Annotated in this window: 207 protein-coding genes, 1 tRNA gene, 4 pseudogenes and 1 riboswitch (2 of these 213 cut by a window edge); of the genes and pseudogenes, 127 read left to right on the plus strand and 85 right to left on the minus strand. The window is 61.4% G+C overall.

Going from position 1 to position 230,686, the window contains the following annotated elements; all coding sequences use genetic code 11:
• Together C7T36_RS25160 and C7T36_RS25165 are read right to left on the minus strand one after the other, a co-directional pair.
• A protein-coding gene (locus tag C7T36_RS25160; protein WP_045068516.1) for an NAD(P)-dependent alcohol dehydrogenase crosses the window boundary here: on the minus strand, positions 1 to 874 show its 5' portion. The gene continues 170 nt to the left of window position 1, outside the view; only the first 874 of its 1,044 coding nucleotides appear in the window; the start codon lies at positions 872 to 874; the stop codon falls past the left edge of the window.
• 46 nt (positions 875 to 920) lie between these two features.
• Positions 921 to 2,105, minus strand: coding sequence for an MFS transporter (locus C7T36_RS25165; RefSeq protein WP_045069649.1), 1,185 nt, complete (start codon positions 2,103 to 2,105; stop codon positions 921 to 923).
• 250 nt (positions 2,106 to 2,355) lie between these two features.
• Between C7T36_RS25165 and C7T36_RS25170 the strand changes: the two genes are divergently transcribed.
• On the plus strand, positions 2,356 to 3,252 hold the full coding sequence (locus tag C7T36_RS25170; protein ID WP_045068519.1) for a helix-turn-helix transcriptional regulator: 897 nt from the start codon (positions 2,356 to 2,358) through the stop codon (positions 3,250 to 3,252).
• Positions 3,253 to 3,390: 138 nt separating this feature from the next.
• Entirely contained in the window at positions 3,391 to 3,747 is a 357-nt protein-coding gene (locus C7T36_RS25175; RefSeq protein WP_045068520.1) for a hypothetical protein, read from the plus strand.
• 2 nt (positions 3,748 to 3,749) lie between these two features.
• Here the strand turns inward: C7T36_RS25175 and C7T36_RS25180 are convergent, their stop codons facing one another.
• The 4 genes from C7T36_RS25180 to C7T36_RS25195 form a co-directional block, all read right to left on the minus strand.
• Positions 3,750 to 4,832, minus strand: a complete 1,083-nt coding sequence (locus C7T36_RS25180) for an ABC transporter substrate-binding protein (protein WP_033232660.1) — start codon at positions 4,830 to 4,832, stop codon at positions 3,750 to 3,752.
• 78 nt (positions 4,833 to 4,910) lie between these two features.
• Positions 4,911 to 5,708: an ABC transporter permease gene (locus C7T36_RS25185; RefSeq protein WP_045068521.1), complete on the minus strand. Its 798-nt coding sequence runs from the start codon at positions 5,706 to 5,708 to the stop codon at positions 4,911 to 4,913.
• A complete protein-coding gene (locus tag C7T36_RS25190) occupies positions 5,705 to 6,535 on the minus strand; it encodes an ABC transporter permease (RefSeq protein ID WP_045068522.1) in 831 nt (276 codons plus the stop codon). The genes C7T36_RS25185 and C7T36_RS25190 overlap by 4 nt, the downstream gene beginning before the upstream one ends.
• Positions 6,532 to 7,365 (minus strand): ABC transporter ATP-binding protein, encoded by an 834-nt coding sequence (locus C7T36_RS25195; protein ID WP_080711649.1) that lies wholly within the window; start codon positions 7,363 to 7,365, stop codon positions 6,532 to 6,534. The genes C7T36_RS25190 and C7T36_RS25195 overlap by 4 nt, the downstream gene beginning before the upstream one ends.
• A gap of 122 nt (positions 7,366 to 7,487) precedes the next feature.
• On the opposite strand from C7T36_RS25195, the gene recC reads away from it, so the two are divergent.
• From recC to C7T36_RS25215, 4 genes are all read left to right on the plus strand, one after another.
• Positions 7,488 to 10,766: an exodeoxyribonuclease V subunit gamma gene (gene recC, locus C7T36_RS25200; RefSeq protein WP_045068524.1), complete on the plus strand. Its 3,279-nt coding sequence runs from the start codon at positions 7,488 to 7,490 to the stop codon at positions 10,764 to 10,766.
• 2 nt (positions 10,767 to 10,768) lie between these two features.
• A complete protein-coding gene (locus C7T36_RS25205) occupies positions 10,769 to 14,077 on the plus strand; it encodes a UvrD-helicase domain-containing protein (protein WP_045068525.1) in 3,309 nt (1,102 codons plus the stop codon).
• A complete protein-coding gene (recD, locus tag C7T36_RS25210; RefSeq protein ID WP_045068528.1) occupies positions 14,074 to 15,939 on the plus strand; it encodes an exodeoxyribonuclease V subunit alpha in 1,866 nt (621 codons plus the stop codon). The genes C7T36_RS25205 and recD overlap by 4 nt, the downstream gene beginning before the upstream one ends.
• 125 nt (positions 15,940 to 16,064) lie before the next feature.
• Positions 16,065 to 17,369, plus strand: coding sequence for a hypothetical protein (locus C7T36_RS25215; RefSeq protein WP_045068530.1), 1,305 nt, complete (start codon positions 16,065 to 16,067; stop codon positions 17,367 to 17,369).
• A gap of 68 nt (positions 17,370 to 17,437) precedes the next feature.
• On the opposite strand, the gene C7T36_RS25220 is transcribed toward C7T36_RS25215, so the two are convergent.
• A complete protein-coding gene (locus C7T36_RS25220) occupies positions 17,438 to 18,739 on the minus strand; it encodes a TrpB-like pyridoxal phosphate-dependent enzyme (protein WP_033232418.1) in 1,302 nt (433 codons plus the stop codon).
• 358 nt (positions 18,740 to 19,097) lie between these two features.
• Here C7T36_RS25220 and C7T36_RS25225 point away from each other — a divergent pair, with 358 nt between their 5' ends.
• Positions 19,098 to 19,676, plus strand: coding sequence for a TetR/AcrR family transcriptional regulator (locus tag C7T36_RS25225; protein ID WP_045069651.1), 579 nt, complete (start codon positions 19,098 to 19,100; stop codon positions 19,674 to 19,676).
• Here C7T36_RS25225 and C7T36_RS25230 read toward each other — a convergent pair.
• Entirely contained in the window at positions 19,654 to 20,529 is an 876-nt protein-coding gene (locus C7T36_RS25230; protein WP_045068533.1) for an aldo/keto reductase, read from the minus strand. The genes C7T36_RS25225 and C7T36_RS25230 overlap by 23 nt on opposite strands.
• Positions 20,530 to 20,580: 51 nt before the next feature.
• Here C7T36_RS25230 and C7T36_RS25235 point away from each other — a divergent pair, with 51 nt between their 5' ends.
• Positions 20,581 to 21,405 carry an HAD family hydrolase gene (locus tag C7T36_RS25235; RefSeq protein WP_033232415.1) on the plus strand — a complete coding sequence of 275 codons (825 nt, stop codon included), beginning with the start codon at positions 20,581 to 20,583 and terminating at the stop codon, positions 21,403 to 21,405.
• Here C7T36_RS25235 and C7T36_RS25240 read toward each other — a convergent pair.
• The 11 genes and pseudogenes from C7T36_RS25240 to C7T36_RS25285 all read right to left on the minus strand — a co-directional run bounded on the left by C7T36_RS25240 (position 21,402) and on the right by C7T36_RS25285 (position 31,465).
• Positions 21,402 to 21,923, minus strand: coding sequence for a CinA family protein (locus C7T36_RS25240; RefSeq protein WP_045068535.1), 522 nt, complete (start codon positions 21,921 to 21,923; stop codon positions 21,402 to 21,404). The two genes, C7T36_RS25235 and C7T36_RS25240, sit on opposite strands and share 4 nt — an antisense overlap.
• 13 nt (positions 21,924 to 21,936) lie before the next feature.
• On the minus strand, positions 21,937 to 22,083 hold the full coding sequence (locus tag C7T36_RS30825; RefSeq protein WP_375129664.1) for a hypothetical protein: 147 nt from the start codon (positions 22,081 to 22,083) through the stop codon (positions 21,937 to 21,939).
• A pseudogene (locus C7T36_RS25245) lies at positions 22,080 to 22,663 on the minus strand (catalase); the annotation flags it as partial. The gene C7T36_RS30825 and the pseudogene C7T36_RS25245, both read right to left, overlap by 4 nt.
• Before the next feature lie 122 nt (positions 22,664 to 22,785).
• On the minus strand, positions 22,786 to 23,667 hold the full coding sequence (locus C7T36_RS25250; protein WP_045068540.1) for an alpha/beta fold hydrolase: 882 nt from the start codon (positions 23,665 to 23,667) through the stop codon (positions 22,786 to 22,788).
• Between the two features lie 215 nt (positions 23,668 to 23,882).
• Entirely contained in the window at positions 23,883 to 24,548 is a 666-nt protein-coding gene (locus C7T36_RS25255; protein WP_045068541.1) for a hypothetical protein, read from the minus strand.
• A 121-nt stretch (positions 24,549 to 24,669) separates the two neighbouring features.
• Positions 24,670 to 25,434, minus strand: coding sequence for an SDR family NAD(P)-dependent oxidoreductase (locus tag C7T36_RS25260; protein WP_045068543.1), 765 nt, complete (start codon positions 25,432 to 25,434; stop codon positions 24,670 to 24,672).
• A 449-nt stretch (positions 25,435 to 25,883) separates the two neighbouring features.
• The gene (locus C7T36_RS25265; protein ID WP_045068544.1) at positions 25,884 to 26,936 is read right to left on the minus strand and encodes an acyl-CoA dehydrogenase family protein; all 1,053 of its coding nucleotides are present in this window, start codon (positions 26,934 to 26,936) and stop codon (positions 25,884 to 25,886) included.
• Complete coding sequence (locus C7T36_RS25270) at positions 26,933 to 27,898, minus strand: acyl-CoA dehydrogenase family protein (RefSeq protein WP_045068546.1); 966 nt, start codon at positions 27,896 to 27,898, stop codon at positions 26,933 to 26,935. Before C7T36_RS25270 ends, C7T36_RS25265 begins: the two co-directional genes overlap by 4 nt.
• The gene (locus C7T36_RS25275) at positions 27,895 to 29,055 is read right to left on the minus strand and encodes an acyl-CoA dehydrogenase family protein (RefSeq protein ID WP_045068547.1); all 1,161 of its coding nucleotides are present in this window, start codon (positions 29,053 to 29,055) and stop codon (positions 27,895 to 27,897) included. The genes C7T36_RS25270 and C7T36_RS25275 overlap by 4 nt, the downstream gene beginning before the upstream one ends.
• Positions 29,055 to 29,927, minus strand: coding sequence for an enoyl-CoA hydratase (locus C7T36_RS25280; RefSeq protein ID WP_033232406.1), 873 nt, complete (start codon positions 29,925 to 29,927; stop codon positions 29,055 to 29,057). The genes C7T36_RS25275 and C7T36_RS25280 overlap by 1 nt, the downstream gene beginning before the upstream one ends.
• Positions 29,924 to 31,465, minus strand: a complete 1,542-nt coding sequence (locus tag C7T36_RS25285) for a FadD3 family acyl-CoA ligase (protein ID WP_045068549.1) — start codon at positions 31,463 to 31,465, stop codon at positions 29,924 to 29,926. The genes C7T36_RS25280 and C7T36_RS25285 overlap by 4 nt, the downstream gene beginning before the upstream one ends.
• 55 nt (positions 31,466 to 31,520) lie before the next feature.
• On the opposite strand from C7T36_RS25285, the gene C7T36_RS25290 reads away from it, so the two are divergent.
• The 4 genes from C7T36_RS25290 to C7T36_RS25305 all read left to right on the plus strand — a co-directional run bounded on the left by C7T36_RS25290 (position 31,521) and on the right by C7T36_RS25305 (position 35,454).
• Complete coding sequence (locus C7T36_RS25290) at positions 31,521 to 32,750, plus strand: acyl-CoA dehydrogenase family protein (protein ID WP_033232403.1); 1,230 nt, start codon at positions 31,521 to 31,523, stop codon at positions 32,748 to 32,750.
• Positions 32,751 to 33,563 carry an SDR family oxidoreductase gene (locus C7T36_RS25295; RefSeq protein ID WP_045068553.1) on the plus strand — a complete coding sequence of 271 codons (813 nt, stop codon included), beginning with the start codon at positions 32,751 to 32,753 and terminating at the stop codon, positions 33,561 to 33,563.
• A 74-nt stretch (positions 33,564 to 33,637) separates the two neighbouring features.
• On the plus strand, positions 33,638 to 34,294 hold the full coding sequence (locus C7T36_RS25300; protein WP_045068555.1) for a TetR/AcrR family transcriptional regulator: 657 nt from the start codon (positions 33,638 to 33,640) through the stop codon (positions 34,292 to 34,294).
• Between the two features lie 11 nt (positions 34,295 to 34,305).
• Positions 34,306 to 35,454, plus strand: coding sequence for an acetyl-CoA C-acetyltransferase (locus C7T36_RS25305; RefSeq protein ID WP_033232400.1), 1,149 nt, complete (start codon positions 34,306 to 34,308; stop codon positions 35,452 to 35,454).
• 55 nt (positions 35,455 to 35,509) lie between these two features.
• On the opposite strand, the gene C7T36_RS25310 is transcribed toward C7T36_RS25305, so the two are convergent.
• Positions 35,510 to 35,830 (minus strand): DUF4333 domain-containing protein, encoded by a 321-nt coding sequence (locus tag C7T36_RS25310; RefSeq protein WP_239654762.1) that lies wholly within the window; start codon positions 35,828 to 35,830, stop codon positions 35,510 to 35,512.
• Positions 35,831 to 35,929: 99 nt separating this feature from the next.
• Positions 35,930 to 37,326, minus strand: a pseudogene (locus tag C7T36_RS25315) (cytochrome P450).
• 95 nt (positions 37,327 to 37,421) lie between these two features.
• Here C7T36_RS25315 and C7T36_RS25320 point away from each other — a divergent pair.
• Positions 37,422 to 38,021 (plus strand): TetR/AcrR family transcriptional regulator, encoded by a 600-nt coding sequence (locus C7T36_RS25320; RefSeq protein ID WP_045068556.1) that lies wholly within the window; start codon positions 37,422 to 37,424, stop codon positions 38,019 to 38,021.
• Between the two features lie 16 nt (positions 38,022 to 38,037).
• Here C7T36_RS25320 and C7T36_RS25325 read toward each other — a convergent pair whose 3' ends face one another.
• Entirely contained in the window at positions 38,038 to 38,916 is an 879-nt protein-coding gene (locus C7T36_RS25325; protein WP_033232395.1) for a bile acid:sodium symporter family protein, read from the minus strand.
• Positions 38,917 to 39,044: 128 nt separating this feature from the next.
• Here C7T36_RS25325 and C7T36_RS25330 point away from each other — a divergent pair, with 128 nt between their 5' ends.
• The 6 genes from C7T36_RS25330 to C7T36_RS25355 all read left to right on the plus strand — a co-directional run bounded on the left by C7T36_RS25330 (position 39,045) and on the right by C7T36_RS25355 (position 43,959).
• Positions 39,045 to 39,317: a DUF2277 domain-containing protein gene (locus C7T36_RS25330; protein WP_033232393.1), complete on the plus strand. Its 273-nt coding sequence runs from the start codon at positions 39,045 to 39,047 to the stop codon at positions 39,315 to 39,317.
• Between the two features lie 5 nt (positions 39,318 to 39,322).
• Positions 39,323 to 40,744, plus strand: coding sequence for an alpha/beta hydrolase (locus tag C7T36_RS25335; RefSeq protein WP_033232392.1), 1,422 nt, complete (start codon positions 39,323 to 39,325; stop codon positions 40,742 to 40,744).
• Between the two features lie 67 nt (positions 40,745 to 40,811).
• Positions 40,812 to 41,807, plus strand: coding sequence for an aldo/keto reductase (locus C7T36_RS25340; RefSeq protein WP_045068557.1), 996 nt, complete (start codon positions 40,812 to 40,814; stop codon positions 41,805 to 41,807).
• 44 nt (positions 41,808 to 41,851) lie between these two features.
• Positions 41,852 to 43,126 (plus strand): nitrate/nitrite transporter, encoded by a 1,275-nt coding sequence (locus C7T36_RS25345; protein ID WP_045068559.1) that lies wholly within the window; start codon positions 41,852 to 41,854, stop codon positions 43,124 to 43,126.
• A gap of 53 nt (positions 43,127 to 43,179) precedes the next feature.
• The gene (locus C7T36_RS25350) at positions 43,180 to 43,605 is read left to right on the plus strand and encodes a DUF6325 family protein (RefSeq protein WP_045068561.1); all 426 of its coding nucleotides are present in this window, start codon (positions 43,180 to 43,182) and stop codon (positions 43,603 to 43,605) included.
• Positions 43,606 to 43,641: 36 nt separating this feature from the next.
• Positions 43,642 to 43,959 carry an SHOCT domain-containing protein gene (locus C7T36_RS25355; RefSeq protein ID WP_045068564.1) on the plus strand — a complete coding sequence of 106 codons (318 nt, stop codon included), beginning with the start codon at positions 43,642 to 43,644 and terminating at the stop codon, positions 43,957 to 43,959.
• Between the two features lie 3 nt (positions 43,960 to 43,962).
• Here C7T36_RS25355 and C7T36_RS25360 read toward each other — a convergent pair whose 3' ends face one another.
• Positions 43,963 to 44,943, minus strand: a complete 981-nt coding sequence (locus tag C7T36_RS25360) for an endonuclease/exonuclease/phosphatase family protein (protein ID WP_045068567.1) — start codon at positions 44,941 to 44,943, stop codon at positions 43,963 to 43,965.
• Positions 44,944 to 45,193: 250 nt separating this feature from the next.
• Positions 45,194 to 46,609, minus strand: coding sequence for a wax ester/triacylglycerol synthase family O-acyltransferase (locus tag C7T36_RS25365; RefSeq protein WP_033232385.1), 1,416 nt, complete (start codon positions 46,607 to 46,609; stop codon positions 45,194 to 45,196).
• 429 nt (positions 46,610 to 47,038) lie between these two features.
• On the opposite strand from C7T36_RS25365, the gene C7T36_RS25370 reads away from it, so the two are divergent.
• Entirely contained in the window at positions 47,039 to 50,314 is a 3,276-nt protein-coding gene (locus tag C7T36_RS25370) for a protein kinase (RefSeq protein ID WP_045068569.1), read from the plus strand.
• Positions 50,315 to 50,411: 97 nt separating this feature from the next.
• Here the strand turns inward: C7T36_RS25370 and C7T36_RS25375 are convergent, their stop codons facing one another.
• The 4 genes from C7T36_RS25375 to C7T36_RS25390 form a co-directional block, all read right to left on the minus strand.
• Positions 50,412 to 51,995, minus strand: coding sequence for an MFS transporter (locus C7T36_RS25375; protein WP_239654763.1), 1,584 nt, complete (start codon positions 51,993 to 51,995; stop codon positions 50,412 to 50,414).
• Between the two features lie 34 nt (positions 51,996 to 52,029).
• On the minus strand, positions 52,030 to 53,433 hold the full coding sequence (gene lpdA / locus C7T36_RS25380) for a dihydrolipoyl dehydrogenase (RefSeq protein WP_033235567.1): 1,404 nt from the start codon (positions 53,431 to 53,433) through the stop codon (positions 52,030 to 52,032).
• Between the two features lie 26 nt (positions 53,434 to 53,459).
• Positions 53,460 to 54,956 carry an MFS transporter gene (locus C7T36_RS25385; RefSeq protein ID WP_239654764.1) on the minus strand — a complete coding sequence of 499 codons (1,497 nt, stop codon included), beginning with the start codon at positions 54,954 to 54,956 and terminating at the stop codon, positions 53,460 to 53,462.
• A 236-nt stretch (positions 54,957 to 55,192) separates the two neighbouring features.
• Complete coding sequence (locus C7T36_RS25390; protein WP_045068575.1) at positions 55,193 to 55,828, minus strand: TetR/AcrR family transcriptional regulator; 636 nt, start codon at positions 55,826 to 55,828, stop codon at positions 55,193 to 55,195.
• A gap of 236 nt (positions 55,829 to 56,064) precedes the next feature.
• Here C7T36_RS25390 and C7T36_RS25395 point away from each other — a divergent pair, with 236 nt between their 5' ends.
• From C7T36_RS25395 to C7T36_RS25460, 14 genes are all read left to right on the plus strand, one after another.
• Positions 56,065 to 57,048, plus strand: coding sequence for a thiamine pyrophosphate-dependent dehydrogenase E1 component subunit alpha (locus tag C7T36_RS25395; protein WP_045069660.1), 984 nt, complete (start codon positions 56,065 to 56,067; stop codon positions 57,046 to 57,048).
• Positions 57,045 to 58,067, plus strand: a complete 1,023-nt coding sequence (locus C7T36_RS25400) for an alpha-ketoacid dehydrogenase subunit beta (RefSeq protein WP_007735418.1) — start codon at positions 57,045 to 57,047, stop codon at positions 58,065 to 58,067. The genes C7T36_RS25395 and C7T36_RS25400 overlap by 4 nt, the downstream gene beginning before the upstream one ends.
• A gap of 25 nt (positions 58,068 to 58,092) precedes the next feature.
• Positions 58,093 to 59,406: a dihydrolipoamide acetyltransferase family protein gene (locus C7T36_RS25405; RefSeq protein ID WP_045068579.1), complete on the plus strand. Its 1,314-nt coding sequence runs from the start codon at positions 58,093 to 58,095 to the stop codon at positions 59,404 to 59,406.
• Positions 59,407 to 59,431: 25 nt separating this feature from the next.
• Positions 59,432 to 60,529, plus strand: coding sequence for an alcohol dehydrogenase catalytic domain-containing protein (locus C7T36_RS25410; RefSeq protein WP_045068582.1), 1,098 nt, complete (start codon positions 59,432 to 59,434; stop codon positions 60,527 to 60,529).
• A gap of 25 nt (positions 60,530 to 60,554) precedes the next feature.
• Positions 60,555 to 61,592: a phosphotransferase family protein gene (locus C7T36_RS25415; protein ID WP_045068584.1), complete on the plus strand. Its 1,038-nt coding sequence runs from the start codon at positions 60,555 to 60,557 to the stop codon at positions 61,590 to 61,592.
• A gap of 72 nt (positions 61,593 to 61,664) precedes the next feature.
• Positions 61,665 to 62,876: an acyl-CoA dehydrogenase family protein gene (locus tag C7T36_RS25420; RefSeq protein ID WP_045068587.1), complete on the plus strand. Its 1,212-nt coding sequence runs from the start codon at positions 61,665 to 61,667 to the stop codon at positions 62,874 to 62,876.
• 49 nt (positions 62,877 to 62,925) lie between these two features.
• Positions 62,926 to 63,972, plus strand: a complete 1,047-nt coding sequence (locus C7T36_RS30830) for a phosphotransferase family protein (RefSeq protein WP_045068589.1) — start codon at positions 62,926 to 62,928, stop codon at positions 63,970 to 63,972.
• A gap of 31 nt (positions 63,973 to 64,003) precedes the next feature.
• A complete protein-coding gene (gene lipA / locus C7T36_RS25430; protein WP_045068592.1) occupies positions 64,004 to 64,975 on the plus strand; it encodes a lipoyl synthase in 972 nt (323 codons plus the stop codon).
• Positions 64,976 to 65,084: 109 nt separating this feature from the next.
• Positions 65,085 to 67,013, plus strand: a complete 1,929-nt coding sequence (gene htpG, locus C7T36_RS25435; protein ID WP_045068594.1) for a molecular chaperone HtpG — start codon at positions 65,085 to 65,087, stop codon at positions 67,011 to 67,013.
• A gap of 155 nt (positions 67,014 to 67,168) precedes the next feature.
• Positions 67,169 to 67,708, plus strand: a complete 540-nt coding sequence (locus C7T36_RS25440) for a DinB family protein (protein ID WP_045069662.1) — start codon at positions 67,169 to 67,171, stop codon at positions 67,706 to 67,708.
• 49 nt (positions 67,709 to 67,757) lie between these two features.
• A complete protein-coding gene (locus tag C7T36_RS25445) occupies positions 67,758 to 69,371 on the plus strand; it encodes an FAD-binding oxidoreductase (protein ID WP_375129425.1) in 1,614 nt (537 codons plus the stop codon).
• The gene (locus C7T36_RS25450) at positions 69,368 to 70,285 is read left to right on the plus strand and encodes a diacylglycerol kinase (RefSeq protein ID WP_084702907.1); all 918 of its coding nucleotides are present in this window, start codon (positions 69,368 to 69,370) and stop codon (positions 70,283 to 70,285) included. Before C7T36_RS25445 ends, C7T36_RS25450 begins: the two co-directional genes overlap by 4 nt.
• Before the next feature lie 31 nt (positions 70,286 to 70,316).
• Positions 70,317 to 70,529: a hypothetical protein gene (locus tag C7T36_RS25455; RefSeq protein WP_045068600.1), complete on the plus strand. Its 213-nt coding sequence runs from the start codon at positions 70,317 to 70,319 to the stop codon at positions 70,527 to 70,529.
• A 47-nt stretch (positions 70,530 to 70,576) separates the two neighbouring features.
• Complete coding sequence (locus C7T36_RS25460) at positions 70,577 to 71,263, plus strand: TetR/AcrR family transcriptional regulator (protein ID WP_045068603.1); 687 nt, start codon at positions 70,577 to 70,579, stop codon at positions 71,261 to 71,263.
• An 8-nt stretch (positions 71,264 to 71,271) separates the two neighbouring features.
• On the opposite strand, the gene C7T36_RS25465 is transcribed toward C7T36_RS25460, so the two are convergent.
• On the minus strand, positions 71,272 to 72,456 hold the full coding sequence (locus C7T36_RS25465; protein WP_045068605.1) for a metallophosphoesterase: 1,185 nt from the start codon (positions 72,454 to 72,456) through the stop codon (positions 71,272 to 71,274).
• 123 nt (positions 72,457 to 72,579) lie between these two features.
• On the opposite strand from C7T36_RS25465, the gene C7T36_RS25470 reads away from it, so the two are divergent.
• Complete coding sequence (locus tag C7T36_RS25470) at positions 72,580 to 73,197, plus strand: GyrI-like domain-containing protein (protein ID WP_045068608.1); 618 nt, start codon at positions 72,580 to 72,582, stop codon at positions 73,195 to 73,197.
• Here the strand turns inward: C7T36_RS25470 and C7T36_RS25475 are convergent.
• The 3 genes from C7T36_RS25475 to C7T36_RS25485 form a co-directional block, all read right to left on the minus strand.
• Positions 73,176 to 74,072 (minus strand): oxygenase MpaB family protein, encoded by an 897-nt coding sequence (locus C7T36_RS25475; protein WP_045069665.1) that lies wholly within the window; start codon positions 74,070 to 74,072, stop codon positions 73,176 to 73,178. The genes C7T36_RS25470 and C7T36_RS25475 overlap by 22 nt on opposite strands.
• 113 nt (positions 74,073 to 74,185) lie before the next feature.
• The gene (locus C7T36_RS25480) at positions 74,186 to 74,575 is read right to left on the minus strand and encodes an RNA-binding S4 domain-containing protein (RefSeq protein ID WP_033232374.1); all 390 of its coding nucleotides are present in this window, start codon (positions 74,573 to 74,575) and stop codon (positions 74,186 to 74,188) included.
• Positions 74,576 to 74,612: 37 nt separating this feature from the next.
• Positions 74,613 to 76,208, minus strand: a complete 1,596-nt coding sequence (locus C7T36_RS25485) for an MFS transporter (RefSeq protein WP_052683574.1) — start codon at positions 76,206 to 76,208, stop codon at positions 74,613 to 74,615.
• A gap of 109 nt (positions 76,209 to 76,317) precedes the next feature.
• Here C7T36_RS25485 and C7T36_RS25490 point away from each other — a divergent pair, with 109 nt between their 5' ends.
• The gene (locus tag C7T36_RS25490; RefSeq protein ID WP_033232373.1) at positions 76,318 to 76,767 is read left to right on the plus strand and encodes a MarR family winged helix-turn-helix transcriptional regulator; all 450 of its coding nucleotides are present in this window, start codon (positions 76,318 to 76,320) and stop codon (positions 76,765 to 76,767) included.
• A gap of 69 nt (positions 76,768 to 76,836) precedes the next feature.
• Here C7T36_RS25490 and C7T36_RS25495 read toward each other — a convergent pair whose 3' ends face one another.
• The 4 genes from C7T36_RS25495 to C7T36_RS25510 form a co-directional block, all read right to left on the minus strand.
• Complete coding sequence (locus C7T36_RS25495) at positions 76,837 to 77,685, minus strand: 3-hydroxybutyryl-CoA dehydrogenase (protein WP_045068611.1); 849 nt, start codon at positions 77,683 to 77,685, stop codon at positions 76,837 to 76,839.
• A gap of 86 nt (positions 77,686 to 77,771) precedes the next feature.
• On the minus strand, positions 77,772 to 78,929 hold the full coding sequence (locus C7T36_RS25500; protein WP_045068613.1) for an acyl-CoA dehydrogenase: 1,158 nt from the start codon (positions 78,927 to 78,929) through the stop codon (positions 77,772 to 77,774).
• Positions 78,930 to 79,078: 149 nt separating this feature from the next.
• Positions 79,079 to 79,771 (minus strand): TetR family transcriptional regulator, encoded by a 693-nt coding sequence (locus C7T36_RS25505; RefSeq protein ID WP_045068616.1) that lies wholly within the window; start codon positions 79,769 to 79,771, stop codon positions 79,079 to 79,081.
• 67 nt (positions 79,772 to 79,838) lie between these two features.
• Positions 79,839 to 80,459, minus strand: a complete 621-nt coding sequence (locus tag C7T36_RS25510) for a TetR/AcrR family transcriptional regulator (RefSeq protein ID WP_033232369.1) — start codon at positions 80,457 to 80,459, stop codon at positions 79,839 to 79,841.
• Between the two features lie 90 nt (positions 80,460 to 80,549).
• Here C7T36_RS25510 and C7T36_RS25515 point away from each other — a divergent pair, with 90 nt between their 5' ends.
• Positions 80,550 to 81,917, plus strand: coding sequence for a cytochrome P450 (locus tag C7T36_RS25515; RefSeq protein WP_084702909.1), 1,368 nt, complete (start codon positions 80,550 to 80,552; stop codon positions 81,915 to 81,917).
• Between the two features lie 15 nt (positions 81,918 to 81,932).
• On the opposite strand, the gene C7T36_RS25520 is transcribed toward C7T36_RS25515, so the two are convergent.
• Entirely contained in the window at positions 81,933 to 83,537 is a 1,605-nt protein-coding gene (locus tag C7T36_RS25520) for an acyl--CoA ligase family protein (RefSeq protein WP_045069670.1), read from the minus strand.
• A gap of 157 nt (positions 83,538 to 83,694) precedes the next feature.
• Between C7T36_RS25520 and C7T36_RS25525 the strand changes: the two genes are divergently transcribed.
• The 12 genes and pseudogenes from C7T36_RS25525 to C7T36_RS25580 all read left to right on the plus strand — a co-directional run bounded on the left by C7T36_RS25525 (position 83,695) and on the right by C7T36_RS25580 (position 97,514).
• Positions 83,695 to 84,546 carry a LuxR C-terminal-related transcriptional regulator gene (locus tag C7T36_RS25525; RefSeq protein ID WP_045069672.1) on the plus strand — a complete coding sequence of 284 codons (852 nt, stop codon included), beginning with the start codon at positions 83,695 to 83,697 and terminating at the stop codon, positions 84,544 to 84,546.
• A gap of 32 nt (positions 84,547 to 84,578) precedes the next feature.
• Complete coding sequence (locus C7T36_RS25530; RefSeq protein ID WP_045068622.1) at positions 84,579 to 85,127, plus strand: GNAT family N-acetyltransferase; 549 nt, start codon at positions 84,579 to 84,581, stop codon at positions 85,125 to 85,127.
• 181 nt (positions 85,128 to 85,308) lie between these two features.
• Positions 85,309 to 86,736 (plus strand): amidase, encoded by a 1,428-nt coding sequence (locus tag C7T36_RS25535; protein ID WP_033232366.1) that lies wholly within the window; start codon positions 85,309 to 85,311, stop codon positions 86,734 to 86,736.
• 259 nt (positions 86,737 to 86,995) lie between these two features.
• A pseudogene (locus tag C7T36_RS25540) lies at positions 86,996 to 88,630 on the plus strand (class I adenylate-forming enzyme family protein); the annotation flags it as partial.
• A gap of 141 nt (positions 88,631 to 88,771) precedes the next feature.
• Positions 88,772 to 90,166 (plus strand): annotated as a pseudogene (locus tag C7T36_RS25545) (acyl-CoA carboxylase subunit beta); the annotation flags it as partial.
• 11 nt (positions 90,167 to 90,177) lie between these two features.
• The gene (locus C7T36_RS25550; protein WP_045069680.1) at positions 90,178 to 91,173 is read left to right on the plus strand and encodes a nitronate monooxygenase family protein; all 996 of its coding nucleotides are present in this window, start codon (positions 90,178 to 90,180) and stop codon (positions 91,171 to 91,173) included.
• A gap of 196 nt (positions 91,174 to 91,369) precedes the next feature.
• The gene (locus C7T36_RS25555; protein WP_045068624.1) at positions 91,370 to 92,950 is read left to right on the plus strand and encodes an ABC transporter substrate-binding protein; all 1,581 of its coding nucleotides are present in this window, start codon (positions 91,370 to 91,372) and stop codon (positions 92,948 to 92,950) included.
• Positions 92,951 to 93,083: 133 nt separating this feature from the next.
• Positions 93,084 to 94,025, plus strand: a complete 942-nt coding sequence (locus tag C7T36_RS25560; protein WP_033232363.1) for an ABC transporter permease — start codon at positions 93,084 to 93,086, stop codon at positions 94,023 to 94,025.
• Complete coding sequence (locus C7T36_RS25565; RefSeq protein WP_080711646.1) at positions 94,022 to 94,912, plus strand: ABC transporter permease; 891 nt, start codon at positions 94,022 to 94,024, stop codon at positions 94,910 to 94,912. Before C7T36_RS25560 ends, C7T36_RS25565 begins: the two co-directional genes overlap by 4 nt.
• Positions 94,896 to 95,945 (plus strand): ABC transporter ATP-binding protein, encoded by a 1,050-nt coding sequence (locus C7T36_RS25570; RefSeq protein ID WP_045068627.1) that lies wholly within the window; start codon positions 94,896 to 94,898, stop codon positions 95,943 to 95,945. The genes C7T36_RS25565 and C7T36_RS25570 overlap by 17 nt, the downstream gene beginning before the upstream one ends.
• On the plus strand, positions 95,942 to 96,781 hold the full coding sequence (locus C7T36_RS25575; protein WP_051730357.1) for an ATP-binding cassette domain-containing protein: 840 nt from the start codon (positions 95,942 to 95,944) through the stop codon (positions 96,779 to 96,781). The genes C7T36_RS25570 and C7T36_RS25575 overlap by 4 nt, the downstream gene beginning before the upstream one ends.
• Before the next feature lie 10 nt (positions 96,782 to 96,791).
• Complete coding sequence (locus C7T36_RS25580; RefSeq protein WP_052683575.1) at positions 96,792 to 97,514, plus strand: hypothetical protein; 723 nt, start codon at positions 96,792 to 96,794, stop codon at positions 97,512 to 97,514.
• On the opposite strand, the gene C7T36_RS25585 is transcribed toward C7T36_RS25580, so the two are convergent.
• Positions 97,508 to 98,236 (minus strand): IclR family transcriptional regulator, encoded by a 729-nt coding sequence (locus tag C7T36_RS25585; RefSeq protein WP_033232627.1) that lies wholly within the window; start codon positions 98,234 to 98,236, stop codon positions 97,508 to 97,510. The genes C7T36_RS25580 and C7T36_RS25585 overlap by 7 nt on opposite strands.
• A gap of 123 nt (positions 98,237 to 98,359) precedes the next feature.
• On the opposite strand from C7T36_RS25585, the gene C7T36_RS25590 reads away from it, so the two are divergent.
• From C7T36_RS25590 to C7T36_RS25630, 9 genes are read left to right on the plus strand one after another with little or no spacing between them, the layout of a single operon-like run.
• Complete coding sequence (locus C7T36_RS25590) at positions 98,360 to 99,115, plus strand: class II aldolase/adducin family protein (protein ID WP_045069686.1); 756 nt, start codon at positions 98,360 to 98,362, stop codon at positions 99,113 to 99,115.
• A 45-nt stretch (positions 99,116 to 99,160) separates the two neighbouring features.
• Positions 99,161 to 100,339 (plus strand): acyl-CoA dehydrogenase family protein, encoded by a 1,179-nt coding sequence (locus C7T36_RS25595; RefSeq protein WP_045068629.1) that lies wholly within the window; start codon positions 99,161 to 99,163, stop codon positions 100,337 to 100,339.
• Positions 100,340 to 100,378: 39 nt separating this feature from the next.
• Complete coding sequence (locus tag C7T36_RS25600; protein ID WP_033232360.1) at positions 100,379 to 101,518, plus strand: acyl-CoA dehydrogenase family protein; 1,140 nt, start codon at positions 100,379 to 100,381, stop codon at positions 101,516 to 101,518.
• Positions 101,511 to 102,722 (plus strand): CaiB/BaiF CoA-transferase family protein, encoded by a 1,212-nt coding sequence (locus C7T36_RS25605; protein ID WP_084702911.1) that lies wholly within the window; start codon positions 101,511 to 101,513, stop codon positions 102,720 to 102,722. Before C7T36_RS25600 ends, C7T36_RS25605 begins: the two co-directional genes overlap by 8 nt.
• The gene (locus tag C7T36_RS25610) at positions 102,719 to 103,990 is read left to right on the plus strand and encodes a CaiB/BaiF CoA-transferase family protein (RefSeq protein WP_045068632.1); all 1,272 of its coding nucleotides are present in this window, start codon (positions 102,719 to 102,721) and stop codon (positions 103,988 to 103,990) included. Before C7T36_RS25605 ends, C7T36_RS25610 begins: the two co-directional genes overlap by 4 nt.
• A gap of 12 nt (positions 103,991 to 104,002) precedes the next feature.
• Positions 104,003 to 104,527, plus strand: coding sequence for a MaoC family dehydratase N-terminal domain-containing protein (locus C7T36_RS25615; protein WP_045068634.1), 525 nt, complete (start codon positions 104,003 to 104,005; stop codon positions 104,525 to 104,527).
• Positions 104,528 to 104,545: 18 nt separating this feature from the next.
• Positions 104,546 to 105,001, plus strand: coding sequence for a MaoC/PaaZ C-terminal domain-containing protein (locus tag C7T36_RS25620; protein WP_033232356.1), 456 nt, complete (start codon positions 104,546 to 104,548; stop codon positions 104,999 to 105,001).
• Positions 105,001 to 106,203: a thiolase family protein gene (locus C7T36_RS25625; protein ID WP_033232354.1), complete on the plus strand. Its 1,203-nt coding sequence runs from the start codon at positions 105,001 to 105,003 to the stop codon at positions 106,201 to 106,203. Before C7T36_RS25620 ends, C7T36_RS25625 begins: the two co-directional genes overlap by 1 nt.
• 2 nt (positions 106,204 to 106,205) lie before the next feature.
• The gene (locus C7T36_RS25630) at positions 106,206 to 106,622 is read left to right on the plus strand and encodes a Zn-ribbon domain-containing OB-fold protein (RefSeq protein WP_045068637.1); all 417 of its coding nucleotides are present in this window, start codon (positions 106,206 to 106,208) and stop codon (positions 106,620 to 106,622) included.
• A 51-nt stretch (positions 106,623 to 106,673) separates the two neighbouring features.
• Here C7T36_RS25630 and C7T36_RS25635 read toward each other — a convergent pair whose 3' ends face one another.
• Positions 106,674 to 107,327, minus strand: coding sequence for a PadR family transcriptional regulator (locus C7T36_RS25635; protein ID WP_033232351.1), 654 nt, complete (start codon positions 107,325 to 107,327; stop codon positions 106,674 to 106,676).
• Between the two features lie 168 nt (positions 107,328 to 107,495).
• Between C7T36_RS25635 and C7T36_RS25640 the strand changes: the two genes are divergently transcribed.
• Complete coding sequence (locus C7T36_RS25640; RefSeq protein WP_033232349.1) at positions 107,496 to 108,968, plus strand: class I adenylate-forming enzyme family protein; 1,473 nt, start codon at positions 107,496 to 107,498, stop codon at positions 108,966 to 108,968.
• A 16-nt stretch (positions 108,969 to 108,984) separates the two neighbouring features.
• Here the strand turns inward: C7T36_RS25640 and C7T36_RS25645 are convergent, their stop codons facing one another.
• Positions 108,985 to 109,665: a 3'-5' exonuclease gene (locus C7T36_RS25645; RefSeq protein ID WP_033232348.1), complete on the minus strand. Its 681-nt coding sequence runs from the start codon at positions 109,663 to 109,665 to the stop codon at positions 108,985 to 108,987.
• Between the two features lie 336 nt (positions 109,666 to 110,001).
• Entirely contained in the window at positions 110,002 to 110,916 is a 915-nt protein-coding gene (locus C7T36_RS25650; RefSeq protein ID WP_033232345.1) for an SDR family NAD(P)-dependent oxidoreductase, read from the minus strand.
• An 84-nt stretch (positions 110,917 to 111,000) separates the two neighbouring features.
• Here C7T36_RS25650 and C7T36_RS25655 point away from each other — a divergent pair, with 84 nt between their 5' ends.
• Together C7T36_RS25655 and C7T36_RS25660 are read left to right on the plus strand one after the other, a co-directional pair.
• Positions 111,001 to 111,618, plus strand: a complete 618-nt coding sequence (locus C7T36_RS25655) for a TetR/AcrR family transcriptional regulator (RefSeq protein ID WP_033232344.1) — start codon at positions 111,001 to 111,003, stop codon at positions 111,616 to 111,618.
• A gap of 87 nt (positions 111,619 to 111,705) precedes the next feature.
• Positions 111,706 to 113,127, plus strand: a complete 1,422-nt coding sequence (locus tag C7T36_RS25660) for a cytosine permease (RefSeq protein ID WP_033232621.1) — start codon at positions 111,706 to 111,708, stop codon at positions 113,125 to 113,127.
• On the opposite strand, the gene C7T36_RS25665 is transcribed toward C7T36_RS25660, so the two are convergent.
• Complete coding sequence (locus tag C7T36_RS25665; RefSeq protein ID WP_141486511.1) at positions 113,008 to 114,621, minus strand: PucR family transcriptional regulator; 1,614 nt, start codon at positions 114,619 to 114,621, stop codon at positions 113,008 to 113,010. The two genes, C7T36_RS25660 and C7T36_RS25665, sit on opposite strands and share 120 nt — an antisense overlap.
• A gap of 106 nt (positions 114,622 to 114,727) precedes the next feature.
• Between C7T36_RS25665 and C7T36_RS25670 the strand changes: the two genes are divergently transcribed.
• The 3 genes from C7T36_RS25670 (at position 114,728) to C7T36_RS25680 (ending at position 117,579) form a co-directional block, all read left to right on the plus strand.
• Positions 114,728 to 115,207: a nucleoside deaminase gene (locus C7T36_RS25670; RefSeq protein WP_033232343.1), complete on the plus strand. Its 480-nt coding sequence runs from the start codon at positions 114,728 to 114,730 to the stop codon at positions 115,205 to 115,207.
• Positions 115,204 to 116,160 carry an isopenicillin N synthase family oxygenase gene (locus tag C7T36_RS25675; RefSeq protein WP_033232342.1) on the plus strand — a complete coding sequence of 319 codons (957 nt, stop codon included), beginning with the start codon at positions 115,204 to 115,206 and terminating at the stop codon, positions 116,158 to 116,160. Before C7T36_RS25670 ends, C7T36_RS25675 begins: the two co-directional genes overlap by 4 nt.
• Before the next feature lie 267 nt (positions 116,161 to 116,427).
• The gene (locus tag C7T36_RS25680; protein ID WP_045068640.1) at positions 116,428 to 117,579 is read left to right on the plus strand and encodes a magnesium and cobalt transport protein CorA; all 1,152 of its coding nucleotides are present in this window, start codon (positions 116,428 to 116,430) and stop codon (positions 117,577 to 117,579) included.
• 48 nt (positions 117,580 to 117,627) lie between these two features.
• On the opposite strand, the gene C7T36_RS25685 is transcribed toward C7T36_RS25680, so the two are convergent.
• Entirely contained in the window at positions 117,628 to 118,248 is a 621-nt protein-coding gene (locus C7T36_RS25685; protein WP_045068643.1) for a hypothetical protein, read from the minus strand.
• 89 nt (positions 118,249 to 118,337) lie between these two features.
• Between C7T36_RS25685 and C7T36_RS25690 the strand changes: the two genes are divergently transcribed.
• The 6 genes from C7T36_RS25690 (at position 118,338) to C7T36_RS25715 (ending at position 124,953) form a co-directional block, all read left to right on the plus strand.
• On the plus strand, positions 118,338 to 119,384 hold the full coding sequence (locus C7T36_RS25690) for an ATP-dependent DNA ligase (RefSeq protein ID WP_033232338.1): 1,047 nt from the start codon (positions 118,338 to 118,340) through the stop codon (positions 119,382 to 119,384).
• Positions 119,384 to 120,427, plus strand: coding sequence for a non-homologous end-joining DNA ligase (gene ligD, locus C7T36_RS25695; protein WP_045068646.1), 1,044 nt, complete (start codon positions 119,384 to 119,386; stop codon positions 120,425 to 120,427). The genes C7T36_RS25690 and ligD overlap by 1 nt, the downstream gene beginning before the upstream one ends.
• 49 nt (positions 120,428 to 120,476) lie before the next feature.
• On the plus strand, positions 120,477 to 120,989 hold the full coding sequence (locus C7T36_RS25700) for a DUF6764 family protein (RefSeq protein ID WP_033232335.1): 513 nt from the start codon (positions 120,477 to 120,479) through the stop codon (positions 120,987 to 120,989).
• 107 nt (positions 120,990 to 121,096) lie between these two features.
• Complete coding sequence (locus tag C7T36_RS25705; protein WP_045068649.1) at positions 121,097 to 122,308, plus strand: serine hydrolase domain-containing protein; 1,212 nt, start codon at positions 121,097 to 121,099, stop codon at positions 122,306 to 122,308.
• Positions 122,309 to 122,322: 14 nt separating this feature from the next.
• On the plus strand, positions 122,323 to 123,189 hold the full coding sequence (locus C7T36_RS25710) for a hypothetical protein (protein WP_045068651.1): 867 nt from the start codon (positions 122,323 to 122,325) through the stop codon (positions 123,187 to 123,189).
• 81 nt (positions 123,190 to 123,270) lie between these two features.
• On the plus strand, positions 123,271 to 124,953 hold the full coding sequence (locus tag C7T36_RS25715; protein WP_045068653.1) for an FAD-dependent oxidoreductase: 1,683 nt from the start codon (positions 123,271 to 123,273) through the stop codon (positions 124,951 to 124,953).
• A 10-nt stretch (positions 124,954 to 124,963) separates the two neighbouring features.
• Here the strand turns inward: C7T36_RS25715 and C7T36_RS25720 are convergent, their stop codons facing one another.
• Positions 124,964 to 126,751: an ABC transporter ATP-binding protein/permease gene (locus tag C7T36_RS25720; RefSeq protein ID WP_045068655.1), complete on the minus strand. Its 1,788-nt coding sequence runs from the start codon at positions 126,749 to 126,751 to the stop codon at positions 124,964 to 124,966.
• Positions 126,752 to 127,034: 283 nt separating this feature from the next.
• Here C7T36_RS25720 and C7T36_RS25725 point away from each other — a divergent pair, with 283 nt between their 5' ends.
• Positions 127,035 to 127,952, plus strand: a complete 918-nt coding sequence (locus tag C7T36_RS25725; RefSeq protein WP_045068658.1) for an Ig-like domain-containing protein — start codon at positions 127,035 to 127,037, stop codon at positions 127,950 to 127,952.
• A gap of 21 nt (positions 127,953 to 127,973) precedes the next feature.
• On the plus strand, positions 127,974 to 128,300 hold the full coding sequence (locus C7T36_RS25730) for a YnfA family protein (protein WP_033232329.1): 327 nt from the start codon (positions 127,974 to 127,976) through the stop codon (positions 128,298 to 128,300).
• Positions 128,301 to 128,365: 65 nt separating this feature from the next.
• Here the strand turns inward: C7T36_RS25730 and C7T36_RS25735 are convergent, their stop codons facing one another.
• The 4 genes from C7T36_RS25735 to C7T36_RS25750 all read right to left on the minus strand — a co-directional run bounded on the left by C7T36_RS25735 (position 128,366) and on the right by C7T36_RS25750 (position 131,273).
• Positions 128,366 to 129,037, minus strand: coding sequence for a GNAT family N-acetyltransferase (locus C7T36_RS25735; protein WP_033232328.1), 672 nt, complete (start codon positions 129,035 to 129,037; stop codon positions 128,366 to 128,368).
• 107 nt (positions 129,038 to 129,144) lie between these two features.
• Positions 129,145 to 129,558: a hypothetical protein gene (locus C7T36_RS25740; protein WP_033232327.1), complete on the minus strand. Its 414-nt coding sequence runs from the start codon at positions 129,556 to 129,558 to the stop codon at positions 129,145 to 129,147.
• Between the two features lie 58 nt (positions 129,559 to 129,616).
• Positions 129,617 to 130,108 (minus strand): nitroreductase family deazaflavin-dependent oxidoreductase, encoded by a 492-nt coding sequence (locus C7T36_RS25745; RefSeq protein WP_033232325.1) that lies wholly within the window; start codon positions 130,106 to 130,108, stop codon positions 129,617 to 129,619.
• Between the two features lies 1 nt (position 130,109).
• The gene (locus C7T36_RS25750) at positions 130,110 to 131,273 is read right to left on the minus strand and encodes a steroid 3-ketoacyl-CoA thiolase (protein WP_045068661.1); all 1,164 of its coding nucleotides are present in this window, start codon (positions 131,271 to 131,273) and stop codon (positions 130,110 to 130,112) included.
• Positions 131,274 to 131,448: 175 nt separating this feature from the next.
• On the opposite strand from C7T36_RS25750, the gene C7T36_RS25755 reads away from it, so the two are divergent.
• On the plus strand, positions 131,449 to 132,699 hold the full coding sequence (locus C7T36_RS25755) for a cytochrome P450 (RefSeq protein ID WP_033232323.1): 1,251 nt from the start codon (positions 131,449 to 131,451) through the stop codon (positions 132,697 to 132,699).
• Positions 132,700 to 132,911: 212 nt separating this feature from the next.
• Here the strand turns inward: C7T36_RS25755 and C7T36_RS25760 are convergent, their stop codons facing one another.
• The 6 genes from C7T36_RS25760 to C7T36_RS25785 form a co-directional block, all read right to left on the minus strand.
• Entirely contained in the window at positions 132,912 to 133,292 is a 381-nt protein-coding gene (locus tag C7T36_RS25760; protein WP_045069690.1) for a VOC family protein, read from the minus strand.
• Positions 133,293 to 133,445: 153 nt separating this feature from the next.
• Positions 133,446 to 133,856 carry a nuclear transport factor 2 family protein gene (locus tag C7T36_RS25765; RefSeq protein ID WP_033232322.1) on the minus strand — a complete coding sequence of 137 codons (411 nt, stop codon included), beginning with the start codon at positions 133,854 to 133,856 and terminating at the stop codon, positions 133,446 to 133,448.
• Between the two features lie 8 nt (positions 133,857 to 133,864).
• Positions 133,865 to 134,728: a TIGR03619 family F420-dependent LLM class oxidoreductase gene (locus C7T36_RS25770; RefSeq protein ID WP_033232321.1), complete on the minus strand. Its 864-nt coding sequence runs from the start codon at positions 134,726 to 134,728 to the stop codon at positions 133,865 to 133,867.
• A gap of 33 nt (positions 134,729 to 134,761) precedes the next feature.
• A complete protein-coding gene (locus C7T36_RS25775) occupies positions 134,762 to 135,943 on the minus strand; it encodes a thiolase domain-containing protein (RefSeq protein WP_033232320.1) in 1,182 nt (393 codons plus the stop codon).
• A complete protein-coding gene (locus C7T36_RS25780) occupies positions 135,943 to 137,013 on the minus strand; it encodes a thiolase domain-containing protein (protein WP_033232319.1) in 1,071 nt (356 codons plus the stop codon). Before C7T36_RS25780 ends, C7T36_RS25775 begins: the two co-directional genes overlap by 1 nt.
• 11 nt (positions 137,014 to 137,024) lie before the next feature.
• Positions 137,025 to 138,002 carry a Zn-ribbon domain-containing OB-fold protein gene (locus C7T36_RS25785; RefSeq protein ID WP_179300839.1) on the minus strand — a complete coding sequence of 326 codons (978 nt, stop codon included), beginning with the start codon at positions 138,000 to 138,002 and terminating at the stop codon, positions 137,025 to 137,027.
• A gap of 73 nt (positions 138,003 to 138,075) precedes the next feature.
• On the opposite strand from C7T36_RS25785, the gene C7T36_RS25790 reads away from it, so the two are divergent.
• Complete coding sequence (locus tag C7T36_RS25790) at positions 138,076 to 139,113, plus strand: LLM class F420-dependent oxidoreductase (protein ID WP_045068664.1); 1,038 nt, start codon at positions 138,076 to 138,078, stop codon at positions 139,111 to 139,113.
• A 139-nt stretch (positions 139,114 to 139,252) separates the two neighbouring features.
• The gene (locus C7T36_RS25795; RefSeq protein WP_045069691.1) at positions 139,253 to 140,203 is read left to right on the plus strand and encodes a hypothetical protein; all 951 of its coding nucleotides are present in this window, start codon (positions 139,253 to 139,255) and stop codon (positions 140,201 to 140,203) included.
• A gap of 115 nt (positions 140,204 to 140,318) precedes the next feature.
• On the opposite strand, the gene C7T36_RS25800 is transcribed toward C7T36_RS25795, so the two are convergent.
• Complete coding sequence (locus C7T36_RS25800; protein ID WP_045068666.1) at positions 140,319 to 141,143, minus strand: crotonase/enoyl-CoA hydratase family protein; 825 nt, start codon at positions 141,141 to 141,143, stop codon at positions 140,319 to 140,321.
• Positions 141,144 to 141,223: 80 nt separating this feature from the next.
• On the opposite strand from C7T36_RS25800, the gene C7T36_RS25805 reads away from it, so the two are divergent.
• Both C7T36_RS25805 and C7T36_RS25810 read left to right on the plus strand, forming a co-directional pair.
• Complete coding sequence (locus C7T36_RS25805) at positions 141,224 to 142,897, plus strand: acyl-CoA synthetase (protein WP_045068668.1); 1,674 nt, start codon at positions 141,224 to 141,226, stop codon at positions 142,895 to 142,897.
• On the plus strand, positions 142,897 to 144,012 hold the full coding sequence (locus C7T36_RS25810; RefSeq protein ID WP_033232313.1) for a nitronate monooxygenase family protein: 1,116 nt from the start codon (positions 142,897 to 142,899) through the stop codon (positions 144,010 to 144,012). Before C7T36_RS25805 ends, C7T36_RS25810 begins: the two co-directional genes overlap by 1 nt.
• 51 nt (positions 144,013 to 144,063) lie before the next feature.
• Here the strand turns inward: C7T36_RS25810 and C7T36_RS30295 are convergent, their stop codons facing one another.
• From C7T36_RS30295 to C7T36_RS25835, 6 genes are all read right to left on the minus strand, one after another.
• Positions 144,064 to 144,222 carry a hypothetical protein gene (locus tag C7T36_RS30295; protein WP_165826328.1) on the minus strand — a complete coding sequence of 53 codons (159 nt, stop codon included), beginning with the start codon at positions 144,220 to 144,222 and terminating at the stop codon, positions 144,064 to 144,066.
• 72 nt (positions 144,223 to 144,294) lie between these two features.
• Complete coding sequence (locus C7T36_RS25815) at positions 144,295 to 145,032, minus strand: FadR/GntR family transcriptional regulator (RefSeq protein WP_033232618.1); 738 nt, start codon at positions 145,030 to 145,032, stop codon at positions 144,295 to 144,297.
• Positions 145,033 to 145,095: 63 nt separating this feature from the next.
• A complete protein-coding gene (locus tag C7T36_RS25820) occupies positions 145,096 to 145,911 on the minus strand; it encodes an ABC transporter ATP-binding protein (protein WP_033232312.1) in 816 nt (271 codons plus the stop codon).
• On the minus strand, positions 145,908 to 147,983 hold the full coding sequence (locus C7T36_RS25825; protein WP_033232614.1) for a dipeptide/oligopeptide/nickel ABC transporter permease/ATP-binding protein: 2,076 nt from the start codon (positions 147,981 to 147,983) through the stop codon (positions 145,908 to 145,910). The genes C7T36_RS25820 and C7T36_RS25825 overlap by 4 nt, the downstream gene beginning before the upstream one ends.
• Positions 147,983 to 148,942 (minus strand): ABC transporter permease, encoded by a 960-nt coding sequence (locus tag C7T36_RS25830; RefSeq protein ID WP_033232310.1) that lies wholly within the window; start codon positions 148,940 to 148,942, stop codon positions 147,983 to 147,985. The genes C7T36_RS25825 and C7T36_RS25830 overlap by 1 nt, the downstream gene beginning before the upstream one ends.
• A 43-nt stretch (positions 148,943 to 148,985) precedes the next feature.
• A complete protein-coding gene (locus C7T36_RS25835) occupies positions 148,986 to 150,611 on the minus strand; it encodes an ABC transporter substrate-binding protein (protein ID WP_045069694.1) in 1,626 nt (541 codons plus the stop codon).
• Positions 150,612 to 150,884: 273 nt separating this feature from the next.
• Here C7T36_RS25835 and C7T36_RS25840 point away from each other — a divergent pair, with 273 nt between their 5' ends.
• The 9 genes from C7T36_RS25840 to nagB are packed head-to-tail and all read left to right on the plus strand — an operon-like array spanning position 150,885 to position 159,221.
• A complete protein-coding gene (locus C7T36_RS25840) occupies positions 150,885 to 151,934 on the plus strand; it encodes a Gfo/Idh/MocA family protein (protein ID WP_045068672.1) in 1,050 nt (349 codons plus the stop codon).
• Positions 151,931 to 152,926, plus strand: coding sequence for a Gfo/Idh/MocA family protein (locus C7T36_RS25845; RefSeq protein ID WP_045068674.1), 996 nt, complete (start codon positions 151,931 to 151,933; stop codon positions 152,924 to 152,926). The genes C7T36_RS25840 and C7T36_RS25845 overlap by 4 nt, the downstream gene beginning before the upstream one ends.
• Positions 152,923 to 153,975 (plus strand): Gfo/Idh/MocA family protein, encoded by a 1,053-nt coding sequence (locus C7T36_RS25850; protein ID WP_045068676.1) that lies wholly within the window; start codon positions 152,923 to 152,925, stop codon positions 153,973 to 153,975. Before C7T36_RS25845 ends, C7T36_RS25850 begins: the two co-directional genes overlap by 4 nt.
• 58 nt (positions 153,976 to 154,033) lie before the next feature.
• A complete protein-coding gene (locus C7T36_RS25855) occupies positions 154,034 to 154,963 on the plus strand; it encodes a dihydrodipicolinate synthase family protein (protein ID WP_033232306.1) in 930 nt (309 codons plus the stop codon).
• A gap of 2 nt (positions 154,964 to 154,965) precedes the next feature.
• Complete coding sequence (locus C7T36_RS25860; RefSeq protein WP_045068679.1) at positions 154,966 to 155,895, plus strand: ROK family protein; 930 nt, start codon at positions 154,966 to 154,968, stop codon at positions 155,893 to 155,895.
• On the plus strand, positions 155,892 to 156,599 hold the full coding sequence (locus C7T36_RS25865; protein WP_045068681.1) for an N-acetylmannosamine-6-phosphate 2-epimerase: 708 nt from the start codon (positions 155,892 to 155,894) through the stop codon (positions 156,597 to 156,599). Before C7T36_RS25860 ends, C7T36_RS25865 begins: the two co-directional genes overlap by 4 nt.
• Complete coding sequence (locus C7T36_RS25870; RefSeq protein WP_045068687.1) at positions 156,596 to 157,261, plus strand: SGNH/GDSL hydrolase family protein; 666 nt, start codon at positions 156,596 to 156,598, stop codon at positions 157,259 to 157,261. Before C7T36_RS25865 ends, C7T36_RS25870 begins: the two co-directional genes overlap by 4 nt.
• The gene (locus tag C7T36_RS25875; protein ID WP_045068690.1) at positions 157,258 to 158,427 is read left to right on the plus strand and encodes an N-acetylglucosamine-6-phosphate deacetylase; all 1,170 of its coding nucleotides are present in this window, start codon (positions 157,258 to 157,260) and stop codon (positions 158,425 to 158,427) included. Before C7T36_RS25870 ends, C7T36_RS25875 begins: the two co-directional genes overlap by 4 nt.
• 14 nt (positions 158,428 to 158,441) lie before the next feature.
• Positions 158,442 to 159,221, plus strand: coding sequence for a glucosamine-6-phosphate deaminase (nagB, locus tag C7T36_RS25880; protein ID WP_033232300.1), 780 nt, complete (start codon positions 158,442 to 158,444; stop codon positions 159,219 to 159,221).
• A gap of 15 nt (positions 159,222 to 159,236) precedes the next feature.
• Here nagB and C7T36_RS25885 read toward each other — a convergent pair whose 3' ends face one another.
• The 3 genes from C7T36_RS25885 to C7T36_RS25895 all read right to left on the minus strand — a co-directional run bounded on the left by C7T36_RS25885 (position 159,237) and on the right by C7T36_RS25895 (position 163,265).
• On the minus strand, positions 159,237 to 160,871 hold the full coding sequence (locus C7T36_RS25885) for a long-chain-fatty-acid--CoA ligase (RefSeq protein WP_045068692.1): 1,635 nt from the start codon (positions 160,869 to 160,871) through the stop codon (positions 159,237 to 159,239).
• A gap of 76 nt (positions 160,872 to 160,947) precedes the next feature.
• The gene (locus tag C7T36_RS25890) at positions 160,948 to 162,069 is read right to left on the minus strand and encodes an acyl-CoA dehydrogenase family protein (RefSeq protein ID WP_045068699.1); all 1,122 of its coding nucleotides are present in this window, start codon (positions 162,067 to 162,069) and stop codon (positions 160,948 to 160,950) included.
• 14 nt (positions 162,070 to 162,083) lie between these two features.
• Positions 162,084 to 163,265, minus strand: a complete 1,182-nt coding sequence (locus tag C7T36_RS25895) for an acyl-CoA dehydrogenase family protein (protein WP_045068700.1) — start codon at positions 163,263 to 163,265, stop codon at positions 162,084 to 162,086.
• 245 nt (positions 163,266 to 163,510) lie between these two features.
• On the opposite strand from C7T36_RS25895, the gene C7T36_RS25900 reads away from it, so the two are divergent.
• From C7T36_RS25900 to C7T36_RS25955, 12 genes are all read left to right on the plus strand, one after another.
• On the plus strand, positions 163,511 to 163,702 hold the full coding sequence (locus tag C7T36_RS25900) for a ferredoxin (protein WP_033232296.1): 192 nt from the start codon (positions 163,511 to 163,513) through the stop codon (positions 163,700 to 163,702).
• A 111-nt stretch (positions 163,703 to 163,813) separates the two neighbouring features.
• The gene (locus C7T36_RS25905; RefSeq protein ID WP_045068701.1) at positions 163,814 to 164,731 is read left to right on the plus strand and encodes a 3-oxoacyl-ACP reductase; all 918 of its coding nucleotides are present in this window, start codon (positions 163,814 to 163,816) and stop codon (positions 164,729 to 164,731) included.
• Positions 164,732 to 165,210: 479 nt separating this feature from the next.
• On the plus strand, positions 165,211 to 165,975 hold the full coding sequence (locus C7T36_RS25910) for an ABC transporter permease (RefSeq protein ID WP_033232294.1): 765 nt from the start codon (positions 165,211 to 165,213) through the stop codon (positions 165,973 to 165,975).
• 55 nt (positions 165,976 to 166,030) lie between these two features.
• Positions 166,031 to 166,882 (plus strand): ABC transporter permease, encoded by an 852-nt coding sequence (locus C7T36_RS25915; RefSeq protein ID WP_033232293.1) that lies wholly within the window; start codon positions 166,031 to 166,033, stop codon positions 166,880 to 166,882.
• 12 nt (positions 166,883 to 166,894) lie between these two features.
• A complete protein-coding gene (locus C7T36_RS25920; protein WP_033232292.1) occupies positions 166,895 to 168,076 on the plus strand; it encodes an MCE family protein in 1,182 nt (393 codons plus the stop codon).
• Positions 168,076 to 169,095: an MCE family protein gene (locus C7T36_RS25925; RefSeq protein WP_045068705.1), complete on the plus strand. Its 1,020-nt coding sequence runs from the start codon at positions 168,076 to 168,078 to the stop codon at positions 169,093 to 169,095. The genes C7T36_RS25920 and C7T36_RS25925 overlap by 1 nt, the downstream gene beginning before the upstream one ends.
• Entirely contained in the window at positions 169,092 to 170,150 is a 1,059-nt protein-coding gene (locus C7T36_RS25930) for an MCE family protein (protein ID WP_033232289.1), read from the plus strand. The genes C7T36_RS25925 and C7T36_RS25930 overlap by 4 nt, the downstream gene beginning before the upstream one ends.
• Positions 170,147 to 171,448 (plus strand): MCE family protein, encoded by a 1,302-nt coding sequence (locus C7T36_RS25935; RefSeq protein ID WP_045068708.1) that lies wholly within the window; start codon positions 170,147 to 170,149, stop codon positions 171,446 to 171,448. The genes C7T36_RS25930 and C7T36_RS25935 overlap by 4 nt, the downstream gene beginning before the upstream one ends.
• The gene (locus C7T36_RS25940; RefSeq protein ID WP_045068710.1) at positions 171,448 to 172,689 is read left to right on the plus strand and encodes an MCE family protein; all 1,242 of its coding nucleotides are present in this window, start codon (positions 171,448 to 171,450) and stop codon (positions 172,687 to 172,689) included. Before C7T36_RS25935 ends, C7T36_RS25940 begins: the two co-directional genes overlap by 1 nt.
• A complete protein-coding gene (locus C7T36_RS25945) occupies positions 172,686 to 174,083 on the plus strand; it encodes an MCE family protein (RefSeq protein WP_045068713.1) in 1,398 nt (465 codons plus the stop codon). The genes C7T36_RS25940 and C7T36_RS25945 overlap by 4 nt, the downstream gene beginning before the upstream one ends.
• Positions 174,083 to 174,847: a hypothetical protein gene (locus tag C7T36_RS25950; protein ID WP_052683577.1), complete on the plus strand. Its 765-nt coding sequence runs from the start codon at positions 174,083 to 174,085 to the stop codon at positions 174,845 to 174,847. The genes C7T36_RS25945 and C7T36_RS25950 overlap by 1 nt, the downstream gene beginning before the upstream one ends.
• Positions 174,844 to 175,392: a twin-arginine translocation pathway signal gene (locus C7T36_RS25955; protein WP_033232284.1), complete on the plus strand. Its 549-nt coding sequence runs from the start codon at positions 174,844 to 174,846 to the stop codon at positions 175,390 to 175,392. Before C7T36_RS25950 ends, C7T36_RS25955 begins: the two co-directional genes overlap by 4 nt.
• Before the next feature lie 72 nt (positions 175,393 to 175,464).
• On the opposite strand, the gene C7T36_RS25960 is transcribed toward C7T36_RS25955, so the two are convergent.
• Together C7T36_RS25960 and C7T36_RS25965 are read right to left on the minus strand one after the other, a co-directional pair.
• Positions 175,465 to 176,940, minus strand: a complete 1,476-nt coding sequence (locus tag C7T36_RS25960; RefSeq protein WP_275586642.1) for a trehalose-6-phosphate synthase — start codon at positions 176,938 to 176,940, stop codon at positions 175,465 to 175,467.
• A gap of 116 nt (positions 176,941 to 177,056) precedes the next feature.
• Positions 177,057 to 177,236, minus strand: coding sequence for a hypothetical protein (locus C7T36_RS25965; RefSeq protein WP_371851322.1), 180 nt, complete (start codon positions 177,234 to 177,236; stop codon positions 177,057 to 177,059).
• A gap of 169 nt (positions 177,237 to 177,405) precedes the next feature.
• Here C7T36_RS25965 and C7T36_RS25970 point away from each other — a divergent pair, with 169 nt between their 5' ends.
• The 3 genes from C7T36_RS25970 to C7T36_RS25980 all read left to right on the plus strand — a co-directional run bounded on the left by C7T36_RS25970 (position 177,406) and on the right by C7T36_RS25980 (position 181,800).
• Positions 177,406 to 179,157, plus strand: a complete 1,752-nt coding sequence (locus C7T36_RS25970; protein WP_045068717.1) for an ABC transporter ATP-binding protein — start codon at positions 177,406 to 177,408, stop codon at positions 179,155 to 179,157.
• On the plus strand, positions 179,154 to 180,914 hold the full coding sequence (locus C7T36_RS25975; protein WP_045068719.1) for an ABC transporter ATP-binding protein: 1,761 nt from the start codon (positions 179,154 to 179,156) through the stop codon (positions 180,912 to 180,914). Before C7T36_RS25970 ends, C7T36_RS25975 begins: the two co-directional genes overlap by 4 nt.
• 82 nt (positions 180,915 to 180,996) lie before the next feature.
• Entirely contained in the window at positions 180,997 to 181,800 is an 804-nt protein-coding gene (locus tag C7T36_RS25980; protein ID WP_045068722.1) for an alpha/beta fold hydrolase, read from the plus strand.
• Between the two features lie 5 nt (positions 181,801 to 181,805).
• Here the strand turns inward: C7T36_RS25980 and C7T36_RS25985 are convergent, their stop codons facing one another.
• From C7T36_RS25985 to C7T36_RS25995, 3 genes are all read right to left on the minus strand, one after another.
• Entirely contained in the window at positions 181,806 to 182,069 is a 264-nt protein-coding gene (locus tag C7T36_RS25985) for a metal-sensitive transcriptional regulator (protein WP_033232278.1), read from the minus strand.
• A 112-nt stretch (positions 182,070 to 182,181) separates the two neighbouring features.
• Positions 182,182 to 182,574, minus strand: a complete 393-nt coding sequence (locus C7T36_RS25990) for a DUF302 domain-containing protein (RefSeq protein WP_033232277.1) — start codon at positions 182,572 to 182,574, stop codon at positions 182,182 to 182,184.
• Between the two features lie 77 nt (positions 182,575 to 182,651).
• A complete protein-coding gene (locus C7T36_RS25995) occupies positions 182,652 to 184,805 on the minus strand; it encodes an MMPL family transporter (protein ID WP_045068724.1) in 2,154 nt (717 codons plus the stop codon).
• A gap of 191 nt (positions 184,806 to 184,996) precedes the next feature.
• Here C7T36_RS25995 and C7T36_RS26000 point away from each other — a divergent pair, with 191 nt between their 5' ends.
• From C7T36_RS26000 to C7T36_RS26010, 3 genes are all read left to right on the plus strand, one after another.
• Complete coding sequence (locus C7T36_RS26000; protein WP_033232274.1) at positions 184,997 to 185,581, plus strand: bifunctional 2-polyprenyl-6-hydroxyphenol methylase/3-demethylubiquinol 3-O-methyltransferase UbiG; 585 nt, start codon at positions 184,997 to 184,999, stop codon at positions 185,579 to 185,581.
• Between the two features lie 178 nt (positions 185,582 to 185,759).
• Positions 185,760 to 187,106: a lysine N(6)-hydroxylase/L-ornithine N(5)-oxygenase family protein gene (locus C7T36_RS26005; RefSeq protein ID WP_045068727.1), complete on the plus strand. Its 1,347-nt coding sequence runs from the start codon at positions 185,760 to 185,762 to the stop codon at positions 187,104 to 187,106.
• Entirely contained in the window at positions 187,103 to 187,348 is a 246-nt protein-coding gene (locus C7T36_RS26010) for an MbtH family protein (RefSeq protein ID WP_033232272.1), read from the plus strand. Before C7T36_RS26005 ends, C7T36_RS26010 begins: the two co-directional genes overlap by 4 nt.
• A gap of 70 nt (positions 187,349 to 187,418) precedes the next feature.
• Here C7T36_RS26010 and C7T36_RS26015 read toward each other — a convergent pair whose 3' ends face one another.
• On the minus strand, positions 187,419 to 188,846 hold the full coding sequence (locus tag C7T36_RS26015; protein WP_033232271.1) for a threonine/serine exporter ThrE family protein: 1,428 nt from the start codon (positions 188,844 to 188,846) through the stop codon (positions 187,419 to 187,421).
• A gap of 138 nt (positions 188,847 to 188,984) precedes the next feature.
• On the opposite strand from C7T36_RS26015, the gene C7T36_RS26020 reads away from it, so the two are divergent.
• A tRNA-Thr gene (locus C7T36_RS26020) sits at positions 188,985 to 189,059 on the plus strand.
• A gap of 56 nt (positions 189,060 to 189,115) precedes the next feature.
• Here the strand turns inward: C7T36_RS26020 and C7T36_RS26025 are convergent.
• The 3 genes from C7T36_RS26025 to C7T36_RS26035 all read right to left on the minus strand — a co-directional run bounded on the left by C7T36_RS26025 (position 189,116) and on the right by C7T36_RS26035 (position 191,627).
• The gene (locus C7T36_RS26025) at positions 189,116 to 189,928 is read right to left on the minus strand and encodes a GAF and ANTAR domain-containing protein (protein ID WP_052683578.1); all 813 of its coding nucleotides are present in this window, start codon (positions 189,926 to 189,928) and stop codon (positions 189,116 to 189,118) included.
• Between the two features lie 501 nt (positions 189,929 to 190,429).
• Complete coding sequence (locus tag C7T36_RS26030) at positions 190,430 to 191,245, minus strand: ABC transporter (protein WP_033232269.1); 816 nt, start codon at positions 191,243 to 191,245, stop codon at positions 190,430 to 190,432.
• A 67-nt stretch (positions 191,246 to 191,312) separates the two neighbouring features.
• On the minus strand, positions 191,313 to 191,627 hold the full coding sequence (locus tag C7T36_RS26035; protein ID WP_033232602.1) for a multidrug efflux SMR transporter: 315 nt from the start codon (positions 191,625 to 191,627) through the stop codon (positions 191,313 to 191,315).
• 11 nt (positions 191,628 to 191,638) lie between these two features.
• Positions 191,639 to 191,701: riboswitch (guanidine-III (ykkC-III) riboswitch) on the minus strand.
• Positions 191,702 to 191,831: 130 nt separating this feature from the next.
• Between C7T36_RS26035 and C7T36_RS26040 the strand changes: the two genes are divergently transcribed.
• Positions 191,832 to 192,539, plus strand: coding sequence for a response regulator transcription factor (locus C7T36_RS26040; protein WP_033232268.1), 708 nt, complete (start codon positions 191,832 to 191,834; stop codon positions 192,537 to 192,539).
• On the plus strand, positions 192,536 to 193,987 hold the full coding sequence (locus tag C7T36_RS26045) for a cell wall metabolism sensor histidine kinase WalK (RefSeq protein WP_045068731.1): 1,452 nt from the start codon (positions 192,536 to 192,538) through the stop codon (positions 193,985 to 193,987). Before C7T36_RS26040 ends, C7T36_RS26045 begins: the two co-directional genes overlap by 4 nt.
• 284 nt (positions 193,988 to 194,271) lie before the next feature.
• Here the strand turns inward: C7T36_RS26045 and C7T36_RS26050 are convergent, their stop codons facing one another.
• Together C7T36_RS26050 and C7T36_RS26055 are read right to left on the minus strand one after the other, a co-directional pair.
• Positions 194,272 to 194,907, minus strand: a complete 636-nt coding sequence (locus tag C7T36_RS26050; protein WP_033232267.1) for a ScbR family autoregulator-binding transcription factor — start codon at positions 194,905 to 194,907, stop codon at positions 194,272 to 194,274.
• Positions 194,908 to 195,119: 212 nt separating this feature from the next.
• Positions 195,120 to 195,548, minus strand: a complete 429-nt coding sequence (locus C7T36_RS26055; protein ID WP_033232265.1) for an HIT family protein — start codon at positions 195,546 to 195,548, stop codon at positions 195,120 to 195,122.
• A 140-nt stretch (positions 195,549 to 195,688) separates the two neighbouring features.
• Here C7T36_RS26055 and C7T36_RS26060 point away from each other — a divergent pair, with 140 nt between their 5' ends.
• From C7T36_RS26060 to C7T36_RS26075, 4 genes are all read left to right on the plus strand, one after another.
• Entirely contained in the window at positions 195,689 to 196,930 is a 1,242-nt protein-coding gene (locus C7T36_RS26060) for a bifunctional glycosyltransferase family 2/GtrA family protein (protein WP_045068734.1), read from the plus strand.
• A complete protein-coding gene (locus C7T36_RS26065) occupies positions 196,927 to 199,005 on the plus strand; it encodes a glycosyltransferase family 39 protein (protein WP_045068737.1) in 2,079 nt (692 codons plus the stop codon). Before C7T36_RS26060 ends, C7T36_RS26065 begins: the two co-directional genes overlap by 4 nt.
• Before the next feature lie 134 nt (positions 199,006 to 199,139).
• The gene (gene purD, locus C7T36_RS26070) at positions 199,140 to 200,396 is read left to right on the plus strand and encodes a phosphoribosylamine--glycine ligase (protein ID WP_045068740.1); all 1,257 of its coding nucleotides are present in this window, start codon (positions 199,140 to 199,142) and stop codon (positions 200,394 to 200,396) included.
• Between the two features lie 157 nt (positions 200,397 to 200,553).
• A complete protein-coding gene (locus tag C7T36_RS26075; protein WP_045068742.1) occupies positions 200,554 to 202,212 on the plus strand; it encodes a GMC oxidoreductase in 1,659 nt (552 codons plus the stop codon).
• Positions 202,213 to 202,269: 57 nt separating this feature from the next.
• On the opposite strand, the gene C7T36_RS26080 is transcribed toward C7T36_RS26075, so the two are convergent.
• The 3 genes from C7T36_RS26080 to C7T36_RS26090 form a co-directional block, all read right to left on the minus strand.
• Positions 202,270 to 203,508 carry an HNH endonuclease signature motif containing protein gene (locus tag C7T36_RS26080; RefSeq protein WP_045068744.1) on the minus strand — a complete coding sequence of 413 codons (1,239 nt, stop codon included), beginning with the start codon at positions 203,506 to 203,508 and terminating at the stop codon, positions 202,270 to 202,272.
• A gap of 167 nt (positions 203,509 to 203,675) precedes the next feature.
• Positions 203,676 to 204,431 (minus strand): alpha/beta fold hydrolase, encoded by a 756-nt coding sequence (locus tag C7T36_RS26085; RefSeq protein WP_308811203.1) that lies wholly within the window; start codon positions 204,429 to 204,431, stop codon positions 203,676 to 203,678.
• Between the two features lie 416 nt (positions 204,432 to 204,847).
• Complete coding sequence (locus C7T36_RS26090) at positions 204,848 to 205,459, minus strand: TetR/AcrR family transcriptional regulator (RefSeq protein ID WP_162487754.1); 612 nt, start codon at positions 205,457 to 205,459, stop codon at positions 204,848 to 204,850.
• 118 nt (positions 205,460 to 205,577) lie between these two features.
• Between C7T36_RS26090 and C7T36_RS26095 the strand changes: the two genes are divergently transcribed.
• The 4 genes from C7T36_RS26095 (at position 205,578) to C7T36_RS26110 (ending at position 211,066) form a co-directional block, all read left to right on the plus strand.
• Positions 205,578 to 206,780, plus strand: a complete 1,203-nt coding sequence (locus C7T36_RS26095; protein ID WP_045068747.1) for a CaiB/BaiF CoA-transferase family protein — start codon at positions 205,578 to 205,580, stop codon at positions 206,778 to 206,780.
• A gap of 55 nt (positions 206,781 to 206,835) precedes the next feature.
• Positions 206,836 to 208,296 (plus strand): aldehyde dehydrogenase, encoded by a 1,461-nt coding sequence (locus tag C7T36_RS26100; protein WP_052683580.1) that lies wholly within the window; start codon positions 206,836 to 206,838, stop codon positions 208,294 to 208,296.
• A 35-nt stretch (positions 208,297 to 208,331) separates the two neighbouring features.
• Entirely contained in the window at positions 208,332 to 209,378 is a 1,047-nt protein-coding gene (locus tag C7T36_RS26105) for a zinc-binding dehydrogenase (protein WP_045068750.1), read from the plus strand.
• A gap of 77 nt (positions 209,379 to 209,455) precedes the next feature.
• A complete protein-coding gene (locus C7T36_RS26110) occupies positions 209,456 to 211,066 on the plus strand; it encodes an ABC transporter substrate-binding protein (protein WP_045068753.1) in 1,611 nt (536 codons plus the stop codon).
• Between the two features lie 223 nt (positions 211,067 to 211,289).
• Here C7T36_RS26110 and C7T36_RS26115 read toward each other — a convergent pair whose 3' ends face one another.
• Complete coding sequence (locus tag C7T36_RS26115; protein ID WP_084702964.1) at positions 211,290 to 212,123, minus strand: phosphatase PAP2 family protein; 834 nt, start codon at positions 212,121 to 212,123, stop codon at positions 211,290 to 211,292.
• Positions 212,124 to 212,229: 106 nt separating this feature from the next.
• Here C7T36_RS26115 and C7T36_RS26120 point away from each other — a divergent pair, with 106 nt between their 5' ends.
• Positions 212,230 to 212,907: a response regulator transcription factor gene (locus C7T36_RS26120; RefSeq protein WP_033234324.1), complete on the plus strand. Its 678-nt coding sequence runs from the start codon at positions 212,230 to 212,232 to the stop codon at positions 212,905 to 212,907.
• Positions 212,908 to 212,910: 3 nt separating this feature from the next.
• On the opposite strand, the gene C7T36_RS26125 is transcribed toward C7T36_RS26120, so the two are convergent.
• Entirely contained in the window at positions 212,911 to 214,296 is a 1,386-nt protein-coding gene (locus tag C7T36_RS26125) for a cell wall metabolism sensor histidine kinase WalK (RefSeq protein WP_045068756.1), read from the minus strand.
• A gap of 112 nt (positions 214,297 to 214,408) precedes the next feature.
• On the opposite strand from C7T36_RS26125, the gene C7T36_RS26130 reads away from it, so the two are divergent.
• A complete protein-coding gene (locus C7T36_RS26130; protein WP_045068758.1) occupies positions 214,409 to 214,945 on the plus strand; it encodes a hypothetical protein in 537 nt (178 codons plus the stop codon).
• 43 nt (positions 214,946 to 214,988) lie between these two features.
• On the opposite strand, the gene C7T36_RS26135 is transcribed toward C7T36_RS26130, so the two are convergent.
• A complete protein-coding gene (locus C7T36_RS26135) occupies positions 214,989 to 215,531 on the minus strand; it encodes a putative immunity protein (protein WP_045068760.1) in 543 nt (180 codons plus the stop codon).
• Between the two features lie 93 nt (positions 215,532 to 215,624).
• Here C7T36_RS26135 and C7T36_RS26140 point away from each other — a divergent pair, with 93 nt between their 5' ends.
• The 5 genes from C7T36_RS26140 to C7T36_RS26160 all read left to right on the plus strand — a co-directional run bounded on the left by C7T36_RS26140 (position 215,625) and on the right by C7T36_RS26160 (position 220,355).
• The gene (locus C7T36_RS26140) at positions 215,625 to 216,785 is read left to right on the plus strand and encodes a pyridoxal phosphate-dependent aminotransferase (RefSeq protein WP_033233918.1); all 1,161 of its coding nucleotides are present in this window, start codon (positions 215,625 to 215,627) and stop codon (positions 216,783 to 216,785) included.
• A 64-nt stretch (positions 216,786 to 216,849) separates the two neighbouring features.
• Positions 216,850 to 217,455 (plus strand): TetR/AcrR family transcriptional regulator, encoded by a 606-nt coding sequence (locus C7T36_RS26145; protein WP_033233919.1) that lies wholly within the window; start codon positions 216,850 to 216,852, stop codon positions 217,453 to 217,455.
• A gap of 40 nt (positions 217,456 to 217,495) precedes the next feature.
• Complete coding sequence (gene purB / locus C7T36_RS26150; protein ID WP_033233920.1) at positions 217,496 to 218,917, plus strand: adenylosuccinate lyase; 1,422 nt, start codon at positions 217,496 to 217,498, stop codon at positions 218,915 to 218,917.
• A 65-nt stretch (positions 218,918 to 218,982) separates the two neighbouring features.
• Positions 218,983 to 219,399, plus strand: coding sequence for an HIT family protein (locus C7T36_RS26155; protein ID WP_033233921.1), 417 nt, complete (start codon positions 218,983 to 218,985; stop codon positions 219,397 to 219,399).
• 296 nt (positions 219,400 to 219,695) lie between these two features.
• A complete protein-coding gene (locus C7T36_RS26160) occupies positions 219,696 to 220,355 on the plus strand; it encodes a response regulator transcription factor (protein ID WP_045068762.1) in 660 nt (219 codons plus the stop codon).
• 55 nt (positions 220,356 to 220,410) lie between these two features.
• On the opposite strand, the gene C7T36_RS26165 is transcribed toward C7T36_RS26160, so the two are convergent.
• Positions 220,411 to 221,328 (minus strand): tyrosine-protein phosphatase, encoded by a 918-nt coding sequence (locus C7T36_RS26165; protein WP_045068764.1) that lies wholly within the window; start codon positions 221,326 to 221,328, stop codon positions 220,411 to 220,413.
• 294 nt (positions 221,329 to 221,622) lie between these two features.
• On the opposite strand from C7T36_RS26165, the gene C7T36_RS26170 reads away from it, so the two are divergent.
• Entirely contained in the window at positions 221,623 to 222,516 is an 894-nt protein-coding gene (locus C7T36_RS26170) for a phosphoribosylaminoimidazolesuccinocarboxamide synthase (protein ID WP_045068766.1), read from the plus strand.
• On the plus strand, positions 222,513 to 224,630 hold the full coding sequence (locus C7T36_RS26175) for a S9 family peptidase (RefSeq protein WP_045068768.1): 2,118 nt from the start codon (positions 222,513 to 222,515) through the stop codon (positions 224,628 to 224,630). The genes C7T36_RS26170 and C7T36_RS26175 overlap by 4 nt, the downstream gene beginning before the upstream one ends.
• Here the strand turns inward: C7T36_RS26175 and C7T36_RS26180 are convergent.
• Together C7T36_RS26180 and C7T36_RS26185 are read right to left on the minus strand one after the other, a co-directional pair.
• Positions 224,627 to 225,316: a response regulator gene (locus C7T36_RS26180; RefSeq protein ID WP_033233926.1), complete on the minus strand. Its 690-nt coding sequence runs from the start codon at positions 225,314 to 225,316 to the stop codon at positions 224,627 to 224,629. The two genes, C7T36_RS26175 and C7T36_RS26180, sit on opposite strands and share 4 nt — an antisense overlap.
• Positions 225,313 to 226,893: a sensor histidine kinase gene (locus tag C7T36_RS26185; protein ID WP_045068771.1), complete on the minus strand. Its 1,581-nt coding sequence runs from the start codon at positions 226,891 to 226,893 to the stop codon at positions 225,313 to 225,315. The genes C7T36_RS26180 and C7T36_RS26185 overlap by 4 nt, the downstream gene beginning before the upstream one ends.
• Positions 226,894 to 227,010: 117 nt before the next feature.
• Between C7T36_RS26185 and C7T36_RS26190 the strand changes: the two genes are divergently transcribed.
• Positions 227,011 to 228,423, plus strand: a complete 1,413-nt coding sequence (locus C7T36_RS26190) for a cation:dicarboxylate symporter family transporter (RefSeq protein WP_045068774.1) — start codon at positions 227,011 to 227,013, stop codon at positions 228,421 to 228,423.
• 272 nt (positions 228,424 to 228,695) lie between these two features.
• On the plus strand, positions 228,696 to 229,235 hold the full coding sequence (locus C7T36_RS26195; RefSeq protein ID WP_239654765.1) for a hypothetical protein: 540 nt from the start codon (positions 228,696 to 228,698) through the stop codon (positions 229,233 to 229,235).
• A gap of 191 nt (positions 229,236 to 229,426) precedes the next feature.
• Here C7T36_RS26195 and C7T36_RS26200 read toward each other — a convergent pair whose 3' ends face one another.
• Positions 229,427 to 230,089, minus strand: a complete 663-nt coding sequence (locus C7T36_RS26200) for a pentapeptide repeat-containing protein (RefSeq protein ID WP_052683583.1) — start codon at positions 230,087 to 230,089, stop codon at positions 229,427 to 229,429.
• Between the two features lie 374 nt (positions 230,090 to 230,463).
• On the opposite strand from C7T36_RS26200, the gene C7T36_RS26205 reads away from it, so the two are divergent.
• Positions 230,464 to 230,686, plus strand: partial view of a glutathione peroxidase gene (locus C7T36_RS26205; RefSeq protein WP_033234327.1) — the 5' portion only. Its footprint extends 275 nt past the window's final position; only the first 223 of its 498 coding nucleotides appear in the window; the start codon lies at positions 230,464 to 230,466; the stop codon falls past the right edge of the window.

A 230,686-nucleotide genomic window follows, 5' to 3' on the forward strand; every position in this document is an offset into this window, starting at 1 on the left:
CAGACCCGGCGAAGGAGCGTCGCCCCAGGATCAGCGAAAATACATTCACCGGAAGCGGTTCCGGCGGTGCGCCGACGTTGACAAGGGAACCGTCGAGCGTCAGCAACTTCAGGTAGGAGCTGATATCGATTTGTGCGCTGACGGTGTTCACGATCAGATCGAAGGTGTCTGTGAGATCGAGGAACGTTGCCGGGTCACTGGTGGCGTAGTAGTGATCTGCACCTAGACGCAAGCCGTCGTCCTTCTTGCTCAGCGTCTGGGACAGGACGGTGACATCGGCCCCCAGCGCGTGTGCGATCTGGACGGCCATGTGGCCGAGTCCACCCATCCCCACGATGGCAACTTTCTTACCGGGGCCGGCGCCCCAATGTTTGAGTGGTGAGTAGGTGGTGATGCCGGCGCACAGCAGTGGGGCGGCCGCTGCGAGGTCGATGCTCACCGGAACGCGAAGGACGAAGTCTTCGTCGACGACGACGTGGGTGGAGTACCCGCCCTGGGTGATCGTGCCGTCGCGGTCCACGCTGCCGTAGGTCGCGATGTTGCCTTCGCGGCAGTACTGCTCATTACCGCCACGGCAGTTGACGCATTCGCGGCACGAGTTGACCATGCAGCCGACACCCACACGATCACCGACGGCGTGCTTGGTGACGGCGCAGCCCACTTCGGTGACGATGCCGGCGATTTCGTGGCCGGGGGCGAGGGGGTAGTTCTGGGGGCCCCAGTCGCCGCGGACGGTGTGGATGTCCGAGTGGCAGATTCCGGCGTACTTGATTTCGATGAGCACGTCACTCGGGCCGACGTCGCGGCGTTCGATGTGTGTGCGGCGTAAGGGTTCGGTTGCAGACGGGGCGGCGTAGGCGGTGACGGTGTGCATGTTCTATCTCCTGGTGTGTGGTCAGTCGGATGAGTGTGACGGTGGGCTATCGGGCTGGGAATGCTGTGCGGCGGGCAGTGAATGCGATGGAGACGGCGATTGCGGTGAGCCCGATCATGAGGAAAGGCAGGGCGATTCCGTCGAAGGTGCTCACGAGTACGGCACCCAGGACTCCGGCCGCGAAGATGGCGACATTGAACGTGACCCCGAGCATGGAGTTGGCGATGTCTGCGTTCTCGCCGCTTGCTGCGCTGATGGCTGTTTGCAGCTGTGGCGCCGCGCCGCCGAAGGCGACTCCCCAGAGAACAACGGCGACGAGCACCGCAGCGGGCGAGTGGCTTCCGGCAACGAAAACTACACCTGCGGTGAGGAAGAGGAAGAGGCTGCCTAAAATCAGTGGCCGAGGGACACGGTCGATGAGGGCGCCGGTGATCGCGATGCCGATCAGTGCGGAAACCCCGAACACCATCAGAGCCACGTCTACGGAGATCGGCACATTCGTGGTCCGTAGATAGGTCGCGATGTAGGTGTAGAGCGTGTTGTGCGCGAGCATCCATGCAAAAATGACGACGAGTATGACGGTGACGCCGGGAATGGCAAACACCCGCACGAGGGGGACGCGTGATTCCGCAGGTTGCCCTGGGGCGTCGGGAACGATCGTCAGGGCGAGGACGGCGGTGACAATAGTCAATACGGAGATGACTCCGAAAGACCAGCGCCAGTCGAATGTTGTGCCCAGCCACGATCCGAAAGGCGTTCCTATGGCCAAGCCGAGGGGTGTGCCGATCGAGGCAATGGTGAGGGCTCGCCCGGCAAGTTCCGGGGCGGTGATGCGGCGTGCATATCCTGCGAGCATTCCCCACACCAGACCGGAGAAAGCGCCGGCTGCGAACCTCGCCGTGAACGTCGCCGCGATATCCGGGGAGAACACGGCGATGGTGTTGGCGATCAGGAATCCCAGGATGCCGACGAGGAACACAGGTTTGCGTCGCATGCCGCGGGTGAATGCTATGGCCGGGATGGTGAGGACCACGGTACCCAGAGCGTAGGCGCTGACCAGCTGTCCCGCGGTCCCTTCGGCGATGTTGAGGCCGCCCGCGATTTGCGGCAGGAGCCCGGCGGGCATCGTTTCGGTGGTGATGAGGATGAACCCCATGAGCGCCATGACGAGCAGTGCATGCAACGGTAGGCGGCCGGGTGGATACGACGAGTCCACGAGTCTGGCCGGCATCGATGTGGTTGGCTCGACGATACCGTCGTTGGAAGTGGATTGCGTTAGTACGCTTACGGTTTCGATCGACTCGGTGTCTGAATTCAAGGTGGGTTCGTTTCTTCCTTGTGGACGGCCGCTGAAAGTCGCAGGCGAGACCTTCGTCTCTCGATCACCAGCACACCACTCATTGCGCACAGGTGGGAGTCCCGGTTGGTGGGGGTACTACAAGGGACTCCCTCGACACCGGGACCTCGACTAGCGTCGACGCATGGACAATCGAGCGGAAGTCCGGGAATTCCTGACCTCACGTCGCGCCCTGGTCACTCCGGAACAGGTCGGACTCCCAGCGGGAACCAACCGGCGGGTCGAGGGGCTTCGCCGCAGTGAGGTCGCGACCCTGGCCGGGGTGAGCATCGAGTACTACACACGGATAGAACGCGGCGCAATTAGCGGCGCCTCACCCGAGGTGCTCGACAGTCTCGCCAAGGCACTGTGCCTTGATGATGCCGAGCGTGCGCATTTGTTCGATCTCGCCCATGCAGCAAGTCCCGTGGCCAGGCCCCCGCGGCGCCGCAATTCGAAGACGTGGCTGCCGCACCAGAGTCTGCAGTGGGCACTCGACGCGATCACCGCCGGCCCGGCATTTGTCCGCAACGGACGCATGGACATCCTTGCCGGCAACATGCTTGCCCGCGCGTTCTACGGGGACGTCTACGACATGCCGGGCCAGCCGCCGAACATCGCCCGGTACACCTTCCTCGACGAGCGGGCACGAGACTTCTACCCCGACTGGGACCTCTTTGCCGAGGTGACGGTTGCCATCTTGCGCACCGAAGCCGCCCGCGACCCACACAACAAGGAACTTCACGACCTCATCGGCGAGCTCAGCACCCGTTGTGAAGACTTTCGTCGTCGGTGGAGTGCACACAATGTCCGACACCACGGCGCCGGGTCAAAGACCTTCCACCACCCAGTTGTCGGTGAACTCACCCTGGCGTACGAGGGCCTCGAGATGGCGGCCGAACCCGGCCTGACACTGACCATCTACTCCGCAGAGCCGGGCTCCGGATCCGAACAAGCGCTGCGACTGCTCGCCTCATGGGCTGCCAGCGAATACGGGGCTCCGGTTCCCGCTTCGCCGGCAAAGGAATCCACCGGCCACTGACTCCGGGGTGCACTTTGCTACCTACCGGATCGCACACCGATAGTCGGTCAAGTCTGGGACAGAGCCGGCGACCTCGGTTCGCGCTGATCCCTGATTGACACGCCTCACGTCGGCTCCAGGCGTCAGTAGGATTGCGTGATGCACAAAGTTGCGAGTCGACGCCGGAGTCAGCCGCCGCCCGCGCGGTTCTTGTTCGAAGCTCTGATCGATCCGCATCGGGAGCCGGTTCGGCACTGGCTCGATTTGCGGGACAACGAGATTGAGCCGAGGATTATCGAGGCGGTTGAACCGGAGTTGATGGTCTGGTCTTCGATCTGGCCCGACCGCCCCGATGCGATAATCCGTTTCGACATCGAGGCGGTCGGCAACAGTACGACACTGTGTTGGACGTTGTTCGTGGAGGATCCGGTCCCGACAGAGTCCGAGGTTGTCCGCTTGCGCAAACGGATCAACACACTGATCAACGCGAACCTGCGGTTCACCTTCGGTCAGTAGCGTCAGATGAGATCCGGGTTCTCGGCGTATACCTCCTCGAGGATCGACAGGTCGAACAGTTGATCTGCTGAGATCTCCAGTCCGGCTTTGGCCAATGCCGCGATGTTCTGTTCGATCAATGCCGGGGTCATCGTGAATAATCCGTTTGCCTTGGTGTCGGCCGAGACCACAAGATCGTTCTGTGCGGTCGCTTCCTTGGTCTGTTCCTCGAGTTCGAGGTTCTGGTCCTTGCCGTACACCTCGACTGCGAGGCGGGCGGATTCTGCGGGATCGGCGACAGCGTCGCGCCAGCCCTGGATTTCGGCCTTCAGGAAGGCTTTGAGCTTGTCTCGCTCGTTGTCGATAGTCGATTGTAGGACGGTGAACGATTCGGCTACGAGTGGCAGATTGTAGTCCGCGAACAGGAAGTGGGCGTTGGGAAAACCTTTTGCCGCCAGAGTGATCGGCTCGTTGGTGACGTAGGAGACCCAACCGTCCACCTCGCCGTTGGCCAGTGGGCTGGGGTCGAATTGAGCGGGCACTATGGTCATCTGACTTTCGGTGAGCCCGTTCGCGGCCAGAAGAGCGCCGAAGACCAGCTGATTGGAATCCTGGACACCGATCTTCTTGCCGATCATATCCTGCGGCGAATTGATCGGTGCTGCAGCGGAACTGACTATCGCAAACGGATTCTTCTGGAAGGTTGCGCCGACGATCTTCGCCTCGAGTCCGTCGAGAACAGCGGGAGCGGTGAGCTGCGGAGCTGACATACCGATCCACACCTTGCCGGTGTCCAATCCGGCTTCGACACCGGTGCCGGCGGCGCCGCCCGCAACAAGTTCGACGTTCCCGAATCCGGCGTCCTTGTAGTAGCCCTTGTCGAGGGCGAAGTATTCACCGGCAAATTCGATGTTCTTGATCCAGGACAATTGCACTGCAACAGTTCCGAATTCGGATCCGTCGTCGGAGGTGCCACCGCTCGAGGCTGTGGAATCACTACTGCAGGCGAGCAATGACGCGCTGCCTGCCACAGCGATGCCGGTCAGTGCGGAGTAACGGAAGAAAGCTCGGCGGTCCACCTGGCGGACGGGCTTGAAAGGCGTCATGAACCGGAACACTAGGGGCAGTCGATTTCGTCGAGTTTGCTTGGCGGACAATATTTGTTGAGGTTGTGTTAACAGTTCTCACGCTTTGCCTGCCGAAGGACCGAAATGGGACAGAGCGAGGTTCTCGAAGATTCCGACAACGGCGTAAAGGATGATCGACACGACCGTGATCACCACGATGGACGCCCACAACTCGTTGTACTGGTAGCGCGGAATCGCCTTGATCATGCTCGATCCCAGGCCTTGACCGCTACCGAGCCACTCGCCGATCAGCGCTCCGATCAGTGCTCCGGGTACGGAGACGCGCGCGGCGGCGAACACCGCGGGAAGTGCCGAGGGAACCGACACCATTCGCAGTGCAGTCCAACGACTCCCGCCGTATGCGGCAATGAGGTCCTGAGCTTGCGTTGGCGCTGCCCGCAATCCGACCATGATCATGACCAGTGCGGGGAAGAATACGACGATGGCGACCATTACTGTGACGCCGACGATTCCGCGTCCGAAGATCAACACGATGATCGGGGTCATCGCGACGAGCGGCACGGACCGCAGCAGCATCGCTACCGGCATGAATGTCTGTTCTAAGGTGCGGGATACGACAAAGATCGAGGCTACGACAATCGCGGCCGTCATTCCGACGGCAAATCCGACACCCGCATCGCGCAGGGTGATGAGCAGATTGTCGAGGATTCCGGCCCTCGCGTCAGCGGATTTAGGTCCGGAGAACAGGTATTCCCATACATCGGCCGGTGTTTTTCCCACGCGCGGTCCGACTTGGGGAAAGGCGTTGAGAAAGACGACCCAGATGACGAGCAGCAGTGCGGACGCAATGGCGATCGGAGCGAGGAATCTGAATGTTCCTCGTACCGCGGTCATTTCTGTGCTCCCGGAGCCGACGTCCACGGTGTCACGATCTTTGCGACCGCGGCAACGAGGGCGTATCCCAGGCCGGCGAGCAGAGCTGCGGCGATAGCCATTCCCCACGTCCGAGGGACGTTGTACGACGATTGTGCGGCCGTCAAGGCAACTCCGATTCCGCTGTCGACACCGCCGAGGTACTCACCGAGGATGGCGCCGAGGACAGCCGACGGCGCGGCAATCTTGAGAGCGGCAAATGTGCTCGGAAGTGCGCTCACCAGTTGTACTTTGGTGAACTTCTGCCAGCGCCCACCGCCGTACGCGGCGACCAGGTCGAGGCTCGCTTTGTCGGCGGATCGTAGGCCGGCGAGAGTTCCGACCATGGTTGTGAAGAAGCAGTACATCGCCGCCAGGAAGATCGTCGGGGTCCGTCCACCGAAGACCACCAGGATGATCGGGCCGAGGGCGAGCAGTGGTGTGCAGTAGCTGAGGATCGCAAGTTGAGTGGCGAGACTCTCGATCGGTGGGATGAGTACAACCAAGACTGCCAGGGTGATCGCCAGCAGGTTTCCCCACAGGAAGCCTTGTAAGGCGCCGTAAGCGGTGACAGTGAAATTGGGGCCGTAGAGCGCCCAACCGTCGTCGAACATCGTCGAGATCACAACCCACGGTGTGGGGATCGTGCCGCCCGCAACGCCGGCAGCCGCGAGAATCCACCAGATTGCTATCAGCCCGCAGATTCCGATGGCGCCGCCGAGCCAGGTGGGACGCGTGAAGCCCCGCCGCCTCGTCGGAATGGGTTCTGCAGCTGCGGTGGCAACATTTTCGATATCGGTAATTGTCATGCAACGCCTGCTTTTCCGAACAGGAGACCCGACAGGTAGTCGTGGATCGCGTGGAATTCGGGCGTACGCATCATCTCGGGGGTGCGCGGACGAGGGAGATCGATGGGAACAACTTCGAGGACACGTCCGGGCCGAGGACTCATGACGGCAACAACATCCGAGAGGAACACCGCCTCCGAGATGCCGTGAGTCACCATCAACGTTGTCGCCGGTTTCTCGGTCCAGATTCGAAGTAGTTCCATGTTGAGACGTTGGCGGGTCATGTCGTCGAGCGCACCGAATGGTTCGTCGAGGAGGAGGACACTCGGCTTGACGACAAGCGAGCGAGCGATCGAGACGCGCTGACGCATACCGCCCGAGAGTTGAGCGGGTTTTGCCTTCTCGAATCCTTCGAGGCCGACAAGAGCGATCAGATCGGCTATCAACTCCGGGTCCGGATCGATTCCGGCGACCTGGAGTGGCAGCTTGATGTTGGAAGTCACGGTCCGCCACGGGAGGAGAGCAGAATCCTGAAAGGCGATTCCGAGTTCCCGGCGTTTTGTCAGTTCGGCGGGCGTTTGCCCGTTGACCAGCGCAGTTCCCGCGCTCGGAGTGTCGAGTCCGGCGAGGATGCGCAGGACAGTGGACTTGCCGCAGCCGGACGGCCCGAGCAGGGACAGGAAAGTTCCCTCGCTCGTCTGCAATGAGACGTCGGTCAACGCGGTCACCGACCGCCGTCCCATCGTGAAGGTCTTACCGAGGCCCGATATGTCGAGACCTGTTCCGAGAGGACGAGGTGTGGTGATGGGACTGGTCATTTCCGCACAGTACGAAGGTTCGATTGCAGGCATGTTGCCTGCTCGTCACTGCTGTGTGAGGGGCTTGCGGCCGCGGGTGCGAGTTCGTGTCGCACTCGCGTGGTGAGATGGACGCATCCGAGTTCAGGACATCGCGGGATCGAAAGGGGCGAGGGTTGCTGAAGCTGTATCGTGCCGAGCGCGCCGACACGTTGGTCTGCGCTCTGTCCACTCTTCTCCGCTCGCCGTTGTCGGATCCGTTTGCCCGGGAGATAGTCGCTGTGCCGGCAAAAGGGGTGGAACGCTGGCTCAATCAGCAGCTTTCCTCACGATTGGGCACTGCGACGGAATCCTCGCAGGACGGCATCTCCGCGAACATCAGCTTTCCCTCGCCGGTTCGACTGGTCGACGACGTCCTCGCTACGGTGAGTGGTGTCGGCGCGGACAATGATCCGTGGGCGCCGACGCGCTTGGTGTGGACAGTTCTGGGTGCCATCGATGATTCCATTTCCGAACCGTGGTGCGGCGTGCTTGCCAAGCATCTCCGTGGACACGGGGTGGGGCGACGCTTTGCGTCGGCGTCGCATGTCACCGATCTGTTCTCCAGCTACGCGGCGCAGCGTCCCCAGATGCTGATCGAGTGGGCGGCCGGTCGGTTCACCGACGGCCACGGGTTACCGCTTGCCCAGGACTTCGAATGGCAAGCCAAGTTGTGGACGGTTGTCGCGGAGCGAATCGACGTGGCAGGTCCGGCCGAGCGACTCATGTCGGTGTGCAGCCGGCTGAGTGATGACGCTACTGTTATTTCTCTACCGGAACGTATTTCGGTGTTCGGTCCCACCCGACTGCCAGTTGATCAGCGAATGATTCTCGAGGCCTTGGCGACTCATCGAGACGTGCACGTCTGGCTGCCACATCCAAGCCCCGCGCTGTGGGACGAGATGAGCTCCCAATTGTCGTCGGGGGCGGTCGCCACTCGCCGTTCGGACGACAACTCTGCGTTGATCTCGCCGAACCCACTGTTGTCCAGTCTTGCCCGTGATGTTCGTGAAATGCAATCAAGTCTGGCAAACACCGATCTCACTTCGGAATATCTGCCTGCTACATCAGGCGCACCGACCCTTCTGGCGGCAATACAGGCGGACATCGTGGCCGATCGTGCCCCTGCGGGTGGAGTGAAACCCGATGGGAGCGTACAGGTTCACGCGTGCCATGGCGCGGCTCGTCAGGTCGAGGTCCTGCGAGAGTGCCTGTTGCGGTTGTTCGAAGACGATCCGACGCTCGAACCCCGCGATGTCCTGGTGATGTGCCCGGATGTCGAAACATATGCGCCCCTGGTGCGTGGCGCGTTCGGGCAGGGTGTTCAGGGACACCCCGGTCACCGCCTTCGCGTCCGCCTTGCTGATCGTGGTCTGCGTCAGACAAATCCGATGCTGGCTGTGCTGGGCACTCTGCTCGAACTGGCAGACGGCCGCGCCACGGCCAGCCAGGTTCTCGATCTTGCCACCAGTGTGCCGGTACGTACCCGATTCGCGTTCTCCGACGATGAATTGGAGCGTCTGCGCGAGTGGACCGGAGCGGCCGGGGCGCGATGGGGCATCGACATCAGGCAGCGGGCAACGTTCGGTCTGGCCGGTTTCAAGCAGAACACTTTCAACACGGCCGTCGACCGTATTCTGTTGGGAGCCAGCGCAGACGAGTCGGAAAATGCGTGGCTGGACCTCGCATTGCCCCTTGACGACGTCGAAAGCACAGACATCGACCTCAGCGGGCGCTTTGCCGAGTACATCGACAGACTGGCGGTCTCGTTGCGTGACCTGGCGGGCCCGCATTCGCCGTCGGAGTGGCTTCGGGTGTTGCTCAGAGCGTTGGACCTTCTCACCGATGCGGAACCGGATGACGCCTGGCAGAGCGCATCGGCCCAGCGAATTCTTGCGAGTGCGGTCGAGTTCGGTTCTGACACCACACTTCAACTCTCCGACATCCGTGCACTTCTTTCGAAGAGTCTGGCGGGGCGGCCGACTCGGGCCAATTTCCGTACCGGTGAATTAACCGTGTGCACCATGGTGCCGATGCGGTCGGTACCGCACCGGGTTGTTGTACTGCTCGGACTCGACGACGAGGTGTTTCCGCGTTCCGGCGGCGTCGACGGAGACGACATCCTGGCTCGCGATCCTGTTGTCGGGGAGCGGGATCTGCGTAGCGAAGACAGGCAACTGCTGCTCGACGCGGTGATGTCGGCCGGTGAACACCTGCTGCTCCTGTACACCGGTGCAGATCCCGTGACCGGCGCAACCCGCCCACCGGCTATTCCGCTCAGCGGGTTGCTCGATGTCCTGAAGTTGGCGGTGAGGCCGAACGGCCTGGACCAGGTTGTGACCCGGCACCCGTTGCAGTCATTCGACAAACGGAATTTCGAGATGGAAAGACCGTTCAGCTTCGACGCCGCAGCGTTGGCAGGCGCCCGTGCCATCACCCAGGCGCCGGTCCCACTGCCGTCGATCCGCTCGGCGTCGCTGCCGTCGATACCGCCACGCGACGTCAACCTCGCGGACCTGTCATCGTTCCTCACCCACCCAGCGCGGGGATTCCTGCGTCAGCGACTCGGTGTGCGGGTGCCGGAACTCGGCGACGACATCGCCGATTCACTCGACGCGGAACTCGACGGGCTTGCGACCTGGGAGCTGGGAGATCGAATGCTCCTCTCTCGCTTGACCGGACGCAGTTCGGCGGACTTCCGGGCTGCCGAATGGCGGCGAGGCACGTTGCCGCCGTACAAACTGGGCAGCACTGTGCTGGGCAACATCGAGTGGGTAGTGGATCAGTTGGCGTCACTCGCACTGCCACACATGGCCGGAGATGCCGCTTCCGTCGACGTTGCAGTCGATCTTGGTGGGGGTAGGCGCCTTAGCGGAACCGTGACGGGACTGTACGGAAATTCGATTGTGCGGGCGCAGTACTCGTCGTTGGCGCCCAAGCATCGGGTGAGCGCGTGGGTCAATTTGCTGGCGCTTGCCGCTGCCGGCGATCGCGGGCAGGTCAACGCGATCACGGTGGGGCGCGGTGGCAACCAGCGCGCGGCAACACGTTCCGTTCTGTCCGCTCCCGAGAACCCGCTCGACATCCTTCTTCAGTTGGTCGATCTGCTCGATCGGGGCTTGCGCGGTCCGATTCCGATGTGGGTCAATACCACCGCCGAATACGCGAAAAGGCGCTTTGCCGGACAGTCGATCGACAATGCCATGAGCAGTGCCGAGGCCACATGGGGGCGGCAATTCAGCGACGGTGACGATCCCAGCAATGTCTACGTCTTCGGTGAATCCAGTTCCTTTGCCGACCTCGCCGCTACGGCGCCACTCGAGGACGAATGTGTCTGGGCCGAGGAGCCAACCCGGTTCGGCGTCCTTGCCAACCGGTTGTGGTTGCCCGTGTTGCTCAACGAAAGTGCGGAGTAGTCATGGACTTCGACCTGCTTGGCCCCCTTCCTTCCGGCACAACGGTATTGGAAGCAAGCGCGGGAACGGGTAAGACCTACGCCATTGTGGGTCTGGCAACTCGGTGTGTCGCCGAAGGCGTGGCGGATATTTCGCAGGTATTGCTGGTGACGTTCAGTAGGGCTGCAACACAGGAGCTTCGGGAGCGGACGCGTGAGCGATTCGCTGGTGTATCGGCTGCGCTGGCCGACCCGGACCGTGCTCGTCACTCGGACGACGTGTTGATTCGTCATCTGGCATCTGCCGGCGACGAAGAGCTGGCACGTCGCCGCCGTCGACTTCTGCAGGCACTCGCGGAGTTCGATTCCGGCACCATGACCACAACGCACAGCTTCTGCCAGCGGATGCTCGACGGTCTGGGTATCGCGGGTGAGCGGGAACCGGATGCGACGTTTGTCGAATCGGTTGACGATCTGATCGACGAGGTTGTGTCCGATCTTTACCTCGTCCGCTACAGCGCCCTGGATACGTCCCCACCGTTTTCTGTGAAGGATGCGCTGGCGATCGCGCGGAGTGCGGTCGCAGACGGGCAAGCTGTACTCGAACCCGATGCCGACGAGGACACCATCCCGGGGCAGCGGGTGTTGTTCGCGGCGGCAGCGCGGGATGAGGTCGAACGACGCAAACGTGCCAGGGGGATTCGCGACTTCAACGACCTCCTGACGTTGCTGCACGGGGTGCTCGCCGACCCCGACTACGGACAGGAAGCCTGTCGCCGCGTGCGCGAGAAGTTTCGTGTGGTCCTGATCGACGAATTCCAGGACACCGACCCACTGCAATGGGATATCTTGCGCCTCGCGTTTCACGGGCACACCACGTTGGTTCTTGTCGGTGACCCCAAGCAGGCTATCTACGCGTTCCGTGGAGCGGAGGTGCTGAGCTACCTCGACGCCGTACAGCAGGCCGATTCGCATCAGGAACTCACTACCAATTGGCGCAGTGACCCCGGTCTGCTGGCTGCGCTCGAGCATCTGTACGGCGGTGCCGCGCTGGGTAACGACAGCATCGTCGCTCATCCGGTTGCGTCGTCGCACAAGGTTTCCCGGCTTCCCGGGCAGCCGTCGATGCGTTTGCGTTATCTGCCGCGCACCGGCGCAGGTCCGCTCAATCGGTCGCAATTTCCCGCGGTCGGCAGATTGCGGAGCCGAATCGCCGACGACTTGGCCGCCGACGTCGTGCGCGTGCTCTCGAGTGGTTCCGAGCTGAGTCTCGGTGGTGTGAGCCGGCCTGTTGTACCCGGCGACATTGCCGTCCTGGTGCGTAATCACAAGCAAGCCGAGATGATTCGTGGCACGTTGGAACTCGTCGGTGTTCCGTCTGTATTGACCGGCGGCTCCAGCGTCTTCGCGACGGCGAGCGCAAAACACTGGCTATGGCTGTTGCAGGCCGTCGAGCAGCCTCACCGTGCAGACCGGGTGCGACTGGCTGCGCTGTCGCCGATTCTGGGCCATACGCCCGAGGCGATGGATTCCGATGGCGACGCCGTCGTGGCTGCCGTGTCCGGGCAGTTGCGAATGTTTGCCGAGCTGTTCCAGCGAATCGGGTTTGCGGCGGTGTTCGAAAAAATATCGGGTGAAACAGGTTTGGAGCGAAGAATCCTGTCGTCGCCGTCCGGCGAACGTGATTTCACCGATCTGCGTCACGTGGCGCAATTGCTCGGCCGAGTCGCGGCCGAAGAATCGTTCGGCCTGAGCGCCCTCGTACGGTGGTTGGGGGATCGGATCAAGGACCCGGCGTCGGGAAGCGTGAGTGATCGCAGCAGACGTCTGGACAGCGACGCAGCGGCAGTGCAGATCGCCACGGTTCACGCCAGCAAGGGCCTCGAGTTCCCGATTGTGTACGTGCCCTTCGGTTGGGACAGCGTCGGCGGATTCGCCGCAGCGACCCAGATGCTCCACGACGGCGACGGACGCCGGATTCTCGACGTCGGTGGGGCTGAAGGGCCGGGTTACAACACTCGGAAGCTGACTGCTGAAACGGAGGGAGCGGGCGAAGAGTTGCGTCTGCTGTACGTGGCGCTCACCCGGGCGCAGTGTCAGTTGGTTCTTTGGTGGGCACCGGCATACGGTACGTCGCGGTCTGCGTTGCACAGGCTGCTACTCGGGCGTACACCCGGAATCGTGGAGCCCGCCCGAGTGGTGAAAGTACTTGATGACGGCGCCATTGCCACGCGATTGGAATCGTGGCCGGCGGACCGCTCGGACGTGATTTCCGTCGAGTCGGTCGGGCCGCACCCACCGTCGGTCGATCGTTGGTCCGAATCCGTCTCGGAGACCTACGAGTTGGAGGCAGCTCGCTTCGATCGTGACCTGGATACGCTGTGGCGCCGGACGTCGTATTCGGCGTTGACGGCGGGCGCTCATCATGCGCCCACCACCGGCAGTGAGGTCGAGGATCCGGGGAAGGACGACGAACCGGCGGACTTCGTGGACGTCGGACCCGTGGAAGCCTCACCGCTGGAGGCATTGCCGTCGCCGATGAACGGACTTCCCGCGGGCGCCGCGTTCGGCACGTTGGTTCACGAAATTCTCGAAGTTGTCGATACCTCCGCTGTGGACTTACGCAGCGAACTCGAGATGCGATGTGCACAGGCGGTTTCTGCGCGGGCTGCGGACCTGGACCCGGTGGCGCTGGCGAACGCGCTCTTTGCAGTCATGCACACGCCACTGGGCTTCGGAACGCTGGCGACAATCGATCCTTCGGATCGACTGCCGGAGTTGGACTTCGAATTGCCGCTGGCCGGTGGTGACGATCCGGTGTCATTGATGGTCACGCTGCGTCAGGTGGCCGAACTTCTCCGAAAGCATCTGCCGCACGACGACATTCTGGCGGGTTATGCCGATCACCTGGGCCGGGTCGACGCCATACCGATGCGGGGATTCCTGACCGGCAGTATCGATGCAGTACTGCGCATTCCGGGGCCGTCGTTCGTGATCGTCGACTACAAGACCAACAGGTTGGGGCGCGGTGATCTCACGGCTGCGCATTACACCCGGGACCTGATGGCAGCCGAGATGATTCGCTCGCATTACCCGCTTCAGGCTCTGTTGTACTCGGTTGCATTGCATCGCTATCTGCGGTGGCGACTTGCGGATTACGATCCGGGGCGGCATCTGGGCGGAGCGCAGTATCAGTTTGTCCGGGGGATGCTCGGACCGGAAAGTCCGCCGGAATGCGGTGTATTCGAGTGGAAACCACCGGCCGCGCTCATCGTCGAGTTGTCGGATCTGCTCGCGGGTCGATCTTCGCCTGACGTACTGGAGTTCTCATGACCGAAGCGCAGTTGGCCCAGCGAGCACGTGGGATCGTGCGCACGTTCAACGAGGCCGGGGTCCTTCTGGCCGCCGACGTCCACGTTGCTGTCAGATTGTGCACGCTGGGCGGGGAACCGTCGCCAGGCGTGATGTTGGTGGCCGCGTTGGCGGTTCGGGCGGTGCGCTCGGGATCGGTTTGCCTGGATCTACGACGCATGCAGGATGTCAGCGTCGACGGGGCCACCGAAGCCGAACTTGCCGCGTTACCCTGGCCGGAACCTGAAGCGGTGATCAGCGCGTTGCGGTTGAGCCCCTTGGTGATCGGCGGAACTGCCGGGCCGTTGCGACCGCTGCGACTGGTGGATAGCGACGACGGAGAGTTGCTGTACCTGGATCGGTACTTTTTGCAGGAGCAGACAATTCGGCGGGTGCTCGACGAGCGAGCCGAGACGCATCCGACAGTCGACACCGAACAGTCGCGCACCCGATTGCAGACAACTTTTCAGGGGGATTCAGGCCATACCAGTGGCCCTGACCGTCAGCGCATTGCGGCAGCCCTGTCGCTCACACACTGGACGACGGTTATCGCGGGTGGCCCGGGTACCGGCAAAACCCACACGGTGGCACGTATTCTTGCGCTGCTTCTCGAAGAGCACGGCAGCGAGTTACGAATCGGTCTGGCTGCGCCCACCGGCAAAGCGGCTGCGCGATTGCAGGAGTCGGTGCGCGAGCAGGCGGAGCAGTTGAAACTTCCGGCAGACCTCACGGCGATGACGCTGCACCGTTTGTTGGGCTGGCAACGGGGCAGCGCCAGCAGGTTCAAGTACAACGCGTCCAACCGCCTGCCGTTCGATGTGATCGTGGTGGACGAGACGTCGATGGTGTCGTTGACGTTGATGGCTCGATTACTCGAGGCCGTGCGTCCTGACGCGCGACTGCTGTTGGTCGGAGATCCGGATCAGTTGACGTCGGTGGATGCCGGCGCGGTCCTCGCGGATCTTGTTGCACGACCGTCGAATGCGGAGGGAAACAAGGCGCTGGCCGACATTGTCGGTGCGGACTTGGAACCTGGAGGTACTGCCGAATCACTCACCGCGCACGATCGTGAACGTCTCCGCGGCGGCATAGTTCAACTTTCCCGTGGCCGACGATTCGGCGGAATCATTGCGCAGTTGGCAAGCGCGGTTCGGGAGGGCAAGGCAGAGGAGGTTATCGGCCTTCTTCGTAGCGGTGATCCCGGCGTGTCGTTTCACGCGCCCGAAGACCTCGACGCGCTGCGTTCCGATATCGTCACGAGCGCTGAGTCCGCGACTGGATTCGCGAAGCAGGGTGACGCGATGAGAGCGCTGAAAGCGATGGAATCGCATCGGCTTCTGTGCGCACACCGCGACGGCCCGTACGGCGTCAGCCGGTGGGCAAAACAGGCCATGGACTGGGTGGGGGCTGAGGCAGGGGAGTTCCTGAATCCTGAACAGTGGTATCCCGGCCAGCCGCTGTTGGTCACAGCCAACGACTACGAGGTCGGCATCTACAACGGAGATACCGGAGTCATTGTCGAGGGCGAGGGCGGAGTGCTCATGGCAGCCTTCCAGCGCGGCGACAACAATTTCCAGTTGCACCCGAGCTCATTGTCCTCCGTGCAGACGGTCTATGCGATGACCATCCACCGAAGCCAGGGCAGTCAATACGACACCGTCTCCGTCATGTTGCCGGCCGAGGCGTCGTCGCTGCTCACTCGGGACTTGTTGTACACCGCGATTACTCGCGCGCGAACTCATGTTCGCGTGATCGGAACAGAGGAGTCCGTGCGCGCCGGCGTCGAACGCCAAGTGCTCCGGGCCAGTGGCTTGCGGCGTGCCATCCGTCCCTACGACGGTTGAAATGGCTGCATAAGTTCCTCTGGAAGCCCTCGACCTTCAGGTGAGATTGAGTGCGTTTGTGTCTGGGTATGTACTTCTGTGCATGCTCCGCTGTCGATGCTTCATCGAGAGATACGAGACACTAGATGGACTCTGCTGATGCTGAACCCCTCAGTAAGTCGGAACGCGCCGAACTCGAGAAGTTACGCGCCCAATTTGCGGCTACCAAGCCGACTGAGCGGCAACGGGCTGAGCATTCGGGGCTTCGGTGGATCGGCGTCTGGATCTTGCTCATTTTGATTCTTGTGCTGTCGTTCGCCGGTGTTCTCGCGCGTTATGCACGCAGCGAATTGCTCGATTCCGAACGCTACGTGCAGACGGTGGCGCCGCTGGGGTCGAATCCCGTCATCCAAGGTGAGATCACCAACCGGATCACGGATGAGATCGATTCACAGTTGGACATCGAGAAGGTGACAGCGGACGCGTTGGCAACGCTGACCGAGAATGCGGAGCGGGTGCCGCAGGTAGTGGTCGGTCTCGCGCCGGTCATTGCTGATCAGGCAAAATCGTTCATCCACCAGACAGTCGGCTCCGTGGTGTCCTCGGACGCATTCGAGAATCTGTGGGTCGAGGCGAATCGTGAAGCCCACCAATCCTTGACGGCGGTATTGACCGGCGACACGCGAGCTGCGGTCGATATCAGTGACAAGGGTGAGGTCAGCATCTCGCTGGCCCCGCTGATCGAGAAGGCGCGCAGCGCACTCGTCGATCGTGGGTTTGCTTTTGCCGACAAGATTCCCGACGTCGACAAGTCCTTCGTGATCTTCGAATCCCCGAAGTTGGTCAAGGCTCAGCGTCTTGTGTCTGCGCTGGACAAAGCGTCCTCCGTTCTTCCGTGGGTGATCATCATCCTCGCAGCCGGGGCAATCTGGTGCGCGCCCAAGGGATCGCGTCTGCGGACTTTGTCGCTGGTCGGAATCACCGTTGCCGTGGCGATGGCGCTCCTCGCGGTCGCACTCAGCATCGGGCGCGCGGTGTACCTGGACGACATTCCTGCAGACGTGTTGTCGCCCGCGTCAGCCGGGGTTATCGTCGACACCCTTCTCCTGCCGCTCAAGACCAGCCTGCGGGCCGTCTTCGTTCTCGGCGTTGTGATTGCGATCGTCGGCTATCTGACGGGTGGATCGTCGTCGGCGCTTGCCGTGCGCCGCGGATTCAGCAAGGCAGTCGACTCTGTCAGATCACCGAGTACGGATCGTGAACCACGTGCCATCGAGACGATATGCGCAAAATACATTGTGGCGCTTCGCGTTTTGGTCGTTGTCATCGCCGTGGCTGTACTTGTCTTCTGGCGCTACCCGTCGGGTGTTGTCGTAGCGGTGACGGTGCTCGTGACAGTGCTCGCGTTGGTTGCGCTAGAGGTGATTGCGCGGCCGGCTCGGGTGCATTAGGGCCTTCGGCCCCGTGCGCCTTTTTGGTAGTCGGCACTACCAGAAAGGCGCACAGGGCCCGCAGGGCCTCAGACGTACGGCGAGTACGCGGGCAGATCCAGCTGACCGTTGCCGGACAGGCCGATCACGATCACCTCAGGTTCGGTGACGGAACGCGCGTGAGCGATCGCACCCGCAACTGCGTGGGTGGATTCCGGAGCCGGGATGATGCCCTCGGCGCGGGCGAAGATCAGACCGGCGTTCAGTGCATCGTCCTGATCGATGGCGATGGCATCCATCAGTCCCAGGTTGACAGCATGGGAGACCATCGGCGACATACCGTGGTAGCGCAGTCCGCCGGCGTGGATGGCCGGGGGAACGAAGTCCTTGCCCAGGGTGTGCATCTTGAGCAGTGGGGTCAGGCCGGCAACGTCACCGAAGTCGTAGCGGTACTCGCCCTCGGTGAGGGACGGGCAGGCCGACGGCTCGCAGGCAACCAGACGAGTCTTGGTGCCCTCACGCAGATTCCGTCCCAGGAACGGGAAGGTCAGGCCGGCGAGGTTGGAACCGCCGCCGGCGCAACCGAATACGGTGTCAGGGATGGCGTCGCCGGCTTCTTCGAGCTGAACCATGGCTTCCTGGCCGATGACGGTCTGGTGCAGCATGACGTGGTTCAGGACGCTACCGAGTGAGTAGTGCGTGTTCGGATCCTGCGCGGCAACCTCGACTGCTTCGCTGATCGCCATGCCCAGGGAGCCCGTGGTGTCAGGGTGCGATTTCAGCAGTGCGCGACCGGCTTCCGTCAGATCCGACGGCGACGGGTGGCAGATTCCGCCGTAGGCCTCCATCTGGATGCGGCGGTACGGCTTGGAGTCGAAGGACGAACGGACCTGCCACACCTCGACGTCGAGTCCGAGCAGCGCGCCGGCGAAGGACAGCGACGCGCCCCACTGGCCGGCACCGGTTTCGGTGGTGAGCTTGGTGGTTCCCTCGATGGCGTTGTAGTACGCCTGAGCCACAGCGGTATTCGGCTTGTGTGAACCGACGGGGCTTACGCCTTCGTACTTGTAGTAGATGCGGGCAGGCGTTCCCAGTGCGCGCTCGAGGCGGTGTGCGCGGAAGAGCGGGGAGGGCCTCCACATGCCGTAGATCTCGCGGACGGTCTCGGGGATCTCGATGTACCGTTCCGTCGACACTTCCTGCGCGATGAGATTCATCGGAAACAGCGGTGCCAGGTCCTCAGGACCGAGTGGCTCGCGGGTGCCCGGGTGCAGGTGCGGGGGAACGGGTTCGGGGAGGTCGGCCGCCAGGTTGTACCAGTGCGTCGGAACCTTCGACGGGATGGAAACGCCCAATGGTTCGAGCGAACGGTTGAGTGGGGTGGTGGTCAACTAACTCTCCTTCATGGATTTCGGTACCTGGTTCGCGGTATCGGGTGATCCAATGCTGGAGCGTTGCGGACCACCCGATCTCGTCTGGGCAGCACACAGTTGCGGCTGACCGTCAGCGGTCAGGCCACCAGCTGTGCGGGGCGGGGAAGGTCACGAGCCGATGGTACATCGAGTGCCCGCATGGTTGCTGAACCGTCTCGGTCTGTGGACTGGGCGAGGCTCGAGTGAGCACGGTTTGTCTCGAGTGAGCATGGACTTCAGCAGGCGGGAAACCGTGCGCACTGTGCAGAAAGGGTGCTAGCTCCGGGACGTAGCATGAACCCGACAGATGAACGAGAGGAACGGAGGCGCAGTTGCGATGGCAGACCTGAGCTCGCGTGAGCGGATGATCCGCAGCGCCGTCGAGTTGATCAGCCGCAACGGCGTCGACGCGACCTCGTTCAACGACGTGATCAAACACAGCAGCGCCCCGCGCGGGTCCATCTACCACCACTTTCCTGGCGGCAAAACTCAGCTGATGGTCGAGGCCGTGCAAGCTGCAGGCGCCGTCATCACGCGTCGGATCAGTGCGGCGTCGGCTACCGGATCGCCGGCCGACATCATCGATGCCGTCGGCGATATCTGGCGTCGCAACCTCGCGAACTCCGATTTTGCGATCGGCTGTCCGATCATCGCCGGTGGGCTCGCTCGGGCGAGCGAACCCGAAGTTGCGCAGGCCGCTGCCGAGGTTCTGGCGGGTTGGCAGACACTTGTCGAGACCGCGCTTGGCGAGGCAGGCTCACCGCCGGATCAGGCGCGATCGATGGCAAATCTGACCATCGCCTCGATCGAGGGGGCCGTTGCGCTGTGTCAGACGACGCGCAGCATCGAACCCCTCGAACGAGTGATGTCAACTCTGCAGGATCTGTCGGAAACTACTGTGGCGCACCGATATTAAGTTCGTCGGGATGGGCGCCGACGCGAGTGCCGTCGTCGAGCGTGGCGATTTCGCTGAGGTCGAGTTCGGTGAGTTCGAAGTCGAAGACGTCGATGTTCTCGGCGATGCGGGCATCGTGCACGGACTTCGGAATGACAATGAGGCCGTTCTGCAGATGCCAGCGGATCAGTACCTGCGCGGCCGACTTGCTGTGCCGATCACCGATTCGGGTGATGATCGGGTCCGTCAAAAGTGTGTTCGGCTTCGACGCCGGACCCCATCCCGCGTTACTGGTCCCACCGAGTGGGCTCCACGACTCGACCGCAATTGCGTGCTCGGCAGCCTTGGCGCGAATGGCGTGCTGGGGGAGATGGGGATGCAATTCCACCTGGTCCACAGCGGGAAGCAGCCCACCTCGGTCGACAAGAAGTTGCAGGTGGTGGGGTTCGAAGTTACAGACGCCGACGGCTTTCGCGCGGCCTGATTCAGCGATCTTCTCCATGGCGTCCCAGGTGCGGAGCAGTCGTTCCTTGTCCTGGAGCGGCCAATGGACGAGGTACAGGTCGACATAGTCGACGCCCAATTTCTTGATGCTGGTATCGAACGCTGCCAACGCCGGTTCGTAGCCCTGATCGGAGTTCCACAGCTTTGTGGTCAGGAAAACGTCCTCACGGGCAACGGATGATGCCGCGATGCCGCGTCCTACGCCCTCTTCGTTGCCGTACGCGGCAGCGGTGTCGATGTGGCGGTAGCCGGCGTCGTCGAGCGCAAAGCGCACGGCGTGTTCGGTTTCATCGTTGGTGGCCTGCCAGACTCCTAGGCCGAGTTGCGGGATCGTGGTTCCGGAATTCAGGCTGATGTCGGGGATGCTCATGTATTCAGGCTAGCGAGGCTGCAGACGGATTGCCTGGCATCATGTATTCACGTGACCCGAATCCGAATGTTTGCCACCGACCTCGACGGCACCCTGCTGCGCTCCGATCGAACGATTTCGGAGCGGACGGCGCAGGCGATGGAGAGCGCACGCCTGGCGGGAATCGAAGTGGTGTGGGCGACGGCTCGGGCTCGGCATTCGGTGCATACGTTGGCGAGCTCATGCGGGTTTCGGGGCAAGGCCGTGTGCGCCAACGGTGCTGTGATTCTAGATCTTGCCGACGGTACACCGAAGATCGTCGATACTGTCTCGATCGAAACATCCTTGGCGGCAACGGCAATGGAACAAATCCGCACACTCGTTCCCGGCGTCGTGTTCGCGAATGTCGGGCCGACACAGTTCTTTGCGGAACCCGAATACGCTGCGCTGTGCGACTTCACGGATCACCACAGGCACGTCCACGAGATGGTTCTTGCCGATACGTTGCCGCTGGAGATCGAACCGATGGTGAAGATTGTCGCCCGGCATCCGGACGTGTCGAGTTCCGATCTCTACCGAACCGCCGCGGCAGCCGGAATTACCGGCGTCGAACTCACTCATTCCGGTGCCCCGTACATGGAAATGGCGGCATCCGGGGTGTCCAAAGCCAGTGCACTCGCACAGTTGTGCGCCGCTGAAGGCATTGACCCGTCGGAGGTCGCGGCCGCAGGTGACGCCGTCAACGACCTGCCGATGTTGATGTGGGCAGGTACCGCCTTGGCGCCGTCGAACGCGCTACCGGAAATTCTCGAACTTGCAGACCGAGTGCTGGCGAGCAACGACGAGGACGGGGTGGCGAGCTACCTGGAGGAATTGGCGTCTTCGAACCACGGCTAGCTCGCCAGTCTGGTGTGATCGCCGCCGGCGGCATGCTGCGCTAACAGTTTGATCGCATGCTCGACTGTCGCGGCGAGAATGTCCTCCGGCTCGCCGCTGAATACCTGTTTCTCAGTCTCGGCGACACCATGATCGACAACCCCGAACCACACTGTTCCAGGATCTTGGTCCTCCTGGGGTTCTGGGCCTGCCTCCCCGGTGACGGCCAGAGCCAGCGTGGCACCCATCAGGGTTGCAGTGCTGTGGGCCATGACTCGCACCGCGTCTTCACAGACGACGGGGCCGTCCGGAACGTGGAGCACGGAATGCTTGACCGCCGGACTGTACGCGACAATCCCACCACTGAACCAAGACCCGGCATCGGGCGCCTTTCCCAGGTGCGCAGCGATATTTCCGGAGGTCAGCGATTCTGCTGTTGCGACAGTCAAACCGCGTCTTGTTGCTGCGGTTGCCAATTGCTCACATACGTCGTCGAGGCCGCGTTCAATGGGGAGTTCGGGTTGCGGATCGGTGCTCACCTCTATTGTCCTTTCAGTTCGCAGAAGAAGTGTGAAAACGTTCCCATACCCGGTGCGTTTTCAGCAGTTCTGTTACGGCGGTGACTGCTTCCTCCGGGGTCGGGGCAACTACCACCCCGAATGCCGAGTCGTCGATTCCGGCAGCCCCCAGTGCAAGAATACGGGAATGTTGTTACCTACCAAGTCGAATACACCTTCCTCGGTGTAGAACTTGGTCGCGAACCCGCGAGTGTCGCGCACAGTATCGGCTGAGCCGCGTGAGCCCAGTACCGTCGAGAAGCGAGCGAATGTGGGGTTTGTGTTCCTTTGGCAAAAAGTGCTGCCTTGCAGATACTTTCGTCAGATCCGTTCGCGACGGAGTTGCCGTGAGCGGCAGCCCCACACGCATGCACAACCCGCTCGGGAATGCGCTCATGATCGAAGTGAGTGATCTGCTCCCAGAGATGATGATCCTGAAGGAGCGTCGGACCACGTTCGCTGACGGTCAACGAGAGGTCGGTCTTGTAGAGGTGAGTTCCGATCGCAGTCGTGAGAAATTCGCCTTGTTGTGCCCGGCCGTGGCTGTCCGTCGCGGGCTCGGCTCCTGCGACAGTACGTACTTCGTGCTGTCTCTGATCTTCTTTGGGAGGCAGCGGCGGGCGTGGTTCGACGGGCTCTCGGAGGTCCGGCACCCTGGGAGCAGGTGCGCCTGGGATGTACGGTGATGAAGGCACGGGCAGCTCCTTCTGTTCGTCACACATCGTGCGAAGAGAATTCCTCTGACAGAGCCCTACCCAACAGATGATTCGACAAACATGGTGCTGCTGAGAACCGGTCGTGTTGTTGTCAGGCCACCAGTGCAGACGCCAGGCGCCGACGCAATCTAGCCCGTGACCGCCTTAGGTCCGAATCCCACACCACAATCCGTCATGAACTCCGTGAATACGCGATCGAACCGGTCCGGGTAGTCCAGGTGCGGGAAATGTCCTGCGCGGGGGAAGATTTCGACACGACCCAGGGGGAGTTCGGCGCGGGCGTTTTCGGTGTGCGCGTTGGGGATGATGGTGTCTTCGGCGCCCCAGACCAAGAGCGCCTGCAAGTTCTGGAACTTCGCGAAATGTGGTGTTGCGGCGACTGTTTGGCCCTGGTAATTGATCACCGAGCGGGCAGTGGCAAGGAAAGCCTGCCGGGTTGCGGCGTCGGATACCGTCGCAAGACTCTTGCGGGCTTCACTCGCGCTGGCGCCCAATTTGAACAGCCCGATCTTGTTGAACAGTTCGAGAGCTTTGTCGGTGACGTCGGTCAGCGTCTTGGACGCCAGGACGGGAAGAACCAGTTCGCTGCCAGGCAAGGTTGCGGCCCGAAGGAGTGGGCTGACTTCGGGGCCCAGGCCACCGCTGGCCACCAGACACAGGCGCTCGACGCGGTCGGGGAACAGATACATGGCTTGCATGGCAATGCCGCCGCCGAGGGAGTGGCCGACCAACGTGGCAGAGGGGATGTCGAGTGCTTCCAGGAGGTCGCGCACGGTCGCGGCGTGGGCACTCAGGGAGTAGTCGCCGGCCGGCTTGTCGGACGCTCCGTGCCCGAACAGGTCGGGTGCGATGACGCGGTAGCGCCGCGACAGCGTCTCGATCTGCGGTTCCCAATTGGTATGTGCGCCGAGAAGGCCGTGGATCAGGACGACAACGGGGCCTTTGCCCTGGTCGACGTATTTCAGCTGGTCACCGTGCAGTACAACGGTCTGCAATTGATCGGTTGCCATGGTTGAGCCTTTCGGAGCGGCCGGTTTGTCCAGCGCTCGCGTGTTGTGAGGGCCGCATCTCCGCCCCGACGCGGATTCACGGTATTTGTGACCGGGAGTTACCCCAGTTCCCTCAGTATGCCCATTGCAGGTCGTCCTGTCGTGGTCATACCGGGTGTTGTGACGAACCGCGATTGCTGTTGCGGCGGGAGACGTAGAACTCACTTGGCTGCGGATCAGGCAAAATCCTCGAGCTTTCCGAAGGTCAGAGCAACATCCCATGGATGGACGTTCCACGTCTGGATGGCTGTTGTGGCGAAGATGCCTGCCGCTTCGATGGTCTCCTGCGACGCCGGCGCCGCGACGGAAACCCCTGGTTGATCGCTGGGAACCTCAGGCCAGACGCCGGTATCGGCGGGTGCGGGTGCTGCCTCCATGACGGCATTGGCTGCGCCGTCCTCGCTGATCACGGCAAACAGACAATGCGGCTGCGCTGGAGCGTCCCAACCACCCTGTTCTACCAGCCAGAATTCGCTGCGCGCCGCAGCGGAGAGAGCAACGTGTGCGAGTGCCAGCTCGAGTTCGTCCCACGGATCTCCGTCGACGGGGATGGGATCGCCGAGTTGGAACGACCCGGCGACGTCGGCGTTGTCGGAAGCGGCGAAGCGCGGTTGCACCGACAGCGTGCCTGACTCCGTGTCCAGGAAGGCAATTTCTCGAGATCGGTTGTCCGGCATCATGGTACGGGCGATACGTCCACGACCGAGCAGCTCGGCAAGACCTTCGGGATTGTCGATGCTCCACAGACGGGTCTCGTCCTCGGACCAGGTGCGGATCATTCCACTGACGACGGGACTGATCAGTACAGGTTCGAGATTCGTAGTGTCACTCTGTTCACTCATCGCGCACTCCCACCGAAGTTCGTACCGCCGGACGGGTTCCAGGGGACTCTCGGACAAGTATGCCGCCTCGCGCTGTGCGCCTTACTAACCGCGGACGGTTGGTAAGGCGCACAGTAGGCGATCACATATGCGTGCCGCCATCGATGCGGATTTCGGTTCCGGTCACGAAGGAGCCGTCGTCGGATGCGAGCATCGCGATCACGCCTGCCACCGCGGACGGGGGAGCAAAACCGTCACCGATGGCCGGTAGCAGCTTGCCGAGCAACGTGTAGTCGATGTCGGCGGGGAATCCGGGGTCGGAGGTCATTCCCGACGCGATGCTTCCTGGCGCGACGGCAACGGCACGTAGTCCCTGCTTGCTGTATTCGAGAGCGAGTGCATGCGTGAAGGATTGGATACCGCCCTTGGACGCCGCATAGGCCGCCATGTACGGGTGGGCAAACGTCGCGGAGGTGGAACTGAAGTTGACGACAACACCGCTGCCGCTTTCCAGCAGAGCGGGAAGCGCCTCGCGTGTCATGAGAAAGGTGCCGGTGAGGTTGACGCCGATGACGGTGTTCCAGAAGTCGAGCGACATCTCGTGGGTGCGTTCGGAGCGCAGAATTCCAGCGGCATTGACGAGCACGTCCAAACCGCCGAGCGCCGTGATCGCAGAACCGATCTGTTGCCGAACGGAGTCCTCTTTCGAGATGTCGACGGTGACGACGGTGAGGCGGTCGCCATGGCCGGCGGCAGCTGCTGCGGCTCGAGTGAGTTCGAGTCCTGCTTCGGAAATATCCGCGGCAACGACGGTGCCGCCTTCCTCCAGGATTCGAGCCACCGTGGCTTGCCCGATGCCGGACCCGGCACCGCTGATGAGGACGCGCTTGTTGTCGAATCGGTTCATGAAAAATCTCCGGTCTGTGGAAGAAAACGGCGCTGCTACTTTTGATTCTCCGGAGAAGAAAAGCTCGAAACCAGGGGTTATCCCATTGAGCGAACACGTGGCATCGACGCTGAGCGAACACGTGGCAGTCGACGCTGAGCGAACCAGTGGCAGTTAACGCACTGCCGCAATCCAATTTACGTACAGCGCAAGGCTGTACGTAGCGCGGCGCTGGTCGGGTCACCGCGAGATGAAAGGAGGAATCCTGCTCGCCGACCATGCATTCCCCAACCGCCATGAGTCACGGGTGGAGCGAGTTTGACGCCAAAGCTCTTTGACCGTATTCCTGCTGCGAGGTCTTCGGCGAGCGTTAGGGCGAAAGATGCAACTTCGTAACGTGATCGTGCTGTGTGCTCGACACAAAAGCCCCCTCGGCCTTTGTGAGGCTGAGGGGGCTTCGGGTGTCGTTGCTACAGGCCAGCGGCCGTTGCCAGCTCGGGCAGGTATGCACTCGGCTGGCCGAACAACTGCGCGCTGCTGTGCGCGCGCTTGAAGTACAGCTGAGCGTCGTGTTCCCAGGTGATCGCGATTCCGCCGTGCAACTGAACGGCTTCGGAGGTGATCTGCTGGAAGGCCTCCGAGCAGTACACCTTGGCGATCGCTGCGTCACCGGCTGACTGTGTGGCCACCGCGGCGTAGGTCATGGACCGTGCCGTCTCGACCAGCGTGTACATGTCGGCCATCCGGTGCTTGAGGGCCTGGAAGGACCCGATTGCGCGACCGAACTGTTTGCGAGACTTCGTGTATTCCACCGTCTGTTCGACGATGGCTGCGGCAGCACCCACCTGTTCGGCGGACAGTGCAATCAAGACAACCGTTCGGATGCGATCGACCAGATCCGCAGACCATGCGAGAGGCCGCCCGCGAACACCGGAGAACGTGACCTCCGAGAGCGTGCGAGTCGGGTCCATGGTGGGGACGCGTCGGCGGGAAACACCTTCGGCTTCGGGATCGACTTCGTAGAAACCGTCGGCCGTCAGCACCAGCAAGGTGTCGGCGACGTGTCCGTCGAGGACATAGGCAGCGGTGCCGTTCAACGCGTCTTCAGTGGCGGAGACTCCGAAGGAATCCCAACCGCTCGCACCCGCCCAGCACAGTGCAAGTGTGCTTTCGCCGGCAGCAACGCCGGGGAGTAGACGCGAGCAGGCGTCGGCATCGCCCGAGAGCAACAGGGCCTGCGCAGAGAGAATCGCGGAACCCAGCATCGGCGACGGCGTCAGCGTGCGTCCGAGTTCTTCCTGGACCACATGAACTTCCGCCAAGCTTGCTCCGACGCCGTCGAACTCCTCGGGAATCGCCAGCGCGGCGACGCCGATCTGCTCGCACAGCTTGCTCCACAGCGCGGCGTCGTAACCGTTGTCCGTGGTGATGGCGGCGCGGACGGAAGCTGAGTCTGAATGCTTGCTCAGGAGATCGCGTACCGACGCGCGCAATGCTGCCTGGTCTTCGGTGTCGATGCTCATGACGCAACCAGGGATGCGACGACCCGGGCGCGGTGCTCGGACGGAGTGCCCCACGCGGTAAGCAATGCTCGTACCTTGGTGAGCCACAGCGAGAGATCGTGTTCCATCGTGTATCCGATGGCGCCGTGAACCTGCAGTCCGACGCGAGCGGCCTTGTAGGCAGCATCGCCGCAGGCAACCTTGGCGGCGGAGATGTCACGCGAGGCATCGGTCGACTGATCGCGCACCGACAGCGCGGCGCCGTGCAGGAGCGGGCGAGCCATTTCGAGAGCGACGGCAACCTCGGCCAGGTGGTGCTTCATGGCCTGGAACTGTCCGATGACCTTGCCGAACTGCTTGCGCTGCTTTGCGTATTCGGTGGTGACCTCGAGGAGAGTCTGCCCGAGGCCCTGAAGCTGAGCAGCAGTGGCGAGGGCGCCCATGTCGAAGGCAGCCGAGAAGTCGGCGGAGCCGAGCGACTCGCCGGCGGATACCTCGAAGAGCTTGCGCGAGAGGTCAACCGACGCCTTGGCTTCGCCGGGAACGCCGAGGCTGACTGCGCCGTCCTGTGCCAGCAGAACCAGGTCAACAGAGTTGGCATCGAGCGCAAACGGCGTGTGCGGGGGAGCTGCGACCGTGGCGAGCGAACCTTCGGCAAGAGCGGAGAGGCGCTCGGGTGCAACAGAAGCCAGCAGAGTCGGTGCTACTGCGATGGTTTCGACGACCGGGCCAGGTACCGCATGGCGACCGAGCTGCTCGAGAGCAACAACCAGGTCGACGGCGTCGGCACCCAGGCCGTCGTGCTCTTCGGCGATGACAAGTCCGTTGACGCCGGTCTCGGCGAGGCGCTGCCACAGCTTCTTGCCTGGTGCGGTGTCACCGTCGTTCCAGGATCGGATGACGGCGGGCATGTCGGACTTGGTGAGCAACGCATCGATGCTCGCAGCGAAGTCCTGGTGGGAGGAGTCGAGCGCGAATCTCATCGGTCCGCCTTAGGTAGGCCGAGCAGACGCTCAGCGATGACATTTTTCTGAATCTCGTTGGTGCCTGCGTAGATCGGGCCGGACAGGGAGAACAGGTATCCGTCCATCCAGTTGTCGGCCAGTTCAGCTTCGGGGCCCTGCAGTTCGAGGGCGGTCTCGTGGGTAGCGATGTCCCACTCGGACCAGAAGACCTTGTTGATCGAGGACTCGGCACCGAGTTGTCCACCGTCGGCGAGACGGGTGACGGTCCCGAACGTGTTGAGCTGGTAGGCGCGAGCGCCGATCCAGGCGTCGGCGACCTGATTGCGCAGAGCGCTGTCGTCCGTGCGTCCGCTGGCCTTGTACAGCTCGAGAAGACGGTCGACGGTCGCGAGGAAGCGGCCGGGGCTACGCAGCGACAGACCACGCTCGTTGCTGGCGGTGCTCATCGCGACGCGCCATCCTTCGTTGACGCTGCCGATCACACCGGACTCACCCGGGTTGGCCGGGTCGTCGGGAACAAAGACGTCTTCGAGGAAGATCTCGGCGAAGCCGGGCTCACCGTCGAGCTGATCGATCGGACGCACGGTGACGCCGGGCGAACGGAGGTCGAACATGAAGTAGGTAATGCCCTTGTGGCGCTGCGCATCCGGATCGGAGCGGAACAGGCCGAAGCCCCAGTCCGCGTAGCTGGCGCGTGAGCTCCACGTCTTCTGGCCGTTGAGCAGCCAGCCGCCGTCGACCTTCTTCGCGCTCGAACGCAGGCTGGCGAGGTCGGAACCGGACTCGGGTTCGGACCAGGCCTGTGCCCAGATATCGTCGGCGCGTGCCATGCGCGGCATGATGCGTGCCAACTGCTCGGCGTTTGCATGTTCGAAAAGTGTGGGAGCCAGCAGGAAGATGCCGTTCTGGCTCACGCGTCCGGGTGCACCCGAGCGGTAGTACTCCTCCTCGAAGATGACCCACTCGAGTAGCGACGCGTCGCGGCCGCCGAGTTCCTTGGGCCACGAGACAACGGCGTAGCCGGCGTCGGCGAGAGTGTGCTCCCACTGACGGTGCTCTTCGAAGCCCTTGGCGGTGTCCATCGACTTCAGGGGAGTGGCGGGCACATTCGCCTCCAGGAACGAGCGGACCTCGTCACGGAATGCGGTTGTGGCGTCGTCGAATACGAGATCCACTAGTTTGTTCCTTCCTGCGGTGTGCGAGCACTGGCAGCCATAGCTTTGGCGTCGAGACCACCAAGCGAGTCTTTGCCTACCTCGGCGTTGTGAGCGTGAGCGAAGTGATGCAGACCGAAGACGGAATCGATGCCGTTACGCATCCCCATCTGATCCTCACACTGGTTGACGGCCTTCTTGGTGAGTGCCAATCCGAAGCGCGGCATCTCGGAGATGCGTTCGGCAAGTGCAAACGTCTCCTTCTCGAGATCGTCGCGGGAAACAACGCGGTTGACCATGCCGATTTCGTAGGCACGTTGCGCGGTGAACCGATCGCCGGTGAAGAGCATTTCCTTGGCAAATCTCGAGCCAACCATCCACGGATGGGCAAAGTACTCCACGCCGGGGATGCCCATGCGGACAACGGGATCGGAGAAGAACGCGTCGTCGGCGGCGACGATCATGTCGCAGACCCACGCGAGCATCAGGCCGCCCGCGATGCAGGCGCCCTGCACCATGGCGATGGTGGGTTTGGGGATCTCCCGCCACCGGCGGCACATTCCCAGGTACACCTCCATCTCGCGAGCGAAACGTTGGTCACCACCGGGCTTGTCGACGTGATCCCACCACATGGCGGCTTTGTTCTCGTACTCGACGTGATGGTCGCGGCCCGGAGTTCCCAGGTCGTGTCCCGCACTGAAGTGCGGGCCGTTGCCTGCCAGGACGATGACTTTGACGTCGTCGTCGTCGACAGCGCGCTGGAAAGCGGCGTCGAGTGCGTACGTCACCACCGAGTTCTGGGCATTGCGGTAGTCGGGACGGTTCAGGGTCACGACGGCCACAGTGCCGCGGACCTCGTAGGTCACGACATCGGCTTCGAAAGGAACGGTCATGACTGTTCCTCGCGCAGAACTGTTTTGAGGACCTTGCCGGAGGGATTACGAGGGAGGTGATCGACGAAGCGCACTTCGCGCGGCACCTTGAATCCGGCGATCTTCTCCTTGAGGAAAGCGATGACGGATTCTTCGGTCAGTCCGGCACCGTCGAGCTGAGCGATGTAGACACGGCCCACCTCACCCATCCGGTGATCGGGAATGCCGATGGCAGCCGATTCGTGGACACCGGGCAGTCGAGCCAGCATTCCTTCGATCTCGGCGGGGTAGACATTGAAGCCGCCGCTGACGTACATGTCCTTGAGACGGTCGGTGATGTCGAGATATCCACGCTCGTCGAGGGTTCCGACGTCTCCGGTGTGCAACCAACCGTCGGCGTCGACGGCCTTGGCGGTGGATTCGGGATCGTCGAGATATCCGAGCATGACGTTCGGTCCGCGAAGCAGGATCTCGCCCTGGTCGCCGATCTTGACCTCGAAATCGGCCGTCGCGCGGCCCGAGCTCGTGGACACCGTGACGGGGTCGTCGTCGGTGCGGCACATGGTGGCCACCACTGCTTCGGTCAGGCCGTAGGCGGTGAGGACTGCGTCGAACAGTTCGCTTTGCATGCGCTCGACCAACGCGACGGGAACCGGAGCGGCGCCCGTGATGGCGATGCGCAGCGACGAGAGGTCGTACTCGCCGCGGCGAGGGTGATCGAGGATCGTCTGGTAGATCGTCGGCGCGCCCGGGAGGATGCTGACCTTCTCGCGGTTGATCAGTGACAGGGTCTCGTCGATGTTGAAGACGGACACCGGCACGATGGTCGCGCCGTTAAGGAGGCAGACCAGAATTCCGGCCTTGTATCCGAAGGTATGGAAGAAGGGGCTGATGATCAGGAAGTTGTCATCGGCAGTGACCTCGGCATTGTCTCCCCAGGCCTGTGCGACGCCGATCGACTGGCGATGAGCGCTGATGGCGCCCTTGCTGCGACCCGTCGTACCGGAGGTGAAGAGGATGTCACTGACATCGTCGGGCGTCACCGCTGTAGCCCGAGCGTCGGCTTCGGTGCGGGTGTCGTCCGTCGCGAGGGCGAGGAAGTCCTCGAACTCGATGACGCCGTCGCGAGCGTCGTCGCCGTCTACCGGTACGCGGATCACCGTCGGAATAGACAGGTCGGGATTAGCGTCGAGCAACTGCTGGTATCGATCGGCCTTGAGGAACTTGCCGACGACTACCAGGGCAGCCGCGTCGACGCGCTCGACGATGTCGAGTGCCTCGGTGCCCGTGTATCTGGTGTTGATCGGGATAATTGCTGCTCCGGCGTACTGCGCGCCCAGCAGTGCAATCACCCAGTGGTGGGTGTTGGGCGCCCAGATGACAACACGGTCGCCTGCCTTCACTCCACGTGTGATCAGTGCGCCCGCAAAATCACGAACACGCTGGTGCAACTGTGCAAAGGTCAGTCGGGTGTCGCCATCGGCAATTGCCGCGAGCTCACCGAACTCCTCGGCGGCCCTGATAAGGGCTGATGGGATGGTTCTCGGTTGATCGGTCACTGGACTCCTACCTGACACGCTACCTAGCAAGTGCTTGGTAGGTTATCTTACATATGTGGACCAGAGCGAGAGCCCGGACGGGCAGATGACCGACGACGAGTTTGCGGCAGAAGTTTCGCAGTGGCTGGCAGAGAACCTGACCGGCAAATTTGCCCAGCTCAAGGGTAAGGGCGGACCGGGCAGCGAGCATGAGTTCTTCGAGCAACGCCTCGAGTGGGACAAGCATCTCGCGGCCGCGGGCTGGACGTGCCTTGGATGGCCGAAGGAGTTCGGTGGCCGCGGAGCGACCATCTCCCAGCAGGTTGTCTTTCATCAGGAGTACGCGAAGTCGGGTGCCCCGGCACGCGTCAGTCACATCGGCGAGGAACTTCTCGGTCCGACCCTGATCGCTTACGGAACCGACGAGCAGAAGCGCCGCTTCCTTCCGGGCATCAACACGGTCAGCGAGCTGTGGGCGCAGGGGTACTCCGAGCCCGGAGCCGGCTCCGACCTTGCCAACGTCTCGACGACGGCCCGTCTCGAAGACGGCAAGTGGATCATCAACGGCCAGAAAGTGTGGACGTCGCTCGCGCACGTTGCGCAGTGGTGCTTTGTCGTGTGCCGCACCGAGGTCGGATCCAAGCGTCACCAGGGCCTGAGCTTCCTGCTGGTGCCCTTGGATCAGCCCGGTGTGACCGTGCGTCCCATCCAGCAGCTCACCGGCACCTCCGAATTCAACGAGGTCTTCTTCGACGACGCCGTCACGGACGCAGACCTCGTGGTCGGCGAACCGGGCGAAGGCTGGAAGATTGCCATGGGCCTGCTCACTTTCGAGCGTGGTGTGTCAACACTCGGTCAGCAGATCGGGTTCGCCCGCGAACTTCAAGGCGTCGTAAACCTGGCGAAAGCCAATGGCAGCGACCAGGATCCGCACATCCGCGAGAAGATCGCCCGCGCCTGGGTCGGGCTACGCGTCATGCGCGCCCACGCTATGCGTACTCTCGACGCGGTCGACGCCGGAACCGGTGGCGGCGAAGCATCCGTCGCAAAACTGTTGTGGGCCAACTGGCATCGCGACCTCGGGCAGCTCTCGATGGACGTCCAAGGTGCGTCGTCGTTGGTCGCACCGTGGGAGAATTCCGAAGGCCAGCCATCGGACATCACCGATCCCGAACACCTCGAGTTGGACGAGTGGCAGCGACTGTTCCTCTTCACTCGCGCCGACACGATCTACGGCGGCTCCAACGAAATTCAGCGCAACATCATTTCCGAGCGTGTGCTCGGTCTTCCCCGAGAGGCTCGCTAAATGTCTGACTCCACAGTGGTTTCGCCCTTGTCCGTAGCGCCGGAGGAAACTCCGGGCCACGGATTGCTGAAGGGCAAGAAGGCCGTCATCACCGCCGCCGCGGGAACGGGTATCGGTTTCTCGACCGCGCGTCGTGTCCTGATGGAAGGCGGCGACGTCCTCGTCTCCGACTTCCACGAGCGTCGTCTCGGTGAGACCGTCGAGAAGTTGAAGGCCGAATTCCCCGGCCAGCAGGTCGAATCGATCATCTGCGACGTCTCCAGTACCGCACAGGTCGACGCACTCTTCGACGGCGCAGCCGAGAAGCTGGGTCGCATCGACATCGTGGTCAACAATGCAGGCCTCGGCGGGGAAACACCGGTCGTCGACATGACCGATGACCAGTGGGATCGTGTCATCGACATCACCCTCAACAGCACGTTCCGTGCGACGCGCGCCGCACTGCGCTACTTCAAGAGCGTCGCGCACGGCGGTGTTCTCGTCAACAACGCATCGGTTCTCGGCTGGCGTGCACAGCATTCGCAGGCCCATTACGCAGCGGCCAAGGCCGGCGTCATGGCCCTGACGCGTTGCAGTGCGATCGAGGCCGCCGAGTACGGCGTCCGCATCAACGCCGTCTCGCCGTCCATCGCCCGCCATGCCTTCCTGGCGAAGGTCACCAGCGAAGAACTGCTGGACCAGTTGGCGTCGGGTGAGGCTTACGGCCGCGCGGCCGAGGTGTGGGAAATCGCTTCGGTGATTGCGATGCTGGCGAGCGACTACACGACATACATGACTGGTGAGATCGTTTCTGTTTCTTCGCAGAGGGCGTAGGCCTGCCGTGCGCCTTTCTGGTAGCACCGACTACCAGAAAGGCGCACAGTGAAGCCCTGGATAGGATTGAAATCATGACGCCATCCCGAAATTCCGACGACACTGCAGGAAAATCCGGTCGCCGCGACGAACTTCTCGCGATCGCAGCCGGCCTGTTTGCCGACCGCGGAGTACGGGCGACGACGGTACGCGATATTGCCGATGCAGCCGGGATACTGTCGGGCAGTCTCTATCACCATTTCGATTCCAAGGAGTCGATGGTCGACGAGATTCTGCACCAGTTCCTCGACGACTTGTTCGGCAAGTACCGCGAGATCGTGGCTGCAGGTCTTGACAGTCGGGCAACGCTCGAAGCGCTGATCGTCACGTCGTACGAGGCGATCGACGCATCGCATTCGGCTGTCGCGATCTATCAGGACGAGGTCAAGCACCTGGTCGCAAACGAGCGATTCTCGTACCTGGTCGAACGCAACACCGAGTTCCGGGACCTGTGGGTGGGAGTGCTCGAGGCGGGGGTCGCCGACGGAAGTTTCCGCTCCGATCTCAATATCGAACTGGTCTTCCGCTTCATGCGCGACACCGTCTGGGTTGCCGTGCGTTGGTACCGGCCGGGTGGCACATTGACCGCGCACACCGTTGCAGCTCAGTACCTCGCAATTGTTCTCGACGGACTCTCTGATCCGTCTGCGGCAGCTGCCGCACCCAAAACTACTGCTGCACTATCGAACTAGGAGTAAAGATCATGTCCGAGGTTTACATCGTCGATGCCATCCGCACCCCGATCGGTAAGCGCGGCGGCGCACTGTCGGGAGTGCACCCCATCGATTTGGGCGCACACGTCATCAAGGCCGTTGTCGAGCGCACCGGTATCGATCCGGCAGAGGTCGACGACGTCATCTTCGGTTGCGTCGACGCCATCGGTGGCCAGGCCGGCAACATCGCCCGCATGTCTTGGCTCGCAGCAGGATTGCCGCAGCACGTTCCCGGTGTGACGGTGGACCGTCAGTGCGGTTCCAGCCAGCAGGCCGTCCACTTCGGTGCGCAGGCAATCCTCTCCGGCACCGCAGACCTGATCATCGCCGGTGGCGTGCAGAATATGAGCCAGATCCCGATCTCGGCAGCCATGATCGTCGGCCAGCAGTACGGATTCGACACTCCCTCTTCCGGTTCCGTCGGCTGGACCGAGCGTTACGGCGATCAGGAAGTGTCGCAGTTCAAGGGCGCAGAGATGATCGCCGAGAAGTGGGATGTCAGCCGCGAAGACCTCGAGAAGTGGGCACTGCAGAGCCATGAGCGCGCCAAGGCCGCCATCGCAGCAGGCCGTTTCGACAACGAGATCGTCACCATGGGCGACGCGACCGTCGACGAAGGCCCCCGTGAGACCAGCCTCGAGAAGATGGCGTCGCTCAACGTCCTCGTCGAAGACGGCCGGATGACAGCTGCTGTCGCAAGCCAGATCTCGGACGGAGCGAGCGCACTGCTCCTGGCGTCGGAAGAAGCCGTCAAGAAGCACGGCCTCAAGCCCCGCGCCCGGATTCATCACCTCAGCGCCCGCGGTGACGACCCCATCTTCATGCTCAGCGCGCCCATTCCGGCAACGCAGCATGCGCTGGAGAAGACGGGTCTGACCATCGAGGACATCGACATCGTCGAGATCAACGAGGCTTTTGCTCCCGTTGTCCTCGCGTGGATCAAGGAAATCGGCGCGGATCCGGCCAAGGTCAACGTCAACGGTGGCGCAATTGCCCTCGGTCACCCGCTCGGCGCCACCGGCACCAAGCTGATGGCAACGCTGCTCAACGAGCTCGAGCGCACCGGTGGACGCTACGGCCTGCTCACCATCTGCGAGGGTGGCGGCACCGCAAATGTGACGATTATCGAGCGTCTCTGACAAATCTGCTGTGCGCCGTTGTTAACCGCCCGCGGTTAACAACGGCGCACAGCAGTTAGTTCGGGGTATCGGCCACCTGCACGTCGAACTTGACGTTGTCGCCGTCGACGCTGGTCACAGTTCCCGTCACGTCGTATTCGGTGCCCTGGTCGGTCAAGGCGCACACGACGGTCGCACCGACCTCCGCGTCGAGTCCTTCTGGGCAGGTGACGTCGTCGGGTGCCCTACCGACAGTCGCTGCAAGCTGGCTGGACATCTGGGCTGCGACCTTGTCTGCAGGTACCTGCTTGTCGCCGACACTGACAGATGCCGAGCACGCGCCGGAAGCCAGTGCGGCAGCAACGCAGATTGCCGCAACAGGGTAATTTCTCTTCACTGTGTTCTCCCAGGTGAGCGCGGTTCCAGCCTCGGACCGGCAGGCCCTCGCTGATAGTAGACCTGGAATCAGCTCTTTGGACGATTCGGGCACGATGGATCAGCGTCGTCGAACCGACAGCGTGAACCCCTCCGGCATCAGGGTCAGACGCTCGATAACTTTCAACCGGTACTCGGGATCCGGTTCGACGGTGTACTTCTGCAGGATCGTTCCCAGAACGAGAACTGCCTCATGGATGGCGAATTGTCTTCCGATGCACGCGCGTTCGCCGGTTCCGAAGGGCTTGTACGTGTGGGCGGGGCGCGCCTTGATGTTTGCCGGCAAGAATCTGTCCGGATCGAAGGCTTCCGGATTGTTGCCCCACACGGGATCTCGGTGCAGCGACGGGATGAGCACAAGCATCCAGTCGCCCTTCTTCATCGGGTATTTGCCGATCAACGTGGTGTCCTGCCGAGCGGCGCGGGCGTAGGCGGGGGCCGTCGGCCACAGCCGCAATGATTCGTCGAGGACACGTCGGACGTACCGCAGTTTTGCGATCTTCTCGAAGGCCGGTTCTTCCATGCCCCACACGGCATCAACTTCTGCCTGCGCTTTGGCCAAGACCTCCGGATTCTGCGACAGGTGGTAGAGCGCGAACGACAAAGCGCCGGAGGTTGTTTCATGCCCAGCGACCAGGAATGTGACGACCTGGTGCCGGATGTTCAGCTCGTCGATCCTGTTGGGATCATTCTCCCGGGCAGCGCGCAGCATCAGTTCCAGAAGATCTTCGTGTGCGCCGCCGGGGTTCCGTCGCCGAGCGCGAATCACCTCGTCACAACTTCGGCCATGTACGCCTTGCGCACGTCGTCGCGTTGGTCTGCTCGCCGTGCGAGGCGTCGGCCGAGGGCTGTGGATTTGAGGAACGTAGTCCGCTGTGAATGGGACAGGGTGCCGATCATCGCCTTCACAAACGGATGCTGTTCTTCGCGTTCGAACGAATCGAAGGAGTAGCTGAACCCCGTGCGACCGATTGTCTCGAGCGTCAATTTGGTCATGTCAGCCGAGACGTCGATGGGGGAGTCGGTGCCATGACGGTCCCAGTACGCAACCAGTTCGCCGGCCACGTCGAGCATCGTGCGGTGGTACGAGCGCATGGCCGTCTGGCTGAACGCCGGAGCCAGAAGATTGTGGGCCTTGGCCCAGTTGGGTTCGCTGTTGTAGGCCGTGAAGAGTCCGTCGCCGCCGATCCCTCGTAGGGCTTTGACGCCGGGTGCCAGGTGTTTTGCAAACCTGGACTCATCGGAAAGGTCGGCAACCATGTCTGCGCCGGATACGAAGACAAAGCGATTTCCGACTACGTTGCGTTCGAAGATCGGGCCGAGTTCGCGGCCGATGCTCACGGAGTTCTGCAGTGGTGTACGGACGTTGACACCAAGAATGTCGCCGAGGAGGGGGAGGCGCCAGGCCGGATGCGGAATAGCAGGCGCGCCCGTGTTCGGCGTTGCGTCGACGCTCATCGTTGTCCCCCGAGAAGAGTTCGCTTACTGAATTGGTGTCTAGTACGCAAAGTACGCCTTACTGAATCGGTGTCAAGTAGTAATCTGAGTTCGCCATGGTCACCCCACGTAAGCGTCTCGATCGCGAGCAGCGACGCACGCAACTCCTCGATATCGGTGCGCAACTATTTGCTGACCGGTCGTACGAGGATGTCTGGATCGAAGAGGTCGCCGAAATCGCGGGCGTCTCGCGTGGGCTGATGTACCACTACTTTCCGACCAAGCGCGACTTCTTCGCGGCGATAGTCGAGCGAGAGTCCCAGCATCTCCTCGACGTGACAGCGCCGGATTCGACGCTGCCCATCCAGGAGCAAATCGCTGCTGGGCTGGATGCCTACTTTGCGTACGTGAAGTCGCACAGTAAGGGAGTGCGCGCAATCAATGTCGGGACGTTGTCGGCTGAAGCTGGTATCCGGGCAATAGTCGAGCGCGAGTTGGAACAGCAACAGATTCGGATCCTCGACGCGCTGGGATTCGACGACGAGCGCAGGCAGATTGCCGCTGTCGCGGTGCGCGGCTGGATTGCCTTCGTTCGTGCGGTGTGCCTGAACTGGCTCGATCAACCGTCGATTCCGCAGGAAGAATTGCGTGTGATCTGTCTTCGCACTCTTGCCGGGGCACTCGGAACAGATCTGAGCAGCGCGCAAGAGAACTAGCGAAAACAGGCTGATCTCAGTCGATCTCGGCCATGTTTCGAGATTTTCGCGTGATGGCCGCACCGAATGCCGCTGCCAACGGGAACATGACGACGCCGTAGACCGCGGCCGGTACTGCCAGACGCACGTTGTCCATCAAGCTGACGGCAATGGTGATGGCCAAGGTGCTGTTGTGGATCCCGATTTCCATCGAACTGGCAATGGCTTGGCGGTCCTCGATACCGAAAAGCTTGGGAACGATGTATCCGATCGACAGACTCAGCAGGCAGAACAGTGCTGCGACAACTCCGATGTCGACGAGGTAGTCCGCAATGTTCTCGCGCTCCGATATGACAGTGCCAACTATGACCAGCGCCAGCACGATCGCCGACCCGATGCGCACCGGCTTGTCCATTCGCTGGGCAAAAGCGCTACTGCGCAGGCGAACCCACATCCCGATTGCCACCGGAATCAGGACGACGGCAAAAACCTGCACAACCTTAGTGAACTGGAGGCCGAGGGTGCCGTCGGCGTCGGTAGGTTCGAAATAGCCGAGGGCGAAGTTGGTGATCACCGGCAGGGTAACGACCGCGATCACTGAATTTACTGCTGTGAGTGTCACATTGAGCGCAACATCGCCGCGAAAGAGGTGGCTGAACAAGTTGGCTGTGGTGCCGCCTGGCGATGCTGCCAGGAGCATCATGCCGACAGCGAGCAGGGGATCGAGATCGAAGGCGGTGACAAGCCCGAACGCGGCGGCCGGCAGCAGTATCAACTGGCAGACGAGGGCGATCGAGACTGCTTTGGGTGCTTTTGCGACACGGGCAAAGTCCTCGAGGGTCAGTGAGAGTCCGAGGCCGAACATGATGATCGCGAGTGCAATCGGAAGACCGACCGATGTGAGAGCTGAGTCCATGTGGCCACTTCCAGTCACTTGGGGAGAATTTTACTGAAACTACCGTGATGCTTGGGTTTGCGTGGCCATTTGGATGCATTCGTGTATCGGTCCGTGACGAGGTGGCTGAGCGCGGTTATCGTCGAACTATGTGCCGAAACATCACCGAACTCCGAGGACTCGAACCAGCTGCCACAGCGGAGGAGATCGAGGCAGCCTCTCGCCAATACATACGTAAGGTGAGTGGGATTGCCAAGGTCTCCGATGCCAACCGTGATGCCTTTGAACAGGCAGTTCGGGAGGTCACCGAAACCACGACGCGTTTGCTGAGTGCACTGCCGCCGCGCAAGCAGCCACCCCAAACCGTCCCGCCGTTGCGTCGACCCGAGGTTCAGGCTCGAATCGCTGCTCGTTCGTCCTGACCCGAGTGGATCTCACTGACATCGACGTGTGGGACGTCGAACCACTAGAACAACTTGCCGGAGGACTCGAGGGTGTCCTGGTTGCGCACCGTGTTCGAGACATGCGACGACGGCTGGACTTGTTGCGCAGGGAGGCTGCCTCCGACGAATTACAGATCCGCGAAGACGGTTCGGTATCGGCAGTCGCTCCCATTGCCGAAGGGCATCCCCTTCACGTTCACGCAGAGCTGCTCTCGGCTGCCGCGCGTGAGTTGATCGGGGAAGCTCTGCTGGTATCCGCGGATCTGCACCACGCACTGTCCGTGCGGTCGCAGGTGGGTACGGATCTGCGGGACAAGGCTTTTCGTGTCAACGAAGAGTGGCGCGGTTTCAGTCCGGCGCGCCGACGAGAAATAGTGCAGCGCGCGCCGGATCTGATTGCGAATCTCGACGGTATCCCGACAGGTGTGCGCAGTCCGGTGAATCTGCGACGTGTGCAGGCCGAACGGGCACGGCTACAAGATGATTCGGTGCGTATCTCTCAGGAACTGCACCGCGAATATTTCGGTGGGCGTTTGAGCAATACCGGTGCGGGCCTCTGGTATGCGCAGCGGAAACTCGAGGATCTGAATGCGCTGGACGAGCTCCTGCACGAACAACCCGATCGTAAGCTGGTCCTGATGGATATGCGTTCCGGCGAGCGCGGGTTTGCCGCGATAGCGATCGGCGATCCGGATACGGCTGATCACATTGCCGTGACCGTTCCGGGGCTCAACACCAATGTCAAAGACTCACTGCGCGGAATGGTCGGGGAGGCAACACGATTGCGCGACGAGGCACAGCGTCAGCTCCACAGTGCCGGACGTGACGAAAGCGTTGCCACGATCGCCTGGATCGGATACGACGCCCCTCAAGTCATCGGCCCCGGAAAATTCGACCTTGGCCGGGCAAGCTTCGACGTGAGCCGTTCCGCCAAAGCGGGTATCGCGGCCGATGCACTGGGGAGCTTCTTTCACGGCCTGCGAGCGGGCGCTGCGAAGCTGGATGTGCACATCACCGCACTCGGTCATTCCTACGGATCTCTCGCGACTTCGCTTGCGCTGCAACGGGGTGCAAGTGCATCGGTCGACGATGTGGTGTTCTACGGATCTCCGGGTGTGCGAGCAAAGGTGGAGGCGGATCTCGGGATCGCGGATCGGCACGTCTACGTCATGAAGGCCGAAGGGGACAGTATTGCCGGCTTCGGGCGCTTCGGTGGTGATCCGACGCGTACGGAGTTTCAGCGATTGTCCACAGCGGAGGGAATCACCCCCGACGGCGTGAAACATGAACGCGCCTTCGGGCATGCGGAGTACGCAAGAACCGGAGACAACGGTGAATTGCGGATGACAGGCTACAACCTCGCCGTTGTGGTGGCGGGGTTGCCGGAGCTTGCTGTCCTGGCCTGAATGCGCCGCCGGTAGTTTCGGTACACACTGTGAGGGTTGTTCCTTCATTCGATCTCGAGGAGTGTTCATGCCTGTTTCCACCGTCACCCTGGCCGAAGGTCTGACCGTCAGCGCGCAGGGCTACGGCGCCATGTCGGTAGCCCCCGTGTACGGCCCGGTGGATCCGGCAGAAGCACTCGCGACGCTTCATCATGCGGTGGATATCGGGATCACCTTCATCGACACTGCAAACATCTACGGCGACGGTGCGAGCGAGCGGGCCGTGGGTAAATTGCTCGAAGGTCGGCGCGACGAGGTTCAGTTGGCCACCAAGTTCGGGTTGGTTGGCGGCATGTCGGCAGGTCAGCGGGGGATCAACGGCGATCCGGCCTACGTGGCACAGGCACTCGAGGAATCGCTCGGTCGACTCGGCGTCGACCACGTCGATCTCTATTACCTCCATCGTGTTGATCCGAGCGTTCCGATCGAGGACACCGTGGGCGCGATGGCAGAGCAGGTGAAGGCCGGCAAGATCCGCCACATCGGGCTTTCGGAAGCAACGGGAGACGAACTGCGCCGCGCCTATGCGGTCCATCCCATCTCCGCGATTCAGTCCGAATGGAACATCTCGAGTCGCGACGTGGAGAACAAGGTGGTGCCCGCCGCCGCTGAACTCGGTGTGGGATTTGTTCCGTTCTCTCCCGTGGGACGAGGGTTCCTTGCAGGGTCGTTCGACGCCAGTGAGTGGGGCGAGAACGATCTGCGTCGACGCTTCCCGCGGTTCACGGACTCCGCGCTTGCCACCAACCAGAAGGTGCTCGACGTCGTGCGCGACGTGGGCGTCGAATCGGGAGCCACTCCGGCGCAGGTGTCACTGGCGTGGCTCGACGCCAAGGGACGGCATTACGGTCTGCCGTCGGTGTCCATTCCCGGCACCCGTTTTGCGGCGCGCGTGAGCGAGAACGCCGGCGCACTGGACATCGTGCTGACCGAGGATCAGATCGCCCGACTCGACGCGCTTGCGGCCATCACCGAAGGGGAGCGTTCGGCAGATCTTAACTGGATCTCGCAAGGCCGCGAGTAGTCAAAGCCGTAAGCCTGGCGAACTACTAGTAAGATAACTGCGCGATGAAAAAAGTGTGGTTGGTTTGGGGTATCGGTGTATTCGCGTATGTAATCGCCGTCCTTCACCGCACTTCATTTGGTGTCTCGGGTCTGGCTGCAGCAGAACGTTTCTCGATTACTCCCAGTGTGCTGTCCAGTTTCGTAGTGCTGCAGATCGTGGTGTACGCGGGTATGCAGATCCCGGCGGGAGTGCTGCTCGATCGATACGGCTCTCGCATCATGATCGGCGTCGGCGCATTCATCCTGACGTGTGCGCAGCTGACGTTGGCGTTCACGGAATCGCTGCCCGTCGCGATTGGCGCACGCATCGCGGTCGGGGCCGGCGATGCTCTCACCTTCATCTCCGTGCTTCGACTGGTTCCGCAGTGGTTCCCACCGCGGCAGGTGCCACTAGTGTCGCAGTTCACGGGAATTCTCGGTCAACTGGGACAAGTACTTTCGGCCCTGCCGTTCATGTTGCTGCTGACCGGCACCGGTTGGACGCTGGCTTACGGCAGCGCAGCAGGCTTGGGGCTACTCGCTTTTGCATTGGCGCTCAGCCTGATACGTGATTCCCCGCCGGGAGCTGAAATAGTCACGGTTCCCGCCGGGGCAAAGGAGATCGGTCGCCAGATCAAGACGGTCTGGATGCGTCCGGGCACACGCCTCGGGTTCTTCAGTCACATGGGTACACAATTCTCGATCACGACATTTGCGTTGTTGTGGGGAGTTCCGTACCTGTCGTCGGCGCAAGGCCTCGACGCCGCAACAGTCGGTTCGCTACTGACACTGTCGGTGATCTCCGCCATCGTCGCGGGCCCCATCCTCGGCATCCTCACCGGCCGCTACCCGATGCGCCGATCCTGGCTCGTTCTTTCCATCATGGTGAGCAGTGCGGTGATGTGGACGATCGTGCTGGCCCGCAGCGAACCGTCACCGCTGTGGTTGCTGACGATATTGATCATCGTGATTTCAATCGGCGGTCCGGGTTCGGTGATCGGCTTCGACTACGCCCGCACGTCCAATCCCAGTTCGTCGATGGGCACCGCTCAGGGAATGGTCAATATCGGTGGATTCCTGGCGTCGTTGATCGTGATCCAGGTGATGGGTGTGATTCTCGGCCACATGGGCGGCTATACCTTCGACGGCTTCCGGGTGGCCTGGTTGGTTCAGTACCCGGTCTGGATTCTCGGCATCATCGGTGTGCTTGTCACCCGGGGCAAAGCCCGACGCCAACTCGAGGCAGACGGAGTTCGGTTCCGTCCGATGCGCGAGGTCATCCGAGGTCGTCGGCAGTAATTCATCCGCGACGGGTGAAGCGAGTGCATGTGCGCTCGTACCACCCTTGATGGATGAACGATCCATTGGACATCGGCCCGGTTGAATTGGTGGTGCTGGGGTTTCCAGGTTCGAGAGTGGACCCGGATACCGTCGCCGCATTGCAGAATATCGTCGAGCGTGGGTTCGTGACCCTGCTCGATCTCGTGTACATCGCCAAAGATCTCGACGGCAGCATCAGGCAGGTCGACGTCGACGAAGACCTCACCGACATCGGCCTGGCGATCCTGTCGATCGAGGCAAAGGCTCTGATCAGCGACGAGGATCTCGACGTGGTTCGTGAGTCCCTGGAACCAGGTACCTCAGCGGCAGTCATCGTCTACGAGCAGACGTGGGCGCGAGACTTCACCACCAAGGCCCGAGCAGGCGGTGGCGAGGTAGTTCTCCATGTTCAGATCCCACACGACGTCGTAGTGGCCGCAGTCGCTGCGGCGCTCTAGGTAGCTCAGGCATCGTCCAAAGCAGAGGAGATCAGCATGGTTTTTCGAGGTGGACGCAGAGGACGGCCGGGATTGCTCGGCACCGTCGCGCGCACAGCAGTGGTGGCTGGAACGGCAAAGGCGACGTCCAATGCCATGGATCGGCGTAGCCAGCGGAAGGCGAGCGAGCAGCAGGCGCAGTATGAGCAGTACGAGCAGCAACAGGCGCCGCCGCCGCAGCAACAGGCTGCCCCGGCAGCGCCGCCGGCCGGTGACGACCTTGTCTCGAAGCTGCAGGAACTAGGTCGACTGCATCAATCGGGAGTCTTGTCCGACGAAGAATTTGCGGCGGCAAAAGCTCGGTTGCTCAGTTAGCTTTCACGCCAGCGTGATGTCGGCAATCAGACCGTGATGGTCGGATCCTTTGACGTCGATACGGTCGAGTGACGTCGCCACCGGGCCTCTGGTGAGGATGTGGTCGATGCCGACTATTGCGGGGTATGGCTTGTCGGTCGGGTAGGTCGGGATCAGCCCCGCACCTACCTGATCGGCTGCGCTGGCGTACCCGTTCGTGAGGAGATCACGAAACTCCTTGTGTGAGTAAGTTGCATTGAAATCTCCGCTCGCTATGACGTTATCGCGACCGTCGACGTCGGCCAGGTAGCTGCCGAGCGTGCGCTGTTCCGCTGCCCAGACCGAGGCGGGCGAGATGTACGGCGGTGCGGTGTGGACGGCAAACAGTGTGACCGGCTGCGCCAGGCCGACATTCAACTCGGCCGCTAGGGTTTCGGGGGAGAAGCCGTCCAAACTTCGTGTGGCGGACAGAGGGAAGCGACTGTAAATTCCCGCTCCGCCTCCGCCGCCGCCATAGGGAACCAAGAACTGGTGGGGCAGAACATCCTCGAGCCCAGCGGTTTTCAGCGCTTCGGCCGCACCTGACGTCAACTCCTGCACCGTCAACACATCCACATTGCGGTCGCGGACGGTGGCAACCAGAGATTCCGGGTCCGCTGAACCGACCATCAGGTTCGCCTGCATGATTCGAATGGACGGTCCGTGCACGGCGCCGGTCGGCCCACCCACGTACAGCGGACCCACCGACCACGCGAACAGGCCAAGGACTACCGCCGATCCTGCGCACAGGATCCAGCGTCGGCCGAAGCCTGCCACCATCCCACCGATCAGGGGTGCAAACATCGCCACCGGGGCGAAGGACGCCAGAACAATCACCACATTGCGCTCTACGGCCAGACGCGTTGCGATCCAGGCAACAAGCCCGACGACGATTCCCGCCACCCCGATAATCGTCGCGAGGCGACGCAGAGTTCGGCGTCGGGTTGTTGTCGTATCGGTGTGCATGTTCTCTATAGAAACAGAACACCAAGATTCAAAGTCCGTGTCAGATGGTATTTCTTGCCCTGCGGTCCCGATCGCGGTCGGCGAACATGACCTCCATCCGAGCTTTGATCTCTGCGGTACTGATTGCTCCACTGCGTGGGGCAGAGTGCGTGGCGGTAATCGGGGATGTCGAGGATTGCGGAATCTGGAAGCCCATGGTGAATGTCCCTGTCCTGGTTGCGGATGTGGCGATCGTTGCAGGAGTGGTGGATTACAGGCCGGCGCCGGTTTCGAGGAGTTCGAGTTCGGTGCCCAGGTGATCGAGCAGGGGGTTGAGGTCCGGAACGGTTCTTCGGCAGCTGGTCAGCCCGAATGAAATCTGATCGTCGCTGCTGGTGCAGGTGATGTTGAGAGCTTGTCCGGTTGTCGGGATCGACAGCGGGTGGAGGGTGTCGAGACGGAATCCGTTCCAGTACAACGGTGTACGCGGACCGGCAATATTGGAGATGATGATGTTGAACGGCGGCCGCTGCGGTCCCCGCTGCCCGACAAGCATTTCCATTCCGAGGGGAGCGATTCCGAGGGCGCTCATGGCGAGCACCTGGGCGGGACTCATCGCGCGGAGTGAGTCTTTTCCTTCATTCATGCAATTGCGTATCACGTCGAGTCGGTCTGTGGGGTTGTCGAGGTGAGTTGCCAAGTTGCACATGAGTAGTCCCACGCGATTACCGCCAGCGGTGCGATCGTCGGCGTTGTCGGTGGCGCGCAATGACACGGGGACCATAGCAACCAAGGGGGCGGACGGTAGCGCGTCTCGCTCGTGCAGGTAGTGGCGGAGGGTCCCGGCGGACATCGCCAGAATGATGTCGTTGATGGTGGCGTCGGAGTGTTTGGCCAGCAATCGGATCCGTTCGAGAGGGAAGGAACGGGCGGCGATGTGGCGGCTTCCACCGATCGGAACGTTGAACAACGTGTGGGGCGCGGTCACGGAGACAGCGCTGCCTTTGCCGCGTACGGCACGGTCCATGGTGCGGACCGTCGTCGGTATCAGTCCGGCCACCTCACCGACGGCGGCCCGAGATGCTCCCCACAAGGTTGCTGGTAGGGACGATCCTTGCGGGCTGGACTTTGCCGCGACAGGTGTCGGCACCGATCTCAGTGAGTGCGGAACCTGCCAGGGGGCGGACATGTTTCGACGGTGGGGATCTTCACTCATGCTCTCGCGGAGCAGTTTCATCGCGCTGGCTCCGTCGGCGAGGGCGTGGTGGATCTTGGTGTACACGGCGTAGCGGCCGTCGGTGAGCCCTTCGATCAAGTGCATTTCCCATAGTGGGCGGCTGCGGTCGAGCAGAGTGCCGTGCAATCTCGAGATCAATGCGGTGAGTTCGGTCATGCCGCCCGGGGTGGGAAGTGCGTCGCGGCGTACATGGTGCTCGATGTCGATCTCGTTGTCGGCGAGGGTTTCCCATCCCCACTGGCCAAGCGAGGTGAGGGAGCGCCGGGCACGCTTACGGAACACTTCGGCTACTTTGCCGCCGGTGAGGGCGATATCGAACATCGCGCGCATGTCGGTTGCGGATGCTCCGTCGGGTGGGGTGAAGATCGCCAGGCCACCGACGTGCATCGGGTTCTCGCGGGACTCGCCGAGAAGAAATAGCGAATCGGTGGGTGCCATCGGTAACAGCATGCATGTCCTTCACTCATGAAGTCGGGGTTGGTGCGCGTGGTTCTTCCCGAGAACTGGTATTCGAGTGGGTGTTATCGATCGGTCGTGGACTTTAGGCGTGGTCGAAGTCACATTGAAGTGTCTCGCTATCGGTTCTACAGCCCTGGCACGGTCGGCGCTATTCGACATGTCAGGGCACTGACCTGGACGTTTGCATAGGTGGCAGGTAGGGCATTGTGGGTTGAAACTAATCATCAAAATGAAGTGATATGTCTCACATTTCGTATGTTGATCGGCACCTGTGGCCGTTCCGACCGCACTCCTTTTTTTGGGGCGTCTGCGCCCGGGTCGCGAAAGTGCGCCGCGTTGACGGCCGGGCCCGTGTGGGCACATTATCGAGAGGTAACGCGACGGTGCATCATCGACGATGCCGCGGAATCGAAGTAGCACATGGACGAGAACGATCCACTCCAAACGCGTCGTGACGTGCTTCCGTTCATTTCGGATGAGCTGCGAGAGGCGGGATTCGACGATGCCCGTGAGATCGGGCGCGGCGGCTTCGGTGTGGTGTACCGCTGCACGCAGGCCGGGCTGGACCGCACGGTGGCCGTGAAGGTCCTTACCGCCGACCTCGACGAGGAGAATCGGGCGCGCTTCTTTCGGGAACAGCGAGCAATGGGGCGACTGACCGGGCATCCGAATATCGTGGGTGTCCTGCAGGTTGGAACCACCGATACCGGTCGCCCCTATCTGGTGATGCCCTACCACCGTCAAGGGTCCGTCGACACCAAGATTCGCGAGAACGGGCCGCTCGACCTGGAGGAAGTCCTGCGGCTCGGGGTGAAGATGGCGGGGGCGCTCGAGACCGCGCACCGACTCGGCATTCTGCATCGCGACGTCAAGCCTGCCAATATTCTGCTCACCGACTACGGTGAACCGGCCCTGACGGACTTCGGAATCGCACACATTGCAGACGGTTTCAAGACCGCGACCGGCACTGTCACGGGCTCGCCCGCGTTTACTGCCCCGGAGGTTCTCGGTGGTGAACCGCCAAGTCCGGCCTCGGATGTGTACGGGCTCGGGGCCACTCTGTTCAGCGCCCTTACCGGGCACGCGGCATTCGAGCGCCGCAGCGGCGAGCAGGTTGTTGCCCAGTTCCTACGGATCACCGCGCAGCCAGTTCCCGACATGCGCGAGCACGGCTTCCCCGACGACGTATGTGCCGTCATAGAGAAGGCAATGTCCCGCGATCCAGGGGACCGTCCTTCTACGTCGGTGCTCGGTGAGAATCTTAGGGAGTTGCAGGTCCGCCGCGGTTTGCCGGTCGATGAGATGGCGCTACGCGCCGCCCCAGGGGCCGACCCACGGGATCCGCAGCCGCCGTCGGCGCGATGGCATCCACCCGCATCTCCGGTGGCTCGGAAAGCCGATAGAAATCTGCCGCTGGAGCTGACGAGCTTCGTCGGTCGTCGCACCGAGCTGGCCGAGGTGAAGAATCTGCTGTCGGTGTCCCGGCTGGTGACGTTGACGGGGATCGGTGGTGTCGGTAAGACGCGTCTCGCGTTGCGGGTCGCGAGCAATGTTCAGCGGGATTTCGCCGATGGCGTGTGGCTGGTCGAGCTGGGCGAGTTGCACGACGAGTCGCTTGTGGTCGGCGCGGTGGCCGCAGAACTCGGTGTGCGCGACCAGTCGTCGCGGCCGTTGTCGGAGATTTTGGTGGAGTTCCTGGCCACTCGGACATTGCTACTGGTTCTCGACAACTGCGAGCAGGTGATCGATGCGGTGGCGGCGTTGGCCGAAGTGCTGCTGCGCGCGTGCCCGCAGCTGCGGATTCTGACGACTTCGCGCGAGCCCCTGGGCATCGGCGGGGAATCGGTATTGCGAGTGTCCCCGTTGGCGGTCCCCGACCCGGATCGGGAGCCGTCGCTGCGGGGCTTGCCCCGGTACGACGCGTTGACGTTGTTCTCCGAACGTGCGGCCGCTGCGGTGCGCGGCTTCGAAATCACGGAGGAGAACAAGGCGACGGTAGCCCGGATCTGCCAGCGTCTGGAAGGGCTGCCGCTGGCGATCGAGCTGGCGGCTGCCAGACTGCGGGCAATGTCGCCCGAGCAGATCCTGCAGCGGCTGGACGATCGTTACACGCTCCTGACCAGTGGCAGCCGGGGCGCGCCGACGCGTCAGCAGACCTTGCGATGGAGTATCGACTGGAGCTACGACTTGTGTACGCCCGGCGAGCAGCATCTCTGGGGCAGGTTGTCGGTGTTCGCGGGAAGTTTCGAACTCGACGCGGCGGAGGAGATATGTCGTGGCGACCTGACACCCGAGGGGCTGCTCGACACGTTGGGGTCGCTGGTGGACAAGTCGATCCTGATCCGGGAGGAATCGGACACAGTGGTCCACTTCCGATTGCTCGAGACTCTCCGTGACTACGGCCGGGAGAAGATTGTCGAGGCCGGCGAGTACGAGGTGCTGCGTCGTCGGCACCGGGACTGGTACCAGCAGTTGGCGCTCGACGCGGCAGCCGGATGGATCAGTCCCCGGCAACTCGAGTTGATTGATCGGCTAGACCGGGAAGTTCCGAATATGCGGGAAGCGCTCGAGTATTGCCTCTCCGACAACGACGACGGAGTCGCCGCCGGACTGAGTATGTCCACCGCGCTTTATCACTTCTCGCTGACTCGCGGTCTGTACACCGAGTCGCGGCATTGGCTCGATACTTTCCTGGCCCGCGACGCCGGAAAGCCCACGGTGGAACGCATTTGGGCGATACACGCAGACAGCCTCCTGGCAGTGGTGCAGGGCGATCTTTTGGCAGCAACCGCGTTGGTGGAGGAGGGGCACGCTCTTGCCGAGCACCTCACCGACCCCCTTATTCACGGACTCCTCGACCAGTTGGACGGGATGCTGGCGCTTTATCGCGATGATCTTCCCCGCGCATCCTCGGGGCTGGAGAGCGCACTCGAGGTGTTCGACACCCGTGGTGACCTCACACTTCAGGTGGGCGTGCTGCAGATACTCGGGTTGGTGTACGAGCTGCTCGGTGAAACGAAGCGGTCTGTTGGCTGTTACGAAAAAGCGCTCGCGATCTGCGAATCTCACGGGGAATCGGTCTATCGGTCGTACACCCTGTGGGCCATGGCTGTCGCAGTGTGGCGGCAGGGTGATCAAGATCGTGCCGTGGCGTTGCTCGGGCAGGCGTTGCAGCTCACCGAGCAGGTGAACGATCCACTCACCTGCTCGGCATGTCTGGAGGTGTTGGCCTGGATTGCCGCCGCGGAACCGGATCCTCGACGCGCCGCCGTGCTGATGGGAGCAGCAGAGGAGTTGGGTCACTCCGTTGGCAGCATTACGATCGTCTTTCCCTCCCTGCAGCCTTACCATGAGGAAAGTGCAGCGACGACGCGGCGTGCATTGGGAGAGAAGGCATTCGGGACGGCACGTCGTCAGGGTCGACTCATGAGCATGAATGAGGCGGTCGCATTTGCGCTCGGCCGGCAACCTGTGGATACAACGCCCACCGGGTCGTCGGTGGTGCTGACCAAGCGTGAGCGTGAGGTTGCCGAACTCGTCGCCCAGGGACTGACGAACAAACAGATTGCTGCCAAATTGGTGATCTCGCTCCGCACCGCCCAGGGCCATGTGGAGCACATTCTCACCAAACTCGGATTCAACTCGCGGGCGCAGATCGCGGCGTGGGTTGTCGAGAAGTCGAGCGGGCAGGCATGACTTCGTGCTCGCTCAGTGTGATTCCGCTACCACATCGCTCCGCCACGGATGAATTCGAAATCGGTTATGTGGGGGAGGAACTGGCGGAGCGCCAGGATCAATGAAGAGGTGTCGATACCTCGGTCGTTCGACCTCGTCGGATTCCTATCGAGACGAACACTCCCACGAGGGAAACGAGGGCACCCACCCACATGGTGGTGTGTAGTCCGTGCATGAATGCGACCTCTGTTGCAGATTGCAGTACGTGCGACGTTGCCGGATCGTCACCCGTCACAGTCGGTGCGGTTCCCTGGGCGACTGCCCGAACAGCCTCGTCCGAGATCTGATCGGCAGTACTATTCGGAATATTGTTGTCTACCAATGTTTCGTGGAACTTCTGTGCAGTTACCGATGCCATTACGGCTCCGAGTACCGCGGTCCCGAGGATGCCGCCGACTTGAAGTGAGGTCTGATGGACACCTGCGGCGGGACCGGCGTCGGCGACGTCCGCATTCCCGAGGATTGCTTGAACTGATGCTGTCATCACAAACCCGATTCCCAGGCCCAGTACCACAAACGGGATTGCCAGGGAGAGGTAGCTTCCGTGTGGTTCGATCGTAGTGAATAGCATGAATCCCGCTGCGCTGAGCAACATTCCCACAAACAGCGGTGGACGGGCGCCGTACCGTTTGATGATCCAACCGCAACTGCTCGAAGCTGCAACATTCGCGACACTCATCGGGAGAATGTGGAGTCCGGCAGTCATAGGGGAGTCGCCGTTGATCTGTTGCAGGAACAAGAGAATGAAGAACAGTGATCCGACAAGCGCAAAGAAGGAGATGATCGTAAGGATAACTCCGAGTGTGATTGATCGGTCAGCGAAGAGGCGAAGCGGTACAAGGGGATCCGGTGCTCGCCTCTCGATCTCGACGAAGAATAAACCAGCGAGAATGCCACCGACGAGCCAGCCGATGACATGCCAATCAGCCCAACCGCTTTCGGGGGCTTTGATAAGGCCGTAGGTTACGGCGAGGAGTGAACCCGTAAGCATGATCGACCCCAGGATGTCGAACTTCGCACTCCGTATTTTCTTGCTGGTGGGGAGGAGAAACAATCCCGCAGCAAGAGATATCGCCGCCACCGGGACGTTGATCAAGAACGCCCATCGCCAACTGGTGTGTTCGATCAGCAATCCGCCGATCAGAGGGCCTGCGGCGGAGGAGGCGCCGATCAGTGAGGCGAACACCGCAAGTGCCTTCGGAAGTGTTGCTTCGGAGAAGAGTGACCGAAGCAATGCCAGGGCGTTGGTGACGATCAGTGCGCCGAAAACTCCCTGACCGAGTCTGGAGAATATTACCATCTCGACGCTGTGCGCCAAGGCAATTCCGGCCGATGCGACCCCGAAGCCGACGATTCCTGAAAGGAACACGGATCGTCGCCCGAAGCGATCGCCCAACTTGCCCGCGAGAACGAGTGTTGCCGCCATCGCGAGTAGATAGATGTTGGTAATCCATTGCAATCCAGAGAGACTCGCTCCCAGATCGACGACAAGAACTGGATTGGCCACTGCCGTTATCGTTCCGTCGAGCGAAACGATGAGAACACCGAGAGCGATCGCAGTCATGGCGACCCAGGGATTGGACTCTCGGGGTGGATCGGTGACTGTGTATGTGTCGATTTCGGTGCTGCCAGTAGCTGTCACTGAGGTCTACTACTTTCTGATCGATCGGAGTTCTTCAGAAGTTGATCATGTGGCCGGCGAGGCCGTGGATCGCTTCCTGCAGCGCCTCACTGAGCGTGGGGTGCGTGTGGACGTTGCGTGCCAACTCGTTGACCGTGAGGTCCCACTTCTGGGCCAGGGTCAGCTCGGGCAGCAGTTCCGAGACGTCCGGTCCGATGAGGTGTCCACCGAGCAGTTCGCCGTGTGTGGTGTCGGCGATCAGCTTGACGAAACCGGTCGGGTCACCGAGACCGTGTGCCTTGCCGTTGGCTGCGAACGGGAAGTTCGCGACCTTGATGTCGTAGCCCTCGGCCTTGGCCTGCTCTTCGGTCAACCCGAAGGACGCGACCTGCGGCTGGCAGAACGTCGCACGCGGCATCATCCGGTAGTCGCCGAGCGTCTGCGTGTCTGCGCCGCCGATGGTCTCGGCAGCAACGACGGCCTGCGCCTCCGCGACGTGTGCGAGCTGCAGCTTGGCGGTCACGTCACCGATGGCGAAGATGTTCTCGACGTTGGTGCGCATGTAGTCGTCGATCGCGATGGCGCCGCGGTCGGTGAGGGCGACACCGGTGTTCTCGAGGCCGAAGCCCTCCACGCGCGGTGCGAAGCCGACGGACTGCAGAACCTTGTCCACGACCACGGTTTCGATCTCGCCGGACTTGTTGTCCTTGATCGAAACGCTGACCTTGCTGCCGTCGTCACTGATGGACTGGACAGCGGCGCCGGTCTTGATGGTGACGCCGAGCTTCTTGTACTGCTTCGCGATTTCCTTCGAGACGTCGGCGTCCTCGTTGGGCAGTGCCCGGTCGAGGAACTCCACGATCGTCACGTCGACGCCGTAGTTCTTGAGGACGTAACCGAACTCCATGCCGATGGCGCCGGCGCCGACGATGAGGATCGAGCCCGGCAGGTCGCGGGTGAGGATCTGCTCTTCGTAGGTCACCACGTTCTCGCTCAGCGAGGTGCCCGGCAGCAGCTTGGTGTAGGAACCGGTGGCGATGATCGCGTTGTCGAACGTGATCGTCTCGGTGCCTCCCTTGCTGAGCTCGACGTTGATGGTGTTGGCGTCGGCGAACGTGCCTTTGCCGTCGAATTCGGCGATCTTGTTCTTCTTCATCAAGAAGTGGATGCCCTTGACTCGCCCGTCGGCAACCTTGCGGCTGCGATCGAAGGCGGAGCCGAAATCGAAGGACACGTCTCCGGACATGCCGAACGTCTTCGCTTCTTTTGTGAAGATGTGCGCGAGTTCGGCATTGCGGAGAAGCGCCTTGGACGGGATGCAGCCCACGTTCAGGCACACACCGCCCCAGTACTTCTGCTCGATGATGGCAGTGCTCAGGCCCAGTTGTGCCGCGCGGATAGCAGCGACGTACCCACCGGGGCCGGCTCCGAGGACAACGACGTCATAGTGTGAGGTCACGGTAATTCTCAGGTAGTCGATTCAGATCAGGTCAGTGCTTCCACCGACTGGGGCTTTCGGCCATGGGGCATGAGGAGAGTTGCGGCGAGTCCGACTATCGCCAGACCTGCTGCCACGAAATAGACTGTTGTGTAGCCAATTCCGGCGTAAATAGGTGTTCCGTCGGCAACCGTTGCAATGTTCAGGGCGAGGATGGCAAATCCAATCTGTACAGCGACCGCGCTGCCGACGGATCCCACCACATTGACCGTCGACGCTGTGACGGCCTGCAGTCGGACCGGCGCGGCTGCGATCACGAGGTTGGGGATTGCCGCACTGATCAGACCGGCGCCGAATGCGTATACCAGGTATCCCAACAGTATTGGCCAGAATTCCTTGTGGGAGAGAGCGAGTGACACAGAGCCGATCGCCATCAAGGCGAAGCCGATCCAGTTCGGCAGGCGTGCGCCCCGACGTTCTGCGATTATGCCGACAAGCAGCCCCATTGCGACGGTAGCCACGCCTGCCGGTGTGGTCAACCGCGCCATGTAGCTTGCGCTTTCACCCAACCCGTAGGTAACGCCGAGGGCGATGGGTGTCTGAACGATGAAAGACAACAGGACGAATTGGAGAACGATGACGGCCTGGCCGGTAAATTGCGCGACAAGTGTCGTCACGACAGCGCGACCACGCAGCACTGCAATGTCAATCAGTGGGTTCTCGATTCGCTTTTCGTATCGAGCCCATCCGATGAAAATTGCCACCGCGGCGATGGCGCAGAGAAGTGTCTTCCACGACGTCCAGCCCCACGTTCCGCCTTCGCCGATGCCGTACAGGAGGAGTGCGATCGAGAGCCCGAGCAGGATCCCACCAATCCAGTCGATGGACGTTTTCACTCGGATCGGGGACTCGGGAACGACGAGCATTACCAAGGCTCCCAGGAGTATCGGGAAGAGTGCCAAGGCGAAGAACACTCCGCGGAATCCGAAATTGTCGATCAAAACTCCGGCGATGACTGGGCCGGTGATCGTGGTGACACCGATTCCGGCGGTTGTCATGCTGACCGCCATCGCCAGCATCCGCTTCGGGAAGATGTCGCGCATCAGTGAGTAGGTTATCGGCACGATTGCCAGGCCGAGCCCTTCAACGGTTCGACCGACCAGCACCACGGAAAAGGTCGGCGCGATTGCGACGATCAACGAGCCTGCTGCCATGCAGGCGGTTGCGATCAGAAGCCATTTCTTCTTGCCGTCCCGATCTGCGAGCTTGCCGATCAACGGTGCGCTGATCGCGCCGGAGAGCGTGAACAGTGTTGATACCCAAGCGATGTTCGAGGTCTCGAATGAACCGGCCATGCTGGGGAGTGCGGGCGTCACCAGATTGAACGCGTATGCGACTTCTTCGGACAGGAGACAGAGGATCAGGAGGATTCCGATCCAGCCGGCGGTTGATCGATTACCCACGCCCTCTATGGCGAGAGTGGGGTTGTCGGAGGAAGGCTCCGATGGAGTCGAGGAAGGATTATCCGTGGATGGAGCGGTCATCGTGGCTCCTGCATCTTTCTGACGGGAAGACGGGGCAGTGAGCGGGACAGTCGGCGCGGCGAGTGTGCAGACTCACTGAAGCATGTTTGTGATGTGAGGCACAGTAAAATGGATCGAGTGATTCTGTCAAGTGATCCACTAAAAATGAACTCACAATTCGCCACACGATGAGCGGTCATTGCAATCTGCGCGAGTGACGAATTCGCGGCTCTACCTGGGAAAATCCATCCGCAAAGCTAGGTCTGGGCTGGATGCATGAGCGATTCGAGTCCGCCCGCGACAAAATCCGCGAGTGTGTCGAATCGGCCATTGGATAGTGCGCGAGATCCCTCGATGCTTGCGTCCGACCATCGTGCCGCCATCACGATCAGCGTGTTCACGGTGAGTGACCAATTCAGTTCGATCGCAGTCTCGTCGGCTGAGGGGTAGGCGCGTTCGAGTAGTTTGCGCAGCAGCTCTGCTGTGTCGTCCTTGACTGGGAAGAGTCGGGGGTCGTTGGCGAGGCTGAGTTGGCCGCAAATAGTCAGCCACCGAACACCTTTGTCGGGTGCCTGATCGAGGAACTGGCGATACGGCAGTGCCAAGAGATCAACGATCTGCCTCGCTGTCGGGATGGTGTCGGAATCGACCATGTCCTTGGCCAGGCGATGAATGTGTGCGAGTACTTCGGCACCGGAGTCGAGGAGAACGGCGTCGAGGATCGCGTCCTTGGATCCGAAATGATAGTGCGCGGACGCAGCTCCCAATCCGGCTTCGGCATTGATCGCTCGAATCGAGACAGCCTCGACTCCCTGTGCTGCGAACAGCTTTGCCGCTGAGTCGATTAGGGCGCGGCGAGTTGCTGCGCCGTCGCGTGGACTGGATCGTGGCATTTCCGCAACCTTTCGGTTTGTTGACCCCATCATATCGCGATGTCTCGGCTTGATTTCCGGCGTTCTGACGCGCCGATTTCGGAGCGAGTTTCGTTCGATAGAGAGAATGCACTTGATTGAATCACTTGATCCACATATGGTGATGTGACAGCAGCCACACGATTGGCGCAATCGATGCCGTGTTGTCAATGACGCGAACCTCGTACTTGCGTACCGAACCGCAGAAGGAGATCGGAATGGCCACGCACACAAGCGAACAGCTGACCGAAGTATTGGAGCCGGAGTCATTCGGCCCACGGTTGGCGGTCGATATTTTTACCGTCATGGCCCGTGCGCGTGCGATCGAGGATGCCGTGCAGATTCACATCCGAGACCACGGATTTGCCGGATTCTGGCATCCGGGCAAAGGGCAGGAAGGTGCTGTCGCCGGAGCGGTCGCAGCGATGCGAGACGACGACTATCTCTTCTATCAGGGGCGGGGAGCCACGTGGCCGCTTGCCAAAGGGATGGCGATGGGGCCGATCATCGGTGACCTGCTTGGAAAGGTGACAGGTTCTACCGGTGGAAAGGGCGCCGGCGTTCCTCACTGGGCAGATCCGGCGCTGGGAATCATGGGGGAGGGTGCGACGCTGGGTTCGGTGTATCCGGTGGCAGCAGGCGCGGCATTGTCGGCGCAAATGAGAGGCACTGGGCAAGTTGCGCTGGCGGACTTCGGCGACGGGACGGCGGCACGTGGCACCTTCCATGAAACTCTGCTCGAGGCATCGCGGTGGAAACTACCGCTGGTCTACTTCTGTGAGAACAATGGAATCTCGGTAACCACCCCATTTGAATCTGTGAGTCCGACACGCACTATCGCCGAACGCGCGACTGCATACGGGATTCCAGGAGTTCGCGTCGATGGTCATGACGCCGTCGCTGTCTACCATGCGACAAAGGCTGCGATTGATCGAGCGCGCGATGGTCAGGGGCCGTCGTTGATCGAGGCAGTCGTCACCCGCGTCGGCGGACACTGGGAAGGCGACGCGCAGAAGTATCGCCCGGAAGACTTCCTGTCGACGTACCGAGATCCGTTGGACATCATGCGTTCTCGACTCGATGCTGCGCTGGCCGACCAGATCGTCGCCGCAGCACGTGCGGAAGTTGCCGAAGCGCTCGCCGAGGCAGAAGCCGCTCCTTTGCCTGACCCCTCCGTTATCTTGAAGGACGTTTTTGCATGACTATCACTGACGACACGTCTGTCAACCGCACGGCTCCGGAAACTACGGTGCAAAGCTACGAGGCCGCACAGGGTGCGGCGATTGCCGAAGAGATGCGCCGTGACCCCTCGGTGTTTCTCATGGGGCAGGACATCGCATCGGGTGGATTCTTCGGCGGAACCCGAGGCCTGGTAGAGGAATTCGGCCTGGACAGGATCCGAAACACCGGAATCACCGAAGCATTCATGGTGGGTGCAGCTGCCGGCGCCGCCATGACCGGAATGCGTCCGATCGTACAGTTGGGGTTTGCCGACTTCAGTTTGATCGCCGGCGACGAGATCTTTCAGAAGCTGGGTAAGTGGCGTCATATGCACGGTGGTCAATTCGAACTTCCCGCTGTGATCATTATGCCGATCGGGCCGAGCGGTGGTGCAGGACCCGAACATTCGGGTTCGATGGAGATGCTACCGATGCATTTTCCGGGACTCAAAGCAGTTGTCCCGTCCAATCCTGCCAACGCGAAAGCCCTACTCAAGGCCGCAATCCGGGACCCAAATCCTGTTCTGTACTACCCGAGCAAGCAGCTCAACTTCAAACGGGGTGAGGTATTCACCGATCCCGAGTACGTAATGCCCTTGGGTAAAGCATCGATTCCACGGCGTGGCGACACAGTGACCGTCATCAGCTATGGATGTATGGTGCCTCGCTCGCTCGAAGCAGCACTCGTGCTGGCTGCGGAGGGTATCGAACTCGAGGTCGTTGACCTGCAGACGCTGGTTCCGCTGGACCACGACACGATCATCGCGTCGGTGATGCGGACCGGGCGGGCGATGATCGTTCACGAGGCGCCGAGAACCGCTGGTCCTGGCGCCGAGATCGCTGCGCTCATCCAGGAGCGTTGCTTCTACTGGCTCCACGCTCCGATCGCGCGTCTCGGTTCTGTGGATGCGCCTATTCCGGCGAGTCGGTTCCTCGAAGATCATTGCTTCCCAAGTGTTTCCGACATCATCGAGACAGCCCGTCACCTGGTTCGCGACTAATTACTCGACTACGAGGACATTCACCATGCTCACACTATTCGACGTCCACATGCCCCACATGGGGTCGGTGGAATTCGCGTTGCTCACCGAATGGCTGCTCAAGCCCGGGGACAGGGTCGCCGAGGGCGATCCGCTTTGTGAGGTGTCGACCGACAAAGTCGACACCGAAGTTGACTCGCCAACTTCGGGAATCCTCATCAGTTACGTTGCCGCAGTGGATCAGGAGGTTCCTGTCGGGGACGTCATTGCTCGATTTGCCTCACTCGACTCCGACCCGGTAGCCGTCGCGCAAGCCATTGCCGGTGAAGATGCAGCCGGTGAAGATGTCGCGCCGGCGGCGCCGGCATCGGATCCGATCGCGCGTCCGTCCCCGATTTCCCCGGATCGGGCTCTCGCGAGCGAGGCCGCGGCAGTCGTCGCCGAGGGTTCTCGCCCACCCAACGATTCACTGGTGTTGGCTGCATCGTGGTTCTCTCCGGTCAACCGTCCGCCCGAAGGAAGTCGACGCCTCCGCCTCGATTCGGGCTCGACTGATACGTCGCTGGAGAGCAGGAGCGAATTCTTGCCGGGAGCCACGGATCGAGTACCGGAAGATGCTGACACCGTGGCGATTCCAGCCGGATACGAGGCGGTGACCTACACGGCTATCGAACACACTCGCCTGCGTAGGGCAATCGCCAAGAATCTGACGGAATCGTGGAATACGGCTCCTCAATTGACGGCGCAGGTTGATGTCGATTTCACTGCGGTCTCAGTAGCCCGAGCGAAGATCAACCGTGAGAGATCAGCTCGAGGTGAAGGGAAACTCAGTTTCCTTCCCTTTGTCGGTCACGCACTGTGCCGGGCGCTCGCAGACCACCCGGATGCCAATGCCACGTTCACGGACAAGCACCTCGTGCGATGGAACACTGTCAACCTGGGAATTGCCGTGGACACTCCTGACGGACTCATCGTCCCCGTCATACGTGATGCGCAGAATCTCGAACTGGAGGCACTGTCGGACGCAATAGTCGCGACCAGTAGTGCGATACTCTCGGGTTCCGCGCAGCCGGAGGATCTTTCGGGCGGAACAATTACGATCAGCAACTCGGGAAGTGTCGGCGGCGTGGTCTCGACTCCGATCCTGACTCGTCCGCAAGTTGCCTCGATCGGTCTACCAGCCATCGTGCGTACCCCCGTCGCGCGAAAGAGCGTCGACGGTGAATCCGAGCTCCTCACCATCAGGCCCATTGCACGACTCGGATTGACCTTCGACCACAGGGCATTCGACGGCGCCGAAGCCTTGCGCACGCTGATGTCCGTACAGAAATATCTCGAACAATGGCCGACAAAATCGTAGGCACTTCGCGACGTGAGGACATCAGATGAGGGCAGCAGTGCTTCGAGGCGGAGACGTCATACTTGCCGACATTCCGGAGCCGTCACCGGGACCGAATCAGCTTCTGGTGGAGCCGCTAGCCACCGGGATCTGCGGCAGCGACCTGTCGGCCTGGCAGCACACCGATGATTTCCTCGCTGCGCATCGTGAGGCGGACGTACCGGGAGCGCTGTTCGATCCGGCACACGATCTGGTATTCGGACACGAGTTCACTGCAACGGTGACCGAGGTGGGAACCGGAGTGGTCGACTACGCAGTCGGTGACCGTCTGGTGGTTCTGCCGTGGGTCGTTGACGACGATGGATTGACTCATACAGTCGGATACTGCAATTCGAAGCCCGGAGGGCTGGCTGAAAGGGTTGTTATCCAGGCTGGTGGGCACCTGCACATCCCTCCGGACGTGGATCCGGTTACCGCTGCAGTGACCGAACCTCTCGCTACTGGTGTCAACGCCGTGCTGCGTTCACGGATCGTTGCCGGCGCCGCCGCGGTGGTGACCGGTTGCGGGCCTGTGGGACTCGGCGCAGTCATCGAGTTGGCAGAACGCGGCATCCACCCCATCGTCGTATCCGACCCTTCGGAACTTCGACGAACTGTGGCTTTGGCGTACGGGGCCGACGTGGCAGTCGATCCGAGGCACTCGGATCCCCTGAGCACACTTGCAGGAATGATTCCGGCAGATACCGAAGTATTTGTCTTCGAAGCATCCGGAGCGCGGAATCTACTGGGTTCCTTGATGTCTGTCGTTCCACCGTTCACACGCATTGTGATTGTCGGATCGGCAATGCAGCACGAGTCGATTCGACCGGTGATCGGGATTCTCAAGAATGTGAGTCTGGAATTCGTGGGTGGTCCGGGGCGCGGAGAACCTACGTACCAAGCGTTTTCCCGAACTTTCGAACATATCGTGGAACGTCGTTTCGATCCGGGATTGATGGTCACGGGCTTTGCCGGGCTGGATGCGGTGAGTGAGGTGTTCTCTGCGCTGCGCCCGGCCGCGGGTGACGAGATAGAGCACGTGAAGGTTTTGGTTCGGCCCGACCTGCCCGCCGGTGCGGGTGTGGTGCGTTGTGTCGTCGAGTAACGGACTATGGGATGAGGACGTTGTCATGAATGAGGTTGAATCAATAGCGGAGAGCGAGCAGTTCAACGCCGACTTGGTTCGGTCCAGGCTGATAGCGATGGGCGAGTTGGGTACGGGCGAGGAACTGACTGTGCGATTACTGGCAGGCGGTCGATCCAACCTGACGTTCGAGTTGGCGAGTAAGTCGAGAAGATGGATTCTGCGTCGTCCGCCGATCGGTCACCGTCTGGAGACTGCTCACGACATGGGTCGGGAAGTGACCGTTCAGCGAGCCCTCGCGGAAAGTGCTGTCCCAGTTCCGCGGATCGTGTTCTCCGAGGAGTTCGACGCGACATCGGGTGGAAGCTTCTACGTCATGGACAAGATCGAAGGTCAGGTGTTGCGAACCGATGACGACTTCGCTTCCGTGGACGAGGGCAATCGCTCCGAGTTGGCGCATCGCTACGTCGATTGCCTGGCTGCACTGCACACGCAAGACTTTCGTAGCCTGGGTTTGTCTGGTTTCGGTAAGCCGGAGGGATACCTCGAGCGCCAGGTGAGGCGATGGAGCAAGCAGTTGGCGTCGTCGAAGTCCCGCGATCTTCCGATGTTGGAAAAACTAGGGGCGCGGGTCGCGTCGTCGATTCCGGGGCAGTCTGCAACCTCGATCGTTCACGGCGACTTTCGATTCGACAACATGATTGTTCGGTTAGGTGCCCCGTCGGACATCGTCGGAGTGCTGGATTGGGAGATGTCAACACTGGGTGATCCGTTGACAGACTTGGGTTTAGTCCATCTGTTCTGGTCGGGATGGGCGGGTATCGATAATCCGATTGCCGGGACGCCTTCTGCGCATGAGGGTTTCCCCTCGTTCGACGACCTTGTCGAAAGATATTCCCTAAGCACTGGGTTCGATATCGATGCGCTGCAGTGGTATTCGGGCTTTGCATTCTACAAGATGGCAGTGATTCTGGAAGGCATCCATCTTCGCTTCGTCAATGGGGAAACAGTCGGCGACGGTTTCGAGGACATCGGCTCGATGGTCGTTCCTTTGGCAGAGCGCGGGCTTTCGGCACTTGCGTAGCCGAAAATTGTTGTGAAACAGTAATTTCTGATCTCGGTCGTACTCGGCCCACGAAGGGTAAAGGTGTGTGACATGGACTTCGAGTTCGACGCGAAGACTATTGATTTGAAGGAACGCGCGTCGGCATTCATGGACGAGTTCGTTTTTCCTGCAGAGCATTTCTTCCACGACAACCCGGAAGTAGGGGATCGGCAGTGGGAGCGTCCGGCGGTGATGGCGGATCTGAAGAAGCAGGCGAAGGCGAGTGGGTTGTGGAATTTGTTTCTTCCGCACGATCCGCGCGGTGCGGGACTGTCCAATCTGCAGTACGCACCATTGGCCGAGGTGACGGGTTGGAGTCCTGAGGTTGCGCCGGAAGCGTTCAACTGCAACCCGCCCGATACCGGGAACATGGAGTTGCTGACGCTGTTCGGGACTGATGCGCAGAAACATCGGTGGCTCGATCCGTTGTTGAACGGTGACATCAGGTCGGCGTATTGCATGACGGAGCCGGACGTGTCGTCGTCTGATCCCGCGAACTTGACCTGCTCAATCACTGATGAGGGTGATTGTTGGAGGATCAATGGACGTAAGTGGTGGTCGACCGGCGCGATGAGCAGCGATTGTGCGTTGTTGATCGTTATGGGGGTGTCGGATCCTGATGCGGATCCGCGGTCGCGCCACAGTTTGGTTCTGATTCCGCGTGAGACTCCCGGTGTGCGTATTGTCCGGGGGCTGAAGATGTTCGGCTTCACTCACGGTGCCCATGGCGGTCACGCGGAGGTGCATTTCGAGGACGTGCTTGTTCCCAAGGACCACATGCTCGGCGAGCGTGGTCGAGGACAGGCGCTGGCGCAGGCGAGGCTCGGTCCAGGGCGGATTCATCACTGCATGCGCATGATCGGGATGGCGGAGCGTGCGATCGAGTTGATGTGTCGTCGGGCGAACGAGCGTGAGGCTTTCGGTAAGTCGTTAGCGGATCAGGGGATTATTCAGCATTGGATCGCGCAGTCCCGGGTAAAGATCGATCAGTTGCGGTTGTTCGTTCTGCGGACTGCCTGGTTGATCGACACAGTTGGGGCGCGCGAGGCGCGTACGGAAATTTCGGCTATCAAGGTGGCTGCCCCGGATGCTGTGGGCTGGGTGATCGACAAGGCAATTCAAGTGCATGGCGCCGGCGGAATGACGCAGGACTATCCGCTGGCGATGTTGTGGGCGCAGGCTCGGACTATGCGTTTCATCGACGGCGCCGACGAGGTCCATCGCATGGTTGTCGCGTCACGAGAATTGCGCCTTCATCGATAGCGGTGCGGGCTTCACGACGAAATGAATCGATGCCGAATGGGGATGACTGGTGGCAAGGCAACTCCCATTCGATATCGGTGAGGTTCGACTGCGTCTGATCGACTGCGGGGAGTTGGATCAGTACGCACGATTCAGTGCAAACGAGGTTTCCAGCTCACCCCCTGGTCAGACGTATTCCTTGACCAGCGATGAAGGAGCTTGGATCCTTCGCTGTCCGTCGAGCGGTGACCGCGGCTTTGGAACACAGGGAATTCGAGCAGAGGCAACTGCACTGCACACACTCGAGATGAGCGGCATTCCGGTACCTCTCCTTGTCTACTTGGACGAAGCTTCCGGATTGCTCGTCTCTCGACGGGTGCGGGGGGCCTCGCTGCGGACTGATATTCAATTAGCAGACGTCGAGATCGGCGCGAGAATCCTGGTAGCGAACGCATTTGCCGACACGCTTGCCAGGATTCATTCGCTCGAGTTCGGCATCGGCGGCGTTAGTTCTGTCCTTTGGGCGTGCCGGGACCTGCGCAACTATGTGTCCGAGATCGGATTGAGGCTCGCTCGGTACGAATTGAGTGTGAGACCCGCGTTGAATGCCCTCCTGGATTCTCTTGCGCGATCGGTGCCGGCACCACGGAAGCCGTGCTTGCTCCATGGCGAATATCGTCTAGATCGTACGATTTTCGACCTCGATGACTCCCCAGTATTGCGTGCGGTGACAGATTGGCGTCGAGTCGGTTTTGGTGACCCGCTATTGGATATCGGAATCGCCTACGTTTTCTGGGCGGGATTGAGAGGGATTCCCAGTGTTGTATCGGGTTGCCCCTCAGTTCATTTCGGATACCCTGCATTCGAAGGGTTGCTGTCTCGGTATCGACGGGCAGTCAACTTCGACGTCGATACACGCGTTTTGCCATGGTTCTACTCCGTGGGGTTTCTCGAGGTTGCGGCGCGTGTACTCGAACTGTGCGAACAGAGAAGCGAATGGCTCTCGAGCACAAATAGATTCGATGACGTATCGGCCTTGGTGCAACCATTGATCACCCGCGCAATTGCAGCCTTGGAAGGCAGTCATCTTGCCGCATCCTATGCACTCTCGCGATGACACAGATCCTACGAATGTTTGGAGGAAAGTCGTGACGCACGACGGTCGAACCCTCGGGGAGGGACGTAAGCTGCTCCGCCTCGAGATCCGAAACGCGGAGACACCCATCGAACGCAAACCCAACTGGATCAAGACCCGCGCAAAAATGGGCCCCGAGTACTCGGAGCTCAAGGGCCTGGTCAAGCGCGAAGGTTTGCACACCGTCTGCGAAGAAGCAGGCTGCCCCAACATCTACGAATGCTGGGAAGACCGCGAAGCCACCTTCCTCATCGGCGGCGAGCAGTGCACCCGCCGCTGCGACTTCTGCCAGATCGACACCGGCAAGCCCGACGCCCTCGACCGCGACGAACCCCGCCGCGTCGCCGAAAGCGTTCACGCCATGGGACTTCGATACTCCACGATCACCGGCGTCGCCCGCGACGACCTCCCCGACGGCGGCGCCTGGCTCTACGCCGAAACCGTCCGCAAGATCCACGAACTCAACCCGGGCACCGGCGTCGAGAACCTGGTTCCCGACTTCAACGGCAAACCCGAACTTCTCGACGAGGTCTTCGCCTCCCGCCCCGAGGTACTCGCGCACAACCTCGAGACCGTCCCCCGCATCTTCAAGCGGATCCGCCCAGCTTTCCGGTACCAGCGCAGCCTCGACGTCATCACCGCCGCCCGCGAATACGGACTGGTCACCAAGTCCAACCTCATCCTCGGCATGGGCGAAACCCCCGAAGAGGTCACCGAAGCGATGGCCGATCTGCACGCTGCCGGTTGCGACATCCTCACCATCACCCAGTACCTGCGTCCCTCACCGCGGCACCACCCCGTCGAGCGGTGGGTCAAGCCCGAAGAGTTCGTCGAGCACTCCAAGGCTGCAGAAGAGATGGGTTTCGCCGGCGTCATGGCCGGACCGCTCGTTCGCTCGTCGTACCGCGCCGGACGCCTGTACGCGCAGGCCATGGCCCATCACGGCCGCGAACTCCCCGAAGTGTCTGCTGTGCGTGGTTATTGATCGCAGATTGTTTGCAGAGGTACACCTAGTGATTCGCATGGCCTGATCCCGGGCATCCGAGGTCAAGTAAAATCCCTGTGACCAGTAACGAGAAGAGAAGGGGATCGAAGTGACCGCGCATACCGAGCAGCTCGAGTTCCAAGCAGAAACACGTCAGCTGCTGGATTTGATGGTTCATTCAATCTATTCGAACAAGGACAGTTTCCTTCGTGAGTTGATCTCCAACGCTTCGGACGCGCTGGACAAACTCCGTCTCGAGGCATACCAGGACAAAGACCTCAACGTCGATGTCTCCGATCTCCACATCGAGATCGACATCGACAAGGACGCACGCACGCTCACGATCCGCGACAACGGCATTGGTATGTCGCGTGACGAGGTCGTCGACCTGATCGGCACGCTCGCGAAGTCCGGCACCGCCGAGGTCCGTCGCAAGCTCAAGGAAGCAAAGGATGCCGCAGCTTCCGAGGAACTGATCGGCCAGTTCGGTATCGGTTTCTACTCCACGTTCATGGTCGCGGACAAGGTGACGCTGCTGACCCGCCGCGCCGGTGAAGACCACGCGACGCGCTGGGAGTCGACTGGCGAAGGCACGTACACGCTCGAGCATGTGAACGAGGCGCCGCAGGGCAGCTCCGTGACACTGCATCTGATGCCCGAGGATTCCGAGAACGGCCTGCACGACTACACGTCGGAATGGAAGATCAAGGAACTGGTCAAGAAGTACTCCGACTTCATCGCGTGGCCCATCCGCATGGATGTCGCTCGCACGTCGACGCCGGCCGAGGGTGAAGAGCCCGAGGTCACCATCGAGACCGAGACCATCAACTCGATGAAGGCTCTGTGGACTCGCTCCAAGGACGACGTGTCCGAGGAGGAGTACAAGGAGTTCTACAAGCACGTCAGCCATGCGTGGGACGAGCCGCTCGAGGTCATCCCGATGAAGGCCGAAGGTACTTTTGAATACCAAGCGCTGCTGTTCATTCCGTCGACGGCGCCGTTCGATCTCTTCATGCGTGAGCGCAAGGCCGGCATCCATCTGTACGTCAAGCGCGTCTTCATCATGGACGACTGCGAAGAGTTGGTGCCCGACTACCTGCGTTTCGTCAAGGGTGTTGTTGACGCACAAGACCTCTCGCTCAACGTCTCTCGAGAAATTCTGCAGCAAGACCGTCAGATTTCGGCGATCCGTCGTCGACTGACCAAGAAGGTCCTCTCGACGATCAAGGACATGAAGGCAAACGAGCCCGAAAAGTACTCGACCTTCTGGACCGAATTCGGCCGCGCGCTCAAAGAAGGCCTGATGGCCGATGCCGACAACCGTAAGACGTTGCTCGACATCTCATCTTTCGCCTCGACCAACAGTGAAGACGGCGTGACCACTCTCGCCGAGTACGTCGAGCGCATGAAGGACGGTCAGGAACAGATCTACTTCATGACCGGCGAATCTCGCCACCTCATCGAAAGCTCCCCGCACATGGAGGCTTTCAAGGCCAAGGGCCTCGAGGTTCTGGTTCTCACCGATCCGGTCGACGAGATGTGGGTCGACGCTGTTTCGGACTTCGACGGCAAGACCTTCCAGTCGATCGCCAAGGGTGAGGTCGACCTCGACACCGAGGACGAGAAGAAGGCAGCCGAGGCTGAACGTGAGGAGAAGGAAAAGGAATTCGGTGCGCTGCTGACGTGGCTGACCGAAACCTTGTCAGACGACATCAAGGAGACGCGACTCTCGACGCGACTCACCACGTCGGCTGCCTGCATCGTCGGCGACGCATTCAGTATGTCGCCGACGCTCGAGAAGATGTACCGGGCGTCGGGTCAGCCGGTTCCGCACAGTAAGCGGATCCTCGAACTCAACCCGTCGCATCCTCTCGTAACGGGTCTGCGCGATGCGCAGGCGGCAGATGGTTCTGCTGAAAACCTTACGGAGACAGCGCAATTGTTGTACGGGATGGCATTGCTCGCCGAGGGTGGCGAGTTGAGCGATCCGGCCCACTTCACGCGCCTGCTGGCTGACCGTTTGGCTCGCACCGTCTGATCTTCGTTCCAGTTCGGTTGAACTCCCGGCATCCGCCTTCATCGGCGGATGTCGGGAGTTTTTTTGTGGAGAAGTTCTAATGAGGACCGTTTCTGTCCGCAATGGGTTCTACCGTTGTTTTCACAGGCAAGATCCCACAAACAAAGGACGAACCGATGAACGCATCGACCAGCACCCTCACAGGCGAGCGCGCGGACCTTATCCAGACCTTGCGCGAGCATCGCGGGTTTCTGCTTGTCACTGTTCGGGGCTTGACCGACGAACAGGCAGCGTCGCGGCCCACCGTGAGTGAACTGTGCCTCGGCGGATTGATCAAGCATGTGGCCCACACCGAGCGGGGATGTGTGGATTTCATCCTGGAAGGCCCATCCGGTATGGGTGGGGATGTTGATCCGGCGAAATTCACGCCGGAGATGCTTCAGGCGCGCGTGGACGAGTTTGCCATGGTGGGAGACGAGACCTTGGCCGGCATTGTGGCCGAATATGAGCAGATCGCGGCGAGGACGGATGAGTTGGTGGCATCCTTGGACAGTCTCGACATCTCGCATCCGCTGCCGTCTGCGCCGTGGTTCGAGCCTGGTGCGCGCTGGTCGGCCCGGCGTACGCTGCTCCACATCATTGCCGAGACTGCCCAGCATGCAGGCCATGCGGACATACTTCGCGAAGCGATCGACGGTTCCAAGACAATGGGATGATCGACCCACCTATGTTTACACATCACACTGATGTGTAACACTGGTAGGCATGAGTACCGAGAAATCTGCCTTGCAACCGCCGATGCAATGGGACGCGTGGGGCGATCCAGCGAAGAAGCGTGAGCTGTCGGACGCGGTCGTAGCTTTGCTGACCGGATTTCTTGGTGTATCGGCCCCGAAGCAATCCCGACTGGCCATTGGGGACGTGCGAGTGACGCCGTCCGCTCTGTCTCAGGCGCACGTCGACGCGCTGGCTGACGTGGTCGGCGCGGAGTACATAACTACCGAGGATTCGGATCGGATTCTTCGAGCCGGTGGCAAGAGCACCCCGGACTTGTTGCGCCGCCGAAGCACCGAGCCCCAGGACGCGCCGGATGCAGTAGTCACACCCGGCACGGACGCCGAGGTGGAGCAGGTTCTGCGGTACTGCGGGGCCAACAAGATTGCCGTAGTGCCGTTCGGCGGCGGTACCAGCGTCGTCGGCGGATTGGATCCCATCCGGGACGGGTTCGACGCGGTACTTTCTCTTGATCTTCGACGGTTCGATCAGCTTGTCTCACTGGACGAGGAATCCGGCATCGCCACGTTCGGCGGCGGAACAACGGGACCGCGCGCCGAGGAATTACTGCACGAGCACGGCTTCTCCGTCGGACACTTCCCGCAAAGTTTCCTCTTTGCCACGCTCGGTGGTTTCGCGGCGACGCGTTCCTCGGGACAGGCGTCGGCCGGTTACGGACGTTTCGAGGATATGGTCCAGGGTCTCACTGTGGTCACTCCGAGTGGTGTGCTCGAGACCGGTAGAGCGCCGGCATCGGCCGCGGGTCCTGATCTCGGGGAACTGTTTGTCGGCTCCGAGGGTACTTTCGGCGTCATTACGCATGTGCGAGTGCGGGTTCACCGACTTCCGGAGACGACGGTTCGGGAGGGATGGAGTTTCCCCGACTTCGCTACCGGCGCAGCAGCATTGCGCGAGCTCGTCCAGGAAGGGTCAGCGCCGACAGTGCTGCGGTTGTCGGACGAAGCCGAGAGCGGGGTGAACCTGGCGACCACCGACAAGATCGGCGAAAATGCCTTCACGGGTGGCTGCCTCGGCATCACCACCTATGAAGGCACGGCCTCGCATACCGCAGAGCGAATGGCAGAAGCCCGCGCAATTCTCACCGCGCACGGCGGAACGTCTCTCGGCGCTGAGCCTGGAAACAGTTGGGAACACGGACGGTTCGATGCACCGTATTTGCGTGACGCACTGCTCGACGTCGGCGCGCTGTGCGAAACTCTCGAGACGGCAACGACGTGGGGCAATCTTGCGAACCTGCGCTCGTCGGTAACAGAGGCATTGACCAAGGCATTGGTCGAGCAGGGCACCCAGCCGCTTGTGATGTGCCATATTTCGCACACGTACAAGACCGGTGCATCCCTGTACTTCACCGTGGTGTGCGCTCAGACCGAAGATCCGATTGCTCAGTGGCATAAGGCCAAGACAGCAGCCGGCGACGCCATCATCGCTGCCGGTGGCACGATTACTCATCATCACGCTGTCGGTGCGGACCATCGGCCGTGGATGAAGGACGAAATCGGTGAATTGGGCGCGAATATTCTTCGCGCAGTAAAGAATGCAGTGGACCCCGCCGGCATCCTCAATCCTGGAAAGCTGATTCCTTGAGCCAAACCCGCAGTCAGATCGAGAAGGTAACCGTCCTGATCAATCCGATGGCGGGACATGGGCATGCGCCCACAGCCGGCCGCAAAGGTGTTGCGCGACTGCGTGAACGTGGAGTTGCCGTCACCGAGATCATCGGCACTGATGCTGACGACGCCAAGAAATTGGCGCGTCGGGCGATCGAAGACGGTACCGACGCTCTCGTGGTGGTCGGTGGAGACGGTGCCATCAGCATCGGGCTGCAAGCGGCGGCGCTGACCGACACGCCGATCGGACTCATTCCGGCGGGCACGGGAAATGATCACGCCCGCGAATTCGGTATTCCCACAGGTGATCCCGAAGCTGCCGCTGACGTGATTGCCAACGGAATCGTGCAGCAGTCAGACCTCGCGAAGATCACGCTGGCCGACGGGTCCGTTGTGTGGTCCGGCACGATCATCGCCAGTGGCTTCGACTCGTTGGTCAGCGAGCGCGCGAACAAGATGACCTGGCCCAAGGGGCGAATGCGCTACAACCTGGCGATGCTTGCCGAACTGGCGAAGATGCGGCCGCTGCCGTACCGGATCGAACTCGACGACGAGGTGATCACCGTGGACGCGACGCTCGTGGCAGTCGGTAACGGGCGATCCTACGGCGGCGGCATGCTCATTACGCCTGGTGCATCCAAGACCGACGGTTTGCTGGATCTGACTGTTGTCGGGCATGGTTCACGGCTGCGTCTGGTGCGCCTCTTTCCGCGGGTCTACAAGGGAACGCACATCCATCTGGACGCGGTGTCGACGTACCGATCCAAGAAGGTCCGGCTCATCTCCGAGGGCATCATCGCTTACGCCGACGGTGACCGAGTGGGGCCGCTACCGATCACGATCGAAGCAGTGCCGGAGGCTCTGAGGATTCTGAGCGCTGAACCTGTGTAACCGAAAGGGGTTTGCCGTCCCGGCGCAGGCGGTGGTGTCAGACTTCCCCGATGAACGAATAGTCGAAGTCGGTGAACCGCCGCACTGCGTGACGTCGGAACAGGTGGCGGATCTGGCCGAGGAGGTTCGATCATTGGCTACGCGGGCGCACGGCGTCGATCTCACGTCCGTCGACACTGATGCGCTACGCCGCGAATTGGCGTCGAGGAGTGCTCTGCCGCGGCGCTCTCCGTCGGAGAACTGATTCGCTGGGCAGATAACAATAGACTGGTGGTCTGATATTCTGGCCGGATGGTGGCGACTCACGGATTTCAGCGCGCGCGCAAACCGGAGCAGATCGAGGCTCGGCGATGCGCCATTCTCGACACCGCCCGCGCTCTACTCGGATCCAGGTCCGTTGCAGACATCAGTTTGCGTGAACTCAGTGAAACCGTCGGACTGGCAAAGTCGAATGTGCTGCGGTACTTCGACAGTCGTGAGGCCATCTTCCTGGAAGTCCTGGACGAGAACTGGGTGGCATGGCTCGACGAGCTGGAATCGTCGGTGATCCCGACCGACGACAGCTCGCCGTTTGCCGCCGAGATCCATCTGGCGTCGACCATCGCGGAATCGCTTGTCCCTCAGCGTTTGCTGTGCGAACTGCTGAGCGTGATGGGGAGTGTTCTGGAGAAGAACATTTCGGAGGACTTTGCCCGCGACTTCAAGAAACGTGCAGCGGTCAACACGACTCGGCTTGCATCACTTGTGCATTCGCAATTGCCTGATCTTGCAGATGAGGACGCGGCACATTTTGCCAAGGCAACTCTGGTGATCGTCGCAGGAATGTGGCCATACGCTGAACCGGCAAAGTCTATGGCTGTTGTTCTGGGTGAGATGCACGCACCACCCGCCGCGGAAATGTTTGCCACGGGGCTCCGGGAAGGTCTGGTCAATCAACTCGTCGGGTTGTCGGCACGGGCGGCAACCCGAACGAGCTGACTGACATCTCAGGAGCTGTGCAAGGTCAGTACGGTGATCTCGCTCGGCGCGAAGACTCGGAACGGTGGGCCCCAGAATCCTGTGCCACGGCTCGTGTACAGCTGGGTGCGTTCGCCGTGACGGGTGAGTCCGGACACTGACGGTTGATCGAGTTTGACCAGGAAGTTGAAGGGCCAGATCTGACCGCCATGGGTGTGTCCGGCCAGCTGTAGATCAACTCCGGCAGAAGCGGATTGGGGAACCTGCTTCGGTTGATGGGCGAGCATCAGGATGGGCAGTTCAGGATCGGCTCCTGTCAATGCGTCCTCGAAGTTCGCCCCGTGCCCTTCCAGTCGCGACCCCAATGCGGTGGCGTCGTCGACGCCGGCGATCACCAGGCTGTCGCCGCCTTTGGTGACAACGATGTGGCGGTTGTGGAGCGAGTCCCAGCCGATCGACGTCATGTAGTCGAGCCACTCCTGTGCCTCGTGGAAGTACTCGTGATTGCCGGTCACGTAGACGCGGGCAAGCCTGGCATCCACCGAAGCGAGCGGAGACGTTTGGTTGCGTCGCTGCTCGACTGTTCCGTCGGCGATGTCTCCGACATGGGCCACGATGTCCGCGTCGAGTTCGTTGACGGCGGCAACAACCCGAGACGACCACTTCGCCCGGTTGATCGGACCGAAATGGGTGTCGGTGATTGCGACGACACGAAGCTTGTCCATGCCGGCGCCGAGGCGCGGAATCGTGACGTCCACGTGCTTGATCCGTGGCAATCGCATCGCTTCGCGATAACCCCAGATCAGTAGAGCTGCCGAGATGATCAGTGCCGCAACGGCAACAACGCGTGCGCGAAGTGGGTTCTCCACCCCGCCGACGAGTAGGCCGAGCCGCAAGACCTCGCCGAGCAATGTCCAGACGAACACGACCCAGATGATTCCGAGGAGCGCATCGCCGACCAGTCGAAGTCGATCACGATCGGTGTGTCCGTTGCTCAGCACCATGCTGGCGGGCAGGGCGATCAGGAGGGCAGCAAACACGACGGTGCCGATAATCGTCACGGCGCCCGGCCAGTCCGGTCGAATGACCAAGCTCCACCAGGGATAGGCGAACAGCAATGCCAAGATCGAGGCGACGATCGCGCTGATGGCGACGATCCTCAGTGGCTTGCGGCGCTGGACGTGGGCAACTTCGGTCGCCGGTGGTGTAGTCACCCCGTCCAGAGTAAAGGTCCAGTGGTCTATTAACAAGGGGACGGCGGTCCGCTATTTGGACGTCGGTACCTTCGGATAGGTTGCGAGGCGTTGGAACTCGACCCGAGACCAGGTGGGTGGCACATGGAAAAGTTCGACGTCAAAAAGGCATACAAGGAACTGTATGCACCGAGTCGGCGCGATTTTTCGCTGGTGACCGTGCCGCGTTTCAGTTACTTTGCCGTCGATGGCCACGGTGATCCCAATACCGCCACCGAGTACTCCGAGGCGCTCGAAGCGCTCTATGCAGTGTCCTATGCCACCAAATTTGCGAGCAAGAAGGAACTGGACCGGGACTATGTGGTGGGACCGCTCGAAGGATTGTGGCGGGCCGACGACCCCGAGGCGTTCGTAACGTGCGACAAAGCGTCGTGGGACTGGACGATGATGATCTCGCAACCGGAGTGGATCACGTCAGCCGAACTCACTGCCTCGATTACCGCAGTCGGTGCAAAGAAGAACCTCGCAGCTCTCGACAAGGTGCGGTTCCTCGAACTGGAGGAGGGCCTGTCTGTGCAGATCCTCCACATCGGGTCGTACGACGACGAAGCTCCGACCTTGGATCGCCTGCACCACACCTTCATTCCGGCGAACAATCTGAGTTTCAACGGTGATCATCACGAGATCTACCTCAGTGATGCACGCCGGACGCAGCCCGAGAAGCTCAAGACGGTTCTGCGTCAGCCTGTTTCGAGGCCGTGATTGCGGATCCCGGCATACGCGCGTGGTGCATATCGTGCGCGAAGTGGCAGAAGATGCCAGAAACGATCCGACAACGTCAGAAAGCGCGCGAACCAGACGTATATGCGCTCATCTCGCGCAGTCCATTCCCATTCGAGGGTCTGACGTGCCTTGTCGGGCATCAGTGCCTTGCAGATCCAGTTCGAGGCAGCAACCGTCGGGCGCGAGATGAGCGTCCACGCCCAACGTGGCACCTTGGGTGGTGGGGCGATTCGGTGTTCGGCGACGCGTGTCGACCACTTGGTGGTGTGGGTATTGATCAACTGATTGTCGAGCATGTCTTCCCAGTATGCGTGAAAGCTCGCGTAGTTGTCGAAAGCCGGCCGATCAGTGAGACCGTAACAGCGCCACCACGTTACGGCTTCGCGGACGAGTTGATCCTTCTGTTCTTCGGTGAATTTCTTGTACGCAAACCGCTCGTTGAAATCGAGGATTACCTCGAAGAACGTAACGTGGGTCCACCAGAAAGTGTCCGGAGCCAGTGCGTGATACCGTCGGCCGGTTTCGTCGGTTCCCTTGAGTTCGGTGTGAAAGTTGCGGACGAGCGTTCCGGTGCCGTGATCGTTCCGGTCGTACACAACTCCGTAAATGGGGGGGAGCGAGCGGAACAGCCGATCGAGAGGATCGGTGAAGAAGTTCGAATGATCTTGCAGCGCACCGCTGACCGCTGGATGCATATTCTGAAGGGTTCCAGCGCGTGCGAGGTACAGCAAGCCGCGAATGTCGCCGAAGTGCAACCACGTCAGGGAGCCGGGTCCGATGGGAGCAGTTCGAAGTGTTCGCGGCTCGGGATTGCTGACCGACTTCTCGGAAACCGTATCTGCATCGTTGGTCATTCCGGTGACCTCTGTCTCTCGCGCGGACATGACAACGCATGTTGTCATGTTTCGACTTTCGCGTCACCGGGCAGAAATGTCAATGGTTATGCGGAGATTGACGCCATCGAAGTTCAGAGATCGATGCCCCGTAGTTTCTCGAGATCGCGTCGTTCACGTTTGGTGGGGCGGCCCGCTCCGCGATCGCGCATCGGTATCGACGCCAGCAATTCCGGGGGTGGGGGCGGCGGTGAAATGTCCTTCAAGCAATCGTCGACCAGCACTGCGCCAACTCGTTTGGTGATGGGCTTGACCACGACCACGATGCGTTCGACGCCCGAAACGCGTACCCGAACCTCGTCGCCGGCTTTCACTTGCTGAGCAGCTTTTGCCGAAGTTCCGTTCACCCGCACATGGCCGGATCGGCACGACGCCGCAGCCTGGGACCGGGTCTTGAAGAGGCGGACAGCCCACGTCCAACTGTCCACGCGGACACTGATCGCGTCGGGAGGTAGTTGGGCCATGGCCACGACGATACCGGCCGTGTGAGTGGTGATGCGACTACGGAACCTTGAGGGTAGTGGAGGCGCCCGCCGGCTCGTCTTGCTCGATGTCCGCTAGTTGCTCGATACCGGTCTTGGTGCCGAGAACGGCATTCGGGAGGAAGATGACGCAGATCAGGGCAATGACGGCAAACGGAATCGAAATGAGGAATACCTCCCCGACTCCCTGCCCGTATGCCGATTCGACGATGTCGCGTACCGGATCTGACAACGTGTCGATGTTCGGGAGTGCCCCCTCCGTCAGTCCGCTTGCCGATCTCGCGATACCGGATTCTTGTAGCCCGTTCTCGATTTCGGTATCGACTCGCGCAGAGAGGGCTGCTCCGAGCATCGTCACACCAAGGACGCCGCCCAAGCTGCGGAAGAATGCGGCGGCCGAGCTGGCCGCGCCGATCTCGCGCACGTCCGTGGCATTTTGTACAACAAGGACAAGGTTCTGCAGCAGCATGCCGAGGGCGAGACCGACGAGCGGTAAAGCAAGAAAGAGCACGACGATATTGGTGTCGACTCGCAAGGTCGAGAGCAGGATGCTGGCCACGGTAAGTAGAGATGCTCCCGTGATCAGCCATGGTTTCCAGTGCCCGGTGCGCGAGATGAGCCCACCCACGACAGTGGATGCGATGAGGTTGCCTGCGACCTGGGGGAGCGTGATCAGGCCAGCTCCGGTGGCCGATGCGCCGCGGCTGAGTTGCATGTACTGGCTGATGAAGATGGCGACGCTGTAGAGGACTATCCCGACGCACACGCTGGCCACGATCGACAGCGTGAAGGTTTTTCCGCGGAACATATGCAGGGGGAGTACGGGGTACTTCACCTTGCTCTCGACAACCAGCGTCACGGCAATCAGCACCGCGGTGCCGATGCCCATGCACCAGGACACTGCGGAGTTCCACTCGAATATCTTGCCGCCGAGCGAGAGCCAGATGAGGAGTGTCGAGATCGCGGCAGTGAGAAGGACCGATCCGATGTAGTCGATCCGTCCGGTGCCCTTTCGTCTCGGCAGGATGAGCTTCAACTGGATGACGATCATCGCGACTACCGCAAAGGGGATGACGATGTAGAAGTTCCAACGCCAGCCGATGGTATCGGTGACGAGGCCGCCCACGAGGGGTCCGCCGGCGGTGCCTGCCACGACGACGGCCCCGAGGACGCCCATGTACTTGCCGCGTTCGCGAGGGCTGATGATGTCCGAGATAGCGATCTGAGAGAGGGTGATCAGCCCGCCGGTTCCGATTCCCTGAACCAGCCGCGCTGCGATCATCAGTGTGGGTTCACTCGCGAAACCGGCCGCAAGTGAGCCGACCATGAAGATCAGGAGCGCGATGTGCAGGAGAAGTCGACGGCTGAAGAGGTCGGCCAGCTTGCCCCAGATCGGTGTGCAGACGGTGACTGCGAGCAGTGATCCGGTGACGACCCAGGTAAGGGTCGTCTGATCGCCATGGAGATCGGTGACGATGCGCGGGAGGGACGTGTTGATCACCGACGTCGACAACACGGCGACAAGCATTCCGATGAGGATTCCGCCGAATGCTTCGTTCACTTGGCGTCGAGACATTGTCGGCGCTGGTCCGCTTTCGCCGGTCGATTCCGTCATGGGGTTCCTCGCCTAGCCGTCAAAGTATGTGACCGAAGTCAATCACATTTAGTTGATTTCAGCAACTATATTGCGGAACGGGTGACGTGGAAGGTCCTATGCTGACCAGGTGAGGTCGACAAAACCTGAAGCTGATATTCACGCGATTCAATGGGCGATCCGGCGACTGGTGCAAGGTTCCCGGAAGACGCTGATCGCCGACGCGGGTGCGGCTGTACCGGAGATGACTCCCGCTGCTTTTGTCATCATGACGCGCGTCGTCGACATGTTTCCGGTGTCTCCCGCGGCCGTCATCGCGGTTACAGGTTTGGATCGAAGTGTCGTGAGTCGAAATCTGACTGCTCTTACCAAGCAGGGCTACGTGGTGTCCGAATCCGATCCGGATGACGGCCGGGTCTCGCTGTTCTCTCCGACGCCGGACGCTGCGGCAAAGTTCGGTGAGGCGAGCAGGGTGAATCGTGATCGGATCGCCGCCGCGATCGGCGATTGGTCTCCAGAGGATGTGTCGACGTTCGTCACATTGTTGGAGAGATTCAACAAGTCTGCCTACGAGAGCTGAAGGATACAGAAAGACTTTCGGCCCCACACCTTCGAAAAAGTATGGGGCCGAATGCAAATGCCGAACAGGTTACGCGTAGTCGTAGAAGCCGCGACCGGTCTTCTTGCCGAGGCGGCCGGCGTCGACCATGCGGCGCAGCAGTGCCGGGGGAGCGTAGTGCGGCTCGGCGAACTCTGCGTACAGCGACTCTGCCGCTGCGAGAGCAACATCGAGGCCGACGGTGTCGAGGAGCGTCAGCGGGCCCATCGGGTAACCGCAGCCGCCCTTCATTGCCTCGTCGATGTCTTCGGCGGTGGCGTAACCGGAATCGAGCATCCGGATTGCCTGGCACAGGTACGGGATGAGCAGTGCGTTGACGATGAAGCCCGAACGGTCGCCCGCCCGAACTGTCTTCTTGCGCAACGTGTTCTTCGCGTAGTCGGTGACCGCGAGGACAGTCTCTTCGGACGTGGTCAGGCTGACCACGATCTCGACGAGCGGCATGACCGGCACGGGGTTGAAGAAGTGAACGCCGACAACCTGGCCGGGGCGCGAGGTGGCCTTGGCGATCTTGATGACGGGGATCGACGACGTGTTGGTCGCCAGGATGCCGGCCGGCTTCACGATCTTGTCGAGCTTGCTGAAGATCTCGTACTTGAGGGCTTCGATCTCGGGAGCAGCCTCGATCACCAGATCGCGATCGGCGAACTCTTCCATGTCCAGGGTGACGCGGACGCGAGCGATGGCGGCGTCTGCTTCTTCCTGGGTGATCTTGCCCTTGGCTACGCCGCGGTTGATCGACTTGGCGATCCGCTCGCGTGCGGAAGCGGCAAATTCTTCCTTGGTTTCGAGCACCAGTACCGAGCTACCGGCTTTTGCACATACCTCGGCAATGCCGGCACCCATGGTGCCGCCGCCGATTACGCCTACAAGTTCCACAATTCTCCTCAAAATTAGGGGCAAGCCCCTGTGCGCCGTTCCGGTAGTCAGAACTACCAGAAAGGCGCACAGGGGCGCGAAGTGCCTTACTTCAACAGCGCACGCGACATCACGACGCGCTGGATCTGATTCGTGCCTTCGTAGATCTGCGTGATCTTGGCGTCGCGCATCATGCGCTCGACGGGGAAGTCGGTGGTGTAACCGGCGCCGCCGAACAGCTGAACGGCGTCGGTGGTGACCTCCATGGCAACGTCGGATGCAAAGCACTTGGCTGCAGCGGAGATGAAGCCGAGGTTCTTCTCACCGCGCTCTGCGCGAGCAGCGGAGGTGTAAACCATCAGACGTGCGGCTTCGACCTTCATTGCCATGTCGGCGAGCATGAACTGCACAGCCTGGAAGTCGCTGATGGACTTGCCGAACTGCTTGCGATCCTTGGTGTAAGCCAATGCCGCGTCGAGGGCGCCCTGAGCAAGGCCGACGGCCTGTGCACCGATGGTGGGACGCGTGTGGTCGAGGGTTTCGAGTGCCGTCTTGAAGCCGGTGCCCGGTGCGCCGATGATGCGGTCGCCGGGGATGCGGCAGTTCTCGAAGTACAGCTCAGCAGTGGGGGAGCCCTTGATGCCGAGCTTCTTTTCCTTCGGTCCGACGACAAAGCCCTCGTCGTCCTTGTGGACCATGAAGGAGGAGATGCCGTTTGCACCCTTGTCCGGATCGGTGACAGCCATGACGGTGTACCAGGTGGACTTGCCGCCGTTGGTGATCCAGCACTTGGAGCCGTTGAGGATCCAGTCGTCGCCGTCGGCCTTTGCGCGGGTGCGCATGGCGGCTGCGTCGGATCCGGCTTCGCGCTCGGACAGTGCGTACGACGCCATTCCGCCGTTCACGAGGTCCGGGAGAACCTTGGCCTTGAGCTCTTCGGAGCCCTTGAGGATCAGGCCCATGGTGCCGAGCTTGTTGACGGCGGGGATAAGTGAGGAGGAGCCGCAGACGCGGGCAACTTCTTCGATGACGATGCAGGTGGCAACGGAATCGGCGCCCTGGCCGTCGTAGGCCTCCGGGACGTGGATGGCGTTGAAGCCCGACGCGTTGAGCGCGGTGAGTGCTTCCTCGGGGAACCGGGCGTTCTCGTCGACGTCCTTGGCGTGCGGCGCGATTTCCTTCTCGGAGAGTCCGCGGATAGCGGCCCGCAGTTCGTCGTGCTCTTCGTTCAGAGAGAAGAGATTGAAGTCTGGGTTTCCGGCCATGGGAGCACTCCTTGATGGAAGGTGGATCGAACGGCGCCAACAGAACCAGCATGGCTCGTCGGCGGACTGGTGCCAATGACGTCAGTCAAACACGGCACTCAGTGCCAGGTCAAGGAAACGGAGTGTGACGTTGTGGTGCACGATGCGTGTCAGCCGAGTTGTTCGTGAATTTTCCTGCTGATCTCGTCGGCCGAAGTGCCCGGCGGAAATGCTACTACCAGCACAGACTTCTCTTCAGGGGTGCTGGTCTTGGAACCAGGGGCCACGCCGTACGTACGACGCACATTCAGCAGCGCTAGGCGTAGTGCATCGGCCGTTGCGTCGGAATCGCCCTTGATCATGCTGCGCAAGAGATAGTTGTGGCACGCGGTGACAGCGGCCGCGAATCCGACAACCTCTAGCACCGGTTCGCGGGGGACAGCGCTCCGCAGATAGTCGACAAAAAGTCGCTCGTACCGGAACCCGGTGACCAGTTCGCGGTCGCGGAGAGCGGGAACATGCTGCACGACGCGATATCGCCGCATCGACAGATCGCGGTTCTGCTGGAAGAAGTCGAAGACCAGTCCGGCAGCTTCGCAGACTGATGCCCACGGGTCCGCGGATTCGGTGGACAGGAACTGCGCGACATGCGTGAGAAGCGATTCGTGATCGGCAAAGATCACGTCTTCCTTGGAACGGAACTGCCGAAAGAACGTGCGACGCGATACCCCGGCAGCAATGGCAATCTGCTCGACGGTGGTGGCTTCGTAGCCGTTCTCCGAGAACAACCGGATCGCTTGAGATGCGACGTGCACCCGAAACTGCGCGGGGTCAGTTCCGGGTATGTCTGCGCGTTCACTCATGGGGACAAGTATTGCGCCTGACGCTAGTTACCCGGTGTGATGGGGCAGTAACCGGATCGGCTGTCTCTCAACGGTGTGCGGTGGACGTGAATTGGTATGTTGCCGCCTCGACGATCTCCTTGGGCGTAATGGAGATCTCCTCGTTCAACCACGCGGTGACCAGTTCGGCAAGGCCGCCCACGAACAGCAGTCCGTTGATCTGACCTTGATGTGGCGGCCACGCTCGGTCGCCGTACATTCGCGTGGCTTCGTCCGCGACCATTTGCGCGAAGCCGTGCAGTACCGCGCGCCGGTGTGCGCGGAGGGGTTCGTATGCAGCGGATTCGATCATTGCCACACGCCCCTTGCGGGGATCGTCGGTGAGGAGGGTGACAAACGACGCGATCGCATTTCGTACGCGTTGCTCGAGCGTCCCGGTGCTCGCTCGAAGCGCGGCCAGGCCCGCGTCGCGGACCTCGTCGGCGATTTTGTCCAATACCTTCTGCAGCAGTTCGTCTCTGCTGGTGAAGCTTTCGTAAAAGTATCGCTCCGTCAACTTGGCCTGGGCGCAAATTGCGGTCATCGTGGCGCCGCGATTACCTGCGGCAGCAAATACTTCCAGCCCTGCCTCTAGCAAGCTTTCCCGCCGCAGCGCTGCCCGCTGATCGCCGCTCAGGCCGGCATATCGACGCGGCATCGGAGGAGTCATAGGTCGATATTGACAGACGCAGCAGGTGTGACGCAGACTACATACATCTGACAGGATGCAATGTCAGATAGAACGGGAGTAGAGGTCATAGTGTCCAAGATCCTGGCTCGCCCACCCGCACACTCGCAGTTGCACCCGGTTTCGGGCCGCTCAGGGCTGCCCTTCGTCGGGCACGCACTCGAGTACATCCGTGATCCGCTCGCCTTGATGCAAGAGAACTGGGATCGTTACGGCGAGGTCTCCTGGTTTTCGATGGTCGGTCGGCGTTGGATCGCTGTTCTCGGACCTGACGCGTGCCAAGAAGTGCTGCAGAACAAAGATCGAGCATTCGTCAACAGTGACGGCTGGTCGGTCCTTATCGGCCCCTTCTTTCACGGTGGGCTTATGCTTCTCGATTCGGACGAACATCTACGACATCGTCGAATCATGCAGCAGGCGTTCACCCGATCACGACTCGAGAAGACTGTCGACGTTCTCAACCCGGCGATCGACTCGGCGCTCGACGCATGGACGCCCACTGACGGATTTCGTGCCTATGCGGCACTGAAAACGCTCACCCTCGATCTCGCCACCGACATCTTCATGGGCGGGGTGGAAGGAAGTAGCGAAAGCGAAATATCGGCGGTGAAAAAGGCTTTCGTCGATTGCGTTCAGGCGGCAACCTCGTTGGTCCGCTATCCCGTACCCGGGACTCGATGGAAGCGTGGGCTGGACGGCCGCCGAGTCCTGGAAGCTTTCTTTCGTCGATACCTACCGGCGCGTCGAAATCGCGAAACCGACGACTTGTTCTCCGTGCTGTGTCACATCGAATCCGAAGCGGGACAACGCTTCAGTGATGACGAGGTGATCGACCATATGATTTTCCTCCTGATGGCCGCGCACGACACCTCCACGATCACCATCTCCACGATGATGCAATACCTGGGCCAACACCCACAGTGGCAGGACAGGTGCCGGGCGGAGTCGCTCGCGTTGGGGACGTCGACGCCGAGTTATGCAGATCTCGACGGACTGGCCAGCCTTGATCTGGTCATGAAGGAATGTCTCCGAATCGTCTCTCCGGTACCGGTTATGGCGCGCCGAGCGATCCGCGATACCCAAGTGCAGGGGCACTTCGTGCCTGCGGGAACGTATACCGCGGTTGCTCCTCATTTCACCCACCACATGTCGCAGTACTGGCCTGATCCCGAGCGTTTCGATCCCGACCGCTTCGCGGAGCATCGACGCGAAGACAAGGTGCATCGATTCGCGTGGGAGCCCTTCGGCGGTGGTGTGCACAAATGCCTCGGAATGCATTTCGCCGGTGCCGAGATCAAAGCAATCGTGCATCACCTACTCCTACGCTTCGACTGGCACGTCGACGCCGACTATGTCGCCCCACTCAACTTCACATCCCTGCCGTTCCCGTCCGACGGACAACCTGTCGATCTACGTCGGCGTTCCACTCCGGTGCCCTGAGCCCCTACGGCCGAGTTAGTTCGACGCCCGAAGCTCGAACTTGAGAACCTTGCCGGTCGGGGTGCGGGGAAGGTCGAGTGGGAAGACGATGTCGCGGGGTACCTTGTACCCGGCCAGCAAGGTGCGGGTGTGTTCGATGATGTCTTCCGCGGATGCCTGTAATCCCTTGCCCAGCACCACGAATGCCTTCGGGCGCTCGCCCCACTTCTCGTCCGGAACGCCGACGACGGCCACGTCGATCACGGCGGGGTGGCTCATGATCGCCTGCTCCACCTCGACGGTAGAGATGTTCTCGCCACCGGAGATGATGATGTCCTTCGCGCGGTCCTTGAGCTGAATGTATCCGTCGGGATGCATGACGCCGAGGTCTCCTGAATGGAACCACCCGCCGGCAAAGGCTTCCGCGGTTGCGGCCTCGTCACGGTAGTACCCGAGCATGACGTTGTTGCCGCGGAGCACGATCTCGCCCATGGTCTGACCGTCGGCGGGAACGTCGTTCATGTCGGGGTCGACGACCCGTGCATTTTCCGCCTGGACCATGCCAACGCCCTGCCGGGAAAGCAGCGCGGCGCGTTCGGACTGTGGCTTCTCGTCCCAGGCTTCCTGGTATTCGCAGATCGTGTACGGCCCGTACACCTCGGTGAGGCCGTACACGTGGACGACGGTCACACCGATGTCCTCGAGCTTGCCGATGATCGTCGGCGACGGGGGAGCACCTGCGGTGGTGATGCGAAGGGCGTCGACCTTGTGGGCCTGATCCGCGTCGGCGATGGTGGAGCAGACAGTTGGTGCGCCGCACAGGTGGGTCACGCCCAAGTTGTCGATCGCATCCCAGATCGAATCGGCGCGGACGGCGCGCAGGCAGATGTGGGTGCCGGCGGCCTGGGTAACTGCCCACGGTGTGCACCAACCGTTGCAGTGGAACATCGGCAGTGTCCACAGGTACTTGGTGGAGCCGGTGAACCCGTTGTGGAAGGTTTCACCGAGGGAGTTCAGGTACGCGCCGCGGTGGGAGTACATGACGCCCTTGGGTTTTCCGGTGGTACCCGACGTGTAGTTGATGGCGATGCACTGTTGCTCGTCGTCGACCCCCCAGTGCAGTGGCTGATCGGCGATCGCTTCACCTTCTGCCAACAGATCGGCGTACTGCCCGGTGACGATTCCGGTGGGAACCTCCGGGTACGGGACGGTGGAGTCCGGGATCTCGATGATCTCGCGCAGGCTCTGCACGTTTGTTTTCGACGACGCGACGGAACCGACGAACTCGGAGTCTACGAACAGGATCGTGGTTCCCGAGTGATCAAGGATGTACTCGAGTTCAGGTCCGGCGAGGCGCGAGTTGAGGGCGATCAGGATTCCGCCGGCCAGAGGCACGGCAAAATGCGCAAACAGCATTTCGGGAATGTTCGGCGCCAGGTAAGCGATGCGATCGCCGGGCTGGATACGGTCCCGCAAAACACGTGCCAGAGCGGCTACCTCGTCGCCGAACTCGCGGTAGGTGTACGTCCGATCGCCGTGAATGACGGCGGTGCGATCTGGGAACACCGACGCACTGCGTTCGAGAAAGCGCAGTGGGCTGAGCGGGGTGTTGTTGGCTGTGAGTGCGGTGGGTGCAGACACGGGTTCCTCCGAGGTTCGCGTGGTCGGACGTTGCAGCTCACCCGTCACGGTGAATGTGATCGGCGCTACAAACGCTCGTGTTGGACGATATTGGGCCAGCCCACCAGCCGCTACCCTACGAAGTGGGTATCCGCGTTTTCCCCGACCAGGAGTGCACGTGAACAGGGTTTTAAGGCCGAGCGACGACGACGCGTTGCGGGCGGCGCTGCGCCGGCTGCAGCCGCAGACGGAACTGCCGGTCCTGTTCGGTGGGGGAGTGAGCGGCAACTCCTTGACCATCACCAGCTACGTCGGGACGCACAGCACTCTGCTGCGCAACCTCGAGATCAACGCGGCATGCGGACTCGGTGGGCGGGCTATCGCCGAGCAGCGCACAGCTGTGGTGCAGGACTACGCCAATTCGTCTCAGATCACCCACGACTACGACTACGAGGTCGGCACCGAGCGAATCGAATCGTTGATGGCGGTTCCCGTGGTCGTTCGAGGGAAAACCCGCGGCGCGCTCTATGGCGGACTGCGCGCCAACCTGCCGATCGGAGATGTTGTTGCAGACAAGATGATGCGTGCGTCGTACTCGTTGGCACGCGAAATCGAGATCCGCGACGAGGTTGATCGTCGTGTCGCGATGATCGACACTGCTGCGGTGGAACAGGTTTCGAGCCGCGAGGCAAAAATATCGGAGACGTTGACGGAAAGTTTCCTCGCGTTGGGTGAGATCGCGGCAGGTCTGCAGGACGAGAAACTCAGTGCGCAGGTTCACGCCGTCGAGGCAAAACTTCGGGCCTTGACGGCGCCTGCAGAGATCGCGAGTGCGATAGTGCTGTCGCCGCGTGAAACGGACGTGATGAGGTACGTCGCGTTGGGGCTGCGCAACGCCGAAATCGCGGAGCGCCTGTCCTTGAGCGTCGAAACCGTCAAGACGTACATGCGCAATCTCATGGCCAAACTCGATGTGCGAAGTCGCCATGAGGCGGTTGTCGAAGCTCGTCGTCACGGTCTGATTCTGTGATCACGCACAAATAGAGGTGCAAAGATACCGGCATGGGTCGTCGCATCATTCTGAATACCGAACGACTGACGTTGACGACTTGGCTCCCGTCCGACTTCGAGGACCTCGCTGCGCTACACGCTGATGCCCTGACCATGTGGTTCATCGGGTACGGACGACCAGACACTCGGGATGAGGCGCAGTCGCGGCTGGACGGGTATCTCGATGAACAGAGAACTCGGGGTTGGACCAAGTGGCGCGTGGAGAACCGCGCCGGCGAAATGATCGGCCGGGCAGGATTCGGTGAGTTCGGCTCGAGTCGTGAACTGGCGTATGCCTTTCGGCGGGATCAGTGGGGACGCGGATTTGCCACTGAGGTTGCCTCGGCGTTGGTGGACTGGCACTTCGAATATCCGGCGTTCGACCTGTCGTCGCGTGGTCTGTGCGCGCATGTAGAGGCCGGACATCGAGCGAGTATGCGGGTGCTCGAGAAGGTTGGCTTCGATTTTGTGGACATGCGCGAGTACAAGGGTGTTACCTGTGCGTTCTTTCAGTTTCCCGTCGTAGCGCTGCCCGGGCCGGCCGGGAAATCCGACGCGTAGCCGATCTGGGACGTGAAAGTTATTTTCGGCCTTCACGAACCCTTACCGGCGATGGCCTGCTTGATTGCGATCCGCCATCGCGCTTGTCCCGGTAAGTGGAATCCTCGAGACCCGCCGCCGTTGTGGTTGATATGACGGACCTCACAATCGCACAAGCGGCACACGAGTGATGAGGGCATCGATGCAGGATTTGTTCGACAACAGTGACATGACGGGCCTGGCCGGGGCGATTCGCAAGGGGGACGTATCCGCCAAGGAGGTCCTGGAGTTCAGCCTTGACCGGCTCGACGAGCGGAACCCGGCCGTCAATGCAGTGATCAGCGAGCGCCGCGACGAAGCTCGGAACGAGGTCGCTGCCGGTCTTCCCGAAGGCCCACTGCAGGGTGTGCCGTTCGTGATCAAGGACCTCGGACTTGATGTCGCGGGTCTGCCGAGTACCAACGGATCTCGTTTGTTCGCCGATGCTGTGGCGCAGGAGGATTCGGCGCTCGTCGAGCGATACCGTCGTGCCGGGCTGGTGATTGTCGGTAAGACGAACACTCCGGAGTTCGGCAAGAATGCGAGTACCGAACCTGCACTGTTCGGCCCTACCCGCAACCCTTACGCCCTCGATCGCTCACCCGGTGGGTCGTCGGGAGGCACGGCTGTAGCTGTTGCAGTGGGAATCGTGCCCGCGGGCCATGCCAGTGACGGCGGCGGCTCGATCCGCATCCCGGCGTCTGCGTGCGGCCTGGTTGGTCTCAAGCCGAGCCGTGGTCGTACCCCGACGGCGCCGGCACGAACTCTGTTTGCGTCGCCGATGGGTGTTCACCACGCGCTTACTCGCAGTGTGCGCGACACCGCTCTGCTCCTCGATCTTTCCGCTGGACCCACTGTGGGCGATCCGTACGTGATCCTGGCGCCGAAGCGGCCGTACGTCGAGGAAGTGGGCGCGGATCCCGGACGCTTGCGGATTGCTCTGAGCAACGCGCTACCGGACGGCACGCCGGTGGACCCGGAGTGTGCGGCCGTCACCTCGAGCGTCGCCGGTCTGCTCGAAGAACTCGGCCACCATGTTTCCGAAGGCGCCCCGGACTTTCCGCTCGATGCACTGACTTCCGGGCTTTCCGTGTTGATGGGCATACCGATGACCATCGAGGTCGATGCACGACTCGAGGCCGTGAACCGCGCAATCCGCGACGACGACCTCGAACCGATGGCTCGGATGATCTACGACCGCGCGAAGTCCGAAACCGCGACCAACGTAGTCAAGGCGCTGCAGGAACTCGAGCGAGCAGCGCAGGTGATCGGTGCGTTCTTCGTCGATCACGACCTGTTGCTGACCCCGACGATGGCTCGCCCGGCCGCTCCGCTTGGTCTCCTCGATACGGCAAATCCCATGTCGATCTGGGAGCACTCGGCCGGATACAGCGGATTGACCAGTCCGTTCAACAGTTCCGGTCAGCCGGCGATTTCCTTGCCGATGGGTCATGACTCGGCCGGTGTGCCCATCGGCGTCCAGTTGGTTGCCGCCTTCGGGCGCGAAGATGTGCTGATTCAGGTTGCGTCGCAACTCGAAACGGCACGCCCGTGGTCCATCGCTCCGGTGTGGCCGCCGATCCAGGGATAACAGTGCGACAGTAGCGGTCCGGCGGTGGTTTCATGCCCGCTGCCGGGCCGCTTTGTCGTGTGTGGAGGCGTTCGACAAGCCCGCGGAAATTCAAAAAGTATTTCTAATCGAAATATCGCATATCGAACGACTTTTCTGCGTAGTATCCACAATGAGCGGTGGTGAGTAGTTGCGTCGGTGTGGAGCGAACAGGCTCCGATCCACACCGACGGGGCCGCCCAGCGCGATCGAACTGCGTTGTCACAGAAATGGATCAAGGATGGTCGTTCAACCGGACATGGCATATCGGCGCTCTCTGGCCGTGGCAGAACTGACAGGCCCGGGGCAGTTGTTCGAGGTGGCTGAAGAACCCGTGCGCGGGCACGTCATGCCGGTGTTCAAGAATCGCACGCATACGCTCCGTGAGCTTCTGGCCGCGTCGGTCGAGCACGGCGACACCGAGTATCTGGTGTGCGACGAACTGCGGATTACCTTCACCGATCACTTCGCTCGTGTGGCATCACTGGCAGAGGAGTTGCGAAGCGCGTATTCGATCGGCAAGGGCGACCGCGTCGCGATACTGTCTGCGAACAATGCTCAGTGGATCATCACCTTCTGGGCAGCGACGTCCCTCGGGGCGATAGTGGTCGGGATGAACTCGATGTGGTCGGCTCCCGAGATCGACTACGGCATGAGGCACTCCACTCCGAAACTTGTTGTCGCCGATGCAAAACGACGAGAACTGCTCGGTGAGGTCGACGTGCCGGTGCTGTCCACCGAAGTCGACGTACCTCGCTTGTCCACGCTGCATGCCGATGCAGCACTGTCGACCTGCGCGATCAACGAGGATGACCCCGCCGTCATCCTGTACACGAGCGGCACAACCGGGCGGCCGAAAGGTGCGACGCACTCGCACCGGAACGTCATCACGGCAAACGACTTTCATCGATTCAACGATGCCTTGGCAACGCATTTCGGAAGCCCACCCGCGAACCGCCGGTTTCTCCTGTCGAATCCACTGTTCCACATCGCGTCACTGCACAACCTTGCCGTGCCACGGTTGTCGATCGGGGACACGGCAGTCATCTACAGCGGGCGATTCGAGATCGAACGTGTGCTCCGGTTGATCGAGCGCGAGCAGGTCACCAACTGGGGTGCTGTGCCGACCATGGCGAATCGCCTTGTTTCACATGGTGATCTGTCACGATACGATCTGTCCTCGCTCAAGACGATGTCACTGGGATCGGCGCCGTCGTCAACCGCTCTGAAGGAGAAGGTTCGCGAACTGCTGCCGGTGGCGGGGCGTTCGTTGGGGACGACGTACGGGCTCACCGAGTCGTCGACAGGAGCCACCTTGGCGACAGCCGCCGATCTGGAGGAGTACCCGGATTCCGTGGGCCGCCCCGTCGTCACGATGAGCGTCGAGATCCGGGACGACAACGGTCATCGGCTCCCGGACGGTTACGAGGGTGAGATCTGCCTACGCGGACCGCACGTGATGGTGGGCTACTGGAACAACGATGCCGCGACGGCCGCCGCGCTCGACGATGAAGGATGGCTGCGTACAGGCGATTTGGGATTCATGTCCGACGGTCACCTCCGCGTCAGCAGTCGTAGATCGGACTTGATTCTGCGTGGTGGGGAGAACGTCTATCCCGTCGAAGTCGAGAACGTCCTGAGTGAGCACCCGTCGGTGCAGGAATGCGCGGTGATCGGAATTCCCCACGCGGACTACGGCGAAGAAGTGGCCGCAATTGTTGTGGTCGAGGAGCCGGGATCCGTCTCGGAGGCAGAGTTGCTCGGGTACGTGCGGGAGCGTCTCGCCAAGTACAAGGTGCCTTCCCGATGGCGACTGACCACAGAACCGTTGCCGCGCAATGCAACCGGAAAGGTCGTGCGTAAACAACTCGACGTTGACGGCGAACCGGCGATAGTCTCGGAGAATCGTCATGCGTGGACTTCGCTGCTGACGGCACTCGACGAGCGTCGTCGGGCTGCACAGGAGATGGGTGGCCCCGACAAGCTACTGCGGTACCGGCGGTTCGGGCGCGTTGATGCGCGCGAACGAGTAGCGAAGTTCCTGGACGAGGATACATTTCAGGAAATCGGCGTACTGGCCGGCGACGCGTCGATCCCGTCCGACGCCTTCGTTGCGGGGTCCGGACTTGTCGACGGCCGTCCGGTGCTGGTCGGTTCGGAGGATTTCACGGTTGCCGGCGGATCCATCGGAACGGCAGCGGCCACAAAACGCGCCCGCATCGCAGAACTTGCCAAGCACGAGCGGACTCCACTGGTGATGATGCTCGAAGGCGCCGGGCACAGGGCAACCAACGCACTGCACCCACACCGGCCGGCGCCCAACGATCTGCAGGCAATGGCCGAGCTTGCCGGATTGGTCCCGACGGTTTCGATTGTGTGTGGACCCTCGGCTGGGCACGGAGCTCTTGCCGCACCGATGTCGGATTTTGTCATCATGGTCAAAGACCACGGCGCGATGTTCACAGCCGGCCCACCGCTGGTGGAGGCGTCGCTCGCCGAGAAGGTGACAAAGGAAGACCTCGGCGGTAGCGCCGTGCACGCTGAGATGAGCGGAATCGCCGACAATGTTGCGGCGGACGTAGACTCGGCGCTCGAGTTGACGCGCAAATACCTGTCCTATTTCCCGTCGAACGCGTGGAGTCGCGCGCCACTGGCGGATCCTGACACTTCGGTTGCGGCGCCGCGCTCCCTCGATTCTCTTCTCGACGTAGTTCCGCCGAATCCTCGTATCCCGTACGACATGCACGATGTGTTGTCCGTGATGGTGGACGAGGGCACCCTGTTCGAGCTGCAACCGCAGCACGGTTCTTCTGTCATCACGGTACTGGCAAGGATGGGTGGCCGGGTTGTCGCCGTTGTCGCCAATCAGCCACTGGTGCTTGCCGGTGCGTTGGATGTGGCCGCGGCGGAAAAGGCCTGCCGGTTCATCGAGATGACCGGCGCTTTCCATATCCCGTTGATCTTCCTGGCCGACAACCCGGGCGTTCTTGCGGGAAGTAAGTCCGAACGGGACGGCATACTGCGGGCGAGTGCTCGGATGTTTGCGGCGCAGCATCGGTCCACCGTGCCGAAAATGCATGTGACAGTGCGCAAGGCCTTCGGATTCGGGGGCTCGGTCATGGGTCAGAATGCTTTCGACAATCAAACCGTGTCGTTGTCGTTTCCGGGAGGGATGCTGGGAGGTATTCCGGCTGCCGTGGGTGGGAGCACCTCGAAGGCGGACGGGCGGACACAGCGTGCATTGATCGAGAACGAGGCTGCAGGTCCGTGGCGTCTGGCAAGTTCGGTGACGTACGACGACGTCATCGATCCACGCGAACTACGCAACGCGCTGCTCGGTGCGCTGAGGCTGTCGAGTGGGCGAGATGCGGAGCCGGTTGCCCCGGTGGTGCACACCGGATACCTGCCCTAGTGAAATCCGACGTGCCACCGGGCTTTCGGACCAGATTCGGCGCTCGACTGCGGATTCCGCTGATCGCCGCACCCATGCTGAGAGTGAGCGGGCCGGACCTCGTGTCGGCAGCCTGCGCGGCGGGCGTCGTCGGCGCCTTTCCGACGGCAAACGCGCGCACGGCAGAGGAACTCGATTCGTGGCTGGCGACATTCGATCGTGCCAATGAGGAGAGCGGCGGAGAACTGGCACCGTACTGCCCCAATCTGATCATGAGAGCGCCGCGACTGGCAGACGACGTTGCGTGCTTGGTTCGCCGCCGAGTGGAAATGGTCATCGCGAGCGTAGGCTCACCGGCCCCGATCATCGGACCGCTCCACGATATCGGCGCTGCGGTCTTTGCCGACGTCGGCACGCTTCGTCATGCCGAAAAGGCAGTTGAAGCCGGTGCGGACGGACTCGTGCTGCTCTCGGCCGGAGCGGGTGGGCAGACGGGGTGGATGAACCCGTTTGCCTTCATCCGTGGTGTCCGTGAGTTCTTCGACGGCACAGTCATTCTCGCAGGTGGAATCTCCGACGGGCAGGCGTTGTGGGCTGCCGAGGTGGCAGGCTTCGACGCGGCGTACATGGGCACGCGTTTCATCGCGAGCGACGAGAGTTCGGCGTCGGCGCCGTACAAGGACATGCTGGTCGAGAGCACGATGGACGACGTGGTGCTGACCAACGCTTTCACCGGACTGCGGACGAACATGCTTGCTCCGTCCATCAGAGCGCAGGGGCTTGATCCCGACACACTGAACGAGCAGATCTCCGTGAAAGAATCGGCCGAGCTGTTCGGACCGGGGTCATCAGAACCGGGGCCGAGAAGGTGGACCGACGTCTGGAGTGCGGGCCATTCGGTGTCGGGGGTGAAACGACGCAGCCCCCTTTCGGAAGTAGTTCGCGAAACAGTCGCAGAGTACGAGGACGCCCGAGCGAGAACACGTTCGGTGCTGGAGCAACGACGAGCAGCGAACGCAGACTCCTGAGCAGACGTTTTTCGATAGTCACCTTCCCAGTGATCGGGACAAGGATGGATAACTCCTGTGCAGGTTGCCATTGTCAAAACTAGTTCCGAAAAAACGTATACCTAATAGACATATCCGGGTTAGTCTGCCTGTGAGCCGAAGAGACCGTGTGCGTGGGGTTTCTCGCCGACTTTGATCTATCTCGAGAGGGAATTCGATGAGCGGAAAATGGAACGGCAAAGGCAAAATTGCCGCAGTGTCGCTGGTGGCTGCCTTGGCCGTCGCGGGATGCGGCGGGGGCGGCGGCACCAGCACTGCAGGCGGCTCCACTGCATCGGCCGCGGATATCGACCGAGCGGCCGTACTTCGCGTCACCGCGTCTGCGCCGACCCGAAACCTCGATCCGTACCTCCAGACCAGCTACGGCGGTTGGGGATATCTGACTCCGATGTTCGATCGCTTGACCATGGTGGACAAGGACGGAAATCTTGTTCCGGGACTTGCGGAGTCGTGGGAGTTTTCCTCTGACGGTGGCTATCTCGAGCTGAAATTACGAGACGACGTTTCGTTCCACGACGGCACCAAGTTCGACGCCGCCGCCCTCGCCGCAAACGTCCAGCGTGGAAAGACGATGGCAGGCAGCACGGTTGTCGCCGCGCTCGACGACATTACGTCCGTTGATGTTGTCGACCCGACTACTGCCCGGCTGAACCTGACCAAGGGTTCCGGTGTGGAGCTACCCGGGCTGTTCAGCACCAATGTCGGCATGATGGTCAGCCCCAAGACCATAGAAGCCGGCACGGACATCCGAAATGATCCGGGCCAGAGCGGATCCGGACCGTACACCGTCACCAACTACGTACCCGAGGAATCTCTCGAGGTTACTCGTGCACAGGGCGACTACTGGGATCCAGCGGCCGGACTGCTCGGTGGAATCAGCTTCAAGACCATGCCGGACGCGACAACGCGTTTGAACGGAATGCAGACCGCCGCCACCGATATCAGCTGGGTGAGCTCGGCCAACGAGATCGTTCAGGCGCAGTCGCTCGCGGACCGCAACGTGCTGGGTATCGACAAGGTGAAGTTCCGCAATGTGCTTGGTGTCTTCATGCGAGCACGTGACGACCTCGCGAAACCCGAAGTGCGTCAGGCTGTTGCACACGCCATCGATCCCGAGGCCATCAGCGCGCTCTTCTCGGGAACCTGCACCCCGTACCGTCAGATGTATCCGGAATCGAGCTGGGCGGCCGACCCGTCGTACCAGTACCCGTATACCTTCGACGTGGACAAGGCCAAGAGCCTGGTCTCCAGTGCCGGTGGAGCTAAGATCACACTGACCTTCGGTGCCGGAACAAATACGGAAAAGCCTGCCAACGTTATCCAGTCCTCCCTGGCAGCAGCAGGATTCGAGGCGGAGCTCAATCCCGTTCCGAATACCCAGAACGAGCCCGGCTACATCGCCGGCACCTTCCAGTCGATGGTGTCGAACAGCTTCAGCCCCAAGGTAGACCCCGCTGAGACCGTCAATACCTTTGTCGTGGGTCCCTACGACTTCGGTAACGGCAATCCCGAGATCGCCGCACTGGCAACAAAGGCTGCCAACCCGACGTTGTCGCAGGATGAGCGGGCCGGGCTGTACCACGAGATCTGGTCGAAGACACTGGCCGAGGCCATGTTCGTCCCGATCTGCAATCAGACGAACGCGACGATCTTCAGTGACAAGGTAGTCAACGCCGACAACATCCCGTGGGTTGACACCGGAATCTTCGATCTGCGCTACGTCGGAATGACCAAGTAGCACTGCAGATTCAGAAATCTTGCTGATAGACCGATCTGCTTCGCAGGTGATGCGACAAAGAATTCACGCAGACGCATCACCTGCGAAGGGAACCGCCGACAAGACCGGCTGTAAGCGCCGGTGAGGGGTGCTTATGTTGCGTTACGCGGGGCGACGGCTGCTGGCGGCGGTGCCGCTGTTGTTGATTGTGCCTTTGATGATTTTTCTGTTGATCGATTTGGCGCCGGGGGATCCGGCTGCGATTCTTGCCGGTGATGATCCGACTCCGGAGCGGTTGGCCGAAATCCGGTCGACACTTCACTTGGACGACAACATCTTTCTGCGGTACGTCCGGTGGGTGGGCGGTGTTCTGCAGGGTGATCTGGGTACGTCGTTTCTGTCGAATCAGTCGGTGACGGAGCTGATTTTCCGCCGGATGGCGACGACGTTGTCGCTGGTTGTTTTTGCGATGGTGCTTGCGGTGACGATCGGGCTGATCCTGGGTGTTGTTGCCTCGCTTCGTCCCGGCGGAATTGTCGATCGTCTGGTGAATGTGGTGGCGTCGATTGCGATCGCGATTCCCGCGTTCTGGTTCGGTCTGGTGCTGGTGTCGGTATTCGCGGTGACCAATCAGATCTTCCCGGCCTTCGGGTATGCGCCACTCTCAGACGGGTTTGTGCCGTGGATTCAGCACCTCATTTTGCCGGGTACTGCGTTGGCGTTGTTGCCTGCGGCGGAGGTGACGTTGCAGCTGCGGTCGTCGCTCGGGCAGGTACTCAAGAGCGACTACATCCTCAACGCGGAGGCGAAGGGTCTCGGGCGCGGACGTGTCGTGTTCAAGCACGGACTCAAGAACGCGTGCATCCCGGTGGTCACGGTGCTCGGTTTCCGTGTCGCGGAAGTGCTGGGCGGGGCGGTGACCATCGAAATCATCTACAGCATGCCGGGGTTGGGCTCTCTGGCCGTGAACAGTGTCCAGAACCACGATATTCCGGTGTTGCTCGGGTTTGTCCTGTTCACCACCGTGGTGGTGGTGCTGGTGAACCTGCTTGTCGACATTTCCTACGGCTACTTCAACCCTAAGGTTCGCGCATGACTGATCCGAAGGTAGTGACCACATCCGAGACGGCGGAGCGGCCTGCGAGGGGCCAAGGCTTGAAGGCTGTTCTGCGTAAGCCGGTGACGATGGTCGCGGGTATTTTCATCCTGCTTCTGGTGATCATGGCGGTGTTCGCTCCGATTCTGGCGCCGCACGATCCGTACGTGCAGGACCTGGTCAACCGATTGCAGCCGCCGAGTGCAAATCATCTGCTCGGCACCGATGATTACGGCCGAGATGTGTTGAGCCGGTTGATCTACGGTGCGCGGATTTCGTTGACGGCGTCGTTGCAGGCGGTGAGTGTGGCGCTGATCCTGGGACTTCCACTCGGTGTCATCGCCGGTTATCGCGGCGGCTGGGTCGATTCGCTGATCACCCGGGTGATGGATGCGTTGATGTCGGCTCCGTCACTTGTGCTGGCGATCACGATCGTCGCGGTACTCGGTTCGGGAATCACCAACGCGATGCTCGCCATCGGTTTGGTCATGGCGCCCAGGTTTTTCCGGGTTGCGCGGGCGTCGACGATGGATGTGCGGCACGAGACATACATCGAGGCTGCAATCGCGTTGGGCTGTCGTCCGGGCAGAACCATTATCAGGCATATCCTTCCGAACGTGATGCCGCCGGTGGTGCTGGTCATCTCCGTCTCTCTCGGTGCTGCGGTTGCGGCGGAAGCGAGCCTGAGTTTCCTCGGTCTCGGGGCGAAGGCTCCGGCGGCGAGTTGGGGTTCGATGCTCAGCACCGCGGCGTCGAATATGCAGTTGGCGCCGTACCTGGTGTGGCCTCCCGGCGTGATGATTTTCTTGACGGTCCTGTCCTTCACCTATCTGGGCGACGGTGTTCGCCGATCTTTGCTACGGAGTCGTAATGGTGACAATGACTGATCTGATGCGTAAAGAGCAGTTCGATGCGAGCACTGAACCACTGTTGCGGGTTCGGGATCTGACCATCGAATTCCCCAGCGGCGGAGGCGGTTGGCAGACGACGGTCGAAGGTGTCTCGTTCGACGTCGGTGCCGGCGAGTCGGTGGCGTTGGTCGGTGAGTCCGGATCAGGCAAGACGGTGTCCTCGCTTGCGGTGATGGGTTTGACGCAGGCTACCGGCGGCCGGATTTCGCGGGGTTCCATCGAATTCGACGGTCGTGATCTGACGAAGGTTCCGGAGCGGGAGTGGCGCAAGCTCCGCGGTACCGGAATGGGCATGATTTTTCAGCAGCCTATTCGCAGTCTCAATCCGGCCTACACGGTCGGTGATCAGATCGCTGAATCCGTGCGCAAGCACTTGGGTTTGAGCCGCAAGGAAGCAATGGCTCGGGCGGTGGAGATGCTCGAATTGGTGCAGATTCCCCGGGCGAAGGAGCGGGTAGGCGATTATCCGCACGCGTTCAGTGGTGGCATGTGTCAGCGTGTGATGATCGCGATGGTGATGGCATGTAATCCGCGGTTGCTGATCGCGGACGAGCCGACCACTGCGCTCGATGTGACGGTGCAGGAGAAGATCCTCGATCTGTTGCGGGATTTGCAGGAGCAGACCGGTGTGGCGTTGCTGTTCGTCAGTCACGATCTTGCGGTGGTGGCGGAATTGTGTCAGCGGGTGGTGGTGATGTATGCCGGTGAGATCGCGGAAAACGCTGCGGCAGAAGAAGTGTTCTTCCGTCCCCAGCATCCGTACACGTCGGGTTTGCTGGCTTCGATTCCGCAGCCGGGACTGAATACGGATCGTCGGCTGCATGCGATCCCGGGCGGGATTCCCGCGGCGGCCGATTGGCCGACAGGATGCCGGTTCTCGCCGCGGTGCCCGCATGTGGCGCCGGGACTGTGCGATGTGGAGCATCCTGCGATGGCGCAGGTTCCGACCGGAGAGGCGCGATGCCTGCGTGTGCAGGACCTCGATCTGCAGGGAGTGAGTGTGCGATGAGTCTTCTCGAAGTGAAGAACGTGTCGAAGTCGTTTGCATCGGGCCGCGATTTTCTGGGCCGTCGCACCAAGTGGTCGCATGCGGTCAAGGACGTCAGTTTCAGTCTCGAAGCCGGTGAATGTCTTGCCGTGGTCGGGGAGTCGGGTGCTGGTAAGTCGACGGTGGGCCGGATCGCCTTGCGGTTGATCGAGCCGGATACCGGTTCGATCACGTTCGATGGCGTTGACGTGCGGGCCGCAAAACCTGCCGAGTTGCGTTCGATGCGCCGCGGTATGCAGATGATTTTCCAGGATCCGCACAGTTCTCTCAATCCGCGGATGACCGTTGTTGATGCTGTGGTGGAACCGCTGATCGTGCATACCGACATGGGTCGGGGTGAGCGTGAGAAGTTGGCGACGGCGATGTTGGACAAGGTGGGGATCGGTTCGCGTTATTTCGGCCGGTATCCGGCGGAGCTTTCCGGTGGTCAGCTTCAGCGTGTTGCTATTGCTCGGGCGTTGACGTTGAATCCGAAGATGATCGTCTGTGATGAACCTGTTGCTGCGCTGGATGTTTCGGTGCGTGCTCAGGTGCTGAACTTGTTGCGGGATCTGCAAGAGGAGTTGGGTCTTGCGTATCTGTTCGTGTGTCATGATTTGGCGTTGATCGAAGTGATCGCCGATCGTGTGCTGGTGATGGCGCGCGGTGAGGTTGTGGAAAGTGGGTCGGTGGAGGACATCTTCCGTCGCCCGCAGCAGGAGTACACCCGAACATTGCTCGACGCTATTCCGGTACCCGTTCCACGATCTGTCCGTGGGCAGGAATTCGAGGGCGTCCGAGCCGAACCTGTCAGTTGAGGAGAATTCGATGACATCGGCACCGATGGCAGTGGCACCCGCACAGTCTCGAACCATATTGCGCACCACGGAGTCCGGCGACTTCCTGATGAGTGACTATCTAGGTGAGCACTCCGACGGTTCGGCAACCGGGGGCTTTCAGGCGTATCTTGTCGGCCAGAAGGCGGAAAAGCTTCGGCCCCACTATCACGAGGTGGATCAGTTTCAGGTAGTTCTCGACGGCAGTGGACGCCTCGGTAGGCACGCCATCGGCGCGGGCACTGTGCATTACAGCGATGCGTACACGGTGTACGGGCCGATCTTCGCCGACGCTCCCGACGGTCTGTCGTACTTCACCCTTCGGCTCGACCCCGCCGCAGGATTGAACTACATGCCGGAATCACGAGTCAAAGGTGAGACGCGAGCCGGCGAACATTTCACCTGTGCGATCGACGACGCCGCAGGAGCGACGGGAAAGCTGGATCTACTGGCCCGTACCAGACGTGGCGCCGCAGCATTCGGTGTTGCGCTCGACCTCGGTGGGGTATTGAACGCCGATGCACTCGCTGAATGTGTGGGTCGGGGGTATGCAGTTGTGTTGTCCGGCAGTGTTGCGTTCGGCGACCGCACATTGCCGTCCGGAAGTCTCATTCCGTTCGAGTCTGCTGTTGCACTGGAGGGGCTTTCGGGACAGTCCGATCGCACGAACCTGGCCCTGGTTGTCTTCGCGACGCTGAGTGAGCCCACTCAGTAGGAGCCGCCGAGTTGATCCGCCGCCGATCGGAGCAGCTCGCCGTACCGCGCGAAGTACTCCTCGGTGAGTCGAGTCGCCGGCCCACTGATCACGATCGCAGCCAGTGGCGATCCCGACGCATCCAGCACCGCTGCGGCGAGGCTGGTTGATCCTTGCTGGACGGCTTCCTCGCTTGCGGCCCATCCACGCCTGCGTATCTCCTGGTACTCGGCATCTGCGAGGAGGAGATCGGGCTGACCCGAGCTGTTCATGCGTTCTTCCTGCGACTGGTACGCGTGGATGACCCGTCCCGCTGCACTTGTCTCGGGTACGTGTATCTGCCCGGGCTTCAGGCCTGTCCGAACCATGTGGGTACCTTCAACCACCCCGAGGACGATCATGTGTTCTTCCTCCGCGACAGCGAGATGTACTGTCTCGCCGGTTGTATCCCGAATCTTGGTCATGACGGGTTGTGCTCGGGCAGCCAGCGACGAGCCGTTGTAGACCTGTCCGGCTACGACAACACAACGGGTGGAGAGCTCCCAGCGGGGTGGAGCCTCGCCGACAGGGTGGATCCATTGCGCTTCATGGAGGGTTGCCAGGGTGCGTTGCATGGCGCTTTTGTCGACCTCGAGTAGCCGTGAAAGCGCGGTCAAGCCGATTGGCTGATGGGCAGCAATGGCTTCGATGACGCGGAGTCCGCGCGTGAGTCCACTGATTGTCTTGACTGCGATCTGAATCACCCCTACTGTGATTAAAGAATTGATACACAGTATCACATAGAGATACTTACTGTGAAGACGATCTTCCTGAAAGTTCGCACTTTCCTTCCCGCTGGCGGTCCAGTGCACTACCGAGAGGTTGCTGTGAAGAAGTTCAAACCCACTGTCGATCAATTGATCCCGAACCTGACGCCGGCGGAGGAGATAGTTCTGCTTGCGCGAGCTCTGTGGGCCGAGGGGTACCGGGATCATCTCGCCGGGCATATCACGTACAACCTCGGTGACGGCACCATGCTGTGCAACCCGTGGCTTCTCACCTGGGAGGAGATCCTCCCCGCCGACATCATTCGTATCGACGTCGACGGCAATGTCGTACAGGGCGATTGGCCTGTCCCGCTGGGAATTCCTCTGCACCTTGCGCTTCACCGAGCACGTCCCGATGTCGGCATTGCGCTACACAATCATTCGGAGTTCGGAACGGTCTGGGCTGATCTGGGCGAGGTTCCACCCGCTTACGATCAGAGTTCCAGCCTCGGCGGCGGTGAGGTAGTGCTGGTCGACGAGTACGACGGCGGCGTCGACAACATGGAGGCAGCCGAGGCCGCGATCCGGTCGATCGGGCCCGCTGATCGCGCACTCCTGGCAGGACATGGCGTTTTTGTCACCGGAAGTACCGCCGCAGCAGTCTATTTGCGGGCGGTCGCTCTCGAACAACGTTGTAAGAATGCCTGGATGATCCGGGTGGCCGGTGGACCGGAGAAGACAGCTCTGCCCGACTGGTGGCTCGATCGAATGGCCGGTAGTGACGGAAACAGTTACCACGGCTTCTGGGAGGCTGCGGTGCGCGCTGCGTTGCGCTCGGATCCTGAACTGGCCGAGAGCCTTCAGGTCTCCCAATGAACAACCAAGGCTCTGCGGCCATCAGCCACTCCGGAACGGATACTCATGGATTTTGAACTAGATGCAGATCAGCGAGCGTGGCGAGAGGAGATACGCACGTTTCTTCGCGACAATGTCACACCGGAATTGCGTGCGGAGATGGCCGAGCACGATCTCGAGTTCATCGGCGGCGAGCTCACGGCCTTTCGCCGGAAGATCGGGGCAAAAGGGTGGTTCGGGCTCAATTGGCCCAAGGAGTTCGGTGGGCTTGGACTCGGTGCGGTGTATCAGCATCTTCTGGTCAGCGAATTCGAGTACTGGGGCGTGCCGGGACCGGACTTGACGGTCACGTCGGTGGCTCCGATGATCATGCGCCACGGCACGCAACAGAACCGGGAAGAATTCCTGCCGCCCATTGCACGAGGTGAACTGACCTGCGCCGTCGGTTATTCCGAACCCAATGCCGGAACAGACCTTGCGAGTCTGAAAACCCGGGCGGTGCGTGAGGGTGACGAGTGGGTGATCAACGGTTCCAAGATCTGGAACAGTATGGCGCAGCGCGTCACTCACGAATGGCTGTGTGTTCGCACCAATACCGAGGTGCCCAAACACAAGGGTATCTCGGTGATCATCGTGCCGATCGACTCTCCCGGTGTTGTGATTCGTCCGATCACCGCGTGGTCCGGATATCGAACCAACGAGACGTTCTTCGACAACGTCCGTGTCCCAGCGACCAACCTGATCGGTGAAGTCGACAAGGGATGGAAGTACATCACCGGTGCACTGGATCTCGAACGTGGTGCCCTCACGAATGCAGGCGACCTGCGCAGAGCCGTCGACGATCTGTTGATTCTCGCGCGTGAGATCCGAGAAGACGGAACACGTCCGCTCGACAACGCAGATGTACGCCGCAAGCTCGCTCAGTTGGATGCGGATGTCGAACTCGCGCAGCTCATGGGATTCGAGGCGTCGTCCCTGCTCGAAAGTGGAACCATTCCGTCTGTGCTCGTCAGCGTCGAGAAGATTTTCTCCAGTGAACTCAGACAACGGATTGCCGATGTCGGAACGGCGATGCTCGGTCCGGCAGGTTTGATCGCGGGATCGGACCCTCACGCAGTGATGGCAGGAAAATTCGAGCGACTGTACCGCGCCGCGCCGCTGCTGCGATTCGGTGCCGGAGCCAACGAAGTTCTGCGAGATGTTATAGCCCAGCGCGGGCACGGCCTACCGAGTTACGGACGCTGACATGATTCCGACCTTCCTTGACGGCGTAGGAGTTTGCCGATGAAACTTGTTGCTAACCAAGACCAACTCGATCTGCAGGCAATGTCGGCTGCCGTCCTGGCCAAACAATGCCCGATCAGTGTGGTACGAGAACTGGCAGAGCCGATGTCCGAAAGCAGCCCGGACAAACTGATGACGGCGCTTGCCGAGGTTGGTGTACTTGGCCTGGCGATCGATGAAGAATACGGCGGCGGTGGAGCCAGCCTGTACGAACTCGGTGTGTTCTTTCGGGAGGCCGGTCGGGTTCTCTGCCCGTCGATTGTCTACAGCACACTGCAATTCGGTATTGCCGTCGGGCGACTGGCTACGTCGGAACAACGCAGGCGTTATCTGCCTGCGCTGGCCGAAGGTCGCCTTCGCGCCGGCGTTGCCGCCTGGAATCCCGGGGACGCCGGCGATATTCGACCCACTCTGACCGCAACACCAGCTCCGGGTGGGTGGCTGCTCAACGGAACCCTGCCATTTGCCGTGAACGCCTCGATGTCCGACGTGGTTCTCGTGACCGCTCGCACATCGGTGTTTGCCGAACCGGAACGGTTGATCTGCGCCTTCGTCGAGCCGACAGCCGAAGGTTGGAATGCCGTCCCATTGTCGAACATGTCCGGAGAGAGGCTATCTCGCGTCGAACTTGTCGACGTGTTCGCCTCGGATGCGGCCGTTTCTCTCGGGGGCAGCGGAAATGGGCTGAGCGCCGACGATCTTCGGTGGGTCGCCAATGCGGCAGTGGCGCTTCAATGCATGGAGATGGCAGGCGGCGGCGCCGCAGTTCTGGATCGCACCGTCGACTACATTGCCCAGCGTGAGCAGTTCGGGCGTCCGATCGGTAGTTTCCAAGCCGCACAACACATTGTCGCGGACATGCACATCGCGCTCGAAGGTGCCCGCTTGGCTGCCGCGCACGCGGTGTGGTGGGTGGCTCGCGGTGAATCCGCCACCCGTGCGGTCGCGATTGCAAAAATGCAGTGCAACGAGGCCTACAAGCGCGCGACCCTGGATGCACATCAATTGCACGGTGGTATGGGATACGTCCTCGAGACTGATTTGCACCTGTGGTCGGAGCGGGCGAAGGTCACGGAAATCCGATACGGCACAGCAGATATTGCGGCGGGTTGGCTGCAGAAGGAGCTGAACCTTGCCTAGCGAAGCGAAACCCGGACCGCGGCAGGCACTTCAGGATCTTCGGATCGTGGATTTGTCGAGGTGGGTGGCAGGAGAATACGCAACAAAGATGTTCGCAGATTTTGGTGCGGACGTTGTCAAAGTCGAAAAGCCGGAGACGGGCAGCTTGACGCGGGCGTGGGGACCGTTCCCCGGCGACGTTCCGAACGTCGAGCGAAGCGCACTCTTCCTGCATCTGAACACCAACAAGAAATCGCTTGTCCTTGACTTGACCTCGGATTCCGATCGGGAGGTTCTCCTGAACCTCGTGGACACGGCGGACGCGGTGGTGGAGTCCTTCCGTCCCGGCCAGCTGGAGAAATTGGGCCTGGGACCGGAAGTGCTGCACGCGCGCAACCCATCGCTGGTGATCACGCGGATCAGTGCTTTCGGCCAGACCGGACCGTACCGGGATCGTGAAGCGAGCGGCCTGGTCCTTCAGGCTGCCGGTGGCCCGATGAACGCAACTGGTGCGGCTGATCGTGCGCCGTTGCGTAAACCGGGACTGCTCGAGCACTACACGATCGGCCGTACCGCCGGCGAAGCCACGATGGCGGGAATCTTCAGCGCCACGCGCACAGGAGAAGGTTCCGTGATCGACGTGTCCGGGCAGGAGGTTCTGCTCGCCGGCGCCGACCGGCGAGCGTCGTACCTCGTTTCGGCGGCGTATTCCGGCATGAATGCTCCACGCGGAGTGCGAAGCCCGCACCGTCACGGCGCGACGTTCACCGGACCGTTCCGGGCCAAGGACGGATTTGTGATGCTGTACGTGACCAATCAGGCTTTCTGGAATCGGTTGGTCGACATAGTCGGCGAGCACGACGACGCGTTCCATACGCGGTACCACGGGCGCGAGACGATCATGGGAAGGGATCGTGACGAGTTCATGGAATATGTCACCGAGTGGTTCGCGCAGCGGCCCAAAGTCGCCATCATGGAACAGTGCGAGGCGGCACGTATTCCCGTCACGGCGTATCTCGACGTCTCGGAATTGTTGAGTCACGATCACTTTCGTAGCCGAGGCGCATTTGTCAGCGGTACACATCCGGTTGCGGGCACGTTGGAGTACACGGGTGCGCCGTGGCGGATGGCCAACGGGTACCAGTTGCGTCATACCGCACCAACTCTAGACCAGCACGGCCCACAGATCCGTGAGTCACTGACACAAACATGGGAGCGAGTATGAGTTATCCGCTCGAAGGGATTCGTGTTGTCGACCTGACGGTTGTGTGGTCCGGCCCCGGTGCGACAGCGATGCTGGGGGACTTGGGCGCAGAAGTGATACGCGTGGAGGGGAACAACCGCGTCAGCCGACAAGTTTCGGCAAAGACAACGAAGGAATCGATCGCGCAGACCGGGTATCACGGCGGCACCTATCCGGAGAAGGATCCCGGCGAGCGACCGTACGACCGCACAGCTCTCTTCAACTGGCATTCCCGGAACAAACTGTCGGCGTGTATGAATCTCGATACCGCTGAGGGACACGCAGCTGTGATCGAACTGATCAAAGTCAGTGATGTTCTGGTGGAGAACAATTCCAACGGAACTCTCGAGAAGTTGGGGCTTGGGCACGAGCGTTTGCTCGAACTCAACCCTCGTTTGATCGTCGCTCGCATGCCACCCCTCGGAATGGCCGGACCGATGAGTGACTATCTCGGTTACGGCCCCAATTTCAACTCGCTGGTGGGGATTGCCGCGATGGACGGTTACGAGGGTGAGGAAGCCGACTCGGCCGGCGAGAACTACCACATGGACGAGGCAGCTCCGGCAGGTTTGGCCTTTGCGGTGATGGCCGCGCTGTTGGACCGCGAGCACACCGGCGTTGGGGGACTTGTCGAGTTTGCGCAGGCGGAGAACGTCATGGCGGAGATCGGGGAGTTCGTGCTCGACGCGCAGGTGAACGGGAGAGTTCCGGAGATCCTCGGCAACTCCGATCCTCATGTGCTGCAAGATGTTTACCTCAGTGCGGATGAGGATCGGTGGGTGGCGATATCCGTTCGCAGCGATCGCGAGTGGACGGCATTGGCCTCGGTAATCGGCGGGGACGAACTTGCTGAAATGGGCGCCGATACAGTCGCCAGACGGACAAACTCCGCGTCGATCAGGGATCGAATTGCGAAGTGGGCCCGCTCGATGTCGGCTTCCGAGGTTGTTTCGGTGTTGCAGGAGTGTGCCGTTCCCGCGGGTGAAGTGATGAGCGAAACCGGATTGCTCGAAGACGACCATCTGCGCGAGCGTGACTGGTTCCAGGAGCGGTCACATCCGTCGGTGGGAACCTATCGATATCCAGGACATCCCTGGCGGGTAGAGGGATTCGATCTGGCATTCGGACGGGTACTCCCAGGGTTCGGTGAAGACAACGAGTACGTCTACAAGAAGATCCTCGGCTATTCCGATGAGAAGTATGCCGAACTCGAGAATTCCGGACTGGTCACCGACCATCAAATAGCGTGAGAGAGAAAGAACATGACTGAAAACGTAGCCGTGATTCCGGATTCGGAATCTCTGATCCCCGACAGTGTTGCCGAGCGTGTCGGGGAGGTGGTCTCCCAGGCGAGCGGAGCTGCGGTCGCGCGGGACTGGCAACGGTGGGCTGTGGCCGTCGGCGAAACCAACCCGGTGTACTTCGACAGCAAGTATGCCCGTGAGCACGGCTATCGCGATATTGTCGCTCCGCCGCTGTATTTGCAGTACGCGATTCTCGGGGTGACGCCGATACCGGAACTTCGGGTAGACGGCTCATCCGGTGCTGCCTCCGGGAATCTTGTTTTCCCGTTGTGCCCCAAGCGAATGGCAGGTGGCGAGAACACTACCTTTCTTCGGTCGGCCTACGACGGAGATGTGATCACCAGTGTGCGCGTCGTGGATTCGGTGGTCGAGAAGCGCGGTCGGTCCGGCCGATTCGTCCTGGTGACGTGGAAGACCACGTACACCAATCAGAACGACGAGGTTGTTGCCGAAGCGACCACCTCGATGATCGCCCGACCGTAGCGCGAGGAGTTGAAAGTTATGTCAACACAAGTATATTTCGATGATATCAACACCGGCGACACGATTCCGGTGTTGGCTGTCAGTGTCACTGCACTGCAGATGTTCCTCTTCAGCGCAGCGACGTACAACGGGCACCGCATTCACTACGACCGGAGTTGGGCTGTCGACGTCGAGGGCTATCAGGACGTCGTTGTACAGGGCCCGCTTCAGGCGGCGCTTCTGGCGCGCGTTGTCACCGACTGGATCGGTGGCGGGGGATCGTTGGTGAACTTCTCGGCCTCGAACCGGGCTGTGGCCTTTCCCGGCGAGCCGTTGGAATTCACGGGGACAGTGACCGGTAAACGCGACGAGAACGGTAGAGCGCTGGTCGATTTGGAACTTGCCGGAGTGCGGGGTGGTGAGGTGCTGATGCCGGGAACGGCCACCGTGCTGCTGCCACGCCGTGACAGTGCTGTCTCCGCCGGAGCGTCCTGATGGCGGGACTGCGCGGTGAGGCCGCCATCGTCGGGTTCTGTGAATTGCCCGCCCAGCGCAAGCAGACCCGTCCTGAGTTGTTCACCATCGAGCAGTGGGCAATGCTCTCGAAGCTGGCAATCGAGGATGCGGGTCTGAAGGCGTCGCAGATCAATGGTCTTGTCACGCATGGTATTGCGGAATCCGATATGTTTGCCCCGGCCACGTTGTCCGAGTATCTCGGGATTCCCTTGAACTTCGGTGAGCGAGTAGACCTCGGCGGCGCAACGGCGGCAGGGATGGTGTGGCGAGCTGCCGCAGCCGTCGAACTCGGTATCTGCGACGCGGTACTGGTCATTGTTCCTGGGTCGTTCATGACACCGAAGTCGCAGATTCAGCCCGCTGTGGATCCAGGGTATCTCGGTGCCTCGAGTGGCAAGTTCGGTTCTCCTCAAGCCGAATTCGAGATTCCGTACGGTAATCTCGGTCAGAACGCGCCGTACGCCCAGATCGCTCGGCGGTATGCGTCGGAATTCGGGTACGACGACCGTGCCACCGCCAAGATCGCGGTGGACCAGCGAACCAATGCCTGCAGTACTCCCGGTGCGGTGTTCCATGGAAAGCCGATCACGATCGACGACGTTCTGGCGAGTCCGATGATCGCCGATCCCATTCGGATGCTCGAGGTTGTGATGCGGGTGCAAGGTGGAGCAGGCATTGTCGTGGCGAACGCTGACATCGCGCGTCGCGGTCGCAACAGGCCGGTCTGGGTCAAGGGGTTTGGCGAACACCTGTCGTTCAAGACACCGACCTATGCAGAAGACATGGTGCGCACCCCGATTGCGAAGGCTGCGGACACGGCATTCGACATGGCGGGTATCTCACGCTCGGCAATCGATGTCGCGTCGATCTACGACTGCTACACGATCACGGTGGTGATGAGCCTCGAAGACGCGGGCTTCTGTGAGAAGGGGAAGGGTATGGAGTTCGTGTCGTCGAGAGACCTGACCTTCCGAGGGGACTTCCCGTTGAATACCGCCGGCGGCCAATTATCCTACGGGCAAGCCGGAATGGCGGGCGGGATGCACCACGTATGCGATGGCGTACGTCAGGTGATGGGCCGATCCGGGGCGGCGCAGGTTGCCGACTGCAATACCGCTTTCGTGACCGGGAACGGCGGCATCATGAGTGAGCAAGTCGCACTGATACTCCAGGGAGATTAGGGATGTCGAACGAAAAGCCGTATCCGGAACCGACGCCGGTGTCCGCACCGTTCTGGAATGCTTTGCGAGAAAGCAAGATAAAGATTCAGTACTCGCCGTCATCGGACGAATTTGTCTTCTATCCGAGATTGCTGGCTCCGCGCACGTTGGCCGACGACCTCGAGTGGCGTGAGATCAGTGGATTGGGCACGCTGTACACCTATACGGTGGCTGACCGTCCCACAGCACCGCCGTGGTCGGATGCGTTGCCGCAGATGTTGGCGGTGGTGCAGTGGGACGAGGGGCCGCGGTTCAGTACCGAACTGGTCGATGTCGGCGATCTGGAACTGACTGTCGGTATGCGCGTGGAACCCGTGTTCTGCGACTATCCGGATCGAGACATCACGCTGCTGAGATACCGCCCTGTATCGCACTGCTGAGATATCGGCCTCGAGCGCTCTGACACCTTCAGTATCAGAGCGATACGAGCATTAGTCTTCGTGTTTGCGGAGCTCGTCCGGGGTGCGGGGTTCAGGCTTCTTCCGGCGTGCTTTGCCGGCGCTGGATTTGTCCGATCCGAGTCGAGAAATGTTCTCCAACATCCAGTTTGCGCGGTCACGCTCTGATTCGTAGTACATCTCGGACCATCGCAGCACCAGTTCGGGATATGCCCATCCAGCTTCTTCGGACGCGCCTTCGGCGTCGGCAATTGCGCGGATGCGCATCTTCTCGGACTGGTCGCGATGTTCGGTGAGTACCGATTGCAGTTTGTCAGGGTCGGCCAGATGGCCGAGCCACATCCTGAGCATTACGCCGTGTTTGAGCACTGCGGGTTCGACCGGCGATTCGTTTGCCCACGTCGCTACCGCGTCGGTTCCGGCCGGAGTGATCGCGTACAGGCGCTTACTCTTGACGTCGTTTGTGCTCACCACGCGGGACGTGGCAAAGCCGTGGGCCTCGAGATTACGCAGTTCGCTGTAGATCTGACTGTACGACGGTGCCCAGTAGAAGAATCGCAGGCTCCAGTCGGCCCATTTCTTGAGGTCGTAACCGGAGAGTTCGGATCCGAAGGACAGTAGACCCAGGACGGCCCAACTTGTCGGTCGCAGAGTGGGCGCGTCTGCAGGTGTTTTGTCCTTTGCCATAGTCGAAAGATTACCTGGCGGTAGACCTAAAGAGAGTATTTCGGTTAGAAATATGCTGGCAATATGTCGTAGAAGGTGCCTGTGAACAGCTGTCTGCGTGCCGCTCCCGTAGGACCACTGAGCGGGAGAGGCGTCAAGCCTACGTCGGCCGAGTGTTTCAATGCAGATATGCCGCGTGATCTTTTGGTATCGACGCTCGACGCGCTCTGTGTGGATTTGGCACACCGGTGCGGAGACCGGGTGGCATTGCTCGACGGCTGCCAGGAGATCACCTACGGCGAACTGACCGATCAGGCACTGCGAGTGGCCGCTGTTCTGGCAGATTCCGGTGTGCGACCGGGTGCACGGGTGGTCCTCAGCGGCCGGAATACCACCGACTGGGTCTGTATCGCACTCGGGATACTGTGCGCTGGGGCAACCGTTGTTCCGGTGGGCCACGGTGTCAGTGGTCCCGAATATTCACGGATCCTTGATGTCACCGAACCGGCGCTCGTAGTCGACCAACCACGGATCGCCGACATCATGGCAGCCGCCAGAACTACCGCCCCTCACCCGGATAGACCGGCAGCGGGGCCCGACGACATCGCGGTGATTCTCTCGACCTCCGGCTCGACCGGGGTGTCCAAGCAAGTTCCCATGACCCACGGACAGCTGTCGCGGTTGTACTCGGCAGTGGCAGACCGGCTCGAGCTGACCAGTGCGGATCGAGTGATCGGTGCCGTCCCATTTGCACATTCGTTCGGTTTCAACGGTGTGCTGCTGACCGCAATGTGCGCCGGAGCCTCGGTGCGCGTCGTCGAACACTACGACAGAGCCGACCTTGCCGATGTGATCGTCCGTGACCGCGTCAGCGTGGTGATGGGGCCGCCGACCATCCTCTTCGATCTGGTCGGCAGTGGCCGCGACGACATCGGGTTGGTATGCAGAATGGCGGTGAGCGGCGGTTCCGAAGTGCCACTCGACAGAATGCGCGGAGCGTGCCGCGAACTCGGAATCGTGAATATGGTTGTCGGCTACGGGCTTACCGAAGCCTGTGGAACCGTCGCCATGGGCAGTATCACCGAAGGCGAATCGGGTTCGCTCGCGATGTTGACACCCGTCGACGGACTCGAAATTCGGATTGTCGACGACTACGGCTATCCGCTGCCTCCGGACGAGGACGGCCACGTTCTCTGCTCCGGGTACAACATCATGCACGGATATCTGCGAGGGGTAGACGATCCGGAATCAACGCCCGACGACGCAGTAGACGGTGACGGTTGGTTGCGAACCGGCGACATCGGTTGGTCGGACGACGAGGGGCACCTGTATATCGTTTCGCGGGCCAAAGACACGGTGATCGTCAGCGGATTCAACGTCTACCCGCAAGAAGTGGAGACGGTATTGATGGATCACCCGTTGATTCTCGAAGTCGCGGTGATCGGCGTGGCCGACCAACGGCAAGGACAACGGCTGGTTGCCTGCATCATTCCGGTCCACGGGTACTCCGTCGATTCCGAGGATCTGATCGATTTCTGCAAGGAACGGTTAAGTGCCTACAAGGTGCCGCGCATCTTTGTCGAGCTGGAGATGTTCCCGACAACGCACACCGGCAAACGATCACGAGAAGAACTACGCAAGCAGGTTTCGCAGAGATTGTGACCTGTACGCACAGGTGTCAAGCTACGAAATGAATAGGCCACTGGCCGTTCACATCTGACACGTCTTTCCCTTGACTGCTCAGAAACTCGGCAAAATCCCGTTGACGTTCGGCGTGCCACTGTGCCTGATCGACCATGAGATCAAGATCGTTGATCTCCGGAAAACGCAGTGCTAGTTCTCGTGCCAGAGCTGCCGCGGCCATCGCGTCGGCCTCTGCCTCGTGCGCGGATTCGAGTGTAATTCCGTAGAACTCGCAGACCGCAGACAACGTTCGTTTTCCCTTGCGGAACTTGTCCATCGCGCGATCGATCACGTAGGGATCGACAACCAAGCCGGGAACCAGCGCCGGTTTGCCGATTCGTAGGCCTTCGGAGTGCATGACCGTGAGGTCGTAGGACGCGTTGAACGCAACAACCGAATGATCACGTGCCCACGAATTGTGGAGAGCCTCACGGATCTCCTCGTAGCCCTCGGCGTAGTCCTGACCGTGCTCAGCCGCATATTCGGTGGTGATGCCGTGAATAGCGATGGCACCGGCCGGAATATCGACGCCCGGGTCGAGTAACCACGTGCGCGTTTCCACACTCGAGCCATCCACGACGGCAACACACGCGCTGACGATCCGGGCTGTGGATGGATCGCGCCCCGTGGTCTCGAGGTCGAACGCGCAGATCGGGCGATCGGACCAGTTGTTCATCGGGGGCCTTTCGGTGTTCAAGTTCATGTCCGGTTCACTATGCACGCAGGCACCGACAAGAACTGGCACGAACCCTCTCGACCTACATTGAGTCGGACCCGACAGTCACATTAAGTCGGACCCGACAGTGAATCGCTCCAGCACCTCCAGGCGCGGAGTCACACCGAAGCCCGGCCCTTGTGACACGGAGATGTGCCCGTCCTCGATGACAAACGGTTCGGTGACGTCCTCGGCGAAGATCGGTCCGGTTGGCGGCTAAATTAGAAGTGCAGCAACGATATTCGTTTGTTCGAGCGACCCGTGGCCCGAGCTCGGGACCACGGGCGGCGACGTCCGTCAGGCTGAAGGTTGCTCGGCCACTGCCTTCCCCACGAAACGGTGGGTCTGATCGAATGCAGCGGCTACCTGGATCGAGTTGGTCATGTCACTGATTTCAGCCCAGCGTTCGGCGACCACCTCGGGCGAGAGCGCCTCCTGCGGGATGTAGACGCCCTGCGACTCCTCCATCCGGGCGATCGCGAACACGCCGGCGCCGGCGCTGAGGATCGTCTTGGTTGGTGCGTCCTCGGAGACCATGAACAGCGCGCCCGGTGAGATCGACTCGGGAGCAAGGAGTGCAAGGGTCTTCTCGTCGAGCAGGTCCTCGGTCATGCGGGTAGCCGCTGTCGGGGCAAGTGAGTTCACTCGAATGCCCTTGCGCTCACCTTCGATGGACAACACGTTCATCAAACCGACGACGCCCGACTTGGCGGCGCCGTAGTTGGCCTGGCCGAAGTTGCCGTAGATGCCCGACGCGGACGTGGTCATGAGAATACGGCCGTAGTTCTGCTCGACCATGTGCGGCCAGACAGCCTTGGACACGATGACCGAACCCATGAGGTGAACGTCGATGACCTTGCGGAAGTCGTCCAAGTCGGCCTTGATGAACGACTTGTCGCGCAGGATGCCGGCGTTGTTGATGAGGATGTCGACGCGCCCCCACTTCTCGATAGCAGCGGCGACCATGGCGGCAACTGCGTCGGCGTCGGTGATGTCGCAGTGATCTGCAAGCGCTTCGCCGCCAAGAGTCTCGATTTCGGCTACTACCTTCGCGGCTGCGGTATCGGCGCCGCCACTGCCGTTGACGGATCCGCCCATGTCATTGACTACAACGCGTGCGCCGCGAGCGGCGAGCGCCATGGCGTGAGCTCGGCCGAGACCGCCGCCTGCACCAGTGATGATCGCGACCTTGCCTGAGAAATCCAATGACATGGGAAAAACCTCTCTGATCTGGGATACTACTGAGTATTACTATGTCAAAATGTGGAAACAAGTCAAGGCAGTGAAGGGCGAACGATGAGTGCTGACGCACCTGATATGCGCTCGGTGATCATCGAGACCGCGGCAGACGCATTTGCGGCAGACGGATATGCCGCCACGACCATTGACGACCTCGCCGATCGCGTCGGCGCCACCAAGGGTCTTGTCTACTACCATTTTCGGTCGAAATTCGATATCTACCTGGCTATTTTCGAGCAGGGTATGAGCAGGCTCAGAGCGGAAGTCGACGGAGAAGTGGCGGCGGGCGGCACCGGATTGGTCAAGCTCGCGGCGATGTCGCGGGCGCATCTGATCAATCTCATGACGCACCTCGGACATCATCATGCAATCCACCAGGGCGTGCGGGGGCAGATGAGTTCGGCGCTCAAGCCGCGCCAGCAGCAGGCGCTCGTCGAACTCAACGCTCTGCGCTTGGACTACGAGAAGCTTTTCGAACAGGTGATGATCGAAGGAGTCGCAGACGGTTCGATCCGCGCCTCGTCACCGCGCATGGCGGCAAAGGTTCTGCTCAGTAGCCTTAACGGTATCGATCTCTGGTATCGCCGTCGCGAGGGCCAGTCGGTCGCCGAAACCGAGGCGCTGGCAGACGAGATCGTCGAACTCCTGATCGGCGGGTTGCGCGCGGAACACTAGCGCGGCGCCAGACTGTCCGTAGAACTGACTGTCGTGGCAGACAGTCTGTCGGTTGTCGCAGCTCTCGCCGCACCCCAAGGTTCTCTTATGGCAATTACCGAGGGTGTAACCGGCGAGCAGACCGGGGTGGATCGCGAGTACGGAGATCGCGTACTTGCCGTCGAACCTGGCGGAAACGAGTTCATTCCCGACGAGGATCGCCACGGCACCCCTGGTCAGCTGTTCTGGACGTGGATGTCCCCGAACCTCGAATTCGCCACGATCTTCATCGGAGTTCTCTCCGTATCCGTATTCGGGATGACGTTCTGGCAGGCGACGCTCGGACTGGTCGTCGGAACCGCTCTCGGTGCGGCCGCGCACTTCGTGCTGTCGGCACGCGGACCGTTGCACGGTGTGCCGCAAATGGTGCTCGGCCGATTGGGTTTCGGATACCGAGGTAACGCTCTGCCGTCGGCGTTCATGTCGATCATGTGCGGCGTCGGATGGTTTGCAACCAACAGTGTCAGCGGCGCTTTTGCGCTCAACACCCTGACCGGATTGCCGCCGGTGCCTTCACTGTTGGTGATCGTCGTCATCCAGACCGTGTTCGCTTTCTTCGGGCACAACCTGGTTCAGGCTTTCGAGCGATATGCGTTTCCCGTACTTGCCGTGATCTTTGCCATCACTGCGATTGTCATTCTGACAAAAGCCAATCCAGGTGCGCCGGCGATCGAGGGCGGCGTCGGTGGACTCGGCGGTTTCCTCCTTACCGTGGGCACCGCGTTCGGGTACGCCGCCGGGTGGACGCCCTATGCCGCTGATTACACGCGCTACCTTCCGGCGTCGGTCTCGACATTCCGAACAGGTCTGTTCGCGTCGGCCGGACTGTTTGTCTCCTGCGTGGCACTGTCGGTGGTCGGTGCGGCATCGGTCACGATCGGCGCGCCGTCGTCGGATAACCCTGCCGACGCGTTCACATCCAATCTTCCTTCGGCACTTGCCAATCTGACGCTACTGGCCATCGCGCTCGGTGCCGTCGCCGCGAATGCGCTCAATGTCTACTCCGGCTCGATGGCCTTTGTGACCATCGGATTGAAACTCCCGGTGAAAACGCAGCGAGCCATGGTCGCGATGGTTTTCGGAGTTGTCGGATTCCTGGTTGCGTGGTGGGCACTCGCCGACGCAGCAGCAAGCTACGAAGCTTTCCTCCTTGTCGTCGCCTACTGGATCGGTCCGTGGCTCGGCATCATGTTCGCCGACCAATACCTGCGCCGCGGGCAGCGCATCGACAATCTCCTCTACGACCCGGAACACACCAACTGGGGTGGATTCTCAGCTTTCGTGATCGCACTCCTCACCTCGGTTCTGCTGTTCTCCAACCAAGAGAAGTTTGTCGGGTACGTCGTACGGTCAGTCCCCGAGCTGGGCGACATTACGTTCTTCGTGGGATTTGTCATCGCGGGCGGGCTTTACCTCCTCGTCAACGGTTCGAAGATCTCGCGCGACAAGCCGGTGAGCGCACAGCGCTAGAAGCAGAGTCGCGTACATCGACGGCGTCGACGGGTCGTATCCGAGTAGCGCCCGGATACGGTCGAGTCGCTGATAGAGCGATTGCCGGCCCAGGTGCAGCGCAGCCGCCGAACGTGTTGCGCTGCAACCATGACGGAGATGAACCTCGAGTGTTCTGGTGAGATCACTCGAATGGGTGTCGTCCCAGGAAATCAGGGGAGCGACGACGGCAACCATCCGCTCCCGAACGTCCACCGGCAACTGGTCCACCGCGAGTTCCGGGGCCAGTTCACGAGTGGTTGTCACCACGCGCCCGGCGAGCCAGGTCCGACGAGCCGACGTCGCAAGGCGAAGCCCTGATCGGGCAGCATGAAGTGCCGCACTGACCTCGGACGGAGTGAACGCACACGGGTCTCCGATCACCACCGTGACTCCGTCGGTGATGTTGGACGACAGGGATGTTCCGAATGCCGCACTCACGGCTCCGACAGCATCGATCGTCTTGGCCGGCACTGCAACAAGACCGAACGTGCTGGCATGTACTTCGGCTCCCAAGTTCGGTTGGCCGAGGAGTTTGGCCGCGGAATCGAGGAGGCGAGTGGCGATTCGCGAACCAGGGGAGTCGATCGCGATCGCAACGACGCGGTGGCCGGGAGTGGGATGGAACCCAGCGGCCGCGGATCTGACGCGAAGGTCGATCTGCCGTACGTCGGTGCGCTCCAGCAGATCCGACACGAGAGTAGCGGCCGCCCGCTGGGGACGACCGGTCAGGTTTCCCGAATAGGTCAGTGCCAACCCCAATGAACCGGCTGAGCGTTGCAACAGCCCGTGCAACGTTGCCGGATTCAGTGTCGAACCAGGCCCGGCCGTCAGAGTCCCCCAGGCTCCGTCTCTGGAATGGATAGCGGCAGTGGCAGTTCCGGCGTCAGCGGCACGCCAGGCGGACCGATCGTCGTCGACGCCATGTGCTGCGACGAGGGCGCCACTGCCGCTTGTCACGATCAAAGGGCACCCCGTTACGTCACTGATGCGCTCGAGCAGAGTGGCCACACCACTGCCCGCCATCAACTCGAGTTCGAGCACGCGAGCGAGATCATTTCCCAGGCGCAGCACAGCGACTTCACGCGAAATGATTTCGGTATTTGCGTTCTGACACAGTTCGATGAAAGGGACAACAGTCCGGAGTGCGATCAGCGGCATTCCCATGATCGCAGCTTCCTCGATCATGTCCGACGGAATCGCGTCGAAGGTTCTGCCGAGTTCTACGGCAACTCCGGCGACGTTTCGGTTCCCGACCTCTCGCAGATAGTGCCGCCTGGTCCCCGGATCGACCCCGGACAGACCCAAGCCGGTGGTGAGCAACAACTCGTCCCCGGACAGCAACGGGCTGATCTCGTAGATCTCGCTCGAATGGACCCAGCGGACCACACGTCCCAACTGACTGCCACCGGCCAGAACCTGTGGATCGGCCCCACGGAACTGGTTGTCGAGTAGCTCGCGCACGGTCAGAGACATCGGTTCGGCGTTCCTCACTCTGGGCGACAGTATGTCCACCATAAGGGCGGCTCGTTACAACAATGTGTCAGTTGTGGATGTAGTCCGAACAGCAGAAAGTAGAGGGATGTCGACGACTGTGACGAGCGCTTCCCGCGCTCTCGACCCCCAGACAATGTTGCAGGCAGCGATATCCGAGGCCGAACTCGGCCGCAGTGAGGGCGGAATTCCCATCGGTGCGGCACTCTTCGCGTCCGACGGCACCCTTCTCGGTAGTGGACGAAACCGTCGAGTCCAGCACGACGATCCGTCGGTGCACGGTGAAACCGACGCCTTTCGTGCGGCCGGAAGGCAACGTGACTACCGGCAGACCATCATGGTCACCACGCTCTCGCCGTGCTGGTACTGCAGCGGGCTCGTGCGTCAGTTCAACATCGGATCCGTGATCGTCGGTGAAAGCGTGACATTTACCGGTGGGCACGAGTGGCTCCGCGAAAACGGGGTGTCTGTCACCGTTCTGCGAGATCAACACTGCATCGATTTGATGACCGAGTTCATCGAAACAAACCCGGCACTGTGGAACGAAGACATCGGAGTAGCGGAATGAAGGCTGTATCGACCGTGGATATTTCCCTCTGGCGGGCGGGCGGTCCGGGCGCTGAAGCTGTCGCGCGTGAGGTGGACGAAGGGCTGCAACGTGCGGGCTTCCTTCTCGTGCGCGGGCATGGGATCACCCGCGAACTTGCCGCAGACGTGCGAGCCGCGGCCCGGAAGTTCTTTGCGCTACCCGAGTCGACCAAAGCGAAGTACGCCGCAATAGTCGGTGAACGCGGATGGATCGGCCCGGGGATGGAGGCCAACGGCTACTCGGAGGGAACCGAGACCCCGCCGGATCTCAAGGAGACCTTTGCGATCGGGGCTGAAACTCGGACGGGCGATCCGCTGGTCGACGACGTCTGGTTTCTCTCCAACGTCTGGCCGAGCGAGGTTGCCGAACTACACGAGCTCTTGACCGTCTACACCGCGCAGATGCGTCGACTGTCGGACGATTTGCTGGAGATGTTCGCAGCTGCACTAGGTTTGGCGAACAACCCGTTCGACGGGCTTGCCGACCTCCCCACGTGGACGTGCAACATCAACCATTACCCACCGATGAGCGTCGTGGGTGAGCCTGAGCCGGGACAGTTCCGCATCGGTCCGCACACAGACTTCGGAACGGTGACAGTTCTCGATCGTGAGCTCGGATCCGGTGGACTGCAGGTGTACACGGACGAAGGCGGATGGGAAGACGCCCCGTACGACGCAGAAGCGTTGACGGTCAACATCGGAGACCTCCTCGAATACTGGAGTGGGAAACGCTGGCCGTCGGGCCGGCACCGCGTACTTCCTCCCCAAGCGGACGCTCCGGAGGAAGATCTGGTCTCGCTCATCTACTTCTACGAACTCAATCACGATGCGCTAGTCACCCCGTTGGAGTTGCCGATCGGGCGAGTGTCCGGCCTGGAACCCGTCGTGTCGGCCGATTTCATCAAACTCAGGCTGGACGCGATCACTCTCTAGTCGGCGAGAATCCCTGGTTTGTCCCGTTCTCGGAAGAGGGGTAGTGTGTGGGCGTCGTGCGCCGTCCGAGCGCATGGCGAACGAGCAGTAATTCAGGGAAGAGGAGGTGTGGCTTGTAATGCGTGGCCAACCTCCGAGTACCAACTGAAGCTGTAGATCGCCCGGGTTGCCGGGTATTTTGCTGCAGCTTCATCGTGTGTTCATCGGCCTCTGCTTCGCTGTGAAGCGCGCCTTGGCCGTTCACTCTTCCTTGAAAGCTGTTGCAGCATGTCTGAATTCAAGTCCCGCCGGTCGTCCTTCCCGCGTCGCTCGGCAGGTTTCGGTGATAGTCGAACCGGTCACACGCCCGTCGCCCGCACCGTCGTGAAGGCCGCAACGACCGATGCGATTGCGCCTGTGGAAGCCACGGTCGTGAATAGTGGTGTGTACCGCGACGGAGCTCGGATCGCGTCGCCGTCCACCCTCGCCGAAGCGTTGTCGTGCCTGCCGGATTCGCAGTCGATGGCATGGATCGGGCTGTACCGTCCCGACGACACTCAATTGTACGCTGCAGCACAGCATTTCGATCTTCACGAGTTGGCTGTCGAAGACGCGATTGCCGCACATCAACGTCCCAAGCTCGAGCGATACGGTGAGACACTCTTTGTCGTGTTGCGCGCTGCGCGCTATCGCGACGAGACCGAACGCGTCGAATTCGGTGAACTGCATGTGTTCTGTGGTCCCAACTTCGTTCTTACTGTCCGCCACAGTGAATCACCGGATCTCACGGCCGTGCGAACCAGAATGGAGAACGATCCCGATCTCCTCCGTCTGGGGACCGAAGCTGTTCTCTACGCAATCCTCGACGCCGTCGTCGACGGCTATGCGCCGGTTGTCGCCGGCCTGCAGAACGACATCGACGAGATCGAGACCGAGGTATTCAGCGGCGATCCCGGAGTGTCGCGTCGTATCTACGAATTGACCCGTGAAGTGATCGAATTCCAGAGAGCCACACGGCCGTTGCTCGGCATGCTGCGTGGGCTGTCGGCAGGATTCGACAAATACCACACGGACGAAGAACTGCAGCGCTATCTTCGCGATGTCACCGACCACGCGACAACAGTGGTCGAGCAGGCCGACGGGTTCCGTCAACTGTTGGGAAACATCCTGACCGTCAATGCAACCCTGGTATCGCAGAATCAGAACGAGGAAATGCGAAATCTCACGCAGGCGAGTTACGCGCAGAACGAGGAGATCAAGAAAGTGTCGGCCTGGGCGGCAATTCTCTTTGCCCCGACACTGATCGGAACTGTGTACGGCATGAACTTCGACGACATCCCGGAACTTCACTGGCAGTTGGGCTATCCGTTTGCGCTCTCGATGATGGTGCTGACGTGTGGAAGTCTCTACACGATTTTCAAGCGGCGAGGCTGGCTCTGACCGTGCGCCTTTATCAACCGCGGGCGGTTGATAAAGGCGCACAACAGGTTAGAGCGTTGCCGTGCAAACGGTGAACTTGCGTTCGGCGTGCTCGAATCCCGAATCTGCTTCGGAACCACAATCTTCGATGGACGTCGAACCCTGGAGGATTTCGATTACCTGGACTACGTCGCTTCCCGAATCGGCGCAGTCGATACGGGCCGGCTCGTCGTCGAGGCCACCCGGTCCGAGATCCATGCATCCGCCGACGACCCAGTCGATGTCGAGACAGACCGCGCCCTGTTCCTGGCCGAGCAGAGTCTCGTAGTAGGTCTGATCGATGTCGGACGCGCACTCATCCGACGTGGGGGCTTTGGCGACAACCTTGTAGTTGGATTCGTCGCTGCCGCACACGGCGTGGTCGATTTCGGCGTCGTTCGTGGTGCCGCCGATCTTGACGCAGTCGCCGATGTTCACGTCGATATCAACGTCGCCGCCCGCGTCGGTGCCCTCTTGGCCGTCGATCTTCGAGGTGGTGGTGCTCGCTGACATGGTGGTCGAATCTGCCACGGTGGATGATGATTCCGCGATGGCTTTAGGCTCGACGTCAGATCCGCACCCAGTGGCGAAAATGGCGATTGCAGACGTCGCGATCAGTGCTGTGCACAGCCGTCCGACGATTCCGGACATTCAAGTCTCCCTTGCTGATCTTGGATTATTCGGGCTCTATTCCACTTCACTGCTAGTCGAATAGCGAATCGGGCTGTCAGTATGAGTGGGTGGACCTCCCTCAGATGCCGCCGCTCGCCCCGATGTTGGCGAAGGCCGCTACGACAGTGCCGGTACAACCCGAATCCGACCAGCCGACGTGGTCGTACGAACCGAAATGGGATGGCTTTCGGTCGATAATCTTCCGCGACGGGGACGAGGTAGTCCTCGGTTCACGCGGAGGAAAAGACCTGGCTCGGTACTTCCCCGAAATCGTCGAAGCGGTGAAGGCGGAACTGCCGGACAAATGTGTGGTGGACGGCGAGCTTGTCGTGCCCCGGGAAGTGAACGGCGTGACGCGGCTGAGTTGGGAAGCGCTGTCCGAGCGCATCCACCCCGCAGCCAGTCGAGTGACGCTGCTCGCCGAACAGACACCAGCGCAATTTGTCGGATTCGACCTGTTGGCGTTGGGAGATCGGGACGTAGCCTCCGAAGATTTCACCGTTCGACGCGCATTGCTGGTCGACACGATCGGCGGCGGTCCGAGCTGTCATGTCACAGCTGCAACTTTCGACAGCGGTGAGGCGATGCGGTGGTTCGAGATGTTCGAAGGCGCTGGTCTTGACGGTGTGATCGCCAAGAAGCTGGTCGGCCCCTACCTGCCGAACAAGCGCGAGATGATCAAGGTCAAGCACGCCAGAACCGCGGATGTCGTACTGCTCGGATACCGTCCGCACAAGAGTCAACCGGGTATCGGTTCGATGCTGCTGGGTTTGTTCGACGGCTCCGATTTGAAGATGGTCGGTGGCGCTTCGGCATTCACCGCGGCGCGGCGAATCGAGTTGCTGGAAGAACTCGAACCACTACGCGTCGGCGACGACGTGGTGGCGGAAGGCGAGGCAAGTCGATGGAAGTCGGCCGCCGATCGCTCGTGGGTCCCGCTCCGCCCGGAGCGGGTGTTGGAAGTGGCATACGACCAAATGGAAGGGGAACGCTTCCGGCACGCAGCGCGCTTTCTGCGGTGGCGTCCGGATCGGGTTCCCGACGAGTGCACGTTCGATCAGTTGGAGGTTCCGGTGCGGTACGACTTCGCGGATGTCCTTGCAGGTGGTGTGTGATGGCCAGTCCGGCAGTGGAACTGGATGTCGACGGAATCGCGGTCCGTCTCTCCAGCCCCGACAAGATCTACTATCCGCAATTGGGCACCGACGGCGGGACCAAGCGTCATCTTGTGGAGTACTACCGCACAGTGGCGTTGCAGGGCGCCGCGGTGGCCGCCCTGAAGGATCGACCGACACACCTGCAACGCTTTCCCGACGGTATCGAGGGCGAAGAGGTCTACCAGAAACGATTGCCGGCGAAACGACCTGAACATGTCGGATCCTGTGAGGTGACGTTTCCGTCCGGGCGCAAGGCCGACGTCCTCCGAGTGCAGAACGCTGCCAACATCGTGTGGGCGGCAAACCTCGGAACCATCACGTTTCATCCGTGGGCAGTGCGCTGCCCGGACACCGATCATCCCGACGAATTGCGGATCGATCTTGATCCGCAGCCCGGAACCGGTTTTGCGGAGGCCGTCGCGATCGCCGACGAGGTACTGCGTCCACTTCTCTCGGAACTGGGCCTGGAAGGGTTCCCCAAGACGTCCGGTGGACGGGGCCTGCACGTCTACATTCCGCTCGTGCCGCGTTGGGATTTCATCGAGGTTCGACACGCGGGAATTGCACTGGCTCGTGAAGTCGAACGACGCAGCGGCGATCGGGCGACAACGGCCTGGTGGAAGGAAGAACGTGGTGAGCGGATCTTCATCGACTTCAACCAAAATGCCAGGGACAGAACGATTGCCGCAGCCTATTCTGCGCGCAAAACTCCGATTGCAACCGTGTCGACGCCGGTGACGTGGGACGAACTGCGCGACGTACACCCCGACGACTGCACTATCGCGACGGTCCCGAATCTGCTCGCCGACCGCGGTGATCCGATGGCAGCGATGCACGAGAAGGCCTTTGAACTCGATGTTCTCCTGGAAATGTTCGAGAAGGACATCGCAGCAGGATTGGGAGACCTCCCATATCCGCCCAACTACCCCAAAATGCCGGGTGAACCGAAACGGGTACAACCGAGTCGCGATCGAGATCGGAAGCAGACAGAAACCGAGTAGCGTCTGAATCGGACAAATCCGAGACTCGCGAGTGCATTGTGAGGTTGAAATGGATCACCGGGGCGCACGGGTTACAGGATTGATAGTGGGCGGCGGGATAATCGCAGCTCTGAGCATTGTCGGCGCTACTTCGCAGGCGTCGGCCGCAACATTGGACTGCTCTGCGAGAGGGCTCGATCAGACTCTGGTGGACGGCTCGTCGGCGTGCCGGGCGGTTGCCGATGCGGACAGTTCCGCCATCTCGCATGTCGAAGGTGACGGAGTAGGGGCCGCAGACTCGCGCGACGGCGGCACGTCTGCTGGGCTTGCGATGTTCGGTGGCGTCGCGGCCGCGGAAACTCGCGGTGGAATGCTTGCTGCCGTTGCCTTCGGGCGGGATTCGTTAGCTCTCGGGCGCACCGCATCGCCGTTTGCGGTCGTCCTGGCAGGCCCAGGCGGTCGCGCTGCTGTCGGTGATGCCGACGTTGGCGCAATCTGCGCCGGGGGTCCTGCGCTGGTTTTCAATATCGCGACTGCTCAGGGATGTTTCAGCGATGGAATTTCGACCTGGACGCTGCCGTGACGGTGCCCCGCACTACAGTTCACTTCGTGACACCGGTCACAAAGATGTAAAGCTGTGGTGGGTCGATCAGGGCAGCTGCCGTGATCAAACGGGGATCGGAGGACGCGATGACTGCAAACGCACGACGCGGTTCAATCGCACGCACAGAGGTGCCGGCGCGGACCGAACTGTACGTCGATCGTCGATTCCTGCCACTGGCAGACCGGTTCTTTGCGATGTACCGGCAACCGCAGCAAGGCGGCGGCGCTTTGGTTGCCTACCAGGGCGGCGAGAAGGTCCTCGACATCTGGGCCGGATATGCCGACCGTGACCGCCGCTGGGACCACGACACCATCTCACTTTCGTTCTCCACGGGCAAAGGTGTGGCCAGTACCGTCGTACATCGTTTGGCTGAGCGTGGATTGATCGATTACGACGCGCCGGTCGCGCAGTACTGGCCCGAGTTCGGTGCCGCTGGCAAAGACAAGATCACCGTTCGTGACTTGATGACGCATCGCGCCGGCCTGCACAAGGTGCGTGGATTGATGCGCAATCCGCTCGATCTCATGGACTACGACGCAGTTGTTGCCGCACTGGCTGCGAGCAAGCCGGATCCGCGCCGGCTGAAGGGCCCCGGATATCACGCGGTGACATACGGATGGTTGGTAGCCGAATTGGTTGCGCGGGTGACGGGACTGCCCTTCACGGACGTCGTCGAGGCGGAGATCGCGAAGCCGCTCGGTGTCGACGAATTCTGGTTCCGCGTACCCATCTCCGAGCGGACGCGTATCGCGAAGCTGTTTCCGCACATCAATCCAGCGGGTCTCAACTGGGCGTTTGCGTCTACGGTTCTCTCTCATGTCGGCCCCACTCGCGGTCTGGCCGAGGCTGCGATGCCCGACGGATTCGACGTGATGGTTCGTAATCCGGCGGTGCATGACACAGTGATGCCCGGTTGGAACGGAGTCTTCAGCGCGCGGGCGCTGGCGAGGATGTATGCGGCAATCGCCAACGGCGGCATGCTCGACGGAAAGCGGTTCCTGAAAGAGTCGACCATCGATCAGATGGCGCCCATTCAAACGCGAGAACGTGACTACGTACTCGCGGTTCGGCCCAATTGGGCGCTGGGTTACCACCCGCCGATCATCGCGGCACGGCGTCAACCGCGAAACGCCATCGGACACTACGGCGTCGGTGGGTCGGGCGCATATGCCGATCTCGACAGCGGCTTGTCGTTGGGTTTCACGACCAACCGATTGGGTAGTGCCGTAACAGCACTTGGCGACCTTCGTCTCGCCAGGCTGGGAGCCGAAGCACAGGAGCTCGCGCGTCGGGGATAACGAGTGAGGTGAAAATGGTCGTAGATCTTGCGGCAGCAACACGATTTCTGGCCGGCAACGGCCGGATACTCGACCGTCACCGGTTGAATTTAGTTCTGGGGCAAGGTGATCGAGATGCTGCATTGGCGGCGGTCGACGGCTACCGAAATCCCGACGGCGGATACGGCTGGGGTCTCGAGCCGGACCTGCGTTCGCCAGGTAGCCAACCCGGTGGAGCACTGCATGCGTTCGAGGTTTTTGCCGATGTCGCCGCGGTGACCCCGCGGGCCCTGGAATTGTGTGACTGGCTGCAGACGGTATCGACCGTCGACGGTGGTCTGCCCTTTGCTCTTCCGATTTCCGAACCGGCTGGGTGCGCACCGTTCTGGGTCGACGCGGATCCGTCGGAATCGTCGTTGCAGATCACGGCCATCGTGTGCGCCACGGCGTTGCGGGTAGCCGAATTCGATTCCGCAGTGGCCAAACATCCCTGGCTCGATTCGGCGGTTCGGTTCTGCCTGGGTGCGATCGAGCGTGCCGAGACGTTGAGTGCTCTCGAATTGGCATTTGCGTTGCAGTTCCTCGATGCGGCGAACGAGGTCCGGTTGGTGGCAAAACTCGGTGCGCTCATTCCTCCGGACGGATTGGTGCACGTGGACGGGGGAGCTGTCGACGAGTGCATGCGTCCGCTCGATTTCTCGCCGTATCCTTCAGGTCCGACCCGCACGCTGTTCAGTGCGGGAGTGATCGATGAGGAACTGTCCGCATTGGCGGCGAGGCAGTGCGACGATGGCGGATGGATGGTGGATTTCGACAGCTATTCACCCGCTGCCGTGCTTGAATGGCGTGGTCATGCCACAGTTTCGGCAGTTGCCCTGTTGAAACGCAATGGCGTGATCTGAAAACCGTTCTCGCGCCAAATTGGAACACGTTATAGTCTGGAAAGTGGATGTGCTTATGTGTTTCAGGGATAGGGGAGAGCTATGGCGTATGTGATCACGCAGCCGTGCTGTAACGACGCCTCATGTGTGGACGTGTGCCCGGTCAACTGCATTCATCCGACGCCTGACGAAGCCCAGTTCGCCACCACCGAAATGCTCTACATCGACCCGGACACCTGCATCGACTGCGGTGCGTGCGTGGATGAGTGCCCGGTCGATGCCATCTACTCCGACAACGAACTTGCTGAAGCCGACGCGCCGTACCTCGAGATGAACGCGTCGTACTTCGAGAAGCATCCGATGGGGCCGGACTGGCCGGAGCCGATCACCATGGCCAAGATCGCTCCCGAGTTGGGGACGCTGCGGGTCGCCATCGTCGGTTCAGGGCCGGCGGCGTGTTACGCGGCGATGGAACTGGCCGGCAAGCCGCGGGTCGAGGTCGACATTTTCGATCGCCTACCGACGCCGTACGGGTTGGTCCGAGCAGGCGTGGCTCCCGATCATCCGGGTACCAAGGGCGTCACCGACCAGTTCCGCGCTGTCGTGTCGAAGAAGACGGTGCACTGCCACTTCAATGTCGAGGTGGGCAATCATATTTCGCATACCGAACTGCTCGAGCATCATCATGCGGTGATCTACGCGGTAGGTGCGGCAGGTGATCGCAAGCTCGATATCCCGGGCGAAGATCTTCCGGGAAGCCATGCTGCAACCGAATTCGTGGCCTGGTACAACGGTCATCCGAGTTACGCCGACCGTAGTTTCGATCTGTCCGGGGAGCGGGCCGTCATCGTCGGCAACGGCAACGTTGCGCTCGACGTCGCGCGCATACTCGTCACCGACCCGGATGTTCTGGCCAAGACGGATCTTGCGGATCATGCCCTCGAAGCGTTGCGCAACAGCAATATTCGTGAAGTAGTGATCCTCGGTCGTCGGGGCCCGGCGCAGGCCGCGTACACCAACCCCGAACTGCTGGCGCTGGGCCAGATGGCGGATGTGGACGTCATTGTGGATCCGGTGGAGGCAGAACTCGACGATTCGAGTCGGGCTTTTGTCGAGAGCGACGCCGCAGAGCCGTCGGTGTTACTCAAGGTGAAGCAGGCCCAGGAATTTGCCTCGCGCACAGCCGATCCCACACGTAAGCGCATAGTTCTGCGATTCCTCACCTCCCCGGTCGAGATTCTCGGCGACGGCAGTGTCGAGCAGGTTCGCATCGTGAAGAATCAACTGGTCGCTACACCCACCGGTCAATTGTCCGCACGGCCCACCGAGGAAACCGAGACCCTCGACACCGGACTGGTATTGCGTTCGGTCGGTTACCGAGGAACGCCCGTCGCAGACCTACCGTTCGACGATGCACGAGGTGTGATCCCCAACGAGAACGGCCGCGTGATCGATCCGGAATCGGGGATGCCCATGCCCGGCGTCTACGCTGCGGGGTGGATCAAGCGTGGCCCGACCGGTGTGATCGGCACGAACAAGTACTGCTCGGCTGAAACCGTGTCCATGATTTTTGACGACTTCGCAGCTGGGCGCCTTGCAACGCCAAGTGCGGAAGCGGAGAAGTTGACGGTACTTCTGGCCGACAGGTCACCGGATCAGGTGGACTACCAAGGTTGGCAGCGGATCGACAAGGCCGAGCGCGCATCCGGGGCGGCTGTCGGTCGTCCGCGAACCAAGCTCATTTCGATCGAATCGATGCTTGCGGCCGCTCGCGAGGAAAGCTAGCGGAGATCGTTCAACCTACGTGCTCGGTGAGAGACCATTGTCCCGAACCCTGCAGTTCGAGTTGGCGATTGTGAAAGACGTTGAGCGTGCTGCGGTGTCCCACGCTGACCATAATGCTGTCGGGCAGTTCGCTGCGCAGCATGCGGTAGAGCGTGTACTCGAGGCCTTCGTCGATCGCGGATGTCGCTTCGTCGAGGAACACGGTGCGGGGCTTGGCCAGAACTACCCGGGCGAACGCCAGTCGCTGTTGTTCGCCCGGAGAGAGGATTCGGGTCCAATCGGCTACTTCGTCGAGACGGTCGGTCAAATGCGGAAGATGCACCTGGTCAAGTACCGCTCCGAGCCTGCTGTCCTTGGCGATCGAACGATCCGGATACGCCAGTCCCGTGCGCAACGACCCCAGCGGCAGGTACGGGCGCTGGGAAAGGAAAAGCGACCTACCCACCGGCCGGGTAACCGAACCGTCCGCGTAAGGCCACAGTTGTGCGATGCTTCGCAGCAAGGTGGTCTTACCGCATCCCGACGCACCTTTGACGAGCAGGGCGTCGCCGTGATCGAGTGTCAGATCCAGCTCGGCGATCAAAGTCTCTCCGGAAGGCTTGCGTACGTGGAGTTTTCGGATGACAAGCTGATCTCCGGCGTCGGAAACGTCGAGCGTCGGTAGTGCCCGGGCTCGCTTGTCGGCGTCGGCGAGGCCGGTCAAGCGTATGAGGGTGGCGCGAAAGCTCGCGAAATCGGCGTACGACTCACGGAAGAACGACAAAGATTCGTGGACTTGGCCGAACGCCTGCGCGGTTTGCATGACGTCGCCGAAAGTGACCTGTCCCTTGAACAACCGAGAGCCCTGCACCAAGAACGGGAAGATGACTGCGGTCTGGTTCACGGCGAGATTGAAGCCACTGAACTTCAGCGTCCGGAACACGATGGCCCACATGTTGCGGATCACCGCAGCGAAGCGTGTTGCGAGCGTGCGACGTTCGACGTCCTCGCCGCGATAGAACGCGATACTTTCGCCGTACTCCCGCAATCGCACCAAGGCATAGCGAAAGGTCGCGCCGAGCTTCTCGTTCAGGAAGTTCAACATGATCAGCGGTCGGCCGATCCAGAATGCCAGCGCGGTGGTCACCAATACGTAGATGTAGACCAGGAAGATCATCGCGCGCGGAATCTCGGTACCGAAAATGGTCAGCGGTCCGGAGAGATTCCACAGGATCGCGGTAAAGCTCACTATCGACACCATCGCGGTGACCGCACCCATCGACAACGTGCGGGAATAGGTCACGAACGAGGTGATATCGGTCTGGATGCGCTGATCTGGATTGTCGATCGGGTTATGCAGGAACTCGCCGCGGTAGTACGCAAGACCGTCGAGCCAATCGTCGGTCAGGGTGTTGTTGAGCCAGATGCGCCACTTGATGTCGAGGGCCTGGCCGACGAAGTACGTGAGGAGCGAACTCACGACGTGGATGACCGCCAGGACGGCGAACACTCTGAGATAGTGCCAGAACCCGGCTTCGTCGAGGTTCTGAATCGTGTCGTAGAAATCCTTGTACCAGTAGGAGAACAACACCGTCACGCGCACAGCCCACACCGTGAGCAGCAGCAGTACTGCAAGAATCAGTATTGGAACGGGGCTGCGCCTGGGGTTGAAGTACGGCCAGGCCATCCGTCGAAACTGGCTGCCCCAGGCAGTGAAGCGGGCCAGCAGAATTGCCGTGATCGCGAGGGCGGCGGCGGTGATCGTATAAGCCTTCGCCAGCCACAGCGCACTGTCCGGAACTGCGGTGCTCCAGTTCACGTGCACCTCCGTCGCAGAACGGAAAAGGCGATCCCGTCGGGTACGGAAGCTGAAAAGCGGATTCACCGAAGTGGATGCCGCCAAACCTGGAACACCGTGCTCCCCGACCGTTGACAGCTACGGTTCAGCGAACCTTCGTATTGCTGGATTTCTCGTTTTATGTGTTAATTACAAGGGAATTGTGCGGTTTGCTCCGAATGGCGCGTTGGCGTCGATGCCAGGCGGGTATCGACGCCAGCCTCGCATGACCAGCAAATGCACGTTGTCGAAGGAAAGTAGTGAGATGGTCAGCAAGCGAGTGCGTCGGACATCCCGGATAGCTGTAGCGGTTGTCGGAGTAGTGGCTGCAGGCCTCACATTTGCCGGACCGGCAGCGGCTTTCCCGCTCTTTCCCGGTGGTCCGGAGATTCCAGTACCCGTCGTCGCCGGTGTTGCCGGCCTTGATCCGGCGCTCCCGGGTTTCATGGGCACGGCGGATCAGATTCCCGCCCCGGTTCCCAACTTCTCGGCACCGTCGGTCAACCCGTCCAACGGTGAGCGTGTCGGAATCGCTCAGCCGATCATCATTCGTTTCAACGAATCGATCGACGACCGCGCCACCGCGGAACGCGCAATTCGCGTCACCACCAATCCGCCGGTCGAGGGAAACTTCTACTGGATCAACAACAGCCAGGTGCGGTGGAAGCCGACGCAGTTCTGGCCCGCGAACATCTCGGTGACCGTCGACGCCGGGGATTCGCATTCCACGTTCAACATCGGCGATGCGCTCGTCACGGTTGCGGACGACAACACGAAGCAGATCACCATCACTCGCAACGGTGAAGTGGTGCGCACCATGCCGACGTCGTTCGGCAAGCCGGGCCACGAAACCCCCAACGGCACGTACATCGTCGGTGAGCAGCTGCGTGACATGTACATGGATTCGTCCACCTACGGCGTTCCGATCGATTCACCCGAGGGCTACCGGACCTACGTCGAATACGCGTCACGAATTTCCTACAGTGGAATCTTCGTCCACGCGGCACCGTGGTCCGTTGCGCAACAGGGATTCACCAACGTGAGCCATGGCTGCCTCAATGTCAGTACCGAGAACGCCAAGTGGTTCTTCGAGAACGCAGGCAAGGGCGACCCCGTGATCGTGCAGAACACTGCCGGTGGAATCCTCAGCGGCGCCGACGGACTGGGTGACTGGAACCGCTAGAAGCGCCTTACAGTTCTGGGCATGACCGTTGCTCGTTCGCTTCTGCTGTTCGTTCTTGCCGCCGTACTCGAAATCGGTGGAGCCTGGCTGGTGTGGCAGGGAATTCGCGAGAACAAAGGCTGGATCTGGGTCGGCCTCGGCGTGATCTCACTCGGCCTGTACGGGCTGGTCGCGACGATGCAGCCCGACGCGAACTTCGGTCGAATCCTGGCCGCGTACGGCGGCATATTTGTCGCTGGATCCTTGCTGTGGGCAGTGGTGATGGACGGTTTCCGCCCTGACCGTTTCGATATCGCCGGCGCGCTGATCTGCCTGGTCGGGGTTGGCGTGATCATGTATGCGCGGTAGGGCCTTCGGCCCTGTGCGCCTTTCTGGTAGCGACCACTACCAAAAAGGCGCACAGGGGCTTACCGCTAAGCCTTCGCCCGAACCACCAGAACAGTGCCGGGGAACTCGGCTGCAAGTTCGCGGCGAGCGTGCTTGATGCACGCGGTGCCGTAGCCCTTCTTCCGTGCCTGCGGAGCGATCCAGATCGCGACGTTCACTTCCTGATCGGTGAGCTCACCGAAAACCAGGCCGACGCTCTTCGGGGTATCAGACGAAAGGTCCTCGGCGACAAACCAAGCCGCGCTTTCGTCGTCGATCCGCCCCAAGCCTGCGGCGCGCTCCGATTCGACGCGATCCGAAGCCCACGGAGCGCCGCCGTCGTCGAACTGCTCCGTGGAGCGTTCCGCAAACAGTGCGGCATCGTCGGTGCTGTCGGTGAACGGGCGCAGGTTGAAGTTCGCGCCGCTGCTTGCCGGGCGATCCACGGCGGTCCATTCCAAGGTGGCGTCGAGGTTCTCGAGTTCGCCCTGGATACGGTCGCGTGCCGCCTTGGTCAGTGCGCTGAACTTGAGGCCCAACACGGCTTCCGCGTTGGACTCCGACGTCCCGAGCAGTTCTGCAACCGTCGCGACTGCTGCCTGATGATCGGCGCTGTCGACAACGGCGTCCAGGACCTCGTGTCGGCGTTCCAAGGCGCGAACAAGTGCGGCGGTGAGCTCGCGACGGTCCAGGATCTGATCTTGAATGTGCGTCGTCATAAATGCGACTCCTTGCTGTTCGAGGCTACGTTGTTCGAGGCTACAAACGATTGCCGTGCGGACCGTACTGGTCAATAGTGCTCCACCTTGCACGTTATGGCACGTGTTCAGCCTGTGGTGCGGCGGACGAGCCGTTCGTAGCGCTGACGTGCAGCCTGGGTGCTGCCGAGCCCGAGTCCGAACGCGATGTCCTGCCACGTCATTCCGCGTTTGCGTGCGAGCGCGAGGAAGAGTGCTTCGTCCTGGTCCATTTCGGCGCGAGCCTTGGGGATGAGACTCAAGGCGGCCATGATGTCGGCGTCGTCGACGTCCGGTTCACCGGGTTCGCGTGTGCTGCTGCCCGCGGCGAGGCCGCCGACGACGCGGATCGCGCCGTACGGTTCGAGCATGTGGGGGAGGGATTGCCTGGCGCGTTGGCCCTCTGTTGATCCGTGGCGTTCGTTGATGCGAAAGAGCCCGGCGTACTCGCGATGTGCGCGCTCACGGCCGGGCTCGATCGGTCGAAATGGGTCATCGGTCATGCTTTTCAGGTTTGCACGATCCGTTGGCAATGTAAACACTTCGTTGTAAACAAGTTGTTCACTTGTTTGCGAGCGGCTCACAGACGACGACCGGGATAACCCGATCCGTCCAGGCTTGGTAATTGTCGAAGTCTGCGTACATCGCGACCAGTTTGGGCCAGAGTCGGGCGCGTTCCTCGTCTGTGGCGACACGAGCTTTCATCGACTGCACGCGCGACTTGATCTGGACGGTCACCACAGGATCGGCCTTGACGTTGAGGTACCACATCGGGTTCTTCGGCAGACCGCCTTGTGACGCCACCAGAATCACGTTGTCGTCGTCCTCGAGAAAAAGCAGCGGACTGATCCGTTCCTCGCCCGACTTTCGGCCAGTGGTTGTGAGCAGGCAGATCGGCAGCCCGCGTGGAAACGCGCTGCCGACCCGCCACTTGCTGCCCAGCATTCCGTCGGTCGCCCGATACATCGCGACGTTGGCTTTCGACATCCACTTGATGATCGTGACTGTCACCGGAGCGTCGAGTCCCTTGGGTTTAGCTGGGGGAGTACTCATGTCAGATGCGCTCGATGATCGTGCCGGTTGCCAGTGCGCCGCCCGCGCACATCGTGATCAACGCAGTCGAACCGTCGCGCCGCTCGAGTTCGTGCAGAGCCGTCGTGATCAGCCGCGAACCGGTGCTGCCGACCGGATGGCCGAGTGCAAGCGCGCCGCCGTTGACGTTGACGTTGTCGAAATCCGGTCCGTGAACCTGCGCCCAGGACAGTGCAACCGAAGCGAAGGCCTCGTTGACCTCGAACAGATCGAGATCGCCGATCTTCATGCCGCTCTTCTCGAGTACGCGGGTCGTGGCCTGAACCGGACCGTCGAGGTGGAACTCGGGTTCGGATCCGACGAGGGCCTGCGCGACGATGCGGGCGCGTGGCTTCAAGCCGAGAGCGCGGGCCTTGTCCTCGTCCATGAGCAGGACGGCAGCGGCACCGTCGGAGATCTGCGAAGACGTTCCGGCAGTGTGGATTGCGCCCTCCATGACCGGCTTCAACCGAGCCAGGGACTCGGCCGTCGTGTCACGCAGACCCTGATCGCGATTGACCAGCTTGGTCTCGCCGGTCAGGTTGCCTTCCTTGTCGACCTGGGGTGCGGACAGTTCGAGCACCTCGCGGTCGAAGCGGCCTTCTTCCCAGGCCTGCTTGGCGAGGGCCTGGGAGCGGACGCCGAGAGCTTCGAGGTCCTCACGGGTCAGTCCGCGGCGACGTGCGATGCGCTCGGCGGCTCCGAACTGGTCGGGCATGTCGATGTCCCAGGTGGCGGGACGGCGTGGTCCGGCGAGAGTTCCGACATTGGCCCCAAGCGGGACCTGGCTCATCGCTTCGATGCCGCAGGCGATTCCGGCGTCGATCGCGCCGGTGGAGATCAAGCCGGCGATCAGATGATTGGCCTGCTGAGCGGATCCACACTGGCAGTCGACGGTGGTGGCACCGGTCTGCCATGGCAGTCCGGCGTGCAGCCATGCGGTGCGGGTGATGTTGTTGGACTGTGCGCCGGCTTGGGTGACGCAGCCGCCGATCACCTGCTCGATCAACATCGGGTCGATTCCCGAGCGATCGAGAAGACCCTTCTGAGCAGCTCCGAGAATTTCGGCAGCGTGCAGGCCGGCGAGCCAGCCTCCACGCTTACCGATCGGTGTGCGGACGGCCTCGACGATTACTGGTGTGCCCACGGTGGGTTCCTTTCCTTGTATTGAAAAAGTAGAACAAGTTCTTAGCAAGAAGCAAGAGGTGTCTACTGTTTCCTTTCCTAGTAAGCAGGCTTGTGTTTCAATGTAAGTAGAACGTGTTCCACATTACGGATGGTCATCACCTCGGTGATGAAAAGGCTCATGGCAGGAGACATCAGTGGCACAGCCCGCAATCCCCCAGGGGATCGACTTCACGGACCCCGACATCTACGCAGAGCGGATGCCTTTCGAGGAATTTGCTCAGCTGCGTAAGACCGCTCCCGTGTGGTGGAATCCGCAGCCGCCGGAGATCGGCGGGTTCCAGGACGAGGGCTACTGGGTGGTCACTCGGCATGAAGAGGTCAAGGACGTCTCGCAGCGCAGTGACATCTTCTCGACCCACGAGAACACCGCGATCCCGCGTTTTGCCGACGACATCCCGCGTGAGAACGTCGAAATGCAGCGATTCATCCTGATCAACAAGGATGCTCCCGAGCACACCAAACTCCGCAAGCTGATTTCGCGCGGGTTCACGCCGCGAGCGATCAACAGCCTGCGCGACGAACTGACCGAGCGTGCCGAGCAGATCGTGAAGACCGCTGCCGAGAGTGGTGCCGGAGACTTCGTCACTCAGGTGGCGTCGGAACTTCCGTTGCAGGCGATTGCCGAGCTTCTCGGTGTGCCGCAGGAAGACCGTATGAAGCTCTTCGACTGGTCCAACCAGATGACGTCGTACGACGACCCGGAGTTCGACATCGATCCGCAGGCCGCGTCGATGGAGATTCTCGGGTACGCGTACCAGATGGCGGATCAGCGCAAGAAGTGTCCCGCCGATGACATCGTCACCAAGCTCATCGAAGCTGACATCGACGGAAATGAGCTCTCCCCTGAGGAATTCGGCTTCTTCGTGATCCTTCTTGCGGTCGCGGGAAACGAGACCACTCGCAATGCGATCACACATGGCATGGTGGCGTTCCTGGACAATCCCGACCAGTGGGAGCTGTACAAGAAGGAGCGTCCCAAGACGGCTGCCGACGAGATCGTTCGTTGGGCCACGCCGGTCACGTCCTTCCAGCGCACCGCTCTCGAGGACACCGAGCTCGGTGGACAGCAGATCAAGAAGGGTGATCGCGTCGTGATGATGTACGCGTCGGCCAACTTCGATGAAGACGTCTTCGAGAACCCGACGAAGTTCGACATCATGCGCGACCCCAATCCGCACCTCGGATTCGGCGGCACCGGTGCGCACTACTGCGTCGGCGCGAATCTGGCTCGCCTCGAAATCGACTTGATCTTCAACGCGATCGCCGATCATCTTCCCGACATCAGCCGGCTCGGAGATCCTCGTCGTCTGCGCTCGGGCTGGCTCAACGGCATCAAAGAGTTTCAGGTTGATTACAAGACCGGCGGCTGTCCGGTCAAACACTGAACCAGCCCTATACTGAGAGGGTAACCGGCAGGTAAGTATGTGTATGTAGGTATGTGTACGGAATCGAAGGTTGGCGCTGCGCTTTCGACTGCACAGAACTACAGTTGACGTTCTGAGGAGCCACTAGCTGGCTACTTGGAACTACGGTGGCGTCTGTGGGATCCCTCATCTCCCGCAGGCGCCACCGTTTGTAGTTCCGGGGGCGGGTTGTTTCAGCCCCCGTACGGTTTTGTGATGGCTTCCAGGAAGTGCCCCGACGGGTCGAGGAAGTAGACACCGCGCCCACCGTCATTGGTGTTGAAGCCGGTGCTCGATTTCCGCGGATCGGCCCAATGATCGAGTCTCAGATCGAGTATCCGCTGGTAGATTCCGTCGAAGTCGTTCTCGGATACCAGGAATGCGTAGTGCTGCGGTGAAATCTCAGCGCCTTCGTCGACCTGCGCGTAGTCCAGCATTACTCCGTGCTCGAGTTCGACGGAGAGGAAGTATCCGGCCGGCACAGGATCCGGAAGACCGAACATGTGAGTGAAGAACCACGCAGACTCGTGTCGGTCTTTTGCGGCGATGATGGTGTGATTGAACGAAATGGTCATTGAAGAACCCTTGGGGTACGACGCCTCCATGCCTGGCGCAGTCCGCCATCGACACGCGACGATAAGAACCAGGAAACCATTTTCGTGAATCCGACGCAACAGTGAGGGCTCCGGTCAATATGACCGGAGCCCTCACTTGATCGTTTTGTTCGGTCAGGCTTTGCGAGCTGTTTTCATGGCGCGCTCCACTTCCCAGAATGCGCGAAGTGACTGGATTTTGCCCTCGTCGTTGACGCGGTAGACAAACACGCCTTCCGCATCGACGACCATGCCACCAACCGTGCTCCGAATCTTCCCGATGTTGACGTTCTCGTTACCGCACACCAGGGAATCGTCGATGAGGAATTCGAGCGACTCCGTCGTGGCGATCGTCATGTCGTAGAACTTGGAAATGGCTTCGCGGCCGTGATGGCCTTTGCCCTCGGGATCGAAGCCCGACGGGCCGACGGGATCTTCGACCCAGCCGTCCTCGGCAAAGAGATCCAGCCAGGCTTCCTTGTTCTTCCCACTTGCCGCTGCCCGCGATGCATTGCCCGCTACACGGGCGGGATGTTCGGTGGTCATCGTTTCCCTCACTGAATGTATTTCTCGGCGAACCTGCGCATGGAATCCTGCTTTGCCTCGAGCGGCGCGTCGAAGCCGATGCCGTCGAAAACCCAAGGAACCGTGATGATGTCGGTGACACCGGCGTCCTCGAGTTCGGCGTAGCCGTCTTTTCCGAACCGGTCGACGCACACGGTCTGGATCTCGTACGGTTCGTTCTCCTTGCCGTACTCGGCGCGCAGTTCGCGCAGTCTGGCGATGACGCCGACCAGATCGTCGAACTTGATCATCGCCGAAGTCCAGCCGTCACCCACCCGCGCCGCGCGCTTGAGAGCAACCTCGGTGTGGCCACCGACGTAGAACGGAACCGGTTTGGTGGGAGTCGGACTCATCTGTAGGCGATCGAAATCGAAGAACTCGCCGTGGTACTCGACCATACCGCCGCCGAGGATCAGCTTGATGACGTCGATCATCTCGTCTACCCGGGCGCCGCGACGCTCGTAGGGAGCCCCACACCACTCGAATTCTTCCGGAGCCCAGCCGATTCCGACGCCGAAGCCGAAACGGTTGTTCGTCAAAGCGGCGACGGACCCCACTTGGCGGGCGAGGAGCACCGGATTACGACTACCCAGCTTCAGTACCTGCGTGTAGAACTCGATTTTTTCGGTGACAGCGCCCATCGCGGCGGCGGCGATCAGCGGATCGACCCAGGGGGTTTCGGCAGTCCACATCCGAGACCCGTCCGGCGTGTACGGGTAGTCCGCCGTCTGGGTTTCCATGAAGAACAGTGAATCCGGCAATGCAATGGACGTAAAGCCGCACTCTTCAGCGGTTTTGGCGATACCGGGCAGCTGATCCAAGGGGTTCATCGCAACCCCGACGGTGTACTTCATTCTCGACTTCTCCCTGATCGACGGTTGGCGTATTTACGTGGTGGGGCGTTCGGAGCCGACGACCCACATCGCGAAGTACTGTGAGCCACCGCCGTACGCGTGACCGAGGGCCTTGCGTGCATCGGCTACCTGGTGGTCGCCTGCCCTGCGCATTACCTGCATCGCGGATTCGGCAAACCGAATCATGCCGGACGCGCCGATCGGGTTGGACGAGAGAACCCCGCCCGACGGATTGACGGGGAGCTTGCCGCCGATAGCTGTTTCGCCGGCTTCGGTGAGCTTCCAGCCCTGTCCTTCCTCGGCAAATCCGAGGTTCTCGAGCCACATCGGTTCGAACCAGGAGAACGGCACATAGATTTCGGCGCAGTCGATCTCGCTGAGCGGATCCGTGATTCCGGCGGCCTTCCAGAGCGCTGCCGCAGCATCGCGTCCGGCCTGGGGGTTGACCTGGTCGCGACCCGCGTAGGTTGTCGGCTCGGTGCGCATCGCCGTTGCATGAATCCACGCGACGGTACGGCCTCGAGCCTCGACCTCGGCGGCGGCCTCTTCGTTGCCGATCACCAGCGCGCACGCGCCGTCAGAGGACGGGCACGTCTCGTCGTAGCGAATGGGATCCCACAGCATTTGTGACGCCTGAACGGATTCGACGGTGATATCGGGCTGCTTGAGGTGCGCGTACGGGTTGATGCTGCCGTTGAGACGGTCTTTTGCGGCAACAATGGCACCGATGTGCGAGGGTGCCCCCGAGCGGCGGATATACGAACGGACGTGCGGCGCAAAGTAACCGCCGGCCCCGGCGCCGACCGGCATGTTGAAGGGAATCGGCGTGGACAGTGCCCACATCGCATTCGACTCCGACTGCTTCTCCCACGAAACCGTCAGAACCCGTTTGTGAACTCCGGATTTGACGAGGCTCGATGCCACGATCGCTGTCGAACCACCGACAGACCCGGCAGTGTGGACACGAAGCAACGGTTTCCCGTTGGCGCCGAGAGCATCCGACATGGCGAGTTCCGGCATCATCGATCCCTCGAACAAGTCGGGGGCCTTGCCGATCACCACGGCGTCGATGTCGTCCCAGCCGACATGTGCGTCGAGCATCGCGGCGTCGATCGCTTCGCGGACCAAGCCGGCCATCGACACGTCGTGACGCTTTGCGACGTAATGAGTCTGGCCGGTGCCGAGCACGGCCGCGAGTTGTGGCGTTCCGGCCATCAGTTCCGTCCCTCCAATACTGCTACCAGGTTCTGTTGCAGCACTGGGCCGCTGGTTGCATGGGCCAGTGCGCGATTCGCCTGGCCTCCCCAAATTGCCTGCGCTGCGTAACCGATACGTTCGAGACCACCCGCAAACATCGGGTTGCCGCTCAGCGGGCCACCAGACGGGTTGATCGTCGTTGCATCCGTGAGACCGATTGCCTCCTTGAGGATCAGTTCCTGATGGCTGAACGGTGCGTGGAGTTCGGCGATGTCGATGTTGCTGACATCGCCGCCCGTAGCAGCCTTCGCGGCGGATGCCGTCGACGGTGATGTCGTGAGATCACGTGCTCCGAGGTTCGGAGAGTCGATGCGGTGTTCGATGCCGGAAATCCAGGCCGGGCGCTCGCACAGGTCACGAGCGCGGGTGCCGGATGCCAGAACGATAGCGGCTGCTCCGTCGGTAATGGGCGCACAATCATGGGCGCGCAACGGATCTGCGAGGAAGGGACTGGCAAGCAAAGCCTCGATGTCGACCTCGCCGGCGAGCTGCGCGTTGGGGTTGCTCATCGCGTGACGACGGCTACGAGCGGTTACCTCGGCCATATCCTCGTGCGTCCACTTGCCTGCGTCGATACCGAGTCGTGCCTGCAGTCCGGCAATGGATACCGAATCGGGCCACAGTGGCGCAACAAGATACGGATCGAGTTGCATGGTGAGGATTTTGCGCAGGTGTCCTGCGGACGACTTGCCGAAGCCGTACACGAGGGCGGTATCGACCTCACCCGTCAAGATCTTGATCCACGCCTCGTAGAACGCCCAGGCCGCGTCCATCTCGACGTGGGACTCGTTGATGGGCGGAACGGCACCGATGGAGTCGATAGCCGAGATGAAGGAAAACGATCGTCCGGCAAGATAATCGGAAGATCCCGAGCACCAGAAACCGATATCGGATTTGGTGATTCCCAGGTCTTTGTACAGTTGCTGGAAACAGGGGACCAGCATTTCGACGCCGTTGGTGGTGCCGTGGGTCTCGCGTACGTGCGGGGCTTGTGCAAAGCCCACCACTGCGATGTCTGCAGAAGTCATGTCAGAAGCCCTCACAGGTGGTGTTGGAAGGTGGAGTACTCGGCGTCGGGTTCACCGGTCGGCCTGAAGTATTCGATGTTTTCGAGCGTGTAACCCCACTCCTCGCGTGGCTTCCACTTGGCCTCGACGCGCATCCCCATGCGCACGTCGGCCGCGTCGCATTCCAAGATCAGATGCAGGAACGGAATGTCCGCGCCATCGAGCAGCACGTAAGCCGCGACGTACGGAGGCTTGATCCGCTGGCCGAGAAACGGAACGTTGACGATGCAGAACGTCGTGACAGTGCCCTTGTCCGGCAGTTCGACCTGTTCCTTCGTCGGAAATCCATTGGTGGGATTGGCGCCGCGCGGGGGAATGTAGACCTTGTCGCCCGGGCCGCTACGTCCGCCGATGAGTTTGCCCTCGGCGAGCCCGCGGAGGTAGAAGCTCTCCTCAGCCGACGCGGAGTGCATGAAGTTCAAGTCGATAGGCGTCGTGATCATGGTGACTGGATCCGCGCTCGAATCGACTGAGGCGATACCATTTTCGCTTTCGCCAGGCTCGAAGCACTCGATGTCCGTGATCTGACCGACTCGCTCCGACGCCCACCGAGCGCGCACGCGCATACCGGTGCTGATTGCGCTGGGGGAGTCGACGTCGACCGCGTGAAGCATGGCGGTGTCTGCGCCGTCGAGCTTGATGAGGGCCCACGCGAACGGCTTCGTGAGCGGTTGCCCGTCGATCGGTTCCGGCATCCACGACCAACTCACGACGGTTCCGCCGTCGGACACTCCGACGAAGTCTGTGAGTGGTTCGGCGGTATCCGGATCGAATTCGGGTGGCGGCACAAAAACTCGACCGTTCGACCCGCGCGCCCCGATCACCTTGCGATCACGCAAGGCAGTTACGAATGCGCCGATGGTCGGCCCCGTCGATCTGGTGTAGTCGAAATGGAGATTCAGTGGTGCGCTCAGTGGCTTTTCGGCCACCCCGCTCTTTCCGATGGTCACAAGATCGAGTAGAACAGGTTCTAGAGATTGTGGCAAGGGTCACTTCTGATCACCGGAGACGTGGAGGCGCAAGATGAAGCTTGGGTTGCAACTCGGATACTGGGGCGCACAGCCCCCCACGAACGCTCCGGAACTGATCGAAGCAGCCGAGAACGCGGGCTTCGATTCGGTCTTCGCCGCGGAGTCCTGGGGGTCCGACGCTTTCACGCCACTCGCCTGGTGGGGATCGCGAACAGAGAACCTTCGGTTGGGCACGTCCGTCGTCCAGATCTCTGCACGCACGCCCACCAGTTGCGCCATGCACGCGCTCACACTCGATCATCTCAGTGGTGGTCGGACCATCCTGGGGCTCGGCGTATCCGGGCCGCAGGTTGTCGAAGGGTGGTACGGGCAACCGTTCGAAAAGCCGCTCGCGCGCACCCGTGAATACGTGGACATCATCCGCCAGGTCCTCGCTCGCGAAAAACCCGTCGCAAGCTCCGGACCGCACTACCCGCTGCCGTACAACGGGCCCGGAAGTTCGGGTCTTGGCAAGCCGCTCAAGGCGATTACGCATCCATTGCGCGCCGACATCCCTATTTGGCTCGGCGCCGAAGGACCCAAGAATGTTGCCCTCGCCGGCGAAATCGCCGACGGTTGGCTAGCCATCTACTACACCCCGAGGCTCGCACCGATGTACAACAAGTGGCTTGACGAAGGATTCGCGCGCGCCGGAGCGCGTCGTAGCCGTGAAGACTTCGAGGTAGCTGCTACCTGCCAGGTCATCGTCACGGACGATCGCGCAGCAGCCATCGCCAAGCTCAAACCCATGACAGCCCTCTACGTGGGCGGAATGGGCGCACCGGAGTTGAACTTTCACGCCCAGGTCTACAAGCGCATGGGTTACGAGAAGGAGGTCGACGAGATCGGCCGGCTCTTCATGTCCGGTCGCAAGGAAGAAGCTGCGGCGGTCGTCCCCGACGAAATGGTCACCGAGACCATGATCATCGGCAACCTCGACGAAGTTCGGGCCGGCGTGAAGCGCTGGGAAGAGGCCGGCGTCACGATGCTCCTCGTGACCTGTCGCGACGCCGATCATGTGCGGGAATTGGCGGCAGCGGTGCGGGGCTGACATTTTTTGAGCGAACGTACCTTTCAGCGCATCTGAGGCGATCAACGCCACTTTCGCACCGCGAAAGTTATCCACAGGTGCCGGTAAAACCCCAGGTCGCCGTCGATGGTGAGGGTGACTTGTGCGTCATGCTGCACTCATGCGTCGAGGCGAGTGGGGGCGGGACCCCGATGAGATTTACCGAGCCAGCACGAGCGGAGTAATCCGAGTGTCGGAGTTGGCGAGACTACGAGTGTCGAACTCAGCCGTTCACGGCAGATGCCGAGCCGGCGGGCCGTGGCAACGGATACTTCCCGGGGTCATCATGCTCGGAAACGGGCAGCCGACCCCACGGCAGCGGGCGGTAGCCGCGCTCATGTTCAGTGGCGCCGACGCGATGCTCACGGGTCGGTCTGCATTGGCAGAGTACGGATATCGCAGCAATTCGGGTGACGTGCAGGTTCTGATACCGATCCATCGACGTGCGCAGTCGGTCGGATTTGTGGTGGCGGAGCGCACTATTCGGCTACCTGAACCAGAGACGCGGAGCGGCCTGCGTTGTGCGCCGCTTCCGCGTTCACTGCTCGACGCGGCCCGGCGATGTAGGGGCATCGGTCCTACTCGGGCGCTGATTGCGGAGGTCATTCAACGAGGTGATGCGTCGGTGCGTGAACTCGCCAAAGAACTCGATGCGGGAAGTTGTCGTGGGTCCGCCCTTCCTCGGGCAGTGTTGCGTGAGGTGAACGCCAATCTGCATTCCGTCCCGGAAATCGAGGCGCGCGAATTGTGGAAGCGAAGTGGTCTGCCCGACATGTTGTTCAACCAAGAGATACGCGACGCGGACGGAAAATTCATCGCGATTCCGGATGGATGGATCGACTCTGTCGCATTCGCGTGGGACATCGATTCGTTGGAGTGGCACTTGTCGCCGACGGACTACAAACGCACGGTCGAGCGTCGGACGCGGATGCAAAACGCCGGAATTATCGTGCTTCCCACGGTGCCGAGCGCGCTGCGCACCGACCCTGAACGTGTCATCGACGACCTCAAGAGACATTTTGCGCTTGCTTGCTCTCGTCCGCGACCACAAGTGTCCGCCGTCATGAACTGATCAGAATCAGCATAAGCGGGACGAAGTGGACCGAAACAGACCAAGCGAACGTACCTTTCGTCGCCTTGGATGCGCCGAAAGGTACGTTCGCTCGAAAAGGGGAGTGGGAGGAGCCTCAGACTCCCTTGAACTTGGGCGCCCGCTTCTCGCCGAAGGCTCGGGGGCCTTCCTTTGCGTCCGCGCTCATGAAGACCTTCATGCCCAGCTCCGCGTCGATGCGGAAGGCTTCTTCCTCGTGCATGCCCTCGGTGTCGCGGATGGTCTTGAGAATCGCCTGGACTGCGAGAGGTCCGTTGGCGCTGATGAGTTCGGCAAGTTCGAGTGCCTTGTCGAGAGCCTGACCGTCCGGGACGACGTGGCCGATGAGCCCGATTTCCTTGGCTTCCGGAGCTTTGATGTGGCGTCCGGTGAGCAGAATATCCGCGGCGATGGTGTACGGAATCTGTCGGACCAGGCGCACTGCTGAACCGCCGAGCGGAAAGAGTCCCCACTTGGCTTCGGACACTCCGAATTTGGCGCTTTCGCCGGCGACGCGGATGTCGGTGCCTTGCAGGATTTCGGTTCCGCCGGCGATGGCGGCGCCCTCGACGGCTGCGATGAGGGGCTTGGTGAGCCGTCGGCCTTTGAGGAGACCTTCGATTTTGGACATGTCGACGCCGCCGCCGGCAAAGGCGTCTCCCGGGGGTTTGGCGGACATGTTCTTGAGGTCGGCGCCGGCGCAGAAATCGCCCCCGGCTCCGGTGAGGACGGCGACGCGGATGTCTGGGTCGTTGTCGACCTGATCCCAGGCGTCGACCATGATCGCCATCATGTCGCCGGTGATGGCGTTCTTCCGCTCGGGGCGATTCATGGTGATGATCAGGACGTGACCGCGTTTCTCCACGAGGCAGTGCGGTGCAGTTTCCGAAGTGTCGGATTTTTCGGTCGTCGTAGAGGACACTGATGGCTCCTGGGGCGTCTGTGAGCTGGCTCTCAAATTGGGTCTTGCCAGAAAAGGTAACACGTTCTACTTTGAAGGGCGTGGCCCTTAACATCGCAGACTTCGTAGAGCACTCGATCGACCTCGTTCCGGACCGGGTTGCACTGGTCTCCGATGATCGGGAGGTGACGTACGCGCAACTCGAGGACCGCGCCAACAGGCTCGGTCACTACCTGCGCGAACATGGCGTGAAGCCGGGTGACAAGGTCGGCATCTACTGCCGCAATGTCATCGAGGCAATCGAGGCCATGGTCGCGATCTTCAAGATCCGGGCGGTGATGGTCAACATCAACTACCGCTATGTCGAGAACGAGTTGCAATACATCTTCGACAATTCGGACATGGTTGCGCTGGTCGCCGAGCGTCGATACGCAGACAAGATCAAGAACGTTCTCCCGAACGCGCCCCTCGTCAAGTCGGTTGTCGTCATCGAAGACGGCACCGACGGCGACTACTCGTCGTTCGGCATCGAGTACGAAGCCGCACTGGCGCAGAGTTCGGGCGAGCGCGATTTCGAGGATCGCAGCAACGACGACATCTTCATGCTCTACACCGGCGGCACGACGGGTAGCCCGAAGGGCGTCATGTGGCGCCACGAGGACTGGTGGCGAGTGCTCGGTGGTGGCATCAACTTCGTTACCGGCGTTGCGGTCGAGGACGAGTACGAGATGGCGAAGGTCGGCGCAGCCAACCCGAGCATGGTTCGCTACCCGATTCCTCCGATGATCCACGGCGGCTCGCAGTCGGCGGTGTTCCACAGTCTCTTCGGTGGCGGAACCTGTTTGATGCACCCTGAGTTCGACGCCCATGAGGTATGGCAGAACATCGACAAGCACAAGGTCAACCTCATCTTCATCACCGGCGACGCGATGGCTCGACCGATGCTCGACGCGTTGATTGCCGGAAACCCGGAAACGGGTGAGCCTTACGACCTTTCGTCGCTGTACGTCATGGCAAGCAGCGCGGCGCTCTTCTCACCGAGCATTCAGGAGCAGTTCCTGGAGCTGCTGCCCAACCGTCTGCTCACAGACTCCATCGGAGCGTCGGAGACCGGCTTCGGCGGCTTGGCGGTTCTCTCCAAGGGGCAGAAGCACACTGGCGGTCCGACGGTCAAGATCGACGCCTCCACAACGGTTCTCGGCGACGACGGCAACGAGGTCGAACCGGGATCGGGTCAGCGCGGAATGCTTGCGCGCAGGGGCAACATCCCGCTCGGTTACTACAAGGACGAGGTCAAGACGGCCGAGACATTCCGCACCATCAATGGTGTTCGGTACTCGATTCCCGGTGACTATGCACAGGTCGAAGCCGACGGCACGGTCACGATGCTCGGACGCGGTTCGGTATCCATCAACAGCGGCGGCGAGAAGGTGTACCCGGAAGAGGTCGAAGGCGCGTTGAAGGCGCACCCCGACATCTTCGACGTGCTGGTGGTCGGTGTCCCGGACGAGCGTTTCGGGCAGCGAGTTGCCGCGGTGGTTCAGGTCCGTGAAGGTACGTCTCCGACGCTGCACGACATCGCCACAGCAGCACGCAAAGAGATTGCCGGATACAAGGTTCCGCGCAGCGTGTGGTTTGTCGACCAGATCAAGCGCAACCCGGCCGGTAAGCCGGATTACCGGTGGGCGAAGGCCGAAACGGAGTCCCGTGAGGCCGACGACCACAACGGCAACGGTGCTCCCGAGGCAAACAGTGCAGAGAGCGTGGAAGCCTGATGAGATCCGATCTTGCCGACAAGTTCGGCATCGAATACCCGATCTTCGGATTCACGCCGTCGGAGCACGTAGCGGCTGCGATCTCTCGCGCCGGCGGACTCGGAGTCCTGGGTTGCGTGCGATTCAACGATCCCGAAGAACTCGAAGCTGCCCTGACCTGGATGGACGAGAACACCGACGGTAAGCCGTACGGCGTTGACATCGTCATGCCCGCAAAGGTTCCCACCGAGGGCGGCGCGATCGATCTCGACAAGTTGATCCCGGCCGAGCACCGCGCGTTTGTCGATCGCACCCTCGACGAGCTCGGTGTGCCGCCGTTGTCCGACGACGTCGAACATGCCACTGGTGTGTTGGGCTGGCTGCACTCCGTTGCCCGCTCGCACGTCGATGTTGCTCTGGGGCATCGAATTGCTTTGATCGCCAATGCTCTTGGTTCACCGCCGAAAGATGTCATCGATCAGGCTCATGCAAAGGGGGTCCCGGTCGCGGCGCTGGCCGGTGCTGTCGAACATGCCCGTCGTCATGTGGAGAATGGCGTCGACATCGTGATCGCGCAGGGCTACGAAGCCGGCGGGCATACCGGTGAGATCGCCTCCATGGTGCTGGTTCCCGAAATCGTCGATGCCCTCGGTGACTCTGCGGCCGTGTTGGCTGCCGGTGGAATCGGAAGCGGTCGACAGGTGGCTGCAGCTCTTGCGCTCGGTGCGTCCGGAGTGTGGATGGGTTCGTACTGGCTCACCACGTCGGAGTACAAACTGGGCAGCGCGTCAGGGGAAGGGCCGTCGGCAATTCAACGTGCATTGCTGAAAGCGACGTCGGCGGACACCGTTCGGTCCCGGATCTACTCGGGCAAGCCGGCGCGGTTGCTCAAGACGAAGTGGACCGAAGCGTGGTCGAAGCCCGGCGCACCGGACGCGTTGCCGATGCCGTTGCAGAATCTTCTGGTCAGTGATGCGCACCAACGTATTTCGGCGTCGGAGAATCCTGATGTCGTGGCAATGCCGGTCGGTCAGATCGTGGGGCGGATGAACGAGATCCGTCCGGTCGCCGAGGTTATGGCGGAGTTGGTTTCCGGATTCGAAGATGCGCGTGCGCGTCTCGACTCCATGAAATAGCAGACAGAGCAAGAGGCTCTCGGCCACAGTGGCCGAGAGCCTTTTGTTGTTTCAGCCCGCCAAGTCGTCCGGTCCGACGTTGTCGGCCAGCCATTCTCCGCGACTGAGCACGCCGCCGTCGTCTCGACGACGGGCGATCACGAAAATGACCAGGGCAGCGGCGGCGACCAACGCGAGGATGCGCGATGGCGTCAGGTTCGGATTCTTCATACTTGTAATTTTGCCGCAAGATCTGTCGGCATGGGAGATACCGTGTCGAAGATCAATGCTGCCTTGAATGTCCTAGGTCGATGTGTCCGCGTGCAGGTTTCCGATCCGCTGTCGTAGACCACCGAAATGCACGTCGAGAGTGTGCGCAGCTTCGATGGCATCGCCGGTACGAATAGCGTCGAGAATTGCGCGATGCTTCGACGCTATATCGACGAGCGGTGTATCCGAATGCCCGATTGCCTGCTGGATTTCGCTGTACACCTGCCAGAAGACATCCATCAATTGTGCAAGCACCTGATTGTCGAGCGGTGAATACAACCGGCTGTGGAAAGTCGCATCGATATCGGAGAAATTCTTTCCGGCTGCTGCGCGGACTTCCATCCCTGTGACGAGTTCGTCGAGAGCGTCGTGGTCCTCGGTGGTCATCTCTGCCATTGCGGCGCCGATCAGACCGGTTTCGAGAGCCTGACGGATATCGACCAATTCCATCGCTTCGTGGCCGGTGCCCTGAAGTGACAATCTGCCCCGGAACGTCAGGCCGTCGGCCAGCGCGTCGAAGTTACTCGGAGCGACAAACATTCCGAAACCGTGCCGGATTTCGACGACGCCCAAGGCCTGCAGAACCTTGAGAGCCTCGCGCAGAGTGTTCCTGCCGATTCCCAGTTCTTCGGAGAGTTCCGCCTCGGTGGGCATCGGATCACCGGGGGAGAGCCGACGATCCAGGATCAGGTTCATGATGTCTGATTGAAGTGCGCGCATACGGTTCTGCGCGCTGAAACGAGCACGCGGTGTGCCACTCCGAACAGACATCGATTCCCCTTTTCCGAATTGAACGTCCTTCATCCTATGTCCGCTTGTCGACTCCATCGGGTATCACGCATCCACGGTGCGTTGCAGCAGGCTTGGGGCCGCGCCGAGCAGTTTTGCGGTGTAGGCGTCGGACGGGTTGTCGAACACTTCTTGCGCAGTTCCCTGTTCGACGATCCGCCCGGCATTCATCACGACAATGCTGTCGGAGACGTAGCGAACGGTCTGGATATCGTGCGAGATGAAGACCATTCCCAGCCCGAGTCGTGCCTTGATGTCGCTGAGCAAATTCAGGATCTGCGCGCGCACCGACACGTCGAGTGCGGATGTCGGCTCGTCGGCGACGATCACGTCCGGTTCGAGTGCCAGCGCACGGGCGATGGCAACGCGCTGGCGCTGTCCGCCCGAGATCTGACTCGGGATGACTTCGAGCGCGGATTGGGGAAGCCCGACCAGTCCGACCAGTTCGCGGACCCGAGCAGAGCGGGTGGAACGATTCCCGATGCCGTGTACGTCGAGTGGATCGGTGAGGATGTCGGCCACCGTCATTCGCGCATTGAGCGCGGTAGCCGGGTCCTGGAACACGATGGAGATAGCGCGCCCGAATTCCTTGCGGACCGACGCCGATCGGGTCAGGGCACTCTGTCCACGAAAGACGACGTCGCCCGACGTCGGCTTCTGCAGTCCGACCATGACCTTCGCGAGCGTCGACTTGCCGCAACCGGACTCGCCCACGATGCCGATCGTCGTCCCTCGTCGCACGGCGATACTGACATCGTTGACGGCGTGCACGGTTCCGGGTTTGAACAACGATCCCGAACGAGTCTTGTGGACGACGTGAATGTTCTTCAGTTCCAGGATGGGTGTTTCGGCTGTGGTCATCGCACGCTCTCCAATTCCGATTCTGCGGATACGGGTGCCGCGGACTGGTTGGCGAACCAGTGCTCGGTCCCGCCGATCCGAACCATCTCGGGCTTTCGGTGGGGATCGGAATCCGGACGCAGGGAACGTTCGGCAAAACGGTCACCGGTGGCGAAGCTGCCGGGCGACGGCACGGTTCCCTGGATCTGGTGGAGCCGCGGAGCCTCGTCCTCGATGGAGAGAACGGCGCCGAGGAGGCCCTGGGTGTATTCGTGACGCGGATCGATGAGCAGATCGCTGGTGGGCGCTGACTCGACGACCTGACCGGCGTACATCACCGTGATCTTGTGGGCGAGCGAAGCAACGAGTGCAAGATCGTGGCTCACGAAAACCATCGCAAAGCCGAGCTTTTCCCGCAGATCGTTGAGCAGGTCCACAACCTGAGCCTGGACGGTGACGTCGAGAGCAGTGGTGGGCTCGTCGGCGACGATCAGGCGCGGGCTACGCGTGAGCGACATCGCGATGAGGACGCGCTGGCGTTGACCACCCGACAACTCGTGCGGGTAGCTGGCAAGCGTGCGAACCGGGTCGAGTCCGACAAGTTCGAGAAGTTCCTCGGCGGTACGTGTTCCGCCTCTTTTGGTGAGCTGCTTGAACTGGGCGCGGATCAACATTGCCGGGTTCAGGGAGCTGAGTGCGTCCTGGTAGATCATGGCCATGTCGTGTCCGCGAAGCTTGTTTCGTTCCCGGTTGTTCAGTTCGAGGACGTTGACGCCGTCGAAGAGGATCTCACCGGTCACCACTGCGGTCTTGGGCAGCAGGCCCATGATCGCCAGTGACGTCAGCGACTTGCCACAGCCTGATTCGCCGACCAGAGCCATCGTCTCGTTCGGGCGGACCGTGAAGCTGACGTTGTCGACGATCGCGGTGTCGCCGTAGCGTTCCGGGAAACGGATCGTCAGATTGCGTACCTCGAGCAGTGGAGCGGCGTCGCCTTCGTAGACAAGTCGATCGGTGCGTGTCCGTTCGGTTTCCGCCAGGATCTTCAGGTGCGTTTCGAGTGGCGTCGGCGCGACGACCGGTTTCAGCGCCTTGGTGACAATGACACTCGAGTCGGCGAAGTCATCACTGACAACCAGTGATTCGGCGTCTCGCGCGGCCTCTTCTTCCAGGATGAGCTCGTTGGACGTTTCCTCCGCAGCGGCGGTGCTGGCTGATTCGAGAGCTGTCTTCTTGGTCTTCTTCAGGCTCGGATCAGCCATCGCGTCGGTGAGACCCTCGGCGAGGACGTTCAGGGAGAGCACGGTCAGAAGAATCAGCAGACCGGGGAACACCGTTGCCCACCAACCACCGAGCAGGACCATGTTCTTGCCGTCGGCGATTACCGATCCCCACGACGGGTCCGGTGGTCGCACGCCCGCGCCGATGAACGACAGGCTGGCTTCGAGCACGATGGCGTCGGCAACCATGACCGTGCAGAACACGAGAACAGGGGCAGCGCAGTTGGTGACGACGTGCTTGACGACGATGTGGGAAGTGCTTGCCCCGATGACTTTTTCAGCGGCGACGTAATCCTCGCCGTACTGGGCGAGCACGTTGGCGCGAACGACACGCGCAACCATCGGGGTGTAGAGGAAGGCGATGGTGACGATGAGGACGGGGATCGAACCGCCGAACGCTGCAACGAGGACGGCTGCGAGCGCGATGCCCGGGAACGCCATGACGACGTCGAGCACACGCATGATGGTCTCGTCGACGGACTTTCGGCTGGTTGCGGCCACCGAACCGATGAGGGCGCCGGCGCACAGTGCCAGGAAGGTGGACCCGAGGCCGATAGTCAGTGACCAGCGTCCGCCGTACAGCAAGCGGCTGAACAGATCTCGGCCGAGACTGTCCTGGCCGAACCAGTGTTCCGCGCTGGGGCCGGACGTACCCACAGCTTGTTCGAGCGGGCTGTACTGCGTGATGAGCGGTGCGAACAGGCAGGCGAGGACGATGATCGCGAGGACGGCCATCGAGAGCCAGGCGGAGAGGGGAAACCGTGAAAAGGTGATACCGGGACGCGAAAGCTTCTCGGTGAGTTTTCTTCTCATCATGCTGCGCTCCGAAGTCGTGGATTGACAAGCAGGTAGAGGATGTCGACCGCGAGGTTGACGACGACGAAACCGACTGCGATGACGATGACAACACCCTGGACAACTGCGGGGTCGCCGTTGGTGACGCCGTTGATCATGAGCTGACCCATGCCGGGTAGGCCGAAGATCTGCTCGATGACAACGGCGCCGCCCAGGAGGTAACCGACGCGCAGACCCAGAACGGTGAGCGGGTTGATCAGCGCGTTACGCAACACGTTTCGCCCGATCACCACGGGGTAGGGCAGGCCGCTTCCGATGGCCGTGCGGACGTAATCCTTGTCCAATTCCTCGACCATGGACGTGCGGATGATGCGGGTGAGTTGAGCCGCGACGGGGAGTGACAGAGACAAGGCGGGGAGCGCCATGTACCACAGCCAGTCCGTGACCGAGTCGGCCGGATTGACGTAGCCGCCGGTGGGGAACCACCCGAGTTTGACAGCCAGATACTGAATCATGAGCAGCGCCAACCAGAATGACGGTGCGGCGACGCCGGCGAGTGAAACCACCCGGATGACCTGATCTGGCCAACGATCACGGAACAGGGCGCTGGTGACACCGAAGATCAGTGAGAGCACGATGGCGATCACCAGGCCCAGAACAGTGAGCTGAATCGTCAGCGGCAGTGCCGTGGAGATCGAATCCAGCACCGGGGTACCGGAAATCAGGCTGTCACCCATGTTCCCACTGAGGAGATCGGTGACGAAGTGGACGTACTGCAGCGGCAGTGGGTCGAGCAGTCCGTTCTCTTCCTTGAACTGCTGCAACTGTTCTGCCGTCGGGTTACCACCGTTGAACGCCGCCGTTGCGGGATCGGTGGGCGCGAACTGCATCACGATGAAAACAAACGCGATGATGCCGAGGATCAGGGGGATCAGTATCAGTAATCGCCTGATCAGCATGGGGAGGACTCTGGCCATCGGGGGATCTCTCAGTTGATGGGAAATTGCCGCGCGCGGGCGATCAGGCCGGCTTTGCCGCAAGCAGGTTGACGCCGGGGTACGGCAGCGGGGTGACGTCGGTGATCTTCTGCGGATCCCACGCGGTCAGCAGTTCCTGATGCAGAACCGGGTAGTAGACAGCGTTTTCGGCGATCTGGTTCAGGTACGACTGCACGAGGGTGCTGCGCTTGGCGGGGTCCGTCTCGCGAGTTGCCTCGTCCATCGTGGCGTAGATTCTCTGAGCCTGCGGCGTGTCGTCCCACTTGGCGTACGTCTTGGTCCACAGGCCGCCCTTGCTGTACGTGTAGCGAACGAGAAGGTCGACGTCGGATCCGAAAGCCTGCGGGTTCGACGTGCCGGCCGCGATCTGGAACTTCTGGCCACTGTTGAGCTTGCTGACCATCGCACTGGTGTCCTGCGGCTCGAGCGTGGTGTTGAATCCGACTGCGTCCCAGGACTCTTTGATAGTGGGGAGGCAATCGGCGAGCCAACTGACGTTGGTGGAGAGCAACGTGAGGTCGAGTCCGCTGACGCCGGCGGCAGCGAGGAGCGAGCGTGCCTTGTCCGGATCGTACGAGTAGACGGTGGACGCGCGCGAGTAGTCGGGATTGCGCTCGTACAGGTAGCTCGTGGCCGGAGCGGCCTTGCCGCCCAGGGCGATCTCGATCATCTTCGGAGTGTTGAGAGCGTAGAACATAGCCTGGCGAACACGAACGTCGTCGAACGGTGCCTGCGTCGTGTCGAAGAGCAGGTACATCAGGTTCATGCCCGGATTGCCCTCGACGGTACGTCCACCGGACGTCAGCGTCGGGACGTTCGCGACGGGGATGTTGTCGGCGAGCTGAGCGCCGGCATTGTTGCCCGACACTCGTGCGATACGCGAGGACGTGTCGACGATGGACAGCCAGTTCATGGTCGAGAAGTTGGCCGGACGCGGGCCGTTGTACGCGGGGAAGGCCTCGAATGCCGTGTTGCTCTTGGGAGTATGGCTGGTCACCTTGTACGGACCGGAGCCGACCACGAGCGCGCCGGACTTGGCTTCGTCCCAATGGCCGTCGAAGACATGCTTGGGCATGATCTTGGCAATCGAAAGGCGTTGAGCGGCAGCGCTGAACGGGTAGTTGAAGTTGAGCGTCACGGTCTGATCGTCGACCTTGGTGACGGACTGCAACCAGGAAGAGAAGAAGGCGCGGATCAGCACGTTCTGCTGGGGATCGAGAATGCGCTCGAAGCTGAAGACAACGTCGTCCGAGGTGACCGGGGTGCCGTCGTGCCAGGTGGCGCCGTCGCGGATCTGCATGGTCCAACTCGACGCCGTGGTGTCCGTGGGAACAGTCTTCGCCAGCGCGGCATACGTCTCGCCGGTGGCCGGATCGTTCTCGAGCAGGCCTTCGTACACGTGGTTGACCGCGGCCATCAGGAAGCCGGATGCGGTCTGCATCGGATCGAAACTCTGGTCGTTTCCGTAACCGATGGCAGTGGTGAGGTCGCCCGTGGACGAGGAGCCGCCCACGGCCGAGGTCGACGAGGGGCCGCCGCCGCACGCTGCGAGTGTTGCGGTGATACCTGCAGCTGCTCCGAGCAGGCCGGTGTACCGGAACAGGTCCCGGCGGGTGATGGCGGAGCTCAGCGGTCGTTGGTTCTTCAAGGCGGCCTCCAAGGCGGGGAGCGGGACATCTCGAGTGGGATAGGGGATGTCCTATGTTCGACGTCCGATGTTGCGTAACCTACATTGTGGATCAGAACGCGTCTAGAGAGTCGTGAGAACTCGCGGGGAGAAATTTCGTATTTCGGCGAGTTTCATTCACGATTTAGTGCTCTCACCTGCATAGATGAAGACTGTGTTACCGACCTCGAATTGACGGTCGATCGCACTGGCCGTATAACATAGGACATCCCTTATCCAATCTTTGGAGACTTCATGACCCGATACAAAGTCGGCGTGGTCGGTTGCGGATTCTTCGGTAGTTCACTCGCACGCGAGTTTGCTGCCCATCCACGTTTCGAACTCACGATGCTCTGCGACCGAGATATAGAGCGGGCGACGGAAGCCGCGGGAGAATTCGGTGCGACCCCCACCAACGATCACGGTGCGGTGGCGGCTGACGCGACGATCGACCTTGTTGTAGTCGCGACGCCCAATCACACCCATGCGGAACCGGCACTTGCCGCACTGACACAGGGCAAGGCAGTGTTCGTGGAGAAGCCACTCGCAGTCGAGCTCTCCGAAGCTCGCGGCATGATCGAGTGCGCCGACACCAACGGTTCGACGCTCATGGTCGGACACATCATGCGGATGATGCCGGGTGTGCGAGCCCTGGCCGCGTCGGTCCGGTCCGGAGACATCGGTGACGTCAACGCCATCGAGACATCGAGGTCCCGGTGGATAGACACCGCCGGCGCGGACCCACAGTGGTGGAAGCTCGACAAGAGTCAGACCGGCGGCGAACTCACTCACGAGATTCACGAACTGGATTTGATGTGCTGGCTCGGCGGTGACGTCGACGGCGTGTCGAGCATCGCGACACCGGAGGACGGATTCCGGACGACGGTCGTGAAGTTCGCCAACGGCGCGGTCGGCACCCACACGATCTCGACCCGCTCGCACACGTCGTCGTGGGATCTGACGGTCAACGGATCGGACGGCGCGCTTCGGGCGGATTTCCGTACCGGAGTTGTGCAGCGCTTCACCGGAGGTCAGGTTGTCGAATCCTGGCCCATCTTCGACGACGCGGACGAGAATCAGTCCTTGATCGACTCGGCAACCAAGACGCAGAAGTACAACTCCGGCGGCGGGGCGTCGTCGGTGTGGATGCAGGCCGCGATCCGCCACGAAATCGACGAGATCGCACGGGTTCTCGATTCCGGCGCCGAATCGCCCCTCACGGCGGACACCGACCGAGCGCTGGTCGTGGCGCAGCAGGTGCGCCTCGGACAAGCCGAGCCCGCGGACATTCGAGCTGCGCGATGAGCGTCCGCGTTGCCGTGATCGGCAGCGGCGGAATCGCGCGGGACCACGTACGTTCGCTCGCCGGCCTGCCGACAGTGGAGGTCGCCTACGTAGTCGGTAGTGACTTGAACCGGGCTGCATCGGTGGCTGCCCTCGCACCGGGCGCGCAGGCGAGCACCGACCTGGACCGAGTTCTGGCAGATCCGTCGATCACGGCTGTCAACGTCGTCGGGGCAACTCCGGATCACGCGCCGGTGACGATTGCAGCAGGCCGTGCGGGAAAGCATGTCCACGTGGAGAAGCCGGCCGCGCTGAGCGTCGCCGACTTCGACGCCATGGTTGCAGCGACCGAAGGCAACGGTACGTCGTTGATGGTCGGTCAGACCGTGCGGTTCCAGCCGTCGATCACCTCGATCGGCGCTTCCGTCGCGCAGGGCGCTATCGGTGATCCCCGCTTGATCCATTTGAGTTGGTACACCGGCCACGTCTGGCCGGGCGGCTGGCGCGGGTGGCAACACGACAAGGAACGCTCCGGTGGGCATCCCGTTCACAACGGAACGCACGCACTCGATCTGGTGACCTGGCTGATCGACCGCAAGCCGATTCGCGTGTTCGCTCGCAGCTTTCCGACGTTTGCCGCCGGCATGCCCGTTCATGACAGCTTCCATCTGACCGTCCGCTTCGAGGACGGTTCCTTGGCGCTGATCGAGTTGGCGTACGCGCTGCCACAATCGGGAAAGATGGTGCGTCGCATCGTCGTCTCGGGCACGCAGGGCACTCTCGCGCACGACACGGGCGATGATCCGGGGCTCATGTCCGACACCACCAACGCGCCGCCGTCGTCGATCGAAGACGCCATGACGCATCAGATGCGCCACTGGATCGGCACTCTTGACGGTTCTCAGACGCCGTTGGTCAAGAACTGGCAGGTGCGCGCGGCGCTCGCCACAGCCGTCGCCGCGCAACAATCGCTTGATACCGGGCGCGCCGTTGCAATCGGAGGGCAGCAATGACCAGCACTGGTTCGATCCGTGTCGGATTCATCAGCGGCGTAAGGCATGCCGGGTCCTACGCGGACTTGTTGCGGACCGACCCCCGCGTGCACCTGGTCGGTGTCGCCGACGAATCATCGGTGCCCGACTGGATCCGCGAAGACGGAATGAAGATGGCCGCTGCCGCCGACATCGCGTGGATCGACGACCTCGGTGAGCTTCTCGACCCCGACCGGATCGATCTGGCAGTGATCTGCAGCGAACCGACTCGGCATGCGAGGCTCGCTATAGCTGCCTTGAACGCGGGACTTGATGTCCTCGTGGACAAGCCGGTGGGAATCGACGAGACAGAAGCCGCGGCGGTTCAGGAAGCAGCTGAGGCAAACGGGCGCATCTGCACCGTAGTAAACCGCACGCATTCACCCGCCCTGCGGAGACTGCGCCGCTGGATCGACGCGGGAAACCTCGGACTTCCACGCCACGTGGACATCGAGTTCCTCGCCAGCGGAACACATTTTGCGACATCCGTGGAACGGCCGGAGTTGGTTGTCGACCCGGCACTGTCCGGCGGGGGAGAAGTTGTGAACTTCCTTGGATACGCCGCCGACTACCTCCGTTACCTCACCGGACTCGACGTCACCGAGGTGTACGCGGAGACAAGCACGTTGTACGGCGGCGCACACGAGAAGTTCGGTGTGGAAGACACCGCGCTCATTTCACTCGCGCTGGCACACGGCGTCACTGCGACCGTCACAGTCGGAAGAATCCCCGCAGCACCAGGTTTCGGTGCCAATACCGCAACGGTTCGGGTACTCGGATCGCACGGTTACGCCAGTTCGGACGACGACAAACCAGCGCTCATGCAGTTCGGTGCTTCCGGTGATGTCACCGCACTACCCATCGGGGGCTTCGGATCCGACAATGCGGTGTCGAGCTTCCTCGCTCACCTACTCGATCGACTGCCGAACCGGATCAACCCCGATTACTCGGTTGCCGACGCTCGCGCATCGATGCGCGTGATCGACGCCGCATACCGGTCCGCCGCGTGCGGGCAGCCGGTTTCCGTGTGATCAACCTTCAAGTGTTTTGCCCCGCAATTTAATCCGATAATCAACGTACGGAGACCCCATGAGCACGGACACCACGACCTTCAGCGGAATTGTTCCTCCGATCGTCACACCCTTGACCATTGACGGTGACGTCGACACGAAGTCGCTCGAGCGCCTCCTGTCGATGCAGATCGAGGCGGGCGTCGACGGCCTGTTCATCCTCGGTTCCTCGGGCGAGGTCGGCTACCTGACCGATGCTCAGCGCGCCCAGGTTGTGCAGACGGCCATCGGACATGTCGGCGGCCAGTTGCCGGTGTTGGTCGGTGTCAACGACATGACGACGAACCGCGTCATCGCAGTTGCCGAGCAGGCACGTGAGGCCGGTGCGGACGCCATCGTCGCGACAGCTCCCTTCTACGCGATCACCAACGCCGAAGAGACGGCCACGCACTTCCGCTCCATCCATGCGGCAGTAGACCTTCCGCTGTTTGCCTACGACGTTCCGGTCCGTGTTCACAGCAAGCTTTCCACCGCAATGCTGGTCGAACTCGGCCGCGAAGGTGTCATTGCCGGTGTCAAGGATTCGAGCGGCGACGACGTCAGCTTCCGCATGCTGCTGCGTCAGTCCGTCGGCCTGGAGAACTTTGCCGTCTTCACCGGCCACGAGGTTGTAGTCGACGGCTGCCTGCTCATGGGTGCATCAGGTGCGGTGCCCGGCCTGGCAAACGTCGATCCCCACGGCTACGTCCGGTTGTGGCGCGCCGCGCAGGCCGGCGACTGGGCTGCCGCCAAGGTCGAGCAGGACCGGCTCACGGATCTCTTCTCCATCGTCGACGCGCCGACGCCGGGCCGCGTCAGTGCAGGTGCTGCCGGATTGGGCGCCTTCAAGACTGCACTGGCTCTGCGCGGTGTCATCTCGAGCAACACGATGTGTGCTCCGATGCTGTCTCTCGACGAGTCCGAGGCCGCAACCATCAAGGTCATTCTCGAACGCGCCGGACTGATCTGACGATGACGCACGGGCAGGAGCGTTGGATCGGTGTCGACATCGGGGGCACCAAAGTAGCTGCAGCCGTGGTTACCTCTTCAGGTGAAGTACTCGAATCCGTTCGCGCAGCAACACCGGCTGCGGGCCGAGACGCGGTGCTCGACACTACAGCTGCACTGATCGACCAGTTACGCGTCACACACACCGTTGACGGAATCGGTGTTGGTGCACCGGGAATCGTCGATCGGTCCAGTGGTCGAGTGGTGTTCGCTTCCGACATCCTGCCCGGGTGGATGGGCGCAGAGGTGCGCAGTGAGCTCGAAGCGCGTATGTCGCTGCCGGTGACCGTGGACAATGACGTGCGAGTTATGGCGCACGGGGAGAACATGATCGGTGCCGGCCACGGTCGGAGTTCCGTGTTGTTCGTCTCGATCGGCACCGGCATCGGTGGCGCGCTGTCCATCGGCGGTCAACTCCGTCATGGCGCTCACGGCACGGCAGGTGAACTGGCACATCTGCTCGTTCCCGCGGCCGGTGCCATCGGCTGTGGCTGCGGCCGCACCGATCACCTCGAAGCGGTTGCCTCCGGACCCGCCATGGCTGCCGAGTATGCCGCCAGGGCTGGTGTTCCCGTGCAGCCTCTGCAGAAGGTGGTTGCACTGATGCACTCGGGTGACCCGATTGCCCGCGCAGTGATCACCGATGCGGGTGAACTACTCGGCCGGGTTCTGGCCGGAGTGGCAACGGCCTTCGATCCCGAGGTGATCGTCATCGGCGGCGGCGCCGCCCAGATCGGAGCAGATCTGCTGTCGCCCTTGATGTCGGCATTCCGCGTCGAAGCGATGAAGCCGATCGCCGAGACCGCCATTCTCCCGGCACGGTTGGGTACCGACGCGCCATTGGTGGGCGCCGGACTGCTTGCCGCCGCAACACGAACAGAGGTATCACGATGACACTCGACGAGTTACTGAAGATCATCAGCGGAAAGCTGGTCGTCTCGTGCCAGGCCGGCCATGGGCACGCGCTGCGTGACACGGCAACAATCGAGCGGATGGCCAGGGCTGCCGTCGACGGCGGCGCTGCCGCGATTCGCTGCGGCGGAGTGGGCGGAACACCCGACGTCGCCGCTGTCGCCGCTGCTGTGACGGTGCCGGTGATCGGTCTGACGAAGATCGGATCCTCCGGGGTGTTCATCACTCCGACACGAGAATCCGCGTTGGACGTTGTCGACGCCGGTGCGCAAGTCGTTGCAGCCGACGCGACATTGCGCCAACGCCCGGACGGATTGACATTCGCGGATACCGTCGAGGCAGTCCATGCGCGAGGCGCTCTGGTGATGGCTGATTGTGGAACGCTCGAAGATGGCATTGCGGCCGCAGAGGCCGGCGCCGACATCATCTCGAGTACCCTTGCCGGTTACACCGAGAACAGTCGACGGCTCAGTGGTCCCGATCTGGAGCTGATCTCGGAACTGAGGAACGCACTTCCCGATGCAGTGCTGATCGCGGAAGGTCGCTACCACAGCCCGGAGCATGCAGCGCAGGCGATTGCGCTTGGTGCGGATTCGGTAGTGGTGGGTACCGCGATCACCGATCCAGCCTTCATTACCGCGACGTTCGCCAAGGCGATCGCGGGCGCACGGAGCGATGGTCGATGACGGCTGAGCGTCGCAGAGTCGAAGCACTGCTGAAAGATTCGTCCACACCGATCCGGTGGGTGTTCACCGGCGACAGCATCACGCAGGGTTTGGCTCACACAAACGGGCAGCGCAGCTACGTCGAACACTTTGCGGAACGCATCCGTGGCGAGATGTCGCTGTTCAATCACATTGTGATCAACACCGGCGTGAGCGGTAACCGCTCGTCCGACGTCCGTGACGGATTTGCCCATCGCATCGAGATCTTCGAGCCGTCGGTGGTGCTGATCATGCTCGGCACCAACGACGCTCTCGGCGGCGGCGGCGTCGATCTCGAACGATTCCGGGAAGACCTGTCCGACATCATCTTCCGCTCACGTGCGCTCGGTGCCGTTCCGATTCTGCAGACGCCGCCGCCCATCGACGTCCCGAACGCGCCGACGCGATCCGCGCTGATCGACTACGTCGAGATGACCCGCCAGGTTGCCGCGTCGACGCGCGCGATCTTCATCGATCACTACGAGCAGTGGTTCGCGGATTCACCTGAGGGTCCGCCGCCGTCGCTCTTGGCTGATGCGTTCCATCCGAACGAAAACGGGCACTATGTGCTGGCGGACGCGGTGCTCCGCGAGTTGGGGATCGCCGACATGGACAGTTCTGTTGCAACACAGGTGATGTCGTGATCCTGCGTGGAAAGCTGATCACCGGAGGCCGCATGCTGGCCGACGGAGTCGTCGAGACGTCCGGTGATCGAGTGGTGTGGGCCGGACCCGCGTCGGAGCGGACGGACCAACTCCCGGAACCTGCTGATCCGGGCACGACGATCATTCCCGGTCTCGTGGACGCGCACTGCCATGGGGCCGGCGGATTCGGTTTCCCGGAAGCCGATCGCGACGGTTCCACCGCAGCGGCGGATCACCACCGACACAACGGAACGACCTCGGTGATCGGGTCGTTGGTGTCGGCGCCGCCGAATGTCTTGCACGGCCGCATCGAATTGCTGGCGTCGCTTGTGGAGCGCGGCACGCTCGCCGGAATCCATCTGGAAGGTCCGTTCCTGTCGGTACTGCGGTGTGGTGCACAGGATCCTGCAAGCATTCTCGACGGCGATCCAGCCCTGCTCGAGTCGCTGTTGGCTGCCGGGCGCGGTCACATCCGCTCGATGACCATCGCACCCGAGACCGCGCATTTTGCCGAACTGTCGACCATGCTGACCGAGAACGGCGTGGTGGTCAGCATCGGTCACACCGACGCGTCCAATCCGACCGCCGCCCGATCGATCGCACATTCGGCTCACGCACCGCTCAGTGCCACACACCTTTTCAACGGAATGGCGCCTATGCACCACCGCGAGCCTGGCGCAGTGGCTGCCTGCCTGGCGGCCGCAGCCCGTGGCCAGATGGTGGTCGAGTTGGTCGGCGACGGTGTCCATCTGGCCGATGAAACTGTCTCCACGGTGTTCGATCTTGTCGGCCCACATCAGATTGCTCTGGTCTCCGACGCCATGGCGGCAGCAGGTATGCCGGATGGGCGGTACCCGCTCGGTCCACTCGACGTGGACGTTGTCGACGGAGTGGCCCGACTTGCCGGACAAGGCGACACCGCAATAGCCGGCGGTACCAGCAGGCTGATGGACATCGTGCGTCGGACGGTGCTCGATGCCGGGGTGGATCTGCTCGCGGCGGTCACCGCCGCAACTGCAACTCCCGCCGCGCTGTTGGGATTGACCGGGATTGTCGGTGACCTCGTCCCGGGATGCCGCGCCGATCTTGTCGTTACCGACAAAAAACTTTTGCCCCGAGCAGTCATGGCTTCGGGAAACTGGCTTACGAACACCATGGAAAGCTGAGAGGAAGAACTCCGATGGAAATTGTCATCGTCAACGACGCGGATACAGCCGGCACGGTTGTCGCCGATATCTTCGACCACGCAGTACGCTCCGGCGCACGAACTTTGGGCTTGGCAACTGGATCGTCGCCGCTCTCCGTCTACCGCGAACTTGCGAGGCGCCACCGCGAGGAAGGCTTGAGTTTTGCCGGCCTGCAGGCTTTTCTGCTCGACGAGTACGTCGGCCTCCCGGATGGACACCCCGAGTCCTATGCGCAGGTAATCCGGACCGAGCTGGTCAATCACCTTGACCTCGACAGTGCTCGCGTGTTCAGTCCGAACGGAACTACCGGAGACCCGTTCGGCGCTGCCGCAGCCTACGATCGCGCGATCGCCGCCAACGGTCCGGTGGATGTACAACTCCTCGGCATCGGGGCAAACGGCCACATCGGATTCAACGAGCCGACGTCGTCGCTGACCTCACGCACACGGGTGAAAACGTTGACCGAACAGACCCGGATAGACAACGCACGATTCTTCGAGAGCCTCGACGACGTTCCGCGCCACGTCATCACACAGGGTCTCGGAACGATCTGCGACGCAGGGCATCTTGTGATGATCGCAACCGGAGAACACAAGGCAGACGCGATCGCCGCCGCGGTCGAAGGACCCCTCGCCGCGGTCTGTCCCGCATCGGTTCTTCAATTGCACCCACACGCAACAGTTGTCGTCGACGAAGCCGCGGCGTCGAAGCTTCAGCTCACCGAGTTCTACAAGACGGTGTCAGCGCACAAGCCGCTCGCGCAACACTACTGAGCCGACGCCGCACCTTCACTGTGCTCCGACCGTGACTTTCTCGAGAGTGAGCGCCCGCTCAGGCGTGAGCAACTGGAATTCGGCCTCGCCGCGTTGACGGATCCAGACCGGATCGCTGGTATTCCAGCGCTCCGCGCTCTGGGTTCGGGTGACAACTTTGAAGGTTGCGGTCCGCGGAAATTCGCTGCAGACCCGGATGAGTGTGGGCTTCTGCTTCGGGCCCAGCTCAGGACGTGAATCTATGTATGCGGCAACCGCTTCGGGATCGAAGTTGCTGACATCACCTACCGGGATGACCGACGCCATCACTCGGTCGCCGACATCGCTGTCCGGGACTGCGTAGACGGACACCTGCGCAAAGCCGGGGTAGGCGGTCAGCGCGCGTTCGATGGGGGCGGCGCCGATGTTCTCGCCGTCGACGCGCAGCCACCCGGAACTGCGCCCCGCGAAGTAGACGTATCCGTCGGCGTCGGCGTACGCGAGGTCGCCGGTCCAGTACTGACCGTTGCGCATACGTTCGGCGTCGGCTTCGGGGTTCTTGTAGTACCCGGCGAAGGCTCCCGGACCGGTCACGTTGACCATTTCGCCGGTTGCCTCGTCTGCGTTGACGATCCGGCCATCCGCGTCGAATTCTGCAGGTGGGCAGGGAACTCCGGTTTCGGGGTGAAGAATCTTCACGCCTTCGGGGAGCAGTCCGAGAGTGCCGGCACGGGGGACAGGCGCTGCGCCGATCGACACTCCACCCTCGGTGGAACCGAATCCGTCGATGACGCGCGCGCCGAAGCGACGGACAAACGTGGCGACTGCGGGAGCGGCACCCTCGTTGCCGTACATGATCTTCAGAGTGTTGTCGTGATCGTCGGGCTGCTCGGGTGTCGCGGCGATGAAGGAAAGCGGTTTGCCGACGTAGTTGGAGTAGGTGATGCCGTACTTGCGGACGTCAGGGAGGAATCCCGAAGCGGAGAACTTGCGACGCATGGCAATTGCGCACTTGCGGTGCAACGCGATTGCCCACGCTGCCATGATCGCGTTGGAATGGAACATCGGCATTGCCATGTAGATGACATCGCTCGGCCCGAGTTCGAATCGATCACCGAGCATGATCGCGGGATCTGCGATCTTGGAGTGCGTGCAACGAACAGCCTTGGGATCGCCGCTGGTCCCGGAGGTGAAGATGAGCATCATCAGGTCGTCGGCAGAGACTGCGCAGGCGTTGTGCGGGGAATGGGCGAAGGGCGCCAACAGTTCCGTCCACTCCGGCGAGTCGACGTTGATCACCCGAACATCGCCGAGGTCGACACCGTCGAGAAGATGCGCCTGACTGTTTTCGGTGAAGATGATCTGGCAGTCGGCCAATGCGACATCTCGAGCCAGCGCCGGCCCCCGCCTCGTCGTGTTCAGTCCGGCCAGCACCGTGCCGGAGAAGGCCGCTGCGCCCAGTAGCAGCGAGAACTCCGGAATGTTCTCCATCAACAAACCGAAGTGTCGTGGACGCTCGTGGTCGAGCACAGCATCGAGCATCGCGGCGCGGTCGAACGAGGCCTGGATATGCTCGCGCCAGGTGATGACCTGGTCCTCGAATCGGATGCCGTACGAGTCGATCTCACTGACTCCGAGGAGCAGATCTGAAACGGTGGGGCTCTCACTCATAATTGCATCATTACCGATTCGTCGAGGACCAGGTCCGGGTATTCCGCTTGGTGGGACTCCGCTTAATGAGACAAGCTCATGCGGGCTCGTCAGCGAGTTCCTTACCGAGACTGCGCAGCAGATCGGTGGTGTTGCCGAGCAGGAATTCGTGACGCTTGGCAGCGAGGAAGTACCGGTGGATCGGGTGATCCTCGTCCAATCCGACGCCGCCGTGGACGTGGACGGCGGTGTGTGCGACGCGATGGCCGGCGTCGGCTGCCCAGAACTTCGCGGTCTTGACGGACTCGCTGGCAGGGAGAGATTCGCTCAGCTGCCAGGCCGCTGCCCAGAGAGTCAGACGCACTCCCTTGACGTCGATGTACCCGTCGGCCAGTCGTTGAGCCACAGCCTGGAAGCTGCCGATCGGGCGACCGAACTGGACTCGCTCGCGCGCGTATTCCGCGGTCAATTTCAGGGCCTGATCGAGTACACCGTATTGGTATGCGCTGGAACCGAGTCGGGCACGTTCGACGATCCATTCGCTGATCTCGGAGCCCCGAGCCACCGAGCCGAGCACCCGGTCGTCCGGTAGTTGGACCGCATCGAGATCGACCTGGCCTGCGCTGCCGAAGTCGACTATCGACTGCCTTGTGACACTGACACCGACGTCGCCCGGCTGCACCAGGAACACGACAACACCGTCGTCGGTGCTTGCGGGGACCAGGAAGAGGTCGGCTATCGGTGCGCTGTCGACCACGATCTTCGTGCCGGTCAGCTCCCAACCGGTTTCCGTTCGGTTCGCACGCGTGAACGGGAGAGCCGGATTGTCGCCCCATTCTTCGGACAGCGCTGCTGTCAGGATCTTCTCGCCGCGTGCTGCGGGCGCAGCCCAGTCGGCGCGCTGGGTGTCGTCGCCGAATTCCGCGATCGCGGCGGCGGACGACACGATGGACGTCAGATACGGCACCGGCGCAACAGCCCGGCCCAATTCGACAAGAATGCTGCACTGCTCGAGCACACCAAATCCGTCTCCGCCCACCGATTCCGGCAAGGCTGCGCTGAGAACGCCGGACGATGCGAGCGCCGCCCACAGTGTGCGGTCGGTGCGGTCCTGCGCTGCGTCGAGTTCACGGAGGCGGTCGTTGGTGACCAGTTCGGTGACAATTCCGCGGGTGAGGCCGGCCAGATCGTTCTGGGCCTCGGTGAAGGTGAAATCCATGTCGCGAGGTGTCCTTATCGCTTTGAGGGCGGCAAGCCCAGGGCCGTCATACCGATGATGTCGCGCTGCACTTCGTTTGTGCCGCCGCCGAACGTCAGGATCAACGAGGAACGGTGCATCCGTTCGATTCGTCCACGTAGGACCGCGCCGGGGGAGTTCTGCCGGATGACGGCCGACGTTCCGAGGATTTCCATCAGCAATCGGTAAGCCTCGGTGGCGAATTCGGTGCCGAACACCTTATTGGCCGACGCCGCTTCCGGGCCAGGAGCGTGATCGGTGGTCGACGCGATTTCCCAGTTCATCAGTTTCAGGTACTCGGCCTTGGCATGAACCCGCGCCAGGTTGATCTGCACCCATTCCTGATCGATCATGCGTCGGCCGTCGGGAAGCTTGGTGTTCTGGGCCCACTCGCGGACCTCGCGCTGCGCCGTCAGAATCGGACCGGCCGAGGTAAGCGCAACACGTTCGTGATTGAGCTGATTGGTGATCAGGCCCCAGCCGCCGTGTTCCTCACCGACGATCGACGACGCCGGAACACGCACATCCTGGTAGTAGGTGGCGCTGGTGTCCGGTCCGGCCATGGTGTGCACCGGCGTGTAGGAGAATCCTTCGGCGGTGGTGGGGACGATCAGCATGCTGATTCCCTTGTGCTTCTTGGCTTCCGGATCGGTGCGGCAGGCGAGCCAGATGTAGTCCGCGTACTGGATGAGGCTTGTCCACATCTTCTGGCCGTTGATGATGTAGTCGTCGCCGTCCTTGACGGCGGATGTGCGCAGCGATGCCAGGTCGGTTCCGGCTCCGGGCTCGGAATACCCGATGGCAAAATGCAGTTCGCCGCGCGAGATCTTCGGCAAGAAGAACGCCTTCTGCTCCTCGGTGCCGAAATGCATGATTGTCGGGGCCACGGAGTTGATGGTCAGGAAGGGCACCGGCGCTCCGGCGATCGCAGCTTCGTCGGTGAAGATCAGCTGGTCCATGGCGGATCGTTCCTGCCCGCCGTACTCCTTGGGCCAGCCGAGCGTGAGCCAGCCGTCCTGGCCCATCTGTGCCACAACTTCGCGGTAGACGTTTCCTTCGCCGTACTCGCCGGTGGTGGCTGCGAGGGCTTCCCGGCGTGCCGGGGTCATCAGTTGAGCAAAGTACGCGCGCAACTCCTCCTGAAGCGCTTGTTGCTCAGGTGTGTAGGTGATGTGCATGGTTGCCTCTCGAAGTAGAGATACAAATCGACTATCTGGCACAGGTTCTATAGGCAGGTTCTCCGGGCGTGGCACGCACGTGGGCGAATCCAGGCACTCGTTTCTGCTACTTTTCCGAATCATTGCACACGAGGTGGAACAGGTTCTAGTGTTATGGCAGGAACGGTGCGGAGCGCAGCCCTGCGATGCCCGTTTCTCCACTAGTCTGTGGCGCCCAAATGTGTGAGTAGAGAAGAGGAATACCCATGGAGGTCAGGGTTGATCTGGACCGTTGTGAGGCCAACGGAGTCTGCGTCGGTATCGCCCCCGATATTTTCGACCTCGACGACAACGAGGAGTTGGTGATCAGTTCGGCGCGTCCACCGGAGGATCGCTGGGAGGATGTTCGTTCCGCGATCGCCCAGTGCCCACGCGCCGCATTGACGGAACATCCGTGAGGGCTATTGCCCAAAACAGGAACACGTTCTAAAGTTGCGAAGTCGTGAGGCCCGACAGGCTCCGCCGAGACGGTCGGGTTCACGATCGCACAGAACTGGGAGAACGCGTCGATGAATGCTGTGAAGAGCGAGGACACCAGTCTCGAAGGCAAGGTCGCCATCGTGACCGGTGCCGGATCGGGACTCGGAAAGTTCGAGGCCATCGCCCTGGCGAAAGCCGGCGCGTCGGTGGTTGTCAACGATCTGGCGCCGAACGAGGCCGTCGAAGCAACTCTCGACGAGATTCGTAGCCTGGGCGCCAAGGTCGAATTTGTTGCCGGCAATGTCGGCGAACGTTCCACGGCGGACGCGCTCATGGAGAAGGCGCAAGGCCAGTTCGGCAGTGTCGACATCGTAGTCAACAACGCCGGAGTCGTCCGCGATCGGATGCTGTTCAACATGTCCGACGAAGACTGGGATCTGGTACTCGAAGTCCATCTGCGTGGACATTTTCTGTTGTGCCGCAACGCCGCTGCGTATTGGCGCACCAAGTCGAAGGAAGCCGGCGCGCCGGTATACGGGCGCATCGTCAATACGTCGTCCGAAGCGGGATTGCTGGGGCCGGAAGGTCAGCCGAATTACGGTGCCGCCAAAGCGGGCATCACGGCGCTGACTCTCTCCGCCGCTCGCGGGTTGTCTCGATACGGGGTGCGCGCCAATGCCATCTGCCCACGGGCACGGACGTCGATGACCGAGGGTGTTTTCGGTGACGCGCCGGACGAGGGCATCGATCCGCTCTCACCCGAGCATGTGGCCTCGTTGGTGTCGTATCTGGCATCGCCGGCAGCAGACGCAGTCAACGGTCAGGTCTTTATCGTCTACGGCCCCATGGTCGCGCTGATGGCGGCGCCCGTGGTGGAGCGGCGGTTCGACGCCGACGGGGCGGCCTGGTCGCCCGAGTCGTTGTCCGTCGCGATCGGTGATTACTTTGCCGACCGGGATCCCGCCACGATGTTCTCGGCTTCTGCAGCTCTTCGGGAGTTGGGCTGACGCGAGTTGCTGCCGGCTTGCCCACGACACGAAACTCAAATTCACAGATATCGCCGTTGTCGTCGTGTTTTTTGGTAGAAAGAGCATGGTCACATGTCCGAATGACTGATTTGTCGCGAATACGAGACTGTCGGTCTTCAAAAAAGTGGACTGTGTTCTAATTTCGCGCGTCATGGGCAGGGTGGTAGAACCCGCGAACGGAGCGCGCGTTTTCTGATTGTTGACGGCATCGCCGATGTTGATCATCCACCAAAAGTATTAACTTGCATGATATTTCGATCATTTGTCCGCAAATGGCGGACAGTATGAGGTGTGTTCGATGCAGGGTTTCCCGGTCGTGAAATTTGGCTATTCCCGGTGATATGCGCCCGTTTTTGACAGGTGAACACGTTCTAGTTAATATGACCTGAGTCACAAGCTGTCGGGGGCTGGACTATGCAAACAGACAGTGTTGCGGCAACAAGAGACGAGGAGGACGGATGGTAGACCTCGTCGAGGTGCCATTACGGGCGGTCGGTGGCTTCTTTCAGATGTCAGCGGAAACCTTGCGGGCAGTCTTTTCTCGTCCCTTCCAGCGTCAGGAATTCATCGATCAGGCCTGGTTCGTAGCCCGGGTCTCGATGGTCCCCACCGTGCTGGTCGCCATCCCGTTCACCGTGCTCGTCAGCTTCACCATCAACATCCTGTTGCGGGAGATCGGCGCTGCCGACCTCAGCGGTGCGGGAGCCGCGCTCGGCACCGTCACACAGGTCGGCCCCATCGTGACAGTCCTCATCGTCGCCGGCGCCGGCGCCACCGCAATCTGCGCGGACCTCTCCGCCCGTACCATCCGCGAAGAAATCGACGCGATGAGAGTGCTCGGCATCAATCCGATCCAGCGGCTTGTTGTGCCTCGGGTGCTTGCGTCCACCGGAGTGGCCCTGCTGCTCAACGGCCTGGTCATTACCATCGGCATCCTCGGCGGTTTTGTGTTCTCGGTATTCATCCAGGACGTCAACCCCGGAGCATTTGTCAACGGCATCACCTTGCTGACCGGATTCGGCGAGCTGATGCTCTCGATGGTCAAGGCTGGACTCTTCGGCATGATCGCCGGACTTGTCGCCTCGTATCTCGGGCTCAACGTCAAGGGCGGCGCCAAGAGCGTCGGCGACGCCGTCAACCAGACCGTCGTGTTCGCCTTCATGGCGCTGTTCGTCGTCAATGTGCTCATCACCACCATCGGTATCAAGTTGACGGCCGGATGAGGCGCACGGCGAGCAGGAGAACTGTGACACACCACGACGGACGGGAGGCGTACTGATGGCATTGGCAGCAGCAGGGCGTTTCCCGCGAACTCGGCGGCAGATTCGATCCGTCTCTCGCGGCGTCGACAGCATCGGTGATCAGGCACTGTTCTTCGCGAAAGCAATCGGACACGCACCAAAGGCTTTGATGCGTTATCCACGCGAGACACTTCGCTTGATCGCCGAGATCAGCATGGGAACCGGAGCACTGGCCGTCATCGGTGGCACCGTCGTGATCGTCGGCTTCCTGACTCTCTTCACCGGAGCCACCATCGCCGTGCAGGGCTACAGCTCGCTCGGAAACATCGGCGTCGAGGCACTGACGGGATTCTTCGCAGCGTTCATCAACGTTCGTATCGCCGCACCCGTCATCGCGGGAATCGGTTTGGCCGCCACCATCGGTGCCGGCTCCACCGCGCAACTCGGAGCGATGCGTGTGTCGGAGGAGATCGACGCCCTGGAGACGATGGCCATCCCGTCCATCCCGTATCTGGTCAGCACCCGTGTCATGGCCGGCATGATCGCCATCATCCCGTTGTACTCGCTGGCAGTGATTGCGTCGTTCATGGCCAGCCGTTTTGCGACGGTGTACCTGTACAACCAGTCCGGCGGTGTGTACGACCATTACTTCACAACCTTTCTGATACCCACGGACATATTGTGGTCGTTTGCGCAAGCGATAGTCATGGCCCTAGCGGTCATGTTGATTCACACCTACTACGGCTTCAACGCGACCGGTGGCCCGGTCGGCGTCGGCGTCGCCGTGGGTAATGCGGTGCGCGCCTCACTGATTGCGGTTGTCACCGTCACCCTGCTCATCTCACTCGCCATTTACGGTGGGTCCGGCAACTTCAACTTGTCGGGATAGGGGACGGAGAGAATGACAGTTCCCAGGTGGCACAAGAAACTTGCCGCGGCCGGTTTGATCCTCGGACTCGCGGCAATCGTGGCCGTCGCACTCACCATGTTTGCGGGCGGCTTCACCGAGAGCACCCCCATCACCGTGATGTCCGCTCGCGCCGGTCTTGTCATGGAACCGGACGCCAAGGTGAAATTGCGCGGCGTGCAGGTGGGCAGCGTCGAATCGATTTCCCTCGACGGAGATCAAGCGAGTCTGCAACTGGCGATGTATCCCGACCAGATGTCGAAGATTCCGTCCAACGCCGGCGTGGAGATCAAGTCCACCACCGTCTTCGGAGCCAAGTACGTCAACATCGTCATCCCGGACGATCCGTCGACACAGCCCATTCAAGAAGGTGCGGTCATTACCTCCGACAGCGTGACCGTCGAGTTCAACAGTGTGTTCGAACATCTTTCGGAGGTACTGGCCCAGGTCGAGCCGGAAAAGCTGAACGCAACACTCGGTGCTATTTCGACGGCACTCAACGGCCGCGGCGAAGCACTCGGCGAGGTTCTCGAATTGGGCGACACCTACTTGCAGAAGATGAATCCCACGCTGCCGCAACTGCAAGAGGATCTGGCGAGCGCGGCCACGGTCACCAACCTGTACGCGGACGTGGCACCGGACCTACTGCGCATCCTCGACAACGCAACCACTACAAGTGGTTCCATCGTGGCCGAGCAGGCCAACCTGGATCTGCTGTTGCTCAACATCACCGGCCTCGCCAACACCGGTAACGCCTTGCTGACCGACAACGAGCAGGACCTCACCACGTCCCTGGACACCCTGACGGCAACCACGACGCTGCTCGAGGAATACTCACCCGGTCTGACGTGCTTCCTCGTCGGATTGAACGACGGGCGCATCAAATTCGAGCCGATGGCCGGCACCGGTGACAAAGCGGCCTTGATGCTCAGTGCGAGCTTCATGTGGGGTGCAAAGGCGTACACCAATCCGGAGTCCCTTCCCAAGGTTGCCGCATCGGGCGGCCCGAATTGTTACGGCTTCCCCACCTTCGATCCGAAGGTCGACGGTAAGGCCCCGTTTGCGGTCACCAACACCGGAAACGTGCCGTTCGTACCCAACACGGAGTTCGAGGTGACGGTTCCGACGATCTTCCAGTTCCTCTTCGGGGACTCTTACGAACAGGACGGGGAGTGATGAGACCGACAACGGTAAAGCTCTTGATCTTCACACTCGTCATGTCGGTGATTTTTGCCGGACTGGCCATCGTGTTCAGTCAGGTGCGATTCAGCAGTAGCAACGGTTTTCACGCCACGTTCGCCGATGTTTCCGGTCTGAAGTCCGGCGACAAGGTGCGGATCGCCGGTGTTCCGGTCGGATCCGTGACGGGCGTGTCCATCGATGATTCCAACCAGGCTGGAGTCAGCTTCGACGTCGATACCCAGTACTCGTTGATGAAGAGCACCAAAGCGACGGTCCGCTACGAGAACCTGGTCGGCGATCGCTACATGGAGCTACTGGAAGGCACCGGTTCGACCGAATCTTTGTCGTCCGGCGGTTCGATTCCGGTTGATCAGACATCGCCCGCTCTGGACCTGGATCTGTTGCTCGGTGGTTTCAAGCCGCTCCTGCGCGCGCTGGATCCTCAGCAAGTCAACGATCTGTCAGGAGCGCTGCTTCATGTCCTGCAAGGCCAGGGCGGAACTCTGGTTTCTCTTCTGGGAAACACCAATTCGTTCACCAATACGCTCGCGGATCGCGACCAGTTGATCGGTGACGTGATCACCAATCTCAACGACGTTCTCGGGACGATCAATGACAAGGGCGATCAGTTCTCCACCACGATCGATCAACTCCAGCAGTTGGTGAGTGGTCTGGCGCAGGACAGCGGTCCGATCGCAAATTCGATCACCGAAATCGCGGGTGCAACAGGGGATCTTGCGGCGCTACTGGGAGCTACCCGTCCGGACATTCAGACGTTGATCGGTGAAACCAACCGCACGATGACACAACTCGATCTGGGCAAGGAAGACATCAACACCGCACTCGCGCGTCTGCCCTCGGACTACCAGAAGCTGATCCGCGTCGGAACCTACGGTTCGTTCTTCCAGTTCTATCTGTGCGCCAACACCTTCAAATTCTCCGGCCCTGACGGAACCACGATCGTCCTGCCCACGGCAGTACAGACCACGGGAAGGTGCGCGAAGACACAATGAGTCCTGCCCGTGAACGAAATCCCGTACAGATCGGCGTCGTCGGTCTGGTCCTGGCTGTCGCGACGGTCGGTGCCACACTGCAATACGATCAGCTCCAGTTCCTGTCCGGCGGTATCCGGCACTCCGCTTACTTCGCCGACGCAGGCGGTTTGGTTGCCGGTGACAACGTGACGCTGGCAGGCGTCAACGTCGGCAAGGTCAGCGAGGTCGAACTCGACGATCAAAGCGTGCTGGTCACCTTCACCGTCCAGGACGGCATTGCACTCGGAGAACAGACGTCAGCCGACATCAAGACGAATACCGTGCTTGGCCGCAAGTCGCTGGCCGTTCGGTCCGAGGGGCCGGGGCTGTTGCGCACCGGTACGCCGATCCCCTTGGAACGCACCAACTCTCCGTACTCACTCAACGAAGCACTCGGGGATCTCGGTACCACCGCGGCGGAACTCGACACAGAACAGATCAACGATTCTCTCAACGCGATCTCGGATACGCTTGCCGACACCCCGCCGGAGTTGCGGGGAGCCCTCGACGGCATGACTCGGCTCTCGCAGAGCATCAACGCGCGAGACGAAAGTTTGCTCCAATTGCTCTCGCGCGCTGAGGACGTCACCAAGATTCTCGCGGATCGCAGCGGGCAGATCGACTCTCTGCTGGTGGACGGAAACAAGCTGTTCGGTGAGCTGAGCTTGCGTCGTGACGCGATCAGTGAGCTGATCGTCAACACCTCAGCGGTATCACGTCAGCTCTCGGGGTTGGTTGTGGAGAACGAGGCCCAGATGGGTCCCACCCTCGAGAAGCTGAATTCTGTTGCCGAGGTTCTTCAGAACAACAAGGACAACATCTCCGGCGCGCTCGACGGCCTCGGCCCGTACATCACGGCACTCGGCGAGACCGTGGCAAGCGGACCGTTCTTCGACGCCTTCATCATCAACATTCTTCCCAGTAACTGGTGGAAGACCCTGGTGGACAGCAGCGTTGATCCCGAACAAATTCCGTCGGACCTCGAGGACTTCTTTCCCGGGATTCCGCCGACGATCAGGGGGCCAGGAGAATGACCGACACAACAGCCTCCACCGGCTCGCGTAAGAAGTGGGTACTGATCGGCGCTGCGGCGCTGGTCGTCCTACTCGTCGCGGCCGCGGCTTACCTTCTGATTCCGGGACTGGGCAAGACCAAGATCTCCGCCCACTTCGTGTCCACGACGGGACTGTACGAAGGCGACGTCGTCCGCGTACTCGGCGTCAACGTCGGCAAGGTCACGAAGATCGAGCCTCGAGATCAGGACACCTACGTCGAGATGGCTGTCGACCGCGGCGTCGACGTACCAGCGGATGCTCAGGCACTCATCGTCGCGCAGAGCCTCGTTTCTGCGCGGTTCGTTCAGCTGACCCCGGTCTATTCCGGTGGTGACCAGATGCCAGACGGTGGCGTTATTCCGATCGAACGCACCGCGGTCCCGGTCGAGTGGGACGAGATCAAAACGGAACTTGCCAAACTCTCCGAGGCACTAGGCCCGGAAGGTATCGACGACGAAGGTTCATTGGGACGCTTCATCAATACGCTCGGCGACAACCTCGAGGGCAACGGAGAATCCATTCGGATGACGTTGCGCGAGTTGTCCGACACCATGCACACACTGTCTGAAGGCCGGACGGATCTCTTCTCCACCATCCGTAACCTGCAGGCGTTTGTCACCGCGCTGTCCTCGAGTAACGAGCAGATCGTGCAATTCAGCGGACATCTCGCTTCGGTCAGCAGTGTTCTCGCAAGCAGCTCCGACGAATTGGGTACCGCCCTGAGCGATCTCGACCTCGCGGTGGGTGACGTCCAGCGGTTTGTCAACGACAATCAGGCAGCTCTGAGTGAATCGGTGGCGCGGTTGGCCGACGCGACCCAGGTACTGACCGACAAGCGCCCCGAGATCGAACAGGTGCTCCACTCGGGCCCGACATCGCTGGCCAACTTCTACCAGATCTACAAGCCGGCGCAGGGCAGCATGACCGGTGCAATTGCACTGAGTAACTTCAAGAATCCGATTCAGTGGATCTGCGGATCCATTCAAGCCATCGATACCGGTCCAGCTGAGAGAAGTGCCGACCTGTGTAAGGAGTATCTCGGCCCGGTGCTCAGCACGCTCATCATGAATTACCCGGGATTCCTCTTCAACCCGGTTTCCGGAGTTCAGGCCTTCCCGGACCAGATCGTGTACACGGAGCCCGGTTTGGAAGCGGCGGCAAGTCCGGGTCAGGCCGCGTCGGCCCCGCAGGCGGCAGCAGATCCGTTGAACGGCGTGCCGATGCCTTCCGTGCCCAAGGACCTCACCGAACTCTTCAACATGGGGGGAGGCAACTGATGCGCGCCAGAGGTAAAGCAGTAGTGGTGACGTTGGCCGTCGGCGTTGCGCTCGGCGCCAGTGGTTGTGAATGGAACGGGCTGAACTCCGTGCCGATGCCCGGCACCCAGGGCCGAGGCGAGGGGTCGTACGAGGTTCAGATCGAGATGCCCAATGTCACTACCCTGTCGCAGAATTCACCCGTCCGGGTGGACGACGTGGCCGTGGGGAGCGTCTCGGCTATCGAGGTCCAGGGCTGGCATGCTCTGGTGACGGTGTCGCTCAACCCCGAGGTCGAGTTGCCCGCCAACGCGACCGCGAAGATCGGGCAGACCAGTTTGCTCGGATCGCAGCACATCGAACTGGCTCCGCCGGTCGAGGAGGCGCCGGAGGGGCGTCTCGAGGCCGGCGACGTCATTCCCCTCGAACGAGCGGGTGCCTACCCGACCACCGAGCAGACGCTGTCTTCGTTGTCCGTCGTACTGAACGGTGGCGGACTAGCACAGGTGCAGGACATCACCACGGAATTGAACGCGGCACTCATCGGGCGAGAGGATGCTGTTCGCGACTTGCTCCCGCAACTCGACCAGCTCGTCGGAAGCCTCGACAAGCAACGCGGAGACATCATTTCGGCGATGGAAGGTATCGACCGGCTGTCGTACACCGTCGAGGCGCAACGTGACACTCTGAACAAGGCGCTCGACGGAATCCCCCCGGCACTGGACATCCTGGTGGCACAACGTCAGGACATCACCAACGCGTTGACGTCCCTCGGCGGCCTGAGTGAGGTGGCCAGTCGCGTCATCAACGAAAGCGGCGAGGATTTTGCCACCAATGTTCGGTCGCTGTCTCCAACTCTGAAAGCGCTGGCCGATTCCGGTAATGCGCTGACGCAGGTGCTCGGGGTTCTGCTCACGTTCCCGTTCCCGCAAAACGGAATCGACAACGTCATTCGAGGCGATTACGCCAACCTGGCCATGACCATCGACTTGACGCTGCCGCGACTCGACGCGAACTTCCTCACCGGTACACCGCTTGCAGGTTCCCTGGGCGGCCCGGAAGGTGTTCTCGGCACGCAAGCAGGGCTGGGCGGGCAGGCAGGCAACCCGTTGAGTGATCCACTCAGGCCGGCCGCAGTTCCGGCTCCCGCAGCCCCGGCTCCGGCAGCAGAGGCTCCCGCGGCGGACCCGAACACCATCACGATCCCGGGACTTCCGCCGATCACCATTCCAGGACTTCCTCAGGGGGCACCAGCACCATGATGCTCACAAAGTTCGTCCGCATCCAGCTTGTCATCTTCGCGGTATTGACCGTCATCGGTCTGGTCGTGATGGCAACACAATACGTACGTGTTCCGGCGATGGTCGGGATCGGACGCTACGCCGTCACCGTCGAATTACCCTCCACCGGTGGGTTGTACAAGAACTCCAACGTGACGTACCGCGGCCAGAGCGTCGGCGTAGTGAAGGCCGTCGAGTTGTCGCAAACCGGTGTGAACGCCCAGTTGTCCATGGACAGCGGAGTCGAGATTCCGGCCGACGTCGACGCCGTGGTCAAAAGCGTGTCCGCGATCGGCGAGCAGTTTGTCGATCTGATCCCGCACACCGACTCCTCCGGTGCCATCGTCGTATCCGGTCACCTGGAGAACGGCTCCGTCATACCGGTTGACCGCAGTTCCGTGCCCCAGGATGTCGGCGCGTTACTCGATCAGGCAGATCTGTTGCTGCAGAGCATCTCCGACACGAAACTCAAGACCGTCATCGACGAATCCTTCAAGGCGTTCAACGGTGCGGGACCGGATCTGCAGAAGCTGATCGACTCGGCTCGCCTGTTCGTCGAAGAAGCGAACAACAACTCCGACGCCACCAAGACACTGATCGAGCAGGCCGGACCGCTGCTCGACACCCAGATTGTCAGCAGCGACGCCATCCGTTCGTGGACAAGCGATCTGGTGACCTTCACAGACCAGTTGCGGGCCAGTGACCCGGATCTGCGGGCGATTATCCAGAAGGGCCCGGCAGCGGCGTCCGAGGCCAATGCACTTCTCCAGGATCTTCAACCCACGTTGCCGATTCTCTTGGCGAACCTGGTGTCCGTCGGTGAGGTCGGGGTGTTGTACAACAACGCAATCGAGCAGATCCTTGTGATCTACCCGCCGCTGTCGGCAGCGCTCGTTACGGTCGCCGGCTCCGGAAACCCCGCGGATGGCGCCTTGGTCGACTTCCACCTCGAAGTCAACGATCCGCCGCCGTGCACCACAGGATTCCTCCCCGCCGAGCAGTGGCGCAGTCCCGCGGACGAATCACCGATCGCAACTCCGTCGGATCTGTTCTGCCGCATATCCCAGGACTCGCCGATCGCCGTGCGCGGTGCACGCAACCTGCCGTGCGCGGAATTCCCGGGGCGCCGCGCCGCGACAGTGGAACAGTGCAGGACCGGTTACGAGCCCCTGGGCACCAATCCGCAGACCGGGCCGCCGCAACCGATCACCGCGACCCCCAGTTCCTATGCGTCGGAGCCTGGCGTCACCGCACGTCGGTACGATCCGACTACAGGCACGTACATAGGACCCGACGGGAGGACGTACTCGCAGCCGAAACTCGGTGCCGGCGGAGACATCAGTCTCGAAGAGTTCATGAAGGGTCAGCAAGGTTGATGAACGAAGAAGAACCCAAGCAGCGGGTGCGCCGTCGCGCGTCCCGGAGCGCCGGACCCACCGGCGCAGATACAGACGCAGCGTCGACGGTAGTTCCCAGTGAAACGGCAGTGCCCAGTGAAAAGGCAGTGCCCAGTGAGAAACCGGCTGAACAACCTGTCGCACTGACCAAAACCGAAGCGAGTGTCAGTGCACCGAAGTCGCACGCTGAAGAGCCGAAGGCGCCTGCGGCGGTGTCACCGGATTCCGAACCTCCGGTTCCGGCAACAACGCCACCGAAGTCCGGGAAGTTGGTCGGCGGGATAGTCCTGGCATCCATTGTCGCGCTGGTGTTTGCGGTGGTGTCTGTACTGCTGTTGGTGGATCGCAGCAAGGCTTCCAGCGCTGAGGAAGAACGGTCCGCATATATCGCCGGTGCGCGGACCACAGCGCTCAACCTGACGACTCTGCATTCGGAGACTGCGGGCGCCGATCTCGACAAGTTCTTGGCCGGCACCACCGAGGAATTTCAATCGCAACTCGACGGACGTAAGGACTCGTTTGTCGACGTTCTCGGACAGGTAGGCGTCCAGACGGACGGCGAGATCCTCGAAGCCGGGTTGGAAAAGATCGACGGCGATTGTGGAACCTCGCTCGTCGCGGTGCGTGCAATGCAGAAAAACGCGGAGCAACCCGAGCCCGAGGAACGCAACTATCGCCTGCGAATCACCATGTGCGATACCGACGGGCAGCTCCTTGCCTCGAATGTGGAGTTTGTGCCATGACCCCGGAGACGACAGACCCAGCAACTACAGCTACAGGCGCGACGTCCGCGCGCGTGTCACCATTGACCATCGTCTTGTGCGTGATCAGCGCGCTGGCGATTGCACTGGCAGGCTTGTCGGCGTATCTGTACTTCGGTCCGGACGGAACTCGGGATCTGGCGGCCACGGACAACACCAGAGAAGAAGTGGTGCAAGTGTCCTCGGACCAGGCAGTCGCGATGTTCCAGTACGACCACAACAATGTCGATCAGCAATTGCACTCGGCAACAGAAGGATTGACCGGCGATTTCCAGAATCAGTTCACCGAGTTGATCGAGTCGGTCATCATTCCCGGCGCGCAGGAGAAGGCGCTGACCGTCCAGGTTGTCGTACAGGGCGCGGCAGTTCTCGATGCCGCACCGGATACCGCCACCACGATGCTCTTCCTCAATCAGATTACGACGTCGAAGGATTCGCCGGAGGCAGTCGCCAGTGGCAGCCGCGTCAAGATGGGGCTGGAGAAGCAGGATGGTCGCTGGTTGGTGAATAGCGTTCAGCCGTTCTGATCGACACATGCTCGACATGAAACAACCCGGCCGAGGGAGTCCCCTCGGCCGGGTTGTTTCATGCCGGCGTACTCAGTTGTTGTCGTCGATTTCGTGGTTCTCGTCCGGTGCGATCAGTGCCGGCCCCGCAGCGCCGCCGTGCGCGAGAGCGTCGAGGAACGAGTGAGCCCAACGGTCCACGTCATGAGTGAGTACCTGACGGCGCAGGGCGCGCATGTGGCGTCGTCCGTCTTCCTTCGGCTGGTTCAGTGCTTCCACCATGGAGTCCTTGACGTCGTCGAGGTCATGGGGGTTGCACAGGAATGCCTGACGCAATTCTGCTGCCGCACCGGTGAATTCGCTGAGCAGTAGAGCGCCGCCCAGGTCGCTGCGGCACGCTACGTATTCCTTGGCAACCAGGTTCATGCCGTCGCGAAGTGGGGTGACCAACATGAGGTCGGCGGCAACAAAAAACGCAATGAGTTCGTCGCGGTCGACCGGTCGGTGGATGTAGTGGACAACAGGGCGGCCGACTTCACTGAACTCGCCGTTGATGCGGGAGACCATCTGCTCGATGTCGCCGCGCATCTGGACGTAGCTTTCGACGCGCTCGCGGCTGGGAGTTGCCAACTGGATCATGACGGTATCGGCGGGATCTATCCGTCCGTCGATGAGTAGTTCGTGCAGTGCGTTCAACCGGACGTCGATGCCCTTGGTGTAATCGAGGCGGTCGACGCCGAGCATGATCTTCTTGGGGTTGCCGATTTCTTTGCGAATCTGCTTGGCGCGGTCGCGAATTGCCTTGGAGCGTGATCGCTCGTCGAGCTTGCCGGAGTCGATGGAGATGGGGAACGCGCCGACGCGGACGGTGCGGAAACCCACCTGCACAACACCAAGTTTGGAGCGGACGCCGACGTTGCCGCGTGAAGTTTGTTGTCCCGCAAGCCGCCTGGCGAGGAAGAGGAAGTTCTGTGCGCCGCCGGGAAGGTGGAAACCGATGAGGTCGGCGCCGAGGAGGCCTTCGATGATCTCGGTTCGCCACGGCATCTGCATGAACAGTTCGACCGGCGGGAACGGAATGTGCAGGAAGAACCCGATGGTGAGGTCGGGGCGCAGCATCCGCAGCATCTTCGGTACGAGTTGAAGTTGGTAGTCCTGGATCCAGACCGTCGCGCCGTGGGCCGCAGCCTTGGCGGTGGCTTCGGCGAAGCGGCGGTTGATCTCGACGTACGCGTTCCACCATTCGCGGTGGTACTCGGGCTTGACGATGACGTCGTGATAGAGCGGCCAGAGCGTGGCGTTGGAGAAGCCTTCGTAGTATTCGTTGATCTCGGTGGCGCTGAGCGGTACCGGGTACAGCTCGAGTCCGTCTTCGACGATGGGGTCCATGTCGGCGTCGGCAACACCGGCCCAGCCGACCCACGCACCTTGCTTGCTACGCAAGATCGGTTCGAGAGCGGTGACCAAACCACCGGGACTGCGCTTCCATCTTGTGGAACCGTCTGGCAACCGCTCCAGGTCGACGGGCAGGCGGTTCGCTACTACGACGAACTCGGCCTGCCCGGACACGGTCTTCTCTGCGGAGAGAGCAACTGCGTCGTCAGAGGGGATTGAGCTGGCCGATTCCGGACTGACAGACACGTGGTTCCTTCTCGTTAGGTATAGGTGAGAGACTCGATCGAGATTCAGTCGAGCTTGCTGACGGGGCTGATTCCGAGCATCGAGAGCAGCATCCTGCACTCGTCGGCGTCTTCCGCGTACGCAGCGACAACGCGCTGTGCCATACGGGCGGTTTCCTCGGCTACGGTCTCGATTTCCTCGTCCGGGATCTCGACTTCGGCTTCGACGGTCGTCTTCTCAGACATCATGTTCCTCTCGTGCTTGCCTGCACGGCGCAAGCAATGGTTCCGCAAGCAATGGTTCTACAGCGACTCTATGAGAACTGGGCACGTCAACGCTAGTTGCTCATGCATTAGGGTCGACTTACTTCTGTGTCTACCGGACATTCTCGTCCCTATCAATGCTTGGAGTTCCATGAGCACGACCCAGGTGAGTGAAGCCGTCGATTCGGGTGAATCAGGCGCAGGTAAAAGCAGTGGGGCTGCGATTTTGCGTCGAGTTCTCGTGCGTAATCGGGGACCGCTGGCCATCGGCACCGTTCTGGTGTGCCTGCATCAACTCGCCGAAACCGCGGTGCCGATTTCGATCGGTGTCATCATCGATCGGGCAATCGAGACTTCGGACACCACCACGCTCGTCGTGTCGATCTGTGCGCTCGGTGCGTTGTTTCTCGTGCTCACCGCAGCCTGGCGGTTCGGTGCTCGGTTCATCGTGACGGCGATGCAGCAGGAGGCACACAGATTGCGCCTCGAAGTGGCACACCGCGTTCTCGACCCGCGAGGTGTACACACGAACCTGCGATCCGGCGAATTGCTCACGGTATCGACGTCCGACGCGGAACAGGCGTCCTGGATAGCCGACATCGTGCCGCGGGCAGCAGCGGCACTGACCGCCGCGGTGGCGTCGGCTGTCGCGTTGCTGTGGATCGACGTCACGCTGGGGCTGGCGGTGTTGATCGGCACCCCGGTCATTCTCGGTCTACTGCAACTGTCGGCGCCGCTGATTACGTCCCGCGCGACGGGGAAGCAGGCGTCGATCGCCCGGGCATCGGCAATGGCAACGGACTTGGTGAGTGGACTGCGGCCGCTCCGCGGCATCGGCGCGGAGAAGTCGGCGTCCGATCGCTATCGCGGTGCAAGTCGCGAAGCCCTCGCATCTGCGGTCCACACGGCAAAGGCCACTGCGATCTACACCGGTGTGTCGGCGACGGTCAGCGCTTTGCTTGCTGTGGGGATCGCCGGTTGTGCCGGCTACTTCGCATTGCAGGGCCGAATCTCGGTGGGGGAGTTGATCACCGTGGTCGGACTGGCGCAGTTCTTTCTCGAACCGCTCGGCCTGCTTGCTTCTCTCCCCGGATATTTTGCGGTTGCTCGCGCGTCGTCCGATCGGTTGGCGTTGGTGCTCGACGCCGATCCGATCCTGACCCCGGGCTCGGTGACCGAGACACCGGGCTACGATCTGACTCTCGAAGGGCTGCAATTCCGTTCACTCGGCGGCGTCGATCTGCACTGCGACGCCGGCGAATTGTTGGGGGTCGTGGCGTACCAACCGCAGGACGCCGAGGCGCTGGCCACGGTGCTGTCCGGGCAACCGGGCGCACACGAGTACCGAGGTTCTGTGCGGATCGGCGGAATTTCGCTGCAGGACATGGACTTGGCACTGGCCAGGCGCACCGTGCTGGTGGAACCGCACCTGACCGATCTGTTCGGGGGTTCGCTTGGCTCCAATCTCGCAGCTGGCGCAGGCGATGCGCAGTCCTCGGATCTGGGGGAGGTGCTGGCTGCCTCGGCCGCCGCCGATGTCGTCGACTCCCATCCCCATGGACTCGACCTCGAGGTCACCGACCGCGGAGCCAGCCTGTCCGGCGGTCAACGGCAACGGGTCGCGCTGGCACGCGCGTTGCTCACGAAGGCGCCCGTGCTGGTGCTGCATGATCCGACAACCGCGGTGGACGCGGTAACGGAAGCGTCGATTGCGGCAGGCATCGCGGAATTGCGCCACAGCGGAACAGCGCTGCACACCACGATCCTGATCACGAGCAGCCCGGCGTTGCTGGCGGCAACGGATCGTGTGGTCGTTCTGGATCGGGGAGTAGTAGTGGCACAGGGGACGCATGCCGAACTCGCTCACCACGACACCGACTATCGAGGGGCGGTTCTGCGATGACCGGGAAAGAGACACGCGAACTGCTGCCGATCGCGGGCGGGCGCGAAACCTGGCAGTGGTTGAGGTCGGAGTTGGTGCAGCGGAAGCTGCAGAGTTTTCTTGTTGTGGCGGTGTCGGCCGCAGCGGCCGCGATGGCGTTGGTACCGATCTATGTGTTCGGTGTCCTGGTCGATCGGGTTCGTGAGGGTGCTCCCACGTCGACAATTCTGACGGTGGTGGCGATCATCGCGTCGGCGGCCGTCGTTGGTGGTGTTTTCACGGGATACGCGTCGTATCTGGTCAAGAGGCTGGGTGAGAACATCCTCGCGGATCTACGCGAGCGCACCGTCGACCGGGCACTGCGGTTGCCTGTGCCGACGCTGGAGAAGGTCGGTAAGGGTGATCTGCTTTCTCGCGTCGGCGATGACGTTGCCGTGATCGCCAAGGCAGTCTCCGAGGTGATTCCGAATCTGATCGGAGCCGTTCTGCTGGTCGCGCTCAGCATGGTGACCATGCTCGGTCTGGACTGGCGTCTGGGACTGGCCGGTCTGGTGGCGCTCCCGATGTACGCGATGGCGCTGAAGTGGTACCTGCCACGATCGGCGCCGATCTATGCGGCCGAGCGTGTGGCGATGGGTGCACGTTCGCAGGCGTTGATCAGCAGCGTGCAAGGTGTCAGGACGGTGCGGGCCTACAGCCTGGAGAAGGAGCACCTCGGGCGGATCGACGACGCGTCGGCGAAGGCCCGCGATCTTGCGGTGGGAGTGTTCGGCCTGTTCACCAGGTTCGCCGGGCGCGGGAACCGGGCCGAGTTCGTGGGCCTGTCCATGATCCTTGTTGTCGGGTTCCTGCTGGTGCGCGACGACATCGTGACGGTCGGCCAGACCACAACGGCAGCATTGCTGTTCCACCGCCTGTTCAATCCGATCGGTTCGCTTCTCTACACCTTCGACGAAGTGCAGTCGGCGGGCGCGAGCCTCGCACGCCTTGTGGGTGTCGTGGATATCCCGGAACCCGACCGCGCCGACATCGACGTGGCCGAACCCCGTGATCGCTCACTGACATTGCGGGACATCAGGCACAGCTACGACGGCCGCGAGGTTCTCCACGGCGTCAGTCTCACTCTGGCCGCGGGGGAGCGGGTGGCGCTGGTCGGCTCGACCGGTGCCGGGAAGTCGACGGTGGCGGCGATCGCCGCCGGATCGTGGGCACCGACGTCGGGAAGCGTGCTGATCGGTGGTGTTGCGTTGGCCGGCGTCGCTGACCTACGACGCCACATCGGCATCGTCAGTCAGGAAGTGCACGTATTTGCCGGCCCGCTGATCGAGGACCTGCGTCTCGCAGCACCCGAGGCGTCCGAGGAGGACGTGATGTCGGCGCTGAAGACCGTCGGGGCGTCTGCGTGGGTGGCGGCCTTGAGTGACGGTCTTGCAACCGTTGTCGGCGAAGGTGGGCACGAGATGACGGCGTCGCAGGCACAACAGTTGGCGTTGGCCCGGTTGGTTTTGGCAGACCCGGCTGTTGCGGTGCTGGACGAGGCGACGGCGGAGGCCGGAAGTGCTGGTGCCCGCGAATTGGAGGCAGCTGCTGATGCGGCGACGGCCGGGCGGACCACTCTTGTTGTCGCTCACCGACTTACGCAAGCGGCGGCAGCGGACCGGGTGATCGTGCTCGAGCACGGACGGATCGTGGAGGAGGGGCCGCACCTCGGGTTGGTGGCTGCGGGCGGGCGGTACGCACACCTGTGGACAGCATGGGAAGGTCGCGAGACGCGATAGTGTTGCCGCAAGCGGGGGAGCTTCGGTCAACCCGAAATCAGGCTGAGAAATGCAGCGGCAGAACACGAGGAGGAAGGCAGCTATGACGGTCGCCACTATCAACGGAATCCCGATCAATTACCAGGTCAAAGGTGATGGGGATCTGGTGGTGCTCATCATGGGTACTGGAAGTCCTGGGCGGGTGTGGGATCTTCACCAGACCCCCGCACTCGTTGCGGCGGGGTACCGCGTCTGCACCTTCGACAACCGTGGAATCGCGCCGTCCGGTGAGAGCGTCAGCGGTATCACGATGCCGGACATGGTTGCCGACACCGCAGGATTGATCGAGCATCTCGGTGGCGGCCCTGCGTACGTGATCGGAACGTCGATGGGTGCCCGAGTGGCTCAGGAACTCACGTTGGCCCGTCCGGACCTGGTCCGCAAGGCAGTGTTCCTCGCCGGCCATGCTCGGATGGATCACTTCCAGCAGACGCTGTCCGAGGGGGAGCGCGAGTTGGTCGACAGTGGCGTCGAGTTGCCCGCAAAGTATCGAGCGGCAGTAACAGCAGTGATGAACCTGTCGCCCACTACTTTGGCGGACGAGCGCTCAGCCCGGGACTGGCTGGACATTTTCGAATTCTCCGGTGGCACAACAGCACCCGGCGTTCGAGCTCAGCTGAACATGGATCGCTCGTTCGATCGCCGTAGTGAGTACCGGGCGATCATGCGTCCCTGCCTGTCCGTTGCCTTCGCCGATGACCGGATGATTCCGCCCTTCCTTTCCCGCGAGGTTGCAGACTGCATCGCTACCGCGACGTACGAAGAGATCCCGGACACCGGTCACTACGGTTACCTCGAGCGACCGGATGCCGTGAACAAGGTGCTGATCGACTTCCTGGCCGGATAAACCGCTCAGGCCAGTGCGAGGAACAGTTTCTCGAGTTCGGCTTCGGTAAGAGGGTCCTTGCCTTCGGCGCCGGTCATGCATTCACGCAGGCCGGAGGCAACGATCTTGAAGCCTGCCCGGTCGAGTGCCTTCGAGACCGCGGCCAATTGGGTGACTACGTCCTTGCAATCACGGCCGCTCTCGATCATCGTGATCACTCCGGCGAGCTGGCCGTGAGCGCGGCGCAGTCTGTTCAATACGAGCGCAATGCTCTCTTCGTCGCCGGTCATCGTGGCCCTTTCTCGAATGTTCGTACTCGGACGAGAGTACCCCGGGGGGCATGGCAGCTGATCGTGAAGGATTCTGCTCGCGCAGCGATCAGAATCCTTCACGATCGAAGCCTCAGAGTGCGCTGATGGCGGCGCGTAGTTTGGTGGCCGCCTCGGTCGCGACCGCCTCGAGTCCGCTTTCGTCGGAAACCTGCACCATGACATCCGGATTCATGGCCTCGACGTAGAACGAATCTTCGGTCGACGTGTCTTCGCGAACCACGACATTGCACGGCAGCAGTAGACCGATTTGGCGATCGACCCCAACGGCGCGGTGCGCGAGCTGTGGATTGCAGGCACCCAGGATCAGGTACTTCTCCATGTCTTCACCGAGTTTGGCCTTGAGGGTAGCTTGCATGTCGATTTCGGTGAGGATGCCGAAACCTTGATCCGATAGGGCTCCGCGAGTGCGGGCCACGACGTCGTCGAATGTTCCGCTGACCTTGGTGCCAAGAGCGATATCCATGGGAGTTCTCCTTCTGTCGTCTTCAATTCAGCATACCCCTAGGGGTATCTGGTGAACAGTGATGTCGGGTACATGATCTAGCCGTGCGAGAAGCTGATCTTCGGCAGAACCCCGCGCAGCCACGTGGGTGACCACCACGCCGCTTTGCCGGTCAGGCGCAGCGCAACCGGAAGAAGAACCAGGCGGACGAGGACGGCGTCGAGTACGACCGCGACGCCGAGGATGATTCCCATCTCCTTCGGTGGCAAGGGGTCTGCCAACGCGAAGGTGAAGAATACGGCCACCATCACGGCAGCCGCTGCTGCGATCACTCGGCCGGAGTGCGCCAGTCCGTCGATATGAGCGATCTTGGGATCGCCGGTTCGCTCGTAGTGTTCCTTGGCGCTCGAGAGGAGGAAGACGGTGTAGTCCATCGCAATCGCAAAGATCATCGCGAAGAAGAACACCGGACCCCACCCGTTCAAGAAGCCTTGAGGTTCGAAGCCGAGCAGGCCGGATCCGTGGCCGTCCTGAAATATCAGCTTCGCGACACCGAATGCCGCGCCGGTGGACAGCAGACTCACCAGCGTGCCGATGACGGCGATGAGCGGTGCCTGCAGTGCGATCAGCAGTAGGGCGAATCCGAGTGTCAGAATCACGGCAATCACGATCGGCAGGTAGTCGTTCAATGCTTGCTGAAGATCGAGATTCTCGGCTGGGGCGCCCCCGACACGCGCAGATTCGGGTAGTCGCTCTCGCAGGTCGGCGAGGATGCTCTCCATCGCGGGATCTGACGGGTCGACGCTCGGAATCGCCTGCAGCATAACCAGATCAGAACCATCTGCCGAGGGTTGTGCCGGAGTGAGCATCGCTATGCCGTCGACGGATTCGGCAACGCGTGCTGTCCCTTCTGCGTCCTCGGCGGTCGTGACAATTTGCAGCATTCCGGGAGCGCCGTCACCGAACTGCTGCTGTACCAATTCGTATCCCTGGCGGACCGGAGCGTCCTCGGGAACCACCGCGATGGACGGCATGGCCACTTTCAGTCCGAAGACGGGGATGATGAGCGCAATCAGAATCAGTAGTGCACCGATGCCGAACGGCCAGGGATGCCGGTGCAGCAGTGACGCCCACGACGCGAACAGTGGGGAACGGTGTTGCTGGCGCCGCGCGTACGGGAGTGAGCCGGCGTTGACCTTTGCACCGATTGTGCCGAGCACTGCAGGGAGCAGGGTCAGCGTTGCAGCGAGAACGAAGATCACTGCGAGCATGATTCCCGCCGCCATCGTGCGCACTGCGGGTGCGGGAACGATCAGAACCGCCGTGAGGCTGACGAGGACTGTCAGGCCGGAGAGAACGACGGCTTTGCCTGCGGTGTCCATTGTTTCGGCAACAGCGGCTCGGGGGTCGGGGTTCTTTCGTAGCGCGTCGCGGAATCTGGCAACGAGGAACAGGGCGTAGTCGATGCCGAGTGCAAGGGCAAACATCATCGCGAAGTTCATGGCCCACACCGAGATCGGCGTGATCTCGTTGAGAATCACCAGTCCGCCGGCCGACGCGACGAGACCTGCGAGGGTCAAAAGCAGTGGCAATCCGGCTGCGACCAGGGAACCGAAAGCCAGCACCATGATCGCGAGAGTGACTGGCCACGACATCATTTCGGCCTTGATCATGGCTTCGTGATTGGCCTTGTTGAAATCGCTCCACAACGCCGACGCGCCGGTCGGGTACACCTCGATCTCGTTGGTCGAGAGGTCGGAGAGTTTTCCTCCGAGTTGGTCGATGGCGCTCACCATGTCGTCTGTACTCGCGTTGGCGCCGGCAATCAGGATGCCGGTGTGTCCGTCGGGGCTGATCGTCATGCCGGGTTGTGGTGCGACAACGTCACCGAATCGACTGTCTTCGGCGAACAGTGCCGTTGCGCGGGCGAGGGTGTCCTGCAACTCCGGATCGCTGATCTGCTGCGAATCCGAATGCACGACAACCTGGACTGCGGCCGAGGAATTTCCGCCGAAATGCTGCTCTGCCAACTCCCGGACCTGTACCGATTCCGACCCGTTCGCTTGCCAACCTGCGCCGGCCAATGACGTGAAGACACTTGGTGCTGCGGCGCCAAGTGCCACGAGGGCGATCAACCAGATGCCGATAACCCAGCGGGTATGCGTGGCCATGGTGCGTCCGAGTCGGGCGAGTGCTCCGTCGCGTGCGCCCTGGTCGGGTGGCGCCGAATCGGCGCTTGTTGCGGTCGTCATTCCAACTCCTGATACGGGTGGGGGTATTTGCGAATTGCTTTCATGTATACCCCTGGGGGTATCTTGTTGTCACATCTCGGACCATGAGAAGTGCGGTACCGATGTCGGCTTAGGCTGTCGGCGGAGAGCGGCTGAGGCGTCGATTTCGGCCGGAAGATGAAGACACTCGTTCGGAAAGTGAGGAGACGCGCATGGATGCATCGGATTGGGACGAGCGGTACAGAGCAGTGACGCAGCCGTGGGGGATCGACCCGGCCGGAACGGTGGCTACGCGTGTGGCCGACCTGGACCCGGGAACTGCCGTCGACCTGGCGTGCGGCGACGGGCGTCATGCCCGCTGGCTGGCGGAGCACGGTTGGTCGGTGACCGGTGTCGACTACTCGTCGGTGGCGATCGACCGTGCGCGGTCGGCGGACGTGGACAGTGCCGTCAAATGGGAAGTCGGTGATGCGACGTCATGGACAACGGAAAGTGACGTTGACCTGGTTCTGGTGAGCTTTCTGCATCTTCCGCTCGCTGAACTTGTCGACACTTTGCGACGCGTCGCCGGGTGGGTCGCGCCGGGTGGGCGAGTGATGTACCTCGGGCATTCGATCGAGAACTATCACCGAGGGGTCGGCGGTCCGCCTGAGCCGGACATCCTGCCGGGCATTTCCGATCTAGCGCGAGCTGCCGAAGGCTTCCGCGTCTATGCGCTCGAACATGTGGTGCGTGCCCAAGATGACGGCTTTGCGATAGATATTCTGCTCGAGTTCGGTCCGTGGGACCGGCGCTGAACAGGCGATTCGCACCCTGGCCGACAAACTATGACGTGCGTCGCATTGTGGCAGGGCGCCAAGCGCTATGCGATGGGTCGCCATGTTGATACCCTCACCTAATTAAGGATAGCCTTTGCTTCTGACTTGGGATCGATGATCGGCCGCCTGGTCGTGATGTCGGGGATGGACAACCTGTATGAGTGAATCACCGAGTGACTTCAGTGCTGCATCTCTCACTGTCGATATTGTCGGAATCGGGTTCGGCCCCGCCAACCTCGCCTTGGCAATCGCAATCGAGGAACACAACGCAAACTGTGCAGCAGTTGATCGTGTCACCGCACGATTCTTCGAGAAGCAGGACGAGTTCGCCTGGCACCCGGGAATGCTCCTCGACGGAGCCACTATGCAAATTGCCTTCCCCAAGGATTTGGTGACGTTCCGCAATCCCCAGAGCGGATACAGCTTCTTCTCCTACCTTCACGAGCACGGGCGCCTCGTCGATTTTGTCAATCACCAGACTTTCTTCCCGACGCGTCACGAGTTCAACGATTACCTGTGCTGGGCCGCTTGTCGGGTTGATGCAGACGTGAGTTTCGGAACCGCGGTCGAAGCAGTCGACGGAAATCGAAACGGCGACGGCATTGTCGACCGTTTCGACGTTCGGCTAGACGATGGGACCGTGGTCACTGCGCGAAACGTCGTGGTCGCTGCTGGTCTGGTGGAGCGGATTCCCGACTGGGCGCAACTGTCCTCCCGCTGTTTCCACAACCATCAGTTCCTGTTCCATCTCGACGCGATGCCGGCACCGACACACAACCGGTTTGTTGTCCTCGGCGCAGGCCAGAGTGCCGCGGAGATCGTCGACTACCTGCATTCCCACTACCCGAACGCAGAAGTGCACAGTGTCTTTTCTCGTTACGGATACAGCCCCGCCGACGACAGTCCGTATGCCAACCGCATCTTCGATCCGGAAGCCGTCGACGCTCTGCACGGTGCAAGTGCCGCCGAGCGTGAGCGGATTCTGGCGCTGCACCGCAGTACCAATTACTCGGTTGTCGACATCGAATTGATCAACAGCCTCTATGCCACCGAGTATCAGGAAATGGTCCGCGGTCCGCGCCGGTTGTTCATGCACAAGGCGTCGGAGATCACGAGTGCCACCGAATCCGAATCCGGCATCGAACTGACCGTTCGTAGCAATCTCGACGGACTCACCGAGACACTCGAGTGCGACGCACTGGTCCTCGCTACCGGCTTCACTGCGGCCCCGCTGGATACGTTGTTGGGCGATCTCGTGTCTGATTCGTCCGTTCCGCGTACCGTAAGTCGGGACTATCGTATGGCTGTAACGGATGACGTGACGGGCGGTATCTACCTGCAGGGTGGTACGGAACGGACACACGGACTGACGTCGTCGCTGTTGTCGAACGTCGCGGTACGTGCAGGCGAGATTCTGGCGTCCGTTCTGAGCAACCAGAAGACGACCGGTGCGCTTGCTAGTCTGAGCGCACAAGAAACGTACGTAACAAGTGAGGCGAGATGAGCACTAATCCTTTCGATGACGAAGACGGACGCTTCTACGTGCTGGTGAACGACGAGGACCAGCATTCGCTGTGGCCCACGTTCTCCGAGGTCCCTGCGGGCTGGCGTGTGGTGTTCGGCGAAGAGAGCCGGGCAGCGTGCCTCGAGTACGTGGAGAAGAACTGGACCGACATGCGTCCCAAGAGTCTGCGCGAGGCGATGGAAGCAGACCAGGCTGCAGCAGGACGCAGCTCGGAGAGCTGATCCGTTCCTGGAACACGCGACAAAAGCTGGGCACCGACATAGGTGCCCAGCTTTTCGCGTTCGGCTAGTTCTACCTGCTGGCTGCCGGCGTGCGGCGTTTCCGCTTTCGGACCATGGGACGACGCAGTGAGTCCACACGCATGAGAATCCGGGGGCGTCGTAGCGTCCGGGCCACCCACTCGCCGAGTGTGACGCCCGCGGCCAATGCGCAACCGATACCGAAGGCCGACAACAGGGCAGTCAACCCGACCAGCACCTGATCGTTGAGCAACGAATAGAGCCCCTTGTACAGCGAGAGACCGGGAAGCAGTGGCGTAATGCCTGCGACGGCCACGACAAGCGGCGGAGTCAGTGCCCGGCGCGCCATCAAACCACCGGCGAGGCCGACGACCGTCGCTGCGATTGCAGCCGCGATGACTGGCCCGACGTCGAGTGTCTGCACGTAGATCGAGACACCACTGCCCGCCGCGCCGCCGAGGAAGGCGGCTGTCAACGCTCGCCTTTCCGCATAACAGGCAAGTGCGTAGAACACCGACGCGAATGCGCCGGAGAGCATCAGCACCGGAAGCTGGGTGATCGGGGAGGCTTCGACGTTGATCGGTGGCAACGTCGAGCCCAACATTCCGGTGACGCGCAACGAGATCGCGACGCCGGCGATGATGCCGCCCGTCATCATCACGACTTCGAAGAAACGTGCCACTGCGGTGATGGGCGCGCCCATGATTGCGTCCTGCACCGAGCCGACCAACGACAGCCCCGAGAGCAGAACCACCACCCCGGCCGCGATGATCAGCGACGGTCTGATGCTGATCCCCAACTGTTCCTGAAAGGTGTACAGGGTTGCGGCCGGGGCAGCGGCGATCAGGCCGCCCATCACCTGCTGGAAGAAGAACGGCAATCCGAAACGGTTGAGAACCCGGTTAACTCGGTCGATCACCATCGTCGTCAGGAATGACACCGTGGCAACCAGGAGTCCGCCGCCGAGGAGCACGGACACCGACGCGGCCATCGCAGACCACGCCAGAGTTGCGGTCCAGCGACTGTACGGATGGGGCGCGGTTGTGATCGTCGTCAGTGCCTCGTGGGCCTGATTCGGGGTGATGGCCTCGCGTCTGATGCGACGCGTCAGACGGTCCACCGCAGCGAGGCGGGTGAAGTCCATCGAGCGGTAGTGGACGATACGCATCGTGCTGGCCGGCGGGCGGGTCGGTCCTCGATACGCGGACAGAACGATCGAGTTGTACGTGACATCGACATCGCACTGAGCCAAACCGTAGGTCGCTGCGATGAACTGAACCTGTTCGGCGGTGTCCATCGCCGCCGTTCCCGATGCGAGGAGCACCTCGCCGACCCGAACTGCCAGGTCGAGGACTTCGGCCACCACTGCGTCGTCGGTCAGGTCGATCGGTTGTAGAGGCGCGGGTGCCGACGTGACCGTGTCCAGCGTGGCCTGGCGGTGGCCGGTCAAACGGTCGAGGGCCTCGGCGAGTTTCGACATCAAGGGCGGCGCGTCGGTGGTCGACTCTGCGGGGTGCTCATGGGGCCCACGGTATCTAATGTGACCCGCGCGCGGCCACCGTGACGGCTTGGATATGATGGCTCCGCAAAGATCGTTCGCGGCGACGCGTGCGACTTCGCCTCCTTAGCTCAGTGGTAGAGCACTCGCCTTGTAAGCGAAAGGTCGTCGGTTCAATCCCGACAGGAGGCTCCAATACAGAGGGCGTCCACCCGGCAATCAGCCGAGGGGCGCCCTTTTTGGTGGTGGACCTAGTTGGCGGACGGCCTGGTGTCGTGGGTATCCGCGTTGGCCTGGCTCGGGTTGATCGCAGCGGCGATGTGTTGTTGCGCGACTACACGAAGTTTGATGTTGCTCGTCTGGGATTCTTGGATGAGGAGCGAGAAGGCGTCGTCGGCGGTGACGTGTCGGGTGCCCATGATGATGCCTTTTGCCTGCTCGATCACGCCTCGGGATTCGAGGGCGAGTTCGAGGTCCCTCGTGCGTGCTCGGGCAAGCTCGAGTCGATGCGAACTGCGCAACGCGAAGTACGCCGTGAGGGCAAAGAGTTCGATGATTGCAGCGTCGGCATCGGTGAATCCGTACTGGTCGCGGCTGTACAGATTCAGTGTCCCGAGCGGTTGCCCCTGTCCGGGGAGTGGTGCGGAGAGGAAGCTCGATACTCCGGCACGCCGCGCCTCACCGGCAAATTGCGGCCAGCGACGGTTGGCTTCGCTGGAGTGTGCGTGCACGACACATGAGGCGTGGGCGGATTCCACGGCGGGCCCGACTCCGAGCTGAAATTGCAGCTCGTCGACCGAGTGGACGAGATCGTCGGTCGCGGCGACGGTGCGATGGGTGGAGTCGGACTCGGCGACGGTGATGCCGGCATGGTGGGCGCTGTCGATAATGTCCACGGCATGGTTGCAGATTTGCTCGAGGAAGTGCCCGTCATCTGTGTGCTTATCGGGTTGCGCATAGAGTGAGCGCAGGGCGTCGGTGGTTGCCCTCAATCGGGCTGGAAGTACGAAAGTGCCTGCACTGTAACCGGTTCCATGGCAAATATCGGCGTGTGGCGGCGTCATAACTTGCACACCCTTCTTCCAGGCCCGCAAATTCGGGTGATTTGTCCCATTCTCGCACCTGGATACCTGGTCTGCAGTCTGTTTAGTCGCGGAACGAGTGGATTGCCGTCGGATTCGTTACCTTTGTCACGAATCAGACATCGAGCATATTGGCTGGTGACGTTTGGCGACGCGCAGAAATGGGTATGCGCCAGTTCGCTCTAAATCTGTTGTGCTGCAACACATCCGTAAGAAGTTGCGACTGTAGTACAAGATTCTTCGTCAAGTCCCCGGATGCTCCGTGCATGGCCTATTCTCAGCGCCAGCGCACAAACTTGTACGTGTAACCCGAAGACAGTGAAGGGGATACGACAATGAATGGACTTATTGCCGCATTGAACAGCGGATTCACCCTCGGCCTGGCGAACACGATCCTGACTTTCGGCGGAATTATCGTCAATCTCAATATCGTGATCAATAACTGACTCCGCGAAACTACTCTGTTATGCAGGTAAGAACCCGTTATGCGGGTTCGATGCCTACATCGGATATCGGCCGCTCGCTCTTGCCTTTGAGCCATCGGTTGGGGAGCTTTCCGGCAAGTTCTCCGAGTGGGCCCACCGCAGCACTCAGTACCGCGACGGTGTCCTGAAGTATTTCGATGCTCGCACTCATGCGTTCGAGGTTGGGGGCCAATGACGTCAGAGTGTCGGAAAGGGCAACAATCTGATCGAGTGGACCACCCTCGGCGATAAGTCTTTCGAATGCGCCGTTCTCTGCGAGCAGCGTTTCGAGGATTCCGTTTTCTGCCAGTGCGCGATCGATGACGCCGTTCTTTGCGGTGAGGCGCTCCACCGCGCCGTCCTGGGCCGTCAATCTTTCCAATGGGCCGTCTTCGGCCGTCATCCGGTCGAGTAGCCCACCGGGTGCAAGCAGTCGCTCCAACGCGCCGTCCTCGGCGAGCACTCGGTCCAGCGGGCCGCCCGGCGCGAGCACGCGTTCGAGCGGGCCACCTGGAGCTAGAAGGCGTTCGAGTGTTCCGTCCGGTGCAGTCAACTTGTCGACCGGTCCGCCGGGGGCCAACAGTCGATCGAGTGGCCCGCCGGCGGCGAGAGCCTGCCCGATGGGACGGTCGTCCGCTGTCAGTGACGACAACTGTTGAATCATCTGCAACGGCCCGCGCGGATTTGCCAGGGATGCCGCGCCGACCGTCGTGGCGCCTGGGTTCGAGATGACAACTCGTACGGTTGTCACCGTCAGTTCGGCAATACCCAGGCTGATTTCTGCGGCGGCGATGCCCGCGCGCACGGGTAGCGTGAGTATCTCGACCAGTCTCATTGAATAACTGTAACCGGTCACACACAAATACTCGCCCGGATAATACGAGCGTCAGTGCAGAAGAACGTCAGTGCAGAACCTTGAGGCCGACCACTGCTCCGATGATGACCAGAATCAACAGGACTTTGACGATCGACGAGGACTCGGTACCCGTGATCATGGCGTATCCGACGGTCAGCGCGGCGCCGATGCCGACCCAGATTGCGTACGCAGTGCCGATCGGAAGCGTCCGCATTGCGTACGCAAGACCGGCCATGCTGACGATCAGACCGAGTATGAACACGATGGTGGGTGACAGCTTGCTGAATCCATCGGATTTGCCCAGTGCGGTGGCCCACACAGCTTCGAAGATTCCGGAAATTACGAGCACGATCCATGCCATGACGAACACTCCTAACACCGTCTTGTCGCTGGCCGGGTACGGTGTGCTCGTCCGGATGTCGTTACCGACTCACTTCACGATAGCAACGGAACGCAGGTCGAAGGCTGATTCGGGCGGTCAGACCAGTCACATCCGAAACGGTTCACAGGAACTTCCCAGGGAACACGCAGCGTGAATCCAGTAGGAGGGGAGAAGATCGTTTTTGTGACCGACAAGCCAAGTGAAGCCCGCATCCTCGTAGTCGACGACGAGCCAACCATCGTGGAGTTGCTCTCCGTGAGCCTCCGTTTTCAAGGTTTTGAGGTTGCCACCGCATCCAGTGGCGCCGAAGGACTCGACGTGGCGCGGACATTCCGTCCCGACGCGATCATCTTGGACGTCATGATGCCCGGAATGGATGGCTTCGGACTGCTGCGACGGTTGCGTGCGGACGGCGTCGACGCCCCGGTGCTTTTTCTGACGGCGAAGGACGCGTTGGACGACAAGATTACCGGCCTCACGTTGGGTGCTGATGATTACGTGACCAAGCCGTTCAGCCTCGAGGAAGTGGTGACGCGGTTGCGCGTCATACTGCGCCGAGCAGGGCGCGGAGTTGCGCCGGAGCAGTCCCCTCGGGTTACGTTCGCGGACATCGAACTTGACGACGACACGCGTGAAGTGTGGAAGAACGGAGAGCTGGTATCGCTGTCTCCGACGGAGTTCACTCTGCTGCGGTACTTCATGGTCAATGCCGGCACTGTCCTGAGCAAGCCGCGCATCCTCGATCACGTCTGGAACTACGACTTCGGCGGCGAGGTGGGTGTGGTCGAGTCCTATGTTTCCTACCTTCGACGCAAAGTCGACACGGGTGAGACTCCGTTGATCCACACGTTGCGTGGCGTCGGGTACGTGATGCGCGAACCTCGGCGATGACTTCGCAGTCGCAGACCGAAAAGCCTTCCTCGGGAAGGCGATTCCGTGTGCATGCGCTTCCGCTCCGATTCACGCTTGTGGCCGCACTACTCATTCTGGCTGGTATGGGTTTGCTCGCATCCGGAGTGGCGGTGACGTCTGCGCTCGAGAACTCGCTGACGCAACGTACCGATCGGACTCTGTACGAGGCCATCGACGGTTGGGCAAAGCCGCATTCGCGAGATGTCCAGCCGCCCAGCGCCGTCGGCCCGAATACCCGTCCGCCGAGCCCGTTCTTCGTGCGCACGGTGACTGCGGACGGAAAAATCATCACCCTGAACGACCAATCGTCGTCGACAACGCCGGACCTGTCTGTCGACGCGACGAACGGGCCGGTCACGACAGGTTCGACGGACGGTTCGGATGTGAAGTGGCGTGTGCTCTCCACTGTTCGAGACGGAACAACCACCACAATCGGCGTCCGCATGACGGATATCGAGCAGACTGTCGACGACCTGATCGGTCTCCAGTTCGGGATCGGTGTGGTGGTGTTACTCGTACTCGGCGGTGCGGCCTACTTCGTCGTCCGTCGTAGTCTTCGGCCTTTGGTAGAAGTTGAGGAAACTGCAGCAGCCATTGCCGCGGGCGGTCTCCACCGACGTGTCCCAGAAAGGGACGATCGTACCGAAATCGGTCGATTGTCGGTGGCGCTCAACGGAATGCTGGCCCAGATTCAGCGGGCCTTTGCTGCAACGGAGGCGTCGGAAGAATCGGCACGCCGCTCGGAAGAGCGTATGCGACGTTTTGTCGGCGATGCGAGCCATGAATTGCGCACTCCGCTGACTACCATCCGCGGGTTCTCGGAACTGTATCGCCAAGGTGCCATGACGGATACGGCCACACTGATGAATCGCATCGAAGGGGAAGCGTCGAGGATGGGCTTGCTGGTCGAAGACCTCCTGATGCTCGCGCGACTCGACGAGCAACGTCCGCTGGACAACAAGACGGTGGATCTCCTTGCCGTTGTGGCAGATTCGATTCAAGCGGCGCGGGCCATCGCGCCCGGTCGGAGCGTCACGCTGGCGATGACGGGTGGGCCGGGGACCCCCGAGGTTGTCGGGGATCAGGCCCGCCTGCGCCAAGTAGTCGCGAACCTGGTCGGAAATGCAGTCAAGCACACTCCGCCGGACGCTGAGATCGTCATTCGATTGGGGACTACCGAAGAGACTGTGGTCATCGAGGTTTCGGATACCGGCCAAGGGCTCAGTGAGGAAGACGCGGCACGAATTTTCGAAAGGTTCTATCGCGCGGACACGTCCCGCACGAGGGAAACCGGCGGTGCGGGTCTCGGTCTGTCGATCGTGTCCGCGTTGGTGGAAGCACACCATGGAACCGTCTCGGTGACCAGCGCGCCCGGCGAGGGTGCGACCTTCCGGGTCGAACTGCCTCGCGAGCCCCACGAAGACTGACCTGGAGAGAAAACTGTGTAGCATCCACTGCGCAACACCACTCGAACGTCGTTGGCGCCAGACCGGTCACGAGGTAGTTCCGGGGCGACAAGATCGTGAAAACTGCTGCCGCCGAAGGTGAAAAAAAGAACGATTACCTGCGTTATCTTCGAACAAGTCCAGCGACAGGCACTTCTCGACGAAGTTGCACGCTTGTACGAGACAAGTGGTAATCGACGTTCGGCGTGTCGAGTGCCACACGCGGAGTGCGCGACCCACCGCTGCCGAGTTCGCGGAAAGTCCGGTCAGGCGACGTAGGACTCGAGGCGGGTTCTCACCAGGGTGTCGATGTCACCGCGACGCTTCTCCGAGACCACACCGGCAAGGAGCAGTACGAACAACTCGTCGATGCGCTCCGAGAGATCCGCTCGACGCGTCAGCACGTTCGAGACCATTTGCACGCCCGTGAATGTCGCCGTGACAACACGACCTACGGATTCGGGTGTGACGTCTTGGCGGATATCGCCTTCTTGCTGTGCGATGTCGGCCAGCCTTTGAAGTTCTCGAATCCAGGTGAGATAGGGCTCGAAGGGGCCGTCGGCAGTATTGAGCTCCAAGGTGAGTCGGATGCCGGCGCGAACGACTGGATCGGAGATCAATTGTCGAGCGATCTCGTTGCAGACCATGATGACCTGCTCCAATGCCGGGGCGCCGGTAGACGCAGCTGCAGAGAACGATGCCAGGGAAATGCGATGCTGCTCGTCGATGACGGCCTGGGCAAGTTCGTCTTTGGAGGAGAAGTGAAAGTAAACCGCGCCCTTGGTCATCCGTGACGCGGACACGATGTCATTCATGCTGGTGCTGCCGTACCCAGAGATTTCGAAACGGTCAGCCGCGCCGCGGAGAATCTGCTGGCGACTGATTTTGGCGCGTTCCTGCATTGCTTCCGTTCCTCCGAATGGTCCCAACTGGTGTGTCCCGTTGGGCGCTGGTCCTGCGACCAGCGCTCAACGGTAGCAGCGAAACTCGTTGTTGTGCGACAACGTAAACGGACTGTTCGGAATGTGGAAGTGCAGGTCACCGTCAATAAACGGAATAAAGTGGACGGCCGCAACACTGGATCGGACATTGCGGCAACTCTCACAGTTAACCGTCAGCGCGCTGAAACGTTGCTCGTATGTCCGATTTCGCGAAGTGCTGCCTTCAGACGTGCTTGGGCGTCTTCGAGAGATTCAGGCGACGGCGACGGATCGGCGCCACTGATGTCGAAATTTCCCATTGTGTATGCGGGAAAAACATGGACGTGCAGATGCGGCACTTCCAAACCGGCGATCAGGAGCCCGGCGCGCGGTGCGTCGAACGCTTTGCGCACGGCCTGTCCCATCGTGCGTGCAACTGTGGTCACTTTGGCAAAAAGTTCGGGATCGACGTCCTGCCACTGATCTACCTCGGTACGAGGAACTACCAGTACATGGCCCTGTGTCACCGGCGCGATAGTAAGGAAGGCAACGACGTCGTCGTCCTCCCACACAAAACGGCCAGGTAGGTCCCCGTTGATGATGGCGCTGAATACTGAAGGCATAGGTCAAAGGCTATCCCGCACAGTGTTTGGCAGGAAACCCGTCGGTTGGCAGGAAAGCTCGTCGTCTGGGAATCTGGTTGCCAGGAAACTCCCAGCCCGTGTCCAGAGTGATCACGGCGTAGCGGGCGATTCTGAGACACATGACGACAGAAGCCATGCAGACCGTGGGCGCCACGGACGCTGGGGGACGTTCCACGACGGCGGTAGTGCTGGACGTGGTGGTCCCGGTGTACAACGAGGAAGCCGGCCTCGCCACGTGCGTTCGGCGGTTGCGCCACCACCTACGAACCCACGTTCCCTATCCGGCGCGGATAACGATCGCCGACAACGCCAGTGTCGACGGAACATTGGCAATCGGACACTCTCTCGCCGAGGAATTCGACGACGTCCGAGTTGTGCACCTGGACGAGAAGGGGCGGGGTCGGGCGCTGCGGCAGGTATGGAGTGCGTCCGACGCCGACATTGTCGCGTACATGGACGTGGATCTCTCCACCGATCTCAATGCATTGATGCCGCTGATCGCACCGTTGGTGTCCGGGCATTCGGATATCGCGATCGGATCCCGGTTGGCACGTTCGTCGCGGGTCGTTCGCGGCCCCAAACGTGAGTTCATCTCACGCAGTTACAACCTCATTCTGCGCAGCGCACTGCACGCCCGGTTCTCCGACGCCCAGTGCGGATTCAAGGCGATGCGCCTCGATGTTGCGCGCCAACTGCTTCCGTTGGTTGAGGACACAGGATGGTTCTTCGACACGGAACTGCTCGTATTGGCCGAGCGGTCCGGGATGCGAATCCACGAGGTACCGGTGGACTGGGTCGATGACCCCGACAGCCGAGTCGACATCGTTGCCACCGCAGTTGCCGATATCAAAGGAGTAGTGCGCGTGGGCCGAGCACTGTCGAGCGGATCTCTGCCGCTGGCGGACCTTCGGGCAAGCTTCGGACGGGAGCCGCTGGTTCCCGGTGTGCCACGCGGGATGGTCGGGCAGTTGGCCAGGTTCGCCGTTGTCGGTGTCGTCTCGACCCTGGCCTACGCACTCCTGTACCTCGCACTGCACTCGGTGATGGGTGCCCAGTGGGCAAACGCAGTTGCACTGCTGGTGACTGCGGTCTTCAACACCACGGCCAATCGTGCCTTCACCTTCGGTATCCGAGGTTCGGAAGGTTCCGGGCGCCATCAGGCACAGGGTCTGCTGGTATTCGCGTTCGGGCTCCTTCTCACCAGTGGATCGTTGTTCGTGCTGCATTCCGCGGCCCCTGACGCATCCAAACATATCGAGCTGGCCGTCCTGGTCATCGCCAATCTTGTTGCCACAGTGAGTCGATTTGTTGCACTTCGCTGGGTATTCCGTTCCGCACAACCTGTAGGAGTTACTCGATGACCGCCACTGTTGAACAGGAGAGTGTCGTCGCGCCGCTTCCCGAACCGCCACGTTCCGTGCGCTGGGAGCCGTGGGCTTTGGGTGCGCTTCTTGTGGGTACCGGTGTTGCCTACATCTGGGGGTTGGGAGCTTCCGGTTGGGCGAACTCGTTCTATGCCGCTGCGGTGCAAGCTGGTTCGGTGTCGTGGAAGGCTTTCTTCTTCGGCTCTTCGGACGCGGCCAACGCGATTACCGTCGACAAGCCGCCGATGTCGCTGTGGCTCATGTCGTTGTCCGTGCGCATCTTCGGGCTCAGTTCGTGGGCGATGTTGGTGCCGCAGGCGTTGCTCGGCGTAGGTTCGGTCGCGCTGCTGTGGGCTACCGTTCGCCGGTACTTCGGCGCCGCCGCCGGACTCCTCGCTGGGCTGGTTCTGGCGCTCACTCCTGTTGCCGCACTGATGTTCCGGCTCAACAACCCCGACGCGATGCTGGTTCTCCTCATGATCGCGGCAGTATGGGCGATGATGAGAGCCGTCGAAGACGGCCGAACCCGATGGCTCGTGCTGGTCGGTGTGTTCTGCGGTTTCGGCTTCCTGACCAAGCAGTTGCAAGTCATGCTTGTCGTCCCGCCGCTGGCTCTGACATACCTGATCGCGGGTCCTCCGAAGTTGGGCAAGCGGGTTCTGCAACTGTTTGCCGCACTCGGCGGTCTGATCGCTTCCGCCGGTTGGTGGTTGGCGATCGTGGAACTGTGGCCGGCTGATTCGCGTCCGTGGATCGGCGGTTCGCAGAACAACTCCATTCTCGAATTGACGCTCGGCTACAACGGATTGGGCCGATTGAGCGGCAACGAGACCGGCAGCGTCGGCGGGGGTGGAGCGGCACCGGGTGGCGCAGGCGGCGGTGGCGGAATGTGGGGTACCACTGGCATCACGCGGCTGTTCGAATCAGCCCAGGGCGGCCAGATAGCCTGGCTGATTCCGGCAGCACTCATTTTGCTTGTTGCCGGAATCGTAGTGCGGGGTAAGGCACCTCGTGTCGACACGCAGCGCGCGTCGTTCATCGTGTGGGGTCTCTGGTTGCTGGTAACCGGACTGACCTTCAGCTTCATGGCCGGAATTTTCCACGCCTACTACACGGTCGCGCTGGCCCCGGCGATTGCCGCGCTGGTCGGATCGGGCTCCGTGCTCTTGTGGCGTCGCCGCGAAACTGTGTGGGTTCGTATCGTCCTGGCTGTTTCACTGGCGGCAACTGTGGCGATGGCATGGGTATTGCTGGGACGCACACCGTCGTTTGTCCCGTGGCTGCGGTGGACCATTCTTGCGGTCGGCATTGTTGCCGCGGCGGCGATGCTGATTCCCGCGATCACTCGGGGACGACTGGCAGTAGCGGTGGTACTCGCGGCGCTGTTCACGGGACTCGCCGGGCCGAGCGCCTATGCGATCGACACGATCAACACTCCGCACACCGGTTCGATAGTCTCCGCCGGCCCCGGTGTTCAAGGTGGAATGGGTGGACCGGGTGGTGGTCGCGGGGGATTTGGTGGAGCAGGCGACGGTGGCACCCGACCTACTGGCGGCGCGGGCGCCACCCGATCTACTGGCGGCGCGGGCGCCGCAATGGGCACACCGCCCACCGGGATGAGTCAGGCCCCAGGTGCCGGCGCAACCCCGGGAGCTGCTGTCACGCCGGGGACTGCAATGGACGGCGCTCGAGGTGGCATGGGCGGTTCGGCGGGTGGACTCCTGCGGGGCAGCACCCCCGGTGCGGCTGTGGTGGAGAAGCTCGAGGAGAACGCCGACCAGTTCACCTGGGTAGCGGCGGCAATCGGGTCGAACAGTGCGTCTGGATACCAACTCGCGACGGAGTCTCCGGTCATGGCGATCGGCGGCTTCAACGGTAGCGATCCGTCGCCGACGCTCGAGCAGTTCCAGCAGTACGTGGCGGACGGGAAGATTCACTTCTTCATCGCAGGCGGCGGAATGGGTGGCGGTATGAACGCCGAAGGAACGGCCACCGCGATCTCGACATGGGTGACCGAGAACTTCACGGCGACCACAGTGGATGGAGTGACCCTCTACGACCTAACGGTCTGACACGCACCGTCGGCAGGGTCGCGCAGTCCGGTCAACCCGATCGGACTGCGCGACCTTGTTCTGTCTTGAGTACCGGGAACCCCCAGGTGGCACACGCTGCGAGACGCACCGGTGTGGGGCCGTAGTCTGTTCACGTGCGCGTACTCGTAATCGGCTCCGGAGCCCGTGAACATGCCCTCCTTCTCTCTCTTGCTCGCGATCCAGGTGTCACGGCCCTGATCTGCGCGCCCGGTAATGCCGGTATCGCCAAGATCGCCGAGCAACACCCGGTCGACGTCGCGTCGGGCGAGGCTGTCACTGCGTTGGCGAAAAAGGTCGAGGCAGACCTCGTTGTCATCGGTCCTGAGGTTCCGCTGGTACTCGGTGTCGCCGATGCGGTGCGAGCAGCCGGTATCGCCTGCTTCGGGCCTTCTGCCGACGCAGCCCGCATCGAAGGTTCCAAGGCTTTTGCCAAGGACGTCATGGCTGTTGCCGGTGTCAAGACCGCTCACAGTGAGATCGTCGACAATCCCGCCAAGCTCGACGAGGCCCTCGATCGTTTCGGCCCCAACTGGGTGGTCAAGGACGACGGACTGGCCGCTGGCAAGGGCGTCGTAGTTACGACCGACCGCGGCGCAGCGCGTGACCACGCTGCCGAACTGCTCGAGAGTGGCCACCCGGTCTTGCTCGAATCATTCCTCGACGGACCCGAGGTGTCGCTCTTCTGCCTCGTCGACGGAGAGACGGTTGTTCCATTGCTGCCCGCGCAGGATCACAAGCGCGTCGGCGACGGTGACAGCGGACCCAACACCGGCGGCATGGGTGCGTACACCCCGTTGCCGTGGTTGCCGGACGCGATGGTCACGCAGATCGTCGACGACGTCGTGAAGCCTGTCGCCGCGGAGTTGGTTGCACGGGGCAGCGGTTTCACCGGCCTCCTCTACGCCGGCCTCGCGATGGGTGTCAACGGACCGGCCGTGGTCGAGTTCAACTGCCGATTCGGTGACCCGGAAACGCAGGCAGTTCTGGCGCTGCTCGAAACGCCGCTGGGCGGATTGCTCAACGCCGCGTCCACCGGCACGCTTGATTCCGTTGGTCCGTTGCAGTGGCGCGACGGCAGTGCCGTCACAGTCGTGATTGCCGCAGAGAACTACCCGGCGACGCCGCGCACAGGTGACGTGATCACCGGAGCGGACGCCGAGGGCGTTCTCCATGCCGGCACAAAAAAGCGTGACGACGGCGCCGTGGTGTCGGCCGGAGGTCGTGTGCTGAGTGTTGTCGGAGTGGGTAAGGATCTTGCCGAAGCACGCGACGACGCCTACGCGAAGATTGCACTCGTGAAGCTTCCCGGTGGGCATTTCCGAACCGATATCGGCCTCGGTGCCGTCGAGGGGCGTATCGCTCTTCCCTGATCCACATCGTCCTTAAGTGACCGGTGAACCGTGTGTTCACCGGTCACTTTTGTTTGAAATGAACGACTGCTCGATGTTACCGACGGGTATTGCTCATCGGAGTTGTTCGGGAACGGTATATCTCTGCGCGGGGGCCAACCGAACAAGAAGGAGTCACTTGAGCATTCGAGCTGGATCCAAGGACCGATACACGCGTACCACTTCCGGGCTGACGCGTAGAAACTTCCTTGCCGCAACAGGATTAGCTGTAGGCGCTGCCGCATTGTCTTCGTCATGGACGACGGCAGCGGCCTCGCCCCGACGGGCGCTGAGTGACGGTGACCGCGTTCCGGCCCTGGTGATAGGTAGTGGCTACGGCGGAGCAGTCGCAGCACTGCGATTGACGCAGGCCGGTATCGACACGCACATGGTCGAGATGGGCCGATCCTGGACCACCCCGGGATCCGACGGTAAGATCTTCTGCCCGACGCTCTCGCCGGATGGTCGTTCTTTCTGGCTCAGAGATCGCACAGTGCAACCGGTTTCGCACTTCTCGGGCGGTTCGATCGACAAGAACATCAGCCGATACGTCGGCGTTCTCGACGCCGAGGACTTCGGTGGGATCAAGGTCTACCAGGGTCGCGGGGTGGGCGGCGGATCGCTTGTCAACGGCGGAATGGCGGTGACGCCGAAGCGCAACTACTTCGAGGAAATCCTTCCCGGTGTCGATTCCGAAGAGATGTACTCGACCTACTTCCCGCGGGCCAACGCTGCGCTGGGTGTGAACAATATCGATCCTGCCTGGTTCGAGTCGACCGAGTATTACGCATTCGCGAGAACCGGCCGGAAGACCGCCGAGAGATCGGGTTACACAACAACATTCGTTCCCAACGTCTACGACTTCAACTACATGAAGCAGGAGGCTTCGGGGGCGGTTGCCAAGTCCGCCCTGGCGTCCGAGGTCATTTTCGGAAACAACGCGGGCAAGAAGTCCCTCGACAAGACCTACCTCGCAGCGGCGTCGGCAACCGGACGCCTGACGATTTCCGCACTGCACGTCGTGACCAGTGTGTCGCCGGCAGCAACCGGCGGTGGCTATCAGGTAGTGATGAACCAGATCAACGAGCAGGGAAACACCGTCGGAACCAAGACGGTTGTCGCCGACAAGGTGTTCTTTGCAGCCGGCAGCATCGGAACCAGCAAGTTGCTCGTCTCGATGAAAGCACAAGGGCAACTGGCGAACCTACCGGGAGCCGTCGGCCAGGAATGGGGCCACAACGGCAACGTGATGGTGGCCCGCGCCAACCACATGTGGGACGCGACAGGGGCAAAGCAAGCGTCGATACCGGTGATGGGTATCGACAACTGGGCAGATTCCACAGCACCCGTGTTCGCGGAGATTGCACCGTTCCCGGCCGGGACCGAGCTATGGGTGAGCCTGTACCTGGCAATTGCCAAGAATCCCGAACGTGCGCAATTCCAGTTCAACTCCACCACCGGCAAGGTTGGACTGAATTGGCAACGCTCCCAGAATCAACCGTCGATCACCATGGCCAAGAAGGTGTTCGACAAGATCAACAAGAAGGAAGGCACTATCTATCGCACCGATCTTTTCGGTCCGGTCCAGACGTGGGGCGATCAACTGACCTACCACCCGCTCGGCGGGTGCGTGCTGGGTAAGGCGACCGACAATTACGGCCGGCTTCCCGAGTATCCGGGCCTCTATGTCATGGACGGCTCTCTGGTGCCCGGTAACGTCGGTGTGAATCCGTTTGTCACCATTACCGCTCTGGCGGAACGGAATATCGAAAACATCATCGCGAACGACATGCACTAGCTCAGCAGCAATGTGTGCACCGGGGCATGTTTCTGCCCCGGTGCACACATTGGTTTTTCAGGCTGCTGTTGGTGGTGTGTTCCCGGGAACGGGAACTTGATACGGATCCACGGACATTGGCGGATAGAACCGGGTTTTTCGGTCGTCTCCGATATCCACGCGCCACTCGGTGTGATGCATCATCCGATGGTGGTGACCGCACAGCAAGATCAAATTATCGAGATCCGTGGGGCCGTCATCGAGCCAGCGGATCAGATGGTGGGCATCGCACCAGCCCGGTGGAGTGCCGCAACCGGGGAAGGCACATCCGCCGTCCCGAACCGTCAAGGCCCGCCGCTGCGGGACACTGGCAAGTCGCGCTTTCATACCGTGATTGAGCGGAACACCATTGCTATCGAGAAGGATTCGGGTGCCCTCGCAGTCGCAGGCCAGCATGCGGGCGGTGTCGAGACTGATGGGGCCGGCCCAGTTGGTGATCGCGTACCCGAGCTCTTCAGTAGAGGGCAGCATGTCTTTGAGGGCCTGAAGATCGGTCATGTCTTTTGCGGTGGCGGTGACCGTCAGGTGCGGTTTCACGCCGCCTTCGACGGGACCGAGGTCCGCGGCTTCGTAGCGGCGCAGCATTTCGCAGAACCCGTCGGCGCGTCGAAGTGCCGGGGTGCGTTCGTCTTTCACACCGTCCTTCTCCGGCGTGGGCGCCGAGAGGGCAGACAGTAGTGCGATGAGACGGGCACCGTTGACGGCGTCGAGGTCACCTTTCACGCTGACTCGCCCGTACAAACCGCGGGAGGCGTAGAACTCGTTGAGCTCGGAGTCTTCACCGGCAGGTACGCCGTCGGCGCGGTTGCCGTACTGCTTCTGGATCCGCCGGATCGCGGCGCGGACGGAATCGCAGTCGGTGACCTTTTTCGAGGCGAGGGTCAGGAGGATGTCGCGGGCTTTCTCGACGTCGGCGAGGCTCATGTTCTTGGGCGGGTGCTGGCAGAAGTGGGCGACCTGACGCGCTTTCAACGCGTCGATGTCACCGTCGTGAAAAGATTGTCCGACAACAGGTTCGAGCATGAACAACCGCGCCAGGCCCACCAACTGGCTGCATTCACCGATCTCGAGGTTGGTGGACAGGTGCAGCCACTGCGCGATTGCCCGGAATCCTTTGCCGCCGAGGGTGTCGCGGGTGAACATCTCGGTGATCATCACAACCATGCGGGACTGCATCTCGTGTCGGGCGCGAGCGAGGTCGAGAACCTCGGTCTTGAGGCCCTCGCCGTCGTATTGCCACGCTTCCTGACTGTCCATGAACTAATTTTAGTCGAACATAATTTCGATTCCTAGGGGAATATCGGACAGGTTTGACGGAGATTTGATCGAAAACCATGTATTTGCACTGCTATTCAGCTCTTCGGCGGGAATCGATAAGTTCAAAAGCTTGATCGGACAATGTTGTCGGTGAATCCGCGAGCGAATCAACCCCCGTGAAACGGAGTCACCAATACGCAGGGCACGGCGCGGGTGCTCTCCGAGTCCAAGGCGTTGAGCACGTGCCCTGTCGCAACCCGTGATGCCGCAATGGCAAGATGGTCCGAGAAGTCCAGCGAACATTCATCCTGCACAAAGATATTCGTAGCATTAGGAGCCTCGGCATATCCACTGGTGTACGGGATCACCAGTTGGTCGTACCGGGTCATGATGTTGGTGTACGTCACGCTTGGCGCGTAGAGGCCTGCATAACTCCCTGCGTCACTCGCCCACAGTTTCGCCAGGAAATCTGACGCCGGAAGCCCTTGTGGGCAACCAGCGCAGAACGGAATCAAAGTCCGTGCGTCGTCGGGGGCCAGATCAAGGATCCACTGGCCGTCGCCGTTCGGACCAGTACCCAGAGTTCCCCTCCAGGCTGGACCCAGTGATACAAATTTATCCACAACGTGCGCTCCGCCAAAGTATTTGACGTAATAGTTGCCAACGAGGGTGCCCTCGGAAACGCCAACAATGCTGACCTTCTGCGCGCCTGTGGCAGTGCGAACACGCTCGACGAATTCCCCAACCTCTGCGGCGCTGTCCTCGAGTCGTCCCAGGCCGCCCACCGAATCGAACGGCGCCGGTAGGCTCGCGTTTTCCCCGAACGTCGGCGCAAAAACGCAGTATCCCTCGTTGGCTAGCAACGGTGAGATTGTGGTGAACATATTGAACCGGTTGGCACCCAATCCGTGTAGAAGAACCACAGGCTCTGGATGTGCGGCCGAAGGTACACAGTTCCAATCATTCGAGCCCGCCGCGGATCCGTATGGATCGCGGACCGAGTCCTGAACGAAGAGGTCATAGGGAACGGGATACTGAGGCTCAGCTGTCGCAGTGGCACGGGATGAGCCGATCAGTAGTGCCAGGCCAGCCACCACAACCAGCATGGATCGAAACGCCGACATGCTCACCTCCGGCAATAGCGGACAATTGAATTCACGCTAACTGCCTTTGGTTGACAATGCGGAGGAATGATCAATACGTCTGGGTTATGGAATGACCTTGGTTTCTATGGGGTACGTGGCGTTTGCGACCCTCGCGTCATCGGTAACGGTGGCGGGGGAGGGTCTGTCGTGTCGATGTCGTCCGGCGCGAGACGCGACAGTTCTCCGGCGATACGTTATTGATGGCCGCCGCGTAGCCCGTCGAGCATCAGGTCGAACACCGCGGAAGCGCGGCTGTCGAGCTCGACGGCGTCGATCCCGAGGTCGCGGGCGATACTCTCACGAAATATGCCGTATCCGAGATACGTTGCAGCACTGAGCGCGTGCATCACATCGCCGTCCGCGTCGGCAGGGAGTTCGCCCGTCTTCTTGTCCCGTTCGAGCGCAATACGAGTGGCGTCGAGACCCGGGAAGATCTGAAAGTCAGGATCCTCGTCGAGGGCGAGGAGCGCCTCGAGCTTGACGAAATCGCGCTTGGACAGGGCGATCTGCCACATGGCCCGGCGACGGTCTGCAAATGGTTGGTCCCAGTGCGTTTTCGGGTCCGGGCGATTGCCTTCGAGTAGTCGCATAATCGCGGCGCGCAGCAGTCCTCGGCGGGTGCCGAAGTAGTGATAGATCTGCCCGTGGTTGACCCCGGCCTCTTTAGCGACCTCGCGCAGCGTGATTCCTGCCAGAACGCCATCGCGCTTGAGCAGTCGCAGCACTGCGTCGATCAGCTCGTTCTCGGTTTCTTCTCTGGTGCCTCGTGGGCGCCGGATGGGGGTCGAAGCATCTCTTTCGGACATGTTCTCCATGCTCCCAGCCTTCCTCGAAGCGTTCACGAGCACCGCTTGCCGTGACTCACTTCACAAGATACAGTCCACACCTACCAAACGTTAATAACGAACCGTTAATAGGTGGAACATGACCGAAACTGCGCTACCCCTCAAGGGAATCCGCGTCCTGGATATGGCAACGGTCCTGGCTGCGCCAGTGACCGCCACGTACCTCGGCGACTTCGGCGCCGAGGTCGTCAAGATCGAGGAACCCGGCACAGGTGACTTCATTCGTGGAGGCGGCGAGAGTAATTCCCTGCGATCACTGCAGTGGGTGCAAGAAGGACGAAACAAGAAATCGGTGACCGTCGACCTGCGCACCGAGCGGGGGCGTCAGCTGATCCGTGGGATGCTCCCGCATTTCGACGTGATCGTGACGAACTACCGTCCCCCCACACTGGAAAAGTGGGGATTGAGTCCCGAGACGATGGCCGAGATCAACCCCCGCGCCATCATTGTGTGCATCACCGGCTACGGCCTGACCGGGCCATATCGCGACCGGGGCGCATTCGATCGCATCGCGAGCGCATTCTCCGGACTGACCTACGTCACCGGAGAACCCGAGCGAGAACCGGTGCGGTCCGGCTACTCGGTGATCGATTACATGTCCGCATATCTCGCCGCGTTCGCCGCCGTAACCGCCCTGTATCACCGCGACCAGCACGGTGGCCCCGGACAGATCATCGACCTAGGCCTGTACGAAGCAGGGTTCCGCGCGTGCGAGAACGCACTGCTGACCTACGGCGCTGAAGGACATGTACGTGAACGCGCCGGCAACCGCAATCTCGGCATCGTGCCGGCCAGTGACTTCGACACGGCCGACGGTCGCCGCATATCACTGCACGCCGGCACCGACGCCCTCTTTCGCAAGTTCGCCACGGTGATCGGCCAACCCCACCTCGCGACCGATCGACGGTTTGCCACGAGAGCGGACCGAGTCGCGAACCAACAGCACTTGTATCCGATCATCGCCGAATGGGTCGCTGGCCAGACTGCCGACGGCGCAGTCAAGTTACTCAGCGACGCTGATGTGCCTGCGGCGCCGCTCATGAGCATCGCCGATATCGCGTCCGACCCGCACTATCGCGAACGCGGCACCATCGTGACCGTCGACGACATCGAATACGGCGAGCTGCCGATGGCCGCTCCCTTTCCCAAAATGAGCGCCACCCCGGGCACGATTCGCACTCTGGGGCCAGGCCTCGGGGAACACACCGACGAGATTCTGGCCCAGCTTCTACACCTGGACGACAGTGAGCTCGCTGGCTTGCGCGCCGACGGAGTCATCTGACGTCTGCGTCGAATTCTCGTAACCCACTGCCTTACAAGCTTATTCGATCACCGAAATGAACGACGCACAGAAAGTTGGTTCGATGTCCCCCATCTCCACCGTCCCTGACACCCTGAGGGTGATCAATCCGGCCACCGAGGAGGTTGCAGCCGAGCTCACAATTGACGGCGCGGACGAATGCGCTGCCGCCGTCGACCGCGCAACCGAGGCGCAGCGGGTGTGGGCTGCGATGGCCGGTGAACAGCGCAGCGAGCTGTTGTGGCGCTGGGCCCAACTGGTCGAGGACGACTGCGCCGAGCTCGGACGGCTCGATACCGAGGACACCGGCAAAGTGCTCTCCGATGCACGTGCTCAGGCCCGCCGTGGCGCCCGCCACGCCCGGTACTGGGCAGGCAAGGCAGACAAGCTTGTCGGTCAGCAGTTCGGCGATGTGCCCGGCCAGTTCTCCTACACGCGGCTCGAGGCCCTCGGTACCTATGTGGTGGTGCTGCCGTGGAACGCGCCGGCTCATTCGTTCATGGCGCGGGCCTGTCCACCTCTTGCCTGCGGTAACTCCGTCATTGTCAAGCCGTCAGAGCTCTCCCCGCGCTCAGCGATCCGGTTGGCCGAACTTGCCGTACAGGCGGGCATACCGACCGGCGTTCTCCAGGTGGTCGTCGGAGGCGGCGCCACCGGCGGCGCCCTGTGCTCGCACCCGGACGTGGCCGGGATTTCGTTCACAGGGTCCGTCCCGACCGGACAGCACATCGCCCGCGCGGCCGCCGATACATTCAAAAAGCTCACCCTCGAGATGGGCGGAAAATCGCCGATCATCGTATTCGACGACGCAGACCTCGACTCGGCTGCTCGCGCAACGGTCCTCGGCATCTTGAACAACGCAGGCCAGGTGTGCGCCGCCGGCAGTCGGCTCCTCGTCCATGCTTCTATCGCGAAGGATTTCGTGGCAGAAGTGGCCGCGCGTATGAGCAAGGTGCGTGTCGGTGATCCACTCGATCCGCAAACACAGGTCGGCCCCGTCGTCAGCAGCGGTCAGCACGAAAAGATCCTCGGATTCCTGGATACCGCGCGCAGCGAAGGAGCGCGGATCGTGCTCGGCGGCGGCCGGGTGACAACACAGCAACGTGGGTTCTACATCGCCCCGACGCTGGTCGACCAAGTCGACCCTGCGATGACAGTCGCGAGCGAAGAGATCTTCGGTCCGGTGCTCAGCGTGCTGACCTTCGAGACCGAGGCGCAGGCACTCGAACTCGCGAACGCCACAGAATTCGGGCTCTCGTCCTATGTGTGGACCCGCGACCTGGGTCGGATGATCCGGATGAGCGAGGGAATCGAAGCCGGTGTCGTGCACGGTAATTCGAATCTCATGCTGGACTCGGGGTTGCCGTTCGGCGGTTTCAAACAGAGCGGTCTCGGTGGCGCCTATGGCGATGACGCGGTCTCCGGCTGCACCCGAACAAAACGCGTCACGCTTCGCATCGCCAATACCCCCCTGCCCGGGCCGTGGCCGGGAATCTGACGTCATCCCTCCCACCCCAACTTTGGAGACCACTCATGCCAATGAACACCCGCATCATCGTCCAAGACGCGACCGACGGCCCCCTCGCTCTACGCGAGGTGACGCTGCCCGACCCCGGCCCGCATGACGTTCTCGTGCAGATCCATGCCACCGGCGTGTGCCAAAGCCAGCTGTTCTGGATGCACGCCGATCACGCCGAACCGATGTTGTTCGGACATGAGGGGTACGGCACCGTCCTCGCAACCGGATCCGCCGTCACCCACATCGCGGTCGGCGAGGCCGCGATGATCACGTGGGTGCCCCGCGCGGACGACCGCATTCCCACCCGCGCTTCGATCGATCTTCCCGACGGACGCACAGCTCACTCACCCAACGTCTACACCTGGGCCGAACACGCACTGGTCGACGAACTGTATGTAATGCCGTTACCTCCCGAATCACGTGAGGACGTCGTCTCGGTTGTCGGCTGTGCGGTTGTCACCGGTGCGGGCGCCCTCTGCAATGCTGCTCCCGTCGAGCCCGGCAACACGGTCGCGGTGTTCGGCGCCGGTGGAGTCGGCCTGTCCGCCGTCGCCGCTGCATCGATCCGTGGCGCGTCACGCATCGTTGCAGTCGATCTCGATGCCGAAAAGCTCGCCTTCGCCAAACAATTCGGAGCCACCGACACCATCGATGCCTCGGTGACGGACAACCCCGCCGCAGCTATCGTCGAACTGACGGGAGGGGTCGACATCGCCGTGGACTGCGTCGGGCTCACCTCGACCACCGTGCAAGCTCTCGACAGTGTGCGCGCCGGTCGAGTCGGCGGTCGGCGAGGTGGCACGGTAGTCCTCGTCGGACTCCCCAAGGGCCTCACCGAACTCAACCTCGCCGGTCTCATCGGCGGTCAGAAGCAACTTGTCGGAACCACCGCAGGCGGCTGCGGCCAAGACGACATCGGGACGTTCCTCGACTGGCACACCGAAGGCCTGCTCGATCTCAACACGCTCGTCACCAACCGCTACACCCTCGAGGACATCGACCGAGCTGTCAGCGACCTCGCAGCCGGCAGAGTTCTCGGCCGCGCAATAGTCACGATGTGACGGGCGTTCAGAACCAGGTGTCATCACCGCCAAATTCCCTGTCGCTCCGCGACTTTCGAAAAGAAGGTTAGAAAAAGATGAGACGACCGTCTCTTGCACGTGCAGGCACCATGTTCACTGCGTTGGCAGCTACCGTGGTGCTGCTTTCCGGATGTGCCGCTACCACTGATTCGGCGACCGATGCGTCCGGTGTGACGTCCGGCCTGGTCGGCGAACAACCAGACGGCGGCGAACCTACCTCCGGTGGCACGCTGTCCTATGCCACGCTCTCCGGAATCAGCAGCCTGGACCCGGTCAACCGCCAGGACAGCGGGGCAACCGGAGGTAGTGAGATGGCCGCCATCTACGACCTGTTGATTCGCTACGACACGGACGCCAAGGAATACAAGCCCCAGTTGGCGCAGTCTCTGGCAGTGAATGGCGACAACACCGTCTGGACATTGAAGCTGCGACCCGATGCGAAATTCAGCGACGGTACCCCTCTCGATGCGGACGCGGTGCAATGGAGCATCAATCGCTACCTGGAGAAGAACGGTCTGCAGACACAGGTATGGAAGGCTTCCGTCGCAGACATGACATCACCGGACCCGGCGACGGTGGTCTTCACCCTGAAGCAGCCCTGGAACGAGTTCCCGATCATGTTCACCACCGGACCGGGCATGATCGTCGCGCCCTCGTCCATGGCGACCGGGACGTTCACCCCTGTCGGTGCAGGGCCGTTCACCGTGGAAAAGTTTGCATCCCAGGAAGAATTGGTTCTCGCGGCGAGTTCGACTTACTGGAACGGACAACCTCGCCTGGCGAAGTTGCGCTTCCCGGTTATCCAGGGCGAACAAGCCAAACTCGAAGCGCTCCACAGTGGCGGCATCGACGCAGCGTACGTTCGACGATCAGAGGCCGTCCACAACGCACTGGCTGCCGGCGACATCGGCTACATCCACACCGTCAGTCTGGGAACCATCGGTCTGATCAACCAGCGAGAGGGCCGCGCAGCATCCGACGAGCGAGTGCGCAAGGCGATCGTTGCCGCGATCAACCCCGCCGTCTACAACGAGCGGGCCGAGGACGGCTACGGCATGCCCGGTAGCGACATGTTCCAGTCGTGGTCCCAGTGGCACGGCACGGTTGCAGCTGCCGGCTACGATCCCGAAGCCGCGAAGAAATACCTCGCCGAGGCCAAAGCCGACGGCTTCGACGGCAAGCTCACTTACGTCGGATCGAACAGTGCCGAGACCCAGCGAAATGCCCTCGCCTACCAGTCCATGTTGCAGGCCGTCGGGTTCACCGTCGAAATCTCTTACAGCCCAAGCATTACCGACCTGGTCAAGAGACTGTATGCCGACCACGACTTCGATGTCGCTCACGGGGGATTCAGTGTTCTCGAGGAGTCGCCGTTCGTGAGAATGTACGGCAATTTCCACAGCGAGTCCCCGTCGAACGTACTCGGCTACAAGAACGCGGAGATGGACCAGCTGCTCGCCCAACTGCAGACTGCGCCCAACGACGCCGACCGACTCGCCGTTCTCGAGAAGGTCCAAACCCTCGTCAACGACACGGCGCCCTTGGCCACTATCGGTGCCGGTAAGGTCCTCGTCACGTGGAGAAAGAACGTGCACGAGATCACGCCGAGCGCGGACGGAATCATGCTCTTCGGGAACGCCTGGCTCGCTGCCGATTCCGGGTCGTGAGCATGCCGCCACTTCACCCTTGACCCGCAGTCCGTCGGTTGCCCCCGGACAGGGAACGCCTGAAAGACACACCGCAAGAAATGAACTGGTTCCTGATTGGGATTATCCGAATAGGAACCTGAGCGGCAAGAGCTTGGACCCGGTGTTGCATCGGGTCCAAGCCTCTGGGGCGGTGCCTGAACCTGCTGGTGGCGCATCGTCGACATGATTCTTCATGCCGTGTTCACAACGTGCGATATTCCGCAGCAGCAATTCTCGGGTCCGCCGAAGTCGACGGTGTGAGGGCGTCGTGTTTCGGGCGTGATCGGTTGTCGAGATACCGGAACGCCGCGCCGCCGATCGTGACAGCGAAAGTCGCAAGAGTTGCGCCGGCAACAACATCGGTGAGCCAGTGCACGCCCAGGTACAACCGAGTGAGCGCCACGACAAGAGTGACAACGACAGCCACGAGCATCAACAGCCGTTTGACTGAAGGTGTGTGCTGCATCGCAACAAGTAGAACAACGATGCCGATCAATGCCCCAGTGCCCGTTACATGTCCGGAGGGAAAGGAATGATCGGTCTCGAGGAGAACCTGAGAAGCTGTCGGGGGTCGCTCGCGAGCGACTACGGCCTTCATCACGGTGCTCGCCACCGCGGCCGAACCGACGGTGCCGACTACGACGATCCCGGGAATCACCGAGCGGGCCTGCCACGAAAGAACGGCGCCGGCTCCGATCCCGAGAATTGCTGTCGCAACTGGACTTCCGAGATCGGTCACGGCCACTGCAATCTGGTTGAGTCCGTGGCTTCGATGCGCGATCATCCATTCCGTCACAGGGCCGTCGAATCGGGACAACCACCCGTTGTGCATCACGGCAACGGAGAGGGTTACCAGAGCGACGATCAATCCGGTTGCGCGAATGACGCTCGATCGCAGCGTCGACGCCTGGTAGATCGAACCGAAAGCGAACAGAGCGGAAGCCAAGACGACAGCAGTCACAGCAATTTCTGCGCTGGAGCTTTCGGTCAGCACTTCGGTGACCGCGGTTCGCACGGCCGAGACGGTTGCAGGCATAGCCCGAAGTCTGCCGAGACGATGCTGAAGAAACGCTGAATGCACATTCGGTAACAGTGCGGGATCTGGTCTACTGGTTTCGGTATCGACGGAAATGGAGCCTGTGGTGCGAGTGCTGGTGGTCGAGGACGAGGTGCGCCTGGCTGAGACGATTCGGCGGGGGCTAGTGGCCGAAGGCTTTGTGACCACTGTCGAACACAATGGTGACGACGGGTTTGTCACTGCGTGTAGCAACGAGTTCGACGTGATAGTTCTCGACATCATGCTCCCTGGGAAACACGGATACGACATTGTGCGTGACCTGCGCGCGCGTGCGGTCTGGACTCCGATCCTCATGTTGTCGGCGAAAGACGGGGAATACGACCTGGCCGACGCATTCGACCTCGGCGCCGACGACTACCTGGTCAAACCTTTTTCCTTTGTCGTGCTTCTCGCGCGCCTGCGCGCTCTGGTACGGCGCGGTGCTCCACAACGCCCGACGGTACTGACCGTTGGCGACCTTGCGCTCGATCCAGCTCGCCACCAAGTGAGCCGGGGTGCAACCGAATTGACGCTCACGCCACGCGAGTACAGCGTTCTCGAATTCCTGATGCGTAACAGCGGAGTTGTCGTGACGAAGCGCGAGATCGTCAGATCCGTCTGGGATATCAATTACGAAGGCGACGAAAACATCGTCGAGGTCTACATCGGATACTTGCGTAAGAAGGTTGACGTACCGTTCGGGAAACACAGTATCGAGACGGTGCGAGGTGTCGGGTACCGATTTGTGAGCGAATCGGACTGAAGGTCAGTCTTCGGTCTTCGGGATCACAATCTCGAATCTACTTCCACCACCGAACCTTTCACTCATTGTGATAGTTCCACCATGCGCGGCGGTGATATCCGACGCGATGGCCAATCCCAGGCCGGTGCCGCCACCCTGCCGCGAGCGCGGGGAATCGAGCCTGACGAACCGGTCGAATATTCGCAGACGTTCGGCCTCGGGTATGCCCGGTCCGTCGTCCTCGATCACGATGTGTGCGCCGTCCTTGCTGTGGAAGCAGTGCAGCCACACCTGCGACCCAGCATGTCTGATGGCATTGTCGACGAGGTTGCGCACCAACCGGGTCAGCGAACGTGGGTCACCGCTGACTCGAACCGGCGCAATCTCCACTGTCACTGTGAGGCTCGAGATCCCGGCGATTCGGGTCTTTTCGGTGAGAAGGATGTCATCCAAATCGACATCGACTACGGCCCATGGGTGTTCGGCGTTGCTCTCGTCGGAACGGGCAAGTGTCAGAAGGTCGTCGATGAGTTGGCGCATTCGACGGGCCTCGGGCAGCAATGCATCTTCGATCAAGGCATCGTCGAGTAGTTCGGGGCGTCGATGTGCAAGTTCGAGAGCAGTTGTGATGGTGGACAACGGGCTTCGAAGTTCGTGGGAGGCGTCGCTGACAAACCGTTGCTGTGCTTGTGCGCCTTCGTCGAGGCGGGCCAACATGTCGTTCATTGTCCTTGCGAGGCGGGCAATCTCGTCGTTTCCCGACGGAACTGGCACTCGTTCGCCGCGGCTTCCGCTCGAGATCGACGCCACCCTGGATCGAATACGTTCCACGGGGGCCAGTGCTGAACCCACGAGGCGGTACGTCGCGAAAGCGGCCAACCCGAGAACAAACGGTCCCACCACCGCCAAAAGTATTGCCACAGCGGTCACTACGGATTCGACGGGTTCTCGGTCCGCCCCGACAAAGACGGTGACAGGCCCGGTAGGTGTCGCGACGCCGCGGCCGATAAGCCAGTAGTCGCCGTTGTCGTCCACTTCGACGCGACCGAGCGACGCAGCGTCTCCGGGTTCGAGCGTCTTTTGGGAAAGTCGTTGGTTTCCGGTACCGGGGGACTGCACCAGAACTCGATGATCCGGACCGACGATCTGAACGATCCCGACCTGGCTGTCCGTCGAGAGCAAGGACGGATCGAGATCGGCTGCGCTTTCCGCTGTGAGTTCCTGTACGAGTTGAGTGGCGCGAGTGTCCGCGGTGTCCTGCGCCGACAGTTGAAGCGAGTGTGCGAGAAGAAGTATGAGCGCGCACCCCGCTGCTACCAGGCAGAACGCTATGACCAGCGTCGACGCCACAGTCGAGCGGATACGAACACTCCACTGTGAGGGATGGAGAATCGACGACGCGAAGTTCATGCCGTCCAGTCTCGCCCAGGGAAGGAAGTATGCAAGATCCTTCTCAGCATCCTTTCAACTGAGGATCACTTATCGTGTGGTGTCGTTGGTGTCCGATAGTCGGGGGATTGCAATGGGAAACGTGCCAAGTGGTTCGCAAGACCTTCGTGTGGTCGGTGAGATTCAGGTGGACGAAGACGGCTTCTTCGCGTTGGTGAACGCTTCGACCTACGAGGGTTTTGTGGACGAGGACTGGAGCCTGCCGCAACTGTTGGAGCATTTTGCGGCCGCGCGTCGGCTCGCGTCGGCATTTGTTGTATTCGTGGGCCCGGAGGCCGATGGCACAGAGGTGAATGTCAGGCTCGGTCACCCGAAACGTGTTCCCGACGACGGCGCATCTGCCCGGATCGATGTTACCGATGGAGTGCTTTTTGTCCCGTCGTTCACGGATCTGACGATGGCGGCCCAGTTCGCGGACAGCGCCGTCGTCGAGCATCCGGAGCGCACCACTCAGGTACACGTTCCGGGTGGAACTTACGAGATCCTTGCTTGGCGAACTGGGGAGTCGTTGCATGTCTCGCTGGAGCGGGTGGGTGAGCAGCATCTTGCTGTACCGACAGATCAGTGGGATGGCACGGTTGCGTGGTTTTCCGCACAACTCGGAAATTAGCTTGATTGAATCGAAAAATGTTTTAGGAGAGAGTGATTCGTCGCTAGGTTTCGAGGTGGCGTAGGGAGCTGTCGAGCGTGCTCATGAGTTGGGCAAGCCTGTTCTTCCCTATCGGGGCAGTCGGGTATCGCCCGAGGACGTCGACCAGCACAGAGGTCGCGCGATCGCAGGTCGACTTTATGGACTGTGCTGCGGCGGCTTCATCGCCGCCCGCCTCGAGTTCGGCTACTCGGGCGGCACACGCCGCCGCTCGCAAGATGTGGCCGACTTGCGTCGCTCTCGCGATGGGGTGCAGGTAGGCAGCAGCTGCGGCGTCACCGCAGGCCCGTGCCGCGAGCTGCCCGGCCTCGCTCGTGATCTCCTGTGCAGCCCGGTGTGCATCGAGGGCGGCGACGCGCTGCAAGATCGTTCTCGGCGCTCCGTCGGCGAAAGCCCGTGCGGCGTCGAGTGCAGCTCGCGGGCGTGGGTCGTCGGGTGCTTCGGCCTCGAAATAGGGCAGTAGCTGCTGAGCGCTTTCGGTGGCGAAGCTTGCGACTGTGCGTAACTCGTCTGCCGTCAATGGGAAGTCGCTGTGTGCCTGTGTCATCGCTTCGATTCTCTCAGGTGGCTTTCCGGACCGTAATGCTACTGATCGAGAACCCGCTGACACCCGATTGCCTGTACCGACTACCGTCGAGGTGTGCGCTCAGAATCTCGTCGATCGAACATCCAGACTTTCCACGTCATGGACGTGTGGAAAGCCGCCACCGAACGTCAGCGGACTCATGGTGACGTCCTGACGCTGGCGGCCGGCCAGCCGTCGACGCCCGCGCCCACCCCGGTGCTGGCCGCAACGCGCGAGATCCTCGGCACAGAACTGTTGGGATACACCGAGACGTTCGGCATTCTTCCGCTTCGTGAGGCCATCGCCCGGTACCACGCGCAGAGTTCGGGAATCACCGTCGACGCCGATGACGTCGTTGTCACCACCGGATCTTCGGGTGCATTCACCTTGCTGTTCCTGGCGGCGTTCGACGAGGGCGATACCGTCGTCGTGGCGCGTCCAGGCTACCCGGCCTACCGCAATACGCTTGCGGCGCTGGGATGTAACGTCGTGGAACTCGATTGTGGCCCAGCTACCAGGTACCAGCCGACCGTCGAGATGCTCGACGCGCTGCCGACGCCGCCGGCCGGACTGATCGTTGCCAGCCCCGCCAACCCGACGGGTACCGTCATCGCACCCGAAGAGCTTGCCGCGCTGGCGAAGTGGTGCGACAAGAACGGAACATTGCTGATTTCCGACGAGATCTATCACGGCATCGGCTACGGAGACCAGCAGACGTCGAGTGCCTGGGAAACGTCCCGCGAATCCGTGGTCATCGGCTCGGTGTCCAAGTACTTCTCCATGACCGGGTGGCGTCTCGGCTGGATGCTGGTGCCCACTTACCTGCGTCGCCCGCTACAGAGACTGGCGTCGAACATGACCGTGTGCCCGCCCGCAATTTCGCAGTACGCCGCAATCGAAGCGTTCTCGGCGGAAGCGAAGATCGAGCTGGACGGCCACGTCGAGCGGTACGCGCTCAACCGTGAACTTCTGCTGACAGGCCTGCCGAAACTCGGCATCACCGAACTTGCTCCTGCGGACGGCGCTTTCTACGTGTACGCCGATATCGGACATCTGTGCGGCGACGAGGGCGCAACTGCCTGGTGCTCGCGGTTGCTGACAGATACCGGAGTCGCGCTTGCGCCGGGAATCGACTTCGACACGGTGCACGGAGATCGGATGGTTCGCCTCTCGTTTGCCGGTGCCACTGCGGATATCGAAGAGGCGCTGCGACGCCTCGAAACGTGGCTCACGTAACAATCAACAGGACGTTCGGGCTGTTTTCCGGTGCCGACACTGCTGAAACTGGCACGATGGAAACGTGTCGGGAGCCGCAACACCCAAGGGAGCAAAACGTCGCCAAGCGTTGGTGGCGTCTGCTGCTGAACTTTTGCTGGAAGGTGGATTCGACGCGGTTCGTCATCGCGCGGTCGCTACCAGGGCCGGTCTTCCGCTGGCCTCGACAACCTATTACTTCGACTCGCTCGACGATCTCATTGCGTGTGCCGTCGAGTTGAACGGTAATGCCGACATGGATGCGGTTCGGGCCCGTGTTGCGGCGGTGACTCAGCGTCGCCGGGGCCCGGAGTCCACCGTCGACCTGCTGGTGGAGGTTCTGCTCGGCGAAGACGAGAAGCGGCCGGAGAGCCGAGAACGATTGATCGCGCGGTACGAGAGATTTGTGGCGTGCGCCCGCCACCCGGCACTGCGTGAAGTCCAGTTGCGATTGCGCGCGCAACTGGACGAGGCGCTCACCGAGGCGTTGGCACGGTCGGGTCGCACCAGCTCGGAAGGGCAGTTGCGACGCCTTGTTGCGATGGTCGACGGCGCCATGATCTCGGCCCTGGGGGAGTACGACCCCGATCCACGTGGATTGGCGCGCGGAATGCTCCTCGAATCCATCGACGTGATGGCCCCACCTGCGTAGGGGTAACAGCACTGTTCACGCACCGTTAGACTGAGGCCTCGTGAGCCGTATCCCGAATGTCCTTGCCAACCGTTACGCCAGCCCGGAGCTTGCAGCTCTGTGGTCTCCCGAGCACAAGATTGTGCTCGAACGACAGTTGTGGGTGGCGGTGTTGCGGGCACAGGCTGAGCTGGGCATCGACATTCCGGCCGACGCTATTGCCGATTACGAGCGAGTCATCGACAACGTCGATCTTGCGTCCATCGCGGATCGTGAGCGCGTCACCCGCCACGACGTGAAGGCACGTATCGAGGAGTTCAACGCTCTTGCCGGTCACGAGCAGGTTCACAAGGGCATGACCAGCCGCGACCTCACCGAGAACGTCGAGCAGTTGCAGATCGTCCGCTCACTCGAGCATGTCTACAGCCACGGCATCGCCGTCGCCGCCCGTCTGGGTGAGCGCGCTGCCGAGTACTCGTCCATCGTGATGGCCGGACGCTCGCACAACGTCGCAGCTCAGGCGACGACATTGGGCAAGCGTTTTGCTTCCGCAGCCGACGAACTGCTGGTCGGTTTGACCCGGCTCCGTGAGCTGATCGACCGTTACCCGCTGCGCGGAATCAAGGGCCCGATGGGCACCGCTCAGGACATGCTCGACCTTCTGGACGGTGATGCGGCGAAGCTCGAGCAGCTCGAGACTAAGGTTGCCGAGCACCTCGGGTTCACCAACGTTCTCACCAGCGTCGGCCAGATCTACCCGCGCTCGCTCGATCACGACGTCATCTCCGCGCTCGTTCAGGTGGGCGCAGCGCCGTCGTCGTTCGCTCACACCATCCGTTTGATGGCCGGCCACGAACTGGTGACTGAAGGCTTCCAGCCGGGCCAGGTCGGCAGCTCCGCGATGCCGCACAAGATGAACACCCGCTCGTGCGAGCGCGTCAACGGCCTACAGGTCATCCTGCGCGGCTACGGGTCCATGGCTGCCGAGATGGCGGGCGCTCAGTGGAACGAAGGCGACGTCTTCTGCTCCGTCATTCGCCGAGTCGCATTGCCTGACGCATTCTTTGCCATCGACGGCATGTTCGAGACGTTCCTGACCGTGCTCGCCGAAATGGGCGCGTACCCGGCCGTCATCGAGAAGGAACTGACCCGCTACCTGCCGTTCCTCGCAACGACGCGCGTGCTCATGGCAGCAGTTCGCGCCGGTGTCGGACGTGAGACCGCGCACGAAGCCATCAAGGAAAATGCTGTCGCCGTGGCACTCGCGATGCGTGAAGAGGGCAAGGAACCCGATCTGCTCGATCGCCTGGCTGCGGACGACCGTCTTCCCCTGGATCGCGCTGCCCTCGACGAGGCACTCGCGGACAAGGCGGCCTTCATCGGTGCTGCGTCGGCTCAGGTCGACGCCGTAGTGGCCGAGGTACAGAAGCTTGTCGACGCCAATCCTGAAGCTGCGGCATACGCGCCGTCGCCGATTCTGTAGGGGCTACCCCCCGTGCGCCTTTCTGGTAGTGGCCACTGCCGAAAAGGCGCACAGGGTCGAAGACCATGAACTGCATCTTCTGCTCCATCATCGCCGGCGAAGCCGAGGCAAGTGTTGTCTACGACGACGCGAATGTACTTGCCTTCATGGATATTCGGCCGTTCACGTCGGGGCATCTGCTGGTGGTGCCGAAGCGTCATGCCAGCGGATTGTCGACCCTCGATTTCGACGAAGGTGCCAGGATATTTGCAGTCGCGCAAAAGATCGCCACAGCGATGCGTACCGGACATCTGCCCGTCGACGGGGTGAACCTGCATCTCTCTGACGGAGCCGTTGCAGGGCAGGAAGTTTTCCATGTTCATCTGCACGTCATTCCGCGCAATCGGGGCGACGGTTTCGGGCTTCGTGCAATTCCGCGCACACCCACCAGGTCAGTTCTCGACAGTACGGCTGCTGTCATCCGAGACGCCCTGATCCAGTAGTTCACCCGACGTGGGTGCTTCGGGGACTTTGGTTATCGAGCTACCGTGGGGCCGACTGCTGGTGGTATCGCCGTTGATGCACATCATGGTTCTCGTATTTCCGCTTCTACGGTCCGCTGGAACCCTATTTCGATCGAAGTCGGAAACTGGGAGATATCACTCTGGTCCGGTGAGGCCGAAATATACCGCGGTTATCGAACGTAAACGGGCAATCCGGCAAATCGGTGTAACTGTGCGTCTGTCATCATCGAGATCGATAACGTGGTTTAAATACCACCGAGCTGGAGGATGATCGCGTGATTACAGTTCTCATCGCCGACGATCAGCAGGTTGTCCGTCAAGGGTTCGAGCTTTTCCTCACCGATCACCCTCGCATCGAGGTCGTCGGCCATGCGGCATCGGGATTCGAAGCACTTCAGCAAGTCCGATTGCTTCAACCGGACGTGGTTCTCATGGATATCCGCATGCCGCACGGTGACGGGCTGACTGCGACTTTCGAGGTTCTGAAGGAATTCCCGAAAACTCGCATTATCGTCGTAACGACGTTCGACCTCGACGAGTACGTTTTTGGTGCGCTCGACCTAGGCGCGGTCGGGTTCCTGCTCAAAGACACCGACCCGGACGATTTGGTGGACGCGGTCATTGCCGCTGCAGACGGTGGCTCGGTATTGTCGCCGAAGCTCACCCGCAGAATGGTCGCCGAATTCGCGCGTCGTAAACCGTCTGCCCCAGCCGAATTTCCCGACCACGGATTGAGCGTTCGGGAAATGGAAGTGGTCCAGCTACTTTCGAATGGGTTGGGTAACGGTGAGGTGGCCGACGCGATGAAACTCGAACTGAGCACGGTGAAATCGCATATCGGCAATATCTGCCGGAAACTCGATGTCCGCACGCGGGTGCAGATTGTCATCTGGGCGTATCGGAACAATATGGTGAGAGATTCACGGGTTCGATAAGAGCACGTGGTGTCCGGCTCCGCGAAGCGGCGACGAACACCACGTGAGAGTGCACTTATCCGAGCAGCTTTGCCTTCAGCGTTGCGATAGTCGACCGACTGAGTCCGAGGCCCTCGGTCAGGTAGCGATCGATGGTTCCGTACGAGGATTCCACTTGATCGAGTCCGGCTTCGATGTAACCGGCCTCGACTCCGAGGAGAGGCTCCATATTGGTTGCCACTGCCGGACCAGCCACGCTGGAGATGTACGCGAGTGTTGCCTTGATGCTTTCGGTCGAGTACTCGTTGGTCAGCATGTAATCACTCATGATCGTGGCGCGGTCGACGCCGGCGATGCTCAGAAGCAACATCGAGGCCCAGCCGGTGCGGTCCTTACCGGCGGTGCAGTGAAAGACCTGTGGCCCATCGGTTTCCGCGAGCGACGTGAGCAGTTGAGTGAATCCGGCCCGTTCTGCGGTGCCCGTGACAAACGCGCGGTTTGCATCCTGCATCAACGACCGGGCTTCTTCGGGCGACTTGATCTGGAATGCCATCTGGTAGATGTCGCCGGCCAGGACCGGGATGTTCTCGTAAGCGACCCCGGCAGGCAGAACATCCGGCTTGTCGGCGATTTCGGCTGCGGTGCGCAGGTCGTAGACCTTGGTCAATCCGAGTGACTCCAAGGCAGCCATGTCGGCGCCCTTCGGTGTGATGGCATTGGCTCGGTAGAAAACACCCTTGTTGACGTGTTGGCCGAAGGAGCCCGAGTACCCGGATCCGGTCCCGGCGACGTCGCGGAAGTTGTCGATACCCACCAGGCGCGGAGCATCGGCAACCTGCTGTGAGCTGCCGAAATCCAAAGAGCCGAAGTCGAGCGAGCCGACGGGCGGCTGGGGAGCAGCCTGAGCAAGTGCAGCGCCGCCGATCAGGAGAGTGCTCGAGATCGCCAGTGCTGCGACGGCACGGACGCCGGTGTTGCGTGAAGTTCGTGACATGTGAAAGTCCTTCGTGGAGAGGGAATCTGAATTCGCGAGAGGCTCTGAATCGAGTGTGGACCCGCGAAACCCGCAAATTTGATGGGCCTCCCACCCAATGGGAGATCTGCTTCGGCGGGATTGTCTGCAAACTGGCAGTTCATCAACTGTGACGGCGGCCTCTCGCGCACCGGGCCTGGCTAGCTGCATTATCCGGTTAAGCAGGGCAGACGGCTCCCCGGACGGAGAGTCTCTGTACCCGTCCTGGCTACCAGGGTTCTGTACGAACTGCGAACGCCCGATAGGGTGATAAGCGTGCGTCCTACACTTGATTCCTACACTCATCTGGCCGGTGGCAAGGTCCGTGACCTTTACACGATCGACGACGAGCACTTGCTGCTGGTCGCGAGTGATCGGATCTCAGCCTACGATCACGTGCTCAGCACGCCGATTCCGGACAAAGGCCGCGTCCTCACCGCGATGAGCGTGTTCTTCTTCAACGTCCTCGGCGGCAACAATCACCTCGCAGGTGAGCCGGACGACGACCGCATCCCCGAAGAGGTTCTCGGGCGTGCGCTTGTTGTGCGCTCGCTCGACATGATTCCCGTCGAATGTGTGGTCCGAGGATTCCTCACGGGTTCCGGTCTGGTCGATTACCAGAAGACCGGCGCGGTGTGCGGCGTCAACCTTCCGGAGGGCCTCGTGGAAGCGTCACGCTTGCCCGATCCGATCTTCACCCCGGCGTCCAAGGCTGCTCTCGGAGATCACGACGAGAACATCAGCTTTGATCAGGTAGTGGAGAAGGTCGGTCAGACGCTCGCGATTCAGCTTCGTGAGGACACCCTCGACGTGTATGCGCGAGCATCCAATTTTGCCGCTGATCGCGGAATCATCCTCGCCGACACCAAGCTCGAGTTCGGTCTCGACGGGGGCGGCAATCTCGTGCTGGCCGACGAGGTGCTGACACCTGATTCCTCGCGGTACTGGCCACTCGAAGGCTACGAGCCTGGCAAGGTTCAGCCGAGCTTCGACAAGCAGTTCGTTCGCGACTGGCTGACCGGCCCCGAATCCGGATGGGATCGGGCGTCCGATACCCCACCGCCGGCTTTGCCCCAGGAGATTGTCGACGCGACCCGTGCGCGCTACATCGAAGCGTACGAACGTATTTCCGGATTGTCCTTCGCAGATTGGGTCGGTCCCAGCGCATGAGCCTCGTCCCGCCGGTCGCGAAGAAGGTTCCCACCGAACGCACCCATCACGGACACACGTTCGTCGACGAGTACGAGTGGCTGCGGGACAAGGACAACGCCGAGGTAGTGGCGTATCTCGAAGCCGAGAATGCGTATACCGAAGAGCAGACGGCGCATCTGGAGCCGTTGCGCGAGAAGATCTTCCAGGAGATCAAATCGCGCACCCAGGAAACGGATATGTCGGTACCCACCCGGATGGGTAAGTGGTGGTACTACGCCCGTAGCGTCGAAGGTAAGTCGTACAACGTTCACTGCCGTTGCCCGATCGCCGACGACGGTGACTGGACGCCGCCCAACTTGACCCCCGGGGTTGAACTGGACGGCGAACAGATCCTCATGGACGGCAACCTCGAGGCAGAAGGGCACGACTTCTTCTCTCTCGGCGCGTTTTCCATCAGCGAGGACGGCACCCTGCTGGCGTACTCCGTGGACGTCGTCGGTGACGAGCGGTACACGCTGCGGTTCAAGAACCTCGAGACCGGGGAAATCCTCGGTGACGAGATTCCCGACACCGCTCCCGGCGCAACCTGGGCACTTGATCACAGCCATGTCTTCTACATGACTGTCGACGAATCCTGGCGTCCGGACACCGTGTGGCGCCACAAGCTGGGAACGCCGCAGAGCCAAGATGTTTCGGTGTTCCACGAACCGGATGAGCGGTACTGGGTGTCGGTCGGTTCGACGCGCAGCGAGAAGTACCTGGTGATCTGGGTCGGTTCCAAGGTGACCAGCGAGGGCTGGATCCTCGAATCGGCCAACCCGGAAGGTGACTTCCGTGTGATCATTCCGCGTCGTGAAGGCGTCGAATACGGCGCGGAGCATGCCGTGATCGGGGGAGAAGACCGCTTCCTCATCCTCCACAACGACGTAGTGGACGGTGTGAAGGCCGAGAACTTCGTGTTGGTGGAGGCTCCGGTATCGGATCCGACGAACATGACGACGTTGATCGCGCACAGCGACGACGTGCGGCTGGAAGAAGCCGAGGCTTTTGCCGGCCACATCGTGCTGAGTTACCGCCGCGAGGCGTTGACCCGAGTTGCCGTGTGGCCGTTGACAGCCGACGGCTACGGCGAGCGTCACGAGATCGATTTCGACGAAGAGCTCTTCAGTATCGGAATGGGATCGAATCCGGAATGGGCGCAGCCCACCATCCGGTTGGGCTTCACGTCTTTCATCACTCCCGGTCAGGTGTACGACTACTACGTCGCCAGTGGTGAACTGGCGCTGCGGAAGTCGCAGCCCGTGCTCGGCGATTTCGACGCGAAGAACTACGTGCAGCGACGCGATTGGGCAGTGGCCGAGGACGGTACCCGCATTCCGCTCTCGATCGTTCGCAAGGCCGGCGCCCCCGAAGGTCCGGCGCCGTTGCTGTTGTACGGCTACGGTTCCTACGAGGCCAGCATCGACCCGTCGTTCTCGGTTGCGCGGTTGTCGCTACTCGATCGCGGTGTTGTGTTTGTTGTCGCGCATGTACGCGGCGGCGGTGAGATGGGCCGGCATTGGTACGAGAACGGCAAGACTCTCACCAAGAAGAACACGTTTACCGACTTCGTCTCCTGTGCACGGCATTTGATCGATACCGGCGTCACCGCCGCCGATCGTATGATTGCCGACGGTGGTAGCGCGGGTGGCCTACTCATGGGTGCTGTAGCCAACCTCGCACCGGAACTCTTTGCCGGCATTCTTGCGAATGTGCCGTTTGTGGATCCGCTGACGTCCATCCTCGACCCGTCGCTGCCGCTGACGGTCATCGAGTGGGACGAGTGGGGAAATCCCTTGCACAACAAGGCCGTCTACGAGTACATGCACTCGTACAGTCCATACGAGAACGTGGAAGCCAAGGACTACCCGGCGATTCTGGCGATCACCAGTATCAACGACACCCGAGTGCTGTACGTCGAACCGGCAAAGTGGGTCGCGAAACTGCGTGCCACCAAGACCGGCGACGCTCCACTACTTCTCAAGACCGAGATGAGCGCAGGACACGGTGGTGTCAGCGGTCGTTACGAGAAGTGGAAGGAAGTTGCCTTCGAGTTCGCGTGGGTCCTCGACACTGTCGGGGCGGCGAACTAGCTTCTGCGGTAACGGACCTGGGGGCGCCCAGCACGTCCGTATTCGGTTTCCCGGGTGAGCAGACCGTCGTCTGCCAGTTTTTCGAGGTAGCGCCACGCTGTCACCCGGGATACGCCGACGGAAGCGGCAACTTCTGCTGCGGTGAGCGGAGTGTCGGTATCCCGAACGCACGCCGATACGAGTCCGAGCGTCTGGGAGGCAAAGCCCTTCGCCGACGCGGCCCGATCGTCGGAGGTGCGTAGTGCGGCCATCGCGCGATCGATGTCGTATTGACTCGCTGCGGATTCGCCGGCGGGCAGCGCTGCGCGGTACTCCACATACCGTTCGAGCTTGTCGCGGAATGCCGCAAACGTGAACGGTTTGAGCAGGTAGAGAACAATTCCGCGGGCAACGGCGGTTCGCACCACATCGAGGTCGCGAGCGGAGGTCACCGCAATGATGTCGGGGCTCGGACGCAACCCACCGAGCGCCGATGCAACATCGAGTCCGCTTGCGTCCGGTAGGCCGATGTCGAGGAGCACCAGATCGATGGACTCACCGGCGGCGTGCGCTTCCGTGACCGCTCGCAGAGTGGCCTGACCGCTGTGAACCACACCGTGCACGACAAACCCCGGCACTCGCTCCACATAGGATCGGTGCGCCTGCGCGATCAGTGGTTCGTCGTCCACCACGAGTACCCGGATCACTGCTGTGCCTGCCGTAGCGGGATGCGCACGACCAGCATGGAACCCAGCCCAGGTTCGCTCACGAAGGTGCCGCCGTGGCGTTTCACGATCTGCGAAACCAACGCGAGGCCGATGCCGCGGGATCCGGATTTGGTGGAATATCCACGCTCCTTGGCCCTTTCGAGGGCATCGGGCGTCATGCCTGGCCCACTGTCGGCCACCGCAACCACCATTGTCGAATCCTCTTCCATGACCGTCACTTCCACCCACGGCTGCTCGCTGGTCCGCGAGGCGTCAATGGCATTGTCCACCAGATTGCCGACCAGTGTGACCAACTCACGGGACGTGAGCGGCGTGAGAGCACCGAGTGCGGTGTCCTCGGTGACGGTCAATTCCACTCCGCGTTCGGTCGCCTCACTGAGTTTTCCGAGCAACAGAGCGGCCAGAGCCGGTTCCTGAACGGCATTGACGAGACGATCGATCAACTGCTGAGACAGCCGTAATTCGTTGGTGGCAAAGGAAACCGCCTCGTCGTATTTTCCGAGCTCCACCATCGTGATGATGGTGTGCAGGCGGTTGGCGCTCTCGTGGGCCTGCGAGCGCAGCGATTCTGCAAAATCGCGAACCGAATCGAGTTCGCCGAGAACATTCTGCAATTCGGTGTGATCGCGAATAGTCAGAACCGTGCCAATTCGCTTGCCCTCCCACTCAACCGGGTGCTGATTGACCACGAGTATTCGTTGATCGGTGAGGTGGACCTGATCAGTGGCCGAACTTGCGTCGACATCCCGCAACGTGGCCGGAATCGAGGACAGATCGACTCGGCCTTCCGGTAGATCGAGAAAGCGACGCGCTTCGTCGTTGACTATGTCCACCTGAGCCGTCCCGCCCCGTCCCCGACCGATGACCACCAGTCCCTCACCGATGCTGTGGAGAACGGCGTCGTGATGCTCGTACATCGTGAGCAGTTCGTCGGGTGCCAGACCCAGGGTCTGACGTCTGATTCGCCTACTTACCAACAACGAACTCAAAACAGCTGCAATCAATCCCGCGGCAGCAATTGTCAGGATGGTCGGAATGCTCTGGGCGAATTGCTTGCTGATCTCCTCTCGGGTGACGCCGACAGCCACCAAACCGACAAGCGTCCTACTCGCGTCGTAGACCGGTGTGACCGCGCGAATCGACGGGCCCAACGAACCTGCGTACGTCTCGGTGAACGTCTCACCTGCCAGCGCCCGGTCGATGTTGCCGGTGAACAATTCGCCGATCAGTTCGGGACTGGTATGGGTGTACCGGGTGCGATCGGGCGCCATCACCACGATGAAGTCGACGCCGGTGGCCATGCGAATTTTCTCGGTCTGCGGTTGCAGAATCGCGGTCGGGTCGTCGCTGGAGAGCGCCTGCGCGGTGGAGTCCGTCAAGGCCAGTGTCTCGGCGATCGAGCTCACCTGCCGACTAATGGCGTCGTCGCTGTCACCTCGCTCGTCCACTACGGCCAGTGCCGCTCCCGCGCCGATGACCAGCGACAACAGCGCAAGCTGCAGCAGCAGGATCTGCCGGGCGACGCTCATGCGTCGGCGACTGCGTCGTTGGACCATCGGTTACTCCTGAACGTTATGAACACAAACTTCACGCCTTACACATTTCCAACAAGAATTCTCCACGAACTCGAGTGATCCCCATCACTTCACTGATTTCCATCAAAGGACATCCCCATGAGCGTCACGGCAACAGGGACAGTAAACGATTCACCCCAGCCGAAGGGCACTCCGGCGAAGCGCGACAAGACGCATTGGCTCTACATGAGCGTCATCGTCGCCGTCATCGGAGGCATTCTCGTCGGTTGGCTCGCGCCCGAATTCGGCAAGTCGGTCGCCGTGTTGGGCACATTGTTCGTCAGCTTGATCAAGATGATGATCAGCCCGGTCATCTTCTGCACCATTGTGCTCGGCATCGGCTCGGTGCGCGCAGCAGCCAAGGTGGGCAAGGTCGGCGGACTGGCGCTCGCCTACTTCATCGGGATGTCCACTGTTGCCCTGGCGATCGGCCTGGGTGTCGGTAATCTCCTCAACCCGGGCAGCGGCCTGAACATCGAGCCGAACCCGGCGTCCGTCGAGAAGCTCACCACGGCAGCGCACAGTGCCGGTGGAACGTGGGACTTCGTCGCGTCGATCATCCCGACGTCGTTGCTGTCGTCCCTGACCGCGGGCAGCGTGCTGCAGACACTGTTTGTCGCCCTGCTCGTCGGCTTCGCGATCCAGTCGCTCGGCAAGTCCGGTGAACCGATCCTCAAGGGCATCGGTCACCTGCAGAAGCTGGTCTTCAAGATCCTGACCATGATCCTGTGGCTCGCCCCGATCGGTGCCTTCGGTGCCATCGCCGGCGTGGTCGGCCAGACCGGACTGAACGCAGTGGTCCAGCTCGGAACACTGATGATCGGCTTCTACCTGACCTGCTTGATCTTCATCTTCGGTGTCCTCGGCACCCTGCTGCGCGCCGTCACCGGATTCAACATCTTCAAGCTGGTCAAGTACTTGGCCCGCGAATACCTGCTCATCTTCGCGACGTCGTCCTCCGAGTCGGCACTCCCGCGTTTGATCGCCAAGATGGAGCACGTGGGCGTCGAACGCTCCACTGTCGGCATCGTCGTCCCGACCGGCTACTCCTTCAACCTCGACGGCACCGCGATCTACCTGACCATGGCCTCCATCTTCATCGCCGACGCGATGGGTCAGCCACTCGCGTTCGGTGAGCAGCTCTCGCTGCTGGTGTTCATGATCATCGCGTCGAAGGGCGCAGCCGGAGTCAGTGGCGCCGGACTCGCGACCCTCGCAGGCGGCCTGCAAAGTCACCGTCCCGAACTACTCGACGGGGTCGGCCTGATTGTCGGTATCGACCGCTTCATGTCCGAGGCTCGCGCTCTCACCAACTTCTCGGGCAACGCAGTCGCCACCCTGCTCGTCGGCTCCTGGACGAAGACCATCGACAAGGAACGCGTCGTCGATGTTCTGGACGGCAAGATTCCGTTCAACGAGGCGACCATGCTGGAAGACGAGGACGAAGCCGAACAGCACAAACTGGAAACCGCGCCAACTGGTACCCAGCAGTCCTTCGTGAGCCACCACTAGAGGTTTGACCCCTCCGCTGGAGCGGAACCCGTACTTCAGATCAGTGATCCTGGTCGGAGAATGACGAACGAGACCGTTGCACTCACCGTGCGGCGGTCTCGTTCCTCGTTCGTGGCAGGCTTTCCGTCATATCAAACGCATTCCTGACACCGGTGGGTGCTGAAATCGCGATGCCGGAGCGGAGCACGGCTCATTCCGACAGGCCGCCGTCCAGAATCGAACGTTTCCGACCGGCGCTAATGGTGCGAGACGGCCTGACCTACCGTGGGGCCATGTGCCTTCACCTCGACGCAACCGCCGCGCTGTCGATCGCGGGCTGGGTTCGCGAAGAACCTACTCGATCGGCCTCTGCCCCAGTTCCGCAACCGCTGGTCGGCGCTTGTGATCAACTCATCGTGTGGGTGAGTTCGTTCTCCGTGCTTGCCAGTTCCGACGACCAGGTGTGGTTTCTCTCGGCGGAGAACTATGCCGGTGGGGTCGGCATCAGCGATGAGGCGTTTCCCTGGGATGCGTTCCGGCACGAGGGTCTGGCGGTTGCTTCCGGGCCGGCTGAGCGCGCGGCGATCAACGCCTTCTGGTCCACTCACCTCCCGGTCCTGCTGTCGGTACGCAATGGGTACGAGTACCTGGCGATCGCACCGGACGGTCAGGTTGTCCGTGGGGGAGAGCCGGAGTTCGAGGAGGTCACCATCGTCGCCGCTGATTTCGACGCTCTGCTTCGGGGTGTAGCCGCAGGCGTCAGCACGGCAGACCCCCTCGCCGATGCACTGCTTGGAACAGTGGGTACTGCCCGGCCGGGCAGTGACCGGTAGCTCTGAGGGAGGCTGAGTTGATTGCTCGACTGTGTTCCTATCGAAGCCGCTGTGTCCGTCAACCGATCTTTTCTCGGACACTGATCGGTGAGAGAAGCCCGAACGGTAGTCCTCCACCCCTACGGAAGGGTTTGGAGGACAATGTTTTTGAGGGGTGGCCTGCACTGATGACGCGTGCGCTGTCGGGAAGGTCAGCTGCCGAAGAACGAGTTCAGAGAGCCAAGGGATCCGGTGACGGGTGGTTCGCCCCAGTTCGGTCCGGGGATGACGTAGACGGTGAAGTAGCCATAACTGCCGCTGGAGGAAGTGGCGACGTCGCATTTCACGACCGTGAGCTCGGTGGGAAACTTTGTCCCGGAGGGATAGTCACAGGCGCCGAATTCCACTCCGGTGGGCATACTGGGAGTGGCCCATGTTACGTAGGCCCCGTCGTACGACCATCCGGCATCCATAACGTCCACAGTGATGTCGGCAGGCACTAGAGCTGAGCCGGTCAGGTTCAGGTCGGTCAGGTTCGCGCCGGTTAGGTTCGCGCCGGTTAGGTTCGCGCGGGTCAGGTTCGCTTCGGTGAGGTTCGCGCCGGTCAGGGTTGCGTTGGCCAGGTTCGCGTCAGCCATGTAGGCGCCGTGCAGGTCAGTGCCGGTGAGGTCAGTGTCGGTGAGGTTCGCTTCGGTCAGGAACGCCCAGGACAGGTCCACGCCGGACAGGTCTACGCCGGACAGGTCCGCCCCATCACAATGGCTTCTGGCGGCCTCGTAGGGTTGGGGGTTGGCGATGTAATTTGCGCACCGACTGGCAAGGAATTCGGCGGCGGTTTCTGCTGACGCAGGTCCGACCGCGGTACCGAACGTCATGGAAGCGGCAAGCGTGATCCCGCCGACTAGGGCGGCGAGGCGGGCGCTACCAAGGCGAGTCCACCCAGAGCGAGAATCAAGAGTCGTCATCTATTTGGCCTTCACAATTTGGTCCCCGCACCGTGCGGCATGGCACCAGAAAGTAACCACTTCGCGAACATAACGGACATTTGGGCATCAAACACCCCGAAGCGGTGGCCCCTTTAGGTCACTCTTCGGCAATGGACTTACGTGGCCGGAAGTGCCCTGGTCGACATGTCGTACTGGATCACCGGCGTCGGATCGTTCGGTGGGCTCACCGTTCTGGACGACCTCGATCGAATTCTCGGAGCATCGACGTAGCGGTGGGCGAGATAGTCGCTAAGTTGGACATCATGACAACTCCAGTACAGAACATCGTGATCAACACACTCGGCGGTGTACCCACCTCGCTGGGCGAATACGGTGGCCGGGCCGTGCTCGTGGTCAACGTCGCGTCCAAGTGCGGTCTCACCCCGCAGTACGCGACGCTCGAGAAGCTGGCGAGTGAGTACGCAGATCGCGGCCTGACCGTGATCGGTATCCCATGCAACCAGTTCATGGGCCAAGAACCCGGCA

Origin of the sequence: Rhodococcus sp. AD45-ID (genome assembly GCF_003023755.1) — a bacterium.
Classification (GTDB): Bacteria; Actinomycetota; Actinomycetes; order Mycobacteriales; family Mycobacteriaceae; genus Rhodococcus_F; species Rhodococcus_F globerula.

Excerpts from the sequence above, each read along its gene's own strand:
- C7T36_RS25565 (WP_080711646.1), top strand. The coding sequence starts at position 94,022 with ATGACTGATCCGAAGGTAGTGACCACATCCGAGACGGCGGAGCGGCCT.
- C7T36_RS25445 (WP_375129425.1), top strand. The coding sequence starts at position 67,758 with ATGAGTACCGAGAAATCTGCCTTGCAACCGCCGATGCAATGGGACGCG.
- C7T36_RS25760 (WP_045069690.1), bottom strand. The coding sequence starts at position 133,292 with ATGACCATTTCGTTCAATCACACCATCATCGCCGCAAAAGACCGACAC.
- C7T36_RS25230 (WP_045068533.1), bottom strand. The coding sequence starts at position 20,529 with ATGAGCATCCCCGACATCAGCCTGAATTCCGGAACCACGATCCCGCAA.
- C7T36_RS25570 (WP_045068627.1), top strand. The coding sequence starts at position 94,896 with ATGGTGACAATGACTGATCTGATGCGTAAAGAGCAGTTCGATGCGAGC.
- C7T36_RS26105 (WP_045068750.1), top strand. The coding sequence starts at position 208,332 with ATGCCAATGAACACCCGCATCATCGTCCAAGACGCGACCGACGGCCCC.
- C7T36_RS26035 (WP_033232602.1), bottom strand. The coding sequence starts at position 191,627 with ATGGCATGGATCGTGCTCGTAATTTCCGGAATCTTCGAAGCTGTGTGG.
- C7T36_RS26025 (WP_052683578.1), bottom strand. The coding sequence starts at position 189,928 with ATGACGCCGCCACACGCCGATATTTGCCATGGAACCGGTTACAGTGCA.
- C7T36_RS25170 (WP_045068519.1), top strand. The coding sequence starts at position 2,356 with ATGGACAATCGAGCGGAAGTCCGGGAATTCCTGACCTCACGTCGCGCC.
- C7T36_RS26125 (WP_045068756.1), bottom strand. The coding sequence starts at position 214,296 with ATGAACTTCGCGTCGTCGATTCTCCATCCCTCACAGTGGAGTGTTCGT.
- C7T36_RS25890 (WP_045068699.1), bottom strand. The coding sequence starts at position 162,069 with ATGGATTTCACCTTCACCGAGGCCCAGAACGATCTGGCCGGCCTCACC.
- C7T36_RS25265 (WP_045068544.1), bottom strand. The coding sequence starts at position 26,936 with ATGAGCATCGACACCGAAGACCAGGCAGCATTGCGCGCGTCGGTACGC.
- C7T36_RS26050 (WP_033232267.1), bottom strand. The coding sequence starts at position 194,907 with ATGCAGGAACGCGCCAAAATCAGTCGCCAGCAGATTCTCCGCGGCGCG.
- C7T36_RS25560 (WP_033232363.1), top strand. The coding sequence starts at position 93,084 with ATGTTGCGTTACGCGGGGCGACGGCTGCTGGCGGCGGTGCCGCTGTTG.
- C7T36_RS25185 (WP_045068521.1), bottom strand. The coding sequence starts at position 5,708 with ATGACCGCGGTACGAGGAACATTCAGATTCCTCGCTCCGATCGCCATT.
- C7T36_RS26030 (WP_033232269.1), bottom strand. The coding sequence starts at position 191,245 with ATGAGACTGGTCGAGATACTCACGCTACCCGTGCGCGCGGGCATCGCC.
- C7T36_RS25595 (WP_045068629.1), top strand. The coding sequence starts at position 99,161 with ATGGATTTTGAACTAGATGCAGATCAGCGAGCGTGGCGAGAGGAGATA.
- C7T36_RS25990 (WP_033232277.1), bottom strand. The coding sequence starts at position 182,574 with ATGGATATCGCTCTTGGCACCAAGGTCAGCGGAACATTCGACGACGTC.
- C7T36_RS25355 (WP_045068564.1), top strand. The coding sequence starts at position 43,642 with ATGGTTTTTCGAGGTGGACGCAGAGGACGGCCGGGATTGCTCGGCACC.
- C7T36_RS25500 (WP_045068613.1), bottom strand. The coding sequence starts at position 78,929 with ATGGCCGGAAACCCAGACTTCAATCTCTTCTCTCTGAACGAAGAGCAC.
- C7T36_RS26190 (WP_045068774.1), top strand. The coding sequence starts at position 227,011 with ATGAGCGTCACGGCAACAGGGACAGTAAACGATTCACCCCAGCCGAAG.
- C7T36_RS25855 (WP_033232306.1), top strand. The coding sequence starts at position 154,034 with ATGAGCACGGACACCACGACCTTCAGCGGAATTGTTCCTCCGATCGTC.
- C7T36_RS25340 (WP_045068557.1), top strand. The coding sequence starts at position 40,812 with ATGCCTGTTTCCACCGTCACCCTGGCCGAAGGTCTGACCGTCAGCGCG.
- C7T36_RS25940 (WP_045068710.1), top strand. The coding sequence starts at position 171,448 with ATGCGCGCCAGAGGTAAAGCAGTAGTGGTGACGTTGGCCGTCGGCGTT.
- C7T36_RS26185 (WP_045068771.1), bottom strand. The coding sequence starts at position 226,893 with ATGGTCCAACGACGCAGTCGCCGACGCATGAGCGTCGCCCGGCAGATC.
- C7T36_RS25985 (WP_033232278.1), bottom strand. The coding sequence starts at position 182,069 with ATGACCGGCGACGAAGAGAGCATTGCGCTCGTATTGAACAGACTGCGC.
- C7T36_RS25900 (WP_033232296.1), top strand. The coding sequence starts at position 163,511 with ATGGAGGTCAGGGTTGATCTGGACCGTTGTGAGGCCAACGGAGTCTGC.
- C7T36_RS25410 (WP_045068582.1), top strand. The coding sequence starts at position 59,432 with ATGAGGGCAGCAGTGCTTCGAGGCGGAGACGTCATACTTGCCGACATT.
- C7T36_RS25555 (WP_045068624.1), top strand. The coding sequence starts at position 91,370 with ATGAGCGGAAAATGGAACGGCAAAGGCAAAATTGCCGCAGTGTCGCTG.
- C7T36_RS25370 (WP_045068569.1), top strand. The coding sequence starts at position 47,039 with ATGGACGAGAACGATCCACTCCAAACGCGTCGTGACGTGCTTCCGTTC.
- C7T36_RS25895 (WP_045068700.1), bottom strand. The coding sequence starts at position 163,265 with ATGCACATCACCTACACACCTGAGCAACAAGCGCTTCAGGAGGAGTTG.
- C7T36_RS25905 (WP_045068701.1), top strand. The coding sequence starts at position 163,814 with ATGAATGCTGTGAAGAGCGAGGACACCAGTCTCGAAGGCAAGGTCGCC.
- C7T36_RS25705 (WP_045068649.1), top strand. The coding sequence starts at position 121,097 with ATGACTGCAAACGCACGACGCGGTTCAATCGCACGCACAGAGGTGCCG.
- C7T36_RS25910 (WP_033232294.1), top strand. The coding sequence starts at position 165,211 with ATGGTAGACCTCGTCGAGGTGCCATTACGGGCGGTCGGTGGCTTCTTT.
- C7T36_RS25740 (WP_033232327.1), bottom strand. The coding sequence starts at position 129,558 with ATGACCGATGACCCATTTCGACCGATCGAGCCCGGCCGTGAGCGCGCA.
- C7T36_RS25935 (WP_045068708.1), top strand. The coding sequence starts at position 170,147 with ATGACCGACACAACAGCCTCCACCGGCTCGCGTAAGAAGTGGGTACTG.
- C7T36_RS25475 (WP_045069665.1), bottom strand. The coding sequence starts at position 74,072 with ATGACCAACGATGCAGATACGGTTTCCGAGAAGTCGGTCAGCAATCCC.
- C7T36_RS25610 (WP_045068632.1), top strand. The coding sequence starts at position 102,719 with ATGAGTTATCCGCTCGAAGGGATTCGTGTTGTCGACCTGACGGTTGTG.
- C7T36_RS26135 (WP_045068760.1), bottom strand. The coding sequence starts at position 215,531 with ATGACACAGGCACACAGCGACTTCCCATTGACGGCAGACGAGTTACGC.
- C7T36_RS25710 (WP_045068651.1), top strand. The coding sequence starts at position 122,323 with ATGGTCGTAGATCTTGCGGCAGCAACACGATTTCTGGCCGGCAACGGC.
- C7T36_RS25650 (WP_033232345.1), bottom strand. The coding sequence starts at position 110,916 with ATGTCATTGGATTTCTCAGGCAAGGTCGCGATCATCACTGGTGCAGGC.
- C7T36_RS25180 (WP_033232660.1), bottom strand. The coding sequence starts at position 4,832 with ATGACGCCTTTCAAGCCCGTCCGCCAGGTGGACCGCCGAGCTTTCTTC.
- C7T36_RS25615 (WP_045068634.1), top strand. The coding sequence starts at position 104,003 with ATGACTGAAAACGTAGCCGTGATTCCGGATTCGGAATCTCTGATCCCC.
- C7T36_RS25530 (WP_045068622.1), top strand. The coding sequence starts at position 84,579 with ATGGGTCGTCGCATCATTCTGAATACCGAACGACTGACGTTGACGACT.
- C7T36_RS25680 (WP_045068640.1), top strand. The coding sequence starts at position 116,428 with ATGTCTGAATTCAAGTCCCGCCGGTCGTCCTTCCCGCGTCGCTCGGCA.
- C7T36_RS25700 (WP_033232335.1), top strand. The coding sequence starts at position 120,477 with ATGGATCACCGGGGCGCACGGGTTACAGGATTGATAGTGGGCGGCGGG.
- C7T36_RS26165 (WP_045068764.1), bottom strand. The coding sequence starts at position 221,328 with ATGTCACGAACTTCACGCAACACCGGCGTCCGTGCCGTCGCAGCACTG.
- C7T36_RS25715 (WP_045068653.1), top strand. The coding sequence starts at position 123,271 with ATGGCGTATGTGATCACGCAGCCGTGCTGTAACGACGCCTCATGTGTG.
- C7T36_RS25820 (WP_033232312.1), bottom strand. The coding sequence starts at position 145,911 with ATGACCACAGCCGAAACACCCATCCTGGAACTGAAGAACATTCACGTC.
- C7T36_RS25815 (WP_033232618.1), bottom strand. The coding sequence starts at position 145,032 with ATGTCTGTTCGGAGTGGCACACCGCGTGCTCGTTTCAGCGCGCAGAAC.
- C7T36_RS25195 (WP_080711649.1), bottom strand. The coding sequence starts at position 7,365 with ATGCCTGCAATCGAACCTTCGTACTGTGCGGAAATGACCAGTCCCATC.
- C7T36_RS26200 (WP_052683583.1), bottom strand. The coding sequence starts at position 230,089 with ATGACGTTCGGTACCGCGGTCGGACCTGCGTCAGCAGAAACCGCCGCC.
- C7T36_RS25485 (WP_052683574.1), bottom strand. The coding sequence starts at position 76,208 with ATGACGGAATCGACCGGCGAAAGCGGACCAGCGCCGACAATGTCTCGA.
- C7T36_RS30295 (WP_165826328.1), bottom strand. The coding sequence starts at position 144,222 with ATGAAGAATCCGAACCTGACGCCATCGCGCATCCTCGCGTTGGTCGCC.
- C7T36_RS26015 (WP_033232271.1), bottom strand. The coding sequence starts at position 188,846 with ATGTCGAAACTCGCCGAGGCCCTCGACCGTTTGACCGGCCACCGCCAG.
- C7T36_RS26100 (WP_052683580.1), top strand. The coding sequence starts at position 206,836 with ATGAACGACGCACAGAAAGTTGGTTCGATGTCCCCCATCTCCACCGTC.
- C7T36_RS25385 (WP_239654764.1), bottom strand. The coding sequence starts at position 54,956 with ATGACCGCTCCATCCACGGATAATCCTTCCTCGACTCCATCGGAGCCT.
- C7T36_RS25635 (WP_033232351.1), bottom strand. The coding sequence starts at position 107,327 with ATGGCAAAGGACAAAACACCTGCAGACGCGCCCACTCTGCGACCGACA.
- C7T36_RS25685 (WP_045068643.1), bottom strand. The coding sequence starts at position 118,248 with ATGTCCGGAATCGTCGGACGGCTGTGCACAGCACTGATCGCGACGTCT.
- C7T36_RS25390 (WP_045068575.1), bottom strand. The coding sequence starts at position 55,828 with ATGCCACGATCCAGTCCACGCGACGGCGCAGCAACTCGCCGCGCCCTA.
- C7T36_RS25870 (WP_045068687.1), top strand. The coding sequence starts at position 156,596 with ATGACGGCTGAGCGTCGCAGAGTCGAAGCACTGCTGAAAGATTCGTCC.
- C7T36_RS26005 (WP_045068727.1), top strand. The coding sequence starts at position 185,760 with ATGAGTGAATCACCGAGTGACTTCAGTGCTGCATCTCTCACTGTCGAT.
- C7T36_RS25305 (WP_033232400.1), top strand. The coding sequence starts at position 34,306 with ATGTCCGAGGTTTACATCGTCGATGCCATCCGCACCCCGATCGGTAAG.
- C7T36_RS25250 (WP_045068540.1), bottom strand. The coding sequence starts at position 23,667 with ATGGCAACCGATCAATTGCAGACCGTTGTACTGCACGGTGACCAGCTG.
- C7T36_RS25770 (WP_033232321.1), bottom strand. The coding sequence starts at position 134,728 with ATGAAGTACACCGTCGGGGTTGCGATGAACCCCTTGGATCAGCTGCCC.
- C7T36_RS25400 (WP_007735418.1), top strand. The coding sequence starts at position 57,045 with ATGACTATCACTGACGACACGTCTGTCAACCGCACGGCTCCGGAAACT.
- C7T36_RS25480 (WP_033232374.1), bottom strand. The coding sequence starts at position 74,575 with ATGGCCCAACTACCTCCCGACGCGATCAGTGTCCGCGTGGACAGTTGG.
- C7T36_RS25505 (WP_045068616.1), bottom strand. The coding sequence starts at position 79,771 with ATGAGTGAACGCGCAGACATACCCGGAACTGACCCCGCGCAGTTTCGG.
- C7T36_RS25850 (WP_045068676.1), top strand. The coding sequence starts at position 152,923 with ATGACCAGCACTGGTTCGATCCGTGTCGGATTCATCAGCGGCGTAAGG.
- C7T36_RS26080 (WP_045068744.1), bottom strand. The coding sequence starts at position 203,508 with ATGGACAGTCAGGAAGCGTGGCAATACGACGGCGAGGGCCTCAAGACC.
- C7T36_RS25325 (WP_033232395.1), bottom strand. The coding sequence starts at position 38,916 with ATGGACTCAGCTCTCACATCGGTCGGTCTTCCGATTGCACTCGCGATC.
- C7T36_RS25945 (WP_045068713.1), top strand. The coding sequence starts at position 172,686 with ATGATGCTCACAAAGTTCGTCCGCATCCAGCTTGTCATCTTCGCGGTA.
- C7T36_RS25280 (WP_033232406.1), bottom strand. The coding sequence starts at position 29,927 with ATGACCGTTCCTTTCGAAGCCGATGTCGTGACCTACGAGGTCCGCGGC.
- C7T36_RS25600 (WP_033232360.1), top strand. The coding sequence starts at position 100,379 with ATGAAACTTGTTGCTAACCAAGACCAACTCGATCTGCAGGCAATGTCG.
- C7T36_RS25255 (WP_045068541.1), bottom strand. The coding sequence starts at position 24,548 with ATGAGTGAACAGAGTGACACTACGAATCTCGAACCTGTACTGATCAGT.
- C7T36_RS25645 (WP_033232348.1), bottom strand. The coding sequence starts at position 109,665 with ATGAACAACTGGTCCGATCGCCCGATCTGCGCGTTCGACCTCGAGACC.
- C7T36_RS25965 (WP_371851322.1), bottom strand. The coding sequence starts at position 177,236 with ATGTCTGAGAAGACGACCGTCGAAGCCGAAGTCGAGATCCCGGACGAG.
- C7T36_RS25420 (WP_045068587.1), top strand. The coding sequence starts at position 61,665 with ATGGACTTCGAGTTCGACGCGAAGACTATTGATTTGAAGGAACGCGCG.
- C7T36_RS26010 (WP_033232272.1), top strand. The coding sequence starts at position 187,103 with ATGAGCACTAATCCTTTCGATGACGAAGACGGACGCTTCTACGTGCTG.
- C7T36_RS25865 (WP_045068681.1), top strand. The coding sequence starts at position 155,892 with ATGACACTCGACGAGTTACTGAAGATCATCAGCGGAAAGCTGGTCGTC.
- C7T36_RS25660 (WP_033232621.1), top strand. The coding sequence starts at position 111,706 with ATGGCAATTACCGAGGGTGTAACCGGCGAGCAGACCGGGGTGGATCGC.
- C7T36_RS25775 (WP_033232320.1), bottom strand. The coding sequence starts at position 135,943 with ATGGCCGGAACGCCACAACTCGCGGCCGTGCTCGGCACCGGCCAGACT.
- C7T36_RS25535 (WP_033232366.1), top strand. The coding sequence starts at position 85,309 with ATGCAGGATTTGTTCGACAACAGTGACATGACGGGCCTGGCCGGGGCG.
- C7T36_RS25780 (WP_033232319.1), bottom strand. The coding sequence starts at position 137,013 with ATGACTTCTGCAGACATCGCAGTGGTGGGCTTTGCACAAGCCCCGCAC.
- C7T36_RS25915 (WP_033232293.1), top strand. The coding sequence starts at position 166,031 with ATGGCATTGGCAGCAGCAGGGCGTTTCCCGCGAACTCGGCGGCAGATT.
- C7T36_RS25350 (WP_045068561.1), top strand. The coding sequence starts at position 43,180 with ATGAACGATCCATTGGACATCGGCCCGGTTGAATTGGTGGTGCTGGGG.
- C7T36_RS25190 (WP_045068522.1), bottom strand. The coding sequence starts at position 6,535 with ATGACAATTACCGATATCGAAAATGTTGCCACCGCAGCTGCAGAACCC.
- C7T36_RS26195 (WP_239654765.1), top strand. The coding sequence starts at position 228,696 with ATGTGCCTTCACCTCGACGCAACCGCCGCGCTGTCGATCGCGGGCTGG.
- C7T36_RS25930 (WP_033232289.1), top strand. The coding sequence starts at position 169,092 with ATGAGTCCTGCCCGTGAACGAAATCCCGTACAGATCGGCGTCGTCGGT.
- C7T36_RS25730 (WP_033232329.1), top strand. The coding sequence starts at position 127,974 with ATGACCGTTGCTCGTTCGCTTCTGCTGTTCGTTCTTGCCGCCGTACTC.
- C7T36_RS25460 (WP_045068603.1), top strand. The coding sequence starts at position 70,577 with ATGGTGGCGACTCACGGATTTCAGCGCGCGCGCAAACCGGAGCAGATC.
- C7T36_RS25795 (WP_045069691.1), top strand. The coding sequence starts at position 139,253 with ATGCGTCGAGGCGAGTGGGGGCGGGACCCCGATGAGATTTACCGAGCC.
- C7T36_RS25665 (WP_141486511.1), bottom strand. The coding sequence starts at position 114,621 with ATGTCTCTGACCGTGCGCGAGCTACTCGACAACCAGTTCCGTGGGGCC.
- C7T36_RS25395 (WP_045069660.1), top strand. The coding sequence starts at position 56,065 with ATGGCCACGCACACAAGCGAACAGCTGACCGAAGTATTGGAGCCGGAG.
- C7T36_RS25175 (WP_045068520.1), top strand. The coding sequence starts at position 3,391 with ATGCACAAAGTTGCGAGTCGACGCCGGAGTCAGCCGCCGCCCGCGCGG.
- C7T36_RS25950 (WP_052683577.1), top strand. The coding sequence starts at position 174,083 with ATGAACGAAGAAGAACCCAAGCAGCGGGTGCGCCGTCGCGCGTCCCGG.
- C7T36_RS25625 (WP_033232354.1), top strand. The coding sequence starts at position 105,001 with ATGGCGGGACTGCGCGGTGAGGCCGCCATCGTCGGGTTCTGTGAATTG.
- C7T36_RS25295 (WP_045068553.1), top strand. The coding sequence starts at position 32,751 with ATGTCTGACTCCACAGTGGTTTCGCCCTTGTCCGTAGCGCCGGAGGAA.
- C7T36_RS25630 (WP_045068637.1), top strand. The coding sequence starts at position 106,206 with ATGTCGAACGAAAAGCCGTATCCGGAACCGACGCCGGTGTCCGCACCG.
- C7T36_RS25510 (WP_033232369.1), bottom strand. The coding sequence starts at position 80,459 with ATGACTCCTCCGATGCCGCGTCGATATGCCGGCCTGAGCGGCGATCAG.
- C7T36_RS25925 (WP_045068705.1), top strand. The coding sequence starts at position 168,076 with ATGAGACCGACAACGGTAAAGCTCTTGATCTTCACACTCGTCATGTCG.
- C7T36_RS25975 (WP_045068719.1), top strand. The coding sequence starts at position 179,154 with ATGACCGGGAAAGAGACACGCGAACTGCTGCCGATCGCGGGCGGGCGC.
- C7T36_RS25405 (WP_045068579.1), top strand. The coding sequence starts at position 58,093 with ATGCTCACACTATTCGACGTCCACATGCCCCACATGGGGTCGGTGGAA.
- C7T36_RS26175 (WP_045068768.1), top strand. The coding sequence starts at position 222,513 with ATGAGCCTCGTCCCGCCGGTCGCGAAGAAGGTTCCCACCGAACGCACC.
- C7T36_RS25640 (WP_033232349.1), top strand. The coding sequence starts at position 107,496 with ATGCCGCGTGATCTTTTGGTATCGACGCTCGACGCGCTCTGTGTGGAT.
- C7T36_RS25300 (WP_045068555.1), top strand. The coding sequence starts at position 33,638 with ATGACGCCATCCCGAAATTCCGACGACACTGCAGGAAAATCCGGTCGC.
- C7T36_RS25670 (WP_033232343.1), top strand. The coding sequence starts at position 114,728 with ATGTCGACGACTGTGACGAGCGCTTCCCGCGCTCTCGACCCCCAGACA.
- C7T36_RS25860 (WP_045068679.1), top strand. The coding sequence starts at position 154,966 with ATGACGCACGGGCAGGAGCGTTGGATCGGTGTCGACATCGGGGGCACC.
- C7T36_RS26065 (WP_045068737.1), top strand. The coding sequence starts at position 196,927 with ATGACCGCCACTGTTGAACAGGAGAGTGTCGTCGCGCCGCTTCCCGAA.
- C7T36_RS25825 (WP_033232614.1), bottom strand. The coding sequence starts at position 147,983 with ATGAGAAGAAAACTCACCGAGAAGCTTTCGCGTCCCGGTATCACCTTT.
- nagB (WP_033232300.1), top strand. The coding sequence starts at position 158,442 with ATGGAAATTGTCATCGTCAACGACGCGGATACAGCCGGCACGGTTGTC.
- C7T36_RS25620 (WP_033232356.1), top strand. The coding sequence starts at position 104,546 with ATGTCAACACAAGTATATTTCGATGATATCAACACCGGCGACACGATT.
- C7T36_RS25260 (WP_045068543.1), bottom strand. The coding sequence starts at position 25,434 with ATGAACCGATTCGACAACAAGCGCGTCCTCATCAGCGGTGCCGGGTCC.
- C7T36_RS25330 (WP_033232393.1), top strand. The coding sequence starts at position 39,045 with ATGTGCCGAAACATCACCGAACTCCGAGGACTCGAACCAGCTGCCACA.
- C7T36_RS25360 (WP_045068567.1), bottom strand. The coding sequence starts at position 44,943 with ATGCACACCGATACGACAACAACCCGACGCCGAACTCTGCGTCGCCTC.
- C7T36_RS25415 (WP_045068584.1), top strand. The coding sequence starts at position 60,555 with ATGAATGAGGTTGAATCAATAGCGGAGAGCGAGCAGTTCAACGCCGAC.
- C7T36_RS25845 (WP_045068674.1), top strand. The coding sequence starts at position 151,931 with ATGAGCGTCCGCGTTGCCGTGATCGGCAGCGGCGGAATCGCGCGGGAC.
- C7T36_RS25675 (WP_033232342.1), top strand. The coding sequence starts at position 115,204 with ATGAAGGCTGTATCGACCGTGGATATTTCCCTCTGGCGGGCGGGCGGT.
- C7T36_RS25810 (WP_033232313.1), top strand. The coding sequence starts at position 142,897 with ATGAGATCCGATCTTGCCGACAAGTTCGGCATCGAATACCCGATCTTC.
- C7T36_RS26130 (WP_045068758.1), top strand. The coding sequence starts at position 214,409 with ATGGGAAACGTGCCAAGTGGTTCGCAAGACCTTCGTGTGGTCGGTGAG.
- C7T36_RS26110 (WP_045068753.1), top strand. The coding sequence starts at position 209,456 with ATGAGACGACCGTCTCTTGCACGTGCAGGCACCATGTTCACTGCGTTG.
- C7T36_RS25920 (WP_033232292.1), top strand. The coding sequence starts at position 166,895 with ATGACAGTTCCCAGGTGGCACAAGAAACTTGCCGCGGCCGGTTTGATC.
- C7T36_RS25885 (WP_045068692.1), bottom strand. The coding sequence starts at position 160,871 with ATGAGTGAGAGCCCCACCGTTTCAGATCTGCTCCTCGGAGTCAGTGAG.
- C7T36_RS25840 (WP_045068672.1), top strand. The coding sequence starts at position 150,885 with ATGACCCGATACAAAGTCGGCGTGGTCGGTTGCGGATTCTTCGGTAGT.
- C7T36_RS25745 (WP_033232325.1), bottom strand. The coding sequence starts at position 130,108 with ATGAGTACTCCCCCAGCTAAACCCAAGGGACTCGACGCTCCGGTGACA.
- C7T36_RS25790 (WP_045068664.1), top strand. The coding sequence starts at position 138,076 with ATGAAGCTTGGGTTGCAACTCGGATACTGGGGCGCACAGCCCCCCACG.
- recD (WP_045068528.1), top strand. The coding sequence starts at position 14,074 with ATGACCGAAGCGCAGTTGGCCCAGCGAGCACGTGGGATCGTGCGCACG.
- C7T36_RS25725 (WP_045068658.1), top strand. The coding sequence starts at position 127,035 with ATGGTCAGCAAGCGAGTGCGTCGGACATCCCGGATAGCTGTAGCGGTT.
- C7T36_RS26055 (WP_033232265.1), bottom strand. The coding sequence starts at position 195,548 with ATGCCTTCAGTATTCAGCGCCATCATCAACGGGGACCTACCTGGCCGT.
- C7T36_RS25980 (WP_045068722.1), top strand. The coding sequence starts at position 180,997 with ATGACGGTCGCCACTATCAACGGAATCCCGATCAATTACCAGGTCAAA.
- C7T36_RS25955 (WP_033232284.1), top strand. The coding sequence starts at position 174,844 with ATGACCCCGGAGACGACAGACCCAGCAACTACAGCTACAGGCGCGACG.
- C7T36_RS25575 (WP_051730357.1), top strand. The coding sequence starts at position 95,942 with ATGAGTCTTCTCGAAGTGAAGAACGTGTCGAAGTCGTTTGCATCGGGC.
- C7T36_RS26090 (WP_162487754.1), bottom strand. The coding sequence starts at position 205,459 with ATGTCCGAAAGAGATGCTTCGACCCCCATCCGGCGCCCACGAGGCACC.
- C7T36_RS26155 (WP_033233921.1), top strand. The coding sequence starts at position 218,983 with ATGAACTGCATCTTCTGCTCCATCATCGCCGGCGAAGCCGAGGCAAGT.
- C7T36_RS25735 (WP_033232328.1), bottom strand. The coding sequence starts at position 129,037 with ATGACGACGCACATTCAAGATCAGATCCTGGACCGTCGCGAGCTCACC.
- C7T36_RS26060 (WP_045068734.1), top strand. The coding sequence starts at position 195,689 with ATGACGACAGAAGCCATGCAGACCGTGGGCGCCACGGACGCTGGGGGA.
- C7T36_RS25470 (WP_045068608.1), top strand. The coding sequence starts at position 72,580 with ATGGAAAAGTTCGACGTCAAAAAGGCATACAAGGAACTGTATGCACCG.
- C7T36_RS25205 (WP_045068525.1), top strand. The coding sequence starts at position 10,769 with ATGGACTTCGACCTGCTTGGCCCCCTTCCTTCCGGCACAACGGTATTG.
- C7T36_RS25225 (WP_045069651.1), top strand. The coding sequence starts at position 19,098 with ATGGCAGACCTGAGCTCGCGTGAGCGGATGATCCGCAGCGCCGTCGAG.
- C7T36_RS25830 (WP_033232310.1), bottom strand. The coding sequence starts at position 148,942 with ATGGCCAGAGTCCTCCCCATGCTGATCAGGCGATTACTGATACTGATC.
- C7T36_RS25215 (WP_045068530.1), top strand. The coding sequence starts at position 16,065 with ATGGACTCTGCTGATGCTGAACCCCTCAGTAAGTCGGAACGCGCCGAA.
- C7T36_RS26045 (WP_045068731.1), top strand. The coding sequence starts at position 192,536 with ATGACTTCGCAGTCGCAGACCGAAAAGCCTTCCTCGGGAAGGCGATTC.
- C7T36_RS26000 (WP_033232274.1), top strand. The coding sequence starts at position 184,997 with ATGGATGCATCGGATTGGGACGAGCGGTACAGAGCAGTGACGCAGCCG.
- C7T36_RS25655 (WP_033232344.1), top strand. The coding sequence starts at position 111,001 with ATGAGTGCTGACGCACCTGATATGCGCTCGGTGATCATCGAGACCGCG.
- C7T36_RS25165 (WP_045069649.1), bottom strand. The coding sequence starts at position 2,105 with ATGCCGGCCAGACTCGTGGACTCGTCGTATCCACCCGGCCGCCTACCG.
- C7T36_RS25270 (WP_045068546.1), bottom strand. The coding sequence starts at position 27,898 with ATGAGATTCGCGCTCGACTCCTCCCACCAGGACTTCGCTGCGAGCATC.
- C7T36_RS25365 (WP_033232385.1), bottom strand. The coding sequence starts at position 46,609 with ATGCTGTTACCGATGGCACCCACCGATTCGCTATTTCTTCTCGGCGAG.
- C7T36_RS25995 (WP_045068724.1), bottom strand. The coding sequence starts at position 184,805 with ATGACGACCGCAACAAGCGCCGATTCGGCGCCACCCGACCAGGGCGCA.
- ligD (WP_045068646.1), top strand. The coding sequence starts at position 119,384 with ATGGCCAGTCCGGCAGTGGAACTGGATGTCGACGGAATCGCGGTCCGT.
- C7T36_RS26095 (WP_045068747.1), top strand. The coding sequence starts at position 205,578 with ATGACCGAAACTGCGCTACCCCTCAAGGGAATCCGCGTCCTGGATATG.
- C7T36_RS25320 (WP_045068556.1), top strand. The coding sequence starts at position 37,422 with ATGGTCACCCCACGTAAGCGTCTCGATCGCGAGCAGCGACGCACGCAA.
- C7T36_RS26115 (WP_084702964.1), bottom strand. The coding sequence starts at position 212,123 with ATGCCTGCAACCGTCTCGGCCGTGCGAACCGCGGTCACCGAAGTGCTG.
- C7T36_RS25345 (WP_045068559.1), top strand. The coding sequence starts at position 41,852 with ATGAAAAAAGTGTGGTTGGTTTGGGGTATCGGTGTATTCGCGTATGTA.
- C7T36_RS25970 (WP_045068717.1), top strand. The coding sequence starts at position 177,406 with ATGAGCACGACCCAGGTGAGTGAAGCCGTCGATTCGGGTGAATCAGGC.
- C7T36_RS25440 (WP_045069662.1), top strand. The coding sequence starts at position 67,169 with ATGAACGCATCGACCAGCACCCTCACAGGCGAGCGCGCGGACCTTATC.
- C7T36_RS25580 (WP_052683575.1), top strand. The coding sequence starts at position 96,792 with ATGACATCGGCACCGATGGCAGTGGCACCCGCACAGTCTCGAACCATA.
- C7T36_RS25765 (WP_033232322.1), bottom strand. The coding sequence starts at position 133,856 with ATGACCACCGAACATCCCGCCCGTGTAGCGGGCAATGCATCGCGGGCA.